The 230,686-nt window shown below is 61.0% G+C and carries 200 protein-coding genes, 2 tRNA genes and 1 riboswitch (2 of these 203 cut by a window edge); of the genes, 118 read left to right on the top strand and 84 right to left on the bottom strand.

Annotation, left to right across the window (positions count from 1 at the left end):
* On the bottom strand, positions 1–948 hold the start of the coding sequence (locus CLV45_RS03770; protein ID WP_100335054.1) for a T9SS type B sorting domain-containing protein. The gene continues 1,932 nt to the left of window position 1, outside the view; 948 of the gene's 2,880 nt are visible here — the first part of the coding sequence; the start codon lies at positions 946–948; its stop codon lies off the left edge, out of view.
* A 228-nt stretch (positions 949–1,176) separates the two neighbouring features.
* Here CLV45_RS03770 and CLV45_RS03765 point away from each other — a divergent pair, with 228 nt between their 5' ends.
* From CLV45_RS03765 to CLV45_RS03730, 8 genes are all read left to right on the top strand, one after another.
* Positions 1,177–1,848 (top strand): succinate dehydrogenase cytochrome b subunit, encoded by a 672-nt coding sequence (locus tag CLV45_RS03765; protein ID WP_100335053.1) that lies wholly within the window; start codon positions 1,177–1,179, stop codon positions 1,846–1,848.
* Positions 1,849–1,868: 20 nt separating this feature from the next.
* Positions 1,869–3,803 (top strand): fumarate reductase/succinate dehydrogenase flavoprotein subunit, encoded by a 1,935-nt coding sequence (locus CLV45_RS03760; protein ID WP_100335052.1) that lies wholly within the window; start codon positions 1,869–1,871, stop codon positions 3,801–3,803.
* A 150-nt stretch (positions 3,804–3,953) separates the two neighbouring features.
* The gene (locus CLV45_RS03755; protein WP_100335051.1) at positions 3,954–4,709 is read left to right on the top strand and encodes a succinate dehydrogenase/fumarate reductase iron-sulfur subunit; all 756 of its coding nucleotides are present in this window, start codon (positions 3,954–3,956) and stop codon (positions 4,707–4,709) included.
* Between the two features lie 186 nt (positions 4,710–4,895).
* The gene (locus CLV45_RS03750) at positions 4,896–5,423 is read left to right on the top strand and encodes an NADPH-dependent FMN reductase (RefSeq protein ID WP_100335050.1); all 528 of its coding nucleotides are present in this window, start codon (positions 4,896–4,898) and stop codon (positions 5,421–5,423) included.
* A gap of 81 nt (positions 5,424–5,504) precedes the next feature.
* Positions 5,505–5,885 carry a hypothetical protein gene (locus tag CLV45_RS03745; protein ID WP_100335049.1) on the top strand — a complete coding sequence of 127 codons (381 nt, stop codon included), beginning with the start codon at positions 5,505–5,507 and terminating at the stop codon, positions 5,883–5,885.
* A gap of 109 nt (positions 5,886–5,994) precedes the next feature.
* Positions 5,995–6,762, top strand: a complete 768-nt coding sequence (locus CLV45_RS03740; RefSeq protein WP_100335048.1) for an MbnP family protein — start codon at positions 5,995–5,997, stop codon at positions 6,760–6,762.
* Positions 6,763–6,771: 9 nt separating this feature from the next.
* Complete coding sequence (locus CLV45_RS03735) at positions 6,772–7,821, top strand: cytochrome-c peroxidase (protein ID WP_100335047.1); 1,050 nt, start codon at positions 6,772–6,774, stop codon at positions 7,819–7,821.
* A gap of 52 nt (positions 7,822–7,873) precedes the next feature.
* Positions 7,874–8,884, top strand: a complete 1,011-nt coding sequence (locus CLV45_RS03730; protein ID WP_100335046.1) for a hypothetical protein — start codon at positions 7,874–7,876, stop codon at positions 8,882–8,884.
* Here CLV45_RS03730 and CLV45_RS03725 read toward each other — a convergent pair.
* Positions 8,881–10,164, bottom strand: a complete 1,284-nt coding sequence (locus CLV45_RS03725) for a chloride channel protein (protein ID WP_100335045.1) — start codon at positions 10,162–10,164, stop codon at positions 8,881–8,883. The two genes, CLV45_RS03730 and CLV45_RS03725, sit on opposite strands and share 4 nt — an antisense overlap.
* A 170-nt stretch (positions 10,165–10,334) precedes the next feature.
* On the opposite strand from CLV45_RS03725, the gene CLV45_RS03720 reads away from it, so the two are divergent.
* Together CLV45_RS03720 and CLV45_RS24780 are read left to right on the top strand one after the other, a co-directional pair.
* Positions 10,335–11,480: a cytochrome-c peroxidase gene (locus tag CLV45_RS03720; RefSeq protein WP_157807267.1), complete on the top strand. Its 1,146-nt coding sequence runs from the start codon at positions 10,335–10,337 to the stop codon at positions 11,478–11,480.
* 169 nt (positions 11,481–11,649) lie between these two features.
* On the top strand, positions 11,650–11,805 hold the full coding sequence (locus CLV45_RS24780) for a hypothetical protein (RefSeq protein ID WP_157807266.1): 156 nt from the start codon (positions 11,650–11,652) through the stop codon (positions 11,803–11,805).
* 92 nt (positions 11,806–11,897) lie between these two features.
* Here the strand turns inward: CLV45_RS24780 and ftsZ are convergent, their stop codons facing one another.
* The 13 genes from ftsZ to mraZ all read right to left on the bottom strand — a co-directional run bounded on the left by ftsZ (position 11,898) and on the right by mraZ (position 28,664).
* A complete protein-coding gene (gene ftsZ, locus CLV45_RS03715) occupies positions 11,898–13,391 on the bottom strand; it encodes a cell division protein FtsZ (protein WP_100335043.1) in 1,494 nt (497 codons plus the stop codon).
* 116 nt (positions 13,392–13,507) lie between these two features.
* Positions 13,508–14,872, bottom strand: coding sequence for a cell division protein FtsA (gene ftsA, locus CLV45_RS03710; RefSeq protein ID WP_100335042.1), 1,365 nt, complete (start codon positions 14,870–14,872; stop codon positions 13,508–13,510).
* 86 nt (positions 14,873–14,958) lie between these two features.
* Positions 14,959–15,696 carry a cell division protein FtsQ/DivIB gene (locus CLV45_RS03705; protein ID WP_245882619.1) on the bottom strand — a complete coding sequence of 246 codons (738 nt, stop codon included), beginning with the start codon at positions 15,694–15,696 and terminating at the stop codon, positions 14,959–14,961.
* A 10-nt stretch (positions 15,697–15,706) separates the two neighbouring features.
* The gene (gene murC / locus CLV45_RS03700; protein WP_100335040.1) at positions 15,707–17,155 is read right to left on the bottom strand and encodes a UDP-N-acetylmuramate--L-alanine ligase; all 1,449 of its coding nucleotides are present in this window, start codon (positions 17,153–17,155) and stop codon (positions 15,707–15,709) included.
* Positions 17,152–18,288, bottom strand: coding sequence for an undecaprenyldiphospho-muramoylpentapeptide beta-N-acetylglucosaminyltransferase (gene murG / locus CLV45_RS03695; RefSeq protein ID WP_100335039.1), 1,137 nt, complete (start codon positions 18,286–18,288; stop codon positions 17,152–17,154). The genes murC and murG overlap by 4 nt, the downstream gene beginning before the upstream one ends.
* A gap of 90 nt (positions 18,289–18,378) precedes the next feature.
* Complete coding sequence (locus tag CLV45_RS03690) at positions 18,379–19,557, bottom strand: FtsW/RodA/SpoVE family cell cycle protein (protein WP_100335038.1); 1,179 nt, start codon at positions 19,555–19,557, stop codon at positions 18,379–18,381.
* Positions 19,558–19,651: 94 nt separating this feature from the next.
* On the bottom strand, positions 19,652–21,019 hold the full coding sequence (murD, locus tag CLV45_RS03685) for a UDP-N-acetylmuramoyl-L-alanine--D-glutamate ligase (RefSeq protein WP_100335037.1): 1,368 nt from the start codon (positions 21,017–21,019) through the stop codon (positions 19,652–19,654).
* Between the two features lie 92 nt (positions 21,020–21,111).
* On the bottom strand, positions 21,112–22,332 hold the full coding sequence (gene mraY, locus CLV45_RS03680; RefSeq protein WP_100335036.1) for a phospho-N-acetylmuramoyl-pentapeptide-transferase: 1,221 nt from the start codon (positions 22,330–22,332) through the stop codon (positions 21,112–21,114).
* A 179-nt stretch (positions 22,333–22,511) separates the two neighbouring features.
* Positions 22,512–23,999: a UDP-N-acetylmuramoyl-L-alanyl-D-glutamate--2,6-diaminopimelate ligase gene (locus tag CLV45_RS03675; RefSeq protein ID WP_394338475.1), complete on the bottom strand. Its 1,488-nt coding sequence runs from the start codon at positions 23,997–23,999 to the stop codon at positions 22,512–22,514.
* 82 nt (positions 24,000–24,081) lie between these two features.
* A complete protein-coding gene (locus CLV45_RS03670) occupies positions 24,082–26,391 on the bottom strand; it encodes a penicillin-binding protein (RefSeq protein WP_100335035.1) in 2,310 nt (769 codons plus the stop codon).
* Entirely contained in the window at positions 26,375–27,163 is a 789-nt protein-coding gene (locus tag CLV45_RS25185) for an FtsL-like putative cell division protein (protein ID WP_211289897.1), read from the bottom strand. Before CLV45_RS25185 ends, CLV45_RS03670 begins: the two co-directional genes overlap by 17 nt.
* A 95-nt stretch (positions 27,164–27,258) precedes the next feature.
* The gene (rsmH, locus tag CLV45_RS03660; protein WP_100335034.1) at positions 27,259–28,191 is read right to left on the bottom strand and encodes a 16S rRNA (cytosine(1402)-N(4))-methyltransferase RsmH; all 933 of its coding nucleotides are present in this window, start codon (positions 28,189–28,191) and stop codon (positions 27,259–27,261) included.
* Positions 28,188–28,664 carry a division/cell wall cluster transcriptional repressor MraZ gene (mraZ, locus tag CLV45_RS03655; protein WP_100335033.1) on the bottom strand — a complete coding sequence of 159 codons (477 nt, stop codon included), beginning with the start codon at positions 28,662–28,664 and terminating at the stop codon, positions 28,188–28,190. The genes rsmH and mraZ overlap by 4 nt, the downstream gene beginning before the upstream one ends.
* Positions 28,665–28,995: 331 nt before the next feature.
* On the opposite strand from mraZ, the gene CLV45_RS03650 reads away from it, so the two are divergent.
* The 3 genes from CLV45_RS03650 to CLV45_RS03640 all read left to right on the top strand — a co-directional run bounded on the left by CLV45_RS03650 (position 28,996) and on the right by CLV45_RS03640 (position 32,299).
* A complete protein-coding gene (locus CLV45_RS03650) occupies positions 28,996–29,448 on the top strand; it encodes an HYC_CC_PP family protein (RefSeq protein ID WP_157807265.1) in 453 nt (150 codons plus the stop codon).
* Positions 29,449–29,525: 77 nt separating this feature from the next.
* The gene (locus tag CLV45_RS03645; RefSeq protein ID WP_100335031.1) at positions 29,526–31,823 is read left to right on the top strand and encodes a TonB-dependent receptor; all 2,298 of its coding nucleotides are present in this window, start codon (positions 29,526–29,528) and stop codon (positions 31,821–31,823) included.
* 86 nt (positions 31,824–31,909) lie between these two features.
* A complete protein-coding gene (locus CLV45_RS03640) occupies positions 31,910–32,299 on the top strand; it encodes a heavy-metal-associated domain-containing protein (protein ID WP_100335030.1) in 390 nt (129 codons plus the stop codon).
* A gap of 97 nt (positions 32,300–32,396) precedes the next feature.
* Here the strand turns inward: CLV45_RS03640 and CLV45_RS03635 are convergent, their stop codons facing one another.
* The gene (locus tag CLV45_RS03635; RefSeq protein WP_157807264.1) at positions 32,397–32,966 is read right to left on the bottom strand and encodes a hypothetical protein; all 570 of its coding nucleotides are present in this window, start codon (positions 32,964–32,966) and stop codon (positions 32,397–32,399) included.
* Between the two features lie 258 nt (positions 32,967–33,224).
* On the opposite strand from CLV45_RS03635, the gene CLV45_RS03630 reads away from it, so the two are divergent.
* Complete coding sequence (locus CLV45_RS03630) at positions 33,225–33,968, top strand: LytR/AlgR family response regulator transcription factor (RefSeq protein WP_100335028.1); 744 nt, start codon at positions 33,225–33,227, stop codon at positions 33,966–33,968.
* Here CLV45_RS03630 and CLV45_RS03625 read toward each other — a convergent pair.
* The 13 genes from CLV45_RS03625 to CLV45_RS03560 form a co-directional block, all read right to left on the bottom strand.
* Positions 33,943–35,982 carry an ATP-binding protein gene (locus CLV45_RS03625; RefSeq protein ID WP_170061803.1) on the bottom strand — a complete coding sequence of 680 codons (2,040 nt, stop codon included), beginning with the start codon at positions 35,980–35,982 and terminating at the stop codon, positions 33,943–33,945. The two genes, CLV45_RS03630 and CLV45_RS03625, sit on opposite strands and share 26 nt — an antisense overlap.
* 175 nt (positions 35,983–36,157) lie before the next feature.
* Positions 36,158–36,898, bottom strand: coding sequence for a fatty acid desaturase (locus tag CLV45_RS03620; RefSeq protein WP_100335026.1), 741 nt, complete (start codon positions 36,896–36,898; stop codon positions 36,158–36,160).
* Between the two features lie 89 nt (positions 36,899–36,987).
* Positions 36,988–37,836, bottom strand: coding sequence for a 4-hydroxy-3-methylbut-2-enyl diphosphate reductase (locus CLV45_RS03615; RefSeq protein ID WP_100335025.1), 849 nt, complete (start codon positions 37,834–37,836; stop codon positions 36,988–36,990).
* A 330-nt stretch (positions 37,837–38,166) separates the two neighbouring features.
* Positions 38,167–38,643 carry a hypothetical protein gene (locus CLV45_RS03610; RefSeq protein WP_100335024.1) on the bottom strand — a complete coding sequence of 159 codons (477 nt, stop codon included), beginning with the start codon at positions 38,641–38,643 and terminating at the stop codon, positions 38,167–38,169.
* A 69-nt stretch (positions 38,644–38,712) separates the two neighbouring features.
* Positions 38,713–39,555 carry a phytoene/squalene synthase family protein gene (locus tag CLV45_RS03605; RefSeq protein WP_100335023.1) on the bottom strand — a complete coding sequence of 281 codons (843 nt, stop codon included), beginning with the start codon at positions 39,553–39,555 and terminating at the stop codon, positions 38,713–38,715.
* 77 nt (positions 39,556–39,632) lie between these two features.
* Positions 39,633–41,129 carry a phytoene desaturase family protein gene (locus tag CLV45_RS03600; protein WP_245882612.1) on the bottom strand — a complete coding sequence of 499 codons (1,497 nt, stop codon included), beginning with the start codon at positions 41,127–41,129 and terminating at the stop codon, positions 39,633–39,635.
* A 248-nt stretch (positions 41,130–41,377) separates the two neighbouring features.
* Positions 41,378–41,893: a sigma-70 family RNA polymerase sigma factor gene (locus tag CLV45_RS03595; protein WP_100335022.1), complete on the bottom strand. Its 516-nt coding sequence runs from the start codon at positions 41,891–41,893 to the stop codon at positions 41,378–41,380.
* 297 nt (positions 41,894–42,190) lie between these two features.
* The gene (locus CLV45_RS03590) at positions 42,191–43,087 is read right to left on the bottom strand and encodes a MerR family transcriptional regulator (RefSeq protein ID WP_100335021.1); all 897 of its coding nucleotides are present in this window, start codon (positions 43,085–43,087) and stop codon (positions 42,191–42,193) included.
* 11 nt (positions 43,088–43,098) lie between these two features.
* The gene (locus tag CLV45_RS03585; RefSeq protein WP_100335020.1) at positions 43,099–43,605 is read right to left on the bottom strand and encodes a sterol desaturase family protein; all 507 of its coding nucleotides are present in this window, start codon (positions 43,603–43,605) and stop codon (positions 43,099–43,101) included.
* Positions 43,606–43,747: 142 nt separating this feature from the next.
* Positions 43,748–44,560 carry an enoyl-CoA hydratase/isomerase family protein gene (locus CLV45_RS03580; RefSeq protein ID WP_100335019.1) on the bottom strand — a complete coding sequence of 271 codons (813 nt, stop codon included), beginning with the start codon at positions 44,558–44,560 and terminating at the stop codon, positions 43,748–43,750.
* A 142-nt stretch (positions 44,561–44,702) separates the two neighbouring features.
* On the bottom strand, positions 44,703–46,973 hold the full coding sequence (locus CLV45_RS03575) for a ComEC/Rec2 family competence protein (RefSeq protein ID WP_100335018.1): 2,271 nt from the start codon (positions 46,971–46,973) through the stop codon (positions 44,703–44,705).
* A 528-nt stretch (positions 46,974–47,501) separates the two neighbouring features.
* Entirely contained in the window at positions 47,502–47,942 is a 441-nt protein-coding gene (locus tag CLV45_RS03565) for a GNAT family N-acetyltransferase (RefSeq protein WP_100335016.1), read from the bottom strand.
* A gap of 116 nt (positions 47,943–48,058) precedes the next feature.
* Positions 48,059–49,171, bottom strand: a complete 1,113-nt coding sequence (locus CLV45_RS03560) for a PhoH family protein (protein ID WP_100335015.1) — start codon at positions 49,169–49,171, stop codon at positions 48,059–48,061.
* Positions 49,172–49,305: 134 nt separating this feature from the next.
* On the opposite strand from CLV45_RS03560, the gene CLV45_RS03555 reads away from it, so the two are divergent.
* The 4 genes from CLV45_RS03555 to CLV45_RS03540 all read left to right on the top strand — a co-directional run bounded on the left by CLV45_RS03555 (position 49,306) and on the right by CLV45_RS03540 (position 51,172).
* Positions 49,306–50,076 carry an SAM hydrolase/SAM-dependent halogenase family protein gene (locus tag CLV45_RS03555; RefSeq protein ID WP_100335014.1) on the top strand — a complete coding sequence of 257 codons (771 nt, stop codon included), beginning with the start codon at positions 49,306–49,308 and terminating at the stop codon, positions 50,074–50,076.
* A 136-nt stretch (positions 50,077–50,212) separates the two neighbouring features.
* Positions 50,213–50,539, top strand: a complete 327-nt coding sequence (locus CLV45_RS03550) for a putative quinol monooxygenase (RefSeq protein WP_100335013.1) — start codon at positions 50,213–50,215, stop codon at positions 50,537–50,539.
* Complete coding sequence (gene hscB / locus CLV45_RS03545; protein ID WP_100335012.1) at positions 50,536–51,072, top strand: Fe-S protein assembly co-chaperone HscB; 537 nt, start codon at positions 50,536–50,538, stop codon at positions 51,070–51,072. Before CLV45_RS03550 ends, hscB begins: the two co-directional genes overlap by 4 nt.
* An 18-nt stretch (positions 51,073–51,090) precedes the next feature.
* Positions 51,091–51,172 (top strand) — tRNA-Leu (locus CLV45_RS03540).
* A 148-nt stretch (positions 51,173–51,320) separates the two neighbouring features.
* Here CLV45_RS03540 and CLV45_RS03535 read toward each other — a convergent pair.
* The 5 genes from CLV45_RS03535 to CLV45_RS03515 form a co-directional block, all read right to left on the bottom strand.
* Positions 51,321–51,926, bottom strand: a complete 606-nt coding sequence (locus CLV45_RS03535; protein ID WP_100335011.1) for a hypothetical protein — start codon at positions 51,924–51,926, stop codon at positions 51,321–51,323.
* Between the two features lie 114 nt (positions 51,927–52,040).
* The gene (locus tag CLV45_RS03530; protein ID WP_157807263.1) at positions 52,041–52,736 is read right to left on the bottom strand and encodes a peptidase associated/transthyretin-like domain-containing protein; all 696 of its coding nucleotides are present in this window, start codon (positions 52,734–52,736) and stop codon (positions 52,041–52,043) included.
* Between the two features lie 713 nt (positions 52,737–53,449).
* Positions 53,450–56,662: a TonB-dependent receptor gene (locus tag CLV45_RS03525; RefSeq protein WP_157807262.1), complete on the bottom strand. Its 3,213-nt coding sequence runs from the start codon at positions 56,660–56,662 to the stop codon at positions 53,450–53,452.
* Positions 56,663–57,183: 521 nt separating this feature from the next.
* Positions 57,184–58,026 carry an oxidoreductase gene (locus tag CLV45_RS03520; RefSeq protein ID WP_100335008.1) on the bottom strand — a complete coding sequence of 281 codons (843 nt, stop codon included), beginning with the start codon at positions 58,024–58,026 and terminating at the stop codon, positions 57,184–57,186.
* 188 nt (positions 58,027–58,214) lie between these two features.
* The gene (locus CLV45_RS03515) at positions 58,215–59,060 is read right to left on the bottom strand and encodes a universal stress protein (protein ID WP_100335007.1); all 846 of its coding nucleotides are present in this window, start codon (positions 59,058–59,060) and stop codon (positions 58,215–58,217) included.
* A 279-nt stretch (positions 59,061–59,339) separates the two neighbouring features.
* Between CLV45_RS03515 and CLV45_RS03510 the strand changes: the two genes are divergently transcribed.
* The 6 genes from CLV45_RS03510 (at position 59,340) to CLV45_RS03485 (ending at position 65,696) form a co-directional block, all read left to right on the top strand.
* Positions 59,340–60,671, top strand: coding sequence for a dicarboxylate/amino acid:cation symporter (locus tag CLV45_RS03510; protein ID WP_100335006.1), 1,332 nt, complete (start codon positions 59,340–59,342; stop codon positions 60,669–60,671).
* A 57-nt stretch (positions 60,672–60,728) separates the two neighbouring features.
* Positions 60,729–61,736 (top strand): DUF4886 domain-containing protein, encoded by a 1,008-nt coding sequence (locus CLV45_RS03505; protein WP_100335005.1) that lies wholly within the window; start codon positions 60,729–60,731, stop codon positions 61,734–61,736.
* A 171-nt stretch (positions 61,737–61,907) separates the two neighbouring features.
* Positions 61,908–62,001, top strand: a riboswitch (SAM riboswitch).
* Positions 62,002–62,426: 425 nt separating this feature from the next.
* On the top strand, positions 62,427–63,431 hold the full coding sequence (locus CLV45_RS03500) for an ATP-grasp domain-containing protein (protein ID WP_100335004.1): 1,005 nt from the start codon (positions 62,427–62,429) through the stop codon (positions 63,429–63,431).
* 41 nt (positions 63,432–63,472) lie between these two features.
* Entirely contained in the window at positions 63,473–64,498 is a 1,026-nt protein-coding gene (locus CLV45_RS03495; protein ID WP_100335003.1) for an LLM class flavin-dependent oxidoreductase, read from the top strand.
* Positions 64,499–64,722: 224 nt separating this feature from the next.
* Positions 64,723–65,442 (top strand): bacillithiol biosynthesis deacetylase BshB1, encoded by a 720-nt coding sequence (gene bshB1 / locus CLV45_RS03490; protein ID WP_100335002.1) that lies wholly within the window; start codon positions 64,723–64,725, stop codon positions 65,440–65,442.
* 11 nt (positions 65,443–65,453) lie between these two features.
* Entirely contained in the window at positions 65,454–65,696 is a 243-nt protein-coding gene (locus tag CLV45_RS03485; protein ID WP_100335001.1) for a hypothetical protein, read from the top strand.
* A 267-nt stretch (positions 65,697–65,963) separates the two neighbouring features.
* On the opposite strand, the gene CLV45_RS03480 is transcribed toward CLV45_RS03485, so the two are convergent.
* The 4 genes from CLV45_RS03480 to CLV45_RS03465 form a co-directional block, all read right to left on the bottom strand.
* Complete coding sequence (locus CLV45_RS03480) at positions 65,964–66,875, bottom strand: DUF6929 family protein (RefSeq protein ID WP_100335000.1); 912 nt, start codon at positions 66,873–66,875, stop codon at positions 65,964–65,966.
* 72 nt (positions 66,876–66,947) lie between these two features.
* Positions 66,948–68,984: an RICIN domain-containing protein gene (locus tag CLV45_RS03475; protein ID WP_100334999.1), complete on the bottom strand. Its 2,037-nt coding sequence runs from the start codon at positions 68,982–68,984 to the stop codon at positions 66,948–66,950.
* A gap of 1,027 nt (positions 68,985–70,011) precedes the next feature.
* Complete coding sequence (locus tag CLV45_RS03470) at positions 70,012–71,325, bottom strand: amidohydrolase family protein (RefSeq protein ID WP_100334998.1); 1,314 nt, start codon at positions 71,323–71,325, stop codon at positions 70,012–70,014.
* A 62-nt stretch (positions 71,326–71,387) separates the two neighbouring features.
* Complete coding sequence (locus CLV45_RS03465) at positions 71,388–74,444, bottom strand: amidohydrolase family protein (protein ID WP_100334997.1); 3,057 nt, start codon at positions 74,442–74,444, stop codon at positions 71,388–71,390.
* Positions 74,445–74,618: 174 nt separating this feature from the next.
* On the opposite strand from CLV45_RS03465, the gene CLV45_RS03460 reads away from it, so the two are divergent.
* A complete protein-coding gene (locus tag CLV45_RS03460; protein WP_100334996.1) occupies positions 74,619–74,843 on the top strand; it encodes a hypervirulence associated TUDOR domain-containing protein in 225 nt (74 codons plus the stop codon).
* Positions 74,844–74,965: 122 nt separating this feature from the next.
* Positions 74,966–75,940, top strand: a complete 975-nt coding sequence (locus CLV45_RS03455) for a dienelactone hydrolase family protein (protein ID WP_100334995.1) — start codon at positions 74,966–74,968, stop codon at positions 75,938–75,940.
* 100 nt (positions 75,941–76,040) lie between these two features.
* On the opposite strand, the gene CLV45_RS03450 is transcribed toward CLV45_RS03455, so the two are convergent.
* A complete protein-coding gene (locus tag CLV45_RS03450; protein WP_100334994.1) occupies positions 76,041–77,597 on the bottom strand; it encodes an amino acid permease in 1,557 nt (518 codons plus the stop codon).
* A 542-nt stretch (positions 77,598–78,139) separates the two neighbouring features.
* On the opposite strand from CLV45_RS03450, the gene CLV45_RS03445 reads away from it, so the two are divergent.
* The gene (locus tag CLV45_RS03445) at positions 78,140–79,339 is read left to right on the top strand and encodes a hypothetical protein (RefSeq protein ID WP_157807260.1); all 1,200 of its coding nucleotides are present in this window, start codon (positions 78,140–78,142) and stop codon (positions 79,337–79,339) included.
* Positions 79,340–79,486: 147 nt separating this feature from the next.
* Here the strand turns inward: CLV45_RS03445 and CLV45_RS03440 are convergent, their stop codons facing one another.
* A complete protein-coding gene (locus CLV45_RS03440) occupies positions 79,487–80,908 on the bottom strand; it encodes a T9SS type A sorting domain-containing protein (RefSeq protein WP_100334992.1) in 1,422 nt (473 codons plus the stop codon).
* A 169-nt stretch (positions 80,909–81,077) separates the two neighbouring features.
* On the opposite strand from CLV45_RS03440, the gene CLV45_RS03435 reads away from it, so the two are divergent.
* The 3 genes from CLV45_RS03435 to CLV45_RS03425 all read left to right on the top strand — a co-directional run bounded on the left by CLV45_RS03435 (position 81,078) and on the right by CLV45_RS03425 (position 87,364).
* Complete coding sequence (locus tag CLV45_RS03435) at positions 81,078–82,454, top strand: MBL fold metallo-hydrolase (RefSeq protein WP_100334991.1); 1,377 nt, start codon at positions 81,078–81,080, stop codon at positions 82,452–82,454.
* Between the two features lie 131 nt (positions 82,455–82,585).
* Positions 82,586–83,827 carry an exonuclease subunit SbcD gene (sbcD, locus tag CLV45_RS03430; RefSeq protein ID WP_100334990.1) on the top strand — a complete coding sequence of 414 codons (1,242 nt, stop codon included), beginning with the start codon at positions 82,586–82,588 and terminating at the stop codon, positions 83,825–83,827.
* A gap of 93 nt (positions 83,828–83,920) precedes the next feature.
* A complete protein-coding gene (locus CLV45_RS03425; protein WP_100334989.1) occupies positions 83,921–87,364 on the top strand; it encodes an AAA family ATPase in 3,444 nt (1,147 codons plus the stop codon).
* A 5-nt stretch (positions 87,365–87,369) separates the two neighbouring features.
* Here the strand turns inward: CLV45_RS03425 and CLV45_RS03420 are convergent, their stop codons facing one another.
* Both CLV45_RS03420 and CLV45_RS03415 read right to left on the bottom strand, forming a co-directional pair.
* Complete coding sequence (locus CLV45_RS03420) at positions 87,370–88,443, bottom strand: DUF6687 family protein (RefSeq protein WP_100334988.1); 1,074 nt, start codon at positions 88,441–88,443, stop codon at positions 87,370–87,372.
* 72 nt (positions 88,444–88,515) lie between these two features.
* Positions 88,516–88,848, bottom strand: coding sequence for an HNH endonuclease (locus CLV45_RS03415; RefSeq protein WP_245882593.1), 333 nt, complete (start codon positions 88,846–88,848; stop codon positions 88,516–88,518).
* Between the two features lie 265 nt (positions 88,849–89,113).
* On the opposite strand from CLV45_RS03415, the gene CLV45_RS03410 reads away from it, so the two are divergent.
* The 4 genes from CLV45_RS03410 to CLV45_RS03395 all read left to right on the top strand — a co-directional run bounded on the left by CLV45_RS03410 (position 89,114) and on the right by CLV45_RS03395 (position 93,465).
* Entirely contained in the window at positions 89,114–89,560 is a 447-nt protein-coding gene (locus CLV45_RS03410) for a hypothetical protein (RefSeq protein ID WP_100334986.1), read from the top strand.
* A 161-nt stretch (positions 89,561–89,721) separates the two neighbouring features.
* Entirely contained in the window at positions 89,722–90,027 is a 306-nt protein-coding gene (gene trxA / locus CLV45_RS03405) for a thioredoxin (RefSeq protein WP_100334985.1), read from the top strand.
* Between the two features lie 254 nt (positions 90,028–90,281).
* On the top strand, positions 90,282–92,570 hold the full coding sequence (locus tag CLV45_RS03400; RefSeq protein WP_245882591.1) for a TonB-dependent receptor: 2,289 nt from the start codon (positions 90,282–90,284) through the stop codon (positions 92,568–92,570).
* A gap of 34 nt (positions 92,571–92,604) precedes the next feature.
* Positions 92,605–93,465 carry a DUF4249 domain-containing protein gene (locus CLV45_RS03395; RefSeq protein WP_100334983.1) on the top strand — a complete coding sequence of 287 codons (861 nt, stop codon included), beginning with the start codon at positions 92,605–92,607 and terminating at the stop codon, positions 93,463–93,465.
* 100 nt (positions 93,466–93,565) lie between these two features.
* Here CLV45_RS03395 and CLV45_RS03390 read toward each other — a convergent pair whose 3' ends face one another.
* The 3 genes from CLV45_RS03390 to CLV45_RS03380 form a co-directional block, all read right to left on the bottom strand.
* Complete coding sequence (locus tag CLV45_RS03390) at positions 93,566–94,387, bottom strand: purine-nucleoside phosphorylase (RefSeq protein ID WP_100334982.1); 822 nt, start codon at positions 94,385–94,387, stop codon at positions 93,566–93,568.
* Between the two features lie 148 nt (positions 94,388–94,535).
* A complete protein-coding gene (gene sppA, locus CLV45_RS03385; protein WP_100334981.1) occupies positions 94,536–96,302 on the bottom strand; it encodes a signal peptide peptidase SppA in 1,767 nt (588 codons plus the stop codon).
* 294 nt (positions 96,303–96,596) lie between these two features.
* Entirely contained in the window at positions 96,597–97,937 is a 1,341-nt protein-coding gene (locus tag CLV45_RS03380) for a replication-associated recombination protein A (protein ID WP_100334980.1), read from the bottom strand.
* Positions 97,938–98,090: 153 nt separating this feature from the next.
* On the opposite strand from CLV45_RS03380, the gene CLV45_RS03375 reads away from it, so the two are divergent.
* The 6 genes from CLV45_RS03375 (at position 98,091) to CLV45_RS03350 (ending at position 102,832) form a co-directional block, all read left to right on the top strand.
* Positions 98,091–99,026: a DMT family transporter gene (locus CLV45_RS03375; protein ID WP_100334979.1), complete on the top strand. Its 936-nt coding sequence runs from the start codon at positions 98,091–98,093 to the stop codon at positions 99,024–99,026.
* 83 nt (positions 99,027–99,109) lie between these two features.
* Positions 99,110–100,060, top strand: coding sequence for an energy transducer TonB (locus CLV45_RS03370; RefSeq protein ID WP_100334978.1), 951 nt, complete (start codon positions 99,110–99,112; stop codon positions 100,058–100,060).
* Between the two features lie 51 nt (positions 100,061–100,111).
* Positions 100,112–101,023 carry a tetratricopeptide repeat protein gene (locus CLV45_RS03365; RefSeq protein ID WP_100334977.1) on the top strand — a complete coding sequence of 304 codons (912 nt, stop codon included), beginning with the start codon at positions 100,112–100,114 and terminating at the stop codon, positions 101,021–101,023.
* An 80-nt stretch (positions 101,024–101,103) separates the two neighbouring features.
* Positions 101,104–101,646, top strand: coding sequence for a hypothetical protein (locus tag CLV45_RS03360; RefSeq protein WP_100334976.1), 543 nt, complete (start codon positions 101,104–101,106; stop codon positions 101,644–101,646).
* A gap of 68 nt (positions 101,647–101,714) precedes the next feature.
* Positions 101,715–102,158, top strand: a complete 444-nt coding sequence (locus CLV45_RS03355) for a hypothetical protein (protein ID WP_100334975.1) — start codon at positions 101,715–101,717, stop codon at positions 102,156–102,158.
* Positions 102,159–102,295: 137 nt separating this feature from the next.
* Positions 102,296–102,832, top strand: a complete 537-nt coding sequence (locus tag CLV45_RS03350; protein WP_100334974.1) for a hypothetical protein — start codon at positions 102,296–102,298, stop codon at positions 102,830–102,832.
* A 105-nt stretch (positions 102,833–102,937) separates the two neighbouring features.
* Here CLV45_RS03350 and lpdA read toward each other — a convergent pair whose 3' ends face one another.
* Positions 102,938–104,332, bottom strand: coding sequence for a dihydrolipoyl dehydrogenase (gene lpdA, locus CLV45_RS03345; RefSeq protein ID WP_100334973.1), 1,395 nt, complete (start codon positions 104,330–104,332; stop codon positions 102,938–102,940).
* A gap of 236 nt (positions 104,333–104,568) precedes the next feature.
* On the opposite strand from lpdA, the gene CLV45_RS03340 reads away from it, so the two are divergent.
* Together CLV45_RS03340 and CLV45_RS03335 are read left to right on the top strand one after the other, a co-directional pair.
* On the top strand, positions 104,569–105,219 hold the full coding sequence (locus CLV45_RS03340; protein ID WP_100334972.1) for a tetratricopeptide repeat protein: 651 nt from the start codon (positions 104,569–104,571) through the stop codon (positions 105,217–105,219).
* Between the two features lie 182 nt (positions 105,220–105,401).
* Positions 105,402–106,166, top strand: coding sequence for a tetratricopeptide repeat protein (locus CLV45_RS03335; protein ID WP_100334971.1), 765 nt, complete (start codon positions 105,402–105,404; stop codon positions 106,164–106,166).
* 249 nt (positions 106,167–106,415) lie between these two features.
* Here CLV45_RS03335 and CLV45_RS03330 read toward each other — a convergent pair whose 3' ends face one another.
* A complete protein-coding gene (locus CLV45_RS03330) occupies positions 106,416–107,660 on the bottom strand; it encodes a geranylgeranyl reductase family protein (RefSeq protein ID WP_100334970.1) in 1,245 nt (414 codons plus the stop codon).
* Between the two features lie 261 nt (positions 107,661–107,921).
* Here CLV45_RS03330 and fabG point away from each other — a divergent pair, with 261 nt between their 5' ends.
* The 3 genes from fabG to CLV45_RS03315 all read left to right on the top strand — a co-directional run bounded on the left by fabG (position 107,922) and on the right by CLV45_RS03315 (position 110,445).
* Entirely contained in the window at positions 107,922–108,671 is a 750-nt protein-coding gene (gene fabG, locus CLV45_RS03325) for a 3-oxoacyl-[acyl-carrier-protein] reductase (RefSeq protein WP_100334969.1), read from the top strand.
* A gap of 331 nt (positions 108,672–109,002) precedes the next feature.
* Complete coding sequence (locus CLV45_RS03320) at positions 109,003–109,650, top strand: HlyD family efflux transporter periplasmic adaptor subunit (RefSeq protein ID WP_100334968.1); 648 nt, start codon at positions 109,003–109,005, stop codon at positions 109,648–109,650.
* A 93-nt stretch (positions 109,651–109,743) separates the two neighbouring features.
* Positions 109,744–110,445, top strand: coding sequence for a YiiX family permuted papain-like enzyme (locus tag CLV45_RS03315; protein WP_100334967.1), 702 nt, complete (start codon positions 109,744–109,746; stop codon positions 110,443–110,445).
* Between the two features lie 21 nt (positions 110,446–110,466).
* Here CLV45_RS03315 and CLV45_RS03310 read toward each other — a convergent pair whose 3' ends face one another.
* Entirely contained in the window at positions 110,467–111,045 is a 579-nt protein-coding gene (locus tag CLV45_RS03310; protein WP_100334966.1) for a hypothetical protein, read from the bottom strand.
* 120 nt (positions 111,046–111,165) lie between these two features.
* Entirely contained in the window at positions 111,166–111,555 is a 390-nt protein-coding gene (locus CLV45_RS03305) for a hypothetical protein (RefSeq protein ID WP_157807258.1), read from the bottom strand.
* A gap of 150 nt (positions 111,556–111,705) precedes the next feature.
* On the opposite strand from CLV45_RS03305, the gene CLV45_RS03300 reads away from it, so the two are divergent.
* Positions 111,706–113,781: a VWA domain-containing protein gene (locus CLV45_RS03300; protein WP_245882584.1), complete on the top strand. Its 2,076-nt coding sequence runs from the start codon at positions 111,706–111,708 to the stop codon at positions 113,779–113,781.
* Positions 113,782–113,894: 113 nt separating this feature from the next.
* Positions 113,895–114,296: a hypothetical protein gene (locus CLV45_RS03295; protein ID WP_100334964.1), complete on the top strand. Its 402-nt coding sequence runs from the start codon at positions 113,895–113,897 to the stop codon at positions 114,294–114,296.
* Between the two features lie 16 nt (positions 114,297–114,312).
* Here CLV45_RS03295 and CLV45_RS03290 read toward each other — a convergent pair whose 3' ends face one another.
* Positions 114,313–115,134: an ABC transporter permease gene (locus CLV45_RS03290; RefSeq protein ID WP_100334963.1), complete on the bottom strand. Its 822-nt coding sequence runs from the start codon at positions 115,132–115,134 to the stop codon at positions 114,313–114,315.
* A gap of 8 nt (positions 115,135–115,142) precedes the next feature.
* The gene (locus CLV45_RS03285; protein ID WP_100334962.1) at positions 115,143–116,069 is read right to left on the bottom strand and encodes an ABC transporter ATP-binding protein; all 927 of its coding nucleotides are present in this window, start codon (positions 116,067–116,069) and stop codon (positions 115,143–115,145) included.
* A gap of 270 nt (positions 116,070–116,339) precedes the next feature.
* Here CLV45_RS03285 and CLV45_RS03280 point away from each other — a divergent pair, with 270 nt between their 5' ends.
* From CLV45_RS03280 to dnaK, 5 genes are all read left to right on the top strand, one after another.
* On the top strand, positions 116,340–117,467 hold the full coding sequence (locus CLV45_RS03280; protein ID WP_100334961.1) for a sensor histidine kinase: 1,128 nt from the start codon (positions 116,340–116,342) through the stop codon (positions 117,465–117,467).
* 1 nt (position 117,468) lies between these two features.
* Positions 117,469–118,206, top strand: a complete 738-nt coding sequence (locus CLV45_RS03275) for a LytR/AlgR family response regulator transcription factor (RefSeq protein WP_245882582.1) — start codon at positions 117,469–117,471, stop codon at positions 118,204–118,206.
* A 214-nt stretch (positions 118,207–118,420) separates the two neighbouring features.
* A complete protein-coding gene (locus CLV45_RS03270; RefSeq protein ID WP_100334960.1) occupies positions 118,421–119,284 on the top strand; it encodes a pseudouridine synthase in 864 nt (287 codons plus the stop codon).
* A complete protein-coding gene (locus CLV45_RS03265; protein ID WP_100334959.1) occupies positions 119,284–120,219 on the top strand; it encodes an alpha/beta hydrolase in 936 nt (311 codons plus the stop codon). Before CLV45_RS03270 ends, CLV45_RS03265 begins: the two co-directional genes overlap by 1 nt.
* A gap of 431 nt (positions 120,220–120,650) precedes the next feature.
* Complete coding sequence (dnaK, locus tag CLV45_RS03260; RefSeq protein ID WP_100334958.1) at positions 120,651–122,594, top strand: molecular chaperone DnaK; 1,944 nt, start codon at positions 120,651–120,653, stop codon at positions 122,592–122,594.
* A 76-nt stretch (positions 122,595–122,670) separates the two neighbouring features.
* Here the strand turns inward: dnaK and CLV45_RS03255 are convergent, their stop codons facing one another.
* Positions 122,671–123,090, bottom strand: a complete 420-nt coding sequence (locus CLV45_RS03255; protein WP_157807257.1) for a hypothetical protein — start codon at positions 123,088–123,090, stop codon at positions 122,671–122,673.
* Between the two features lie 214 nt (positions 123,091–123,304).
* Between CLV45_RS03255 and CLV45_RS03250 the strand changes: the two genes are divergently transcribed.
* Entirely contained in the window at positions 123,305–124,450 is a 1,146-nt protein-coding gene (locus tag CLV45_RS03250; protein WP_100334956.1) for an FAD-dependent monooxygenase, read from the top strand.
* A 10-nt stretch (positions 124,451–124,460) separates the two neighbouring features.
* Here CLV45_RS03250 and CLV45_RS03245 read toward each other — a convergent pair whose 3' ends face one another.
* Both CLV45_RS03245 and purE read right to left on the bottom strand, forming a co-directional pair.
* On the bottom strand, positions 124,461–125,627 hold the full coding sequence (locus CLV45_RS03245) for an endonuclease/exonuclease/phosphatase family protein (RefSeq protein WP_100334955.1): 1,167 nt from the start codon (positions 125,625–125,627) through the stop codon (positions 124,461–124,463).
* A gap of 135 nt (positions 125,628–125,762) precedes the next feature.
* On the bottom strand, positions 125,763–126,314 hold the full coding sequence (gene purE, locus CLV45_RS03240) for a 5-(carboxyamino)imidazole ribonucleotide mutase (protein ID WP_100334954.1): 552 nt from the start codon (positions 126,312–126,314) through the stop codon (positions 125,763–125,765).
* Positions 126,315–126,470: 156 nt separating this feature from the next.
* Here purE and CLV45_RS03235 point away from each other — a divergent pair, with 156 nt between their 5' ends.
* From CLV45_RS03235 to hemE, 3 genes are all read left to right on the top strand, one after another.
* Positions 126,471–127,088, top strand: a complete 618-nt coding sequence (locus CLV45_RS03235; RefSeq protein WP_100334953.1) for a MarC family protein — start codon at positions 126,471–126,473, stop codon at positions 127,086–127,088.
* 125 nt (positions 127,089–127,213) lie between these two features.
* Positions 127,214–128,266 (top strand): UDP-glucose--hexose-1-phosphate uridylyltransferase, encoded by a 1,053-nt coding sequence (locus tag CLV45_RS03230; protein WP_100334952.1) that lies wholly within the window; start codon positions 127,214–127,216, stop codon positions 128,264–128,266.
* Between the two features lie 272 nt (positions 128,267–128,538).
* Entirely contained in the window at positions 128,539–129,588 is a 1,050-nt protein-coding gene (hemE, locus tag CLV45_RS03225; RefSeq protein ID WP_100334951.1) for a uroporphyrinogen decarboxylase, read from the top strand.
* 158 nt (positions 129,589–129,746) lie between these two features.
* On the opposite strand, the gene CLV45_RS03220 is transcribed toward hemE, so the two are convergent.
* From CLV45_RS03220 to CLV45_RS03210, 3 genes are all read right to left on the bottom strand, one after another.
* Positions 129,747–130,763 carry a bifunctional heptose 7-phosphate kinase/heptose 1-phosphate adenyltransferase gene (locus CLV45_RS03220; RefSeq protein ID WP_100334950.1) on the bottom strand — a complete coding sequence of 339 codons (1,017 nt, stop codon included), beginning with the start codon at positions 130,761–130,763 and terminating at the stop codon, positions 129,747–129,749.
* Between the two features lie 280 nt (positions 130,764–131,043).
* Complete coding sequence (locus CLV45_RS03215; protein ID WP_100334949.1) at positions 131,044–132,267, bottom strand: pyridoxal phosphate-dependent aminotransferase; 1,224 nt, start codon at positions 132,265–132,267, stop codon at positions 131,044–131,046.
* Positions 132,268–132,489: 222 nt separating this feature from the next.
* Complete coding sequence (locus CLV45_RS03210; RefSeq protein ID WP_211289896.1) at positions 132,490–134,532, bottom strand: glycosyltransferase family 2 protein; 2,043 nt, start codon at positions 134,530–134,532, stop codon at positions 132,490–132,492.
* A 152-nt stretch (positions 134,533–134,684) separates the two neighbouring features.
* On the opposite strand from CLV45_RS03210, the gene CLV45_RS03205 reads away from it, so the two are divergent.
* From CLV45_RS03205 to CLV45_RS03170, 8 genes are all read left to right on the top strand, one after another.
* Complete coding sequence (locus CLV45_RS03205; protein ID WP_157807256.1) at positions 134,685–135,464, top strand: hypothetical protein; 780 nt, start codon at positions 134,685–134,687, stop codon at positions 135,462–135,464.
* 151 nt (positions 135,465–135,615) lie between these two features.
* Entirely contained in the window at positions 135,616–136,392 is a 777-nt protein-coding gene (locus CLV45_RS03200; protein WP_100334946.1) for a hypothetical protein, read from the top strand.
* Between the two features lie 119 nt (positions 136,393–136,511).
* Positions 136,512–137,312 carry a hypothetical protein gene (locus CLV45_RS03195; RefSeq protein WP_100334945.1) on the top strand — a complete coding sequence of 267 codons (801 nt, stop codon included), beginning with the start codon at positions 136,512–136,514 and terminating at the stop codon, positions 137,310–137,312.
* Between the two features lie 128 nt (positions 137,313–137,440).
* Positions 137,441–138,238 (top strand): hypothetical protein, encoded by a 798-nt coding sequence (locus CLV45_RS03190; protein ID WP_100334944.1) that lies wholly within the window; start codon positions 137,441–137,443, stop codon positions 138,236–138,238.
* Between the two features lie 90 nt (positions 138,239–138,328).
* Positions 138,329–139,120 (top strand): hypothetical protein, encoded by a 792-nt coding sequence (locus CLV45_RS03185; protein WP_100334943.1) that lies wholly within the window; start codon positions 138,329–138,331, stop codon positions 139,118–139,120.
* 84 nt (positions 139,121–139,204) lie between these two features.
* On the top strand, positions 139,205–139,984 hold the full coding sequence (locus tag CLV45_RS03180) for a hypothetical protein (RefSeq protein WP_157807255.1): 780 nt from the start codon (positions 139,205–139,207) through the stop codon (positions 139,982–139,984).
* A gap of 337 nt (positions 139,985–140,321) precedes the next feature.
* Positions 140,322–140,867 carry an SdpA family antimicrobial peptide system protein gene (locus CLV45_RS03175; protein WP_100334941.1) on the top strand — a complete coding sequence of 182 codons (546 nt, stop codon included), beginning with the start codon at positions 140,322–140,324 and terminating at the stop codon, positions 140,865–140,867.
* A gap of 8 nt (positions 140,868–140,875) precedes the next feature.
* Positions 140,876–141,838, top strand: a complete 963-nt coding sequence (locus tag CLV45_RS03170) for a sporulation-delaying protein SdpB family protein (protein ID WP_100334940.1) — start codon at positions 140,876–140,878, stop codon at positions 141,836–141,838.
* A gap of 10 nt (positions 141,839–141,848) precedes the next feature.
* Here CLV45_RS03170 and recR read toward each other — a convergent pair whose 3' ends face one another.
* On the bottom strand, positions 141,849–142,457 hold the full coding sequence (recR, locus tag CLV45_RS03165; RefSeq protein ID WP_100334939.1) for a recombination mediator RecR: 609 nt from the start codon (positions 142,455–142,457) through the stop codon (positions 141,849–141,851).
* An 82-nt stretch (positions 142,458–142,539) separates the two neighbouring features.
* Positions 142,540–142,821 carry an ATP-dependent Clp protease adaptor ClpS gene (locus CLV45_RS03160; RefSeq protein WP_100334938.1) on the bottom strand — a complete coding sequence of 94 codons (282 nt, stop codon included), beginning with the start codon at positions 142,819–142,821 and terminating at the stop codon, positions 142,540–142,542.
* 232 nt (positions 142,822–143,053) lie between these two features.
* Here CLV45_RS03160 and CLV45_RS03155 point away from each other — a divergent pair, with 232 nt between their 5' ends.
* On the top strand, positions 143,054–145,216 hold the full coding sequence (locus tag CLV45_RS03155) for a S9 family peptidase (RefSeq protein WP_100334937.1): 2,163 nt from the start codon (positions 143,054–143,056) through the stop codon (positions 145,214–145,216).
* Positions 145,217–145,261: 45 nt separating this feature from the next.
* A complete protein-coding gene (locus CLV45_RS03150) occupies positions 145,262–146,071 on the top strand; it encodes a hypothetical protein (protein ID WP_100334936.1) in 810 nt (269 codons plus the stop codon).
* 86 nt (positions 146,072–146,157) lie between these two features.
* Here the strand turns inward: CLV45_RS03150 and CLV45_RS03145 are convergent, their stop codons facing one another.
* On the bottom strand, positions 146,158–148,683 hold the full coding sequence (locus CLV45_RS03145) for a DUF4132 domain-containing protein (RefSeq protein ID WP_157807254.1): 2,526 nt from the start codon (positions 148,681–148,683) through the stop codon (positions 146,158–146,160).
* 65 nt (positions 148,684–148,748) lie between these two features.
* Positions 148,749–149,144, bottom strand: coding sequence for a hypothetical protein (locus CLV45_RS03140; protein ID WP_100336939.1), 396 nt, complete (start codon positions 149,142–149,144; stop codon positions 148,749–148,751).
* A 172-nt stretch (positions 149,145–149,316) separates the two neighbouring features.
* Here CLV45_RS03140 and CLV45_RS03135 point away from each other — a divergent pair, with 172 nt between their 5' ends.
* A complete protein-coding gene (locus CLV45_RS03135) occupies positions 149,317–149,874 on the top strand; it encodes a hypothetical protein (protein WP_100334934.1) in 558 nt (185 codons plus the stop codon).
* A 154-nt stretch (positions 149,875–150,028) separates the two neighbouring features.
* Positions 150,029–150,739: a hypothetical protein gene (locus CLV45_RS03130; RefSeq protein ID WP_100334933.1), complete on the top strand. Its 711-nt coding sequence runs from the start codon at positions 150,029–150,031 to the stop codon at positions 150,737–150,739.
* 84 nt (positions 150,740–150,823) lie between these two features.
* On the opposite strand, the gene CLV45_RS03125 is transcribed toward CLV45_RS03130, so the two are convergent.
* Together CLV45_RS03125 and CLV45_RS03120 are read right to left on the bottom strand one after the other, a co-directional pair.
* Positions 150,824–151,468, bottom strand: coding sequence for a YceI family protein (locus CLV45_RS03125; protein WP_100334932.1), 645 nt, complete (start codon positions 151,466–151,468; stop codon positions 150,824–150,826).
* A 42-nt stretch (positions 151,469–151,510) separates the two neighbouring features.
* Positions 151,511–151,966 (bottom strand): MarR family winged helix-turn-helix transcriptional regulator, encoded by a 456-nt coding sequence (locus CLV45_RS03120; protein WP_317045092.1) that lies wholly within the window; start codon positions 151,964–151,966, stop codon positions 151,511–151,513.
* 149 nt (positions 151,967–152,115) lie between these two features.
* Here CLV45_RS03120 and CLV45_RS03115 point away from each other — a divergent pair, with 149 nt between their 5' ends.
* Positions 152,116–152,709 carry a DUF6799 domain-containing protein gene (locus CLV45_RS03115; RefSeq protein ID WP_157807253.1) on the top strand — a complete coding sequence of 198 codons (594 nt, stop codon included), beginning with the start codon at positions 152,116–152,118 and terminating at the stop codon, positions 152,707–152,709.
* Positions 152,710–153,032: 323 nt separating this feature from the next.
* Here CLV45_RS03115 and CLV45_RS03110 read toward each other — a convergent pair whose 3' ends face one another.
* The gene (locus tag CLV45_RS03110) at positions 153,033–154,076 is read right to left on the bottom strand and encodes an enolase C-terminal domain-like protein (RefSeq protein ID WP_157807252.1); all 1,044 of its coding nucleotides are present in this window, start codon (positions 154,074–154,076) and stop codon (positions 153,033–153,035) included.
* Positions 154,077–154,211: 135 nt separating this feature from the next.
* On the opposite strand from CLV45_RS03110, the gene CLV45_RS03105 reads away from it, so the two are divergent.
* The 7 genes from CLV45_RS03105 (at position 154,212) to CLV45_RS03075 (ending at position 163,884) form a co-directional block, all read left to right on the top strand.
* A complete protein-coding gene (locus CLV45_RS03105) occupies positions 154,212–155,648 on the top strand; it encodes a dicarboxylate/amino acid:cation symporter (RefSeq protein WP_100334929.1) in 1,437 nt (478 codons plus the stop codon).
* 81 nt (positions 155,649–155,729) lie between these two features.
* Positions 155,730–156,431: a hypothetical protein gene (locus CLV45_RS03100; protein ID WP_100334928.1), complete on the top strand. Its 702-nt coding sequence runs from the start codon at positions 155,730–155,732 to the stop codon at positions 156,429–156,431.
* Positions 156,432–156,653: 222 nt separating this feature from the next.
* Positions 156,654–158,048 (top strand): M16 family metallopeptidase, encoded by a 1,395-nt coding sequence (locus CLV45_RS03095; RefSeq protein ID WP_100334927.1) that lies wholly within the window; start codon positions 156,654–156,656, stop codon positions 158,046–158,048.
* 132 nt (positions 158,049–158,180) lie between these two features.
* Complete coding sequence (locus tag CLV45_RS03090; RefSeq protein WP_100334926.1) at positions 158,181–159,740, top strand: M16 family metallopeptidase; 1,560 nt, start codon at positions 158,181–158,183, stop codon at positions 159,738–159,740.
* Positions 159,741–159,877: 137 nt separating this feature from the next.
* On the top strand, positions 159,878–160,759 hold the full coding sequence (locus CLV45_RS03085) for a T9SS type A sorting domain-containing protein (RefSeq protein WP_157807251.1): 882 nt from the start codon (positions 159,878–159,880) through the stop codon (positions 160,757–160,759).
* Positions 160,760–160,874: 115 nt separating this feature from the next.
* Positions 160,875–161,408: a hypothetical protein gene (locus CLV45_RS03080; protein ID WP_100334924.1), complete on the top strand. Its 534-nt coding sequence runs from the start codon at positions 160,875–160,877 to the stop codon at positions 161,406–161,408.
* Between the two features lie 139 nt (positions 161,409–161,547).
* Entirely contained in the window at positions 161,548–163,884 is a 2,337-nt protein-coding gene (locus CLV45_RS03075) for a GAF domain-containing protein (protein WP_100334923.1), read from the top strand.
* Between the two features lie 278 nt (positions 163,885–164,162).
* Here the strand turns inward: CLV45_RS03075 and CLV45_RS03070 are convergent, their stop codons facing one another.
* The 3 genes from CLV45_RS03070 to CLV45_RS03060 form a co-directional block, all read right to left on the bottom strand.
* Complete coding sequence (locus CLV45_RS03070; RefSeq protein ID WP_100334922.1) at positions 164,163–164,819, bottom strand: phosphatase PAP2 family protein; 657 nt, start codon at positions 164,817–164,819, stop codon at positions 164,163–164,165.
* 88 nt (positions 164,820–164,907) lie between these two features.
* Positions 164,908–164,992, bottom strand: a tRNA-Leu gene (locus CLV45_RS03065).
* Positions 164,993–165,115: 123 nt separating this feature from the next.
* Entirely contained in the window at positions 165,116–165,835 is a 720-nt protein-coding gene (locus tag CLV45_RS03060; RefSeq protein WP_100334921.1) for a phosphatase PAP2 family protein, read from the bottom strand.
* A 138-nt stretch (positions 165,836–165,973) separates the two neighbouring features.
* On the opposite strand from CLV45_RS03060, the gene CLV45_RS03055 reads away from it, so the two are divergent.
* Both CLV45_RS03055 and CLV45_RS03050 read left to right on the top strand, forming a co-directional pair.
* On the top strand, positions 165,974–166,612 hold the full coding sequence (locus tag CLV45_RS03055; protein ID WP_100334920.1) for a class I SAM-dependent methyltransferase: 639 nt from the start codon (positions 165,974–165,976) through the stop codon (positions 166,610–166,612).
* Between the two features lie 91 nt (positions 166,613–166,703).
* Positions 166,704–168,539, top strand: coding sequence for a M61 family metallopeptidase (locus CLV45_RS03050; RefSeq protein ID WP_100334919.1), 1,836 nt, complete (start codon positions 166,704–166,706; stop codon positions 168,537–168,539).
* A gap of 75 nt (positions 168,540–168,614) precedes the next feature.
* On the opposite strand, the gene CLV45_RS03045 is transcribed toward CLV45_RS03050, so the two are convergent.
* A complete protein-coding gene (locus CLV45_RS03045; RefSeq protein ID WP_100334918.1) occupies positions 168,615–169,343 on the bottom strand; it encodes a Bax inhibitor-1/YccA family protein in 729 nt (242 codons plus the stop codon).
* Positions 169,344–169,465: 122 nt separating this feature from the next.
* On the opposite strand from CLV45_RS03045, the gene CLV45_RS03040 reads away from it, so the two are divergent.
* Positions 169,466–170,683, top strand: coding sequence for an MFS transporter (locus CLV45_RS03040; protein WP_100334917.1), 1,218 nt, complete (start codon positions 169,466–169,468; stop codon positions 170,681–170,683).
* Here CLV45_RS03040 and CLV45_RS03035 read toward each other — a convergent pair.
* Positions 170,680–171,333 carry a hypothetical protein gene (locus CLV45_RS03035; protein WP_100334916.1) on the bottom strand — a complete coding sequence of 218 codons (654 nt, stop codon included), beginning with the start codon at positions 171,331–171,333 and terminating at the stop codon, positions 170,680–170,682. The genes CLV45_RS03040 and CLV45_RS03035 overlap by 4 nt on opposite strands.
* A gap of 132 nt (positions 171,334–171,465) precedes the next feature.
* Here CLV45_RS03035 and CLV45_RS03030 point away from each other — a divergent pair, with 132 nt between their 5' ends.
* Entirely contained in the window at positions 171,466–172,056 is a 591-nt protein-coding gene (locus tag CLV45_RS03030; RefSeq protein ID WP_100334915.1) for a hypothetical protein, read from the top strand.
* 98 nt (positions 172,057–172,154) lie between these two features.
* Positions 172,155–173,168 (top strand): MBL fold metallo-hydrolase, encoded by a 1,014-nt coding sequence (locus CLV45_RS03025; RefSeq protein ID WP_100334914.1) that lies wholly within the window; start codon positions 172,155–172,157, stop codon positions 173,166–173,168.
* A gap of 76 nt (positions 173,169–173,244) precedes the next feature.
* Here the strand turns inward: CLV45_RS03025 and CLV45_RS03020 are convergent, their stop codons facing one another.
* Entirely contained in the window at positions 173,245–174,642 is a 1,398-nt protein-coding gene (locus tag CLV45_RS03020; protein WP_157807250.1) for a T9SS type A sorting domain-containing protein, read from the bottom strand.
* 325 nt (positions 174,643–174,967) lie between these two features.
* Between CLV45_RS03020 and CLV45_RS03015 the strand changes: the two genes are divergently transcribed.
* From CLV45_RS03015 to CLV45_RS02985, 7 genes are all read left to right on the top strand, one after another.
* A complete protein-coding gene (locus CLV45_RS03015; protein ID WP_100334912.1) occupies positions 174,968–176,446 on the top strand; it encodes a sodium:solute symporter in 1,479 nt (492 codons plus the stop codon).
* Between the two features lie 114 nt (positions 176,447–176,560).
* Complete coding sequence (locus CLV45_RS03010; RefSeq protein ID WP_100334911.1) at positions 176,561–177,049, top strand: energy transducer TonB; 489 nt, start codon at positions 176,561–176,563, stop codon at positions 177,047–177,049.
* Between the two features lie 121 nt (positions 177,050–177,170).
* Entirely contained in the window at positions 177,171–179,006 is a 1,836-nt protein-coding gene (locus CLV45_RS03005) for an ABC transporter ATP-binding protein (protein WP_211289895.1), read from the top strand.
* Between the two features lie 102 nt (positions 179,007–179,108).
* Positions 179,109–179,747: a hypothetical protein gene (locus tag CLV45_RS03000; RefSeq protein ID WP_100334909.1), complete on the top strand. Its 639-nt coding sequence runs from the start codon at positions 179,109–179,111 to the stop codon at positions 179,745–179,747.
* Between the two features lie 7 nt (positions 179,748–179,754).
* Positions 179,755–180,312 (top strand): hypothetical protein, encoded by a 558-nt coding sequence (locus tag CLV45_RS02995; RefSeq protein WP_100334908.1) that lies wholly within the window; start codon positions 179,755–179,757, stop codon positions 180,310–180,312.
* A gap of 14 nt (positions 180,313–180,326) precedes the next feature.
* Positions 180,327–180,860 carry a hypothetical protein gene (locus CLV45_RS02990; RefSeq protein ID WP_100334907.1) on the top strand — a complete coding sequence of 178 codons (534 nt, stop codon included), beginning with the start codon at positions 180,327–180,329 and terminating at the stop codon, positions 180,858–180,860.
* A gap of 120 nt (positions 180,861–180,980) precedes the next feature.
* On the top strand, positions 180,981–181,883 hold the full coding sequence (locus CLV45_RS02985; protein WP_100334906.1) for a DUF2911 domain-containing protein: 903 nt from the start codon (positions 180,981–180,983) through the stop codon (positions 181,881–181,883).
* A 198-nt stretch (positions 181,884–182,081) separates the two neighbouring features.
* Here CLV45_RS02985 and CLV45_RS02980 read toward each other — a convergent pair whose 3' ends face one another.
* From CLV45_RS02980 to CLV45_RS02970, 4 genes are all read right to left on the bottom strand, one after another.
* Positions 182,082–183,785 carry a sodium:solute symporter gene (locus CLV45_RS02980; protein WP_100334905.1) on the bottom strand — a complete coding sequence of 568 codons (1,704 nt, stop codon included), beginning with the start codon at positions 183,783–183,785 and terminating at the stop codon, positions 182,082–182,084.
* Positions 183,782–183,916: a hypothetical protein gene (locus CLV45_RS25430; protein WP_262496860.1), complete on the bottom strand. Its 135-nt coding sequence runs from the start codon at positions 183,914–183,916 to the stop codon at positions 183,782–183,784. The genes CLV45_RS02980 and CLV45_RS25430 overlap by 4 nt, the downstream gene beginning before the upstream one ends.
* 546 nt (positions 183,917–184,462) lie before the next feature.
* Positions 184,463–185,164, bottom strand: a complete 702-nt coding sequence (locus CLV45_RS02975; RefSeq protein WP_100334904.1) for a phosphatase PAP2 family protein — start codon at positions 185,162–185,164, stop codon at positions 184,463–184,465.
* Between the two features lie 423 nt (positions 185,165–185,587).
* A complete protein-coding gene (locus CLV45_RS02970) occupies positions 185,588–188,203 on the bottom strand; it encodes a PIG-L family deacetylase (RefSeq protein WP_100334903.1) in 2,616 nt (871 codons plus the stop codon).
* A gap of 283 nt (positions 188,204–188,486) precedes the next feature.
* On the opposite strand from CLV45_RS02970, the gene CLV45_RS02965 reads away from it, so the two are divergent.
* The 4 genes from CLV45_RS02965 to CLV45_RS02950 all read left to right on the top strand — a co-directional run bounded on the left by CLV45_RS02965 (position 188,487) and on the right by CLV45_RS02950 (position 194,946).
* A complete protein-coding gene (locus tag CLV45_RS02965; protein ID WP_100334902.1) occupies positions 188,487–190,778 on the top strand; it encodes a T9SS type A sorting domain-containing protein in 2,292 nt (763 codons plus the stop codon).
* 274 nt (positions 190,779–191,052) lie between these two features.
* Positions 191,053–192,717, top strand: coding sequence for a S8 family peptidase (locus CLV45_RS02960; protein WP_100334901.1), 1,665 nt, complete (start codon positions 191,053–191,055; stop codon positions 192,715–192,717).
* Between the two features lie 315 nt (positions 192,718–193,032).
* Complete coding sequence (locus CLV45_RS02955; protein ID WP_100334900.1) at positions 193,033–193,848, top strand: MOSC domain-containing protein; 816 nt, start codon at positions 193,033–193,035, stop codon at positions 193,846–193,848.
* Positions 193,849–194,136: 288 nt separating this feature from the next.
* The gene (locus tag CLV45_RS02950) at positions 194,137–194,946 is read left to right on the top strand and encodes a DUF547 domain-containing protein (protein ID WP_100334899.1); all 810 of its coding nucleotides are present in this window, start codon (positions 194,137–194,139) and stop codon (positions 194,944–194,946) included.
* Between the two features lie 112 nt (positions 194,947–195,058).
* Here CLV45_RS02950 and CLV45_RS02945 read toward each other — a convergent pair whose 3' ends face one another.
* Positions 195,059–196,099 (bottom strand): RtcB family protein, encoded by a 1,041-nt coding sequence (locus tag CLV45_RS02945; protein ID WP_100334898.1) that lies wholly within the window; start codon positions 196,097–196,099, stop codon positions 195,059–195,061.
* A 204-nt stretch (positions 196,100–196,303) separates the two neighbouring features.
* Between CLV45_RS02945 and CLV45_RS02940 the strand changes: the two genes are divergently transcribed.
* On the top strand, positions 196,304–196,975 hold the full coding sequence (locus tag CLV45_RS02940; protein WP_100334897.1) for a DUF2461 domain-containing protein: 672 nt from the start codon (positions 196,304–196,306) through the stop codon (positions 196,973–196,975).
* Positions 196,976–197,070: 95 nt separating this feature from the next.
* On the opposite strand, the gene CLV45_RS02935 is transcribed toward CLV45_RS02940, so the two are convergent.
* Positions 197,071–197,694 carry a deoxynucleoside kinase gene (locus tag CLV45_RS02935; protein WP_100334896.1) on the bottom strand — a complete coding sequence of 208 codons (624 nt, stop codon included), beginning with the start codon at positions 197,692–197,694 and terminating at the stop codon, positions 197,071–197,073.
* A gap of 266 nt (positions 197,695–197,960) precedes the next feature.
* Between CLV45_RS02935 and CLV45_RS02930 the strand changes: the two genes are divergently transcribed.
* Complete coding sequence (locus CLV45_RS02930) at positions 197,961–198,404, top strand: hypothetical protein (protein ID WP_100334895.1); 444 nt, start codon at positions 197,961–197,963, stop codon at positions 198,402–198,404.
* 55 nt (positions 198,405–198,459) lie between these two features.
* Here the strand turns inward: CLV45_RS02930 and CLV45_RS02925 are convergent, their stop codons facing one another.
* Complete coding sequence (locus CLV45_RS02925) at positions 198,460–199,122, bottom strand: DUF6565 domain-containing protein (RefSeq protein ID WP_100334894.1); 663 nt, start codon at positions 199,120–199,122, stop codon at positions 198,460–198,462.
* Between the two features lie 138 nt (positions 199,123–199,260).
* Here CLV45_RS02925 and CLV45_RS02920 point away from each other — a divergent pair, with 138 nt between their 5' ends.
* From CLV45_RS02920 to CLV45_RS02910, 3 genes are read left to right on the top strand one after another with little or no spacing between them, the layout of a single operon-like run.
* The gene (locus tag CLV45_RS02920; RefSeq protein ID WP_100334893.1) at positions 199,261–199,779 is read left to right on the top strand and encodes a GNAT family N-acetyltransferase; all 519 of its coding nucleotides are present in this window, start codon (positions 199,261–199,263) and stop codon (positions 199,777–199,779) included.
* Between the two features lie 38 nt (positions 199,780–199,817).
* Positions 199,818–200,321 carry a YybH family protein gene (locus tag CLV45_RS02915; RefSeq protein ID WP_100334892.1) on the top strand — a complete coding sequence of 168 codons (504 nt, stop codon included), beginning with the start codon at positions 199,818–199,820 and terminating at the stop codon, positions 200,319–200,321.
* 38 nt (positions 200,322–200,359) lie between these two features.
* A complete protein-coding gene (locus CLV45_RS02910; protein WP_100334891.1) occupies positions 200,360–200,581 on the top strand; it encodes a CDGSH iron-sulfur domain-containing protein in 222 nt (73 codons plus the stop codon).
* Between the two features lie 196 nt (positions 200,582–200,777).
* Here CLV45_RS02910 and CLV45_RS02905 read toward each other — a convergent pair whose 3' ends face one another.
* Positions 200,778–201,038, bottom strand: coding sequence for an acyl-CoA-binding protein (locus CLV45_RS02905; protein WP_100334890.1), 261 nt, complete (start codon positions 201,036–201,038; stop codon positions 200,778–200,780).
* A 148-nt stretch (positions 201,039–201,186) separates the two neighbouring features.
* Here CLV45_RS02905 and CLV45_RS02900 point away from each other — a divergent pair, with 148 nt between their 5' ends.
* Entirely contained in the window at positions 201,187–202,488 is a 1,302-nt protein-coding gene (locus CLV45_RS02900) for a metal-dependent hydrolase family protein (RefSeq protein ID WP_100334889.1), read from the top strand.
* 156 nt (positions 202,489–202,644) lie between these two features.
* A complete protein-coding gene (locus CLV45_RS02895; RefSeq protein ID WP_100334888.1) occupies positions 202,645–203,154 on the top strand; it encodes a CinA family protein in 510 nt (169 codons plus the stop codon).
* Here the strand turns inward: CLV45_RS02895 and CLV45_RS02890 are convergent.
* A complete protein-coding gene (locus tag CLV45_RS02890) occupies positions 203,151–204,188 on the bottom strand; it encodes a hypothetical protein (protein ID WP_100334887.1) in 1,038 nt (345 codons plus the stop codon). The genes CLV45_RS02895 and CLV45_RS02890 overlap by 4 nt on opposite strands.
* Positions 204,189–204,416: 228 nt before the next feature.
* On the opposite strand from CLV45_RS02890, the gene CLV45_RS02885 reads away from it, so the two are divergent.
* Positions 204,417–205,616 (top strand): zinc dependent phospholipase C family protein, encoded by a 1,200-nt coding sequence (locus tag CLV45_RS02885; RefSeq protein WP_100334886.1) that lies wholly within the window; start codon positions 204,417–204,419, stop codon positions 205,614–205,616.
* Between the two features lie 226 nt (positions 205,617–205,842).
* On the top strand, positions 205,843–206,604 hold the full coding sequence (locus CLV45_RS02880; RefSeq protein WP_100334885.1) for a peptidylprolyl isomerase: 762 nt from the start codon (positions 205,843–205,845) through the stop codon (positions 206,602–206,604).
* Between the two features lie 8 nt (positions 206,605–206,612).
* Here the strand turns inward: CLV45_RS02880 and CLV45_RS02875 are convergent, their stop codons facing one another.
* Together CLV45_RS02875 and CLV45_RS02870 are read right to left on the bottom strand one after the other, a co-directional pair.
* Positions 206,613–207,047, bottom strand: a complete 435-nt coding sequence (locus tag CLV45_RS02875) for a hypothetical protein (protein ID WP_100334884.1) — start codon at positions 207,045–207,047, stop codon at positions 206,613–206,615.
* A gap of 607 nt (positions 207,048–207,654) precedes the next feature.
* Positions 207,655–209,760 carry a M13 family metallopeptidase gene (locus tag CLV45_RS02870; protein WP_100334883.1) on the bottom strand — a complete coding sequence of 702 codons (2,106 nt, stop codon included), beginning with the start codon at positions 209,758–209,760 and terminating at the stop codon, positions 207,655–207,657.
* Positions 209,761–209,990: 230 nt separating this feature from the next.
* On the opposite strand from CLV45_RS02870, the gene xseA reads away from it, so the two are divergent.
* The 9 genes from xseA (at position 209,991) to CLV45_RS02825 (ending at position 217,462) form a co-directional block, all read left to right on the top strand.
* A complete protein-coding gene (xseA, locus tag CLV45_RS02865) occupies positions 209,991–211,529 on the top strand; it encodes an exodeoxyribonuclease VII large subunit (RefSeq protein ID WP_100334882.1) in 1,539 nt (512 codons plus the stop codon).
* The gene (gene xseB, locus CLV45_RS02860) at positions 211,526–211,825 is read left to right on the top strand and encodes an exodeoxyribonuclease VII small subunit (RefSeq protein ID WP_100334881.1); all 300 of its coding nucleotides are present in this window, start codon (positions 211,526–211,528) and stop codon (positions 211,823–211,825) included. Before xseA ends, xseB begins: the two co-directional genes overlap by 4 nt.
* A 117-nt stretch (positions 211,826–211,942) precedes the next feature.
* A complete protein-coding gene (locus tag CLV45_RS02855; protein WP_100334880.1) occupies positions 211,943–212,272 on the top strand; it encodes a hypothetical protein in 330 nt (109 codons plus the stop codon).
* Positions 212,273–212,287: 15 nt separating this feature from the next.
* Positions 212,288–212,992 (top strand): hypothetical protein, encoded by a 705-nt coding sequence (locus CLV45_RS02850; protein WP_100334879.1) that lies wholly within the window; start codon positions 212,288–212,290, stop codon positions 212,990–212,992.
* 168 nt (positions 212,993–213,160) lie between these two features.
* On the top strand, positions 213,161–213,877 hold the full coding sequence (locus tag CLV45_RS02845; protein ID WP_157807249.1) for a hypothetical protein: 717 nt from the start codon (positions 213,161–213,163) through the stop codon (positions 213,875–213,877).
* 124 nt (positions 213,878–214,001) lie between these two features.
* Positions 214,002–214,691: a hypothetical protein gene (locus tag CLV45_RS02840; protein ID WP_100334877.1), complete on the top strand. Its 690-nt coding sequence runs from the start codon at positions 214,002–214,004 to the stop codon at positions 214,689–214,691.
* On the top strand, positions 214,688–215,503 hold the full coding sequence (locus tag CLV45_RS02835) for a sensor histidine kinase (protein WP_100334876.1): 816 nt from the start codon (positions 214,688–214,690) through the stop codon (positions 215,501–215,503). Before CLV45_RS02840 ends, CLV45_RS02835 begins: the two co-directional genes overlap by 4 nt.
* The gene (locus tag CLV45_RS02830; RefSeq protein WP_100334875.1) at positions 215,500–215,913 is read left to right on the top strand and encodes a response regulator; all 414 of its coding nucleotides are present in this window, start codon (positions 215,500–215,502) and stop codon (positions 215,911–215,913) included. Before CLV45_RS02835 ends, CLV45_RS02830 begins: the two co-directional genes overlap by 4 nt.
* Before the next feature lie 142 nt (positions 215,914–216,055).
* Positions 216,056–217,462 (top strand): hypothetical protein, encoded by a 1,407-nt coding sequence (locus CLV45_RS02825; protein ID WP_100334874.1) that lies wholly within the window; start codon positions 216,056–216,058, stop codon positions 217,460–217,462.
* Here the strand turns inward: CLV45_RS02825 and CLV45_RS02820 are convergent.
* Positions 217,459–217,821 carry an MGMT family protein gene (locus CLV45_RS02820; RefSeq protein WP_100334873.1) on the bottom strand — a complete coding sequence of 121 codons (363 nt, stop codon included), beginning with the start codon at positions 217,819–217,821 and terminating at the stop codon, positions 217,459–217,461. The genes CLV45_RS02825 and CLV45_RS02820 overlap by 4 nt on opposite strands.
* A 161-nt stretch (positions 217,822–217,982) precedes the next feature.
* On the opposite strand from CLV45_RS02820, the gene CLV45_RS02815 reads away from it, so the two are divergent.
* The 5 genes from CLV45_RS02815 (at position 217,983) to CLV45_RS02795 (ending at position 225,118) form a co-directional block, all read left to right on the top strand.
* Positions 217,983–218,477, top strand: coding sequence for a YciE/YciF ferroxidase family protein (locus CLV45_RS02815; RefSeq protein ID WP_100334872.1), 495 nt, complete (start codon positions 217,983–217,985; stop codon positions 218,475–218,477).
* A 226-nt stretch (positions 218,478–218,703) separates the two neighbouring features.
* Positions 218,704–219,867: an efflux RND transporter periplasmic adaptor subunit gene (locus CLV45_RS02810; RefSeq protein WP_100334871.1), complete on the top strand. Its 1,164-nt coding sequence runs from the start codon at positions 218,704–218,706 to the stop codon at positions 219,865–219,867.
* Between the two features lie 100 nt (positions 219,868–219,967).
* Positions 219,968–223,066 (top strand): efflux RND transporter permease subunit, encoded by a 3,099-nt coding sequence (locus CLV45_RS02805; protein WP_100334870.1) that lies wholly within the window; start codon positions 219,968–219,970, stop codon positions 223,064–223,066.
* A 69-nt stretch (positions 223,067–223,135) separates the two neighbouring features.
* Complete coding sequence (locus tag CLV45_RS02800) at positions 223,136–224,584, top strand: TolC family protein (protein ID WP_170061801.1); 1,449 nt, start codon at positions 223,136–223,138, stop codon at positions 224,582–224,584.
* 81 nt (positions 224,585–224,665) lie between these two features.
* Positions 224,666–225,118: a hypothetical protein gene (locus CLV45_RS02795; RefSeq protein WP_157807248.1), complete on the top strand. Its 453-nt coding sequence runs from the start codon at positions 224,666–224,668 to the stop codon at positions 225,116–225,118.
* A gap of 117 nt (positions 225,119–225,235) precedes the next feature.
* Here the strand turns inward: CLV45_RS02795 and CLV45_RS02790 are convergent, their stop codons facing one another.
* Both CLV45_RS02790 and CLV45_RS02785 read right to left on the bottom strand, forming a co-directional pair.
* Entirely contained in the window at positions 225,236–226,501 is a 1,266-nt protein-coding gene (locus tag CLV45_RS02790; RefSeq protein WP_100334867.1) for a zinc dependent phospholipase C family protein, read from the bottom strand.
* Between the two features lie 142 nt (positions 226,502–226,643).
* Positions 226,644–227,108, bottom strand: a complete 465-nt coding sequence (locus CLV45_RS02785) for a MaoC family dehydratase (RefSeq protein ID WP_100334866.1) — start codon at positions 227,106–227,108, stop codon at positions 226,644–226,646.
* 194 nt (positions 227,109–227,302) lie between these two features.
* On the opposite strand from CLV45_RS02785, the gene CLV45_RS02780 reads away from it, so the two are divergent.
* From CLV45_RS02780 to CLV45_RS02770, 3 genes are all read left to right on the top strand, one after another.
* Complete coding sequence (locus tag CLV45_RS02780) at positions 227,303–228,886, top strand: SulP family inorganic anion transporter (protein ID WP_100334865.1); 1,584 nt, start codon at positions 227,303–227,305, stop codon at positions 228,884–228,886.
* Positions 228,887–229,032: 146 nt separating this feature from the next.
* The gene (locus tag CLV45_RS02775; protein ID WP_100334864.1) at positions 229,033–229,728 is read left to right on the top strand and encodes a response regulator transcription factor; all 696 of its coding nucleotides are present in this window, start codon (positions 229,033–229,035) and stop codon (positions 229,726–229,728) included.
* Positions 229,725–230,686, top strand: partial view of a sensor histidine kinase gene (locus CLV45_RS02770; RefSeq protein WP_100334863.1) — the 5' portion only. The gene runs 376 nt beyond the window's last position; 962 of the gene's 1,338 nt are visible here — the first part of the coding sequence; its start codon is at positions 229,725–229,727; its stop codon lies beyond the right edge, outside the window. The genes CLV45_RS02775 and CLV45_RS02770 overlap by 4 nt, the downstream gene beginning before the upstream one ends.

Below are 230,686 nucleotides of genomic sequence, written 5' to 3'. Positions count from 1 at the left end.
CGCCGGGATATTCACCGTCGGCCGCTTGTTATCAGTGGGCAGCACCTGAATTTGCATATCCCGGATAACGTAGCCAATCTCCCGGACGCCAAATTCCGTCCGCCGCCACTCCCGAACAATAAGTGCCACGTTGAAGTCCCCCAGGCGGCTGGGCGAATTCCAGACGATCAGGCCCGACTTCGGGTCAATGGTGAACGTGGCTCCTTCTCCGCCGGGGTCGCCCAGGTAAGGTACCCGTTTGCCGGGCGGCGACACCAGGTTGGGATATACAAAGTTGGTGGTAGGCCGCGGAGTCGGCGTGTTGTTGTTGCGAATGGCATTTTCAATTAGCCCGGCCTGCTGACTTACCAACAGCTCATATGAGAGCGAGTCTCTATCGGCATCGGTGGCGGCTGGCGCGTGCAGAAATACCTGCTCGAAGCTGGCCTTGTCAATAGCGGGAGCATTGAGCACCGGCGAGCGGTTGATGCCGATGCCGGGGTCGATGGTGATGCGGGTGGCAATGTAAATGGACTGGTTGTCCGATTCACTCATGTTCTGCACCCCCTTGTTCCGGTTTTCCCCGATGTAACTTACCACGTAGCTACGGTCGGCATTGTAGGTATGCTCGAAGTAGTAGACGTTGCGGTAAGTATCGGGCGTAATCCGGGTTTTGCTGAAGCGCGGAATGCCACGCAGGCCGCTGCCAGTCCCGTCCCCATAGAAAATGGTGATTTGCTCCTCGTCGACCGAGGAGGTGGCATCCGTATAGGTCACCATTTTGAAGAAGATGCGGCGCGGGTTGTTGCGCTTGTCCCCAAAAGGATAGGTAGTGTCGCTTTTGGCTTGAATATCACCAGCCCGCAAGTGGGATGCCTCTGCCGTATGATGCAGCCCTAGCAGGCATAGCACATTGACTATCAGCACCATGACCCACTTACCAGCACTCCGTGGTAAAGAAAGGCTCATAGAAAGGAACAATTTGTAAGCTGAGATAAGAAGAAGGTCGAGAAAACCCTGGTAGAATCCTAACAAAAAAGAGGTTAACCGGGTTGCTTCAGTGGTGTGATTCTCTAACGGGATTAGCCCAAGATTGATTCACCACCCCAGTTAACGCTAATTCGGATTGTTTAGTACATGGTCCGCGTGTACCTTTGACCGATACAACCGACCGTTTCAAAACCACCAGTAGCTCCTATGAGTTGGATCAGTAAAACGTTTTCCAGTAGCATTGGCCGCAAGATTATCATGGCCATCACCGGCCTGTTTCTGTGCTCTTTTTTGGTTGTTCACCTCGTGGGCAACTTGCAGTTGTTCAAGGACGATGGTGGGCAAGCTTTCAATGTCTACTCCCACTTTATGGGCACCAATCCGCTGATTCGCACGGTCGAATGGGTCTTGGTCCTGGGCTTCGGCTTCCACATCTACGAGTCGATTGTGCTGACCCAGCGCAACAAGACGGCCCGCGGCAGCAACTACACCAGCAACCACGCCGAGCAGAACAGCCCCTGGCAGTCGCGCAACATGGGCCTACTGGGCACCATCATCCTGATTTTCCTGTTGGTTCACCTGTACAACTTCTTCTACCGCGCCCGTTTCGGGGAGCTGGATCCGGACATCAACAACAACGCTGACCTCTACACGCTGGTTGCCAGCTCGTTTAAGCAGCTCTGGTACGTGATTCTCTACGTTGTGGCCCAGGTTGCCTTGGGTTACCACCTCATTCACGGCTTCCGCAGTGCCTTCCAGACCCTGGGTCTGAACCACCGCAAATATACCCCCGCCATTAAGTTCGTGGGCTACGCCTTTTCGGTGCTGGTTTCGGCCGGTTTCGCAGCCATGCCCTTGTACTTCTACTTTTTTAAATAAATCCTAACCTCGTCCATCCGATGATACTGGATTCCAAAATTCCCGAGGGGCCCTTGGCCGAGAAGTGGGAGAAGCACAAGTTCAATGTGAAGCTCGTAAACCCCGCCAACAAGCGGAAGTACGACATCATTGTGGTAGGCACCGGCTTGGCTGGGGCTTCGGCTGCGGCCTCCCTGGCCGAGCTGGGCTACAATGTGAAGGCCTTCACCTTCCACGATTCGCCCCGTCGCGCCCACTCCATTGCGGCGCAGGGGGGTATCAACGCCGCTAAAAACTACCAGAACGACGGCGACTCAATCTTCCGTCTGTTCTACGACACGGTGAAAGGCGGTGACTACCGGGCCCGCGAAGCCAACGTGTACCGCCTGGCCCAGGTATCGGTCAACATTATCGACCAGTGCGTGGCCCAGGGTGTGCCTTTCGCCCGTGAATACGGTGGCCTGCTGGCGAACCGCTCCTTCGGGGGGGCCCAGGTAAGCCGTACGTTCTACGCCCGCGGCCAAACCGGACAGCAGCTCCTATTGGGTGCCTACTCGGCCCTGAGCCGGCAGATTGCCTACGGTAAGGTAAAGCTCTACACCCGCTCCGAAATGCTGGATCTGGTGGTCGTCGACGGTAAAGCCCGCGGCATCATCACCCGCAATTTGATTTCGGGCGAGATTCAGCAGCACTCGGCCCACGCCGTGGTGCTGGCTACCGGCGGCTACGGCAACGTGTTCTATCTGAGCACCAACGCCAAGTACTCCAACGCCACGGCCGCGTGGCGCGCCCACAAGAAGGGCGCCTATTTCGCCAACCCCTGCTTCACCCAGATTCACCCCACCTGTATCCCCGTATCGGGCGACTACCAGTCGAAGCTGACGCTGATGTCGGAGTCGCTGCGCAACGACGGCCGCGTGTGGGTGCCCAAGGAGCAAGCCACTGCGGAGCGCCTGCGCAAGGGCGAAATTCGGGTGAGCGACATTCGCGAAGAAGACCGGGACTACTTCCTGGAGCGGAAATACCCCGCTTTTGGTAACCTCGTACCCCGCGACGTAGCCTCGCGTAACGCCAAGATGATGTGCGACGAAGGACGCGGCGTAGGTAGCAGCGGCCTGGCCGTCTACCTCGACTTTGCCGACGCCATCAAGCGCAATGGAGCCGACTGGGTAAGCCAGAAGTACGGCAACCTCTTCGATATGTACGCCAAGATTACCGGCGAAAACCCCTACGAGGAGCCCATGCGCATTTACCCCGCCGTGCACTACACGATGGGTGGCCTCTGGGTAGATTATAACCTGCAAACCACGGTGCCCGGCCTCTACGCCACCGGCGAATGCAACTTCTCCGACCACGGCGCTAACCGCCTCGGCGCTTCGGCCCTGATGCAGGGCCTGGCCGACGGCTACTTCGTGATTCCCTACACTATCGGGGATTACCTGGCTCAAACGGCACCCACGCCAGTTACGACCGAGCACCCGGCGTTTGCCGAAGCCGAGGCCGAAGTGCGGAGCCGGATTCAGCAGTTCCTGAGCATCAACGGCACCCGCACCCCGGATGACTTCCACAAGCACTTGGGCCACATCATGTGGGAATACTGCGGCATGGCCCGCAACGCCGAAGGCTTGCGCCACGCCAAGCAGGAAATCCAGAAGCTGCGCAAGGAGTTCTGGAGCGACCTGAAACTGGTGGGGACTAACGAGGAACTCAACCAGTCCCTGGAAAAAGCTGGCCGCGTTGCCGACTTTCTTGAACTAGGCGAACTGATGGTGGACGACGCCCTGGACCGCAACGAAAGCTGCGGTGGCCACTTCCGCGAGGAGTACCAGACGCCGGAAGGGGAAGCCCTGCGTAACGACGACCAGTACGCCTACGTGGCCGCCTGGCAGTACACGGGCGACAATCAGCCGGAAATCCTGAACAAGGAAGAGTTGCAGTTCGAAAACGTGAAGCTGACCCAGCGCAGCTATAAGTAATGTTGAATTTTGAGAGTTGAATTGTGCCGTGCTAGCCATTGTTTTCACACTGGCGGCACGGTACACTTCAAATAGTACCCATTCAACATTTAAAACTCAAAATTCAAAATTCCCGATAAGATGGCTGGAAGTAACCCAAATGCCAAACCAATGAACCTCACGCTGAAGGTGTGGCGGCAGAAAAACCGCAATGCCCAAGGCCAAATTGTAGATTACCAGGTAAAGGACATTTCCCCTGAGATGTCGTTTCTGGAAATGCTGGATGTACTCAACGAAGACCTGCTGCGCCGCGGCGATGACCCAGTAGCCTTCGACCACGACTGCCGCGAGGGTATCTGCGGCTCGTGCAACTTGTTCATCAACGGTCGGGCCCATGGTCCGGAGGCCGGCACTACCACCTGCCAGCTGCACATGCGCAAGTTCTCCGATGGCGACACGATTACCATTGAGCCTTGGCGCGCTAACGCTTTTCCCGTTAACAAGGATCTGAGCGTAGACCGCTCGGCTTTCGACCGGATTATCCAGGCCGGTGGCTACGTGAGCGTCAATACCGGCGGGGTGCCCGACGGCAACGAAATTCCGGTGCCCAAGGACATTGCCGACCGCGCCTTCGAAGCGGCCACCTGCATTGGCTGCGGCGCCTGCGTTGCGGCCTGCAAAAATGCCTCGGCCATGCTGTTCGTTTCGGCCAAGGTGTCGCAGCTGGCCTTGCTGCCCCAAGGCCAGGTAGAGCGCAAAACCCGCGTGGAAAACATGGTGGCCCAGATGGACAAAGAAGGCTTCGGTGCCTGCTCTAACATTGGCTCCTGTGCCGCCGAGTGCCCCGTGGGCATTTCGCTGGAAAACATTGCCATCCTGAACCGCGAGTTTCTGGCGGCCAAGGCTACGTCCAACAACCTCTCGTAAGGATTGGAAAACAAGCTGCCCGAGGGCGGTGAAAGAGCGGAACGAGGCCTCGTTCCGCTCTTTTCTTTTGTAGCCAGCACTACTTTGTTGGGCCCCGCCCCAACATTCTGCGGGAGTTGTAGCTTACTGCACTAGCTTAGCGACCCCGCGGCCCTGTAGCCCGTCCTTCTTTTCTGCTCTTCCCGCATGATTACTATCATTGCTGGCACCAACCGCCCAGCCTCCCGTGCCCGCCGCATTGCCAACATTTACGCTGGCCTGCTTGAAGAATTGGGTGCCGATTACCAGATTCTAGACCTGGCCGACTTGCCCGGCGACTTTACCAGTTCAGCCCTGTACGAGAATACGGGCAAGCACGAAGCCTTCAACAAGCTGGTGCGGCAGGCCGAAACGGCCAATAAGCTCGTGTTTATCGTGCCCGAGTACAACTGCTCGATTCCCGGCGTGCTCAAGTCCTTCATCGACGGGCTGCCCTACCCCGGCGGCATTCGGGGCAAACAAGCGGCCCTGGTCGGCCTGAGCGCCGGCACTCAGGGCGGGCTGCTGGCGCTGAGCCACCTGACCGACATTCTGATGTACCTCGGGACGCTGGTGCTGCCGGCCCGGGTGCGCCTGCCCAGCCTCGACCAATACCTGCTCAGCAACGGAGAACTCGACAACTCGCTCTATCTGCAGCTGTTAAAAGACCAAGCCGAGCAACTAGTAGCTTCCTAAAGCCGATTTCGCGTCGGCGCCAAGCCGCTTCTGGGGCCCAGCCCGTATATTTGGCCCTCTTCCCGGTACTGATTTCTCCTTGTGGCACGTACGCTGGCTTATCTGCTCACCACCCTTATTCTGCTCCAGACGTTTAGTCGGGAGCTGGTGGTAGTGGATTATCAGTTGCACAAGGAGCGGATTACCGAGCTGTTCTGCGTTAACAAGGACAAACCGAAGCTGCACTGCAACGGCAAGTGCCACCTGGCGAAAAAGCTGCGCCAAGCCACCTCGTCCGAGAGTAAAGCTCCCGCGGGCGGCTTTGCTAAGGTGAAATACGACGCCGTGTTACCCCTGCGGGCCCTGGTAGTGGGGCCGGCTATCTGGCCGGCCGCCCCAACCCGCTTCGGCCGGCTGGCGGCTGTGTCGTACTGCTTCTCGCCGGCGCACAGCATTTTTCATCCCCCGTCTTCCCAGGCTTAATTCCAACCGGTTTGGCTACTTCCCCAGTAGCCAGGCAACGCTGGCCCTACTCTTAACCGAGTAGCGCCTCGTGCTGCCGTTCATTTGGTTTTACTCCTGTTTTTCGAAGATGAAATTTTACCAGCTTTTCCTGGCTCTGGCCGCCCTGTCCGTTTCCTTCAGTAGCTGCAAAAAAGATGCGGATGCCAAGCCCCAAGTGGGCAAGCTTGACCTTGAAATGGACCACGTGGTGGGTGCCAGCAGCCTTGTACTAAACGCAGCCACGCCCAACTACTCCACCCCGAGCGGTGACCATTTCTCGGTGAGCACGCTGCGCTACTACATTTCTAATATTCGTCTGCGCAAAGAGGACGGCAGCGAATACGTGCAGCCCGAAAGCTACTACCTGGTCGATGCCGCCCGCCCCGACTCGAAAGTGCTGACCCTGGACCAAGTACCCGTGGGCGACTACACTGGTATTACTTTTACCATCGGGGTTGATGCGGCCCGCAATACGGCCGGGGCCCAGCAGGGCGCTTTGTCGCCGAGCGACATGTTCTGGAGCTGGAACACGGGCTATATTTTCCTGAAGCTAGAGGGCAAGTCGCCCGAGGCCAGTGCGGGGGCTTTTACCTACCACATTGGCGGCTTCGAGGGCCCCAACAACGCCATCCGGACCGTGTCGCCGGCCTTCCCGAGCGGCACCAAGCTGCTGATCCGGACCGACCACGCGCCCGAAATGCACCTTAAAGTCGACGTGCTAAAGATCCTGACCGGGCCTACGGAAGTGCGGTTTGCCACCTTCAGCGCGCCCCACATGCCGGGCGCGGCGGCCGTGCAGCTGGCCGACAATTACGCGGCCGGCATGTTCCGCATCGACCATATCCACGCCAACTAAGGCCGGCCCATGCAACGCACACCCACGGTGCTGCTGGCCCTGGGGCTAGTGGCACTGCTTGTGGCCAGCTGCCAGCCCGAGGCAGAAATAGCGCCCGAAACGGTGCCCGGCAGCATCTTGCCGAGCAATTTTCCGGCGCCCGTCTACGGCTTGGACCAAAACCCACCCACTAAAGCGGGGTTTGAACTAGGCCGCGCGTTATTCTACGACCCGCGCCTTTCCCGGGACGGGACCATTTCGTGCGGCAGCTGCCACCAGCAGTTCGCGGCCTTTTCCCACGCCGGCCACACCCTCAGCCACGGCATCGATGGGCGGCTGGGCACGCGCAACGCTCCGGCCCTGCAGAATCTGCGCTGGCAGCGTAATTTCCTCTGGGACGGGGGCTCGGTGCACATCGAAACCATGCCCGTTGCGCCGCTCACTAACGCGGTAGAAATGGATGAGACGATGGCAAACGTGGTCCGCAAGCTCAATGCGGATGCTTCGTACGCGGAGCGGTTTGCCGGGGTATTTGGCACCACGCCCATTGACTCCTACCAGCTGCTCAAAGCGCTGGCGCAGTTTACGGCGGCTCTGACTTCAGCCAACTCCCGCTACGACCACTACGTGCGCCACGAAAGCGGCGGCACCTTGAATTCGGCCGAACTGCGGGGCTTGGCAGTGCTGACCCAGAAATGTACGCCCTGCCACGGCACGGACTTGTTTACCGACAATTCCTACCGCAACAACGGCCTGGACCGCACGTTTGCCGCCGACTCGGGCCGGGCGCACATTACCCAGCTGGCCACCGACCGGGGCACGTTTAAGGTGCCCTCGCTGCGCAACGTAGCCCGCACGGCGCCCTACATGCACGACGGCCGCTTTCAAACCCTGGAAGAAGTGCTCAACCACTACGCCAGCGGTGTGCAGCCCTCCCCCACCCTCGACCCACTGCTCAACGCGGCCGGCAGCCGGGGTATAGCCCTAGGCTCACAGGATAAAGACGACTTGCTGGCGTTTCTGCAGACGCTGACCGACGAGCAATTTCTGACCGACAAACGCCTGTCGGAAAAACCGTAATGCGTGGCCGGATTCTGGTTAATCCGGCCTACCACCTTCCTTTCAGCTATTCATGAAACAGTTATATCTGACGCTGGCCCTGCTGGGTCTGCTGAGCCCAGTTGCCCGCGCCTGCGACATCTGCGGCTGCTTTATGGGCATCACGCCCTACGATAACCAAAGCGGCATTTCGCTGATGCACCGCTACCGAATCTTCAACGGCTACCAGGAATTCGGGCAGCCGCACCAGTTTTTTCCGGCGGGCGTGCAGCCTTTTGCGCCCAGCCACCCCAACCAGGATACGGGCTACGGGCACAACCACCAGGGCGACGCCACTGACTACGAAGCGTACCGCGTGGTGGAGCTGCGGGGTAAGTATTTTCTAGCCAAACGACTGGAGCTGAACGCCTTTGTACCCTACGTCATGAACACCTCCCAGAGCAACGGCCGCCAGCTCAACACGGCCGGCCTGGGCGACATCACCGTGTTTGCCGGCTACCACCTGATTCGGGCCATCGAAACGATGGGCGTGCAGAGCCGGCTCATCCTGGGGGGCGGCCTCAAGCTACCGACCGGCGACTACCGGCGGACCAGCCCTAGTGGGCAGCGCTACCCCATGCTCAACCAGCCCGGCACCGGCACCACCGACGGCTTCGTGTACCTGAACTACATCGGCAGCTTGCATAACGTGGGCCTGAGCCTGAACTCGAGCTACCGCCGCTCCACCCGCAACCAGTTCGACAACAGCCTGGCGCCCAGCACAGCCAGCTTTGCCAACCTGTTTTACCGCGTGGCCCTGGGCTCGAAGTGGCAAATTTATCCTTCGGTTCAACTCTACTACGAAAAAACCAAGGGCGAAATGCTGGACGGGCAGCTCACCCACGAGCACGAAATGAACGACGCCCTGCTGGGCCCGGGCCTGGATATTTACTACAAGAACTTTTCGCTGAACACCAGCGCGCAGTTTCCCCTCTATACTGCCAACACCGACCACCCCGCCAGCGCCGGCCGGATGGTAATTGCCCTGGGCTACAGCTTCAAGCAAACCAAGTACCTGCTCAAAGGTCGTCCGCCGGGCGCTTAGTGTAGGTCGCGCAGGCGCCGGCCCTGCTGCCGTGCCCACAGGCCGTGCTTGCTCTGCCCCACCATCTGGGCCCCGTAAATGCCGCGGTGCCCGGAAAACAGGTAGCTCACCACGCAAGCCACCCCGATGTACAGCCCGCCCTGCTGCCCAAACAGCTCCAGCCCCATCAGCAGGCAGGCCAGGGGCGTGTTGGCCGCTCCGGCAAATACGGCCACGAAGCCCATGCCCGCCAGCAAGGGCATGGGCAAGGGCAGCACCGGCGCCAGCGCGTTGCCCAGGGCTGCCCCGATGAAGAACAGCGGCGTGACTTCCCCGCCCTTAAAGCCAGCACCCAGCGTCAGGGCGGTCAGCAGCAGCTTCAGGGCAAAGGCGTAGCTCGGCAGCGGTTCGGCAAAAGCTCGCACAATAACCTGTATGCCCAGCCCGATGTAGTCCGTTGTGCCCAGGGCCCATACCAGCAATGTCAGCACGGCTCCGCCCAGCATGGGCCGCAACGGTGCAAAACTCAGCCACCGCTTGAAAAACCCTCTTATCAGGTGCGTGGTAGCGGCAAAGACCCGGGCTGTAAGGCCAAAAACCACTCCGGCCACCACGGCGCTGCCCAAACCCAGCAACGAAAACTGCGCGGGGGCCGCCAGCAACGGATAAGCTGTGTGGCCCACGCCCCAGGCCCGCGTAACCCAGTCGGCGCAGGCGGCGGCCAGAAAGCTGGGCAGGATGGCGTCGTAACGCAGGCGGCCCAGCAGAAACACTTCCAGCCCAAAGACGGCCCCGGCCAGGGGCGTCCCAAACACCGAGGCAAAGCCGGCGCTGATACCGGCAATGAGCAGCAGCGTCCGGTCGTGGGGGCGCAGCCGAAGCCAGCCGGTGAGCTGGTCGGCCAGGGCCCCACCCATCTGCACGGCCGTGCCCTCGCGCCCGGCTGAGCCCCCGAACAAGTGCGTCAGCAGCGTACCCAGCAGCACCAACGGGGCCATGCGCAGCGGCAGCACGGCCCGGGGCGCGTGAATCTCGTCGAGCAGCAGGTTGTTGCCGGCTTCCACCGGCTGGCCCCAGTAGTGGTAGAGCAGGCCCACCAGCAAACCGCCCACCGGCAGGGCGGCCAGAATCCAGGAATGGGCTTCACGCCAGGCTGTTACCCAGTCCAGCGCCACCAGAAACCCGGCCGAGGCGGTGCCGGCCAAAGCTCCGACGGCGGCGCTAATCAGCAGCCAACGCCCCGTAAACGACAACAGAGCCCGGTACTCAGCCCATAGGCGGGACACTATCCGAAAGGGCATGCGGCAAACGGCGAGGTGAGGAGTAAAGGCGAAGGTACGCAAAGCCGCCCCGTCCCGAATCTGGCGGGATATTCAAAAGCTACTGTCCTGCCCGAAACCATTCGCCGAAGCACCGGTGTTACGCTAGAAATCAATATCTTGACCTTTTCCTCACCGTTAGCCTGCTCAGGTTGTTAACTGCTACTCGCCTCCGCTCCTGGCTCCTGGCTACGAGCGTTTTACTGGTTCTGATAACGGCTTGTAAGCCTGAGGAAGAAGCCGGGGGGGAAGGTCCCGTCGTGACGACGCCCTACCAGTTGGTTTTGCCCAAAGGGTTTCCCCAGGACGTTAGGATTCCCGCTACGAACCCGCTCACGGAAGAGGGTGTGGCCCTGGGCCGGATGCTATTTTACGAGCCCCGCCTCTCGCGTAACAATACCATGTCGTGCGGCAGCTGCCACCAGCAGAGCAAGGCCTTTACCGATGGCCGGGCCCTAGCCCTGGGCGTCGACGGCGTGGCCAACCCGCGCGGCACGATGTCGTTGGCCAATATTTTGTGGGAGCCAGCTTTAAACTGGGACGGCGCGGCGGTTAGCCTGGAAACTCAGGCTCTGAAACCCATCGAAAACCCCGTGGAGCTGCACCAAAGCCTGACTGAGGGCGTCAGCAAGCTGCAGCAGACCGAGCTTTATCCGCCGCTGTTTCGCAGTGCTTTCGGCTCGCGCACCATTACCGAGGAAAATGTGCTCAAGGCTCTGGCGCAGTTCGAACGGACCCTGATTTCGGCCAACTCCCGCTACGACAAGTATCTGCGCGACGAAGTCCAGCTCAATAGCCAGGAAATTGCGGGTCGAATCCTGTTTTCCAATCATCCCGACCCTACAATTCCCGTGGCCGGGGCCGACTGCATGCACTGTCATAACGAGGGCAACCGACTTTTCTCGTCCACCGACTACGCCCGCGGGGCTACGGCCAACTTCTTCAACAACGGCCTAGACTCCAACCCCTCCGATCTGGGCCGCTTCAGCGTCACGGGGCTGACTTCCGACCGGGGCAAAATGCGCGCCCCTACCCTGCGCAACATTGCCCTGACGGCACCCTACATGCACGACGGCCGCTTCCAGACCCTGGAAGAAGTGCTGGACCACTACAGTGACCATGTCGCCAAGGACAGCCCCAATCTGGACTTGAACCTGCAAACGGCTACCAACAAGCGCAACGGCGCCCAACTCAGCCTTAGTGATACCCAGAAAAAGCAGGTTATTGCCTTCCTGCGCACCCTCACCGATTCCACCTTCATTCAGGACAAGCGCTTTTCCGACCCATTTAAGCCCTAGCGGCAACTAAATTCAGTTTCCGACCTCCCGGCAAATAAGCTGGTCGAAAAGGCTGCCCGTTCCCCCGGCCGCAATTTCCCGAACATCCGGACTGCCCAGCCGTATTAGCGCCCGAGTACTGCGGTGCTCTACTCTATTGCCAGTCTGGCAATTCACTCTCCTAACCCCTATGAAAAGCAAATTGCTGATTGTGCTGCTGGCCCTGTGCTCAGCCTGCACGGCGTCCTCTACTACGGCCAGCCGCACCCTGTCGCCCGACCGGGAACTGTCGGACCCGATCAACGCCTCCTTTTCCGATTCTGCCTCAACGGCCGCCGTTAAATAGGTCTCGTTCGGGCCGCCCGATTACGAAAGCCCACAAAAAAAGCCACTCCCGAATCCAGGAGTGGCTTTTCTGTTGATTATCCAATGGGTCTTTTAGTCGACGTTGTCGTGCAGGAAGCGGTTGTCGCCCAGCAGCTCGTTGTCGTCCGAGAGGTTGAAGCGCGAAATATTGCGCTCATTCGACGGCACTACGTTTTCGAGCTTCACCTGCCGCCGCAAATAGGCCGGGGTTTCCAGCTGATCCTTGATGGCGTCGTTGGTCAGGCCGTTGCTCAGGCCTTCCAGCCGGCGGCGACGCTCCTCAGCCCGGGCGTCCAACGACGGACGAGCCGGCTGCTGCACCGGGGCGGGCTGGTGAATCACGACGGGCTCGGGCGCTGGCGTCGACGGGGCCGCTACCGGGGGCACGTAGCCGGTGTAGGGCGAAGTCTCGAGGTCAAAAGTCACCTTGGGCGGCTCCGGAGCCGCGGCGGCCACGGGGGCCGGGGCTCCAAACGAAGGCACTACCGGCGCAGCCGGCACGTCCTGCCGCTCCCGGTCGAAGATGTTGATCTGCGGATCGGGTACGGGCGCGGCGGTCGGCTCAGGCTTTTCCACGGCGTAGCCGGTGGTGATGTTGTGCGCCTCGCGAGCAAAGCCGGTGGCAATAACCGTCACGCGGATGCTCTGGCCCAGCGTCGAGTCGATGCCGTGGCCGAAGATAACCTCGGCGTCCTGCCCGGCTTTGTGCTGGATGTACTCCGTAATTTCAGTCAGCTCATCCATTTCCAGCTCGGCCTGGTCACCCGACATAATGCTGAGCAGGATTTTCTGGGCCCCGTGAATATCGGTGTTGTTGAGCAGCGGCGAAGCCAAGGCCTCCTCAGCGGCGCGCTGGGCGCGGTTTTCGCCCTCCGTGATGCTACTGCCCATGACGGCCGCGCCCGAGTCTTTCATCACCGTTTTCACGTCTTCAAAGTCGACGTTGACTTCGCTCGTCACGGTAATGATTTCGGCAATCGACTTGGCGGCGGTGCTCAGCACGTTATCAGCCTTGGCGAAGGCCGAGCGGATGGGCAGGTTGCCGAATATTTCGCGCAGCTTATCGTTGAGAATAACCAGGACGGTGTCGCAGTTGTCGCTGAGCTCCTTGATGCCTTGCTCGGCCTGCTGACGCTTTTTCTTGCCCTCGAAGAGGAAAGGCGCCGTAACGATGCCCACGGTCAGAATGCCCAGCTCCTTGGCCACTTTGGCAATAACGGGCGCAGCCCCGGTGCCCGTGCCACCGCCCATGCCGGCCGTGATGAACACCATCTTGGTGCCGTTACTGAGCAGCTCCCGGATTTGCTCCCGGCTCTCAATGGCCGCCTGCTTGCCCCGCTCGGGGTTGGCACCGGCCCCAAGGCCCTCGGTCAGGTCCACGCCGATTTGCAGCTTGTTGGGCACAGTGCTGCTGTGCAGGGCCTGCTTGTCGGTATTGCAAATCACGAATTCCACGTCCTTAATGCCTTGGCTGAACATGTGGTTCACGGCATTAGAACCGCCCCCACCGACGCCAATCACCTTGATGATGGAGTTGGATTGCGCTGGAATATCAAATTTATACATGAGTGGTCTGCTTCAATTAACAGTTACCATTTATCATTTATCACTCAACTACTCTGCATCCACAAGCTATTCCGCCCGGTGAAGTGTCAACTGATAATTGTTAAATGTTAAATGATTTAGTACTGCTTGTCGTCGAAATCATCAATCAGCAGTCCTTTCGTGCGGCTGATGATGTCCTGGAAGAACTTGCCGGCCCCCGAGGTTTTCTTCGGAGGCGCTGGCTGGGGTTGCGGAGCCGGCTGCGGCGCGGCCGGAACTGCTGCCCGCACTTCGGGCGCGGGGCGATACTGCTGCTCCTCTTCCTCGTACGAGCGGCCCACCCGCTCGTCAATCGAGCGGTAGCCGGCCAGCACCAGGCCCACGGTGGTAGCGTACATCGGCGACTTCACGGCTTCAATGCGCGACTTGCCCAGGTGCTCGTTGGGGTAACCAATGCGGGTGTCGAGGCCCGTGACGTATTCGGTAAGCTGCACCAGGTTCTGCAGCTGGGAGCCGCCGCCGGTCAGCACGATGCCGGCCGCCAGCTTGTCGCCGTGGCCGGTGCGCTGAATCTCGGCGTACACCAGCTCGATGATTTCCTCCATCCGGGCCTCGATGATATGGGCTAGGTTCTTGAGGCTGATTTCCTTGGGCGCCCGGTCGCGCAGGCCGGGGATGCTCACGATTTCGTAGTCGGAGGCTTCCTCGGCAATGGCTTTACCGAATTTCACCTTCAGCTGCTCGGCCTGGTTCTGCATTACGGCGCAGCCCTGCTTGATGTCGCTGGTCACGATGTTGCCGCCAAAGGGCAACACCGCGGCATGCCGAATAATACCGTCCTTGAAAATGGCCAGGTCGGTGGTACCGCCCCCGATGTCAATCAGGGCGACGCCGGCTTCCTTTTCTTCGTCCGACAGCACCGACATGCTCGAAGCCAGGGGCTCGAGAATCAGGTTATCGATTTCCAGGCCCGCCTTGGTAACGCACTTGTTGATGTTGTTGATGGCCGTGCTCTGAGCCGTAATGATGTGGAAGTTGCCTTCCAGGCGCACGCCCGACATGCCCACGGGGTCCATGATGCCCTCCTCGTAATCCACCTTGTAGTCCTGGGGCATTACGTGGATGATTTCGGAGCCGGGCGGGGTTACCAGCCGGTACATATCGTTGGTCAGCCGATTTACATCGTCGACGGTAATCTCAGTTTCGGCCGAATTGCGGGTGATGCTGCCGTTGTGCTGCAGGCTCTTGATGTGCTGGCCGGCAATGCCCACGTTCACGACGCCAATATTGATTCCGGACTGTTCTTCGGCCTGCCGGATGGCTTTCCGAATTGCATCCACCGTCTTGTCGATGTTCGACACGATACCGCGCACCACTCCTTCCGACACAGCCTTGCCCATGCCCAGGATTTCGAGTTTGCCAAACTCGTTCTTGCGCCCTACCAGAGCGCAGATTTTGGTGGTACCAATGTCGAGGCCGACTACAATCTTATCGTTTTGCATGAGGAAGGAAGGACGAGTGGGTGCGGTTGGTGCTATGAATTTCAGGTGCAAAAAACGCCGTTTCCGAGCGTTTACGCAAGATTTTGTTACTCACAAATGATTTGATCTTGGAACTCAACGTTGACGCGGTGGTACGTGTCCCAGCCCAAGACCGGTGGAATTTGACGGTAAAATACCATCAGTTTCGCAAATTTTTCCGAAATATTCTCCGGAAAGCCAAATTCTATTCGTTGGTCACCCACTTGCTGGGTGAAGGAAACCTTGCCATTGGGGCCGATAAAGACCTCCGCAACCTGGGCGCGCCAGAACGGATGCTCATCAATATAGCGCAAAAACGCTAGATATTGACGACCGGTGGAATCTTGGAAAAAGCCAGCTTGGAGCGGTCCGCCTCCCAGTCGGGAAATGGGTACCACGCGGGCCGTGAATAACGAAGACAACGGCAGTTTCTTGCCCTCGGCATCGAGGTAACTATCCTGGCGGGTATCGGCGTGTACGAGGCGGGCAATCGGACGGTTTTGGCGCACGTCGGCGTGCAAATTACCGGCTAGGTCGCGGTACACCTGCGCTTCCTTGACGAAGCTGTGGGCTTTAAGGCGGGCTTCTAGGGCTTTAAGGTCCAGGTCGTCGGGATGGGCGCCCTCGAGCTGCTGGTGGCCGTTGCGGGTTAATAAAGCCGTTACTTCCCGCTCACTAATGAAGTAATTGTTAAACTCGTTGCCGATGGTCACGATGACCTCCCCCACGGGGCGGCTGGCCTGCCGGACTCCGGCAAACACGGCCAGCCCCGAGAGCAGCACGAGGCACCCGGTGGCAAACAGCAAGTTGTTGGCTTTACGCTTCAGCTCCATTCCAGCGAATATCTAAAATATTCCTTAGCCGTGGTACAAGCTGGTCAATATCTCCAGCCCCGACGGTGGCTAATACGTCGAAAGTATCGTCTGATTCGGCCGAGGCCAGGACTTCGGCTTTGGTTTGCAACGACTTTTGCGGAGCCGTTATTTGGGACAAAATCAATTCGGAGGTCACGCCTTCCAGGGGCAGCTCCCGGGCCGGGTAGATGTCGAGCATCACCACTTCATCGGCCAGGCTCAGGCTCTGGGCAAAGCCGGGGGCAAAGTCGCGGGTGCGGGTGAAGAGGTGGGGCTGAAACACGACCCGCAGCCGCTTGCCCGGGTACAGGGCCCGCAACGAGCGGAGGAAGGCTTCTATTTCGCGGGGGTGGTGGGCGTAGTCGTCCACGTAGACCTTGTCGCCCTTGGTGACGATAAACTCAAACCGGCGTTTTACGCCCCGATACGCTGCTACGGCCTGCTTCAACTGCTCCTCCCCCACGTGTTGTAGCTGAGCAACCACGCAGGCGGCCAGCATGTTTTCCACGTTGTGGTAACCGGGCACGGCCAGTTCCAGCTTTTGCACGTTGCCGAGGGGGCCGTGCAGGTCGAAGCGGAACTGGTGACCCTGGGCCGTAATCTGGTCGGCGTAGAGCTCCGGGCCCTGCTCGGGCGAGAGGCCGTAGCGGATTACCCGCACGCCTTCGGCCACGGCTTCGGCAATGCCCTGGTCGGCGGTGTGGTTGAGGATGAGCGTGCCGCCGGGCTTGATCTGGCCCACAAACTGCCGGAACGACTCCACCAGGGCCTCCTTGTTGCCATAGATGTCGAGGTGGTCGGCATCGGTGCTGGTGACGATGGCAATATCGGGGTGCAGGGTCAGGAAGCTCCGGTCGTACTCGTCGGCCTCAACTACCACAGGGGTAGTTGTTGGTTGTTGGTTGTTAGTTGTCAGCTCAGCCAATGGAGGCAGCAGCAGGTTAGAGCCCAGGTTGACGGAAATACCGCCCAGGAAGGCCGCGCAGGGCACACCGGCGTGGTGAAGCAGGTGAGCCACCATGCTGCTGGTCGTGGTTTTGCCGTGGGTGCCGGCTACGGCAATGGTGTAGTGACCCGCGGTAAGCACGCCCAGCACCTGGCTGCGCTTACGGATGTCGTAGCCCTGCTCCCGCAGCCAGGCCCACTCCCGGTGGTCTTTGGGAATGGCGGGCGTAAGGACGACCAGCGTCTGCTCCCGGTTTTCGCGCACCTCGGCCGGAATGCTCTCTACGGCATCGTCGTAGTGGATCCGGATGCCTTCGGCGGCCAGGGCTTCGGTCAGGGGCGTGGCGGTTTTATCGTAGCCGCTCACGCGGTGGCCGTTGGCCTGAAACCAGCGGGCCAGGGCCGACATGCCAATGCCGCCGATACCCAGAAAATAGACGTTCGGAAATGCGGCTACGGGATTCATGCGCGGTCCATGAGGGCTAAAAGTTCATCCACGATGGTCGTGGTGGCGTGCGGGTGAGCCAAGCGGCTCACGTTCTGGCTGAGCTGCTGCTGCCGGCCCGGGTCGTTGAGCAAGGCCAGAGCCTGGTCGTAGAGCGTGGCGGCGGCATCCGCATCCGACACGAGCAGGGCAGCATCCTTCTCGACCAAAGCCAGGGCATTTTTGGTCTGGTGGTCTTCGGCCACGTTGGGCGAGGGCACCAGAATACTGGGCTTGCCGGTCAGGCAGAGTTCCGACACCGACAAGGCCCCGGCCCGGCTGATAACCACGTCGGCGGCGGCGTAGGCCAGATCCATGCGCTGCACGAACTCCAGGGCCTGGAGCTTATCGGGGGCAAAGGGGGCAGCCTGCTCGGCGGCTTTGGGGTAGTAGAGCTTGCCGGTTTGCCACAAGAGCTGAATTCCAGCGGCCTGCAGGCGGGTCAGGGCGGCGGCGGTGGCTTCGTTCAGGGTGCGGGCGCCCAGGCTGCCGCCAATGACCAGCAAGGTCTTTTTCTCGGGCGAAAGGCCAAAGAAACTCAGGGCTTCGGCGCGGCTGCCGCTGGCAATTTCGGTGCGCACGGGGTTGCCGGTCAGCACGAGCTTGTCGGCGGGGAAGAACTTTTCCATCCCGTCGTAGGCCACGCAGATCCGGTTGACGCGGCGACTGAGCAGCTTATTGACCAGGCCCGCGTAGGAGTTCTGCTCCTGAATCAGGGCCGGAATGCCGCGCGAAGTGGCCGCCAGCAGCACCGGGGCCGAGGCGTAACCGCCCACGCCCACCACGGCATCGGGCTTGAACTCCTGGAGCAGCTTGCCCGCCTTGCGCACCGAGCGGAACACCTTCACCGGGAACAGCAGGTTCTGGGGCGTCAGGCGGCGCTGCAGGCCGGCAATGTCGAGGCCCACGATTTTATAGCCGGCCTCAGGCACCCGGGTCATTTCCATGCGCCCATTAGCGCCCACAAACAGGATTTCGGCGTCGGGCTGACGGCGGCGCAGCTCGTTGGCAATGGCCACCGCCGGGAAAATATGCCCGCCCGTGCCTCCGCCGCTGATAATCACGCGGTAAGGCCGGGGCTGAGCAGAAGCGCTATATAAAGTCGTTTTGGGCACTGGTGGTGAAGTTGGGAAAGGTGAAGTTGTGAAGAGCGAACTGGCGGGTTATGAACTCACAACTTCACCTTTCACAATTTCACTCTTGATTTACGCGTAAGCCGTTTTCTTGGGGATGCGGACGGTGTCTTCCGGCTCGCCGGTCATGGGTCGGATTTCCCGTTCCCCGCGGCTCACGCTGAGGATAATACCGATGCTGATACCGGTAAAAATCAGGGAGGTGCCGCCCATGCTCAGCAGCGGCAGCGGCAGGCCGGTAATCGGGCCCAGGCCCACGGCCACGCCCATGTTGACCATGGCCTGCAAAACCAGGCTAAACGCCAAGCCCGCCGAAAGTAGGCCGCCGAAGGCGCCGTAGCTGTTCATCACCGTTTTCAGACCTCGATACAAAAAGGCTAAGTATAGAAACAGCACGAAGGCCCCGCCGGCCAGGCCATATTCCTCGATGATGACGGCGTAGATAAAGTCGGAGTACGGGTGGGGCAGAATGTTGCGCTCCGTACTTTGCCCGGGTCCTTTGCCGGTAATGCCGCCCGTGGCAATGGCAATGTAGCTGTGTTCAAGCTGGAAGGGCACGGGCTTGGTCTTATCGGTGAAGTTCTCGATGCGCGACTTCACCGTTTGCAGGCGCTGACCGGTTGACAAACCGATGCCGCCCACGACGGCCCCAATGGCGACCATGACGGCCATCTGTTTGATAGGCACCCGACCAATGAACATGAGCAGCAGGCAGGTGGCAAACAGCAGCAGTGCCGTGGAGGCGTTGGAGAGAATAATCAGGCCGCAGATAACCCCAATCCAGAGCATTACCGGCAGCAAAGTCGTTTTGAAGTCCTGCACGTGCTGCTGCCGGCGGCTGAGCATGCTGGCCAGGTGCGAAATCAGGGCCAGCTTGGCTAAGTCGGACGGCTGCACGGTTTGGTTGATAACCGGAATGGTGAGCCAGCGCGAGGCCCCGTTTACTTCCCCACCCACGAAAAAGGTGAACAGCAGCAGCGGCACCGAAATCAGCAGGGCGTAGAGCGACAAGCGGGAGTAGTAGCGGTAATCGATGCGGTGGGCCAGCCACATGAAGAACAAACCCACGAAAATCAGGCCGGTGTGCTTGACGAGGAAGTACTCGGTATTGCCACTCATCTTCTTGTAGGCCAGCGTGCCGGTGGCCGAATACACCACGGCAATACTGATGAGCGAAAACAGAATCACAATGGCCCACAGAATTGGGTCACCTTTCAGATTCCGCTGCAGCCAGGTTTTTATGGGGTCCATCGGTGAATGAGTGAAATGGTGAATGAGTGCAGTGTGAGCGGGTTGGCGAAACGGTGAAGCGAACAGTCGAAACGGGCTGAAAGCAATACTTCACTCATTCACTCATTCGCTCATTCACCGCTGCCGCAAACTGCCGGCCGCGGTCCTCGTAGTTTTTGAACAGGTCGAAGGAGGCGCAGCAGGGCGAGAGCAGCACCACGTCGCCGGGGGCGGCCAGGGCGGCACCGCGGCGCACGGCTTCGGTCATGCTTTGGGTTTCTTCCAGGTGGGGTACAATGGAGCCGAAGCTGGCTTTAAGCTTTTCGTTGTCGACGCCCAGGCAGATCAAGGCCTTGACTTTTTCCTTGGCCAGGGACAGCAGGCTGCTGTAGTCGTTGCCTTTGTCGGTGCCGCCGGCAATCCAGACGATGGGCTGCTGAATTCCGTCGAGGGCAAACCAGGCGGCTTCCACGTTGGTGGCCTTGGAATCGTTGATAAACCGGGCACCGCCTATTTCGCCCACGGGCTGCAGGCGGTGGTCGGCGTTGCGGAAGGTGGCCAGGGCGCTTTCAATCTGCTCCTCGTTGAGGCCCGCCACCCGGGCGCAGAGCACGGCGGCCAGGGTATTCTGGCGGTTGTGCTGCCCAATCAGCGGGGAGCCGGCCGTGCTGATCTGCTCCGGCTGCTCGTTCAGGCCCGGCGCCAGGTTGGTGCAGAGCTCAGTTTCGGAAGTGTAATAGCCGGCCAGCTGGTAGTCGGGGCGGTGGTGCAGGCTGAAGGGCAGCAGGTTGGTCTGGCTGAACACCGAGGTGAATTCCTGCTGAATAACCGGGTCGTCGGCGTTGTAGATGAAAAAGCCGCTGCTGTCCATGTTGCGGGTGATGCGCAGCTTGGCGTGGGCGTATTTTTCCAGGGAGTAGTCGTACCGGTCGAGGTGGTCGGGGGTGATGTTGAGCAGCACGGCCACCCAGGCCCGGAAGTCGTAGGTATCGTCGAGCTGGAAGCTGCTGAGCTCCACCACGTAGTAGTCGTGCTCGTCGGCAATAACCTGCTCGGCCAGGCTGTAGCCCACGTTGCCAGCCAGGCCCACCTTCAGGCCAGCTTCCTTCAGCAAATGGTAGGTGAGCAGCGTGGTGGTGGTTTTGCCGTTGGTGCCCGTAATGCAGATGCAGCGGGCCTGGGTATAGCGGCCGGCCAGCTCGATTTCGGAAATGACCGGAATCTTCTTCTCGCGCAGGGCCTGAATGACCGGCGCTTTTTCCGGGATGCCCGGGCTTTTCACCACCTCGTCGGCCGTCAGAATTTCCTCCAGCGTGTGGGTGCCTTCCTCGAAGGGAATACCAGCCGCCGTGAGCTTCTCCTTATATATAGGTTGAATCGGGCTTTTGTCGGACACAAATACGGTGTGGCCTTTGGCCTGGGCCAGCAGCGCCGCCCCTACCCCACTTTCCGCAGCTCCGAGAATGACGATTTTAGTAGACATGTCTTTTGAGAACTTAGAGCTCAGAACCTAGAACCGAGAAGCAAATCAACCCGAAGTCTACGTTCTACGCTCTGACTTCTGAGTTCTAAAGGTTAGCGCAGCTTGAGCGTGACGAGGGTGAAAATGGCCAGCATAATGCCGATGATCCAGAAGCGGGACACGATTTTGGACTCGTGGTAGCCCAGCTTCTGGTAGTGGTGGTGCAGCGGCGACATGCGCAGCAACCGGCGGCCTTCGCCGTACTTGCGCTTGGTGTACTTAAACCAGCCCACCTGCAGCATCACCGACAGGTTTTCAATCAAAAACACGCCGCAGAGGACCGGAATCAAGAGCTCCTTGCGCACAATCAGGGCCAGTACGGCAATGATGCCGCCGATGGCCAACGAGCCGGTGTCGCCCATAAAAACCTGGGCCGGATAGCTGTTGTACCACAAAAACCCGATGCAGGCTCCCACGAAGGCCGTACAGAAGATTACCAGCTCCCCCGAGTTCGGAATGAACATAATATCCAGGTAGTCCGCCAGAATCGAGTTGCCGCTCACGAAGGCGAAAATGGCCAGCGTCACGCCGATAATGGCCGAAGTACCGGCCGCCAGCCCGTCGAGGCCGTCGGTGATGTTAGCCCCGTTGCTCACCGCCGTGATAATCAGAATCACAATCGGGATGTAGAGGAAGCTGTAAAGGCCGTTGAAAAACGGGCCGGCGTAGGCAAACAGGTTGCCGTAGTTGAGCTCGTTGTTTTTGGCAAACGGGATGGTGGTAATCATCAGCTTCACGTCCTGGTACACGGTGCTGGCATCCACGGCCGAGAGCTGGCCGTTGGGCAGCAGGTACTGGCGCACGGTCACATCGTCGCTGAAGAACAGCACCCAGCCCACCGTAATGCCCAGGCCAATCTGGCCCAGCACCTTGAAGCGCCCACTCAGACCCTCCTTATTTTTCTGGAACACCTTAATATAGTCGTCCAGAAAACCGATGAGGCCCAGCCAGACGGTGCTCAGCAGCATGAGCACGATGTAGATGTTGTCGAGCTTGGCAAAGAGCAGCACCGGCACCAGAATGGCCAGCAGGATAATCAGGCCGCCCATCGTCGGAGTGCCTTTCTTCTCCATCTGCCCTTGCAGGCCCAAATCCCGGATACTCTCCCCCACCTGCTTCATCTGCAGCACCCGAATCAGACGGGCACCAAAGACTTGAGCAATAATGAGGGACGTAATGACGGCCATGGCCGCTCGAAACGAAATAAACTGGAAAACGCCCGCGCCTGGCAGGTTGTAGTGCTTGTCGAGAAAATTGAAGAGGTAATAAAGCATTGGCGCGGGGGTCAGCGGGTCTCAGTTGGGGTTATTCCAAGCTGCAAAGATTTGGCTTTTTTGGGGTTAGGCAACTGTTGCGTTTGTGCAGATTTTCTAGTAATCGGGCTTTTCCGAACGTCGTGCCGACCAGCGGGAGACATCTCGCTAAGCTCGTCATGCCGTTCTTTTCCCTTTTTTCATTTTCCCAGCAGCTCGAACATTTCCTGCAGGACTTTCTTGTCGTCGAAGTCATTCTTGACGCCTTTGATTTCCTGGTAATTCTCGTGGCCTTTGCCCGCTACCAGCACGATGTCGCCGGGCTGGGCCAGGGCTACGGCCGTTTTGATGGCCTCGCGCCGGTCGGCAATGGTCAGGACTTTGCCCAGATCAGCTACCTGCACGCCGGCCTGCATCTGCTGCAGAATGTCGTTGGGGTCTTCGAAGCGGGGGTTATCCGAAGTAAGCACCACGCGGCTGGAGCCTTTGCAGGCCAGGTTGGCCATAATGGGGCGCTTGGCCGCGTCGCGGTTGCCGCCGCAGCCCACCACGGTAATCACCTGTTGGCTGGGCTGGCGGATATCGGCAATGGTGTCGAGCACATTTTCCAGGGCGTCGGGGGTGTGGGCGTAGTCTACGATGCCGGTAATACGGGTTTTCTCGGCCAGAATCGGCTCGAAGCGGCCGGGCGCCGAGGTCAGACCCGACAGCACGGTCAGCACGTCCATCGGCTCCTCGCCCAGCAGCACGGCCGCCCCGTAGATGGCCAGGATGTTATAGGCGTTGAACACCCCGATAAGGCGAAACTGCACGTCGCGCCCGTCTACGTCGAGGTGGAGGCCGTGCACCGCGTTTTCCACCAGTCGGGCCCGGTAGGTTGCCGGGCCGCGCAAGGAGTAGGTTTCGCGGCGGGCGGCGGTGTTCTGCAGCATTACCGGGCCCCGCTTGTCGTCGGCGTTGGTCAGGGCAAAGGCTTTTTTACCCAGGCTGTCGAAAAAGCCCTTTTTGGCCTTCAGGTAGTTGTCGAAGGTGCCGTGATAGTCGAGGTGGTCGTGGGTGAGGTTGGTAAACACGCCGCCGGCAAACTGTAGGCCGGTTACGCGGTGCTGCACCACGGCGTGGGAGCTGACCTCCATAAAGCAGTGGGTGCAGCCAGCCTGCACCATCCGGGCCAGCAGCTCGTTGAGGCGGATGGCGTCGGGGGTGGTGTGGGTGGCCGGAATAACCTGCTCGTCAATCTGGTTTTGCACCGTGCTGAGCAAACCCACGTGGTACCCCAACTCCCGAAACAGCTTGTGGAGCACCGTGGCACAGGTGGTTTTGCCATTGGTGCCCGTGATGCCCACCAGCTTAAGCTGGCGCGACGGGTGGCCGTAAAACGCCGCTGCCATGTAGGCCATGGCCTCGGCACTGTCGGCTACCTGCACGTAAGTTGTGGTAGCAACGGTTTCGGCGGGCAGCTCCTGGCACACCACTACGGAGGCGCCCAGCTCCACAGCTTTGGCAATAAACTGGTGGCCGTCGGTTTGGGCGCCGCGCAGGGCGAAGAACACCGCGCCGGGCTGGGCCTGGCGCGAATCCAGGGTAAGGCTGAGTACCGCCGGGTCGGCGGGGCCCACCTGAGCCTGCACCGTGAGGTCAGTTAGCAGGGAAGAAAGCGGAACGGCAAGGTTATCGGCAGTATTCAAACGAGGAGGGCGGCGGGAAAACCGCTTTTTCGGGTGAGTAAAGGGGGAAGAAAGTTGGGCCTGACGGAGTCCAGGGGCAACGTTAGGCCCGGGGTCTGGCCGCCGGTGCCCGTTGCAGGCCTTGCTGGGAGAGGCGTTGTTGGGCCTGGCGCTTGGCCTTGAGTGTGCGGATGCGCTTGGCCTCGTCCAGGTCGACGGCCGTAATTAGCTTGTTTTCGGTGAGTTGGGTGGGTTCGGGAGCCGGCAAGGCCCTGGGGGCATCCGCCGATTTGGTGCCAATCGGCTCCAGCGCCAGGGTCACGACGGTGCCGCGCCGGATGCCGCTGCCCGCCGCTACCGACTGCTGCCGCACCCGTCCGGTGCCCAGGGCCTTGACGCGCAAGCCCCGGTTTTCGAGCAGAAACAGCGCGTCGCGCAAAGTCAGGCCGGTGACGTCGGGCACGCGGCCGGGGCGCACGGCCACCGGCTTCCAGTCCACGGCATTCACATTCGTATCGGCGCGGTTGGCTCGCACCCAGTCGTCGCCGGAGGCCTGGGAATGGTTGCTCACGCCCAGTTTCTGACATACCAGCGTCAGCTCATCCTGCAGGCCGGCCCGCACGTAGGGCACCTTCGACTTGTTGGTAGGCGCCCGGGCCAGCAAGGGCCGCTGGCTGGCCATGTCGCGGGCCATGGCCTTATCGGCCACTTCCCGGAAAATGGGGGCCGCCACCTGGGCGCCCGACCAGTTGGCGCCCTTGGGCGAGTCAACTACCACGATGCAGCTGTACTTGGGCTTATCGGCGGGAAAATAGCCGCAGAAGCTGGTCGAGTACTGCTTGGTGTACTGCCCGTTCTTGAACTTCCAGGCCGTCCCGGTTTTGCCGGCAATGGTGTAGTCGGGCGTTTGAATGGCCCGGGCCGTGCCGTTGAGCACCACGCCTTCCAGCATCTGGCGCAGCTTGGCCAAGGTTTCCTCCGAGCAGATTCTGGGGTTCAGGACCTTGGGCTCGAACCGCTCCAGGACCTTGTCGGCCTGCTTGATTTCGCGCACAATCATGGGCTGCACCTTCACGCCGTTGTTGGCAATGGCGTTGTAGAAAGCCAGGGTCTGCAACGGCGCCAGCTTCAGCTCGTAGCCAATGCACATGGTGCTGAGCGAAGTCCGGCTCCACGACCGGTCCCGCGGGTCCTTAATATAGGGCCGGGCCTCCCCCGCCATCTGGAAGCCCAGCGGCTTGTCGAGCCCAAACTGCTTGAGATAGTCGGTGTACTTGCTGGGGTTGGCCGAAAAATGGTCGTTGATGAGCTTGGCCACCCCGATGTTGGATGAATTCTCAATGACCTGCTTCACCGATAGTCGTCCGTAGGCGTGGGTATCGGTCTTGACGGCCCCGGCAATGCGCATGGAACCCGAGCGGCCGGTATTCACCGTGTCGTCGAGCGAGAGGCTGGGGTTGTCTTCCAGCAGGGCCATCATCGAGGCCAGCTTGAAGGTCGAGCCCGGCTCGGTACGGCCCTGGTCGGCAATGGCGTAGTTGTAATCCTCGCGGTACACGCCCTCGGCCACCTTGCCCAGGTTGGCCACGGCCTTGATTTCGCCGGTCTGCACTTCCATCAGAATCACGCAGCCGTACTGGGCGCTGTTGTCGACCAGCGACTTGTACAACGCATTTTCGGCCACGTCCTGGAGGTTGATGTCCAGGGTGGTTTTCACGTCGTAGCCGGGCTGGGGCTTCACTTCGGTACCGTCGTAGATGGGCTTATTGCCGCCGGGCAGGCGCTCAAACAGGGCTTCCCCGTCTTTGCCGGCCAAGTGGCGGTTGTAGGTAAACTCCAGGCCCGCGCCGTTTTTGTCTTCGTTCAAAAAGCCGATGGTGCGCTGGGCCAGGCCACCGAAGGGTCGGAACCGCTTATCGACCTTCTCGAAAATGACGCCGCCCTTGTTTTTACCGCCCCGGAAAATAGGCCACTGGGCCAGCATCTTCTTTTCCTGGAAGTTGATCTGCCGGGAATTCAGCCGTACGTAGCGCACTTTGCCTTTTTTGGCATCGGTTAGCCGGCGGTAATACTCTCTGGGAGTTCGGTCGCCAAAAAAGCGCGACAGTAGCAAGGACAAAGAGTCAACTCCGCCCTTAAACGTCTTCTCGTCCACCACGCTCGGGTCCCAGGCCACCCGGAAGAAGGGCAGCGAGGTGGCCATGATGCTCTCGTTGTCGGAGTAAATGTTGCCGCGGGTGGCAAACACGGGCTGGTACACGATGCGGCGCTCCTGCTCCAGGGCCCGCCACTTCTCGCCTTCCTTGAACTGAATGCGCGACACTTTCCAGACGATGGCGCACGAAAACAGGCAGACGCCCAAAAACGCCAGCCGAACCCGGGTTACAATGGATTTTTTAACGCTTCCTTTCATGGGTCGGGCGGGAAGAGTTGGTGGTTTTCTTCTTGTTCGTAGCCGGTTTAGCCGCCGGCTTTTTGGCCGTAGCTTTTTTGGGCGTAGTCCGGTTTTTGGGTTTGGCCGCGTGGCGGCCCAAGCTATGGCTGGCTGCCGCGTGCGTAGCGGCGGCCCGAACTGGCTGAGTGGCCGTACCAAGCGAATCAGCCAGGGCTAATGAGTCGGCGGCCGACATAGCCGCCAGCGAATCGGCGGTAATGACGGGCAGGGCCTCCAGCTCGGCTTCGTCGAGGCGGCCGGCGGGCACCGTGATGCGGAACGGCGGCGAGGAGCTTTCCACCAGGCCATAGGCAGCCACCTTGCGGGCTACCTCGCTCTGCTTGCTGGCCTCCATGTAGTCCGACTTGAGGGTGGTATAGTCGGCCCGCAAGTCCTCGGTTTCGAGCTTGAGCTTCTGAATGCTGCGGTTCATGCGGTAGCCCCAGTGGGTATTGCCGATGTAAATCAGAATCAGAAACATCACGAACAGCACGTGCGGCAGGTACTGCACGGGCAGCCCTTCCCGGAAGATACTGTCGACGCTGGTGAGCCGGTCGAGCACCGTAAACACGCTCCAGGTGCTACGGGGGGCAGCTTTTTCGCGCTTGGCTTTGGGTTTAGGCGCGGGTTCGGGCTCCGGCTCGGGCAGAGGTGCGGGTTCAGGCGCCACCGGCGGGGGGGGCGTCAGGTCCCGGGGCACATTGGCGCGGGGCGGGGTGTTGGCAACGGGTTTGAGGGTATTGGTAGCCAAAATCTCGGGAGAGGAAAAGGAGGTTGGCGTATCGGCTTAGTAAGTCAACTGCACGGGGAGGGCGGCGCGGCGCGAAAATCCGGCCAAACTCGGCTTCATTCGTCGCGGCGCACCGCAATGCGCAGCTTGGCCGAGCGGGCCCGGCTGTTGAGGGCAATTTCTTCGGCGCTGGCCTCCACGGGTTTGCGCGTCAGCACCTCGAAAGGCGTATTGGTGTGGCCGAACAGGTCTTTTTCGGCTTCGCCGAAGAACTTGCCCTTGGCCATAAAGTTCTTCACCAGCCGGTCTTCCAGGGAGTGGTACGACATAACGACGAGCCGGCCGCCGGGGCGCAGCACCTGGGCCGTTTGCTGGAGCATTTCCTGCAGGGCCGCCATTTCGTCGTTCACCTCGATGCGCAGGGCCTGAAATACCTGGGCCAGGTACTTATTCTCCTTGCCCCGCGGCGTGCAGGGCGCAATGGCTTTTTTCAGGGCCGCAATGGTCTGCACGGCCTGCCCGCGCCGGGCCGTGGTAAGCGTGTTGGCCAGGGTTCGGGCGTTGGTCACTTCGCCATACATGCCGAAAATGCGGTGCAGCTCGGCCTCGGAGTACTCATTCACGATGTCGGCGGCGGTACGGTCGGCTTCGGGGTCCATACGCATGTCCAGGGGTCCGTCGAAGCGGGTGCTGAAGCCCCGCTCGGGCGTATCAAACTGGTGGGACGACACGCCCAAATCGGCCAGCAGCCCATCGACGGGCAACGCGCCACGCTGCTCCAGTTCGTGGTGCAGGTCGCGGAAATTGGCCCGGATAAAGGTGAACTGGGGCCGGGCGAGCTGCCGGGCTTCGTGCTCGGCGTCGGCGTCCTGGTCGAAGCTGTAGAGGTGGCCGGAAGTCAGGCGCTCCAGGATGCGGGCCGTGTGGCCGCCGCCGCCGAAGGTCACGTCCACGTAGCGGCCGTCGGGGCGCAGGTCCAGCGCTTCGAGGCACTCGGCCAGCATCACGGGGCGGTGGTAGGCGGTATCGTTCTGGTAGTCGGCGCTCATGCGGCAAGGGGGCCGCTGACGGGCGGTGTGTCGGTGGATAAAAACTTCTGGGCCAGCTTCGAGAAGCTCTGCTGGTCTTTGATCAGGAACTCGTCGTACTTCTCGGGCTCCCAGATTTCGCAGCGGTTGCCCAGGCCCACGATAATAGCTTCCTTCTCGATGCCGGAGTAGCGCAGCATGGTGCGGGGCAGCATAAAGCGCCCGATGTTGTCGAGCTCCACCTCGGTCATGCCGCGGAAGAAGTTGCGCTGAAACTGCCGGTACTCCTCGTTGAACTCATCCAGGGCCATAACCTTGTCGTGAATCACGCGCCAGGATTCGCGCGGGTAAAGCACTAGGCAGGGCTCAAACCCGCGCACCAGCACTAGCTGGTTGGCCGAGGCCTCGGGCAGGTTGGCCTTCACCTTGGCGGGCAGCACCAAGCGCCCTTTCGGGTCCAGCTTGCACTCATATTCGCCAGAGAGAAGGTTCATAGATGCCAGGGGTTGCCGACGAGGCGTGGGAACGGGATGATAGCAAAAGTACGCAATGCCCGGGAAAAGGCAACCACGATTTACCATTTTCTACCACTACGCAAAAAGGCGTTTTTTAGCCATCTGGCAATGTTTTCAATCCATCATGCCGCAAGTGAGGGAAGAAAGTGGTAGGACAAAAAACCTGGTTTGCCAAAATGGCAGCTTCGTTGGTAATGATTCGCAGGCTTCCCCTGTTAGGGTTTTCGGGTCCATCGGCACCACCGGATTACGCACTATTGCGGCCGATATTTTGCACGGGCTCAACCACAAGCTTCGTATCTTTGTCAGCGTGAAACGTCCGTTGCTCCACCGGCTCTTCAGCGGCTTTATGGCCCTGCTCGTGCTTCTCACTTCGGTGGGGCTCACGGTGCAGTCGCACACCTGCCGTAGCAGCGGGCGCAGCACGGCCGCCATCGTCTTTAGCGCGCCCGAGCACAAGTGCCCTCCCGCCGCGGCGGTTGCTAGTCGGCTGCTCGACCACCAGCTGGCGGGCAAAGCTCAGCTGAAAAAGTCCTGCTGCGAGTTTGGCGCCCATTTTCACAAGCTCGATGCCGCTGCCACGGGTCACACCAAAGTGCTGCTGCCGACGGCAGTACTGGCTTGGCTACCCATCAGCTACAGCAGCATTTTCTGCGCCGGCCCCAGCCTAACCCAGGCCACGCCCTGGCACGCCAGCGACTCATCCCCGCCCCTGCGGGCGGGCCGCGCGCTGCTGACGTTTGTGTGCAGCTGGCAGGTATAGAATTTCTTCCCGCGCTCCGGGGAGCGAGGCAACCATCCCCGGTTTTCCTCCGAGAAGAATTCTACTTACCTGACCATATGCAGTCTACCGTAGGGCCACGCCTTACCGCCACGCTCGGCCTTTTGGTGCTGAGCAGCGCGGCGGCCTGGGCCCAATCCTCTCCCATTGCGCCCGTCCAGGGCCAGATTACCGACGCCGTGGCGGGCTCTCCCCTGCCCGGGGCCGTGGTGCGCTGGCTGGAAGCTGCCGATGCCGCAGCTACCACCGATGCCACCGGTAAATTCACGCTGGTGCGGCCCGCCCGGGGTGCCGCCAGCCACCTGATTATCAACTCCCTCGGCTACAAGGCCGACACACTCACCATTGAAGCCACCAGCCAGGCCTTCGTGCGGGTGGCGCTGCGTCGCTCCGTGGAGCTGGGTGAGGTAAAGATTGAGGAGCGCGCCCCGGCTTATTCCTCCCTGACGCCCACCAACACCCAGGTCATCACCAGCCGTGACCTGACCAAATCGGCGTGCTGTAACCTGGCCGAAAGCTTCGAAACCAACGCTGCGGTGGAAGTATCGACCACCGACGCCGTGTCGGGGGCCAAGCAGATTCAGCTTCTGGGCCTCGACGGGGCCTATTCCCTGCTCACCGTCGACAACCTGCCGGCCCTGCGCGGCCTAGCTACGCCCTACCGGCTGAGCTACCTGTCGGGCACCTGGATTGAGGGCATCGACATCATCAAGGGCATGGGCTCGGTGGTGAATGGCTACGAGAGTATTTCGGACCAGGTCAACGTGCGCCTCAAGGAGCCCGAAAAAGCCGAGCGGCTGCTGTTCAACGCCTACGGCAACGACCTGGGCAAGTTTGACCTTAACCTGAACCTGGCCACTCCGCTCAGCGCCAAGGTAAGCACCGCCCTGCTGCTGCACTCCGACCACCTGGGCCGCCGCGTCGACCGGAACAAGGACGGCTTTCTGGATTTGCCCCTGGCTACGCAATACAACGTTTTTAACAAGTGGAAGTACAAGTCGGGCACCGGCATCGTGAGTGAGCTGGGCCTGGGCGCCTTGCGCGAAACCCGGGAAGGCGGGCAGGTAGACTTCCGGCAGGACAAGCCCGGCAGCTTCTACGGCACCACGCTGAGCACCAATCGTTACACGGGCTTTTCCAAGACCTCCTACACCTGGCCCGGCCGGCCCTACCAGAGCCTAGGCCTGCTGCTCAGCGGCACCAGTCACGCCTTCGATTCGGGCTACGGCATCCGCACTTACGACGGCACCCAGCGCACGGGCCTGGCCACGCTGCTGTTTCAGAGCGTGCTGGGCACCACGGCTCATACCTACCGCCTGGGCCTGAGCTATCTGCACGACAACTACGCGGAGGTGTTCAAAGACGGTTTTATTTATCCTACCGAAACCACGGCTGAGCGGTATGCCCGGGAGCACCGCACCCGCAACGAGCGGGTGCCCGGCGCCTTTGCCGAGTACACCTACCAGAACGCCAAGAACCTCACCCTCGTCGGGGGCCTGCGCCTGGACCGCCACAACCTCTACGGCTGGGTGCTCACGCCCCGGCTCAACGTGAAGCTGGATGCTACGGCCAACACGGTGCTACGCCTGGCGGCCGGCACGGGCTTCCGCACGGCCAACCCTATTGCCGAAAACTCGGGCATGCTGGTCAGCTCCCGCGAGTTTGTTATCGACTACTATCTGCGCCCCGAGCGGGCCTGGAACGTGGGCGGCAGCTTTACCCAGTACTTCACCGTGGCGGGCCACCCGGCCACGTTCATCACCGACTATTACCACACTGAGTTTCAAAACCAGGTGGTAGCCGATGCCTATTCAGCGCCTACGCTGCTGCAAATTGGCAATCTGGAGCCGGGCGGCCGGTCCTTTTCGCGCAGCCTGCAAACCGAGGTGCAGTTCGAACCCGTGAAAGGCCTGCAAACCAAGCTGGCGTATAAGTACCTGGACGTGCGCACCACCTACGCCGGCGAATTGCTGCCCAAGGCCCTCACGCCCCGGCACCGGGTGTTTGCCAACGTGGGCTACGCCACGGCTTTCGACAAGTGGCGGGCTGATCTGACTCTGCAGTGGTTTGGGCAACGGCCCCTGGCTCACAACCCCGGCAGCATTGGCCATGAGCACGGCACGGGTACCACCACGCTCAACTACGCCCCGCGCTACGCCCTGCTCAACACGCAGGTGACGCGGGCCTTCAAGCGCTGGGAAGTGTACGTGGGCGTTGAAAACCTGACCAACTACCGCCAGCCCGACCCCATCATGGGTGCCTACGCCCCCTTCGGCCCCACCTTCGACGCGGCCATGATCTGGGGGCCTACCTACGGCCGGCTCACGTACGCCGGGCTGCGCTTTAAAATTGAATAACCTTCTGGCAATTCTTCCGGCAAGCTCTTTGTTATGAGAGCGGCCAAGCTGGACTTTGCCCCATCCTTTTCCTTCTTTTGCTTCGTATGAAAACTCTCAGATCATTTTGGCTAGCCGCCGTGCTGCTACTCACTGCCCAGTTCTCGTTTGCCCAAACCACCGCCGCCGCCAAGACTAAAGGCCCCGCTACGGAAGTGTTTCAAATCAAAACCTCGGCCGTGTGTGACATGTGCAAGGCCCGCCTGGAAAAAGCCCTGGCCTACGAAAAAGGCGTGCAGGAAGCTCACCTCGACGTACCCAGCAAAGTGCTGACCGTATCGTACCGGCCCGACAAAACCACCCCGGCCGCCCTGCGTACCGCCGTGCAACGCACCGGCTACGATGCCGACGAGCAGGCCGCCGAAGCCCGGGCCTACGACCGGCTACCCGACTGCTGCAAAAAAACCAACAACGTGCACCAGGATGCGGCTCACTAAGCGCTAGACGCCTTTTGAGTGACACTGCGCCAAAGCCTGCCCTTCGGGGCAGGCTTTTTTTATTGGCTGACTAATGCTGGCTACTAGCCCGGCCGGCTCAGGCCTGGGCACCGGGGGCGAGCTGCACGTCGAACTCCAGCACCGCACTGAAAGCCAGGGGGCGGGTTAGGCGGCGGCGGTTGGTACCCGAAATTTCCAGGGTAAAGGAGTCGGCCCGCAGGTATTCCAGCAGATTAGGCTGCCCTTGCGCCTCCATTACAATGCGGGTAGGATGCACGTGCCGGGTCGTGAATGAAGCAATGGATACTTTGCGGCCGTTGGCGGTCAGAAAGCAGTTGCCGCTTTCCAGGGCCGCCAGCGTGGGCGTACCCCGCCCAATATTCTGCTTGGTTTCCGGATGCCATTCCAGCCGCACCGAGCGTAGCAGCACGGCAATTACGCCGGGTCTGGTGAGACTGGCCAGGCAGGGCAGCGTATTGGGTAAGGTGGTTTCGCACAGGTAAATCAAATCCATGCTGGGGTCGATGCGCAGGTTGATGGCCCGCGTATTCAAGCCAAAAGCCGAGCGAATAGACTTGCGCAGATCCTGATGGTTGGCAATGGTGAGCTCAACTCCCAGAATCACAGGCGGCAGGGCTGCGCTGGAAGCACTGGTGAAACGTTTCATAACGAGTAGGTGTGTTGGCAGGAGCAGGCAGACGGAGAAATAAGAATAACCAGAACCGAATTGGTAAAACGAAGAAGCTATTCCGATAGAAGATATCTAATCCGATTATAGCGAGGGGTTTAAAGTAGAGGAACCAAGCCTAAAAGTAGATGGAAGCTGGGAAATAGCCGGCCAAATATTGATTTGTTCTTATAATAAATTGCATTTATCAATTTATCCTTTTTATATTCACCCACTCCCTATCGAAACCTGCGCTGTATGAAGATTAGCTGTTTGCTGCTCGACGATGATCCGCTGGTGCTGGATCTGTTGCAAGCCTACGTGGCCATGACCGACGTGCTGGATGTGAAAGCCGCCTTCACCGACCCACTGGATGCTCACCGCTATCTGATGCACCACGACGTGCAGGTCTTGTTCTCGGACGTTACCATGCCTCACCTGAGTGGCCTGGATCTGGTTCGTTCCCTGCAACACCCGCCCCTGGTGGTACTGATGACGTCCTACCCGCAGTACGCCATGGAAGGCTTCAACCTGGACGTTATTGACTTTTTGCTCAAGCCGATTTCGCTCGACCGGTTTTTGAAAGCAGTCAACAAGATTGCCGGTATCCTGCGCACCAATCTGGCCGAGGGCGACGGGCACCAGGATATTCTCTCGGGCTGGGGCTCGTTCTTCATCCGCACCGACGCCCAGTTTGTGCGCCTCCACTACCGGGAGGTACTCTACATCGAAGCCCTGAAAGATTTCACCAAAATCAACACGGCCGACGGGCGCACTCATCTCACGCTGGTCAACCTCAAAAACATTGAGGAGCAACTGCCGCCCGGCTTGTTTGTGCGCACCCACCGCTCCTACCTGGTCAATACGGCCCGTATTGAGGCCGTCAGCAACCTGGAAGTACGCGTGGGGGGCCACGCCCTGCCCCTGGGCCAAACGTACCGCGAGCGGGTAACCGAGCGAATCGTCAACCGTTCCCTTATCCGGCGGCAGCAGCCACAGTAGCCGGCGCGGGCTGGGCATCCGGAGCCGCGAGAGCCACCGGGAGCGTAAACGTAAACGCAGTGCCTTGTCCGGGCTGGGTGGTAAAGGTGAGCTGCCCGCCGTTGCGCTCCACAAAATCCTTGCACAGCTGCAGACCTAGACCCGTGCCTTTCTCCCGGGCTGTACCCGGAGTCGTAAATGGTCCATTCTTGCCGAACACCCGTTCGTGGTCGGCTTGCTGAATACCAATCCCGGTATCCTGCACCGTAATGCTCCATACCGTGCCCTGCTGCGCGCCCGTGAGAATTACGGAGCCACCCTCGGGCGTAAACTTAATGGCATTGCCAAGCAAATTGCGCAACACAAGCCGAACCATGTTCATATCGGCCCGCACCAGCGTGGGAACCACCAGCTGGTTTTGCAACAGAATATTTTTGCGCTCAGCATCCCCTAGCAGCAGGGCCAGGGCCTCTTCCGCCAGTACATCGAGGCGTAGCCGCTCCGGCCGGATTTTGTCGCCTTTCATCTGCGCCGCCGACCAGTTGAGCAAGTTGTCCAGCAACTGCAGGGTGCTGTTGAGGCCCCGGGTAAGCCGGGCCGAATGCAGCGCCAGCCGCTCGGGCGGTAAAGAGCCGATATTGAGCAGCGTCAACAACGAATACAGGGAACTGAGCGGGCTGCGCAAGTCGTGGGAAATGACGGAAAACAGCGTGTCCTTTGTTTGATTAAGCCGCGTCAGCTCCTCTTTCTGCCGATTAATTGCCGCATTTTTACGTTCCAGCAGCCGGTTGACCCGCGCCTGCTGCTGCCGGCCGCGGTAAAGCCCGCCCACGATGATAAGTAAGAGCAGAGCCCCTACCGCCAAAGTATTGCGCAGCAGCTTCTGCCGGCGCAGGGTGGCATCCTGAATCTGTCGGTCCTTAATCAACAGCTGGATTTCCCGTTCTTTCTTTTCCGATTCGTAGCGCGTCCGGAGCTCGGCCACCTGCGCCGCCCGCTCCTGAGCAAACACACTGTCCTGCAGGCTAGTAAAGCGCGTGAGCATGACCAACGACTTCTGGAACTGGCCCCGCTGCCGGTACACCTCCGCCAGGGCCCGATAGTGCTGACTTAGCAGCAGGGCGGAACCGCTCCGGCGGGCCAGTACCAAGCCCTGGTGAAGGGCCCGCTCGGCCGCCGACACCTGACCTAGGGAGTCGTAAGTGGCTGCCAGGGCCTGATATAGCTGGGCGTGCGGGACGGTGGGCGCAGTGGTGGGCACCAGCCGAGTGGCCTGCTTGAAGCTCGTCAGCGCGGCGTCGTAATTGCCTACGGCCCGGTATACCCGCCCGATACTGGTTAGACTTTCACTTTGCCGCAGACTATCGGTTGGGGCTGCTGTCCGCATGGCTTTGCGCAGGTAATACAAGGCCCGGCTGTAGGCTCCCTGCTGGCAGTAGACGTTGCCTATGGCGTTTAAGGTAGCCGCGGCCCGAGCCGAATCCTGGTGCTGCAGCCACCCTTGTAGCGCGCGCGAATGACTAGCCAAGGCCTGACCCCACTTGCGCTGCTGCGCGTACAAAGAGCCTAACCTGTTTTCTACCTGAGCCCGGCCGCGCCGGGAATTTTGCTGGGCAAAGCTTTGCAGCGCCAAATGATATACCTGACGCGCCTGCCCCGTGTCGCCCTGGCTGAGTAGCGCATTGCCCAGTCCCAACCCATCAACGGCCACGTTTGGCTGGTTTTGTTGTTGCTGATCCAACTGCAACGCCTTGCGGAAATGATAAGCGGCCTTGGCAAAGGAACCCAGTTCGTGATGGGCCGAGCCCACGAGGCGGTGGCCAGCCGCCTGCTTATCAGCACTTCTGCTTTTCGAAGCTTCCCGAAGCATGCTCAATCCATAGCGCAGCCGTGCTTGGGGGTTGGCGGGCGCAAGCGGAATGGCGCCCACCAACTCGGCCAGCCCAGCGTCGAAAGATTGCGTCAACGCCGGGTCGGGGCCGTTGGAAGCAGCCCGCCCTGCTAGCGGCAACAAGCCCAGCAAGGCTGTTGCCAAATACAGAAAGACCGAAGAAACTTTCGTGCAGTGCAACAAGCGCATCTTGGCTAAGTGGGCGTCCCAACGACAAGTTAGGCTGCCTGAAGATAGCCAGATTCCGTGTTTAAATTTACCCGCCCCACAATTTTAGCCGGGTTTTTCTTCTCGCTGTTCAGGTAGGCTCCGGCGGTGGTTATCCTTCTTTGGTGCGCCACAAGCGCCACCAGGGTAAGTACGGCTGGTCGTGGTGCTCGTAGTGGTAGCCAAAGAAATAACAGCTCACAAAGGCCCACAGGTGATGGCGCAGCTGAGTGCGCGACTTGTGCACATTGTCGGGGGCATGCTCGCCGCGGTGTGGCAGGTAGGTCCCGAAAAAGAAGAGCTGCACCGTGGCTAGCACCGCCGGGACCATCCAAAAGGCAATGACGTTGGCCATGGGAAAGGCCAGCTTCAACAGATTATAGGTAAGTCCCATCAGGGCTATCTGCCACCACGTCACGTAGTTCAGGGCGAAGCGCAACAGCCACGGCAGAAATCCTGGGTGCCGACCATCGTGAAAGTCGGGGTCGGCCTCGGTGCCCACGTGCCGATGGTGCTGGTGGTGCCGGGGCAGCAGGCGCGGATACCAGTTGAAGGCAAACAAAAAGGCGCACACAGTGCCCAACATCGTGTTCAGACGCTGGTTGGTGCTAACCACGCCGTGCATGGCATCGTGGGCGGTGATAAACAAGCCCGTGTAAAGGTGCATCTGCAGCAAAACCAGCAGGTAAGGCCAGGGGGTGTGCCAATCCGGGACGTAAAAACCCAGCAGAAAGGTCAGCAGTGCGGCCCAGCTGCCGATGATACCCAACGCTGCGCCCACGCCCACGTAACCCAACGGAGCCGGTTTTACCCGCGAAACGGGCGGACTTGGCTGGGGCGCGGTGTGGGGCATCGGGTCGGATAAGGGTGAAATAGCGGGCTTTTGGGCGCCGCAACAAAGTGCAAACGGCCGCCAGCAGCAGTTGGTTAAGCTAAGCTAGCCTACATAGCCAGCAGCGCGTCGCGCACGTCTTCCATCAGCCACATGGGCGTGCTCGTGGCCCCGCAGATTCCGACCGATTGGCCCGGCTGAAACTGCGTGGGGCTAAGCTCCTCCACTTTCGAAATAAAGTGCGTGTTCGGGTTAGTATCCTTGCAGACTTGGTAGAGCACCTTCCCATTGCTGCTCTTGGTGCCCGACACGAACACCACCTGGTCGTACTGGGCCGCAAACTTACGCAGGTCCTTGTCCCGGTTGCTGACCTGCCGGCAAATTGTGTCGTTGGGGTTCACGGCGTAGCCGCGGTGCTCCAGCTCGCCCTTGATACGGTAAAAACTGTCGGTGCTTTTCGTGGTCTGGCTGTAGAGCGTAATGTTGGCCGGCAATTCGTGGCTCAGTAGCTCGTCCAGGTTTTCAAATACCACCGCCTGCCCGCTGGTCTGGCCCAGCAGGCCGCGCACCTCGGCGTGTCCGTGCTTGCCGTAGATAAAGATTTTCTCCTGCTTGTCGTAGCTGGTCTTGATGCGGTTCTGCAGCTTGAGCACCACCGGGCAGGAAGCATCAATCAGGGTCAGGTCGTTTTCCAGGGCCGTCTGGTAGGTGCTCGGCGGCTCGCCGTGGGCCCGGATCAGCACTTTCTCGTCGCGCAGGCCGGCAAACACGTCGTAATCGATAATGCGCAGGCCGCGCTGCTCAAGGCGCTGCACTTCTTCGTCGTTGTGCACAATGTCGCCCAGGCAATACAGGTAGCCTTGCTCATCGAGAATATCCTCCGCCATCTGAATGGCATAGATTACGCCGAAGCAGAAACCGGAGTTGGGGTCAATACGGACGCTCAGGTGGTGCGGCATAGCTCGGTAACCAAGGAAGCGGACGGAATGTTACGGACGGGCTTCACGGAGGCAGAAGATACGAAAAACGTTATATAAGCGGTTCTGACAAGTAAGTGACTTTCCATTGCTGGCTTTGCCGACCAGCCGGCCGGCTCTACGCCTGCTTCTGGCCAGCTGCCCGCTTCATCAACCTAACGCAGAACAATTTAGTTTTCTGCTTCCTATACCAACGAAAGATGATTTTGTTTCACTTTGCAGCCACAAAAGTTAAACAAAAATACTCGAAAAAATAAAAAGGACCACCCTGCGCAGATGGTCCTTTTCAGTAGACGGGAAAATCTTACCAGCTTATTGAGCCACCCGGGCCAGCTGCTGGGCTTCCGCGTCGCTCACGTGGCCGCGGTTGACCAGAAAGTTGCGCACGGTTTGAAAAGCCTCCGTATCCAGGCCCGACTTAGGGTGCTTCAGCAGAGTCTGAATCAGCAGCTGCCGGTCTTCGTCCACGTGCTGGCTCAGGTTGAGAAAGCCGGGCAGGTTGCTTTCCACGCTGAAGCGCAGGAAGCGCACCTCCGCATTCTGTGGGTCGAGAGCCACGGCCTGGTCGAAGGTGCGACTAGCGGCCTGCACGTAGGTCAGCTTGTTAAACATCGACGCGTCGCGGGCCCGGATGGCTTCGGCGGCGCCTTTGTAGCCCAGCACTACGGCATCCTTGGCGTTGTAGTCGGCCATGAGCTTGTAGAATTTTTCGCCGGCCGTTTTATCGGCAGCGGCTTGCTCGTAGTGGCGGCGCAGGGTGGGCAGGTGGTAGGGCGAGGTTTCGGACACGGCGGAAAGAAGGGTAAAAAGCGGGAAAAGAGAGAGAAGCAGACGTTTCACGCGGGCGGAAGTTCGTGGTCAGATAGCCCGAAGGCGGTAGCGAAAGTACGAACCCATCAGCAACAAAAGTTTCGTGTTGTCGGGTACGCGCACCCGCTCTCCCAAGATTCGTGCCGCCGGCAGCTGCCGGATTTTGTGAAAAAGCTTCAGGTAATACACGTAGGCCAGATACACCCCCAGGCGGGCCGAGCGGGGCAGCTGCACGATACCGGCGTACCCGGCATCGAAGTCGGCCCGGATATCGGCCTCAATTTCGCGCTTCACCTGGTCGTCGAACCGCTCGTAGACCACGCCGGGAAAGTACACCCGGCCCCGGTCTTCGTAGTCGGAGCGGATGTCGCGCAGGAAGTTGATTTTCTGAAATGCGGCCCCGAGTCGGCGAGCCGGCTCCCGCAGCCGGTCGAACAAGGCCACGTCGCCCTCGCAGAAAATGCGCAGGCACATGAGGCCCACTACTTCGGCCGAGCCGTAGATGTACTCCTCGTACATGGACTGGTGGTAGCTGCGGTCTTCCAGGTCCATTTCCATGCTTTTCAGAAAGGCATCGATAAACTCCCGGTCGATGCCGTACTGCCGTACCACGAGCTGAAAGGCGTGCAGCACCGGGCTCAAGCTGAAGCCCATGGCCAGGGCCTCGTCGGTCTGCCGCTTGAAGTCCGCAAACAGAGCCGCTTTATCGTAGTCGTGAAAAGTATCCACGATTTCGTCGGCCCAGCGCACGAAGCCATACACGGCGTAGACCGGCAGGTGAAACCGCGGGTCGAGCGTACGGATGCCCAGCGTAAACGACGTGCTGTAGCGCTTGGTAATCAGCTTGCTACAGGCCAGGCTGGTTTGGTCGAAAAGGGCAACGTGGTCCATTTTAATTCAGTTATCAATTATCATTTAACATTTAACACTCAATTAGGCAGCTCTCTTAAGCTGTTAAATGATAGATGCTACTTGTTAAACGGATACTCCTTCTCCACTTCGCCGGCCACTACCTGCCCCGAAATTAGGGAGGGTGGCACGCCGGGGCCAGGCACGGTCAATTGCCCCGTAAAATACAGATTACTAACCTTTTTACTTTTCAGTGTGGGCTTCAGAATGGCGGTTTGCCGCAGGGTGTTGGCCAGCCCGTAGGCGTTGCCCTTGTAGCTGTGGTAGTCGCTGATGAAGTCGTGGTGGGCGTAGCTGCGCTTGTACACCACCGCGTCGCGGATACTCTCGCCCACGTGGCGCTCCAGCCGGTCCATAATCAGGTGGTAGTAGTACTCCCGGGTTTCCTCGGGGTCGGGCAGGTCGGGGGCCACCGGAATGAGCAGAAACAGGTTTTCGCCGCCGGCCGGGGCCACCGTGGGGTCGGTTTGGGACGGGGCCGAGACGTAGAAGAGCGGCTTGCTGGGCCACTGGGGCTGCTCGTAAATTTCGTGGGCGTGGAGCTGAAAATCCTCGTCGAAGAACAGGTTGTGGTGGCGCAGCTTGGGCAGGCGCTTGTTGAGCCCGATATAAAACAGCAACGACGACGGAGCCATGGTACGCTTGTCCCAGTAAGCCTCGTCGTAGTGCCGAAACTCGGGCCGGAGCAGGTGCTGCTCGGCGTGGTGGTAGTCGGCGCCGGCCACCACGATGTCGGCGGCGCGGAAGCCGACGGCCGTTTGTACGCCCGTAGCCCGGCCGTTTTCGACCCGGATTTCCTGCACTTCCTGGTTGTATTCGAGCTGCACGCCCTGCTCCTGGGCCAACTGCACCATGCCGCGCACAATCTGGTGCATGCCACCTTTGGGATACCAGGTACCCAGGGCCAGGTCGGCGTAGTTCATGAGCGAGTACAGGGCCGGGGTATTCTCGGAAGTAGCGCCCAGAAACAGAATCGGAAACTCGACCAGCTGCAGCAGCTTGGGGTTCTTGAAAAAGCGGCGTACGTGCTTGTGCATGCTCTGCAGCACGTCCATGCGCACCATATCCACTAGCAGCTTGGGGTCGGCAAACTCCAGCACCGAGCGGCTCGGGGCATACACCAGCCGGTTGATACCAACTTCGTACTTATAGGCGGCCTGCTTCAGGAACTCGTCGAGGCGGGCGGCACTGCCGGGCTCGTACTGTTCGAAGAGCTGACGCAGCTCGGCCATTTTTGCCGGAATATCCACCGCGTCATCGGGCCCAAATACCACCTGATACGAAGGGTCCAGGCGCTCCAGCTCGTAGTAGTCCGACACCTTACGGCCGAAGCGGGCGAAATACTTCTCAAACACGTCGGGCATCCAGTACCAGCTCGGGCCCATGTCGAAAGTGAAGCCCTGAGCCTGAAAAACCCGGGCCCGGCCCCCCGGCCCTTCGTTCTTTTCGAGCACCGTCACGCGGTAGCCGCGCTGGGCCAGGGAAGTAGCCGCCGAGAGGCCGGCGAAGCCGGCACCAATAACCAGAACGTGAGGGGAAGCAGAAGCGGTAGTCAATCTGAACAGGGAAAAGGTGGTGGCAAGCTACAAACCCGCTCCCAACTTTGTTTTGGCGGGCAGGGTCCAAGCCAGCGCGCCGTTGCCGTGCAAGAGAAGAGTTTAGTGTCGTTTCCAGCCAGCGGGGCACGGGAATAATTGGCAGCGTGGCTGGGCCCTCAAAAACTACGGGCCGCCAGCCGCGGGCAAATGCTCCGTAGCTGGCGGCCCGTATTACGCCCGGGCGCGAGTTGTATTCTCCCTATTCCCTACACGCCGGGGGCGTAAACCTTCAGAGCATCTTTGAGCTCCTTGCGGGCAATGTGAATCCGGTTTTTCACGGTTCCAATCGGAATCTGCAGCTTCTCAGCAATTTCCAGGTACTTGTAACCGATGTAGTACATCATGAACGGCGTCCGGTAGTCGGCCGACAGATTGGCAATGGCCTGGTTGATGTCCGTTACCACGAAGTCGGAAGTGGCTCCGTTGTGGGTGATATAATTCTCGTCGGTATTGAAATACTGGAAATACTCCGTGCTGTCAATATTGCTATTGCGCTTGGTAATCTTGTTGTAGTTATTAATGAAGGTGTTGCGCATGATGGTGTACAACCACGCCTTCAGGTTGGTGCCCGCCTTAAACTTGTCCTTGTTCAGCATGGCTTTGAGCAAAGTTTCCTGGACCAGGTCCTTGGCATCGTCAGCGTCGCGAGTCAGGTTCATGGCCACGGGCTTCAGGGAGTAAGAAATCTTTTGTACTTGATCGGTGAATTCCAAAGAGGTCATACTGTTTAGCTTTTCGTGGCAAAAGGTTAAACAAATATACGGGAACATTTGAATGTTGGCTAGCCTAGGTAAGAATTTTTCTCAACTAGCCCTAATTCAATGTCGGTACATCAATTCGCCGGCCAAGGTACGACCCAGCGGGTAAGGGGCCGACGATTGCCTGATAAATTCGGCTTGCCTCCTGTTTCGGGAGACGAACCCGAATATTCCCCCGGTGAAAGCGCCGAGCTGAACCATAAAAAAAGAAAGCGCAACCCCGTTGGAGTTGCGCTACCGTTCAGGTTAAAGGACAAAATTTTATTTTCCGCCCTTCCGCAGTTCGTCCACCAAAGTCAGGAAGTCGGTCATTAGCCGAGGACTGGCGGCGTTGGTGGGCAGAGTCAGGTGTTGGCCAAACATTAATGGGCCGTAGAGCACCAGCTTGGCACCGCCGCAGAGCTCGGCCAGATGATTGATGTAGCCCTGCACCTGCCCTCGCTCGGGCACGGCCGTCAGCACGGTACAGATGCAGTGGGGCTGATAGGTGTGGCACACGGCCGTCAGCTCCGACTCCGGCAGGTTCTGCCCCAGGTACAACACGTGCTGAGCCCGGGCCCGCAGGGCGTAATTCATGAACAGTAACGCCAGTTCGTGCAGCTCGCCCTCGGGCAAAAACAACACCCAACGCTGGGTTCCACTTGGGTGCACCGGCGGCAGCTGGTCGGTGGCGGCCACTATTTTCTGGCGGATAATATTGGTAACCAGGTGCTCCTGGGCCGGATTAATGCTACCCGTTTGCCACAGAATACCAACCCGTTGCAGGAAGGGGTATACCACGTGCATCACCGCCGCCTCGAAGCCCAGCTGCTGCACGGCCCCGCCCAGAATCTTACAGATCTGGGGCTCGTTCATTTCCAGCGTGGCAGCCAGCAGAGCATTGACTTGGCGGGCGTAATCGTGCGGGTCTTCGCAGCAGGCAATAACGGCCGAGGCCAGTTCCTGCTCACTGAGCTGGGCAACTTTCGAAATCCGGTGCCCCTGTCCGCAAAGCGTGGCCACGTTCAGCAGGCGGCGCAGGTCGTTGTCGCAGTAAGTGCGGATGTTGGTGTGGGTGCGCACGGGCTGCAGAATGCCGTAGCGCTGCTCCCACATCCGGATGGTGTGCGCCTTGATACCGGAAATATTCTCCAGGTCGCTGATTGAAAACTGTCCCACGATGGCCGGCCCTACAAAGGTGATGAGGTAGATACTTGCTTGTCGGCTACCCGCACGGGCGCGGGCTTGCGACGGGCCAGCTCCAGATATTTTGGCGACACCCAGAGCATACCAAACTCCTGGGAACCGTCGCGGCCGGTGGTTTTGTGGTGCATCTTGTGGGCCATGTTCAGGGCCCGCAGATACTTGTTGCTCGACTTACGCCAGAACCGCAGACGCCCGTGAATCAGCACGTCGTGCACGAAGAAGTACACCGTGCCGTAGGCCGCAATGCCAATTCCAACCCAAAAGGGCCAGCTTTTCTCGTCTGAGCCGTACATAATACCGGCCATCGACAGGGCGCCGTAGAACAAGAAGAAAAAGTCGTTGCGCTCGAAGTGATGCGGGTGCCGCACGTGGTGGGAGCGGTGCAAAAACCACAGCGCGCCGTGCAGCACGTACTTGTGCATAAACCAGGCAACGAACTCCATTCCCAGAAAAGTAGCCGTCGTGACGGCCACGGCTGCCCACATTGTCATGGAAAGAGAAGTAAGTGGTGAAAGAAATGAGGCGGTTGTACCAGCACAAAGCAGCAGAAAGGCAAAAATGTTCTGACCGTTAGGCCAGAACATCGTTGCAATTTCCCTTTTTTCGCTTGGGCGGCAAGAAACCGGGCAGGGTTTAGTTGTCCCAGGTAATTTTTTCCTTGCTCAGGAAAGCCGCAATACCACGGCGGCAGTCGAGGGAGCCGCGGGCCTCGGCGTTCATCTGGGCGGCATAGCGCAGGCTGTCTTCCAGGGGCATTTCCGGAATCCGGGCCAGCATTTCCTTGGTCAGCTCCATGCTCTGGCCCGAGTTTTCGACGCAGAGGCGGCGGGCAAAGGCGTATACTTTCTCCTCCAGCTCTTCCTTGGGCACCAGGAAGTTAACCAAGCCAAAGTCGGCCGCGGCCTGGGCCGAAATAACGTCGCCGGTGAGCAGCAGCTGCTTGGTGCGGGCCTCCCCTATCTTGCGCACCAGGAATACGCTGACAATGGCGGGCAAAAAGCCAATTTTTACCTCGGTATAGCCAAACTTAGCCTCGGGCACGGCAAAGGCAAAGTCGCAAATAGTGGCCAAGCCGCAGCCGCCGGCCAGGGCGTGGCCCTGCACCTGCCCGATTACCACCTTTTTGAGGGTGTAAATCTGGTGAAACAGCTGCATCAGGTGGGTTGAGTCGGCCAGGTTATCGGTGTAGCCGAAGCCCTGCAGCTCCTGAATGTAACCCAGGTCGGCGCCGGCGCAAAAAGCTGCGCCTTCGGCCCGCAGCACGATTACTTTGCAGGATTCATCTTCTTCGGCAAATTCAAACGCCTCCTTGAGCTCCGACACCACGTCGTAGCTCAGAGCGTTACGTTTTTCGGGACGGTTCAGGGTGATGTAGCCGATGGCGTCGCGCGTTTCGTAGCGGATGTAGCGCAGCGCTTCTAGCTCCTGGGTAGGCATATTATCCATGACGGGGTCGTTGCAAGGCGGTGAAAAGCAAGGGCGTACGCCAAAATACCAGGCGGCGCACAACCAGAACAGCGTGAGGTCGGGACGAAACCAAACGTAACAAAAATGGTGCTCTAAATAAACTATATAGCGAGGTTGGACCCTATTCGGTTTCGGCCAGCACCCTGGTTGAGCCGACCAGTGGCCGTGGCCGGATGATGAACGCGCCTTTACTAGTCACGTCATGCGTCTGAAAGCCAGCCGCTTGCAAGAGCGAATCCTGGTGGGCGACGTACCAGGATTTACAGGAAGAATCGAAAATAACCCGCGCTTTCCGACCAAATACCTGAGCTAACTCCTTGGGTTTCACCCAGGCATTGCGGCGCAGCACCAGCACATCCACGGGCGTGGCTATCCGGGCCTCATCGATTCGGCCGCTTACGAAGGCCAGCCGCAAGCCCCGCCACACGGCCACCGTGACGTGGGGCATGGGCTGGGCCGTGGGCACGGGCGCCGGCTGCCAACCGGTATGGTAGGCCACCTGCCGGGCTTCGCGCTGAATAATGCCCGGCACGATGCGGTAAGTACGCTCGGTTTCCGAGAGCGGCAACGAGTCGACGGTGACGATATGGGCGGCAGCGCCCTGCCAGAACCCGCACACCGAGCGGCGCGGAATACTATAGATAACCAGCTGCTCATCAGCCGTCAGGGTCCGGGCGGCCCACACCCGAGTGCCGGCAAAGATGGCCAGCAGCGCGCAGGCCAGGCCCAGCCACGGCAGCCGCTTGACGGCCAAGAAAACCAGCACGGCCAGAATCATGGCAAAAATCAGCCAGGCCTGCAGCGGGGTTACGTGCACGTTCTGAATCAGGGCCCCGGGCATGGTGCGGCCAATCCAGAAGATATACTCATTGAAGGCCAGAATCATCTTCTCAAACAACCAGGCAATACCTTGAGGTAACCAATCGAGGCCCGCGGTGAGGGCCGCGGGCAGCACCAGCCCGGCCAACGCCACCAGGCCCTTCACGGCCAGCAGGGCCAGGCCCACGTACACAGCCAACGATGAAATGGGCACCGCCACCAGGTTGGAAGCCAGAAAACTGAGTGGAAACTGGTGGAAATAAAACAAGCCCAGCGGAAATGTGGCTACCTGCGCGGCCAAAGACAGGGCCGTGGCCTGCCAAATCCAGTTGGCCAACCAGCCGCCGGCCCGCCAAAGCTGTTGCACCGCCCGGGGCTGCCAGGGCCGGATGCGGGCCGCGGCCTTATCCTTGAAATCAACCCAGGCGGCAATGCGGGGCTGCAGGTAGACGATGCTGAGCACGGCCAGAAAGGAAAGCTGAAAGCCCACGTCGGCCAACAAGTACGGGTCGTAGCAGAGCAGGCAAAAGGCGGCCACGGCCAGCGTATTGTACATATTGCTCTGCCGTCCGGTGGCCCGGGCCAGAATTACGAAGGTGAACATGACAGCCGCCCGCAGCACCGACGCCGACAGGCCCGTCAGGAAGGCGTAGCTCCAGATAACGGCCAAACCCAGCGCCGCCGTGGTAAGCCGGAACAACGGCCCGCGCCGACCCGGCAAGAGGCCCAGCAGCCAGGTCACGGCCCCGAATAGTAAGCCCACCTGCAACCCCGAAACGGCCATAATGTGGGTGGTGCCGGTGTTGGCGTAAGCCTGCTTGGTGTCCTGGTCCACGTCGTCCTTGATACCCAGCACCAAAGCCGAAGCCAAGGCATATTCCCGCTTCTGATGCACGTACTGCCGAAAAACGGCGTCGAGGACCCGGGCGGCCCGCATGCTGACGGCCTTCACATACAGCGGCGGCTGGTAGGCAATGCGCCGGTACTGGTCGGCGTGGATGAACTGTTGGTGGTAGACCTGGTGGTAGCTCAGGTAGCGGCGGTAGTCAAATTCGCCGGGGTTGAGTGGGGCCTTAGCCGAAGCCGGACCGCCACGCACGAGCCAGACGTCGCCGTAGCGGGGCTGGGTTACGCCTGAGTCGCGGGGTACCGACACCCGGATGCCGCCCAGCGCCGCCCGCCATTGCCCGGCCACGCGCACGGCCGACACCCGCACGGTGGTGGCGTACGTCGCGGGCCGCACCACGGTGTAGTCGTCGACCACGGCGCGGTAAAACTCGATGGGCCCGGTGAGCTGACTCAGGTGCTCGGACCGGCGCTTTTCGGTGGCCTGCTGGGTAAGCGTGAGGCCGGCTACGAACAGGCAGATGATGGCCAGCATACCGGCCGCATCCGTTGGCCCCGGGTTTGGCTGCCGGCTGGCCCAGGTTTGTAGGGCAATAAACACTCCGGTAAGGCCAGCCAACGGCCAGCGTAAGTCCGGCAAGGCAGCTCCGAAATACAGGTAAGTCAACACGCCGGCGGCCAAGGCCAGGAACAGGCGCACGAAGGCGTACGGAGCCCACTGAATCATAACGAAATAGCCTGAGTAACTAACAATAATGCTTAACGCATCAAGTATACTCAAACTAATCCGCAGTTGCTTATTCTGACGTAGCGGCGCTGGCTAAGCGACGCAGCCAGATTTGATCAGCTGTATGCTCAATGAAGTAATTGCGCCCGGGAGCAACAGTGCTTCGCCCCAACTTATCAAGCAGCACAACCAGCCGGCCCGACTCTGAAACCAACAATGGCACGGATTGCCGAGCCACAATCAGCTCCACGGCCGCATAGCGTCCACCCAGCTTCTGCTGCCAATGTCTGCTGCTACTGGCCCGGTTCAAAACTTGCTGCAGGGTATCTAACTGAGCAGAAGCCAGGGTGTCGCTAAAACCCGCCTTCTGTAGCTCCCGCCACGCCGACAATGCCGCCATTGTAGTACCGCCAACAGCTCCGTGCAACCGATACCCCGCCTCCATACGCCCGGCCGGCCCCGACTGAAAAGCACTGCTGAAAATCAGGGCTAGCAACAGCGGCCCACTTGCTGTATATCTCACCTTGATTAATCGGGTTTAGTCCAGATCATCTTGAAGTGCTCAATGTCGCACTCGGTGAACTGGTCGCCGACTTTGCGGAAGCCGTGCCGCTCGTAGAACGGAATGGCCCGCAGCTGGGCGTTCAGGTACACGGTAGCCTCGGGGTGAGCGGCCTGCACGTCTTCCAGCACCCGTTTGAGCAGCACGCTGCCCACAGCCTGGTTGCGGAACTGCTCCAGCACGGCAAACCGCTCCAGCTTCACCCCATTCTCGGTGGTGCGCCAGCGGGCAGCCCCGCAGGGCGTGCCGTCGGTGGCCCGGGCCAGGTAGTGGCGGGCGTCGGTCCGGTCGTGCAGGTCGTACTCGGCGTCGGCGGGCACGCCCTGCTCGTGCACAAACACGGTTTCACGGATGGTAAAAGCGGCGTCCAGGTCGCGCAGGTCGGAAACGGGTTCAGCGGTAATCATAGCGGTAAAACAGCCTGCAGCAGGCCAAAGTGGAAGTACAAAGTAAAGCCCGCGGCGCTAAAACAAAAGAACCACCGACGGGGCCGGTGGTTCTTTTCGCCATTCAAGCAACCAGCTTACAGCTGCTGCTCGTGGTTCACGGGTAGGTTGCTCATGCCGTCATTCTCGGGCCGGGCGTCGGGGTGGCGGGCCGGGTCGGGCGCCTGGCCGGGGTTGGAGGAGCGGTAGGGCCGGGCCTCGCGCACGGGGCGGTTGGCCTGGTCGCGCTGCTCCTGCACGTCGTGCCGGTCGTAGGCCACCACGATTTCCTTTACCAAGCGGTGGCGCACCACGTCGTCGGCACTCATTTCCACGAAGCCGATGCCGCGCACGTCTTTCAAAATGTCCAGGGCCTGCATCAAGCCCGATTTCTGCTTGGTGGGCAGGTCAATCTGGCTCCGGTCCCCGTTCACCATGACTTTCGCCGTGGGCCCCATGCGGGTCAGGAACATCTTCAGCTGGGAAGGCGTGGTGTTCTGGGCCTCGTCGAGCAGCACGAAGGCGTTGTTGAGCGTACGGCCGCGCATGTAAGCCAACGGGGCAATTTCGATGATCTTGTTTTCCTGGTAGAATTTCAGCTTTTCGGCCGGAATCATGTCTTCCAGGGCGTCATAAATCGGGCGCAGGTAGGGGTCCACCTTTTCCTTCATGTCGCCGGGCAAAAAGCCCAGGCTTTCGCCGGCTTCCACTACGGGACGGGAAATGATGATTTTCTTGACCTCCTTGTTTTTCAGCGCCCGGACGGCCAAAGCCACCGAAATGTAGGTTTTGCCGGTACCGGCCGGCCCCAGGGCAAAGACCAGGTCATTGCGCATCACCGCGTCCACCAGCTTTTGTTGGTTGGGGGTTTTGGCCTTGATAACGCCGCCCTTGGCCCCGAATACGATGACGTCGGCGGGGGAGGTCATGGCAATCTGCCGCTCCTCCATTTCGTCGTCGGCCGAAGCCAGATACTGGGCCACGGTGCGGTCGGTAATTTGCCCGAATTGGTGATAATGCTCGATTAGGGACGACAGGATTTCATTGATCCTGGCAATTACGGGCGTCTGCCCCTGAATCTTAATTTCGTTGCCTCGCGAAATGATTTTGCTGCCGGGAAAGGCCGCGGCCAGCTGGCGGATGTTCTGATTGTCGGGTCCGAGGAAGTCGACAAGAGAGACGTTTTCGAGCGTGATGATTTTCTCGACCAAACTGTAGTTGCTTTTAAGCTGAGAGAGTTAGAGAATGCTACTGGCGAAAGGGGCACTGGTTCCGTCCAAATCGCCTACTTTTGCCGCCCCTAGAGCAGGGTAAACAATAGTACGAAGAACTGAGAAATTCCGGCATGGGGCTGATTACGTTTCTGTCCGACTTTGGCTACCGCGACCATTACGTGGCCGCGGTGAAAGCCCGGATTATGCAGCTGGCGCCCACCCAACCGGTTCTGGACATCAGCCACGCTGTCGAACCCTTTAACATCGCGCACGCCTTACACGTTCTCGATTCCGTATTTCGGGACTTTCCCAAGGGCTCGGTGCACCTGGTGGGCGTCAACGACCACGGGGGCAGCAAGGGCAGCTGGCAGGCCGCCTTGTTTGAGGATCATTACTTCGTGGCGGCCAACAATGGCCTGCTGGCTCTGCTCACCGACGGCAAGCCCGAGGAGCTGGTCCAGATTCCGGCCCTGGCTACCTCCTCTCCCACCCGCGACATTCTGGCCCCGGCCGCCGTGCACCTGGCCCAGGGCGGCCTGCTGGCCGACCTCGGCCCCGCCGCCACCGATTCCTACCAGCTTCTGAACCGGCAGCTGCGCCTGCAGGACAACCGCATTACCGGCCACGTGATTCACGTGGACCACTACGGCAACCTGATTACCAACATCAGCCGCACGGCCCTCGAAGTCATTGGCCGGGGCCGGCCCTGCACCATTCACTTCGCCCGCGAAACCGTGCGCGACATCGCTGCCCACTTCCAGGCCGCCGACCCCGGCGACGCGGTGTGCATCTTCAACAGCCAAGACCGGCTCTGCATCGGCGTCAACCAGGGCAACGCCGCGGAGCTGCTCGGCCTCTATTTCGACTCGCAAGTAGATATTCGCTTTCCCATGGAAGGCTAGGCCGCACCAGTTACTTACCAAAAAGGCTTGTAACGAGCTTTAAACAGGCTTTTTAATTTGTCTATTTATTATGTTAATCGACAGCAGCCATCCTGGCAGCTTTTTCCTGCTCTTCTCCTAACCTTCTTTCTGCTGTATGCTAACCCGCATCGTGCGCATGACCTTCCAGCCGGAAAAAGTAGTCGATTTCCTGGCCATATTCCGCGACTCGGAAAATAAAATCCGGACTATGCCCGGCTGCCGGCACCTGGAGCTCTGGCAAGATGCCGACGCGTCCCACGTGTATTGCACCCACAGCCACTGGGACTCGGCCGCCGATTTGGACAACTACCGCCGCTCAGTGCTGTTTGGGCAGGTGTGGCCGGCTACCAAACGGCTGTTTGCCGCCCCGCCCCTGGCCTTTTCCGTATACCCAGCGGGCCCGGACTCCCCTACCACATCTTCCCCGCCCACCCCGCAATGAGCCCCGACTACTTCGAATTCTACGGCCTGCCCGAAAGCTTCCAGCCCGACGCGCCCGCGCTGAAAAGCCGCTACTACGCCCTAAGCCGCGAATATCACCCCGACTTCCACGCCACGGCCAGCCCCGAGCGGCAGCAGGAGATTCTGCAGCTGGCCACGCTCAACACCAACGCCTACCGCACTTTGTCGAACCCCGACCAGCGCATGGCTTACATCCTGAGCCGGCACGGGCTGCTGGAAGAAGGGAAGCAGGAAATGCCCGCCGACTTTCTGATGGAAGTAATGGACTTGAACGAGCAGCTGATGGAGCTGGAGTTTGAACCCGATCCGACCATCGTACAGCGCGTAGAGCAGGAAACCCAGGCCCTGACTGAAACTCTGGACGCGGGCATTGCGCCGGTTTTGGCTGGTTATGAGGGTCTACCGGCCGATGTGCGCCCTCAGGCCCTGGAGCAAATCCGCACGTATTATCTCAAAAAGCGGTATTTGTTGCGTATTCACGAAAGTCTCGCTAAGTTTGCAACCCGTTCCTGAGTTGTGGGAGCGAGAAATGCCCAGATGGCGGAATCGGTAGACGCGTCGGTCTCAAACACCGATATCGAAAGATGTGCCGGTTCGACCCCGGCTCTGGGTACTTTGTAGGTAGGAAACCTGCCTGTTAGCCTGAAAACGGCCTTTCTAGTTCGCTAGAAGGGTCCGTTTTCAGGCTTTTTGCATTTGCGTGTCTATCATGCCCTCTTCAGCGAAAGCCGCGCGGCACAAAGCAATAGGAAAAAGGCCTTCTATTGCAGCGACCAAGGCTTGCTGTCTTGCTCTCGTATCAGAGGAATAGGCATAGTGCTGTTCCCAAAGCCAACCAACGTGCCGTGATAAATGAAGCACTGCCGTGGGCTTGCTCTTTGCCTCAAAAAGATTGTATCGTGGCGCACCTGGTAGTCGCCATACAGCAGCGAGGTTGAAACTGAGACAGTAGAATCATTCTTCTCAGCAGTGTTCTGGTCGGTAACATCCAACAAATCGAACGAGTTTCCAGGCTTCTGCAGCGAGATTTCATAGCGCCTTCCTTCCTGAAAAAAGGTATAATACTGGTATGCTGGGTCGCGAGGAGAGCTGTACCAGGGCACGAACACAGTATAGGCAAAAAAGCCGACGCTGACCCCGACATTCAGGGCCCATACCCAACGCGGAGTATAGAGTACCCGCCGCCAGGCGAGCCCACTCAGCAGTGCCACGTGCACGGCCAAGAACCCGGCCTCAATCACCAAAGCCTCGTCGCGGTGCCCTCCTCCGGAGCCAATGGTGAAAAAGGCGGCGAAGGCTGCAATGACTTGCCAGAAAAAATACCCGACAACCGTTAGCATGAAACCCAGGCCGAAGCGTACCAGCATTCTTGCCTTAGTGGAACGTAGCCAAACTAACCAAGGCCGATTGGAGCTGGTCATGAAATCAGCCAAGCAGGACGAAAATTCTGGTCCGAAGCGGCGCTTTTATGGTCTGCCTGACTAGTGCAGCCGCACTACAGTCGTATCGTCGTAGCCGATTTTGCGACGCACGCTGGTCATTACTTCATCCCGTAGCTCAATGTTTCCGTTGGGCAGCTTCACTCGGTTATAGGTCACTTTCGCGAACTGGTATTCCTGATTGGGGACTAGTTTGATTGTGCTCGAAAAAACGACTTGCTGCTTGCTGCGTACGGTGTCGATATAAATATGGGTGCTGTAGAACAAGGGGGATATCATAGTGCCATTAAATTCCAGGCTGGTTTTGCCGTCCTTGCCGGCCGTGGCCGTCACAGTGACCGTTTTATAGGGCGTAGCCTTGAAATCCTGCACGTTGGTTTGCCCCGGCTGAGCCAAATACCGGCCTGCGAAGCCATTCTCCAGATCGTACAACAAGTCTAAACGACTGAGCTTGAACTCGTAATTGCCGGTTGGTTTGGCCTCGAAGGCCAGCCGATAATGCCCGTTGACATCCGTGTAGGCGGCGGTTACCGAATCTTTGGATGAGTTACCGGAACTCAGGAACGTCCCGTACACGGCCCGATGTACCACCACGGCAACCCCAGCTACCGGCTCGTTGGTGTTGGGGTTCATTACGCGCCCCTCGACGATGGTCGTCTGCAAAACGTCTTCCTTCGCGCAGGAAGCGGTGGATAGCAAGCTGGTAGCGAGGGCGAAGCACAATAACGGACGTTTCATGGTTGCTGAAATTGGGTGTAGCGGTTAGTGGAAGTAAACCTAGAGGAAACTTACAGAGTCCCGAAACTAGGTTCCGCATCCTTCAGACTTTACAGCAAGGCTAACAATGATCAAAGGGACCTCTAAAATCTCCTCTGCATTCCACTGAAAGCTATTGCTCAACTAGTCACACTACTTTTTATCAGACTTTTTTCTAAGAATAAAATCAGTCGAATTGGCTACCCCAGACTCAACCAAAACTGCTGATTAAGAAGCCCCCCTATTGCTGAAACCCAGCTTGATAACCCATTCTTGACCTTAGCAGAACCCTGAAATAACATACCGGCGGCAACTTTGCAGCGCCTCACCCCCGCTCAGCCTCTGACTATGAAAACCTTGTTCAACCGCTGCCTGCTCTACGTTGCTACTTCGCTGCGCCCGGTTACGCGCCGCCCTGGCTCAGGCACCCCGACGCTTTTTGTATGACGCGGGCGGCCTGCGCTTCCTTCGGCTACCGGCCCGGCTCATTCGGCTACCGTAAGCCCGTGGCAAAGGCTCCGCGGCTCCTGCTCGATTCGAGCGGCCAGCCAACAGTGCGTCATTTGCCTGCTCCTGGCTCTACCACCTTACAACAAGTGGCTTAATCCTTATTACCAGCCAATTATACTCTCGGTTATCAAACAAAAAAGCCCGAAGCGTACTGCTTCGGGCTTTTTTGTTTGATAAGTACTCCGCTAGTCGAGGATATAGCGCAGGCCCACCTGGGCACGCCAGCGGCTGTTCAGGTCGGTGTTGTTGATGAAGGTCTGGTTGCCGCCGCGGAACTGGAACGTAGGTGTATCGGGCGTGGCGGCGGGGTAAGCCGCTTCGATGAAGCGGTTGTTGGCAAATACCCGACGCACGCCCCAGTCGGAATTAAGCAGGTTGCCCAGGTTCTGCACATCCAGGCTCAGCTGCAGGGTATGCTTCTTTTTGGCTCCTTCTATCGAGAAATCCTGCAGCAGCTTGGCGTCGAGCTGGGTGTACCAGGGGCTGATGGCGCCGTTGCGCTCGGTGTACTGCCCACGGCGGCTGCTCAGGTAGTCGTCCTGCTCGATGTAGGCGTTGAGCTGGGCCCACTGCTGGGCGGCGGTTGCCAGCACGTTGTTCTGGGCGTCGCGAATATCCACCAGGTTGATCTGACTCTGGGAGGCGGGCACAAACAGCAGGTCGTTGCCGGGAATACCGTCGCGGTTCAAATCGCCGGCGTAGGTGTAGGAAAAGCGGTTACCCTGGGCCGCTTCGAAGAAGAAGCTGATGGTGGTGGCCAGCTTGTCGTCGGCGTAGGCGAAGCGCTTCCCGGCGGCCCCAATGATGCGGTGCTGCAGGCCAAAGTCGCTGTAGGCCAGCTGGGGGTCGTTGGCGTTGCCCACTACGGGGTTGCGCTGGTAGGCGTCGGCGGCAATTTCGCCGGGGTTCGACGTCACGTCCTTAGCCTTGGAATAGGTGTAGGCCGCCGTCAGGTACAGGCCGTTGTCGAAGTCCTTTTTCAGCTGACCGGTCAGGCTGTACTGGTAGCCCTTGTTGGTGTTTTCGAGCACAATTACGCCGGCGTCGAGGAAGCTGAACTGCCCGTCGGGACCGGTGAAGCCGGAGGTAATGCGCGGACCGGCCGCCGGGTAAATCAGGCGGTTGTCGGCGCCCTGCAGCTTCTGAGTGGGCGTCACGAAGTTGTAGTTGCGGTGAATGGCCGCGTTGCGGTCCTTGGAATAAATGGCTTCCAGCGTGGCCACAATGCCACCGGGCAGCTGCTGGTCGAGGGCCAGGTTGGAGCGCCACACCTGCGGAAACTTAAAGTCGCGGGCCGTGCCGTTGATCTGAAAGGTGTAGCCGGCATCGAACTGCGAGTTGGAAGCCTGGTTGCTGATCCACACAAACGGGATACGGCCGGTGAAAATGCCCGAGCCGCCGCGCAGCTGGGTGGTGTAGGTGTTCTGGTTGAGGGCGTAGTTGAAACCCAGGCGGGGCGAAAACAGCGGCGTAGCCTTTGGAAACTCCGTCACGTCGACCTTGGCCGGCTGCCCGTTGGAGTCGAGCAGCGGGGCGTTGAGAATCTGGGTATTGGCGGCCACTTGGGTGTCGTAAATCGGCATATCGGCCCGCACACCCAGGGTCAGCTTGAAGTCGGGCGTCACGTTCCACTCATCCTGGGCGTAGAGGCCGAGCTGGGCCACGTTCACGTCGACACCCTTCACCGGCTTGCGCCCCCCGGCGGCGGCAATGGCGTTCAAATCCACGAAGTCGGGGCTGGTCGGGTCCGTGACTTTGTAGAACTGGTTGATGTCGAGGCCGCCGAAGAAGGGGTAGCCGTAGCGCTGCAGGTTGAAGGCGTTGAAGAAGCTGAACCGCTCGTAGGTTAGGCCCGCCGTGAGGACGTGGGCCCCGGCGAAGTAGCTCAGGTTGTCGGTAAACTGGGTAATGTTCTGATTCAACTCGTTGTTGGCCGAAAACTGCTCGGTGCCCACGCTCACGTAAGTCGTGCCGTTTTTGGTAATGTCAATCTGGGGAAACAGCTTGGCGTCGGGCAGGTCGCGCACGTCGCGGAAAGCCGAGAAGCTCAGCTGGGCCTTGTTGCTGAACTTCTCCCCGAAGCGGGAGTTCAGCTCCCCGACCACCGAGTTCAGGCCGTTATTAATAGTATAGCCCGAGTTGGAGTACTGCAGCGTGTTCACGCCCTGTACCCGCGACGACGGGGCAATGGCAATGGGGTGCGGGCCCTGCTCCCGGAAGCTTTGCAGGAAGTTGTAGCGCACCGAGAAGGTATTGGTGGCGTTGATATTCCAGTCGAGCTTCAGCAGCAGCTTGTCACTCGACGTGCGGTATTTGAAGTCCTGGTAGCTGCCCGGGTCGTAGCCGTACACGCTCAGCAGGCGCTGCCGAATGCCAATCAGGTCACTTTCCAGCACCCGGCTTACCCCGTCGAGCTGCCCGTTGAGGGCGGCAGCAGCTTCGGCCGCACTCTGGGCGGGCCGGAAGGTCAGGCCCGGGTCGTCGCGGCGGGTAATTTCGGCGTTGGTGAAGAAGAACAGCTTGTTCTTGATAATCGGGCCGCCGAGCGAGAAGCCGGTTTGGTTGAACTTCAGGTCGGGGTTGCGCACGGTCACGTCGCCGACTTTCTCACCGATTAGCTTTTCGTTGCGCAGAAAGGTGTAGACGGTGCCCTTGAAATCGTTGGTGCCGCTTTTGGTTACGGCATTCACGCCGGCCCCGGTGAAGCCACCCTGGCGCACATCGTAGGGCGCCAGGCTTACTTCGAGCTGCTCAATGGCGTCGAGCGACACGGGCTGGGAGTTGGTTTGGCCGCCGGGCGTGGGCGCATCCAGGCCGAAGGAGTTGTTGAAGATCGAGCCGTCGAGGGAGAAGTTGTTGTAGAGCGAGTTGCGCCCCCCGAAGCTCAGCCCGCTGCTCTGGGGCGTGAGGCGGGTGAAATCTTCCTGGGAGCGGCTGATGGTGGGCAGCGTCCGGATGGCGGCGTTATTGACGTTGGTCGAAGCCCCGGTCCGGTCCTTATTGATGATACCGTCGCGGTTGCCTTTCACCACTACCTCGTCGAGGGTGCGGCCTTCCTCGGCCAGGGTCACGTTGACTTCGAAGGTTTTGCCCAGAGCCAGCTGGATATTAGCCTGGGAGTAAGCGGCATAACCCACGAAGGAAACTTTCACTTCGTAGGGGCCGCCCACGCGCAGGTTGAGCAGGTCAAACTGGCCATTGGAGCGGGTGGCGGTGCCGTAGGGCGTGCCGGTGGGCACATGGACGGCTACCACGGTGGCGCCGGGCAGCGGCTCGCCTTTGGCGTCGAGCACCACGCCTTTCATGGCGGCGGTGGTCACGCCCTGGGCGGCGGCAAACTGCCCGTTAGTGAAAAGCACAAAGCCTAACAGCAGCAGTAAGTAGGGTTTCAAATTCATACAAAGGGCTTTTTTGTTTATCGGAAGCATCCCCTCCGAATTTCGCCGCGAAGGTAGAGTCATGATTTAGTGATGTATGCATAACAATTACCTAACCCGTAAATGGTAACACAAGCATAAAGAAAGCTTAATATTGCAGCCGGCGGCCGTTGCCACTGCGTGCGGATATTCCCGCGCACCAAAGCATTTTTGGGCACGCAACGGCAGCGGTTAGGACATTGCCTGCCAGGCTAAGCCAGGTCAATAGGGAATAAGCAGGTGAGTCGGGCCAGTATGGCGGTGGGAACCAGGTCGAGCAGCGCCGTAGCAGGTCGGGCGGGCAAACGGCGGGAGTTGCCCGGAGCGGAAGGTGCGCGAGAAGCGGGCCTGGTGGAAAGGCCAAGCTCAAGGTAAGCAATATTGCAGAATATTCAAACGACGTAATACTTGACGCAGTCTGGACGTCGGCTGGGCCCTTACTACAGCAAAAAGCCCTTTGGAATAACTCCAAAGGGCTTTTCTGTGGCATGCGGCACCGACGACTATTGCGGGAAGTCGGCCGAGTCGCCGAGGCTGGCCACGCTTTCCAGCTCTTTGACCAGCGCGGCAAACTTGTCCCGGGCACCTTTCACGGCGGCTTTGCCCAGGGGCAGGTGCAGGGGCGGATTTTCCTCCCGCACCAGGTCGTACATAATCTGGGCGGCGCGCTGCGGGTCGCCGGGCTGCCGGCCGCTGTAGCCCTGAATGCCCTTCAGGTTTTCGCCCACCGTGGCCTGGTAGTCCTCAATACCGGTGGTAACGATGTTGGCCGAGCGGCCGGCCCAGTCGGTGCGGAAGCCGCTGGGCTCGATGTTGGTAACCTTGATGCCGAGCGGGGCCACTTGCTGGGCCAGGCTTTCGCCAATGGCTTCGAGGGCAAACTTGCTGGCGTTGTAGACGCCCACGCCGGGGAAGGTTTTCAGGCCGCCAATGCTGGTAATGTTGAGCACGTGGCCGCTGCGCCGCGCGCGCAGGTGGGGCAATACGGCCCGCAGCACGTGCAGGGGCCCGAATACGTTGACGTCGAACTGCCGCTGCACCTCGGCCGCCTCGATTTCCTCGATGCTGCCCAGGGAGCCGTAGCCCGCGTTGTTGACAATGACATCCAGGTGGCCGAAGTGGGCAATGGCATCGGCCACGCCCTGCTTGACCTGGGCCTCATCGGTTACTTCGACCACGAAGCCGCGGCCATTTTCGCCGGCTTTGCGGGTGAATTCCTCGGCCTGCTCGGGCTGGCGGAAGGTGGCGGCTACTTTGTCGCCTTTTGCGAGCAGCAGCTCGGCCAGGGCCGCGCCGAAACCGGTGCTAACGCCGGTAATAAACCAATGTTTGGGGGTGGTAGCCATTCGCTAGGGGTACTTTTAAAGAGTGGAAAAGCGCCGGCCAAAACCGGCTGGCTGTTTCAACCCGCTTCGTCCTCCTTAGGTTTTGGCCGGCGCTTAATTACGCCGCCAAACGGGCGAAGAATGCACCAAAAAGCCGCTGCCTCTTCCGAAGCAGCGGCCTGATGATGAGTTTGTAACGCGCCACTCTGCTACAGCCGGAACATCAGCACCGGCGGGGCCGCGTGCCGGGCCACGTTTTCGGCCACGTTGTGGTGCCACAGGTGGCTCAGGCCGGTGTGGGCGTGGGTGGGCATCACCACCAGGTCGGCGTGGGCCTGCTGGGCGAAGAGCGGAATGCCCACGCCGGCATTGGCGGCATCAATGACCTCGGCCTCGCAGTGGGCCAGGTGGTGGCGCTCGGCAAAAGCCTGGATCCGGTCCAGAGCCTCGCTGTACTGGTCAATATCGGGCACGACTTTGAGCAGGTGGAGCGTAGCATCGGGAAAAACGGCCTGGATGCGCTGCAAATCGGGTACGGCGCGGTCGGCCTCGGCCGAGAAATCGGACGGAAACACGATGTGCTGCACGTTGAACTGCATTTCGGGGTGTTTCACCGTCAGTACCGGGCAAGGCACCCGGCGCACGAGCTGCTCGGTGTTGGAGCCGGCAAAAAAGTGCTGCCAGGAACTCTGCTCCTGGGCGCCCATCACCACCAGGTCGATGCCCCGCTCGGCCACGACTTCCAGCACTGAATCGACCAGGCTGGAGGTGCGCAGCAGCTCGGTAACCGGCACGTCGGGTGCCAGCTGCTGCCCTTCGGCCATGAGCTCGTGCATCTGGTGCTTGATTTTCTGCAGGTACTTGAGCATAAACACGTCTCCGAGGCTACTGCCGCCGATGCGGCCCCCGGACGAGCTGAAGCGGGGCGTGTCGTTGTGCTCCTCCACGTGCAGCAGCGTGACGCCGCCGCTGGTGCGCTGGGCCAGCCGCATAGCCACCTCGAAGGCGTGGTGGGCCGCGGGCGAAAAATCAGTGGGAACCAGGATGTTTTTCATGGCAGTTGGAATGTAGTGAGCAACGCAAGGGCAACGGTACGCGCAAATGGCTCCCAAACCGGCCGGGACGACGACAACCCGGCGCGGTTTATCAACCTGGATAATATATTCAATTTTTATAATTATTACAACAGTTTGATTACTATACCCCGCTTTATTTCCCCGTTGCCCCAGTCAATTCCGGGTATCTTCACGCCCAATCGTTTTATCCTCTACTCCTGCCCCCGGAATTCAGAGCAGGAAAATCCTGGCTTCTCTTGGCCGGCTCGGCCCTTATCTATGAAGAAACTCTCGTCCAATCTCACCGTGCAGGTTCTGACGGCCATTACGCTGGGCGTACTGGTTGGGGCGCTGTTCCCCGGCTTCGGGGCGGCCCTGAAGCCCATCGGCGACACGTTTATCAACCTGATTAAGATGCTCATTGCCCCCATCATCTTCCTGACGGTGGTGCTGGGCATCGGCGGCATGGGCGACCTGAAAAAGGTGGGCCGGGTGGGCGGCAAGGCCCTGCTTTACTTTGAAATCGTGACGACCCTGGCCTTGGTCATCGGCATTACGGCGGCCAACCTGAGCCGGCCCGGCCACGGCATCGACGCCCGGGCCTCGGTGGCCACGCAAACCGCGGCCCAGGCCGCCGAAGCTTCCAAGTACACGGCTCAGGCCGGCGAAATGAACTGGGTGGAGTTTTTCACCCACGTGGTGCCCCACAGCGTGGTGGGCGCCTTTGCCGAGGGCGACGTGCTGCAGGTGCTGCTCTTTGCCGTGCTGTTTGGCCTGGCTTTGGGCCGGATTCCGGCTACGTACAGCCAGCCCCTGATTGGCACCTTCGAGCGGTTGTCGCACGTGATGTTTGCCGTGCTGGGCCTGGTCATGAAACTGGCGCCGCTGGGTGCGTTTGGGGGTATGGCCTTTACCATCGGCAAGTATGGCCTGGCCACGCTGCTGCCGCTGGGCAAGCTGATGCTGGTGGTGTACCTGACTATGTTTTTGTTCATTTTCGGGGTCCTGAACCTGATTATGCGCTACTACGGGCTGAGCCTGTGGCGTTACCTGGGCTTTATTAAGGAGGAAATTCTGCTGGTACTGGGCACGTCCTCGTCGGAGTCGGCTTTGCCGCGCATGATTGATAAGCTGGAGCGCTACGGCTGCTCCCGCTCGGTGGCCGGCCTGGTTATTCCGACGGGCTATTCCTTCAACCTCGACGGCACGAGTATCTACCTCAGCATTGCCGTTATTTTCCTGGCCCAGGCCTTCGACATCGAGCTTTCCCTCACCCAGGAGCTGACGTTGATTGGCATTCTGATGCTGACCAGCAAAGGCGCGGCGGGCGTTACGGGCTCGGGCTTTATCGTGCTGGCCTCCACGCTGGCTGCTACCAAGGTTATTCCCGTCGAAGGCGTGGCCCTGCTGCTGGGCGTCGACCGGTTTATGAGTGAGGCCCGGGCCATTACCAACGTCATCGGCAATGGGGTGGCGACGCTGGTTATTGCCAAAAGTGAGGGCGAGTTTGACGAGCAGCGCCACCAGCTGGCCCTGCAAGGCGTGCTGGCCCCGGCCGAGTCGGACCTGGTGCCGGTAGCGGTACCGCCCCACCCCAATGAAAGGATTTAGCAGCGCGAATCCGTTACTTTTGCCATCCGGCTTGCTCTTTTGCGCGTCGTTTTTGCTATGCTTTTTCCCCGGTTTCGGCTTCGCCTTTCCCCTGTTACTGTTTTCCTGCTCGGCCTCTTAGCCCCGTGCGGCAGCCGAGCCCAGCAGGCCCCGCCTAAGCCCCAAACCATTCTCTTCGTCGGCAACAGCTTTTTCCACGGCCGCTACAACCCCGTATTTAGCTACAACGCCGCAGCCATTACCATCGAGCGGGTCGGGAAGCAGAAAATCGGGGATTGGGGCGGAATTCCGGCCATTTTCAAGAAGTTTGCCGACGAAGCCGGCCTGGCCTACGAAGTGCACCTGCAGTGCATCAACGGCGAGTCCCTCAAGCTGCACTTCGACAGCGCCCAGTACACTCTGCGGCAGCCCCGCTGGAATACCGTGGTGCTGCAGGAGCACAGCATGTACCCGCTACCGGCCCGCCGCTCCGGCCACCCCGACACCTTCCGGGACTACTCGACCCGCATCGAGCAGCTCGTGCACCAGGCCAACCCGACGGCCCGGCTGTATTTCTACCAAACCTGGGCCCGGGCCGACCAGACCTACCCCGCGGGCAAGGCGTATTCCGGCCTGCCCCTCGACTCGATGAGCCAGGATTTGCACCGCGGCTACTATGGCGCGGCCCGGCTTAACGGCCGTTTCACGGGCGTGGCCCCGGCCGGCGACGCCTGGCTGCGGGCCATCCAGGCCGGCGTGGCGTTGCGCAACCCCTACCAGCCCGAAGCCGGCAAGCTCAACCTCTGGGGCGAAGACCACTACCACCCCAGCGCCGCCGGGGCCTACCTGAATGCCTGCGTGCTGTTCGGCGAAATTACGGGCTACGACCCGCGCCGCCTGGGCCCCCAGGAGCAGGCCGCCGCCGCCCTGGGTTTGTTGCCAACCGATGCCGTAGCCCTGCAGCGCGTGGCCGCCGAGCAGGTGCTGGCCGCCCGCCCCGCGGCTTTTTCGACGGCGGGCGGCCAGCAAAAAACCGGGAAAGGCAAGACCAAAGTAAAAACCAAAGCGGCCCGCCAGCTGCCCTAAAGCGGCTTTGCCAGATTGTTGAAAAAGCTCCGGGGAACCTCTCCGGGGCTTTTTTGTTGGTAGGCTACGCTGCGTTTACAAGGTTTCGGAGGCGGAGCCCGGCCGGGGGTTGTAACTGTGCCGCGCGCTGCCTTACCTTTGCCGAGTCAATTCTTTCTGACCAAAGGATTGTTTTTATACAGAGGCGTGGAGAGACAGGCTCGACGATACGCCGGCAACCCCCAGTGATGAGCTGGAACGGTGCCAAGTCCTGACCATATAAAAACAAGTTGCCGTGGACACTGCCAACAACTTTTCTGCCCTTTCCGCTGCTTTCGTAGCCCAACTCCAGTCTGCCCCGGCCGCCGTCTGTTGTTGGCCTCTGGCTGGCGCGGGCTGTTGTTGGCCTCTGGCTGGCGCGGGCTGTTGTTGCTAGTTTCCTTTTTCCCCTCTAGCCCGCTGACCGCCTAGCTTCCGTGCTTGCGGTCCTGCCCCGCTGCTCTGGCTCCTAGCCCGCAGCTACCCCCGTCTGTCTGGTTTTACCCGAACAGTATTCTGCTGCGTTGCGGCGCGTCTGTTGGGTTTGGCTCTATGCGGGGCTCTTAGCGCTAAGCAACTAGCCGCAAGCTTCTGCTCTTTCGGATTTTTCCGGCCCGCCGCTTTTCCGCGGCCGGGCCCTTCCCCTGTCACACATATTTTTCCATACAACCCATGGCCCAGCCCCAAAAGCCGATTGGCATTTATTACGAGCACCCCGAATGGTTCAAGCCCCTGTTTGCCGAGCTGGACCGCCGGGGCCTGCCCTACGAAAAGATTGACGCCGCCCACCACCTCTTCGACCCCTCCGAAACCGAGAGCCGCTACTCGCTGGTCGTGAACCGGATGAGCTCCTCGGCCTACCTGCGCGGCCACGGCCAGGGCATTTTCCACACCGCCGGCTTTGCCACCCACCTGGAGCGTATCGGTACGCGCATCATCAACGGCTCGGCGGCTACGGCCATCGAAACCAACAAGGCCCGGCAACTCTCCCTCTTTGCCTCCCTGGGTTTGAAATACCCCAAATCCTTCGTCGTCAACCACGCCTCCCGCGTGCCCGACGCCGCCCGGCAGCTGCAGTTCCCCATCGTGGTGAAAGTCAACATCGGCGGCAGCGGCGCGGGCATTATCCGCTTCGACACCATCGAGGGCGTGGAAGCGGCCGTAGCAGCCAATCAGATTGATCTGGGCATCGACCAGACGGCCCTGGTGCAGGAGTACGTAACGCCCCGCGGCGGCAACATCCACCGCGTCGAAACCCTCGACGGCAAGTTTCTTTACGCCATGAAGGTGTTTACGACCGGGGAAAGCTTCAACCTCTGCCCCGCCGAAATCTGCCAGATTCCCGAGGAAACGTCGGCCGAGTTCTGCCTCACCGAAGCCCCCAAGAAAGGCATTCAGGTGGAAGCCTTTACCCCCCCGGCCGAGGTAATTGCCGCCGTGGAGCGCATCGTGGCCGCCGCCAAAATCGACGTGGGTGGCATCGAGTACCTCATCGACGACCGCACCGGCGACGTGCTCTTCTACGACGTCAACGCCCTGTCCAACTTCGTGGCCGACGCCGTGAACGTAGTCGGCTTCGACCCTTATTCCCGCTTCGTCGACTACCTCGAAAGCCAGCTGCCCGGCGTAGCCGCCACGGCCTACGCCACTGAAGTGGCCGCAGTAGCAGCCGAGTAAACAGCACATTACTCACATTCAACCACATTCCGCACATTAAAATGAGATACGGATATTGGATGCCCGTTTTTGGCGGGTGGCTGCGCAACGTCGAAGACGAAAACATGCGCGCCGACTGGGACTACGTCAAGACCCTGGCCCAGCGCAGTGAGGACCTGGGCTACGACCTGTCTTTGATTGCCGAACTCAACCTGAACGACATCAAGGGCGAGGAAGCTCCCAGCCTGGATGCCTGGAGCACGGCCGCCGCCCTGGCCGCCGTGACCAAGAAAATCGAGCTGATGGTGGCCGTGCGGCCTACCTTCCACTCCCCCGCTTTGCTGGCCAAGCAGGCCGCCAACATCGACCACATCAGCAACGGCCGCCTGTCATTGAACGTGGTATCGTCGTGGTGGCAGGATGAGGCCAAGAAGTACGGCGTGCACTTCGAGCAGCACGATGACCGCTACGCCCGCACCGCCGAGTGGCTGCACGTGGTGGACAATATGTGGAAGCAGGACCACTTTACCTTCGAAGGCAAGTTCTACAAGGTCACCGACTCCATTCTGCAGCCCAAGCCCGTGTCGCGCCCCCGGCCGTTTATCTACGCCGGCGGTGAGTCGGAAGCCGCCAAAAACATGATTGCCGCCCAGTGCGACGGCTACGTGATGCACGGCGACGAGCCCGCGGCCATCGGCCGCCGCATCCAGGACTTGAGCCAGCGCCGCGACAAGCTGGGTTTGCCGCCCATGAAGTTCGGCGTCGCCGCCTACTCGGTGGTCCGCAACACCGACGCCGAGGTCAAAAAGGAGCTGGAGCGCATTACCAACGTGCAGGGCTCAGCGGCCGGCTACAAAAATTACCAGCAGTGGCTGGCCGGCACCCAGCTCGAAAACCAGGTTTCGTTGCAAGACTATTCGGTGTCCAACCGGGGCCTGCGCTCCGGCCTCACCGGCACCCCCGACCAGGTAGCCGAGCGCATTGCTGCCTTCGAAGCCGTGGGCGTCGACCTCTTCCTGCTCCAGTGCAGCCCCCAGCTCGAGGAAATGGAGCGGTTCTCGGAAGCCGTCATTCAGGTGCTGGCCTAGAACCTTAACGTTTGTAGCTAGACCGTCATTCCGAGCCAAGCGAGGAATCTCGCGAGCTGATGTTGCCAATGTATTCGTCATGCTGAGCGCAGTCGAAGCATCTCTACCGCCACGGTAATCTGCCTATCGTGCTATATAGAGTTGTTCTGACGACGCCCAGCATGACGTTCTTTTGTCTATACTAGCCGATTCATGCCGGCTCTATCATTCGCCTTCCGCCTTCTATGAAACTCGATATCCTGATGATTGCCGCCCACCCCGACGACGCCGAAGTCGGCTGCGCGGGCACCCTGATGAAGCACATTGCCAAGGGCCGCCGCGTGGGGGTCGTCGACCTCACCCGTGGGGAGCTGGGCACCCGGGGCTCGGCCGAGCTGCGGGCCGAAGAAGCCGCCGACGCGGCCCGTGTTATGGGTTTGCACGTGCGCGAAAACCTGGGCATGCGCGACGGATTCTTCCTCAACGACGAGGCCCATCAGCTGCAAATCATCCAGGTCATCCGCCGCTTCCGCCCTTCCATTATCCTCACCAACCCCAACGTGGACCGCCACCCCGACCACGGCCGGGCCGCCAACCTGGTCCACGACGCGTCCTTTCTCTCGGGCCTGCCCAAAATCGAAACCCGCCACCAGGGCCAGCTCCAGCCCAGCTGGCGCCCCGATTTGATGCTGCAAGTCATCCACAACACCTACGTCAAGCCCGACATCGTGGTGGACATTTCCGAGTACTGGGAGCGGAAGCTGGAGGCCGTTACGGCGTTCAAAAGCCAGTTTTACCACCCCGACTACGACGACCCCACCTCCACCTACATTTCCTCCCCCGACTTCCTCAAAATCCTCGAAGGCCAGGCCCGCGACTGTGGCAAGTACATCAACGTACCCTTCGCCGAGGGCTTCACCTGCCGCCGCCTGCTAGGGGTAGACGACCTGTTTCAGCTGCGCTAAGCCCTCCCAATATGCCCTTCCCGCTGCCTAAACCCGTGCTTCCGGCCGCTCCCACTACCTTCCCCACCTACCGCTACCTCGGCGACCGGCTGGCCCGCTTCACCGGCTCGCCCTTGGTCGGCCAGCGCTGCCACGCCCTCCGCGACGCGCGGGGCAAGTGCATCCGGGGCCGCAACGGGTCCATGCTGGTCACCTTCGAAACCGGCCCCGCCGTGGTCCTGGCCCGGCAGCTGCGCAAACTCCCGGCCCCGTAACCCCACTGCCAGCGCCCGTCCGAAGCCTCCAACCCTAGCGGCGAAGGCTCCAATCCCGAAGGTGAAGCCTCCGACCCCGACAGCGAAGCTTCCGACCATGAAAGCGAAGCTTCCAACCCTAACGGCGAAGGCTCCGACTATGATGGCGAAGCTTCCGACCCCGACGGCGGAGGTTCCACCAACGACGGCGAAGCCCCTTTTCTGTTCCAACCACTCCCATACCTGACTCCCGGCCTGCCCACTCCCCGGCAAGCCAACGGCCGTAGCCTAGGCCCCCTGCAGCTCAATGAGCACCGCCGTGGAGCCGCCCGCGTCATCATCCGTCACCAGCAAAGCCTCGTACCGCCCGGCCCCCAGAGTTCGGCGTACTACAATGCTTTCCACTTTGCCCCGGTAAGGCTGGCCATCGGGCAAGACCAGGTGGGCCAATTCCAAGAGTGCTGCCTTTCCGCCGGTTTGCACCGCCGGTAGCAGCCCCACGAAGCTGCCCAGCACTTCGCCGTCGGCAATGGCGTCCTGGGTGTCTTCTACCGAAGCCGTAATGAAGACCTGGTTATCGAAGGTGCAGGCCCCGGAAAAACCCGCCGGCTTGCCCGCAATGGTGGGTAGCCGAAACGCCTGCTGCTGCACCGGCGGCACTTCGCGCTGGTGCCGAATGCACTCCAACGCCGCCTCCAGCGGTAGCCGAAACACGATATTGCCCGCCTCGGCCCCCACCGTGCGCTGAAACAGCAGCAGCTCCGTAGCCGTGGTAGCCGCCGCTTCCAGGTTCAGGGTAATACCGCCGGGCAAGGCCTGGCGCAGGGCCGCGTACAGCCGGCTCAAGGACACGGGCTGCACCGTAGCCGAGCCGGGGCCTTGGGGCAGGTCCACCCAGAAGCCCTGCTCCCGGGCCGCCGTGGCCCCCGAGCCGCAGGCCAGCAGCGCCCTTCCCGGACCCGTAGCAATGGCCGCCAGGCACTCCAGGTCGGGCTTACGGTCCTTTGGAATGCGGCCCGAGCTGAAGTGGGCCGTTTCAAACAAAGCCAGCGGCTCGTTCGGGGCCAACGACTGGGCCGAGCAGCTGTAGAGAAATGGTGAATCGTCGCCGATGATGTAGGCCGTGTCGCCGACCAGCTCAATGCCCGAGGCCGAGGGCAAGTTGGGCAGCTCATATTGGCGGACGATGGTGGCTTTCATGCGGCGACAGGGCTAAATCAACGAAAAAAGCGCGGCTCAATGGGCCGATTGGCAGTTGGTATTCGCGGAAACCTACTGCTTGGTTATCGTAAACTCTACCCGGCGGTTGAGCTTGCGGGTTTCCTCCTTGGCGTTGCTGGCCCGGGGCTTGGTGCCCCCAAACCCGACGGTGCTGATGCGGCCTTCCGCAATGCCGCGCGTAACGAGGTAGCGCTTCACTTCCTTTACCCGGTCTTCGGAAAGCTTCTGGTTGAGGTCGGCGTTGCCCTGATTGTCGGTGTGGCCTTCCAGGCGGATACTCACCGTGGGGTTGTCGGTTAGGGTGCGGGCCAGGCGGTTGAGCTCGGCGTAGGAAGCCGGTAGCAGGGTGTACTTGCCCTGGGCAAAAATCAGGGTGGGCAGCTCCAGCTTGGCTCCCACGGCCGCCGGCACCAGAGCTATTTCCCGGGTCAGCGAGGCCACCATCCGCACCGTATCGGTGCCGGCCAGGTAGCCCGGGCTAGCCGCCGCCAGCCGGTAGCGGCCGGGCGGCAACGAAAACTGGAAGGAGCCCGAGGCATCCGTGCGCACGGTGGCGTTGAAGGCAATGTCGTTGTCGAGCCGGATAGCCTTCACCTCGGCCTTCACCGAGGCCCGGGTCTTAGCGTCCAGCACTTTACCCGTGAGCAACGCCCGCGTAGCCACGGTCGGCGGCAGTGTGGCGGGCTTCACCGTATCGGCCGGGGGCGTCACGCTGGCGGCCGAGCGGTAAAGGTCGGCCGGGCCGTTGGGGGTGCGCGAGGCGGCATAATACGCCTGCTTGCCGTCGGCGCTGAGCATAAAGTACGCGTCAAAACCCGGCCCGTTGAGCGTGGGTCCCAGGTTGCGGGGCTCACTCCACTTCGACCAGGTATCGTCCAGGCGGGTACTCACGAATATGTCGGCGCTGCCGTAGCCGGCGTGGCCGTACGAGGAGAAATACAGGGTTTTGCCGTCCGGGGCCAGCCAGGGCGCAAACTCGAAGCCCGGCGAGTTGAGCACCCCTCCCAGGCTCTGGGGTTCACCCCAGGTGCCATCGGCCTTGGGCCGACTCACGTACAGGTCGTTGCCCCCGAACGAGTCGCCTCGCTCCAGGGAGAGTAGCAGGATTTTCTCGTCGGCCGCCATGAAAAAGGTCGTAGCCGGACCCGCCGAGTAGTAGTTGCTGATAGTTAGTGGCTGGGGCCGGTCGGGCTTGCTTTTGGTACTGGCCGCCCGGGCTATCAGCGAGGCGCCTTCGTCACGGAAGCTCCCGTCGCGTTCGTAGAGCCCGCGCACCAGCAGCTGGCTGCCATCGGGCCCCACTACTGCCATCACGCCGTTGTTTTGGCGGGTGTTCAGCGCATCCAGGCGCGTGGCCGGGCCCCAGGTCTGCCCATCCGTCGACTGACTTACCCAGATATCCCCCGAGTCGGTGTTGCCTTCGGTGTTGCCCGCAAACTTGGTCCGGGCAAAGTACAGGGTCTTGCCGTCGGGCGTCAGGACGGGCTGCAGCTCGTTGCCGGGCGTATTCAGGGCCGTCAGGGGCTGCATGGGGCCAAAGCCGGGCTGACTGGCATCCAGGTTAAGCCGCAGCTTAAACAGGCGCCACTGCTGGGTGGCACGGTTGGCCGGGCGCTGGGCCACTACGGCCGTCCCATTGAATTTGTCGGCGGCGGCAATGGCGGCGCACTTATCGTTGCCGCGGTTTACTAATTCGTAGCTACCAATGGGGCCCGCCGGTACGAGCTTCCACTGCTGGTAGAAGCTGCCCGTCCAGGGCCGCTGGGCCAAGGGAGCATTTTCGTCAGGCTTCTCAACGGTCAGGCACTTGGTGCTGTGCTTGGCTTCGAGGCGGTAATATTCACCGCCGGGCGTGATGCGCACAAACCGCCACTGCTGGCTAGCCGCGTGGGTAAACTCCCACTGCACCGCCGCTACTCCCGCCTCCGCCGACGAACCGGTGATGTCCAAAGAGCGGCCACTACCGCGGGCCACCACGCCGTACCACGCATTTTCTTCCGGGGTAAAACCAGCTTGCTGGGCAGCCAAGGGTTTCCCGGCCAGCAGCAGTAGAAGCAACAACAGGAGGGAATGCGGGGAACGACTCATGCACGCAGAAAGGATGAACAGGCGTGCAAGTTAAATGAAATCCGGGGCTGACCCCGGGGCGTGAAGCGCCGCGAAAAACTACCGGGACCTACTTCGGTGGAAGTAGCGGGGCTTTTTCGCGGCGCTTTACGCCCTTCAGCGGAGAGGCCGCTTAGTCGTTGGTGTTATTAATATACTTGAAGCGAACAAACCGTTCGTTCTCGTAAATGGCGGTAAAATGCCCGCCCGAGCCCTTTGATTCCGATTTTCGCTCGACTCCCCGACTCGATTTGATGGGGGCAGCAGCAGAAGTTGGAAAAGTGCCGGGCATCATTGGGGGCACGTGGCAAATAAAGGATAAAATTTTGGACGCCATGATGTGTTGGGTTAGGTGTTGAAACAGAGAAGAAATTTCAAACGAGCGGAAATCAGAGTGAAATAAAATATCCGAATAGTTCACATAAATAGCTTCTCAACAAATATAAAGATATTATCATTCGATTGCATGTTGTTGATGTATATTTTTTTTTACGGAGGCCATATCATCCTTCTTATTTAATGTACATCGCCCCTGACGACCTTTTCAGGCTATTTCTACTGATTCCTGAGCTTTGGACTAGCTAGTAGAAGGACTGGTGGTAACCAGCGCTAAGTCCTGTTGAATGCGTCAGTAATCGTTTTGGATAGAGCTAGTCAGCCGGCTCTATTTACTCAGCGGTAGCAAGGTTTCGCAACATCTTCCATCAACTTCACTTTTCGCTGTCACGTGGCCAAGCGATACTTCGCTTATGAATACAGTTTAAACTTAAACAAATACCAAACACTTTCCAAATTACCCTGCCATTTATATATTCCAATTTGAGGATGATATAATCATACTATGTCTCACACAGGCTGCTCATAAGCAGTTTTTATGAGCTATTGGAGTCACTATTTGGCAACTGCAGGACAAAAATTTGTACGTTGCCCGTTCAGCTTGCTTCCACCCCAAAAAAACAAGGCGCGACCCTATTAGAGTCGCGCCTTGCTATTAGCACCAGAATTCGCTTTACTGCTTCATGCCATACTTGGCCCGAAACTTCTGGTTCAGGTAGGTTTGCTTATTGGTCATGTTAAATGCCCGGCCATCAATAAAAGCGTGGGTCACGTTGTTGGTGCGCATGTCCAGCAAATCACCGCTGCTGACTACGAGCGTGGCACTTTTACCGGCTTCGAGGCTGCCGTAGTCCTTGTCGAGACCCATGATGCGGGCGGGGCTCAGGGTTACGGCCGTCAGGGCCTGCTCCTTGGTCAAGCCGTGGCCGGCGGCGGTGCCGGCAATAAAGGCCAGGTTGCGGGAGCCGGCCGTTTCCTGGTCGCCCTCGTAGTCGAGGCAGAACCGCACGCCAGCCTGCTGCAAGAGGCTGGGCAGTTTGTAAGGCAAGTCGTAGTCGTCGCCGGCGCGGCGGGGCAGGGCATGAATCCGGGACAGGATAACGGCCACGTCGTTCTGCTTCAGAAAGTCAAGCATCATCCAGGCGTCGCGGGCCCCGATAACGGTGACTTTCTGCACGCCCAGGCGCTTGGCAAACCGCACACCCTCAATAATTTCCTTGCCGTAGTCGGCATGGATAAACAACGTTTTGGAGCCATCAAACAGGCCACTCAGGGATGAGAGGCGCAGGTTTTCCTTGCGGCCGGCAGGCAGGGCGCGGTAGGCCGAGGCCTCCGAAAGCAGCTGCTCCAGCTCGCGCAGCTGCTGCTGCCGGGCTTTTTCGCGCCGCTCCACGGCCATCTGGTCCTCGGTTGGGTTGAGCTTGATGACCATTGGCGGCCAGTTCAGGTGCAGGCCGTCGTCGGCTTTTACGGCCGCGTCCTGCCAGTTCCAGGCGTCGAGCTGCACGATACTGCTTTGGCCCGAGAGCAGGCCGCCGCGGGGTGTAACCTGGGCCAGTAGCACGCCGTTGGTGCGCACCGTCGGGATGATGTCGGAATCGGTGTTGTAGGCAATCAGGGCCCGCACGTTAGGGTTGAGCATGCCCACTTCCCGCTCGTCGACGGTGGCCCGGATAGCTTCGGTTTCGGTCAGGCCCAAGGTGGTGTTGGGCAGGATCAGGCCGGGGTAGATTTCCTGGCCTTTCACGTCCACGACTTCGTAGGCCGATTTGTCCTGGCTGAAGCCTGACTGGGCCCCGGCGTAGGTGATTCGGCCTTTGTCGAAAGCCACGGCGGCGTCGGGCACCACGGTGCCGTTGCCCACGTGCAGGGTGCCGCCCACGAGCAGCACGGGCTTGCTCTGGGCCGGCGTGGGGGCGGGCACCTGGGCCAGCAGCGGCGTGGCCGTGAGCAGGGTTAGAGAAACAAGTAATGCGGAAAAACGCATGAGGATGCAGTTAGTAAGTTGAAGAAGCAGCGGACCTTTATCTGGCGAAAAAGGCGGCCGGCTTAGTTGTCCAGTTCCTTATCTTCGCCCATCGTGTCGCAGTGGAAATGCTTGTTGGCCTTGGCCGTGGCTCCCTGGGTAGGCGCACCGGCCTTCTTGGCGTCCAGCATTTTCTGCACTATGCGCAGCCGCTCCTTCTCTACTTCCTGGCGCATGCGGGCGTCTGATTCCACGTCGAACATCTGGCGGCCATCCACGAAGGTGCGCTCCGGGTGGGCGTAAATGCTCAGCGGGTGGTCGGTCCAGAGGACCACGTCGGCGTCCTTGCCTTCCTTGATGCTGCCCATGTTTTTGTCGAGGTGGAGCATCTTGGCCGGGTTGATGGTCACCAACTTCAGGGCCTCCTCTTCCGAGAGGCCGCCGTACTTCACCGTTTTGGCGGCTTCCTGATTCAGGCGGCGGCTCATTTCGGCATCGTCCGAGTTGATGGCCACGTTCAGCCCCGCGTCGTGCATGATGGCAGCATTATAGGGAATAGCGTCGCGCACTTCGTTCTTGTAGGCCCACCAGTCGGAGAAAGTACTGGCATTCACGCCGTGGGCCTTCATCTTGTCGGCCACCTTGTAGCCTTCCAGGATGTGAGTCAAAGTATTGACCTTAAAGCCCATGCGGTCGGCCACGTTCAGCAGCATGTTGATTTCACTCTGCACGTAGCTATGGCAGGTAATGAAGCGCTGCTGGTTCAGGATTTCAACCAGGGCTTCTAGCTCCAAGTCGCGGCGCGGGGCCTCCCCTTTCTTCTGCTTGCCCTTGCTGAGCTTGTTCCAGGCCTTTTGCTCCTGCTCATACTCCTTGGCCCGGGTGAAGGCATCCACGAACACTTGCTCCACGCCCATGCGGGTTTGAGGGAAGCGGAGCACGTTCATCTCGCCCCAGTTGCTTTGCTTCACGTTTTCGCCCAGGGCAAACTTGATGAAGCCCGGTGCGCCCTCGATTTTCATCTGCTCGGCGGTCATGCCCCAGCGCATTTTTATTAGAGCCGACTGCCCGCCGATGGGGTTAGCCGAGCCGTGCAGCAGCTGAGCCGCCACGACGCCCCCGGCCAAGTCGCGGTACACGTCCACGTCTTCGGCATCCACCACGTCGCTGATGCGCACCTCGCTGGTCACGGCCTGGGTGCCTTCATTCACGCCCTCACTGATGGCAATGTGGGAGTGCTCATCAATAATACCGGGCGTGAGGTGCTTGCCGGTACCGTCGATGCTGCGGCCGCCTTTGGGCACTGAGAGGTTCTTGCCAATCTTCTGGATTTTGCCGTTTTGGAGCAGCACGTCGGTGTTTTCGAGCTTGCCGGCGGCCTCACTGGTCCACACGGTGGCATTCTTGATCAGCACCGTTTCCTGCTGGGGCACCTGGGCCCGGCCAAAGGCCACGAACGGGAACAGTGCCTGCCCGATCTGCACGGGCTCGGGCGCCTTGGCCGAGTCGCGGCGGGCGGCGCGGGTGGCCTCCTCCTGGCGCTGGGCGCTCCACTTCACGCTCGTGGCGTCAGCCAGCTGTCCGTCGCCCTGAAACAGGCGGGTTTCGGGCGTATAAAAGCCGCTCAGGCGCACGGCCGCGCCCTTGGTTTTGGGCGTCGGGTTATATACTATCGTGGCCAGCTCCCCGTTCACCGCCAAGGTGCCGCGCACGGTATCCTTGGGTGCCATGACGATGCGCATTTCGGGGGCTTCGGGCTTGCCGGCCACCAGCATTTTCAGCTCGGGCTGGCTGCCGATTTTAAGCGTGTACACGCCGCGGTAGTCGCTGGGCACGGTGCTGAGCTGATAGCGCTGGCCCTGCACCCAGTTGTCGAGCAGCACGTTGTCGTCGGCAAACAGGCGGTTGGAGCACACCAGGAAGTTGGCCACCATGCCGGCCTTGAGGCTGCCGACCTGGTTCTGCATCTTCAGCAATTCGGCGGGCGTGGCCGTCAGAGCACGCAGGGCCTGTTCCTCGGTCAGGCCATACTGAATGGCCTTTTTCAGGTTGGGCAAAAACTTCTTCTTGTCCTTGAGGTCGGCGGCCGACAGCGCGAAGGGTACCCCAGCCTTGGCTAGGATTGCGGCGTTGGCCGGGGCCATTTCCCAGTGCTTGAGCTCCTCGAGCGAAATGCGGGAGGCGTCGTACACGTCGTCCACGTTATAAGCGTCGGGGAAGTTGAGGCTCACAATGAGTGGGGCCTTGGTAGCCTGAATATCGGCGAGGCGCTGGTACTCGTCGCCGCGGCCTTTCAAAATGTATTGCACCCCGAATTCGTCCCCCACCTTATCGGCCCGCAGCGCCGACTGCTTGTCGCGCACGTCGAAAATCTGGGGCAGTTGGCGCTGCTGGTTGAAGGCCCGCAAGGACAGGTTTTGCTCCTTGGCCGGGTTGCGCTGGTTCCAGTCGGCGTCGAGGTAGGTCTGGCGCAGCAGGGCAATGCTACCCATCAACGAGCTGGGGTAATCCTGGGTGCTGGTACCCTTGTCGAAGGAAAAAGCGGCGGCGGCGCGGTCGGCCAGCACCACTTCCTGCTCCTTGCGGGCCGTGTTGAGCGTGACCAGGGCCGCCGTGCCGCGGGCAATGCCGTCGGCCTGCTGGGTGAGCACCGCCCCGAAGCCGAGGCGGCGGTAGGCGTCGGCCTGATCCTCGTTGACCTTGAAGAGCTCGGCGGCGCTGGTTTCGGGGTGAATAGCCTGGTTCCAGTCGTAGGCGCCGGTTTTCTGGCTTTCAAACTGGGGCCCGCTCCGGCGACCTTGCCGCTCGGGGGCCTTCACCTCGGGCAGCCCGTAGCTGGCGTACAGATCCACGAAGCCGGGGTAGATATAGCGGCCTTTCAGGTCGGTAACCACCGCGCCGGCCGGGATTTTCACTCCTGTACCCACGGCCTCTACCCGCCCGTCCCGGATAAGGAGGGTAGCGTCGGTGAGGCGGGTTTTGTAATCGGTGAAAATGGTGGCGTGGGTGAAGGCGTAGAGCCCGGGCCGCTGGTCGTACACGCCGTTGCGCGGGTACGTGCTAGGCTGGGCCTGGGCGGCCACTGCCGTACTGAGCAGCAAACCACCCGCCAAGCCTAGCTGGCGTAGAAATAGTGACATGGAAAAACGGTGGAAGGTGACGAAGAAAGCATCGGAGTGGAAAGGTAGCGGCGGCTTCGCACTTTTCGGCCGTTTTTCCAGAAAAATCCGCAACGAAAACGAGGTTCCACGTTTAACTTTTCCAAGCCCGGCACAGTAACTAGTACTATTCCCCGCTCTCAAACTTTTCCCACCATGCGCAAAGGCACCCAAGTAAGCTGGAAATATGGCACCGGCACGGCCACCGGCAAGATCGAAGAAACCCACAAGGAATCCGTCACCCGTAAGCTGCAAGGAGCTGAAATTACCCGCAACGGCACCCCCGATAACCCCGCTTTCCTCATCGTGCAGGAAAACGGTGACCGGGTGCTTAAGCTGCAAAGTGAGGTAAAGGCCGCGGTGCCCAAAGCCAAAAAGTAGCGCTAGTTCTGCTACCCACTTTCTCCGCAGAGGTGTAGCCGACGTTGTGGCATCACATAGTTATGTTTTGCAATACTGTTTGCTAATCAGCAACTTCATAGCCCCGCCCTGGATTTGCTGCCATGAAAAACGTCCTTCTGCTGAGGCTACGGCCCGGCGCTAGCCACCACGAAGCCCAACGCCCGCGAGGGGCATTCGTCCTGAAGTCGTGTGCGCGAGCAGCCTGGTGGCTGGGGCTGCTTTTGCCGACTACTACGCCGGGTTGGGCCCAGGTACAAACTACGCCGGTGCTAGTTACTACGGCTTCGCTACCGGCCCCGGTGCCCGACACCCTCACCTACGCCAATGGCTCGCTACGCTTGAAAGGCCTGCTATGGCGGCCACCGGGTCCGGGACCGTTTCCAGCCATTGTGTTGAATCACGGCAGCGAGCTGACGGGCAACGGTCCGGCGGGCACAGTACCGGTGCTGCTGGCTCATGGCTACGCCGTGTTTTTGCCGTGTCGGCGGGGTCAGTATCTGTCGCAGGGTCAGGGTCGGTATATCAGCACGCTGCTTGACAGCGCCGAAAAGGCGGGCCCCGCCGACGAGTATAGCCGCCTGTTGATTCGCCTGCACGAAACTGAGCAGCTGTCCGACCAGCTGGCGGGCCTGGCTGCCCTGAAAAAGCAACCCGGCATCGACCCAAAACGCTTGGCGGTAATGGGGGTCTCCTTCGGCGGTATTCAGGCAGTATTGGCCGCTACGCAAGCCGTAGGCCTGCGGGCCGCCGTCGATTTTGCGGGTGGTGCCATGGTGTGGGACCGGTCACCACTGATTGCGGCCTGGCTCAAGCAGAAAGTGGCCCAGGCCCGGGTGCCCATTTTCCTGGCGCAAGCGGCCAACGACTTCAGCACCGGCCCTACCCGGGAGCTGGCGGCGGAGCTGCAGCGCCTGGGCAAGCCTTATGAGGAAAAAATCTACCCCGCCGTGGGCACTACCCACATGGATGGGCACCGCTTTGTCCGCAGCCCGGACGTGTGGAGTACCGACGTGTTTGCTTTTCTGGACCGATACCTGCAGCCCGCCAAGAAAGCCCGTCGTGCGCGGAAGGCTTGAGTATACTGAAGTAATTGCGGTTCAGGCTTGGGGCCGTTACACAAAAAAAGCCCCACCAGCAGCTAGCTGGCGGGGCTTTTTACTCGTAAGAAGCGGCGACTTAGCGGTTGTGCACGTCGGGCTCGATGAAGGCTTGCTCCTCCAGCTCGGTAGGCACCACCACGATGCCCTGCTGCAGCTTGGAGTTTTTCTTGCCGTAGAGAAAGTACACCACGAAGCCAATCAGCATCCAGACAATGGCCAGCTTCAGTGTGTTGGCGTCCAGGGCGGCAATCATCAGCAGGCAAATGGCCGCGCCCAGAATGGGCACCAACGGGAAGCTCGGCGACGACAAAGGCGAGCGGAACGGCCGGGGCTGGGCCGGGTCCGACTTACGCATCAGCCACACCCCAATTGACACGAGCACAAAGGCCAGCAGGGTACCGAAGGAGGTCAAGTCACCGGCCAGGGAGCCGGGTACGAAGGCGGCAAAGGCCCCCACGAATACCAGCAGGACCAGGTTCGACTTATAAGGCGTGTGAAACTTGGGGTGCAGCTCGGCAAAAGCTTTCGGCATCAGCCCGTCGTTGGCCATAGAGAAAAACACCCGGCTCTGGCCCATGAGCATGACCAGGATTACGGACGAGAAACCGGCCAGAATAGCAATGGTTACGGCCGTGCTCAGCCACTCGAAGCCGGGCATGTGTTCCTTAATAGCATAAGCTACCGAAGCTTCACCGCCCTTAGCCGGGTCGGCAAACTCGCGCCAGTTGGCAACGCCCGTCAGCACGTGGCCAAACAGGATGTAGAGCACCGTGCAGACCGCCAACGAACCCAGAATACCGATGGGCATGTCGCGCTTGGGGTTTTTGGCTTCCTGGGCCGCGGTGCTCACCGCATCGAAGCCAATGAAGGCGAAGAACACAATGGCTGCTCCGCCCAGGATACCGCCCCAGCCGTGCTTGTTCCAGGCCGAGTACTCGCGCACTACTTCCCCGGCCGCGTTTTTCACGGGCTCGGCGTTTTCCGGAATCAGGTAGGGCGTGTGGTTGGCCGGATCAACGAACTGCCAGCCTACAGCAATGAAAATCAACACAATAGCCACTTTCACCACCACAATAACGGCGTTGAAAGTAGCCGATTCCTGGGTACCTTTAATCAGCAACAAGCTCAGGGCCACCACAATCAGCAGGGCCGGCAGGTTGATGACGCCGCCTTCAAAGGGCGAGTGACACAGATTGAACGGTATCTGCACGTTAAAGACCTGCAAGAGCTTATTCAGGTATTCGCTCCAGGCAATGGACACGGTGGCTGCGCCCAGGGCGTATTCCATAATCAGGGCCCAGCCAATAACCCAGGCCACGAATTCGCCCATGGTGGTGTAGGCGTAGGTGTAGGCCGAGCCGGCAATGGGAATCATGGCCGCAAACTCGGCGTAGCACAGCCCGGCAAACGCGCAGCCGATGGCGGCCACGATGAAGGCTAGCGTCACGCCCGGCCCGGCGGCTTGGGCCGCCGCGGCGGCCGTGCGCACAAACAGGCCGGCGCCGATGATGGCCCCCACGCCCAGGGCCACCAGATTGGCCGCCCCCAGGGTGCGTTTTAGCCCCCCTTCACTGGAGGAGTTGGCTTCCCCGAGCAGGATGGCCAATGGTTTTTTGGCGAAAATATTTGCCATACAATAGAAAAGAGAGAAGAAAGAAAGGTGAGAGGTATGGAATTTTCAAATCCGGTATCAGGAGCCCGAATATAGGCGATAATCAGCATTCCCCGCCTAAAGAGCCAAGTACGACCGGGTAGTTGCACGGTAGCGGCCCCCGTCATGGGCAAGAACCCGCTTCCAGGGCCGCGCGGTAGTTGCGAGCCACCTTATTTCTTGTCGGTCAAGCCCCACCGGCTATTTCGAGGTTGCGAATGGGTTGCTTTCCCGGCTCATGCAGAAGGAGGCAGCCCTAGGTATGGCCAAAAAGCACCTCATAATAGCCAATTTTGCCCAAAACCCGCTTTACCAACTATTCCTCAGCAATTTATCATTGCACCCAGCACCACCTACCGTAGCACGGTCCCTGCCTTTATCCCGAATTTTCAGGGCCAAACTCATCTGGTATTTATTGCGTGCGTATAACCGGCTCCTCAGGAAGTAGTGCTTTTTACTTTTGGTATGACAATTGAAAGGCGCCGGATATCTCCTGAATTTTCTTTCCATTCTACAAATAGACCATGAAATCTACCACCATACTTCCCCAGCTCCTCGTAGCGTTTGCGCTCCAGGCTCCCGCATTTGCAGCTCCCGTCTCCCCTTCCGTTGCCTTCACAGTGCAGCAAGGCAGCACTTCCACGCAAGCGGCGGCGATTCTAAACCGTTTTGAGCAAGGCATTCCCGGCGGGCTAACCACCAGCCAGCGCGACCAAATCCGCCAAGCGGCCGAGTCGTATGCCCGTGACCGGGGCACTTCGCAAGCGAATGCCCAAAAGCAATTTGAAGGTGTTTTGCAGACCGTCCTCAATCCGAGCGTCTATAACGACGTGTACTTGGCCAATCGGGATTACTTCCTCTCGGGCCGGGGCCAGCGGCCCCAATCGGGGGGCAGCCGCACCGGCAATCAGGAAGCGTCGGCCATTCTGACCCGCTTTGAGCGGGGCATACCCGGCGACCTGACCACTACCCAGCGGGACCAAATCCGCCAAGCGGCTGAAACCTACGCCCGCGACCGGGTTACCTCGCAAGCCAATGCCCAGCAGCAGTTCGAAGGCACCTTGCAGACCATTCTCAATCCGAGCGTCTACAACGATGTGTATCTGGCTAACCGCGACTATTTCCTCTCGGGCCGGGGCCAACTCAGCCGCACCCCACGTGGCGGTAACAATGCCGGAACCGGCCGGGGCGCCAACCAGTCGACCTCCACGCAGGCAGCAGCGATTCTAAACCGTTTTGAGCAAGGCATTCCCGGTGGACTGACCACCAGCCAGCGCGACCAAATTCGTCAGGCAGCGGAGACGTATGCCCGCGACCGGGGCACTTCGCAGGCCAATGCTCAGCAGCAATTTGAGGGCACCCTGCAGGCTGTTCTGAACCCCAGCGTCTACAATGATGTGTACGTAGCCAACCGCAACTACTTCCTTTCCGGGCAGGGCCAGCGGCCCCAGGCAGGTACCCGCACCAGTTCCCAGGACGCTTCAGCTATCCTGACCCGCTTCGAGCGGGGAATTCCCGGCGGGCTAACTACCAGCCAGCGGGACCAAATTCGCCAAGCGGCCGAAACGTATGCTCGTGACCGGGGCACTTCGCAAGCGAATGCTCAAAAACAGTTCGAAGGCACCTTGCAGACCATTCTGAACCCGAGCGTCTATAACGACGTGTATCTGGCCCGCCGGGCCTACTTCCTGTCCGGGCAGGGTGGCGCACCAAACCGCCGCTAAAGTAGCTTCAAGCCGCTAAAGCGGTTATCTGTTATGCAAAAGCCCTTTACCAGTAGCGTGGTAAAGGGCTTTTTGTATGATGGCTGAATATGCCGGGCGGGTGGTGAGGCGTCAGAACTGGCCGGGCCATATCGGGGGTATGCACTTTTACTGAGCCGTCACCAACAGTTTTTCGGTGTAGCGCTGGCCTTGCCGCGTCGTCAGCAGAATCTGGTAGACACCAGCCGCCCGGTCCGATAAGTCAAGCTGCTGCTGCCCTTTTTGCAACTGCTGCGTCTGCTGCACCCGCCCGGCCAGGTCGTACACGGTGAGCTGCTCACCACCCACGGCCGGGGCAGCCAGCTGCACCACGCCCGTGGTCGGATTAGGGTACAGGCTCAGGGCTAGCACTTTCTGTGCGGAAACGGACTTCAACACCGCGGGGCCCTTGTAGCGCATAATCATGTACTGGTTATAGGTACTGCGGCCGGGTGAATAATCAAACTCAGTAGCCAACCACAGTTTCCCATCCTCGCTGGCCGCTAGCTGCGAATAGCGAAGATTCTCGTCGGCAATAATTGATTGCCAGGTTGAACCTTCGTCCCGGGAAATAGACAGATTAGCTCCTACCAGACGATAATTACTATCAATGGAATAAGAGCCCCAGCTGACATACACGCCCGCGGAGCCCGGAATGGCGGTTAGGACCCTGCTGCGTACCGGGCCCTGGGTTACCACCGGCGTCCAGGAAGTGCCCCCGTCGCTGGTCCGCAACAGTCGCTCGGTCCCAGGGACGGGGTCGTAGCCGCTGCCGGCAACATTACCGAATGCCAGGCCGTGGAGTCCATCCCGAAAGCTCAGTCCAGTCAGGCTAATGCCGCTGGGCGTGCTCGACCAGGTCAGGCCCGCATCAGTGGTCCGCAGGATTGAATTCCCCGAAGTACTTAGCCACAAGGAATTGCCCAACAGGGTATAGGTGCTTAGAAGGGCCTCATTGCTGCCGGCAGAGCCACCCAATACGGCCTGGGGCGTATTCGCCACCATCGTCCAGGTACTACCGCCGTCGGTGGTGCGGTAGATTTGCCAGCTGCTACCGGGTGCGGTGGCCACGAAGGCCACGCCGGTCGTGGGCGTGAAGAAGTAGACCCGGTCGAAAGCCGCGGGCAAGGCGGCCGCCACCACGCTGAAATTAGCGGGTCCGGCCGTCGTGCGGAGCAGCGTACGAGTGCCCGAAACGGCGTCTCGGGTAATCAACCACGCCCGCTGGTCATTCAAGGCAAACAGGTTACCGGCGAAAGTACCGCTGGCTGGAGTTGTGAATGTCCCCCCCGCTACTTGCTGCTGCTCCCAGGTCTGTCCATTATCCGTAGTACGCATAACTGTGGAGCTATAGAAACCGCGTACGGGCGCCTTGGTAAACATGCCCCAGACCACGTTGGGCTGCGGCGACTTGAAGTCAGTCACATTACCGGCGGGAATGTCGGTAAAGTAATTGGGGGCGCTGGGCACTGCCTCCCACGGGGATTGGGCCCGGGCGCTAAGCCAGCAGGTGCCGCTAAGCAGCAGAATAAGTAGTCGTTTGAATCTCATGGGCGTAGCAAATAATTCGGTGGTTCCAAAGTACTGCTTTTCAGAATCGGACTAATATTAATTCTACGCTATTCAGAGCTACTTCAACCGCACTTTCCCGCCGCCGTTTGTTATATTTGACCTATTCGCCTGCTTTTCGAGGCCGGGCGACTCACCAACCGTACACCCCATGAGTCCGCTTCCCAGTAGTACCGCGTCGGTACAGATTCAGCAATTCTACGATAAGGGTCTGGCCCACGCCAGCTACGCCATCCGCTGCGGCCGCCAGGTCGCCATCATCGATCCAGCCCGGGACCCGCAGCAGTATTACGATTTCGCCGATGAGCACGAGGCCGCCATTGTGGCCGTTATTGAGACTCACCCGCACGCTGATTTTGTGTCGTCGCACCTGGAAATAGCACAGGAAACCGACGCTGTTATTTACTGCAGCAAGCTGGTAAAGGCCAGCTACCCCCACCGCCCCTTCGACGACGGCGACCGGATAACGTTGGGCAGCGTGGAGCTGCACGCCATCAACACCCCGGGCCACTCCCCCGACAGCATCTCGATTTTGCTTATTGACGATATGGCCCAGACCCGGGCCGTATTTACCGGCGACACGCTCTTCGTGGGCGACGTGGGCCGGCCTGATCTGCGGGAAAACGAGCTGGTGGGTGGCCACAAGCGCGAGGAGCTGGCCGCCCAGATGTACCACAGTACCCGCAACAAGCTCATGACCCTGCCCGCCTCCACGCGGGTGTACCCAGCCCACGGTCCGGGCAGCCTCTGCGGCAAAACCACCAGCACCGATCTGGACAGCACCATCGGTAAGGAGCTTAAAACCAACTACGCCCTGCAGCCCATGAGCGAGCAGGAGTTTGTAAAAGTGCTGCTCGAAGATCAACCCTTCGTGCCCAAGTACTTTGGCCACGACGTGCAGCTCAACAAGCAGGGCGCCCTGCCCTTCGAAGACAGCATTCGGGCCGTGCCCCGCCTGCAGCCCAATGCGGCCCTGGAAAACGGGGTGGTTATTATCGACACCCGCCCCCAGGCCGAGTTTAAGCAGGGCCACGTACCAGGGGCCATCAACCTGCAGGACGGCGGCAAGTTTGAAACCTGGCTGGGCTCGGTAGTGGGTCCCAACGAGCCGTTCTACCTCATTGCCGACTCGCAGATTGCCCTGGACACCGCGATTCGCAAGGCCGCCAAAATCGGCTACGAGGCCAACATCAAAGGCGCGCTGCTCACGCCCTCGGTGCTGCCTGCTACCAGCCCGGTGGCCGATGTGACGCACGTGCGGGAGCATCCCGAAGACTTTACCATCGTTGATATCCGCAACTACACCGAGGCCAAACAACCCGTTTTTGCCGACGCCCTGGTGATTCCGCTGCCCGAGCTGCGGGAGCGGGCCCACGAAGTGCCCACCACCAAGCCCATCTTGGTGCACTGCGCCGGCGGCTACCGCTCGGCCGCGGGCAGCAGCATCCTCGAAGCCGCCTTGCCCGGCGCCGAAATTTATGACCTGAGCGACGCTATTACGGACTTCCAGAAGCAGGCGGTCCACTAGTTAGTATCCTGGCAGCGAAGCCAGAGAAAAAACGCGGAGGTTCGCGGAGGTCGTGCTCTGCGGGCCTCCGCGTTTTTTTCCTCTGTGCCCCGCTGCGGGAACCGATACGGGAGCTAGTATCTTTGAACTCTATGCGCGTACTACACACCGCCGACTGGCACCTGGGCCAACGCTTCATCAGCGGCCACGAACGCACCGACGAGCACCGCTACTTTCTGGAGTGGCTGGTGGAGGTGGTGCGCGAGCAGCAGGTGGAAGTACTGGTCATTGCCGGCGACGTTTTTGATACCGGCTCACCCTCCAACCAGGCCCTGGAGCTTTACTACTCGTTTTTGCTGAACATGCGCGGCACCGGCTGCCGCGACATTGTGGTGGTGGGCGGCAACCATGACTCCCCGGCCACGCTCAACGCCCCGGCCCGCCTGCTGCGCCACCTGCGCGTGCACGTAGTAGGCTGCGTGCCCGACTGCTTCGACGACCAGGTGCTGGTGCTCGATGATGCCCAGGGCAAGCCCGGCCTGGTGGTGTGCGCCGTGCCCTTCCTGCGCGACCGGGACGTGCGCCTGTCGGTGCCGGGCGAGTCGGCGGAGGAGCGCGAGGCCCGTATTAAGCAGGGCATTGCCGACCACTACGCCCGCGTGGCCGAAGTGGAGCGGGTGTGGCAGCTCAAGGATCTGGGGCTGCCAGTGCTGGCCACCGGCCACCTCTACGCCGCCGGGGCCGCCCCTTCCGACTCCGAGCGGACCATTCACGTGGGCAATCTGGGCCAGGTCACAGCCGACCATTTCCCGACCATCTTCGACTACGTAGCCCTGGGCCACTTGCACCGGCCCCAGCGCGTGGGCGGCCGGGAGCATATCCGCTACAGCGGCTCCCCGATTCCGCTGTCCTTCTCGGAAATTGACCATCCCAAGGAAATTCTGCTGCTCGATTTTGCCGAGGGCAAGCTGCAAAACCTGGAGGCCATGCTGGTGCCGGGCACGCGGCGGCTGGCCCGCTTCCACGGCGACCTGGCCGAAGTAATTACCGCCCTGACCACCTACGACAACGCCGGCTTCCGGCTGCCAGCCTGGGTGGATGTGGAAGTACGCTCGGAGCTAACTCAGCTGGAAGTGGCCGAGCAGCTGCTCAAAACCATCGAGCAGCTCGACCGCAAGCACATTGAGGTCTTGTCGCGCCGCCACTTCCGGCTGGTCACGCTGCGGGCCCTGGGCGAGGAGGCCGACGAAGCCCCGCTCACCCCCAGCCTGCACGACTTTACCGAGCGGGAAGTGTTTGAGCGCCGCCTCGCCGACGAGCCCGAAGCCGGCCAAGCCGAACTATTGGCCACCTTCGACGAGTTGCTGGAGTGGATGCACCAGGAGCAGCGCTAAAAAGCTTCTGTCTCCACCTTATCTTTACTTACCCGAATTAGCCGTTGCGCATCACTGGCAACGCTGTTTCCTCATGGCCTGAGGCTTACCCGAATGAAGATTCTCCGCGTCCGTTTTTACAACCTGAACTCCCTGCGCGGGCAGCACGAAGTCGACTTTGCGGCCTCGCCCCTGTCGGATGCGGGCTTGTTTGCCATTACCGGCCCCACCGGCGCGGGCAAAACTACCATTCTGGACGCCATTACCCTGGCCCTCTACGGCCAGGTGCCCCGCCACGACGGCAGCGGCCCCGAGCAAGTCATGAGCCACGGCACGGGGGAAAGCTGGGCCGAAGTGGAGTTTCAGGTGAACGAGAAGCGCTACCGGGCCAAGTGGGGCCAGTACCGCTCCCGCAAGAAGGCCGACGGCAAGCTCCAGCCGCCGACGATGGAGCTGAGCGAGTACCAAGAACCCAAAAATACCGACGAGGAAGCCCAGTGGCCGTTTCTGGAGACGTATAAGTCGAAAGTGCCGGGGCGGGTGGCCGAGCTCAGCGGCCTGGAGTACCGGCAGTTTCTGCGCTCAGTGCTGCTGGCTCAGGGCGAGTTTACCAAGTTCCTGAAGTCGAGCCCCGGGGAGCGGGCCCAGCTGCTGGAAAAGATTACCGACACCCGCAAGTACTCCGATATTTCACGGGCCGCCTTCGACAAGGCCAAGCAGGAAGCCCAGCAGGTCGACGTATTACGCGCTGGCCTGGCCGGCGTGACTTTGCTCAGCGCCGAGGAAGTAGCCGAGCTGGAAACGGAAGTCGCCGGCTTTAAAGCCCAGCTGACCACCGCCACGGCCGAGCAGCAGCGCCTCACGGAAGCTCAACTATGGCTGCGGCGCCTGGCCGAACTTACCGCCCGCCAGCAGCACGGCCAGCAACGGCTCCTGTCCTTGGCTCAGGAAGCCGAGGCATTGTCGCCGATTCGGCAGCGGGTGAGCCGGCACGAGCAGGCCCTGCCCTTCCGCACGCCCTGGGCCCTGCTCCAGCAGGCCGATACCCTGATTCAGCGCCTGCAGCGCGAGGCCGAGCAGCTCAAAATCGAGCTTCCCCGCCTGCAGGAGCAGTTCGACCAAGCCCACCACGCCCGGCAGCAAGCCCAGCGCCGCCGCGACGAGGCCACCGAAACCCAGCAGCAGCAGGAACCCAAGCTGCGCGAAGCCGAGCGGCTCGACACCGTAGTGCAGCTCGAAGAAGCGGCTTTGCTTAAGGCCAAGCTGGAGTACGACCAGAACAACGAGCAGTGCAAGCAGCTCAAGGCCAGCGCCGAGCAGGCCGCGGGCCGCCTGCGTGAGCTGCAGGCCCAACTCAAGGAAATTGGGAAGTGGCTGGCAGTGAATGCCAACGTGAGTGAGCTGGCCGAGCTGCTGCCCGAGCTGTCGGCCAACATCCAGGACTGGGAGCACCTCAACGCCGAGCTGGGCCAATTGCGCCAACGCCTGCACGAGCTACGCCAGCGCCAGCAGCAGGCCACGGCCGCCGCAGCCCAGCACGAGCAGGCCGCCGCCCAGGCCCAGCAGCAGCTCACCGGCCTCACCCAGCAGCAGCAGCAGGCCACCGCCGACCGGAACCAATGGCTGCGCCGCCTGCGCCACCAGGTAGCGGCCCTGCAGAAAGATCAGGAAGCCCAGCAGCAGCACCACGACGATTTACGCCGCAGCCTGCAGATGCAGCAGCTGGTGTTGTCGCACGAGGGCACCCGGGAACTGCTGGTGGCCGGGGAGCCGTGCCCGGTGTGCGGGGCCACGGAGCACCCGTATCTGGCCGGCGTGCTGGGTATCAGCTCCGACTCGGTGCAGCGCGACGCCCAGCGCGAGGAAGAGCTGGGCCAGCGCGTACGGGCCCTGGGCACCCGCTTCAACCGCCTGAATACTTACGTGACGATGCTGGAACAGACCCAAGGCGACGCCGCGCTAGGGTTGGATGGGCCTATTCAGCTGTTGCCCGAAAGTGAGGAAAGCACCGTCGGGGAACAGGTGCGCGGCTTGGTCAAGCAGCTGCAGGAGCTGGAGCGGCAGCGGAGCAGCATCGAGCTGCAGCTGGCCCAGGCCGGCAGTCAGCACGCCCACGCCGCCCAGCAGCAGCAGGCCTACGCCCAGGACGCCGACAAGCTCAGCCAGCAGCTGCGCGACGCCGAGGAGCGGGTGCCCACCGTGCGCGGCGTCATTGCCAGCCTGCTGCTCAACTTCGGTCTCGAATTCACCGACCTCAACGGTCGGGCCCTGATGAAGCTAGCCAGTGACCGGGCCGCCGAATTCAGCCAGAAACAGCAGGAACAGCACCGCGCCCAACAGGAATTGGCTGGCATCAGCGCCACGTTTGAGAAAACCGAGGAGGAAAAAGAGCGGCTGCAAGGCTGGCTGCGCACCCGCAAGCAGGAATTGCTGGACCAGCACGCCGCCATTCAGCAGCGGAAGCAGCAGCGCCACGAGCTGTTTGCCGGCACCAACGTGGCGGCCGCCCTGCGCAGCCTGGCCGCCGCCGTGGAGGATGCTACCAAACAAGTAGAACAGACGGCGGAAACGCAGAAAAACCGCGAAACAGCCTTGCAGGTAGCCACCGAAAGTCTGCGCAAGAGCGAGCAGGAAGCCCAGCGCCAGCGCCAGGAGCACGAGCAGCAGCACGCCGCCCTGGTAGCCGATTTGCAAACCGCCGGCCTGGCCCCCGACCCCGCCGCCCTGACCACCCTGCTGCTGCCCGATACGGAAGTACGCCGCCTGGCCGACCAGCTCCAGACCCACGAGCAGGCCGTGGCCACCACCCAGCAAAACCTAACCGAAGCGGCCCAGCAGTTTCAGCAGGAGCAGCAGCGCAACCTAACCGCCGAGCCCGCCGAAACCGTTGGGGAACAGCTGCAAAGCCTGAATGAGCAGCTGGCCCAGCTCAACCAGCAGCTCGGGCAGCGGCAGCAGCGCCTGCTCGACCACCACCGCGGCCTGGAGCGCCACGCGGCCCTGGCTCAGCAGCTCGAAAAGCAGCAGCAGGAAGCCCGGCGCTGGCGGCAGCTGGCCGAGCTTATTGGCTCGGCCGATGGCAAGAAGTTCAGCGAGTTTGCCCAGGGCCTGACCCTGGCCCGCCTCGTGGACCTAGCCAACCGCCACCTGCACCGCCTCACCGACCGGTACCGCATCACCCGCAACCCCGCCGAGCACCTTGATTTGCTGATTGTGGACGAATACCAGGCCGGCAACAGCCGCTCGATGAACTCCTTGTCGGGTGGGGAAAGCTTCCTGGTGAGTTTGGCCCTGGCCCTGGGCTTGTCGGAACTGGCGGGCCGCAAAACCCAGATTGACACGCTCTTTATCGACGAAGGCTTCGGCACGCTCGACCCCGACACGCTGGAAGTGGCCCTGTCGGCCCTGGAAACTCTGCAGGGCACGGGCAAAACCATCGGCATTATTTCCCACGTCGAGGCCCTGAAGGAGCGCGTCAGCACCCAAATCAACGTCCGCAAGGGGGCCGGCGGCGTCAGTTCGTTGCGGGTGGTGGGCTTCGGCGTCGAAACCGAATAACCAACCTACCCGACGCTACCGGGTTGGCTGGCGGCCCTTATTTCGGCCCAGGTCCAGTAGCGCCGGGGCTGAAGAGCGGCGTAGCCCCGGCGAAAAAATTGCACCACGGCCTGCTCCAGCTCGTTTTCAGGAATAGAGGAGGCGAAAATAGGCCGCTGGTCGGGGTCGGCGTAGCGCTCCTCTTTCCGGAGGGTGTGGCCGGCCAGGCGCAGCAACGGTCCGGTGTCGGTAATCCCGTCGAAGGTCCAGCGCTGCGGGGCAGCTTCCCGGGCGTTGAGCTCGGCGGCCAGCCCGTTCAGCGGCAGACGCGGCAGCGTCGGCCGCGACTCCAGGTCAACCCAGGTCGTGTACTTGTACTCCAGCTCGTAGCGCTGCCCGTCGTAGATGCTCAGCACGATGTCGGCGCCCGTCGTGGGGCCAAACAAGGCGTAATACGGCAGCGGCTCTGGGGTGCGCACCACCACCAGCCCGATTTCGGGGTAGCGGGTAAGCCGCGTGGCCGAACTGCGCATAACTGTCATAGCCCGCTGTACCCGCTCATACTCCGGTTCCCAGGCCGCCCGCCCGCGCTCCGGGTTTTGCAGCAAGTCGGCGAAGCGGGGCAGAAACCACTCGAACTTTTCCACGCAGGCCTCATCCTCGCGGCGGCGCAGCCGGGGCGCCCCGAAAGGCGGATAAAACCGTCCTTTTTCCTCGGCATTTAGCCAGCACACCAGCTGCAGGGCGTGGTCGGCCAGGGCGGCGGGGCCGTCCGCTTCCCGGAAGTCGCCGAGACGGGCCGTGAGCCGCAGCAAGGCTTCGTGCCGCAGGGCCAGCGCGGGGTGCAGCAAGCTCCAGACCCCGACAAAGCCATCCACGTCGAAATGATTGGCCGTGACGGCCGGGGCCTGCAAGCCGGGAGTACCGGGCTGGTGCAGGGCCCGTAGCACCGAGCCGGCGCTGGTATCGTCGCGCAGGGCCGCCGGCGTGGGCGCCCCGCGCCAGTGAGCCAGCACCAAGGCCGCCCCATTGGCCGTGCTATCGACTACAATTGTGGGTTGCTGCCGCAGCCGGGCAAAGGGTACAAACTGGTAAGACATCCGATAAATTTTCAAAAAAGCGCCCCAATACGCTAACTGGGCCGCCAAAGCTAGGCGCTTCCCGCCGAACAACTACGCCCGGCGCCGGCGGTTGGCAATGTGCTCAACCCGGCTGCGACGAATCCAGTGCAGGTACTTCTGCAGTTCGGGCGCCTGCTGCAGGGCTTCCACGGTTGAGTAGCGGCGGGCCAGCTCCCGGTTGCTGAGCAGCAAGTGCACGGTACTGTGGCAGGGCTGGCACAAGGCCACGGTGGGACCGTGGCGGCCGCCTTCCTCCCGGGGTACCAAATGGTGGCGCGACACGACCCGCACTTCCCGCTCGCAGAGCTCACAGCGTCGCTCCGAATGCGCTACCGAATTGGCGGCCGGCGGCCAATGACTGAGTTTATTTCGCCGGCGCGGCATAAGCAAAAGAGAAGCAATAGGTTGCACCGAAAATATCTGGCATGCTTTTTATAAACCGTCTGCGACGAGAAATAAAAAAATATGTTGCATCAGCATTCATTTTAATTATATATTTGGTTGCGGGGATGGAGTTCATACCGTCCAAACGCGCATTCAAGCTGCTTTATGAAGTTCTAAATCGGTCGGTTTACTACCCGCTTTATTCGCAATAACCCTTCTTGGCTGCTTTTAATCCTGTACCTCCTAACCTTTTTTTACTCACACCATGCGTGACTTTACTCTCAACTCTTCCCTTCGCCTTTCACATCTGCTGCGGGCAGCCGGCCTGGTGGTAGCCTTGTTGGTACTGACTCCAACAACCTCCCGGGCCCAGACCTGGCTGGTATCAACGGACGCCTACATTAAGATGGGCGTTATGGACAAATTCGGCCAGCTTGGCACCTACACCGCGCGTTTCGTGGTGACCAACCAAGCCAACGGCAAGGAGTTTATCTTGGTTAAGCAGGTAGAAAAGGGGCAGAACGGCATCGACGTGATGTTCCCCTCCGAGCCTTCCGACCCGGATTACTTCAAGACCGAAGCCGGGGAAGCTGCCAAAGGCACGCCCGGCCGCTATACCTGGGAATGCCAGGTAGGTGGTAAAAAAGTAGTGGGTGGCCGCTTCACCTTCCCCGAAGTTGGCAACGACATTACGGTAGTCGACCGGCGCTAAATCGTTTTTAGTACCCTTGCTAGCAAAAAAGCCCGCCGTTGCCGTTGGTAACGACGGGCTTTTTTGTGGCGTTTCCGGCTCCCCGGCCGCGGCGCTACGTATAGCCAACCCGGCCGGGCCTACCGCCGGACGGTTTTTGTCGTGCTCTAACCTTTTCAGCCATGCCTAAGAAATCCTTCAGCGAGCTTATCAATAGTCCCGGCATGCCGGTGCTCGTCGACTTTTACGCCGACTGGTGCGGGCCCTGCAAAACCATGGCCCCGATTTTGGAGCAGGTAGCCGCTCAGCACCAGGGCAAGCTTAAAGTCATCAAAATTGACGTGGACAAAAACCCGGCCGTGGCCCAGCAGTTCCGGGTACAGGGCATTCCCACCCTGATTCTGTTCCACAAGGGCCAGCCCGTGTGGCGGCAGTCGGGGGTGGTGCCGGCCCCGCAGCTGAGCCAAACGGTGCAGTCGTACCTGTAGCCGCCACGCAACCTTTCGGTTGGGTCGGGCCTCTATTACAGAGTGTTCAGCTGTCCGGAAACTAGCGTAGCCTCCGGAAAGCGCCCTGCGGCGCTTTCTTTTTGTCGGGTTTGGGCAACGGCCGCAAACTATCCGCCGCTCCCGGGCGTTTGGCGGGTCAGGCTGACTATCTTTGCGTTAGCTACTTTTAGTTGCCCCCAATGCGTTTAGTGAGTTCGATTCTACGATTTAGCCTGTTTTTATTTGTCCTTGTAGTGCCCGGCCGCTTGCGGGCCCAGCAGCGCTTTACCCTGAGTGGCTATATCCGCTCCGGGGCCGACCGCAGCGTACTGCCCGGCGCCTCGGTAGCGGTGCCCGCGCTGGGTACCGGGGCCACCGCCGACGCCGAGGGCTTTTATTCCCTGACCTTGCCCGAGGGCCGCTACCAGCTCAGCATTTCCTTTATCGGCTACCAAACCCAAACCCGGGAGCTGAACCTGACCAAGTCTCAGCGCATTTCCTTCAGCTTGCCCGAGGCCAGCAACGAGCTGGGTGAAGTCGTGATTGAGGGTACTGGCACGCTGGAGCAGAAGCTGCAAACCACCCAGATGAGCGTGGAGCACCTCAATGCCCGCGACGCCAAGCTGCTGCCGGCGTTGTTCGGGGAAGTCGATTTGCTTAAAACCCTACAGCTCAAGCCCGGCGTGCAAAACGGCGGCGAGGGCACCAGCGGCCTGTTTGTGCGCGGCGGCTCAGCCGACCAGAACCTGTTTCTGCTCGACGACGCGGTGGTCTACAACCCCAGCCATTTGTTTGGCCTGTTTTCGGTATTCAACGCTGACGCCATTCAGAGCGTGGACCTTTACAAAGGCGGTTTTCCGGCCCAGTACGGCGGCCGGCTCTCCTCGGTGGTCGATGTCAAGACCCGGGACGGCAACCCCCGGAAGCTGGGCGTGAGCGGGGGACTGGGCCTGATTTCGTCGCGCCTGACCCTGGACGGGCCCATCGTGAAGGAAAAAGGCTCCTTCTCGCTGTCGGGCCGCCGCACGTATTTCGACGTCTTTACCCGCCAGATCAACAAGCTCAACAAGGATACGGAGGACTACAACCCCATTCCCGACTACTACTTCTACGACTTCAACGCCAAGGCCAACTACAAGCTGGGTCAGAAAGACCAGGTGTTTTTGACCGGCTACTACGGCCGGGACGTGTTCGGCTTCAACAGTACCGGGGGGTTCAACTTCGACTTTACCTGGGGCAACGCCGTGGGCGCCCTGCGCTGGAACCACGTGTTTTCGCCCAAGCTGTTTCTGAACACCACCGCGTCGGTTACGCGCTACCAGTACCAGATTGCCAACCGCCTCGACCAGTTCGGCTTCAGCCTGTCGTCGGAAATTCTGGACTACGCCCTGCGCTCCGACCTCGACTACCTGGCCTCCGACAAGCATACGCTCAAGCTGGGCGTGAGTGCCACCACGCACCGCTTCAACGTGGGCCGGCTCTCGGCCAGCAGCACCGACGGCAGCCTCAACATCGGCTCCGAAATCGTCTACCGCGGCCAGGAAGCCTCTCTTTACGCTTCCGACAATTTCAAGGCCAGTGATAAGCTTCAGCTCGACTACGGCTTGCGCCTGACCGGCTTCCGCAGCGGCTCCAACCAGTACGCGGCCCTGGAGCCCCGCGGGGCCGTGCGCTACTCGCTCACGCCCAAAACCTCCCTCAAGGCCAGCTACGCCATGATGTACCAGTACGTGCACCTGGTCACCAACTCGGGCGCCTCGCTGCCGACTGACATCTGGTATCCGTCGCGCTTGAACGTGAAGCCTCAACGCTCCCAGCAGGTGGCCACCGGCATCAGCTTTTTGCTGGGCGAGGGCAAATACCTGCTCACCGACGAGGTATACTACAAGTGGGCCCAAAACCAGGTGGATTTCCGCGACGGAGCCCAGCTGTTTGCCAACGAGGATTTGGATGCCGAATTCCTGTTCGGCAAGGGCTGGAGCTACGGCAATGAGCTGTACCTGGAGAAGAAATCGGGGCGCACCACGGGCTGGATTGGCTACTCCCTGGCCTGGACGCAGCGGCAGTTTCCGCCCCAGCGCGGCGGCAGTGGCGTCAACAACGGCAAGGTGTTTTACCCCACCTACGACCGGCGCCACAACCTGACGGTGGTGGGTTTGCACCAGCTCAACGAGCGAATCAACCTGACGGCTTCCTTCGTGTTTACTTCCGGGGCGCCCACTACCCTGCCCCAGGGCCGCTTTCTGCTCCAGGACATCTTCGGCGACAACCCCATGGCCGTGCCGATTTACCCGGACCGCAACACCTACCGCATGGCCCCCTACAACCGCCTCGACCTGGGCATGGTGTACAAGCTGCGGCCCAAGCACGGGGAGTCGGATCTGACGTTTTCGGTGTATAACGCCTACAACCGCCGCAACCCCTACTTTGTGTACTTCGAGCAGGTGCGCAACAAGGAAACCGGGGACGTGACCAACTACCGGGCCCGGCAGGTGTCGTTGTTTCCGGTTATTCCCTCGGTCACCTACAATTTCAAGTTTTAGGCTCTTTTCGCTGGCCCACCGCTGTTAGTCCCGTATGAATACCTTCTTTTTCCACCTTCACCGGTTTCTGCGCCCGTTTCGGCTTCAGCCCCTGGCTTTCAGTGCCCTGCTGGCGGTGGCGGCCGGCTGCAATCTGCAGAAGGACATCGACGTGGAGCTGCCCGCGTTTCCGCCCCAATTGGTGGTGGAGTGCTACCTGGAGCCCGGGCAGGTGCCGCGTATGACGGTCAGTGAAACGGTACCCTACCTGAGCAGCCCCACGCCGACCCTGCTCACCGACGTATCGGTGGTGCTTACGCTGCCCTCGGGCCAGAAAGAAGCCTTCCGCTTCGCCCCGGGTCTGGATACGCTCACCAAAAAGCTCTACACCCACCAGGGCAGCAAACCGCTGGTGGCCAAGCCCGGCGACACGTTCACCCTCGACGTGCAGGACACCCACGGCCGCCACGTCACGGGCCGAGCCACCATGCCGGCCCGGGTGACCATTGACTCGCTGATCTGGAAATTCAACGACAAGCCTACCGAGGAGCGGCGGGCCTATTTGCTGGTCAAGTTTCAGGACCCGGCCGCCACGGCCGACTTCTACCGCCTGCAGATTCACCAGGACAGCATTTCGGACAGCCCCAACCGTGACCTGGAAGTGGATGACCGCCTCACCAACGGGCAGCTCATGACGCTGGGTACCAGCTACCGGTACTCGACCAACGATACGCTGCTGGTCACGCTCTACCACCTCGACCAGCCCTACTTCCGGTTTTTGCAGTCGGTCGACGATGCCCAGAATGCCAACGGCAACCCCTTCGCCCAGCCCGCCGCCGTCAAGTCGACGGTAGAAGGTGGCGTGGGCGTGTTCACCATCCTGAGCTACCACCGCCGCCGGATTATTATCCGGTAGGTAGTTGTTGGTTGTTGGTTGTTGGTTGTTGGTTGTTAGTTGTTAGGAATCAGGACAACTAACAACTAACAACTAACAACTAACAACCAACAACCAACAACTAACCCTGCTGCTCGAGTACGGTGCGGAGCAGGGCGGTGAGGCGGGGCTCGGCCTCGGCGGCCACGCGCAGGATGTCGGCTATTTCGACGCGCTTGAGCTTACCCGGGGAGCAGAGGTCGGTGATGACGGAAATGGCCAGCACGGGCAGGCCCAGGTGCACGGCGGCAATAACCTCGGGCACGGTGCTCATGCCCACCGCGTCGGCCCCGATGGTGCGCAGGTAGCGGTATTCGGCGGGCGTTTCGAGCATGGGGCCGGGCAGGCTGGCGTAGACCCCGCGCCGCACCTTATCGGCGAAGCCCAACTGCTGGGCCGCTTCCTGGGCCTGGCTCAGCAGGGCGTGGCTGTAGGGCTCCAGCATGTCGGGGAAGCGCGGGCCCAGCTCGTCGAGGTTTTTGCCCACCAGCGGGTTGGTCGGCTGCAGGTTGATGTGGTCCTCAATGAGCATCAGGTCCCCGTAGTTATAGTCGGGATGCAGGCCGCCCGAGGCGTTGCTCACAAACAGCTTCTGGATACCCAGCAGCTTCATGACCCGCACCGGAAACACCACCTGGGGCATCGTGTAGCCTTCGTAGTAGTGAAAGCGGCCTTGCATGACCAGCACCCGGCGCCCGGCCAGCGTGCCGGCCAGCAAATTGCCCGAATGGCTTTCCACCGTCGACACCGGAAAGTGCGGAATCTGGGCATAGGGCAGCGTAAAGGCAATATCAATATCGTGGACCAGGGCGCCGAGGCCGGTGCCGAGAATGATGCCGAATTCGGGCTGAAAGTCGCCAATGAGTTGGCGGATGTGGGCGGCAGCTTCGCGGAGGTCTTGCATAGAGGAGTTGGTTGGGACGGCAAGGTAGTGCTTGCCGGGCAACTACCCCGAGCGGGACAGAGTACCCAGGGGGTTCAAACAATTTTGGCCAAACAATTTAAATTGTTTGGCCAAAATTGTTTGAACCCAAGAGTCCCGAGCGGCTCGGCTATTGAATGTTCAGCTCAAACGGCATGCGGGCCTGCACGCCGCTCATGGTCGAGAGCTTCTGGTACTGCTCGTAGACGGGGTACAGCGGGCCCATTTCCTCCTTAATCAGGTGCTGGCGCACTTCGGTGCTGGTCGTATTGAACACGCTTTCGAGCATGTTTCTCTGGCGGGGCAGGCGCTGCAGCTCGTAGTCGTCCTCCTTCAGATTGGCACGGCGGGCGGCAATGCGCACGGCGTCCTCAAACGAACCGAGCACGTCGACCAGGCCGCGGGCTTTGGCTTCGGTACCCGACCATACCCGACCCGAGGCCAAGCGGCGCAGGCGCTCCACGGGCATGTGGCGGCCGGCAGCAGCCTTGGTGGTGAAGTCGGCGTAGATGCGGTCCACTTCCTGCTGGAGCTGCTGCTTCTCGAAGGCGGTGAGCGGGCGGGTGATGGTGGGCAAATCGGAGAACTTGCCGGTCGTGACCCGGTCGGTGGTGATGCCGAGCTTGTCGCGCAGCAGGGGCTGAATGTTGGGCAATACCCCGAACACGCCGATGCTGCCGGTAATCGTGTTGGGGTGGGCCACGATGGTGTCGCAGGCCATGGCAATGAAGTAGCCGCCCGAAGCCGCCACATCGGACATGGAGCACACGATGGGCTTCACTTTCTTGGTCAGCACCACTTCGCGGTAGATGATGTCGGAGGCCAGCGACGAGCCCCCGGGCGAGTTTACGCGCAGCACCACGGCCTTCACGTTATCGTCGAGGCGGGCCTTGCGGATAGCTTCGGCGAAACGGGTGCTGCCGATGTTGTCGTTGCCGCCCTTGCCGGTCACGATGTCGCCGTCGGCGTAGATAACGGCAATGCGGTTGCCGCTGCTTTTGTCGTCGTCATCGTCCTTGTCGTCGGCGTCGGCATAGTCGCTGAGGTTGATCAGGCTCAGCTTTTTCTTTTCGTCGATTCCCACCTTGCCCTTCATAAAATCGAGGGCCTGGTCGTAGTAGCCCAGGTTGGTGACCAGGCCGAGGCGCTTGGCGTCGTCGGCATTGTGGACCAGCATCGAGTCGGAAATCAGCTTGAGGCGGGCCGGCGCGATGCCGCGGGCCTTGGCCACGTTTTGCAGCATGTAGTCGTTGATGGAGTTCAAAAACGACGAGGTCTGCAGGCGGGCCGAGTCCGACATGGAGTCGCGGAAGTAGGGCTCCACGGCGCTCTTGAACGAGCCGACGCGGAAGATGTAGGGCTCGATGCCCGCCTTGTCGAACAGGTTTTTGTAGTAGTAGGTCTCCGAGCTCAGGCCGTTGAATTCGAGCGTGCCCTGGGGGTTGAGGTAGAGCTTATCAGCCACCGAGGTCAGGTAGTAGCTTTTCTCGGAGGCAATGTCGTTGTAGGCCACGATGAACTTGCCCGACTTCTTGAAGTCCAGCAGCTCGTTGCGGATTTCCTCCAGCGAAGCCATGCCGGCCTGCACGAGCTCCACGTTCAGGAAAATACCCTTGATGTCGTCGTCCTTTTTGGCCCGGCGAATGGCCAGCTTGAGCTGTTCCAGCCCGATGTTGTCGGCCTGGGAGCTAAAGAGGGACCCAAACGACTCCCGGCTTTCGCGCTCGGCCACGGGGCGGTCCAGCTTGAGTTCCAGCACCGAGTCTTTGGCCACCGTCACGGAGCTGTCGCCGCTCACGGCCGACACCAGCAGGCCCAGCCCGATAATGAGGGCCACCAGCCCAAACAGCACCAGCCCGGTGAGCGTGGCCAGCACGTATTTCAGAAATTGTCTCATGGAAAAAGGAAAGGAATAGCGGGTTGGATAGGTAAGCAAATGTAGAAGCCTTTCGGCACTCCTGCATAGAGGCGAAAAAGCGGGCAAGCGTTGCTTCTATTGGTACTGACGATCAGGAAGACGAAATGCTTTGAATGTGCTGGTTACAACGGTCATGTCGACCATTCTGCTTGAAGCGCAGAGAGGAGACATCTCGCGGGCAATGGTAACCGTCATGCCTGATATACATTAACAACGTCAGCACGCGAGATGTCTCGCGCTGCTCAGCATGACGTTCTTTTCTATTGCCTCGTCTTAATACCCGTACTTCTGACCCCACCACTGGCGCAGGCGCTCCTGCATCTTGTGCTCGGCGGGGTTGTCGCCGGGGTGGTAGAACACGGTGCCGCTCAGGGCGGCGGGCAGGAATTCCTGGTAGGCGAAGTTGCCGGCGTGGTCGTGGGAGTACTGGTACTGGTCGCCGTAGCCCAGCTCTTTCATCAGCTTGGTGGGGGCGTTGCGCAGCGGAATGGGTACGGGCTGCACACCCTGCTGCCGCACCAGGGCCCGGGCTTCCCGGATGCCCTTGTAGCTGGCGTTGCTCTTGGGCGACGTGGCCAAATACACCACCGTCTGGCCCAGGATAATGTCGGACTCGGGCATGCCGATGACCGTCACGGCCTGGAAGCAGCTCTGGGCCAGCATCAGGGCGTTGGGGTTGGCGTTGCCCACGTCTTCGGAAGCCAGGATGAGCAGGCGGCGGGCAATGAATTTGACATCCTCCCCGCCTTCGAGCATGACGGCCAGCCAGTAAAGGGCCGCGTTGGGGTCGGAGCCGCGGATGCTCTTGATAAAGGCCGAAATGACGTCGTAGTGCATTTCGCCGCCTTTGTCGTAGCGGGCCAGGTTTTGCTGGGCCAGCTGCTGCACCAGCGCGTCGGTAATGACGATTTCGCCGGTGGCCGGGTCGGGCCGGCTCGATTCCACCACGATTTCCAGCAGGTTGAGCAGCTTGCGCGCGTCGCCGCCCGAAATCATGAGCAAAGCCCCGTATTCAGCCACGCGCACCTTCTTCTGCTTAAGAATGTCGTCCTCGGCCAGGGCCTTGTCGACCAGCTCGGTCAGCACGTCCTTGCTCAAAGGCTCCAGCACGTAGACCTGGGCCCGGCTGAGCACGGCCGGAATTACCTCGAACGACGGATTCTCGGTGGTGGCCCCGATGAGCGTGACGATGCCCTGCTCGACGGCGCCCAGCAAGGCATCCTGCTGGGACTTGCTGAAGCGGTGAATTTCGTCGATAAACAGCACCGTACCCCGCTGCCGCCGGGCCTTCTCGATGACGTCGCGCACGTCCTTCACCCCGGCATTGACGGCGCTCAGGGCGGCGAAAGGTTGGCCCAGAGCCTCAGCCAGCAGGTGGGCCAGGGTGGTTTTGCCCACGCCGGGCGGGCCCCACAAAATCAGGGAGGGCAGGCGCTTGGCGTTGAGGTAGCGGCGCAGCACGCCCTCGGGCCCGATGAGGTGCTGCTGCCCGGCGTACTCGTCAAGGGTGCGGGGGCGGCGCCGCTCGGCCAGGGGCGCGTTGGCCGCTACGGGCGGGCGGGTGGAGGCGGCGGAGGAAGAAGGTTCGGAGTCGAAAAGGGAGCCGGTAGCCATAGGAAAGGCTGATTGTTACGGGTTGGTTGTTGATTGGCAGTAAAGACGGCGGCCTAAAAGCCGGCAATCAACTACGGCCAAACGTTGTTGGTACGCGAATACCTGACAAGAGGGCGCAAAGCTAAAGTTTGCGCTACGTTACCTTTGCCCCCGATGAAAAATACGCTCCGCGTCCACGCGGCTTTATTCGTGGTGGCCGTCATTTACGCGGCCAACTATAGCCTGTCCAAAGATGTCATGCCGCACTACATGGGCCCCTTCGGCATCGTGACGCTGCGGATTCTGGGCGCGGCCCTGTTTTTTGCCGTCGTCAGCCGGCTGGTAGCGCCCCAGGACCGGATTCTGGGCCGGGCCGACAACATCCGCTCCATTCTCTGCGGCCTTATCGGCATCGGCGGCAACCAGCTGCTGTTCTTTTCGGGCCTGAACTTCACCTCGCCCATCAATGCCTCGCTGCTGCAAACCATTGCCCCGATTGTGGTGGTCATTGCCTCGGCCATTTTGCTGCGGGAGAAAATAACCTTGCTGCGGGTGCTGGGCATCGTGCTGGGCGGTATCGGGGCGGCCACCGTGATTCTGAGCCGGCACGCGGGCGGGGTGGTGTACCCCAATGCCACGCTGGGCAACATTTTCATTCTGCTCAACGCCACGGCTTTCGGGGTGTATCTGGTCATCGTCACGCCGCTGATGCGCAAGTACCACCCGTTTACGGTGCTGGCCCGCATTTTCCTGGTTGGGGCCTTCGTGGCCGTGCCCTTCGGCTGGCGGGGCGTGCTGGCCGCCGACTATGCCAGCTTCCCGCTCTACATCTGGGCCGAAATCGTGTACATGATTGTCTGCCTCACGATTATGGCCTATCTGCTCAACAACTGGGCCCTGAAGTACGCCTCCCCTGCCCTGCTGGGCGTCTACATTTATTTGCAGCCAATTCTGGCCGTGCTCATTGCCGTGGCGTTGGGCAAAGACCATTTCACGGGCGCCCGGGCCCTGCAGGCGGCCCTTATTTTTGGGGGCGTGTTCCTGGTAAGCCGCAAGCCCAAACCCGCCCCGGAGCCGGCTGCCGTGCCTTTGGAAGCGGTGCAGGACTAGGGTGGAAAGGCTTTCGGCGGCTTGGAGCAAATGCGTAAATTTGGGGCTGCACGCTTCCCGCCGCCGCTTCACTTTTCGGTTTTATGCCCTCTTTCCGTGGCGGCCTGGTGCTGCTGATTTTCTGCTGGTCTGCTGCCGCTTTCGGCCAAACCAGGCCCGCCAAGCCCGACACGGCCGCGGCCAAGCACTACACCTACACCGAGACGATGCCGGAGTTTCCCGGCGGCCAGCCCCGGCTGCTGGCTCTTATCCGCGACAGTCTGCGCTACCCGCCCCAAGCCCTGCGCGACGGGCTCCAGGGCAAAGTCATCATGGCCTTTACCGTGGATGCTACCGGCGCCTTTACCAACCTGACCGTGAAACAAGGCCTGCGGGCCGACCTGGATGCCGAAGCCCTGCGCCTGCTGCGGCAGCTGGCCCCCATCCGCTGGCAGCCCGGCACCCAGAACGGTCGGCCCGTGGCGGTGCAGTACACGGTGCCCGTCACCTTCAGCATCAACCATGAGTCCCAGCCCTTGCAGCCCGATTCGCTCGACGCGGCACCCGGACCGACCATCGTGCTGCCCAGCCGAAGCTGGCCGGGCGGCCGGACTTCGCTGCCCGCCGACAAGGGCGTCATTTATGGCAGCTGCGTGCAGCGCTTAGGTTTCAGCAGCGGCGGCCTGGGCCAATACGTGCGCCTGCAGAACCTGACGACGCACAAAGTAGTCCGGATTCTGGTAAAGCCAGTGATGCGCAGCCGCCCGGAAAACGAGTTTTGCGTGGCTCTGCCGCCGGGCCGGGCCGCCCTCTACAGCTACGAGTATAGCTACGGCGTGGAGCAGGTGCGCAAGCTCCACAACGGCCCCGCCCTGGCCGACACCCGCTACACGTTCGAGGTACGGCCCGGGCAACTGCACTACGTGGGCACCTGGGACTTCCGCCAGCCGTTCCAGCCCCGGTTCCAGCGCGACAAAGCCACCCTGGACCAGCTGCTGCAAGCCGCTAATCCGGGTTTGCCGCTGGCTGAAGCCCTGGAAACGCTGCCGAAGTAGCCTTACTGAAACCGTCAACCTTTTTTCCAACAACTCCAGCCGGTATAGCCTATGCGCCAACTGTTACCCTTGCTCCTGCTTACCCTGCTCGGCTGCAGCACCACTCGGTATTTCGACAGTGGTCAGCAGAAATTCAACGCGGCCAATTACCGCGGCGCCGTGGCGGATTTTGACAAGGCCTTGGCCGCCGATACTACCAACTGGCGCTATTTCCTGGCCCGGGGCATGAGCTACTACCAGCTGGATCAGTACGACAAAGCTCAGCCCGACCTGGAAAAAGCCTTGGCGTTTGGCGTGCCCGATATGCAGCTCTACACCTACCTCGGTGGCCTGCAGAACACGCTGGGCCACCACCAGGAAGCCAAAGGCTACTACGAGCGCGCCGTGGCCCTCGACTCGCTCGATTCCTACGCCCTCAACGGGCTGGCCTGGACCTATAACAACCTGAACGAAAACGCGCTGGCCCTCAAATACTTCAGCAAAACCCTGGCCGTGCGGCCCAACGACGTGGGTGCCCTCAACTGCCGGGCCGTGCTCTACCGCAAAACCGGGGACTACAAAAGCGCCCTGCAGGACTACGCCCAGGCCCTGAAGCTGGCCCCTGGCTCCAGTGACACGTATTCCAACATCGGTTTTCTGTACCTGGAGCAGGACAAGCTCGCCTCGGCCCTGGAGTACTTCAACGAGGCCCTGCGCCTGTCCCCGGGCCATGCCTACGCCCTGACCAACCGCGCCACCTGCCGGCTGCGCATGGGCACGCCCGCCGCAGCCCTGACCGACGTGCAGGCCGCGCTGCAGTTCAACTCCCAGAATGGCTACGCCTACATGACCCGGGGCAAAATCTACGCGGCCCTGGCTCAGCCCCGGGCCAGCTGCCGCGACTTCCACTCGGCCGACTCCCTGGGCCTGTTTGGCATCTACCGCACCGAGCTGGATTCGTTGCTGCACACCTGCCGGCGCTAACGAGACGGCCAGAGGGCACTTACCAGACCGGCCGATTTTCCGTATAGGGTAAGTACCACCACATTATTTCGGCTGAAGGCATGAATCTGGACGCGGAACTACGGGGACTACCAACGCGGGAAGCCGCCTTTTACGTGCGCCTCGGGCTGCTGCTCGAGCTGCTCACGCTGGCCGACGTGAGCGACTGGACCGACGAAGTGCTGTGGCGCGAAGAGGAGCCCGCAGAGTTCTTCCTGACGCTCTACGGGCTGCTACGCACGGGCAGGCCCCGGGTGCCAACCTACCTGAAAGCGGCTTTTCCGGCCGAAACCTACTCGGCCCGGCCCCTGCTGGGCTGGCTGCAGCAGCAGTGGGCCACGGGCCGCTGGCCGCTCAGCCAGCTGATTCGCTCCTTATACCGCCTACGCACCCTGGTGCATTCCGACCAGGAAGTGGGCTGGATTTACGCCCTGGCCGCCGACTACGAGCAGGCCGCCGGCGGCCCGCCCGAGGAGCTGCTGCCGGTGCAGCAAGAAACTGAGGCCTTCCTGGCTTGCTACCGCGAATACACCTTTGCCAACCGCGAAAAGTGGCCGCAGCTCGACGCCAAAGTGGAAGGGTACCTGGCTAACTTGCGCCAATAGCAGCCGGCGGCTCAGTCCTTCGCAATAGGGCCGGCATGGGGCTGCCACTACCCTAACCAGCCCAGCTGATGACGCCCGAAGAAATTACCGACTTTACCGTCCGGTTGACCGCCGAAACATCCCCACAGGAGGCTTATTTCGGCATTTTTCAGTACGGCGGCGGACCCGACGAAAGCTGCATCCGAGCCAACAAGCAGGGCTTACAGCTTTTTGCCGCCAAGCTTCTAAGTGCTGCCGCCCAGGTGGATGAAACCCTGGCCCACGAAACCCAGACGATAATTCCCTTCGAGGACGAAGTGGAAGACAGCTGGCTCGACGGGGACGTATTTGTGCAGTACATCGAGCCGCTGGCCGACCGGCCGGCGCCCCTGCCCACGCCCACGGTATCCTCCACGCTGCTCGATACACTGATGACCTACGCCTTGCAAGGCGGCGTTTTTATTCTGCTTATTGGCCTGGTGGTGGGTATTGTCAATGGCCTACGAACTATTGCTGGCTGGATTTTCGGCTAGCTACCGGGGCCGCTGGCAGCGACACTGACTGCACGGTGAGCACTGGGCTAAGACTAAACCAACCCCAGTACCCGGCCCGAGTTGCTTACCTTCGCGGCTCAACCCATAAGCCAGAATTTCTACTCCGCGCCGCATTTATGAAGGATATCCTTACCAAGCTCAAGCTCGTCGACTATTTCACGACCGAAGTTCCTATCCAACAGGCGGAATTCGTAGCCAGATTTCAAAATTCGGTTGATGAGGGCGACACGGGCATCTTCTCCGGCGCTTTCGACATGTTTTCGTCCAGCAAAAACGAGTACCGCGGCCACGTTTACTCCGACGGCTTCAAGATCAAGCGGAAAAGGAAGTTTTTTGATGCCAACATGAGCCTGGCCGTTGCCGAAGGGCGCTTCACCCAGCAGGAGCAAAACGTCGTTATTGCCACCGAAATAAATGGCTTCTCGGGCTTGATGATTCCGTTTTTCGGCTTCATCCTGGTATTCTATGCCATCTTCCTGATCGGCTTTCTCTTCTCGGCAAGCAGAAATGGTAGCCAGACGTTCGTAGCCCTGCCGTTCATCTTTCTCCACGCTTCATTTATGCTTGGTATTCCGTATTTCATCATGCGCCGCGGGGTAAGCAAGATGAAGCACGAATTGGAGCGGGAGTTTTATTACATGACCAAAAAGTAGCCGTCCGAGCTTGCTACCCGCTGCTTGCCAACTTGCTGTAAACCCAAAAAGGCCCGCTGCACTACTGCAGCGGGCCTTTTTTGTTATTCTGAAAAGCCGATAACCTTACAGGTGAATTACCTCCCCGTAAGCAGCGGCGGCGGCTTCCATCACGGCTTCCGACATGGTGGGGTGCGGGTGCACCGACTTGATGATTTCGTGGCCGGTGGTTTCGAGCTTGCGGGCTACGACTACCTCGGCAATCATTTCCGTCACGTTGGAGCCAATCATGTGGGCGCCGAGCCACTCGCCGTACTTCTTGTCGAAGATAACCTTCACGAAGCCGTCTTTGGCGCCGGCGGCCGAAGCCTTGCCTGAGGCCGAGAACGGGAACTTGCCCACCAGCACGTCGAAGCCTTTGTCGCGGGCTTCTTTCTCGGTGAGGCCCACCGAGGCAATTTCGGGCTGGGCATAGGTGCAGCCGGGAATGTTCTGGTAGTTGAGCGGCTCGGGGTGGTGGCCGGTAATCTGCTCGACGCAGATGATACCCTCGGCCGAAGCCACGTGGGCCAGCGCCGGGCCGGGCACGATGTCGCCGATGGCGTAGATGCCGGGCACATTGGTCTGGTAGTAGTCGTCGACGATGACGCGGCCCTTTTCCACCTTGATGCCCAGCTCTTCGAGGCCCAGGTTTTCGAGGTTGGTAACCACGCCGGCGGCGCTCAGCACCACGTCGCAGGCAATCTGCTGGTCGCCCTTGGCCGTTTTGATGGTCACGTTGCAGCCCGCGCCGCTGGTGTCCACCTTCGTTACCTCGGCCGAGGTCATGACCTCAATGCCGATTTTCTTGAACGACTTCTCCATCTGCCGCGACACTTCTTCGTCTTCCACGGGCACGATGCGGGGCAGGTATTCCACCAGCGTTACCTCGGTGCCCATGGTGCGGTAGAAGTAGGCAAACTCGACGCCGATGGCACCCGAGCCCACCACGACCATTTTCTTGGGCAGGGCGGGCAGTACCATGGCCTGGCGGTAGCCGATTATTTTCTGGCCGTCAATCGGCAACGCGGGCAGCTCGCGCGAGCGGGCTCCGGTGGCCAGAATGATGTGCTTGGCTTCGACGGTTTCCTTCGAGCCGTCTTCTTTGGTTACTTCCACCTTGCCCGGGGCCAGCAGCTTGCCCACGCCCGACACGGTTTCAATCTTGTTCTTCTTGAAGAGGAAGTTGATGCCTTTGCTCATGCCATCGGCCACGCCGCGGCTGCGCTTGATGACGGCCTCGAAGTCGAAGCCCTTCTCGCCCACCGTCAGACCGTAGTCCTGGGCGTGCTGGAGGTACTCATACACCTGGGCCGTTTTCAGCAGGGCCTTGGTGGGGATGCAGCCCCAGTTGAGGCAGATTCCGCCGAGCGACTCGCGCTCTACCACGCCTACTTTCAAGCCGAGCTGGGAAGCCCGAATAGCAGCCACGTAGCCTCCGGGGCCGCTGCCGATAACGACCAGGTCGTATTGCAATGCCATATTAGTTTGTGTTTTATAAAGAATTGTTTTATCCTTACCAGGAAAACAACTCTTTTGTGGTAACGAATGAATCTGCCATCGGGCCTGCAACAGCCGGGGATGGTGCGGTAAAGATAAGGAGCGAATCCGTCTTGCCGCACTCTGACACGGCGGGGCACAGGCCAGGCTTCGGCACGACTACGCAGCGTCTTTTTCGCCCACTAGCTCCATCCTCTACTCCACAACCAAGCTACCTGATGAAACGTTATTACGCCCTGCTGATTTTCAGCTCCTTATCCTTGGCCCCGGCCTACGCCCAGCTAGCGGCCCCGAATGCAGCCAACCTGATAGCCGTCAACAGCAACCCAGCAGTGGTGGCGGCTCCGGTTAAGCATCTGCCCAACAGCGAATACAAGGCCCGCATCAAAGCGGCCGACGCCACCCTCAAAACCAGTCCCAAGGACGTGGAGGCCCTGCTGAGCCGGGCCCAGGCCCGCGTGGAGCTGAAAGACTTCGAAGAGGCCGTGGCCGACTACAACGTGTTGCTGCGCCTGCAGCCGGCCAACGCCGAATGGTACTACCTACGGGGTACGGCCAACCTGCGCGCCGAGAAGCTGCAACCGGCCATTGCCGACTTCAGCAAGGCTCTGAAGTACGACCCCAAGAACAAGAACTGCCTGCTGTACCGCGGAGTAGCCAAAATGAAGGCCCTGAACTTTAAAGCGGCCATTCCGGACTTTGCCGCCATCATTGAGCAGGAGCCGGATAACGCCGACGCCTACGAGTACCGCGGCGTGTGCTACTCCCACGCGGGCCAGGACGCCCGCGCCGTGCAGGACCTGGAAAAAGCCGCCGAGCTCAATCCGGCAGCCGCCAAAACCCTGAAGCGTTACCGCCCCTCCAAGTAGCGCCGCCGCGCCGCCCGCAGCAGCACCCCAACCCCAGCGGTTGGGGTGCTTTTTTTTGTCTAAAAGCACAACCTCTCCCGCCCCGGCACGTCTACACGCTGAGCGCCCGGCAAGCCCCATGAGGCAATGGCTCAAAGTTCTATGGCCCGGCAAGTTTCTTCTGACTATCTGCTTTTTACAAAATGACAAACCGCATACTCCACGTTGCGTTAGGCGCCGCTACGGTTCTGCTTAGCACCCAGTGCGCTTCCACCGCCGAAAAGGACAAGCCAGGCTCCGGCCGGGCCACGGCCACTGAGGTTTCGGCCCCGCGGGTGCCCACGGCGCCAGCCGAGCCGGCGGCTTCGGCCAGCACTTCGGCGGCGGTGCCCACGACCCTGGCGGCCACCAGCCCCGCTCCTACGACTGCGCCCGTGGTGGAACCGGCCGCCCGCAAGAGCAACGCCGACTACAAGGCCGATATTCGCACGGCCGACCTGGCCTTGAAGACCAAACCCAAAGATGCCGAGGCTCTGCTGCTGCGTGCCAAGGCCAAAAGCCACCTGAAAGATTACCGCGAGGCCCTGGTGGATTATAACGCGGCCCTGCGCCTGAAGCCAACCAGTGCCGAGGCTTACTACAGTCGCGGCCTGACCCGCCTCAAGCTCAAGGAGTACACGCCCGCCATCAGCGACTTTACCAAGGCCATTAAGTACCGCCCCGACGATAAGGAAGCCTACTTCGGGCGGGGCGCGGCCAAAATGCAGCTCTTCAACTTCAAGGGTGCCATTCCCGACTTCACCAAGGCCATTACCATCGACAGCACCTACGCCGACGCCTGGGAGTACCGCGGCATCAGCTACTCGTCCATCAATAAGCCGGCCGAGGCCAAAGCCGACCTGGAAGCTGCCGCCAAGCTCAACCCCGAAGCTAATCGCAGCCTGCGCCGCTACGCCGGGAAAGAGTAGGTGTTAGTTGTTGGTTGTTGGTTGTTGGTTGTTAGTTGTCAGGTGTTCTGTCCTCCTGAGGCACAGCCGAAGGACCTTCCTCGCCTACCCCACTATAGGTAGTGCCAACGTGCAAAAGCCCTTTACCACGCCGGTGGAAAAGGGCTTTTTGCGTTTAATGCGCCTTGTCACTGAGGTGAGGAAGGTCCTTCACTGCGTTCAGGATGACAGACTGCCTAACAACTGACTACTAATAACCAGCAACTAAGACTACTTCCCCCCAAAGAGCAGCTTCAGATAGAAGCTGGGCTGGCGCAGCCGCTCCCGCAGGTCCAGGTCGAGGAACATGCCGGAAATGGTTTCGGCCAGCGTAGGGTTGTTGGCGGCGCGGTTGGCCACGAAGTTGAACAGGCTGGGAAACTGCAGCAGCCGCTGCAGCCAGTGGCTCAGGCGCAGTTCCTGGCCCAGGCGGCGGTACACGGCCGCGTCGTACTGGCGCAGGAAGCCGGCCGAGGTGTCGTTGGCAGCCAGGGCGCGGGCGGCCCAGTCGGCGGCGTGCCGCCCGCTGACCATGGCGTGGCTGATGCCTTCCCCGCTGAAGGGGTCAATCAGGGAGGCCGCGTCGCCGAGCAGCAGGTAGCCGGCCCCGGAAATAACCCGCCGCTTCGAGCCCAGCGGCAAGCCGAAGCCCTTGATGGGCCCCAGGCGCGTGGCGCCCCGAAACCGGTCTTTCAGGGCGGGGTGGGTTTCGAGCATTTCGGTCATCCGCTCCCGCAGGTTTACTTTTTTGGCCGATACGGCCTTGGTCAGCATGCCCGCGCCCACGTTGGCCTGCCCGTTGGGCAAGGGAAAAACCCAGAGGTAGCCGGGCAGAAAATCCTGGATGAAGTGCAGCTCGATGAAGTTGTCGGGGCTCAGGCCCGTCACGCCTTCGTAGTAGGCCCGCACCCCGGCGCAGTGGTGCTCGGGCTCCAGGGCGTGGCCGGCAATCTGGCGGGCAAAAGCCGACTGGGCGCCGTTGGCCACGAGCAGCAGCCGCGCGGCGGCTATTTCCGCGCCGGCCGCCGTACGCAAGAGCCAGCGGCCGTCGGGGGTGCGCTCGGGCGGGGCCACGTCCAGGCCTTCTACCAGCTCGATTTCGGGCCGCCGGCGCACTTCCTCCACCAGGAAGTTGTCGAAGTCGAGGCGCTTCATGACGTGGCCGGCGGCGGCATCCACGGCCGTATCGTAGCGGGGCTGGAAAGGCACGCCCAGGCGCTGCCCGTTGGGAGCAAAAAAGTCGATACCCCAGGACGGCACCTGCGCCGCCGAGGCCGAAAGGCGGGCCGGCAGCTCGGAACCCAGGCGGCGCAGCTCGCTGAGCACCTTGCCACTGAGCGCGTCGCCGCAGATTTTGTCGCGCGGGAACACGGCTTTGTCCAGCAGCAGCACCCGCTGGCCCGCATTGGCCAGGTGGAGCGCGGCGGTTGCGCCGCCCGGCCCGGCCCCCAGAATACAGATATCGACCTGGCGCATCTTAGTAGTCGTTCGTTGGTAGTTGTCAGTTACTAGGCTGTTCAGCGGCCTAAACTGGGTACGAAGATGGGACTTAATGCTGGCTTTACGCGGTGCTGCGCTATTCTCCAGCTGGTCTGCTTGGTGGGGCGCACGGGCCCTTCCCACGGCTTCACCGGGTCCTCTGACGGAGTGAAATTTGGCGGCCCGCCTAGGCTAGTGGCCAGCAAAAACTACCAACTGACAACTACCAACTACCAACTAGAACCCTATCTTCGCCGCATGACGAAACTGCTCGACGGAAAAGTGGCCCTTATTACGGGTGCTTCCAAAGGAATTGGCCGCGCCATTGCGGCGCATTTCGCCCAGCTTGGGGCTAATGTGGCATTCACCTACCTCTCCAGCGTGGAGAAAGGCCAGCAGCTGGAACAGGAGCTGGCCGCCCACGGCACCAAAATCAAAGGCTTCCGCTCCGACGCCTCCGACTACGCCCAGGCCGAGAAGCTGGTGGAAGACGTGGTGGCCGAGTTCGGCAAGCTGGACATCCTCGTAAACAACGCCGGCATCACTATGGACGGCCTGCTGATGCGCATGAGCGAGCAGCAGTGGGACCAGGTGCTGGCCGTCAATCTGAAGTCGGTGTTCAACCTGACCAAGGCCGCCACCAAGCCGATGATGCGCGCCAAAGCCGGCAGCATTATCAACATGACCTCGGTGGTGGGCATCAAGGGCAACGCCGGACAGGCCAACTACGCCGCCTCCAAAGCGGGTATCATTGGCTTTACCAAGTCGGTGGCCCTGGAGCTGGGCTCGCGCAACATCCGCTGCAACGCCATTGCCCCGGGCTTCATCGAAACCGAAATGACCGGCGAGCTGGACCAGAAAGTGGTGGACGAGTGGCGCAAGGCCATTCCGCTCAAGCGCGGCGGCACCCCCGAAGACGTGGCCAAAGCCACCGCTTTTTTGGCCTCCGACGACAGCAGCTACATCAGCGGCCAAGTGCTGCAGGTGGATGGCGGCATGCTGACCTAGGCCGGGCGGCAACCCTTACTTCAGAACGCAGTATACACAGCGCGGAGCTTCGGCTTCGCGCTGTTTTGCGTTTCAGGGTGGTTCTGCCCGGCTTTTCGGCTGACATATTAGAGGCGGCCGAACATCCGGAGTGCCGGGCGGTTATTATCCTTGCCGCGCGGCTGTTTCACAAAAAAGCGCCCGGCCGTAAAATAAACCGGGGCCTCACCCGTCTGCTTATCTGATTGGCGTAACGCGCCTCTTCGCCTTCCCCCTTCCTTACTGTCTTAGCGCCCTTTGCGGGCCCGGCCGTGCGCCGGGGCCAAGAACCACGTGCGCCGACGCCCCCGCCATGAAATTTCTGGTACCCGCTGCCCTGCTTACCCTTTTCACCCTGAATTCGGCCCTGGCCCAGGTCCGCTCCCAGGCTTCGTATTTTGCCGGTACCACGGCAGCCCGGCCCGCGGGCCGGGTCGTGCTAAAGGCGGCTCCCCAAACGGTTAGCCGCCTGGTGAGCTTCGTGGCCAGCCCCATTGTGGCCACCGCGCCCAGCGTGCTGGTGGAAAGCTATTTCTACGAGGGGCAGTACGTGCGCCGGGGCCAGGTGCTGGCCAAGCTGCGGGTGCGTTCCTCCAACGCCATTACCTACCTCAACGCCCCGCACGACGGGGTGCTGGCCCGGGCCCAGGCCCAGGTGGGCGAGGTCCTCACGCCCCAAACGCCCCTGACCACCCTCACTGACCAGACCCGCCCGCTGGTGCGCCTGCACCCAGCCGCCGCCCAGCAGCTCCACCCCGGCGACAGTGTGCAGGTAACCCTGGCCAACACGCTGGGCGCACCGGTGCGTGGCAAAGTCACGGGCTGGGGTGGCACTACTGCCAAGCCCGAGCTCCAGCTGCAGCTGCGCAAATCCGTGGCTGGCGCGGCCGTGGGCACCGCCCTGAGCGTAGCCGCCAACCCGGCCGGGGCCGCCGCGACGGTGGCCGAGGTGCAGAAGTAGGCATTGGCCCTGGCGCGGCGCATGGTCCCGGCCCGGAATTCCTTGCCGGAATCAGAGTTTACTGGTAGGTTTAGCAATACTTCCCTGCCCGTTATGCCCACTGCCGCCCAGTCTGGAGTTACCTCCAAGAAAGCCTTGCTGATTACCCTGGCCCTGATTCTATTGGGCGCCGGCCTGGCTTACCCGCGCGTGGCCCGCCGCCTGGGCCGCTACCAGGCCGCCCGCCACGCCTCGGCCGCCGTAGCCCAGGTCGCGCCCCGGCTCCATGACGGGGACCTGATTTTCCAGACGTCGCAGTCGGCCCAGAGCCGGGCTATTCAGCTGGCCACGAAGTCAGAGTACAGCCACTGCGGCATCCTGTTTCGGCGGGGCGCGGAGTGGCGGGTGTTTGAGGCCGTGCAGCCAGTAAGTGAAACCTCGCTCACGAAGTGGGTGGCCCGCGGTAAGGAGGGCCAGTTCGTGGTGAAACGCCTGCGCGACGCCGCCACCGTATTGACGCCCGCCGCCCTACAGCGTCTGAAAAAGGCTGGTGAGCAATACCAGGGCAAAAACTACGACCTCTACTTCGGCTGGTCCGACGAGCGGATTTACTGCTCGGAGCTGCTCTGGAAGATGTACAAAACCGCCACCGGCCGCGAAATCGGTCAGCTCCAGACCCTGCGCGAGTTTGACCTTAGCCACCCGGCCGTGCAAGCCAAGCTGCGGGAACGGTACGGCAAGCAGATTCCGCTGGACGAGAAGGTTATTTCCCCAGTCCGGATGCTGGAAAGCGCGGAACTGGTGACGGTGCGGTAATATTTCTCAGATCAGGTGATACTACATTTCCTTGGTGCGCCACGGGAGTAGCACTGAACAAGCGCCTTCGCAATGGCTCAAACTCGTGCCATTTATTCCCTGTGTCAAATACGATAATGTTAAGCTTGCTTCTCGATCCAGCCGAAAATCGAACGATGTAAGTGTCCCCATAAAGGAAAGGTTGGCCGCTTGCCATGCTATAGGGCACAAGCTTTTGCATATAAGGAGTACAACTGCCTCCTCATCAGTACTGAGAATGGTTGTGGCCGCCAGAAAAAGCCGTGCACCGGGCCGATGCTTCGGGCAGAGAGTGTCGCGCCACCACGCGGCCACGCGGGGCACCTGGTTGGTTTTGTCATAGCCCAATCCTTCTTGCTGGGCTTTACGAGTGTCTAAATAGATCCTTATTACCTCGCGGTTCCCACCAAACTCCCCGCACTCGTTGCCTTGGGCTGAGATGATAAGGGTATCTTGCCAATCTATGTTAAGCGCATGTCCCGACTGCGCACGCTTCGGGTCTTTGGGAAGCGTACCCAATTTAGCCCACAGCAAGAACAGCGCACAGGCAACGGTAAGAAGCACCGGGAATAACTTTTGCATACCTCTTTCTCCTTAGGGCTGGCTGGCAAAGCGGGCGACCAGACTGTCATATTTTTCGTGAAACCGCTCCGGGATGCGGTGCAGATAGTAGGTATTCTCCTCAGTCACCAGAGTTAGCTCTCAATTGACTCCACGCACCAATACTTCATACCGCTCTTTCCGGGCACCAATGAGCAGCAGTTTATTGAATTCGCTCTTTAGATTGTACTCTGTTAGTACTTTCCGTAGCGTAGCACTATCGTTGCCTTGTTCTTCAGTGCGGGCCTGACGCAACTTTCGCTGGAATTCTTGGGCTGCCCGCAGGCTGGTATTAGGAAAACACCAAGTAGCATTGGGCGGCGGCTCCCGAACAATTTCTTTCGGTACCATTTCGTACGGGCCGGCCAGCAAGCTATACTGCATAACCAGCGCCCCGGCCGCTATGCCAACCACCAGCACCAGTAAGTGCGTGGTCCAGCGGTTCCAGATGGTAAGTTTCTTTCTTGGGGCTTCCATAGCTTGCTCACGCACTTTTCCCCAAGATAGAAACCCGGCGGCGCGGAACCCATTCTGTGCCTAACTTCGCCCGGTTCTGTTCTTCAGCACTACGCTCGGCTGCCTTGCAAGCAACTTCCCGGCTCGTTTTCGGGTTCTTAGTGCTCCATTCTTCGCCCTTTGCCTTTGCTCTCCACCGCTGCTTCTCCCTGGTTAATCTTGCTGTGCCTGGCCGTGGGCGCGGGTTATGCGGCCCTGCTCTACTCGGCTAAGGCTCCCTGGAGCAAGCCGGTAAACTACCTGCTGGCCGCCCTGCGCTTCGTGGTCGTGAGCTTTCTGTGCTTTCTGCTGCTCTCGCCCTTCATCAAAACCACCACTACCACCAAGGAGCAGCCCACCATAGTGCTGGCCGTGGATAATTCGCAGTCGGTGGGCCTCTTTACGCCAAAGCCAGTGCTGAATCAGGCCACGACCGGCCTCACCCAGCTAGCAGCTTCTTTGCGCCAGAAAGGCTTTCAGGTCGAAACACGCACGCTGAGCACCTCCACCCGGCCGGCCCGGCCCGACTCTATTCAATTCCAGAACGCCTCCTCCGACCTCGACGGGCTGCTTACCAGCATTGGCGAGGGCTACGACGGGCGCAACCTGGCCGGCGTGGTGCTCGTCTCCGACGGCATTGTGAACCAGGGCCGCAGCCCGGTGTATTCGGAATTCAACTACCCGATTTACAGCGTAGCCGTGGGCGACACGCTGCCCAAGAAGGACGTGCGCCTGGCCCAGCTGACCTACAACCGGGTGGCCTTCAGCGGCAACCGGTTCCCGATTGAGGCCGAAATCGACTACAGCGGCTTTAGCAGCGGGGAAGCCGCCGTGCAGCTGCGCGAGAATGGCCGGGTGCTCGAAACCCGCCGCGTGCCGCTCACGGGTAGTCGGCGCAGCCAGAAAACGACCTTCCTGCTCACGGCCAATGCCCCGGGCAAGCACCGTTACGAAGTGGTGGTGCAGCCCCTGGCCGGCGAGTTTACGACGCTTAACAACAGCAAAAGCGCCTACCTGGAAGTGGTAAAGGGCCGGCTGAAAGTGCTGCTGGCCGGTGCCGCTCCCCACCCCGATCTGAAAGCCTTGCGCGCTGCCATTCAGCAAAACGACAACTTCGCTCTGACCACCTATCTGCCCGGCATCACGCCCCTACAGGCCCAGGACTACGACGTGGCCATCCTGCACCAGCTGCCGGCCCGGGGCGGGGTGGGTGCCGAAGTGCTGGCCGCCGTGAAGAGCCGCCGGATTCCGACCCTCTACATCGTGGGGGCCCAGTCCGACTTCAACGCCTACAATACCTTCGGTACCGGCCTGAGCATCACGCCCCGCGGCAGCCAGACCGACGACGTGACGCCAATTCTGAACCCCAGCTTTTCGCGCTTTACCTTCGAGGAAGACGCCCTGCGCCGCTTTGCAGCCTACCCGCCGGCGGCCGTGCCCTTCGGGGATTTGCGGGTGAACAGCGGGGCTGAAGTGGCCTTGTACCAGCAGGTGGGCCGGCTCAAAACCCAGAAGCCCCTGCTCGTGCTCGGCGGCAGTCCGGCCCAGCGCCAGGCCACTCTGCTCACCGACGGCAGCTGGCAGTGGCGCCTGCAGGAAGCCGCCGACCACGCCGACCGGCCCGAGGCCTACGACCGGCTCATCATCCGGACCCTACAGCTGCTCACGGCCAATGCCAACAAGAAGCGCCTCGACGTGTACCCCACCCAGGATGCCTTCAGCACCGCCGACGACGTGACCTTTGCCGCCGAAACCTATAACGCCATTTTCGAGCGGATTTACGGCCAGCAAATCAAGCTGACCCTGACCGACGAGCAGAGCCGCACCCGCACCTTTAGCTTCACCAACAGCGAGGATGGCGCCCCGCTGCACCTGGGCAGCCTGCCCGGCGGCCTCTACCGCTACGCCGCCACGGCCACGCTCGGCGGCCAGCTCCAGCAGGACCGCGGCGAATTGCTGGTACAGGAGCAGCAGCTCGAAACCCTGGAAGCCCGCGCCGACCACAACCTGCTCTACCAGCTGGCCCGCCGCAGCGGCTCCCGCCTGTATTATCCGAGCCAGTTTGCCCAGCTCACCCAGGACATTCAGAAAGCCAACGCCAAGCCCGTGCTCTACAGCCAGGAAGACCTCAAGGACTTGATAAACCTGAAATGGCTGTTTTTCCTGCTGCTAGCCCTGATTACCGCCGAGTGGGCCACCCGGAAATACTCCGGCGGCATATAAGCCGGTAACGCGAAGTTGCCTTTCGCAGGTCGTTGCTGCCAACCGAACGAATGCCGTGCAACGACCCGCGAAGGAGAACTTCGCGTTACTTTGGGAGTCGTTTTACCAGCGCTATGAAAATCTGTTTCTTTCTGCTTCCTGCCGTGACCTTGCTGGCCGGCTGCAATAACTCCCCGGAAAAGCGCGCCGAATCGGCCGTGTCCGAATACGTGGGCAACCGCATGGGCGACCCGGCCAGCTACCGGGCCGGCACGTTTGACACCAAGCCCTACACCCGGCAAGACTCGGCAACGTATGCGGCCCAGGTGGCGCAGCTCAACGCCGACAGCGCGGCCACCCCGGCTACTGCCCCGAAACTAGCGAATGGCACGGCCCAGATCGGCACTTTCGTGCGCCACGACTACCGGGAGCAAACCAAGGTCGGCGACGTAAGCCGCGACAGTGGAGAATTCGTGGTATACCCCAACGGCGACGTAGTGCAGCTGATTCCCAGCCACCGCCTCAAGCGGCGCTAAGCATTGCCGGGGCCGGCTAATCCGCCCGTTTGCGGAAGAGCAACAACCCATAGCCTAGTACCACGGCCGCCGCAAACCAGCCCAGGCTGGTCCACTCCGCCAGGCTCACTCCCGCCTGAATCGAGAGCGTACCATTGGGCTGCTCAATAATTCCGTGCAGAATTTGGGTCGGCGCCGCGTACGGAACCCAGTCGATGTACTCCCAACGGAGCAGCGTGAGGGCGGCTACCAACCCGCCGATGCCCGCGGCCAGCGGCATGGCAAAGCTGCGCCACCACAGCGCCGCCACGTACTGAATACCCAGCACACCCAGAGTGGCGACAAACGTGTGGGCCAGCATCAGGGCTACTCCGCCCACGGGTGCGGCGTGCTGCTGAAACAGCAGTTCGGGCCGCACGAAGCCCAGAATTTTGCCCGAAGCTAATAGCAGCAGTACGTACACCACCTGGGCCAGCATGTTGAGCTGCAGCAGCACCAGTAGCTTGCTGCCCAGCACGGCGCCCCGCCCCACCGGCAGCGCGTACAGGTGCTTCCAGGCCGTGGCCTTGTTTTCGATGGCCACGAGCAGGCTGGTCAGCAGAATCAGGAACAGCGGCAGCAGCAGCACCGCCGCCGACTGCCAGCTCATGTACACGTAGTGCGCCCAGGGGTTTTGCCCGGGCCGCAGCAGCTTGTCGCCCTTAAAGTAGAAAATCAGAAAGTTGAGCACCACGGGCAAGGCCCCACCGCCCAGGGCCAGCCCCAGCGTGAGCGTGCGGCGCAGCTTCAGCCAGTCGGCGGTGTGGGTGCGCCGCAGCTGCTGCCAGGGCGAGGGCGAAGTCAGAGTCGTCGGGTTCATACCGTAGTTTATAGAGCGTGGGTGGTTTCGGTGAGCTGCAGAAAGGTTTCTTCCAGGTTGGGCTGCTGGCAGCTGATGTGGTACACGGGCTGCCCGGCCGCTACCAGCTGCTCGACCAGGGCCGCTACCTGCTCCCGCGACTCGTAGGGCAGCATCAGGGTGCCGGGGCCAGTTACCTGGGCAGTGCCCAGAATGGCAGGCAACAGATTGCGGCAGGTAGCGGCGCTTTCGGTTTCGACGACGAGCTGCCGGTTGGTCAGCTGCAGATTCTGCAGCTCCGCCATTTGCCCCTGAAACACGAGCCGGCCCTGTTGAATAATGCCGACGTGAGTAGCTAGGCGCTCAATTTCACTGATCAGGTGGCTCGAGAGCAGAATGGTTTTGCCCTGCTCCCGCTGCAGGCGCCGCAGCAGCTCGCGCATGTCGATGATGCCGTTGGGGTCGAGGCCGTTGGTGGGTTCGTCCAGAATCAGCAGGTCGGGGTCGGGCAGCAAGGCCAGGCCCAGCCCCAGGCGCTGCCGCATTCCGAGGGAATACTCCCGGACCGGGCGGTGGGCATGCTCGGTGAGGCCAACCAAGGCCAGCACTTCTTCCGAGCGGCCCCGGGCCAGGCCGCGCAGCGTGCGGGTTACTTCCAGATTGGCCCGGCCGCTGAGGTGGTCGTAGAGCGAGGGATTTTCAATCAGCGCCCCGACGCGGGTAAGCAGGGCCACGCGGTGCCGGGCCAGGTCGTGCCCGAAGAGCTGCACCGTGCCGGCCGGAGCGGGCAGCAAACCCAGCAGGATGCGGAGCGTGGTGCTTTTGCCCGCCCCATTGGGTCCCAGAAAGCCGTAAATACTCCCCGCGGGCACGGCCAGGGACACGTCGTGCAGGATGGACCGGGCGCCGTAGGAAAAGGAAAGCCGGTCGGTTTCAACAAGAGAAGAGGTGCTCATAGCAGGCCGTTTGGTGGTAACAGATCAAAACTACCGGTTAGTCATCAAGCTCCTCAGGTTATTCAACCAACCCGGCCCAACGAAGGACGAAACCCGTTTCCGGGTCCACAACTCCGGCCCGGCAGCCTCCGGCGGGGTCCGCCGGCCCGTTGGTAGAGCCCGGACCCGTATTCAGGCGTAATAACGGGCCGGTGGTTGAAAATAGCCCATCTTATTTGCTAACCGGGGCCTATTTTGGCGCTTCATTACGTAGCGTCTTGCCCGCTTATCATGCCGCCCACCCCTGCTTTAGCATTCCCAATTACGCCCCCGCGGTGGCTGCCTGCGGCCAGCCGGGTTCCGTTGTGGGCCCATCTTTCCTTATGGGTGGGGCTAGTGGCCATCGACGCCCTACAGATCTACTTTGGCCTTCACGCCCTGAGCCGTCCCAACGCCAGCCCCACCTTCGACTGGCGGTATGCCCTCGTGCACGGGGTCCTTACTGATATTCTGTACGCGGGATTTTTTTACTTCAATTGGCTGATTCTGATTCCCAATATCCTGGCCCACAACCAGGTCTGGCGCTACGTGCTGGCCGTCGTCGTGACCATAGCCGTGTCGGTGGGCCTGCGGCTACTTATTTCCCGGTACACGATTCCCAGTGGCGGCGCCGAACCCATCAATCCGTCGCGGCAAACGGAGCCCTACATCCTCTGGGGTCTGATAACGCTCTTTTTCAGCTCCGGCCTCAAGGTCACCAGCGACTACCTGCAGGGCCAGCGCAACCGCCGGGAGCTGGAGCACCAAAATCTGCTCACCGAGCTGGCCTTGCTCAAAGCCCAGGTCAACCCCCATTTCTTGTTCAACACGCTCAACAACATCTACTCCCTGACCAAGCAGCAGTCGGCGCGGGCGCCCGAGGCGGTGCTGCGGCTTTCCGAAATCATGCGCTACATGCTCTACGAGTCGAATGCCGAGCAGGTGCTGCTGCAAAAAGAGCTGGCTAATATTCGCAGCTTTCTGGACCTGCAACGCCTGCGCCTGCCCGGCGAAGCGGCCACGGCGGTGGCTTTTCAGGAGCAAGGAACGGCGGCCGACCCCACTTACCTCATTGCGCCCATGCTGCTGCTGCCCCTGGTCGAAAACGCCTTTAAGCACGGAGATTTGTCGGTGCGGCCCCAGGCGGTGCGCCTGGCAGTGGAGCTGAGCGAAGCCGGGGAACTGCGCTTTTCGGTGCACAATTTCGTGGATGACCAGGCCCAGCCGCCGGCAGGTCAGCCCGGGGGCCTGGGCCTGGTTAACTTGCGCCGCCGCCTCAACCTGCTCTACCCCAACCGTCATACGCTAACCGTCGACCGTCAGCCGCAGGAGCACACCGTGGTGCTGACCCTGGCCCCGCCGGCCCCAACTGCCCGCTAACATGGAACTCGAAGCCGCCCCGCGCAAAATCAGCTGCGTCATCATCGACGACGAGCCCCTGGCCCTGGACGTGCTGGCCGACTACTGCGCCCAGGTGCCGTTTCTGGACGTGCGCGGCCAGTTTCACGACGCCCTGGCAGCTTTGGCTTTTCTGCAGGATACTCCCGTGGACCTGGTGTTGCTCGACATTCACATGCCCCGGCTCACGGGTCTGCAGCTGGCCCAGCTGCTGCCCACCCCGGGCCCACGCATCATATTCACTACGGCCTACGACACCTACGCCGTGCGCAGCTACGAGCTCAGCGTAACCGACTATTTGCTCAAGCCCATTGCCTTTGAGCGGTTTCTGCAGGCCATTCATAAGGTGCGGCAGTCATTTTTGCCAGTGCCCGCGCCAGTGGCAGAAGCTTCCCCGCCCCCCGAGGCCATGTTTGTGAAGCACGAAAACCGCCTGCAACGGGTAGCTTTCGACGATATTCTCTACATCGAAGGCATGAAGGAATATCTGCTCATTTATACCAGTCAGGGCAAAATCCTTACGCTGCAGTCGTTTCGCCGGGTGGAGGAAGTGTTGACGGCCGACCGGTTTGCCCGGATTCACAAGTCCTTTCTGGTGGCCCTCCACCGGATTGAGCACGTGGAGCGGGGCAAAGTGCAGGTTGGGGGCCGCCTGCTGCCCATCGGCGACACTTACCGCGACTCATTCGCCGCCCTGATTCGGGCCCATAATCAGCTTTGAGGCAGGGGCCCAGCACGAATTTTGGCTAATAGCGCGGCCGGTGCTGCTGCTTATTGGTACCTTTGTCGGCTAGCCCCGCGGCGAGTTCACTCCAGGTTTCCTTACGGGCCTAGCGAACTGCAACGCGCGGAACGCGGCTCCTACTCCTTGAGATGGAGCTACGGCCCGGGGCCAACTTGTCTTCTGCTTTTCCTGTACCCCGTTTTCTACGCTGATGCGCTACGTTCTCGTCAACAAACCCTTTGAAGTTCTCACCCAATTTACCGACGAGAACGGCCGCGCCACGCTCAAAGATTTTGTGCCCGTGCCCGGCGTGTACCCCGTCGGCCGCCTCGACTACGACAGTGAGGGCCTGGTGCTGCTCACCGACGACAAAGGCCTGCAGCACCGCCTCTCCGAGCCCCGCTACAAGGTACCCAAAACCTACCTGGCCCAGGTAGAAGGTGTGCCCACCGAGGAAGCCCTGGCCCAGCTGCGCCGCGGTGTCGACATCAAAACCAGCTACACGGCCCCGGCCGAAGCCGAATTGCTGGCCGGGCCGCCCGCCTACTTGTGGGAACGGAGCAAGCCCATCCGCTTCCGGGCCGCCATTCCGACTTCCTGGCTGAAAATCACGATTTCGCAGGGCATGAACCGGCAGGTGCGCAAGATGACGGCCGCCGTGGGCTTCCCCACCCTGCGCCTGATTCGCACCAACATTGCCCACCTGCCCGTGGATGGCCTCGCGCCCGGGCAGTGGCGGGAGCTGACCGAAGCCGAAGCCGCCAAGCTGCGCTCGGCCTACTCGGCCACCAAAATGCCCGGCGAACGGGCTATAGCGCCTAAATCAACCACTGGAGCTACCAAAGCCGAAGCCTCCGTCAAGCCAGCCAAACCGGCCGGTGCGGGCCGTTCCGCTGGTCCGAAGTCAGCTGGTGCGGGCTCGACGGGCTCCCGGCCTGCGGCCGGCAAAGGCGGCCGGTTCTCGGATTCCGACAAGCCCAAAGGTCGCTCGGGGCCGAAGCCTACCGGGGGCGGCGCAGGCCGCAGCTCCGGCGCGGGTGGCCGCTCGGGTGGCGGGCGTAGCGCGGGCCGCTAGTGAAGCGCCGCCTGCTTTGGCTGGTGCTGCTGGGCTTTGTGGCCGTCAATGGCGTAGCTTTTCTGCACGCCTGGCGCTTTACCCACTTCACCGACGAGCCCGGTATCCACACCGACAACCCCGAGCAGCTTTCGGCCCTGGACAAAGCCTGGGTGCTGCTCACGGGCATCAAAAACCCCAAGCCCCGCAACCTGGGCGCCCCAGCCTTTGCTTTCCGCACGGTTTCGATTCCAAGCCCGAATGGCAAGCTGGAGGCCTGGTTTAGTCCGGTGGAAAAGGCCCGGGGCCGGGTGGCGCTGTTTCACGGCTACACCAGCAATAAGGCCAAGCTGCTGACCGAAGCCAGTACGTTTCGGCAGCTGGGCTACTCAGTCTTGCTGGTCGATTTTGCCGGCAACGGCGGCTCCGAAGGCTTCCAAACCACGGTCGGCTTCCGCGAATCGGCCGACGTGAAGACCGTATACACGTTTCTGCAGCGGCAGGATTCTGCTGCGCCCATCATTCTGTATGGCGCCTCGATGGGGGCCGTGGCTATTTTGCGGGCCGAAAGTGAGTTGGGCGTCCGGCCCGCGGCCAACATCATCGAGTGCCCTTACGGCAGCATGCTCCAAACGGCCCAGAACCGCTTCAGCTCCATGCACGTGCCGGCTTTTCCTATGGCCAACCTGCTCGTATTCTGGGGCGGAGTGCAAAACGGCTTCTGGGCCTTCGACCTCGACGCCACCGAGTTTGCCAAGCAGGTCACCGCTCCTACCCTGCTCATGTGGGGCCAAGCCGACCCGCGCGTGACCCGGGCCGAAACCGATGCCATCTACGCCGCTTTGGCCGGCCCCAAGCAGCGCCACGACTTTCCCGGCGCCGGCCACGAGCCGTACTGGCGCAAGTATCCGCAGCAGTGGGAAGCAACGATTAGCGGGTTTTTAAGCCAGTTTTAGGAAGTCGGCTGTCATCCTGAGCGGCGCGAAGCAGAGCGAAGGACCTTCCTCGCCTACCCCACGGTAGTTTGTGTCAACGCTCAAAAGCCCTTTCCCAACAGTCGGTGAAGAGCTTTTCACGTTGAATAGTACTTGTCATTTAAGCGAGGAGGGTCATTCACTCTGCTTCGCTGCATGGCCGGCAAATCAAAGATGGCAGCTGTAAGGGCAAGCTGCTCTTTGCTTCCCTGCCCGGCTGTCAGCATATCCCGCCGGCCACTTCCCCGTAAAAGTCAGTCCGTCGTAAAACCTGCCTCGGGAGTCGGTTAAAATGACAATGTGTCACAGAAAAACCCCGTTTTCAGGGCTGGTACGCTGCTTGTCATTAGTCCGGCGCGAGTGATTCGCACCCTGAAAGCAGACACATCCAACACTTACATACAACCAATAAAATGGGAAAAATAATCGGTATTGACCTCGGCACCACCAACTCGTGCGTGTCCGTTATGGAAGGCAACGAGCCGGTGGTGATTCCAAATAGCGAAGGCCGCCGCACGACTCCGTCGATTGTGGCGTTCCTCGACAACGGTAAGGGCGAGCGGAAAGTCGGTGACCCGGCCAAGCGTCAGTCCATTACCAATCCCCAGAACACGATTCAGTCAATTAAGCGCTTTATGGGCCGCGGCTTCTCGGAAGTAACCGAAGAGTCGAAGTACGTATCGTATCAGCTGGAAAAGGGCTCTAACAACACGGTAGCTGTCAAAATCGGCGACCGGCAGTACACGCCCCAGGAAATTTCGGCCATGGTGCTTCAGAAAATGAAGCAGACGGCCGAAGAGTATCTGGGCACCACGGTAACCGAAGCCGTTATTACGGTACCGGCTTACTTCAACGACGCCCAGCGCCAGGCCACCAAAGAAGCCGGTGCCATTGCCGGCCTCGACGTGAAGCGCATCATCAACGAGCCCACGGCCGCCGCTTTGGCCTACGGCCTCGATAAAAAGCACAAAGACCAGAAGATTGCCGTCTACGACCTCGGCGGTGGTACCTTCGACATCTCGATTCTGGAACTCGGCGACGGTGTGTTCGAAGTACTGAGCACCAACGGTGACACCCACCTCGGCGGCGACGACTTCGACCAGGTTATCATTAACTTCCTGGCCGAAACCTTCGCCAGCGAAAACGAAGGCCTCGACCTGCGCAAAGACCCCATGGCCCTACAGCGCTTGAAAGAAGCCGCTGAGAAAGCCAAAGTGGAGCTCTCGAGCTCTTCGGAGACCGAAATTAACCTGCCCTACGTCACGGCTACCGCTTCGGGCCCCAAGCACCTGGTGGTGAAGCTGAGCCGCGCCAAGTTTGAGCAGCTCGCCGATTCGCTGGTGCGCCGCTCGATGGAGCCCGTGAAAAAGGCCCTGCAAGACGCTGGCCTGAGCACGTCGGACATCGACGAGGTAATCCTGGTGGGTGGCTCGACCCGCATTCCCCGCATTCAGGAGGAAGTGGAGAAGTTCTTCGGCAAGAAGCCTTCCAAGGGCGTTAACCCCGACGAAGTAGTAGCCATCGGCGCCGCCATCCAGGGTGGCGTACTGACCGGCGAAGTAAAAGACGTACTGCTGCTGGACGTAACCCCGCTGAGCCTCGGCATCGAGACGATGGGCGGTGTGATGACCAAGCTGATCGAAAGCAACACGACGATTCCGACCAAGAAATCGGAAACCTTCTCGACGGCTTCCGACAACCAGCCTTCGGTGGAAATCCACGTGCTGCAGGGCGAGCGTCCGCTGGCTTCGCAGAACCGCACCATCGGCCGCTTCCACCTCTCCGATATTCCGCCAGCACCCCGCGGCGTACCGCAGATTGAAGTAACCTTCGACATCGACGCCAACGGTATCCTGCACGTATCGGCCAAGGATAAAGGCACCGGCAAAGAGCAGAAGATCCGCATTGAGGCTTCCTCCGGCTTGTCGGATGCCGACATCGAGCGGATGCGCAACGAGGCCAAAGCCAACGAAGAGGCTGACAAGCAGGAAAAGGAGCGCATTGAGAAAGTCAACCAGGCCGACTCGATGATCTTCCAGACCGAGAAGCAGCTGAAAGAGTACGGCGACAAGCTGAGCGCCGGCAACAAGACGGCCGTAGAAAACGCTCTGGCCGACCTCAAGAAGGCCCACGAGAGCAAAGACCTCGGCCAGATCGACACCGCCATGGAGGCCATCAACGCCGCTTGGCAGGCTGCCTCGCAGGAAATGTACGCTGCCACCCAGGGCGACGGTCAAGGCCAGCCCCAGGGCTACCCCGGCGGCGACGGCGGGGCCCAGGGGGGCAACGGCCAGCAAGGCCAGCCCCACGACAACGTAACCGACGTGGACTACGAAGAAGTCGACGGTAACAAGTAATTTGTTGATTGATGATAAAAAAGGCCGGGAGCATTGCTTCCGGCCTTTTTTTTGGTACTCACTAAAAGAACAGCCTTTATAAGGGCAGTTGCATTAGCCAGGCTTTAGCCTCCGTCTCATTGTCGAAGAGCCGGTAGGTGAGGGCCGATTCCTGGGCCTCATTCATAACCAGATTGACGGAAAGCCGGGCAAATACGTCCTGGGGCAGGATTACGGCGCCGTAGATTTCGTCGCCCTGGGCCGTGCGCGACACCCAGTAATTCTGAATCCAGGTGCGCTCCTCATTCGTGAAGGGCGACATCAGGTGCTGGTCGCCGAGCATTTTGCGCCAGCCCCGGCTGCGGAGCAGCTGGCTGGCGTGGGTTAGGAAAGCCTGCATGTCGCTCAGCTTCCGCTTACCGGGGTTATAGGCGACAATAGCGTAGCCGTCGGGATGTTCGAGCAGGCGCCCGACGGGATTTTCAAAGTACAACCGGGGGGTTGTTTGTTCAGACATGTTGCAAGGGGAGCGTACAGTGGACACCAGCTATAAACTGGCACAAAACCAATACGCGAAGCTAGTGCAGAAAGATGCCGCAAAAAAAGCCGAGCGTTATCTTTTACCAGTTGAAGACTCTATATTTCCCGACGAAACTAGTTTACCTCCTACCCCACCCTACTGAACTATTCGCGGTTGGCAGTATAGTTTATTTAGGACACCTCCGCGTATTATGGCATCATTTATTGTTATCGGGGCCGGCATCGGCGGCCTGACTACCGCGCACGCTCTGCTGCGCCAGGGCCACGTGGTGCAGGTGTACGAGGCGGCGGCTGAGCTCCGGGAGGTTGGGGCCGGCGTGGTGCTGGGAGCAAATGCTATGCGCGGCTTGGCGCAGCTTGGGCTTTACGCGGCAGTTCGGGCCCAGGGCACGGCCATCAGCCGGCTGTCGTTGTGCGACGAGCAAGGCCAGGTGCTGCAAACGGCCGACCCCGCTTTTTTTGCCCGGCAGATTGGATACGACAATCTGGGCATTCACCGCGCGGCACTGCAGCGGGTTTTGCTGGCCAGCTTACCGGCCGAGGTAGTCCGGCTGAATTCCCGCTTCGAGCGGTTCAGCGAAACCAGCCGCAACATTACCGCCTACTTTACGGACTCGACCAGCGTGACGGCCGATGCGCTGATTGGAGCCGATGGCCTGCACTCTCTGGTGCGGCGGCAGCTGCTGCCCCAGAGCCAGCCCCGCTACGCGGGCTACACCTGTTGGCGGGCGGTGGTCGATACCAGCCAGCTGCGGCTCCCGGTGGGCGACTCCTACGAAATCTGGGGCAGCAAGGGGCGCCGCCTCGGGTACGTGCCCGTGGGCCAGGACCGTGCCTATTGGTTTGCCTGCCTCAATAGCTCTATGCCCCGCAATCCGCATTTCCAGGCCTTTACCGTGGCCGACTTGCAGCGCACCTTTGCCGATTTTCCGGCTCCTATCCCGGCCCTGCTGGCTCTCACCCAGCCGGCCCAGCTGCTCTGGAATGACATTCTGGATTTGCCGCCGCTGCCCCACCTGACCTACGGCAGGGTGCTGCTGCTCGGCGACGCGGGCCACGCTACCACGCCCAACATGGGCCAGGGGGCGGGTCAAGCAGTGGAAGATGCCGCCGTATTGGCCGAGTGCCTGGCGAAGAACTACGAGCTGCCCGCCGCGTTTCGCTGCTTCGAGCAGCGTCGCCTGCCGCGCACGACCCGCATTGTCAACACCTCCTGGCAACTAGGCCGGCTGGCCCAGCTCGAAAACCCGCTGCTGATTGGCCTGCGCAACCTGAGCATGCGCCTGCTGCCCCAGGCCATCAGTCAGCGGCAAATGGCTTGGCTTTACGAGCAGTAAACCCGCCGCATCAGGTGGTCAGCTCCCGTTGGGGTTTCCGGCCAGTGTCCTCCTGCTCCTCTTCCTCATCTTCTTCCTCAAAGCCTTCCTGAATTTTCTGCTCGGCTTCCTCAAAGTCTTCGATATCGGCCTGCTCACAGTTTTCCTCCTGCTCGACTTTCGCCTGGGGCTCGTAGCTGAGCTTCAGGTAAATGGGAAAATGGTCGGAACCGACGTAGGGCAGGCGCTGAATATCGTCCACCTTAAAGTCGGGCGAGACGAAGACGTGGTCTAGGGGCCAGCGCAGCAGCATGTAGTCGGCGTGGAAGGTGGGCAGCAAGCCGCGGCCCACGCGCGGGTCGAGCAGGCCGCTGATGCGGCGAAACAGCTCGGAAGTATGGGACCAGGCCACGTCGTTCATGTCGCCAAAAACGATGGTTGGCTCATCCTTACGGTCAATTTCCTTGCCGACCAGCAGCAGCTCAGCGTCGCGCTTAGTGCTGGTTTTGGATTCGGCCGGGGCCGGGGGCTTGGGATGCAGCCCGTAGAGGCGCACCCAGGTTTTGCCGTCGGGCAGCTGCACCCGGCCGTGCAGGGAGGGCACGTCATCGTCGAGCAGGTACTTGATTTCGCAGTCTTCCAGGGGCAGGCGCGAAAAAAACAGCAGGCCGTAGGTGTTGTCCAGGGGTTCGTGGCAAGTGTAGGGGTGGGTGGCTTCTAGGGGCTTGAGCTGCTCATACCACCACGCGTCGGTTTCGACGGCCATAATCAGGTCGGGGTCGGTTTGCTGCAGCACGGCCAGGGCCCGGGCACCTTGCTTGTTGTACTGCAGCACGTTCATCACGGCTAGGCTCAGGTGGCGCTTGCCATCGGTCTGGGTGCTGTCACCAATCTGCTTGCTGGCCACTGGCGTATAGGGCACAATCCGAAACGACTGGTACACCACGGCCGCGCCCAGGGCGCCAACCAGGCCCAGGCCCCAGTAGCCCTCCAGCTGGTGCCAGCCCAGCAGCAGCGCCCCGCCCAAAGTCAGGAGCGTAATGGTGACAATCTGGAGACGGGGAAAGTCGAAGACGCGAATCCACCAGGCAGTTTCGCGCAGCAAAGGCAAGAGCGTGGCCACCAGCGAGGCTACTGCCAGCAGCAGCGTCAGCCCGTGAGCCAGCAAAATCCAAATGGGAGCATCGAGGTCAGGCACTTACTTGTGTAGAGTTGGGTGGAAGATGGTGGGGTTGTAAAATGGTGAAGTGGTGAACCGGTGACCGGTGAGTTGTCGTTTTGGAGGCGCGGGTTGCGCAGTCAGGACGGATTGAACGTCAACTCACCAGGTCTCCTATTCATCATTGAAGCCGCCTTTACGGAGCTCCTCGATGGTGCGCATCACTTTGTCCTTGAGGGCGGTACGGTACTTTTCCAATACATCTGCCAGGCGGGCGTTGCTCAGAGCCAGCATCTGGGTAGCCAGTACGGCCGCGTTGGCGGCCCCGTCGATGGCCACGGTAGCCACCGGCACCCCGGCTGGCATCTGCAACATTGAGAGTACCGAGTCGATGCCGTGGACGGAAGTGGTGGAGTTGATGGGCACCCCAATTACGGGCAGCGTAGTAAACGAAGCCAGCATGCCGGGCAAGTGGGCAGCCCCGCCCCCACCGGCAATAATGACCCGCATACCGCGCTTACGGGCCGTTTCACCGTACTCGATAAGCCGGTAGGGTGTGCGGTGGGGCGACACGAGCGTGATTTCGTGGGGTACGCCAAACTGCCGCAGCACCTCGGCCGCGGCAGACATGATTTTCAGGTCCGACTGGCTGCCCATGACGATGCCCACCAGCGGGGTGTCACGAAAGTCATCGGCGGGGGTAGCTGCGGGAGAGGCAGTTGTCATGCAAATAGGAAGAAAAAAAGGCGGGCATCAGGCCCTATAAGCGCTTGTACGCGACAGTAACGCCATGGTTGACTTTGCGAACATACCATTTTAAGCGCTTTGCTGATACCCAATCCCTCGTACCTTTACCTGCCTTCCACTTCCCCGCTCTGGTACATGGAAATCCTACTTGCCACCTTTACCACGCTGTTTTCGGTTGTCAATCCTTTCGGGGCCATGCCGGTGTTTCTGACCCTGACCGAAGACGACTCACCCAGCCACCGCGCCCAGATTGGGCTACGGGCCTGTATTTACATGGTGGGGGTGCTGTCGGTGTCGTTTTTTGCGGGCCAGTACGTGCTCAACTTCTTCGGTATCAACATTCACCACCTGCGCATTGCCGGCGGCATCCTGCTCATGCGCTCGGCTTTTGACTTGCTCACGCCGGGCGGCAACCGGGCCAAAGTATCAGAAGCCACGCTGGAGGAGAGCATGCACAAGGAGGATATTTCCTTTACTCCCCTGGCCATGCCCATGCTGTCGGGCCCCGGCTCCATGGCCGTCTGCATCGGCTTGTTTACCAAAAAGCTCACGTTTCTGGACATGGGCCTCATTTTCTTCGGCTTCGTGCTGGTGGCCCTGGCAGCGTATATCATTCTGATGTCGTCCCTGCGCCTAACCCGGTTTCTGGGCCGGCCCGGCATGGCGGCTCTGGCCCGCATCATGGGCTTTCTGACCCTGGCTATCGGCGTCAACTTCATGGCCACGGCCATCAAAGCCCTGTTTCAGGAATAGCTCCGGCGCGCCGGCCCAATGCCGAAACCAATAGGCCTGGTGGCTTTTCAAGTCGAGCCTGAGTTCTGGGTCAGCGTACCGGGACGGGCTTTTTTGCGTAAGCCGACTTTCTACCTTCTCTCGCTATGGCTGCTTTTGATACGACCGAACACTCGCACCGCCGCTACAACCCGCTGACCGGGGAATGGATTCTGGTGTCGCCCCACCGCTCCAAACGGCCCTGGCAGGGTCAGCAGGAAGAGCCCGAAGCTGAAACCCGCCCCGCCTACGACCCGACCTGCTACCTCTGCCCCGGCAACACCCGCGCCGGCGGCATCGTGAACCCCAGCTACGACAGCACTTTCGTTTTCGACAATGACTTTGCCGCCTTGCAGGCCGATGTGCCCACGGGCACGGTCAGCGTGGGCGGGCTGCTGCGGGCCGAGGCCGAGTCGGGCGTGGCCCGGGTTATCTGCTTTTCGCCCCGCCACGATTTGACGCTGCCCGAAATGGAGCCAGCCGCCATTCGCCGGGTCGTGGACGTGTGGGTGGAGCAGTACCAGGAGCTCGGGGCCCGCGCCGACATCAACTACGTGCAGATTTTCGAGAACAAAGGCTTTATGATGGGCTGCTCGAATCCCCACCCGCACGGGCAGATCTGGGCCCAGCGCACCGTGCCCGCCGACCCGGCCAAGGAAACGGTGCAGCAGGCCGCCTACTTCCAGGAACACGGCCGCAGCTTACTGCTCGACTACCTGGAGCTGGAGCTGCGGGAACAAACCCGGGTGGTGTACCAAAACGAGCATTTCGTGACCCTGGTGCCGTTCTGGGCCGTGTGGCCCTTCGAAACGCTGCTGCTGCCCCGCCGCCACGTCACGTCCATCGAGCAGCTCACCGATGCCGAGAAGGACAGCTTTGCCGAGGCCCTGCGCGACCTGACCATCCGCTACGACAACCTGTTCCAGATTTCCTTCCCCTACTCGGCTGGCATCCACCAGCGCCCCACCGACGGGCAGGCCCACGAAAGCTGGCACCTGCACATGCACTTCTTCCCGCCCCTGCTGCGCTCAGCCTCAGTGCGCAAATTCATGGTCGGCTACGAAATGCTGGCCAACCCCCAGCGCGACATTACCCCCGAATGGGCCGCCGAACGGCTGCGCGGTTTACCCACGGTGCATTACAAGCAGGCTGCTCGGTAGCAGTAGTATGTGACTTCGGCTGTCATCCTGAGCAAAGCGAAGGACCTTCCTCACCTAGCCCACTACAGCTTCTGCCAACGCCCAAAAGCCCTTTGCTACCGGTGTAGTAAAGGGTTTTGGGGCATTGAATAAGCCTTATCAATCAGGCGCGGAAGGTGCTTCACTCCACTTCGTTGCGCTCAGGATGACAGGTGAAATAAACCAGTAGTCGGCGCATTGCTGCCCGGCAGCGCGTAACTTGCGCCCGATTTCCGGCCCTGCGCCTTCTACCTATGCTCAAGAACGACCTCCTGCTTCGCGCCGCCCGTGGCGAAGAAACCGAACGTACTCCCGTGTGGCTCATGCGCCAGGCGGGCCGAATTCTGCCCGAATACCGTGCCCTGCGCGGCCGCCTGAGCGGCTTTAAGGAGCTGGTCGAGACGCCGGAGCTGGCGGCCGAAGTTACCATTCAGCCCGTGGACGCCCTCGACGTGGACGCGGCCATCATCTTCTCCGACATCCTGGTGGTGCCCGAAGCCATGGGCCTGACCTACGAAATGGTGGAAGCCCGCGGCCCGCTGTTTCCCGAAACCATCAAAACGGCCCAGGACGTGGCCCGCATGCGCGTCGCCGACCCCGAAGAGCACCTGGGCTACGTGCTGGAGGCCATCCGCGTGACCAAGCGCGCCCTCAACGGCCGGGTGCCCCTTATCGGCTTTGCCGGTGCGCCCTGGACGATTCTGGCCTATATGGTGGAAGGTCACGGCTCCAAGACCTTCAGCAAGGCCCGGCGTATGCTCTACACCAACCCCGAGCTGGCCCACGAACTGCTCGACAAAATCACCCGCACGACCATTGCCTACCTGCAAGCCCAGGTGGAAGCCGGGGCCAACCTCATCCAGGTCTTCGACTCCTGGGCCGGCATCCTGCCCCCCGACCACTACCAGCAGTTTTCGGCCCGCTACATTGCCGCCATCTGCGATGCTATGCCCGCCGATGTGCCCGTCACGGTGTTTGCCAAAGGCGCCTGGTTTGCCGTGCAGGACTTCGCTCACTTCAACTGCCGCACCATCGGCCTCGACTGGAACGAGGACCCGCGCCTGGTGCGCGCCGCCATCGGCGACGCCAAAACCCTGCAAGGTAACCTCGACCCCTGCGCCCTTTACGGCTCCCGTGAGCAGGTCCAGCAGGCTACCATCGAGATGCTGCGCCGCTTCGGCCCCCAGCGCCACATTGCCAACCTGGGCCACGGCGTCTACCCCGATACCGACCCCGACAACGTGCGCGTGTTCATCAACACGGTCAAGGAATTCAGCACCCTGGCGCGCGAAGGCGCTATTTAAAGCCTCTGCACAGTACGACCTGCCCTTTTACTAGAAAGCCCTCAATCGTTGCTACGGTTGAGGGCTTTTCACCTTAGAAAACTCGGTGCATTTCAGAGGACGGATTGCTTCGCTTTGCTCGCAAGGACACCAGGCGCATTAGCTCATTGACATATTCCTCACCCTAGCACGTTAGCCGATAGTGCCTCTTCTAGCAGCCGCTGCTTCTCAATCGGCACTACGCCGACTTGCTCGCACACCAGGCCGCCGCCTAGGTTGGCCAGGGCTGCCATGACGGGCGGCTCCAGGCCCAGGGCCACGCACAAGGCGGCAATGCTGATAACCGTGTCGCCGGCGCCGGACACGTCGGAAATCATGCGCAGGTGGGCCGGAATGTAGCTGCGGCCACTGTCTTGCGACTCGCTGAACACGCCCCGCTCCGAAAGGGTGACGAGCACGATTTCGGGCCGAAGCAATTCGCGCAGACGCTCCACGGCGGCTTCAAACTGGGGCCGGTCGGCGTCGGTATCGCCGAATTCCAGCTTCAGGCCCTCGCGCAGCTCCTTGAGGTTAGGCTTGAAGAGAGTACAGTGCTGGTAGGCCAGAAAGTTCTTTTTCTTGGGGTCGACGACGGTCGGAATGCCTTTCTGCCGGGCCAGGTCAATGAAGTAGGCAATGCTGCCGGAGTTGAGCACGCCCTTGTCGTAATCCTCGAAAATCACCACGTCGGCGCGGTCCAGCAGGACTTCGTAGCGGGCTTGTAGGGCGGCCGCCTCCTGGTTGTTGAGGTCGGTTTCCACTTCCGAGTCGATGCGGAGCAGATGCTGCCCGGCGGCCAGGATGCGCTGCTTCACGGTGGTAGGCCGGTCGGGGCTGCGCACGATGCCCTCGGCCGAGAGGTCTTTGTCGCGCAGCAGTTCCAGGAGCTGGTTGCCGCCGGTGTCTTCGCCGATGACGGCGCAGAGCAGCGGGGTAGCGCCCAGAGCCTGCACGTTGAGGGCCACGTTGGCGGCCCCGCCCAGGCGCTGCTCGGTCCGGCTCACGTTCACGACCGGCACCGGCGCCTCGGGCGAGAGGCGGCTGGCCTTGCCCCAGACGTAGGCGTCCATCATCACGTCGCCCACGATGAGGACGGTCAGGCGGTTGAAGGCAGCAAATACGGCGGGTAACGTGGTAAGCGAAGCGGCAGTCGACATCAGGACAAGTCAAAGGGAAGCCGCAAAGGTAAACAGGCGCGGCGGAATGGAAGGCGGGCAGTGGAGCAGAGGGCTGACGTTATGTATTCTGTCATCGTGAATTTGTTCTGTCCTCCTGAACGCAGTGAAGCAGCTTCCTCACCTCACCTACCACGGGTTGTACCAACGTGACAAAGCCCTTCACCGCCGCGGCAGTAAAGGGCTTCGTACGTTGAATCAGGCTTGTAACTGAGGCGAGGAAGGTCCTTCGCTGCGCTCAGGAGGACAAAGCGTAGGTCGTTTACACCAGCTTATCCAAACTCACTTTGATGCGGCGGAAGGCTTCACGGAGCTTTTCATCGGCGGCGGCGGTGCTGAAGCGGATGCAGTTGGGCGCCCCAAAGGCCTCGCCCGTGACGGCGGCCACGTGGGCGTCGCTGAGCATGTAGAGAGCTAGGTCGGTGGCCGTGTGGATGACCGTGCCGGCGGGCGTGGTGCGGCCGAAGTAGGCGCTGACATCGGGGAAGATGTAGAAGGCCCCGCTGGGGGTAGGCGTTTTAAAGCCCGATATTTCCTTGACCTGCTCCACCACCAGGTCGCGGCGGCGGCGGTAGGCGGCCACCATTTCGTCGGCCGAGGTGCGGCCGCCTTCCAGGGCCGCCAAAGCCGCGCGCTGGGCCACCGAGCAGGTGCCGGAAGTAATCTGGCTCTGGAATTTCTCGCAGGCCGCGGCAATCTGCTTGGTAGCGGCCAGGTAGCCCACGCGCCAGCCCGTCATGGCGTAGCCCTTCGAGAAGCCGTTGACGGTAATAACCCGCTCCTTTACTTCGGCAAACTGGGCCAGGCTCACATGCTCACCCACGAAGTTGATGTATTCGTAGATTTCGTCGGCAATGACGTGAATCTGCGGGTGCTGGGTCAACACTTCCACGATGGAGCCCAGCTCCTGGCGCGTAAACACCGCGCCCGTGGGGTTGCAGGGCGAGGAATACATAATGAGCTTGGTGCGGGGCGTAATGGCGGCTTCCAGCTGGGCGGCCGTCACTTTGTAGTCATTTTCCAGGGTACCCAGCAGCGTCACGGTCACGCCCTCGGCCAGGCGCACCATCTCCTCGTAGCTCACCCAGTAGGGCGCAAACACGATGACCTCGTCGCCGGGATTCACTAAGCTGAGCACGGCGTTGGCCAGGGCCTGCTTGGCCCCGGTGCTCACCACGATGTTCTCGCACTGGTAGTCGAGCTGGTTTTCGCGCTTGAGCTTGTCGGCAATGGCCTGGCGCAGATCCACGTAGCCGGGCACGGGCATGTACTTGGTGTAGCCCTCGTCCATGGCCTTTTTGGCCGCGTCGCGAATGTATTGCGGGGTTTCAAAGTCGGGCTCGCCAAAGCTCAGGTTAATCACATCCACGCCTTGGGCCATCAGCTCGCGGGCCTTTTTAGCCATGGCAATGGTTTGGGGCTCCTGCAAAGCGTTGATGCGGTCGGATACGACGGAAGTAGTCAGCACGGCGTCAGAATTAAGCATAAGAAACGGGTTGGGGTGGGGCCGGCAAAAGTACGGATTTACGGCGGCTCCCGCCGGCCTACTCCTTTGACCCTGGGCCATAACCAGCCAGCTACACCTTGGTTTTGCCGGCAAAATGAGAGGAGCCGTATTTCAAACAATTCTGCCCAAACAATTTAAATTGTTTGGGCAGAATTGTTTGAAGCTAAAAGGAAGCCTAAGCAGTGGTCAAGGGCGGGCAGCTTACCTTTGCCGGCCCAGTTCGCGCAGGCAGCGCAGCAGAATGCTCACGTCCATCGAGGACTCGTAGTCTTTGGCGTAGAGCAGCTCCAGGCGGCGGCGCGTAGCTTCGGGCAGCGCCGCGGAAGCGTGGGCAGCATCGGCGGGCGAGAGGATGGCGCGGGCCGTGCGGCGCGGCCCCACGGCGTGGCGCAGACCCACCCAGGTGGCGGCCCCGCCCAGCACGCGCAGGCAGTTGCGCAAGAACCCGACTTTCTCCTTCTGCGCCCAAATCAGCAGCGGAGCCCCGGCCAGCAGCAGCACACTCAGCAGCACGTCGAAAACGCGCTTGGTGCGGGCCAGCTGGGGCTGGTAGAGGTTCAGGGCAATGTCGAGGGCGTAGTAGTCGCCGGGCGAGTCTTTCGAGGAGCTGCCGATGATATACTGGCTGTCCTCGGGCAGAATCTTGTAGGCCACCGGCGGGTCCTGGGGCAGGCTCACCATGAGGGCAATAATCTGGCTGGCGGAGAGGTCCTTACCGCAGAAAATCAGCTCATCCAGGTCGTAGATGCGGATAATATCGTCGAGCTGCCGGACTTCCCCCAGCGGGTCGTCCGGTGAATGAGTGAAGTGGTGAGTTGGTGAAGTAGGGCTTACGACCTCGGCGGCGGGCGTGACGTAGCCGATGATGCGGGCCTGGACGGCGGCCGTTTCGAGCAGGCGGCGCACCCGGCCGCTTTCCTGGGCCGAGCCCACGATGGCCACGTTTTTCTGGCGCCGCTCGTTCAGGCGAAGGTCGCGGTAGCGGTAGAAGTGAAACGCCAAGCGGCGGCCCACCATGGCGGCAATGCTCCAGGCCCCGCCCAGGATAATGAGGGCCTTGGAAAAGCGGTAGGCGTCGAGGAAGTTGGAAAAGGCCGAAATCAGGACCGTACCCACGAAGATACCGCGCACGATGCGGCCGGTTTTGGTGGGCTGGTCGTAAGCCCCGCTGAAGAAGGCCGAGGTGAGCCACACCACGATGTAGGCCGGCACGGCCACCAGCATAAACTCGGGCGGGTAGTCGGTGCGCACGTACTTGTGGTTCTGCTCCCAGTAGGATTTCAGAAAGTACATACCCCCGTAGATCAGGCCCGCGTCGAGCAGCACCGGGGCGGCCTGCAGCAGCAGGCGCTGGGCCACGGCCATGCCCGCCCGCAGCCAGATGGCCAGGTTGATGAGCAACGAAAACGTACCGGCGCGCTCGGGAGCAAAGTGTTTGCGGGCAAAAATCACCATGGCCCGGTAAAACACAAACACGTAGTTGACGCTGGTACGCTTGGTGCTCTCGCCCTTGTAGTGAATGATGCGGGTGCCGGGGAAATAGTAGTTTTTCCAGCCGCCCTGGGTTAGGCGGTACGAGAGGTCAATGTCCTCGCCGTACATGAAGTAGTCCTCGTCGAGGAGGCCCACCTGGTCGAGGGCGGTGCGGCGCATGAGCATAAAGGCTCCGCTGAGCACTTCAATTTCGTGGGCCTGGTCCTTGTCGAGGTAGCCCAGGTGGTATTGCCCAAACGTGCGCGACTTGGGAAACAGGCTGGCCAGCCCGAAAATCTTATAGAAAGCCACCGCCGGCGTGGGCAGCCCCCGCTTGCTTTCGGGCAGAAACTTGCCTTGCCCGTCGAGCATTTTCACGCCCAGGCCCCCACCGTCGGGGTGCTGGTCCATAAAGTCGCAGCAGGCCCGGAAGGTGTCTTCCTCCACCACCGTATCGGGGTTGAGCAGCAGAATATACTCGCCCCGGGCCACGCGCATGGCCTGGTTGTTGGCCTTCGAAAAGCCGGGATTGTCCTTATTCTCAATCAGAATAACTTCCGGAAACCGCTCCCGCACCATGGCCACCGAGCCGTCCACGGAGTTGTTGTCGACGACGAAGACTTCGGCCGGGGCCCCGAGTTTCTCCACTGCCCGCCGCACCGACAACAGGGCCTGCTCCAGAAAATAGCAGACGTTGTAATTAACAATGACGATGGACAGCTTCACGGAGTGCAAAAAGGGCAGCGGATTGGGGCGGCGAAAGTTACGCACTTACGCTGTATCCCGGCGCAACGGCCCGTTGGTCCTTACAATCCTGGAGTATATCCCATAAGCATGGTGGTTAAGAATCAGTGCCGTAAGCTTGCTATCGAAGTCAGAGTTACCAGCCTTATCCTCTTGTTTTATCTTATCTCTTATTCAGCATGGCACCACCCGTGTATTCACTGTCCTCGCTCAAAACCCTGGGCTTGATAACCGCCGTCAGCTTGCTGGCTCCGAGCTGCGGCCCCAACGAAGTAATTGCGCCCGACGCTCCCACTGCCAAGTCGCAGCAGGAAAAAGTTGATTACTCGGGGGAGGAGCTGTTCCGGGGCATTTTCTTCTTCGAAGGCCGCGTAGCCGAGCAAATTCCGTCCTTCGACGCCTACCGGGCCACGATTCGCCGGGCCGGCACCCAGCACCACGAGGTACTCGTGAAGCGGGCCCACACCGTGGATGCGCTGGTGAAAGGTGTACGCAGCATTTACCCCACGTACTTCATCGAGCTCAAGCAGGCCATCCAGTCCGAGAACTTTGAACGCATCAAAGGGGTCATTCGCAAGGGTACGGCTCTGAACGAAGCCGCCGCGCTGGCCACCCTGACCTCCCCCGAAGAAAAGCAGGCGTTTTTGCAGCGCCGGCAGGTGATTCAGTCGCTGAACATGGCCGCGTACGATTTCAAAAAAGAGCAGGACCTCAAGCGCTTCGTGCAGGACTCCAAGCAGGCCCTGACCGAGGCGGGCTACGAGTCGAGTCAGCCCATCCAAGACGAGGTGGAATACGCCTTCGTTTATCAGCAAACCGACGTCTTTGCCTACCAGTACTCCTCGGTGGTCATTGCCGAGAGCGTCCACGCCTGGTTTGAGCAGCTGGCCGATCAATCGGGCACCAGCCAGCTGGAAATGGAACTGCTTATCAAGGAGCTGGCCGACAACCTTAACTAAGCCCGGCCGCGGGTAGTAGCCTGCCCCTTCCGCTTAGCCGCGTAGCCCTACGCCGCTAGTGCTACCGAGCGGTTCTTGCTCGCCAGCGGTGCGGCCACGCTATACTTCACCTTATCTATTTTCATCTTATACTTTTTATCCCCTACGTAAAATGCTTAGCTCTATTCGTAACTCTGTTTCGCTCGGTACGCTGAGCTTATTCCTGGCGGGCACGGCCGTGCTGGCCAGCTGCAGCAAAGAAGATCAGGCCACCCCGGCTCCGGCCGTAGCCCAGCACAAAACCCAGGACTACACCGGCGAGGAACTGTTCCGCGGCATCTTCTTCTTCGAAGGCGAGGTAGCGGCCAAGGTACCGGCCTTCGACTCGTACCGCACCACCATTCGCAAGCAGATTCAGCTGCACCCGGGCCTGGCTGCCGTCCGCCACCGCAATATCGACCATATCGTGGAAGCCGTCCGCCGCCTGGACCCCACGTATTTCGACAAGCTCCAGCAGGCTATTAAGTCCCAGAACTTCGAGCGAATCACGGCCGCTATCCGGTTGGGCACGACTCTGAACGAAGCCGTAACACTTAACGCTTTCACCTCTGACACGCAAAAGCAGACTTACCTGCAACGCAAGCGCGTGCTGCAGTCCCTGGATATGAAGCGCTACGACTTTAGCAAGGAGCAGGACATTGCCCGCTACACCCAGGACGCCAAGCAAGCCTTGACCGCCGCCGGCCAGGACGTAGCGCCCGTGATGGAGCAGATTGAAGCTTCGTTCGTGATGGTGTACCAGTCCGGCGACTATATCGCCTACCAGAGCGTGTCGGTCTTCATTGCCGAGGTGGCTCACGCCTTCTTCGAGTACGTCGCCGATCAGTCGGGCGAAAGTAAGCTGGAGGCAGAAATGCTCATCAAGCAGCTCGCCCTCAACTTAAACTAAACGCCCGCCGCGCCGCCTGGCCTCTGCGGGCAGCAAACAGCCGGCATAATCTAACCCTAGCTTATTCACTTTTTCACTCTTCACTTTTCACATTTTTCTACCTTCTACCCTCTATTTTTATGTTTACCTACATTCGCAATTCCGGTATTTCGAAGGCTGCCATGATGCTCGGCCTCACCTCTTTCCTGGCCGTAAGCTGCTCGAAAGATGAGCTGCAGGCTCCGGCCCCGGCGGCCAGCAGCTCCGTCCAAGCCAGCGTTTCGGGCGAGACCTTGTTCCGCGGCATCTTCCTGATGGAAGGCAAAATTGCCACCAAGCTGCACACCCTTGACGCGTTCCGCCTGGCCATGGAAAAAGCCGCCAAGAGCGACCCCAACTACGTGCAGAACCGCCTGAAAGGCAACAACTACCTCGTGGCACTGGTCCGCAAGCTGGACCCCAACTACTTCGACGAGCTGAAAGCGGCCGTAGCCTCGCAGGACTTCGCCAAGATTGACGTCACGATGCGCAAAGGCGGCATGCTGATTCAGGCCGCGGCCCTGGGCGGCCGCTCGACCGGAGCGGTGCAGGAGCGCAAGGCCCTGGTGGAGTCGATGGACCTGACCAAGTACGACTTCAAGCAGGAAGCCAGCGTCACGCAGTTTATGCAGGATGCCAAGCAGAAGCTGGCCGAATCGGGCACCGGCGACGAAGCTTCGCTGATGCAGCAGGATGAGCTGGAAATGTGCCTGACCGTGGCCGCCGTCGTGGCCGCCGTGGTATGGGAAGCCGTAGCCGTCGTGAACGTGGCCGTGGTAGCCACGGTGGCCGTCTACGCCGCCGCCCTGCTGTGGCGCCCCGCCGGCACCGATGCCACCGACGGCCCCGGCAACCTGGAAAAAGAGCAGTTCATCAAAGAAATTGCCCTGAGCCTGAACTAGGCCGTCCAATTACCTAGGAACCCGTGGGAGGCGGCCGGCTTCCACTAAGCAGGAGCTTTCCACGGGTCTTGGGACCAGCTACCTTATACCTATCCTTGTTTTAGCTATCCATTTATTCTATTTCGATTATGCTCGCCACTTTCCGTAAATCGACTTCGCTGAAGGCCCTGAGCCTGTTGGCCGTGGGTACGTCCCTGATGATGAGCTGCAGCAAAGAACAGGTACGGCCGGCTTCGGCCCCTACCGCTACCAGCCAAGTGGCTTCGGCCAGCTACAGCGGCGAGGAGCTGTTCCAGGGCATCTTTCTGATGCAGGGCCGGGTCGCAGCCCAGATTCCCTCTTTTGAGGCAACCCGCAAAGCCTTGGGCTCCCGCAAGCAGCACCCCGAGCAGCAGCTAAAACGCCAAGTTATAGCGGCCCGCCTAGTGGCCGCCGTTCGTACCCTGGACCCAGGCTACTTTGCGGAACTGCGCCAGGCCATTGCTTCTCAGAACTTCAACCAGATTGAGCAAGCACTCCGTAAGGGTGCCGCCCTGCATCATACGGCCCTGCAACAGGTTGTATCCGCAACCCAGTTGAGCAAACACCAGCAGCAGCGCAACGATGCGCTTAAGCAGATTGACTTCGCAAAATACGACTTCACCAAGCAAGCTGATTTTGAGCGGTTCCTGCAGGAGTCGCAGGCCGTGGCCGGCACCGGAACGGAGAGCGGGGTTGCGGCTCAGGACGAGCTACTTATCATCGATGATGGATTGGCCATTGTCTACGTACTACTATGGTACTGTGATACTTATCCGGGCATCGTACTGGGCAATGAGCAAGAGGGAATTAATGCCCAAATCAGCGAGGTAGTGCGGAAGCGGGCGGATCTGGAGAAGGAAAAACTGGTCCGGGACCTGGCCTTCCTTTCCGGCAGCCTGCGCTAGCCAACCCACGCTGGGGCCGTGGCTAACCGATTATGCTCCCAACTATATGTAACTAACGATTTATTTATCCCTCTTTAATTCTATCTAGCTATGCTTTCTTATTTCCGTAAATCGACTTCATTTAAAGCGCTGGGCCTGCTGGCCGTAGGTACCTCCCTGATGATGAGCTGCAGCAAAGAACAGGTGCAGCCCGCCGCCACGCCCGTCGCCGCCAGCACCGAAGCGTCAGCTCAGTACACCGGCGAAGAGCTGTTCCAGGGCATCTTCCTGATGCAGGGCCGGGTCGCAGCCCAGCTTCCTTACTTTGCTCCGTTTCGCTCGGCTCTGGACAAGACCCTGCGCCAGCACCCTGAGCAACAGCAAAAACGGCAGCAAACGACGCAGCGCATCACCCAGCTGGTGAAGCAGCAGAATCCCGGCTATTTTGCCGAGCTCCAGGCCGCCGTTGCGTCCCAGAACTTCAGCCGCATTGAGGAGACGCTGCGCAAAGGGGCCGCCCTGCACAAGACGGCGACGTTGTCTTTGTCGTCGAGTGCCCAGCACCGGCACCAGGCAGAATTGCTCAAGCAGCTGGACCTGAGCAAGTACGACCTCCGTAAGCAGGCCGACGTAGAGCGGTACCTGTCCGATGCCAAAGATCTCGGCGACCATGCCGCTACCGAAGCCGGGGTTGCCGCTCAGCTGGAAGAAGGTGTGGTGATAGATGGGGGGATTGTTCTCGATGTAGCCTTCTGGTATTATTACGCTTGGCCACTTGTACTCTACGTTGGGGCTGATCAAAACTCGGACAGCCAGGTAGGCGAGGTAATCCAGCGGCAGGCTAATCTGGAGAAAGAAAAGCTCGTTCGCGACCTGGCCTTGCTCGCCGGCTCCCAGCACTAACCTTCCAGCCGGGAGCAGCGGCGCCAGCTGTTCCCGGCCGGATTCAACTACACTTATCCTGTATTCTAATTCAGCTCCACTATTATGCTTTCTTATTTCCGTAAATCGACTTCGTTTAAAGCGCTGGGCTTGTTAGCCGTGGGTACGTCCCTGATGATGAGCTGCAGCAAGGACCAGGTAGCGCCGGCTTCATCTCCGGCCGAGACTACCCACGTTGCCAACGCCAGCTACAGCGGCGAGGAGCTGTTCCAGGGCATTTTCCTGATGCAGGGCAACGTAGCGGCCCACATTCCGTACTTCGCGCCGCTGCGCGCAATTATGGCCAAAAATATGCGTCAGCACCCCGAGCAGCAGCAAAAGCAGCAGGAAACGGCGCAGCGCATCACCCAGCTGGTGAAGCAGCAGAACCCGGGCTACTTTGCCGAGCTCAAGGCCGCTATTTCCTCCCAGAACTTCAACCGCATCGAGGCTAGCCTGAACAAAGGCGCCGCGCTGCATAAGACGGCAATCCTGTCGTTTTCTCCCGCGCTACAGCATAGCCGCCGCGCCGACCAGCTGCGGAAGCTGGATCTGAGCAAATACAACTTTAGCAAGCAGGAGGATTTGGAGCGCTACCTGAGTGATGCCAAAGCGGCGGTAGGTACCAGCGGCTCGGAAACCGGTCTGGCCGCCGAGGATGAAGTCGACACGGGCTACGTTATTGCCGTGTATTATTGGCAGGCCTTTGCCTTCTACTATTTCGTGACCTTAGGCGCCGACCAGAGCTCCGACAGCCAGGTTAGCTCCGTAATGCAGCAGCGGGCCAATCTGGAAAAGGAAAAGCTGGTTCGCGACCTGGCTTTCCTGCAGGCGGCTGCACGCTAACTGCGGTGAGGTCCCAGGCGGCTGGTAGCACCCCGCGCCAGCAGTAAGCCTGCCGGGGCCTCTCAGCCCAGGCACAAAAAACCACAGGTAACCTTCCGTTGAATGGTTGCCTGTGGTTTTTTGCCGTACCACCGCACGGTGCCTCTGGAGTCGGGCCGTTGCGCGGGCTCCAAATGTGCTTACGGTTTGGCAAACGCCCTGTTTATCCCGATAAACAGGGCGTTTGTGTAATAGAATTTAGCTGAAGCAGGCCTGCTCCTATCTTTCTATCAGTAAATCAGCCCCCACTTCAGCGGCACTCTCCACTTATTCTATTCCACCTTACCATCTGCTCGTTATGGAAATCAAACGCTTCTCTTTTTACCTCGCCATTCTAGCCCTGGGCTTTGTCCTGGTTTCGAAAGCGGTGCAGGCATCCGTGGGCGTAAACGCTACGGAAACAACGTTTCAGGAGCGCTACACCTTTAGTGTACTGCTGCCCGAAGGCTGGGGATTCTTCACCAAAAGCCCCCGGGACGAGAAGAATGTGCTCTACCGAATTCGCCCCGATAAAAGCCTGGAAGTCGCAACCCATAAGAATGCAGACCCGGAAAATTTGTTCGGTTTTTCCCGCCGAAGCCGCCGGGCCAATATGGAGTTCAGCCGGGTTATGGCCCAGGTCAAGGAAAAAGACTGGGACCAGTACCAGCGCTACTCTTTGCAGGACTTGATTGGGTCCGATACCATTGCTACGGTACACATTCCCTATTCCAGCACGCAATTCAACCAGTTGCAGAAGGGTACCTACATCGTGAAACGCTACACGATTACGCCCTGGGCCTGGGCCCAGTACCCGGAGCATTATACCAATCCTGAACGCTACCTGAAACTCACTATTAACTAAGCTTCGCCATGTATAAGAACACGTTACGCGCCCTGGACTCTTACGCTTCGGTTAACCCTTTCACGTGGGTATATGGCCTGGGGCGCAGCCTGATTGCGCTCGGCACCCTGATTACCTTGCTGCTCAGCAGCCCAGCCGTGCTCTTCGACCAGCAGCTGTTTGGCAAGATGAGCCTGGATGCTTCCCTGGAGAGCTTCAATATTTTCTTCCTCTTTGGTTTTGAGCACCTTAATTATGCGTACGCCCTAAGCATTGTGGTGCTGCTGGTCGTAATCTCCGGCGTGTTTCCGCGCTACACCGGCATTCTGCACTGGATAGTCACCTACAGCTTTTTCCAGTCGGGAAGCATTGTCGAGGGCGGTGACCAGATTGGCTCTATTATCACGATGCTGCTGGTGCCGGTGACCCTGCTCGATGGCCGGAAAAACCACTGGATAAACGTGCCCCAGGCCAACCCAAACTACTACGCCAACTTTATTGCCCGCGGCGCCCTGGCCCTGATTGCCCTGCAGATGGCGGTACTGTATTTCCATGCCGGCATCGAAAAAATGTACAAGCTCGACGAGTGGAAAAACGGGACGGCCGTGTACTACTTCTTTAATGACCCGCTCTTCGGCTACCCCGACTGGATGCACAGCATTATGGCTTCTGCCCTGACCAATGCCTACATCGTAACGTCGCTGACGTGGGGAACCATGATTTTCGAGGTCAGCTTGTTCGGCGCCCTGTTTATGGCCCCGCAGCAGCGCAAAAAGCTGATCTGGCTAGCGGTGGGCTTCCACTTGGGCATTGCCCTCATTTTTGGTCTGGTTAGCTTCTTTTGCGCCATGGCCGGCGGCTTAGTACTGTATATGATACCAGTTGAAACAAAAATTCCGGTTCTGCGAGGACGCAGAACCGGAACCATGCAACTTGTCTCGCGCCACGAGCAGCCGCAGCCTTACTCCAGCCTGGAGCCCGCTACGGCATAGCGTAGCCCCTTTATTTCACCTGCCGGGTACGCTCCACAATGGAGCGGCCCAAGGTGATTTCATCGGCGTACTCCAGCTCGCCGCCCATGGGAATGCCGCGGGCAATGGTGCTGATGTGCACATCGGGAAACTCGCGCAGCTTGCGCGAGAGGAAAAACGCGGTGGTGTCGCCCTCCATCGTGGGACTGATGGCCAGGATGATTTCCTTGATTTCCGACTCCGGAATCCGGGTCAGCAGCGTGTCGATATGCAAGTCGCTGGGGCCGATGCCCTCGATGGGCGAAATCACGCCGCCCAGCACGTGGTACACGCCCTGGTACTGGCCGGTGTTTTCGATGGCAATAACGTCGCGGATGTCGGACACGACGCAGACCAGGCTATGGTCGCGCAGCTTGTTGGCGCAGATGCTGCACTCCTCCGTGTCGGAGATGTTGTGGCAGGTCTGGCAGTAGGTTATTTCGAAGCGCATCTTGGCCAGGGCCTCGGCCAGGGCGCTGGTAGCTTCGGTTTCGGACTTGAGCAGGTGCAGCGTGAGGCGCAGGGCCGTTTTGCGCCCGATACCGGGCAGCTTGGCCAGCTCACCAACTGCGTTTTCTATCAGCTTGGAAGGAAACTCCATTCAGTAATTGTTGATTGTAGATTGCTGATTGTTGGTTGAACGTCAGCCAAACGACCAACAATCAACCCGTAACAATCAGCAATCAGAGTACGTCGGCAGAAATACCCCGGTCGTGAATGGCGGTGCACATGTCGGCCAGTTCCTCGTAGGCCCCGTGCTTGACGGTGCACTGGCCTTTGTGGTGAATCAGCAGGGTGCACTGCTCGGCCTGTTCCGGCTCGTGGCCGCACACGTCGATAAGGGTCCGGATGACGTGCTCGAAGGTATTTACATCATCGTTGTACACGATTAGGTCGCGCACGTCGATGGTTTCTTCCAGCAGGAGTACATCCTCGTCGTAGTCGATTTGTGGTTTGGTGGTCATGGCACAAAAGTACGGAAAATCAGGTAAAAAACCGTGTTTGCCGGCATTGTCCGGCCTAGTATAACCCGCTTAGCGCCAGAATCGTTTCCGGGCTTCCGGCGAATATTTGGGCGTTTCTATATGCTGCCGGAGCGGGCCACGGCAAGACAAGGCTGGCTGGACAATTACCGCGGGGTTCTTCGCAAATCCGCCGTAATTTCCAGCCCTGAACCTTCCTTCCTTTCCGTCGTTTATGCTCCATTTCACTTCGCGCCTGGGCCTGCTGCTCGTGTTGGCGCTGGTAAGTCAGCTGCCGGCCCGCGCCCAGCAGCGGCTTACCATGGAAGACGCCTTCCTCAACCGCAGCCTGCAACCCCAGAACCTGCGCCAGCTCACCTGGATTCCGGGCACGGCTGAAGTTGCCTTCGTGCGCACTACCAGCGGGCAGGACGAGCTGGTCCGCGCCGCCGCCGCCGGCCAGCCGGCCACCGTCGTAGCGGCCGGGCAGCTCACTGCCGCCCTGAAAATGGCTGGGGCCGAAGAAGCCAAGGCCTTGCCAGCCGTACAGTGGCTGGATGCCAGCAACCTGCTCATTACCAGCAAAGGCCAGGTGTACCGCTACGATACCAAGGCCGGCCAAGCCAGTCGGGTGCTGGGCTACGAGGCCACGGCCGAAAACGTGGAAATGGACCCAACCAAAACCCGCGTAGCCTATACCAAGGCCCAGAACCTGTACGTGTCGCTCATCGGGCGCGAAAATGAAGCCGTAACCCAGGAGCCCAACCCGGCCATCGTGAACGGGCAGGCGGCCCACCGCTCGGAGTTTGGCATCACCAAAGGCACGTTCTGGAGCCCCCAGGGCCAGAAGCTGGCCTTTTACCGCATGGACCAGACGATGGTGACGGACTACCCCATCGTGACGGTGCTGCCCGTGCCGGCCCAGGCCGTGCCCATCAAGTACCCCATGGCCGGCGACAAAAGCCACGAGGTGACCGTGGGCGTCTACGATTTGAACACCCGCAAAACCGTGTTTCTGCAAACCGGGGAGCCCCGGGAGCAATATTTGACCAATATCAGCTGGAGCCCCGACGAGAAGTTCATTTACGTGGCCGTGCTCAACCGGGCCCAGAACCACATGTGGCTGCGCCAGTACGACGCAACTTCGGGGGCTTTGGTCAAGACCCTGTTCGAGGAGCAGGACGACAAGACCTTCGTCGAGCCCCTGCACCCGGCCCAGTTCGTGCCCGGCCACGCCGACCAGTTTATCTGGCAAGCCCAGCGCGACGGCTACAACCACCTCTACCTCTACTCCACCAGCGGCAAGCTGCTGCGCCAGCTCACCAAAGGCCCCTGGCAGGTAACGGACGTGCTGGGCTTTGCCGACAACAACCGCGAAGTCGTGTTCCAGAGCACGGCGGCCAGCCCGTTGCAGCGCCGCATCTACAGCGTGAAGCTCGGCGGCGGCAAGGTGCGGGAGCTGACGCCCGAGGCCGGCACCCACACGGCCACGCTCAGCCCCGACGGTAACTTCCTGCTCGACAATTTCAGCAACGCCACCACGCCCCGCATCATCCGGACGGTGAGCGTGAAAACGGGCAAAACCGCGCAGACGCTGCTGACGGCCCCCAACCCCGTGGCGGGCTACCAGCTGGGCCAAACCAAGCTATTTCCCATCAAGGCCGCCGACGGGCAAACCGACCTGTACTGCCGCCTGATTACCCCGCCGGGCTTCGACCCCAGCAAGAAATATCCGACGGTGGTCTACCTCTACGGCGGCCCCCACGTGCAGCTCGTGACGGACTCCTGGCTGGGCGGCTCCAACCTGTGGATGCAGCTGATGGCCCAGAAAGGCTACGTCGTGTTTACGCTTGATTCGCGCGGTTCCGGCAACCGGGGCTCGGCCTTCGAGCGGGCCACGTTCCGCCAGCTGGGCACCCAGGAAATGCAGGACCAGCTAAAGGGCGTAGATTACCTCAAAAGCCTGCCCTACGTGGATGCCGCCCGCATTGGCATTCACGGCTGGAGCTTCGGCGGCTTCATGACGACAACCATGATGACGCGCAGCCCCGGCACGTTCAAGGTGGGCGTGGGCGGCGGCCCGGTTATCGACTGGCGCCTCTACGAGGTGATGTACACGGAGCGCTACATGGATACGCCCCAGGAAAATCCCGAAGGCTACGCTCAGGCCAACCTGCTCAACTACGTCGATAAGCTCCAGGGCCGCCTGCTGCTCATTCACGGCACCGTCGACGACGTGGTGGTGTGGCAGCACAGCCTCGACTACCTCAAGGCCGCCGTCGACAAGGGCATTCAGCTCGACTACTTCGTGTACCCCGGCCACCCGCACAACGTGGGCGGCAAGGACCGGGTCCACCTCTACACCAAAATCACTCAGTACTTCGACGAGCACCTGTAAGCCCGCCGACCTTTGCCATCCCGCTCCCACCCTGTTGTTATCCGCATGAAGCTTTTCGTAGTAATTCTGGGTGGCCTGTTGCTAGGCGGTCCGCTGGTGGCCCGGGCCCAGACAACGCCCCAGCCCGGGGCCGTTCGGGTGCCCTACCGCAGCCCGGTGTCGGGCGACGTGGTGGAAGTCAGCGTCGATTCGGTGGACTTTATGAAAGCCACGGCCCTGAACGAGGCGGTTTTCAAGAACTTCAGCGGACAGGTGTTTGCCAGCCTGGGCTACGCCGGGGCCCGCTACGGCGGCCTCAACGACCTGCTCCGGCAGGCCGGTTTCCCGCAGGTTGATAATGGGCAGTTCAGCTACGGCGGCGGGGGCAGCATCCGCTTCAAGCGCGTGGTGCTGGGCATTGAAGGCGTGGTGTATGATGTCAAACGAAAAGAGCAGGACCGGCGCACCGAGCTCAACTCGTCCAATGCCCTGAACTACCTCGGCTTTGCCTTCTTCAACCGCCGCCACACCCAGAGCTTCACGCCCACGCTGGGTGTCACCTACGCCTCGGCCGACATTACCCTGACCGAGCTCGGTCAGAACCCGGCCCAAACGGCCGGCGGCTTGCTCAGCGGGCCGGCCTACTCCCGCACCCTGCACTACCGCAGCACCGGTCTGGCCCTGGGTGCCCATTATGAAGCATACCCCTTCGATGCCGTCGTGCTCAAACGCTGCGTGGTGGGCCTGCACCTCAACTACTGCCCCCGCGTGGGCAAAGGCCGCTACCACGCCACCGACTACAAGCAGGAAACTGACGGGCCAGCCCTGAACCCGCTGCTGTTCTCGGCCCGGGCCGTGTTCGGCTTCGTGTTCTAAGCCTGTCCTTCCAAACCGCTCTTACAAAGCCAAGGCCACTCCCAGCGCAGGAAGTGGCCTTGGCTTTTTGGCAGGTACGCCCGGCTTCAGCGCCCAATCTGCCGGTTGATGGTGTCGTCGGTAATCTTGTCGTCGTCCATCAGCAGCAGGGCTTTGCTCAGGATAATGGACAGCACCGCGTCGCCCTCGAAGGGCAAAAACACGTCGGCGGCGCTGGGCGCTTTGGCCGAACGGTCGGGCACGATGCAGAGGTACTGGTCGTTGGGCTCCATCAGGATGTTGCCCGAGCCCAGGTGAATCTTGTAGGTGCGCCGCTTGCCGCGCACGACCAGAAACCGGTCCTGAATTTCGCTCACCTTCCCGATCTTCATGCGGGGTACCAGTCGTTCCAGGGCCAGCTTGCGGTTTTTGGCCACTTCGCCCAGCTCCCCAAAGCTGTAGCTTTCCCAGTAGTTGCGGTAGGCCGGCAGCCCGCCATTGTCGCGCCACTGCGGGTCGTTGCCCACGCTGGCCACGCCCACGAACAGGTCCACGTCGCGCATCACCTCCGAGAAAACCAGCGCCGGCACGTCCGTGAGCGGCACCACGCCGTGGCCCGTCGTGAAGCGCACCTGGTCGGTGCTGACGTAGTTCCAGATTCCGGCGTCGTTCCAGGCGTTGTCGGCATTTACTTCGCTCACCCAGAACTGGGCCTGCAAACCGTAGGCTGGCAGGTCCAGGGTAGCCGAGTCGGTTTCGTAGCCCTTGTCGTAAGCGCCCATCAGGCGGTAGCGCCAGCCGCGGAGCTTGGTCAGGGAGTTGAACTGGTGCTGGCGCAGAATGTGGGCCGCCATGCGGTTGGAATACGTACCGGTGCGCTCTTCAGGCGGCGTGAGCAGGTATAGTTCCCGGTAAGCCTGCTTGAGCGGCTGACGCAGCTGCCGCTCATCCAGCAGCCGGCGCCAGGCCAGCACTTCCGCCATCGGTGCCAGCACCGGATGCCAGAGCTGCACCTGCGCCTCGGGTGCGGGAGCCGCCACGGGCTGGCCCTGGGCATCGCACCAGGCCTCGTCCAGCCACAGCGCATCGGTGTGGGAGCCGTCGGGGTGGTGAAAGCGCCAGATCAGCGGCCGGACCAGGTAGCTGAGCAGCTCGTGCCCAAAGTAGTACTGCTCAAACCAGGCCAGCGGCAGCCGCCGGCCGGTTACGAAGCTCCGGTCGAGCCGCTCGCGCTGGGCCGTCAGATTTTGCTGCACCTGGGCCTGGGTTTCCTTCAGCTCTTTGAGCTCGGCGGCGTGGGTTTTCTTCAAAGCCGCCGGCGCCGATTTCAGCTCCTTGCCATCCTTGCGCCACTGCACTTCGGCCTTGCCCTCCACCAGGTGCAGCCGGGCCTGGTAGTCGCCGTAGTGGTACTCGGCCTGGCCCTGGGTCAGGCCCAGGGTGGGCACGGCCATGTCCTCAATTTCGGCGGGCGTGACGCCCAGCTCCTGGGCGGCTTTTTCCAGGTGGCCTTCAATCAGCGCCTGGGTGTTGGCCTGCTTGACTTTGAGCTTCAGCCGCGACAGGTGGGCCACGCCCGGCATGCCGCCCTGGGCCAGGGCCAGCACGCAGGCGTTGCCCAGGCTGGGTGCCACCTGCCCTTTCGCCGGAATTTTGCGGTAGCACTTCACCGCCAGCTCGGCCAGGGCGCCCAGCATCGGCCCGTCGAGCAAGGGCATACTGCTCCAGATCAAGCCCTTCGCCGCAGCCTGGCTGGTGTCGCTCAGGAAATGCCACTCGGAGTAGGTATAGCCGCCGTGCCCGTAGCTGGTAGTGCGGGTAAATTCCTGGACCGGCAGCCGGGCCAGCTCGCTCAGCCAGGCACCGTACTGCCGGCGCACCTCAGCGGGCTCCACTCCGGCCACGGCGGCCTCGGTTTCCTTGCGAAACTTGGCCGTGGGCTGGGCGCCCGTGGTTTTTTGCCACACTTGCAGCAGCCGCAGCCAGGGCTTGGCAGCCGAAGGCGGCAGCTGCCCCACAAACTCGTTCAGGGCCTGCCCGAAAGCGTCACTCTCCGAAAAGATGACCGTGGGCAAATTACTCTCTCCATCCTGACCCAGAATCTCCTGCACCTTCACCCGCAGCTTCATCAAGCCATTATCGGAGGAGTTGACGGCCATAACGGCCAGCAGCTGCCGCAAGTAGTCGAGCACGGGCTCCTCCAGGGGCTGTTTTTTGGCCTGCTTTTCCAGCTGGGTCAGCGTGGGCAGCACCGGATACAGGGCCAGGGCGTTGGCAATGCTATTGATGTTGGCGCCGGCCAATTCCAGGCCATAAAGACCCAGCAGCCGCACGTAGTCGGCGCCGGCCAGCTCCAGAGTGCTGCGCAACAGTACTTTGAGCAGCGTGTCGAGCTGGTAGCGGATTTCGTAGCTATTGTCCCGGTTGCGGATGGTGGCGGCCAAAGCCAGCACCAGCCGCCCTTTGTAGGCGGCGTCCCGGTCTTTGAGCTCCTGATACGTCGTCAGCTCGGTTAGCTTCAAATCGTAGTAGCTGAGTTTGCGCTGCTTTATTTCGCGCAGATAAGCTTGAATAAAATCCTGCATTTCGGCTACTTCGGGCGGAGCAGGAGCCGTTTCGGGAGTACTAGCCATAGCGTAGCAATGGGCGGATAGTGAAGGGACAAATAACGCGGAAACGGGTCGGAACCCGACCGGCCTCAGCCCCCTACCAGCGGCGTGAGCTTGATAAAGCTGGCCGTAGCACCCGAGCCCAGCCATACTTCCTCGTCGAGGCTGTCCACCTGTCGGTCATTTACGAGCACGAAGTAGCTGTTCTGCAAAAAGCCCTCTAGGGCCTTGTATAGCTGGGTTTCGGTGTCGATGGGCTTGGCCGTGCGCAGCAGCCGGAAGCCGTTGAGTACCTGCTCCGACTCCAGCGGCTGCACCAGCCCCTGAAATATCTCCTGCTGCCGGCTGTTGTAGGCGGCCACTTCCTGCTGCACGCGCTGGGCAATTACGTCGCGCACGGTGAGCATTTCCTGAGCAATTTCCAGCTCCAGCCGATTGAGAATCCCGCCGGCCACAGTTTCATCCTGAATGGTAAGTAAAGCCATAAAACGAATGCTAATATTGTTGAAAGCTTCAGGCCCGGCGTCCGCAACTAACGCCGTTAGCCAAGGCAATGTACTAACAAATTTAGTAAAAGCAACTCTAAGGCACCCGTTTTTGCTGTGGGGCGTATTGTCCTGTTAGTTTCCGGTTTCCCTTCCGCCCTGCTCCTGCCCCATGCCCGTTCCGTCCTCCGAATTCAAAAAAGCCCTTAAACGCCTGCCCGACGCCGACAAGGAAAAGCTGCTGCTGCGGGCCGTGCGCCGCGACGCGGAGCTCTACGAAACCCTGGTCTTCGAACTACTGCCCGACGTGACGGTGGAGCAGGTGTATGAGCAAACCTCCGACCGGATTCACGAGCTCTTCAACGTGGCCGTGACGGGTCGCCTACTCAACCGCAGCCTTAACAAGGCCTTGGGTAAGGCCGTCAAGGAAAGTGCCCGCTCCCGCCGGATTACCAAGGACAAGCGCCTGGAAATTGACCTGAACCTCTACGCCCTGCGCCTGATTTTCGACAACTATACCGGGCAGTTCGACTCGCCCTACAACGGCTTTTACGTGAGCACCGCCCGCCTCACGGCCCGCACCGCCCAGCTCATCCTGGCCAACCTGCACGAGGACCTGTGGCTGGAATACAAGCCCGAGCTCGACGACTTTCTGCAGCAGCTCCACGGCCGCAGCAAAAGCCGCAACCTGCGCTTCGAGCTGCCCCGGGAGCTAGTCGTGCCCGCGTAGAAGCCCCAAATGGCACTTTACCGTTGAGCTTAAAAAAGTAAAGTCCTATTCCGTGGGTTGCGGTATACAAGGGAAGAGCTAAATAGATAGTTTTGTAAAATGGCTCAGTCTGTTTGAGTTGACATTTCTATCTTTTCCTCTTTTTTCCTTTCCTATGCGCAATACGTTTACGCAATTTTTGGCCGCTACAATTCTGCTGTTCGGCACTAGCTGCGCCGGCAGCTATACCGCCGTGCGGCCCAGCACGATTACCAACTACACGGCGGTAACCTCGCCCAACAGCCCGGTGGAATTCGGCTACAGCTACGGGGCCCTGAGCGTGCATGGTCGCAACAAAAAATACCTGAAGAAGGAGCGCAAGCGCGGCTACCAGACCGTAGCCGTGCGCGTCAAGAACAACACGGCCACCGAACTCAACTTCTCCCGCGACCTGGAGCTGTACTTCGGCGACCGGCCCGTTATGCCTATTTCGGGCCTGCAAGCGGCCAATGATATGAAGCAGGGCGTCTGGATTTACCTGCTCTACGCCCCCCTGGCGGCCACCGTCGGCGGCACTTACGATCCGCAAACCGGCGTCACGACGGGTGGCACTATCATTCCGTGGGGCCTGGGCGTGTCCGCGGGCAACATCTTGGGCTCTAGCTCGGCCAACACCAATATGCGCAACGAATTTGCTGCCAATGACCTGACCAACAAGGTTATCCGGCCCGGCGAAACCGTAACCGGCATCCTGTGCCTGCGCGAAACCAACGTGGCGCCCCTGCACCTGGTGCTGCGCAACGTAGCCATCCAGACCCGGCCCAGCACTCCTACCCCGAGCCAGATTCCCTCCCCGGCTCAAGCCCTGCCCGCCGGCGGCCAGTAGAGCCTTGCCGCTGACGCTTCACTAAGCATAAAAAAGCCCCGTCGTGCAATACGACGGGGCTTTTTTTATGCTTAACGCTTTCGATTATTGCTTGGCAATAACGTTGAAGCTCAGGGTGAAGTCGTTGTCAATGGCTTTGTCGCCAATGCTTTCGAAGAACGATTTCGAGCCGTATTTGATGTCGAACTGGGTCCGGTCGATGGTGGCCGTGCCCGAGGCGGCGGCTACACCGTTCTTCACGCCGATTTTGGCGGGGAAGCTGATCGGCTTAGTGATGCCCTTGATGGTCAGGTTACCGGTTACGGTAGCGTTGTTGGCATCGGCGGCAGCGCCTTTGATGGGGGTAATCTTGGTGATTTTGAAGGTCGACGTGGCGTTCTTGTCGATGCTGAAGAAGTCGTCGGAGCGCAGGTGACCCATGAGTTTACCGTTGGTGTCGGCATCGGTGATGTCGGTAACCTTCAGCGAGTTCATGTCGATTACGAAAGTACCGCCGGTGATTTGGGCACCTTTTACTTCCACGTCACCGCTCTTGAACTGGATGGTGCCGCTGTGCTGGCCCGTTACTTTTTTGCCGACCCAACCCAGGGTGCTGAGCTGCGGCTGCACTTTGTACACTGTGCCGGCTTTGGTGCTGGTAGCAGCCTTGGGAGCCGAAGGATCTTTGGCTACGGCAGGAGCAGCCATGATCGAAGCAATGAACAGGGCGGAAAGAGCGAATTTTTTCATGACAAAAATGAGGTGAAGGGAATATGGGGTGACTGAGAAACGTCAGTCGCGGATTTTATCGAGAATGGTATTGAGTTGCTGGGCTTCTTCCAGCGTAAGCGTTTTCAGGCCGTGGTGCAAATCTACGCTGGCATCCATGCGCTGCAGCAGCTCCAGGCCGCTGTCGGTGATGCGAATGTCCACGGCCCGGCGGTTGCTGGGGCACACGGTGCGCGTTACCAGGCCCTTGGCCTCGAGCTTGTCGACGATGCGCGAGGCATTGCTGGTTTTGTCGAGCATGCGCTCAATGAGCAGGTTGACCGTAGCCGGCTTGGGGTGCTGACCGCGCAAGATGCGCAGAATGTTGAACTGGGGCAGCGTGATGTCGAATTCGCGGAAAGAGGCGGCCTGCTGCTGTTGCAGCCAGCCCACCGTGTAGACCAGATTGATCAGGCCTTTCTGGTACTCGTCCTTGAACACGGGCTGCTTAATTTCGTCTTCGATTCTCATGGTCTGCATTCAGCCGGGCTGGATTACGTTGCAAATATATGTACATACATTTAATGTCGCAACATAGTTCAGCGAAATATTTTTTGGGGCGCTTTAACGCGGCAAAAACACAATTGCGGCAAACGCGTAAGCTCAGCGTATTAACCAAACACCGCGCCATGAATCGTCCTTTCCTCTCCGCTCTTCTATTGCTGGCGCTGGCCAGTCCGCTCCGGGCCTGGGCCCAAACCCCGGCCCAGCCCAAGCCCGCCCGCCCCGTCGGTGCCATTGCGGCCAACAACACCGACCAGTTTCTGATGCGCGACGGCGAAGTGGTGCTGCGTTCGGGCTCGGGCACCAAGCCCCTGACCCAGAACGTAGTGCTCAGCAACGGCACGAAAGTTAACTACAAGAGCGGCATTGTGGAGCTGCCCGGCGGCAAGAAAACTACCCTCAAGGAAGGCGACTACGTGACCATGCAGGGCGACATCGTGTTTGCCACGCCCGGCAGCGCGGCGGCATCCCGCGGCACCGTGGCCCCGGCCAGCGGCCAGTTTGAGCAGTACGTGGACCGTAACTCCCCGCCCACTACCGCCGACATGGAAACCCGGCTGAGTAGCCTCAACAGTCGCATCACGCTCATGGCCCAGAAAATTCAGCTGCTCAACGACAAAATCAGCCTGCTGAGCGCCGGCACCCAGCGCCCCGCCGACACCAGCCAGCTCGACCAGCAGATCAAGGCTCTGGACGAGCAGCTGAAGCAGGTGAAGTAGGTGGCTCCATGCCTTTTGAGTAGCAAACGCCTTGTTTTCCGACTGCGGAAAGCGGGGCGTTTTGTTTCAGCTGTCATCCTGAGGCCGAGCCGAAGGACCTTCCTGGCCTACCCCACTACGGCTTGTGCCAACATAGAAAAGCTCTTTACCAACTGCTGGTAAAGAGCTTTTCGTGTTGAAAGGAGCTTGTCACTGAGGCGAGGAAGGTCCTTCGTTACGCTTCGCTACTCTCAGGATGACACCTACTGTGGCAACCTCAGCCCGGGAGGTATCACACTGGGCTCGACATGACGGGCAAACGAGAAAATGTCGGGCTGCGAACTTTAGCTCACCACCGGCCGGAGGGTTTTCCAGCACACGGGCAGCGGCGTCAGCAGGCCTTCGGCTTCGCGCACCAGCCCAAAGGGCTCGTCGCGCAGGATGAGGAAACCGTCCAGGTCGCAGACGTCGGCCAAGTGACTGATCTGCAGGGCCGACCAGATACCGAGCGAGGTTTCGACCATGCAGCCCAGCATGGTTTGCAGGCCGTGGGCGCGGGTTTGCTGCAGCAGCCGAATGCCGTTGAGGTAGCCACCGGCCTTCATGAGCTTCATATTCACGCCGTGAAACTGCTGGGCAATGCTGCGGAAGTCGGCCCCGTCGGTAACGGATTCGTCGGCAAAGACGGGCCAGGGCGCGCGGCCGCGCAGGTAGCGGTAATCGTCGGGGCAGTGGGCCGGCAGGGGTTGCTCGAGCAGGCGCACCCGCAGGCCGGGCAAGGTCTGGGCCTGCTCCAGAAACCGCAGCAGCGAGTCGGCGTCGGTCCAGGCCTCGTTGCCGTCGATGAGCACCTCCCGGCCGGGCAAGGCCTGGGTCAGGGCCCGGAGCAGTTCGAAGCCGCTGTCCTGGTTGACCTTTATTTTGAGCTGGCCAAAGCGGCTCATCCCCTGGGCCCGCACGAATTCGGCCACGGCGCCGGGCTCCATGATGGGCAGGGTAAAGGCAGTGGCCGCCGGCCGGCTCGGGGCCGGTACGCCCAGCCAGGCCGCCACCGACTGCCCCCGCAGCGCGGCTTCGCGGTGCACGAAAGCCGACTCCACGGCAAAGCGCAGGGCGTGGGACGGGGCGTGGGCGGCCAGAAACTCTTCCAGCTCGGGCAGATGGATATACTGGCCCAGCCCGGCTGCTACCAGCGCTTCGAATTCGGCGGTCAGCTTTTCGGGCGTTTCGTTGTAGCGCACGTTGGGTGCGGCCTCACCCCAGCCCGCAGTCGTGCCCTCGCCCACGCGCACGAGCAGGTTGGTTTTAGTGACGGAGGCATTGCGGGAAATCTTCCAGGTAAAGCGCAGCGGCAGCTCGTGAGCGGCCATCGTCCAGAGTAGCGACACAGCTAGATACAATAGAGAAGAGTAGAGTACAGAGGTACGGAAAAACAAGATTGAAAAGGTGCAATTCACCACGAAAGTCAAAAACCTATCTTTGCTGAGTTTCCCGCCTTGATTCTCCTTCGTTTTTCCTTCCGCATGAAGTTTTCCCGCCTTGCTCTCCTGGTTCTGCTGCTGTTCGTAGTGGCTGGGGGCCTCACCCTGTTGCACGCCTCTAACCCCGCCAGCCTGCCCGAGGCCGTGCCAATGGCCGCCCGCTGGCTGGCCCTGGCCGCCATGGTAGCCTACGCCTTTCAGCGCCGCTCCCTCACCTTCTGGATTGTGACCAGCATGTTCGTCGGGGCCGAGGCCGGAGCCGACTTCCCGGTGCAGGCCCAGAACCTGAAGGTGCTCAGTGACGTGTTCCTGCGCTTGGTTAAGACCATCATTGCCCCGCTCGTATTTGCCACGCTGGTGGTGGGCATAGCCGGGCACGCCGACCTGAAAAAGGTGGGCCGCATGGGCGTCAAGGCCCTGGTGTACTTCGAAATCGTCACCACGTTTGCCCTCTTTATTGGCCTGGCGGCCATCAACCTGACCAAAGCCGGCCGCCTCGACCCGGCCGTGCTGGCCGCCGCCCAGGCCAACAACAACGTGAATGAAACCATTGCCGCCGCGCCCAAGCAAACTGCGGCCGACATTATCACCCACATTTTCCCCGAAAACATTGCCAAATCGGTAGCCGAGGGGCAGGTGCTGCAGGTAGTGGTGTTTGCCATCATTTTCGCCATTGGTTTGGCCATGGTCCACGGCAAGCACCGCCGGGCCATGCTGGAATGGTCGGAAAGCCTGTCGGAGGTGATGTTCAAGTTTACCAACGTGGTTATGTTCTTCGCCCCGCTGGGCGTGGGCGGGGCCATTGCCTACACCGTGGGCAAGATGGGCTTCGGGCCCCTGGTCAACGCCGTGCAGCTGCTGCTCACGCTCTACGCGGCCTTGATTGCCTTCCTGATTCTGATTCTGCTACCCGTGGCCCTCATTGCCCGGATTCCGATTAAGCGCTTCGTGCAGGCCATTGCCGAGCCGGTCAGCATTGCCTTTGCCACTACGTCGTCGGAGGCGGCCCTGCCCCGGGCCATGGAGGCCATGGAAAGCATCGGAGTACCGCGCCGGGTGGTGGCCTTCGTGATGCCCACGGGCTACTCGTTCAACCTGGATGGCACCACGCTCTACCTCTCGCTGGCTGCCATCTTCGTGGCCCAGGCCGCCGGCGTAGAGCTCTCCTTCGGCCAGCAGCTGGTAATGGTATTCACCCTGATGCTGACCAGCAAGGGCGTGGCCGGGGTGCCGCGGGCGTCCCTGGTGATTCTGCTGGCGACGGTAGACTCGTTCGACCTGCCCGCCTGGCCCATCTTCATCATCCTGGGTATTGATGCCCTGATGGACATGGCCCGCACCGCCGTCAACGTCATCGGCAACTGCCTGGCCTCGGCCGTGGTGGCCCGCTGGGAAGGTGAGTTTATCGACAACTACGTGGCCCCGCCTCTCGACGAGCTGGCCGAAGCCGACAGCAGCCTGGCCCAGCACGCGCACTAAACGAGCTGGTCCGTACAACTACCGCCGGCCCGGCACGTTCTCAGGCCGCCAACTGCTTACTTTACTTCTACTTGCAACGCTATGAAATACCTACTTCGGGTTTGCCTGCTGGGCTTGCTGGCCTCCTCCATGGGCTGCCGCTCCCTGGACCAGGCCCTGTTTACGATGCCCACAGCGCCCCTCTCGACGCGCCTGCCGGTGCTGAAGCCGTCGGTGGAGGCCGGGCCCCTGGCCAAGAAAGGCAACGGCGCCACCAGTGAGGACCTGCAGAAGCTGTTTCAGCTGGAGCTGGAGCAGAACCTGATGGACGTGAAGGACACGACTACCTACGGCTCCATCAAGCTGCGCGTGACCAAGGCCAGCGCCAAGCGCACGGGCCAGGGCTTACGCATCTTCCAGTACGTCACCCTGCTGACCCCGCTGCTGCTGGGCGTGCCGCTGGAATACCACCAGGCCAGCCTGCAGGCCGAGGTGCAGGTCGTGGATGTGCACGGCTCCGTGCTGGCCCGCTACTCGGGCAAGGGCAGCGCCAAAGTAAAGGTGGCCATGTACCACGGCTACTCCCGCACCGGGGCGCCGCGCCTGGCTGATGTGGAATCGGTGCGGCAGGCCCTGAACCAGATTCGCCCCCAGGTGGAGGCCGACGCCAGCTCTTTGCGCGGGCAGCTGATTATGACGGCCTACCCCAACGAGGTCATTATTCAGGAGCTACCGGGCATGAGCGGCAACTCTCCCAAAGCCCCCGAGCCGGCCGACTCGACCCGCACCAAGCCCGGCAACTAAGTCTGCGCCCCACCAATCTGACTGCGCACGGCGGCTTCCTTCGAAGCCGCCGTTTTTATTGCGGGCCGACTGGAGTCGGTCCGGCCGGCGGCTTCGGGTAAACTGCGCGTAGATTACCCGGGAATTTAGGCCCGAAAGTGCAACCTTTACCGCCGCACCGCCTCCTTTGGCGCGAGTGCGCCGCCTTGGTTTTGCCCTCCCCATTCTAACCCTTTCACTTGCATGAAACACTCCGTCCAGACCTGGCTGCTCGCCGCCGGTCTTCTGGCTGCGCCCCTGGCTCAGGCGCAAAAAAAGGCTGCTCCGGCGGCTACTACCCCGGCCGCCACTTCGACGGCGGCTCCGGCTTTCCCCTACCCTATTCAGCAGAAACAGCTGGCCAACGGCATGAACGTGGTGACCGTGCCCTTCGACTCGCCCGGCCTGGCCTCGGTGTTTCTGGTGGTGCGGGCCGGTTCCCGCGACGAAGTGGAGCCCGGCCATACCGGCTTTGCCCACTTCTTCGAGCACGTCATGTTCCGGGGCACCGACAAGTACAGCAAGGAGCAGTACGACCAGGTGCTCAAGTCGGTGGGGGCTTCGGCCAACGCCAACACCTCGTTGGACCGCACCGTGTACCACATGACCGGCAACGCTACCATGCTGGAGAAAATGCTGGAAGTGGAAGCCGACCGGTTTCAGCACCTCAAGTACGCCGAGCACGACTTCAAGGCCGAAGCCGGGGCCGTGAAGGGCGAATACACCAAGAACTCGGCCTCGCTCTACACCCAGCTCAACGAGAAAGTAGCCGACGCCGCCTTCGACAAGCACACGTATGAGCACACCACCATGGGCTTCTTCAAGGACGTGGTGGACATGCCCAACCAGTATCAGTACTCGCTGCAGTTCTTCGACCGGTTTTACCGCCCCGAGTACACGACCCTGCTGGTAGTCGGCGACGTGAAAACGGAGCAGGTCAACCAATTGGCCGACAAGTATTTCAGCATGTGGAAGCGCGGCAGCTACCAGCCCGCCATTACCCAGGAGCCCGAGCAGACGGCCCCGCGCTACGTGCACATTCAGAACGCCAACTTCCCGCCCCTGGTGAGCTTGAGCTACCGCGGCCCGGCCTTCAACGACCAGAGCAAGGATTTGCCCGCCCTGGACATTCTGACCACGATGCTGTTTTCCGACAACTCCCCTTTGTACCAGAAATTGGTGGTGAAAGAGCAGAAAGTGCGCTTCGTGGGCGGCTCGCCCAACTACACCCGGGACCCGTACCTGACTTCCATCCGGGCGTCGGTGGTGAAGGCGGCCGACATGGCCTACGTGAAGGATGAGATTACCAAAGCCCTGGAGGATTTGAAAACCACGCCCGTGGACGCCAAGCGCCTGGCCGATACCAAGTCGGCGCTGAAGTACAGCTTCCTGATGGGCCTCGACTCGCCCGACCAGATTGCCAACGGCTTGGCCCAGTATATCTGGCTGACCGGCAACCCCCAGAGCCTGAATAACTTCTACGCCCTCTACGACCAGGTAACACCGGCCGACATCCAGGCCGCGGCCAAGAAGTACTTCGTACCCGAGCACCTCACCGTGGGCACCATCGGGCCCAACCCGACCGGCGGCGTGCAGTAGCGTTTTCTTGTTGATTGCTAATTGTTGAATGTTAGTTGTTGATTGTCAGATTTTTGAACATCAGCTAAACAACAATCACCATTTAACAATCAACAACCAACTAATCCTTCCCTCTCGATTCTCTTTCGTCCAATGAAACATACTTTTTCCCGCCTGCTGCTGGCCGCGGCCCTGCTCGGCCCCGTGGGGGCGCATTTCGCGCAAGCCGCCGACGTGGTGGAGCTGCGCCAACCCAACGCCTCGAAAGTGGTGGTGAAGCTGCAGTTCCGCAACGGCTCCTCCGCCGACCCCGTGGGCAAGGAAGGCCTCACGTTCCTGACCAGTCAGCTGGTCACCGAAGGCGGCACCAAGGCCATGACGGCCGCCCAGCTCAAGGACTTCCTCTACCCGATGGCCACCACCTACTACGCCACCACCGACAAGGAAGTCACCACCTTCACCTTCGAGTTTCACAAGGACTTTACCGACAAGTTCTACCCCGTACTCCAGGGCCTGATTCTGACGCCCAGCTTCACCCAGCAGGATTTCGACCGGCTCAAGTCCAACCAGCTCAACTACGTGGAGCAGGTGATTCGGGCCTCTTCGGATGAGGACTACAGCAAGTTTGCCCTCGAAGACCAGCTCTTCCGCGGCACCCGCTTCCAGCACATGACCCGCGGCACCGCCGCCGGGGTGCGCAGCCTCACGCTCGACGACGTGAAGAAGCACTACGCCGCCGCTTTTGGCAAGGACAACCTGACCATCGGCATTGCTGGCAACTTCCCGGCTTCCTTCGCCAAAAAGCTCAAGGATGACCTGGAAAAGCTGCCCAAGAGCACGGCTAAGCCCGTGGTGCCCACCGTGGCCGCGCCCAAGGGCATCCACGTCGAAATCATCAGCAAGACCGACGCCCTGGGCTCGGCCGTGTACGCCGGCTTCCCCATCCAGACCACCCGCGCCAGTGACGACTTCGCCGCTTTGATGGTAGCCAACTCCTTTCTCGGGGAGCACCGCAAAAGCTACGGCCGCCTGTACGACAAGATCCGCACGACCCGCTCGATGAACTATGGCGACTACAGCTACATTGAGTGGTACGAAAACGGCGGGCAGAACATGCTGCCCGTGCCCGGTGTGCCCCGCCACGCCAACTACGCCAGCCTCTGGCTGCGCCCGGTCCAGATTGCCGAAGGCCTGCGCAAGCAGTACCCCACCGAGCTGGGCGGCCTCACCGTGGGCCACGCCCCGTTTGCGCTGCGTCTGGCCGTGCGTGAAATGGATAACCTGGTGAAAAACGGCATGAGCAAGGAAGACTTCGAAATTACCCGCACCTTTTTGCGCTCCTACGTGAAGCTCTACGGCACCACGCCCTCCAAGCAGCTCGGCTTTCTGCTCGACTCCAAATTCTACGGCCGCAAGGACTACCTCAAGGAGCTCGACGGGCAGTTTGCCAAGCTCACCCTCGACGACGTGAACAAGGCCATTAAAAAGCACTGGCAGACGCAGAACATGTACGTGACCATCGTCACGGACGACAGCGAGGCCCAGCCCCTGGCCGACGTGCTCAAGCAGAACACGCCCTCGCCCATGAGCTACGCCAAAGTAGTGAGTGAGGGCCTGCCCAAGGAAGTAGTGGCCGAAGACGCCCAGGTGGCCAACTACAAGCTGAACGTAACCGAAGTCAAGGTTATCGACACCAAGGACACGTTTAAGTAAGCCGCAAAAGCCGCCTTTGACTAGAAAAAACCGCTCCGGCACACGCCGGAGCGGTTTTTTTCGTTTCCGGATTAAACGTTACCGCCGCTGGTCCATCTATGGTTCTGAAAATTGCAACCCCGGCTTATTATCCCCTTATGAAAGCAACCCTGCTAAAATCCCTGCCCCTGCTGCTGGCGGCCCTGCTCAGCGGCTCCGCCACCTTCGCCCAGGGCCACCGCGCCGCTGCTACACCCGGCCGCCAGGAAGTGCGGGCTTACTACCAGGCCAACGTGCTGCCCGTGGTGCGACAGCAGCGCCAGAAGCTCGAAGCCCAGCTCGTCCCCGCCGACAAAGCCCAGCTGGCCACCTACCGGAAGGAATTGCAGGACCTGCGCCTGCGCGGCAAGGCTCTGCGGGAAAGCCTGAAGCCCGCCGGCTCCACCGAACCCCGCCCCACTCCGACCGACGCCCAAAAGCAGCAGTTGCAGGCCCTGCGCTCCGAGAGCCGCGAAATCATGGTAAAAGTGGGCTTGCTGGCCAAAAAGTACGAGGCGCCCCTGGCTCAGCTCAGCCAGGAAATTCAGCCCCAGAAGCAGCAGTGGGCCGCTGACATCAAAGCCATTACCACCAAAAATGCCACGCCCGAGCAGCTGGAGAAACACAAGCAGTTTGGGGAGCACCACCGCGGCGGCCACGACGGCATGAGCCAGTTTCTGCGCCCGACCCGCTTCCTGCTCCTGGACCCTAACGCCCCCGCCCCGCCGGCCGGCGCCGGCCCTGAGGCCGGTCTGAACGTGTACCCCAACCCGGCCGCGGCCACTAACCAGCTGGAATATTCGGTGAAAAAGGCCGGGCCCGTGACCATCGAAATTCTGGACGGCCGCGGCAACACCCTGCGGCCCGTGGTGCAGAACGAGCAGCAGGAGAAAGGCAGCCACACGCTCAGCACCGACCTGCACGACCTGCCCACCGGCACCTACTACTACAAAATCACGACCCGCTCGGGCACCGAAACCAAGCGCTTCGTCAAGCAATAAGACGCCCCGTTTCGTCGTATAAGAAGCCAGCTCCTTTCCGGGGCTGGCTTTTTGTTTGTTTTGCTTTGGTCCCGCGCCCGGATGCTGCCCGCCGGGCGTTACCTTTACGGCTGCTATGCTACGCTCCTTCCTCACCTGGCTTCTGCTGCTTGGCTCCACCCTGCTCGTGGGGGCCTGCTGCGCTAATAACTCCTGCTACTGCCAGGACACCTTCGACAATGTGGTGTTTTTCCGCTTTAACGCCGTGGCCGGCACCCCGGGCGCCTTTACGCCCCAGGAGCTGGATACCATCATCATCACCCGCACCCCGGTGGCGCCCAAAAGCACCCTCAAGCCCGATACCATCCGCATCGTCCGCGCCACACTGGCCCAAATCGACGACTCCATTGCCCTGGGTCAGGGCCTGACCTTCAGCAGCGCCCCGCTGCGCTTCACCAAGTATCAGTACCGAATCTGGCCCGCCGGCCTGCCCCAGCAGGTTTTCAAAATCGACTCCCTGAACGTGCAAAGCCGGCCCGACGCCGTGGATGGCTGCTGCACCTGCTATAAGGTTATTGCCAAAGACCTGCGCCTGAACAACGTTCCCGTTAATTTGCTCGATCCTAAGGACAGCGAAAAGCCGGTCTACACGTTGCTGAGAAAGTACTAATAAGCTCCTCCGTAGCGTATTTGGGCCGCGCGGGTTCCAACCAACGTCCGGGCGGAGCCGCGCTGCGTATAGGGCCGTAACAGCCTTGGGGCGTGGCGAGTGAATCAATCTGCCGGGCCCGGCTGTTATACCGTCACTTATGTTACGAGAACCTACTGCCCGCCCAATTATAGCTCCTTCCCTGGCTTTTCCCTTCAAGACGACGCTTAGTCTGGAGCCGATTATTAGCTATTGGCAGGCCCGCGAAAATGACCCCAACCCCGGCGTGGCCCTGCTGGCCCGCTCCATCGGGGAGCAAGTGGCCGCCGCGCCCTGGTGCCGCGGCCCGATTACCGACCTGAGCGTGCTCGACTGCAGCTGCGACCTGGTCGAGACCCTGCTGATGGCCGTGTTTCCGCCGGCTTCCTTCCTCTCCGACATCAGCGGGGCCGTAGCGCCGTTTCAGCGCCTGAGCTTCTACCACACGCCCAAGTTTGCCGAGGTTCTGCTCAACGCCAACAAGACCGTTAAGCAGCCGCTGAACTTCGACCCGCGGACCATGGATATCTACATGGCCCGCATGGTGTACCAATTGATTCTGGACAAAGTATACGGCGTGGATTTGCCTCTGCAGGGCACCATCATCTTCACCGTGCCCGACTACAACATCGGCTCCTACCGCCACTACGGCGTGGGCTATACCTCCACGTTTGTGGATGTGCGCGTGGTGGGCGAAAAGCCGGAGCTGACGCCCGAGCAGATTGAGTTTCTGAGCCACAACCTGCACCGCGCCGACCTTTGGCACGAGCTGCTGCCGCCCGAGCGGTTTGAACTCGAAGGCTTTAACATCCTGCACCTGGTGGACGTGACCGAGCAGGAAATTCTCTCCGAGCTCAAGTACGACCTGCTGGAGCGCGACGTGCTGCAAGCCTCCGACCGGCTCGAGCAGATTCAGGAAAAGCTGCGGGTGCTCTTCGGCCGGCCGTTTCTGCAGCTGGGCATTGCCGCCTACGACGAGAAAAAGCAGGCTTTCGTGGACTTTGGCCGCAAAATCAACCACAGCTTCCTGACCAAGCAGCTCAACAACCAGGATTCGGGCTCGGGCTTCCGCCGCATCTACAACCAGCTCTTGCAGGACCGCCAGCCCCTGGTACTGCAAAACGTGGAGCAGGCCGATATTCCCGACGACTTGCGGGAGCAAATTCTGGGCATCGGCATCAAAAGCACGATTCTGGCCCTGCTGCCCTACGGCGACGATACGGTGGGCCTTCTGGAGCTGGGCTCGCCCAACGTGGGTGACCTGGACGAGTTCTGCATCGAGAAAGTGCAGCAGTTTGTGCCCTTGTTTGCGGTGGCCGTTAAGCGCAACTCCGAGGAAATCCAGACCCGGGTGCAGGCTATTATCAAGGAGAAATTCACGGCCATTCATCCCACCATGGAATGGCGCTTTACCGATGCGGCCCTGAACCTGCTCAACAAGCTGGAGGATGGCAACAAAAACGCCGAAATGGAGGCCATTGTCTTCCACGACGTGTACCCGCTGCACGGCGCCAGCGACATTCGGGGCAGCAGCACGGCCCGCAACGAAGCCATCCAGGGCGACCTTATCGAGCACCTGACCCTGGCCAACAAGGTGCTCAAGAAAGCCTCCGAGTTTCAGCAGCTCCCCATTCTGGACGAACTCAAGTTCTACGTCAACAAGAACCTGCGCCGCCTGCGCCAGGGCATCCTGACCGGCGACGAGGTGAGCATCTTCGAGTCGCTGAAGACGGAAGTAGAGCCCCTGTTTGAGTACCTGAGCAACAACACGCCCGAGCTGCGGCCCGTCATTGCCCAGTACTGGAGCAATATCGACCCCGAGCTGGGCATCCTCTACAAGCGCCGCAAGGACTTCGAGCAGAGCGTGACCCTGCTCAACGACACCGTCAGCGACTACCTCGACGAGGAAGAAGCCAAGGCCCAGCAGATGTTTCCGCACTACTTCCAGCGTTTCAAAACCGACGGCGTGGAGCACAACATCTACGTGGGCGGCTCCCTGGTCGAGAACAAGCCGTTTGACTTGGTTTTCCTGAAAAACCTGCGGCTGTGGCAGCTGCTGGTGACGGTGGAAATAACCCGCCGCACGGCGGCCCTCAAGCCCAAGCTGGCCGTCCCGCTCGACACCACCCAGCTGATCCTGATTCACGGCCAGCCCCTGAGCATCCGCTTCCGCCAGGATGAGCGCCAGTTCGACGTGGACGGGGCCTACAACATCCGCTACGAAATCATCAAGAAGCGCGTGGATAAGGCCACCGTGCTCGGTACCGGCGAACGGCTCACCCAGCCCGGCAAAATTGCCCTCGTCTACGCTCAGCTCCGCGAAGCGGCCGAATACATGGAGTACATCGACTACCTCCAGGACCGCGGCCTGCTCGAACCCGAAGTAGAAGAGCTGGAGCTCGAAGAGCTGCAAGGCGTAAAAGGCCTGCTGGCGCTGCGAGTCACGGTGAAACTGTGAATGAGTGAATGAGTGATTGAGCGAGTTTGATGTTCGGCTGGCGCGAATGGCGCCCTCATATCATTGCGAGGCCAAAGGCCGAAGCCATCCGTCCTCTGCTCGTGACTAGCATCCTTTTACGCGAAAGCCCTCAACCGTAGCAACGATTGAGGGCTTTTCACTCTAGAAGGCTGAGCACATTTCAACGGACGAATTGGTTTGCAAGCTCGCAATGACACGAGTATTAATTCCCACATCATCCACATTCACCCACATTTCGCACATTAAAAATTAGCGCATCAACTTTTCCACCACAGGTGCAGGCCCGAGCGCAGGAGCATGAGCCAGGCCAGGCCGGCCACGAAGCCGGCCAGTACGTCGGTGGTGTAGTGTACGTGCAGGTAGATGCGGGTGCCGCCGATGAGTACGGCCCAAAGCAGCAGGGCTACGGCCCAGAGTGGGTGGCGGCGGTGGCGCCAAAGCAGCCAGGCCAGGCAGCCGTAGAGGGCCGTGCCAATCATGGCGTGGCCGCTGGGAAAGCTCAGGCCCAGCTGCGGAAACAGGGCCGTATCGGGGCGCAGGCGGTGAAAGTGGGTTTTGAAGAGCTGGTTGAGAATGGCCGCCCCCGCCACGGCCCAAAACACCTCCAGGGCTTCCCGCTTCTTTTTTTGCCAGGCCAGCGCGGCCGGAATCAGCAGGCCGGCGGCTACCAGAAAGGGCGCGGAGCCGAAAAAGGTGACGCCGATAACCCAGGGCGTGAGGCCGGGCGCGGCGGCCCGCAATTGGTCCATGTGGGCAAACCCCCACTGGTCGAGCTCAGTAGAGTGCTGCACGAATACTACCCGGGTCAGGTAAAAAAAGGCGGCCAATGAGCTCAGAAATACCAGCAGCAGCACGCCCACTTCCAGCACCAGAAACGTGAAGAGCGTGAGCAGGCGCGTAAGAAGTTTATTCATGGCAAACGAGGCAAAACCTAGTCAGCAGCCCGGTACAGTCCGGACCGCTGAAAAACAAAAAAGCCGGCCCTTTCGGGGCCGGCTTTCGTGGTGCGCTCGGAGAGACTCGAACTCTCACACCTTGCGGAACTGCCGCCTGAAGACAGCGCGTCTACCAATTTCGCCACAAGCGCATCTGGTTGTTGAAGGGTGAAACTCCCTGTTGGAGTGTCTTTCAACGATGCAAAGATACAGGGCTGCGAAGTAGTTTATCAAGCTTTCGGCAAAAAAATTTGCGAAAAAACTTCGCCAGCACGCTATTCAGGCTGTTTTTCAGCCAATTGCGGCGCGTATTTAAATCGTTTTTTTACCGATTTCTCGATGTACTGCAGCAGCGGAATAGCAATTAGCAGCCAGACCAGGCCGGCCGTGAAGCCCGCCAGCACGTCGGAAGCGTAGTGCACCCGCAGGTAGACGCGGGTGAGGCCGATGAGCAGAATCAGACCGGCCAGGCCGGCAATCAGGACCAGGCGCAGAACTTTTTGGCGGCGCACGTGTGTCAGTACTAAGTAAATCAACAACCCGTAAAACGAGGCGCTGATCATGGCGTGTCCGCTCGGGAAGCTCAGCCCGGAAGCCGATACCAACGGCAGCAGGGGCCGGGGCCGGTGGTAGGTGGTTTTGAGCACCAAGTTCAGCGTGATGCTGCCCAGGGCCACCACCGGCACCAGCAGTGTGTACCAGCGGTGCCGCCGCACAAACAGGAAATAGCCAATGAGCAGCAATGCCACGGCCGTAATGAAGTTGCGCGATGCCAGAAACGTTATTTTTTCGACCCAGCCGCTCTCATTGGCTCCGAGTAGGTGCCGGGCCCAGTGGAAGGCCCGCGCGTCGAACCCAGCTGCATCCTGATCCAGCACCTGCCGCCCCAGGGCCAGAAAACCCACGATGCCTAAGGCTCCCAGCCCCAGGGTTACGGCAAATTCCGCCGCAAATAACATAAAGCCCGCCCCGATTCGGCGAAAGTAGTTGGTCATTGCTGGGCAGCCCATTGGTACGCCCTGCTGCATACGCAGCCCGCAGCCAAACAGGCATATTTCGCGGGCAAGCTCAACTATACCGCGGAATTGTCGGTACCTTACCTATCCCGCTCTCCTCCCTCCTGCCCTTCGCTCATGTCTTCCGTTGATGCCGGTTTCGACCGGGTTGCCCCATTTTACGACCCTTTAGCCCGCCTCGTGTTTGGCGACGCCCTGCGGCGCGCCCAGCAGGCGGCCCTGGCCGGCCTGCCCCCGGGCCGGCCCCGGGTGCTGATTATTGGCGGAGGCTCGGGCTGGGTGCTGGGCGAAGTGCTGCAGCGCCGCCCCGACGCCCGGGTGCTCTACCTGGAAGCCTCGGCCCTGATGCTGGCCAAGTCACGGGCGACGCTGCTGCAAGCCGCGCCCGAGCACGCCGGGCAGGTGGAATTCCGGCTGGGCACCGAGCACGACCTACGCCCCGACGAGTCGTTTGACGCCATCATCACCTTCTTCTTTCTCGACCTGTTTGAGCCGCGCCGCCTGCAGGCCATCCTGGACGCCCTGAACCAGGCTCGGCGGCCGGGCGCCCCTTGGCTGCTGGCCGACTTTCGGCCCGCCCAGACGCTCTGGCAGCGCCTGCTGCTACAGACCATGTACCGTTTTTTCCGGCTCACGACCGGTATCAGCGGCCGCGCAATGCCCGATTTGCATCCCGCGTTGCGTTGTCTGGGCCTGGTGGTGCAGCAGCAGCACGTGTTTTTTCGGGGGCTGGTCGAGGCCACCGTGTTTGGGTGAGGAGGGCCGCGGACAGGAAAAACGAGCCGGAACGGCCGAAGTAGCGCGGCGGCGCCCTATTTTTAGGCATCCATCCTCGTTTTTCTTTTCTATGCGGAAATCCGCCGCCACTTTTCTTCTCGCCCTGGCCCTCCCCTTCGGAGCCCTGGCCCAGGCCCCCGTGCAGTACACCGTGGCCTTTCCCAACGCCGTGCACCACGAAGCCCAGGTTACCGTCGTCTTTGCGGAGCTGCCCAGCGGGCCGCTGCAGGTGCGCATGGCCCGCAGCTCGCCCGGCCGCTACGCCCTGCACGAATTCGCCAAAAACGTGTACGACGTGAAGGCTACCGACTCGAAAGGCAAAGCCCTGACCGTGAGCCGGCCCGACCCCTACGGCTGGGACGTGAGCGGGCACGACGGCACCGTGCGCTTTACCTACACCCTGTTTGGCGACCGGACCGACGGCACCTACGCCGGCATCGACGCCATCCACGCCCACCTGAACATGCCCGCTACCCTGGCTTTTGCCCGCGGCCTGGAGCAGCGCCCGGCCGAGGTGAAGTTTGAGACGCCCGGCGGCTGGCAGGTGGCCACCCAGCTGCGCCCCGACCCGGCCAAGGGTACGTACTACGCCCCCCACCTGCAATACCTGATGGATAGCCCGACTTCCCTGGGCTCCCAAAAAGTGCGCTCCTGGCAAGAGCAGGGCCGTACCATTGAGCTGAACGTGCTCTATGAAGGCACCGAGGCCGAGCTGGACGACTACACGGCCAAAACCAAGAAGATTGTGAAGGAGGCCGCCGCCGTTTTCGGAGGCCTGCCCGAGTATGATTTCGGCCGCTACACCTTCGTGGTCAACTACCTGCCCCAGACCAACTCCGACGGCATGGAGCACCGCAACTCGACGTCGGTGACCAGCAACCGGCAGCTGCGCGGCGACGACGTGATGAACAACCTGGGCACCGTGTCGCACGAGTATTTCCATAGCTGGAATGTGGAGCGCATCCGCCCCCGCGACCTGGAGCCCTTCGACTTTGAGCGCGCCAACATGAGCAACTCGCTTTGGTTTGCCGAGGGCTTCACCCAGTACTACGGCGACCTGATCATGCGCCGGGCCGGGGTGTTTACCGACGACCAGTACTGCCAGTACACCCTCAGCGGCGTGGTAGGCGCCATGCTCAACTCCCCGGGCGCGGCCCGCTACTCGCCGGTGCAGATGAGCCAGCAGGCCCCTTTCGTGGATGCCGCCGCCGCCATTGACCCCAACAACCGCGGCAACACCTACCTGTCGTACTACTACATCGGCGCGGCCAACGCCCTGGCCCTGGACCTGCTGCTGCGTCAGAATCACAAGACCACGCTCGACGCCTACATGCGGGCCGTGTGGCAGCAGCACGGCAAGGAGCAGCAGAACTACGCCCCGGCCAAGCCCTACACCCTGCCCGATTTGCAGCGAATTTTGGGCGAAGTAAGCCGGGACACGGCTTTTGCCGGGCAGTTTTTCCGCCAGCATATTCTGGGTCATGAGCTGCCCAAGTTCGACGAGCTACTGGCCCCGGCCGGCCTCACCGTGCGCCGCGCCCGGGCCGGGCAGGCCAGCTTGGTGAGTCGCCTGAGCTTTAACCCCGCCGACAGCACCGCCAGCCTCGGCAGCACCTTGGTGGGCAGCCCGCTCTACCAGGCCGGCCTCGACCGGGAAGACGTACTGCGCAAGATTGACGGGCAGCGCCTGAGCAGCGCCAAAGCCGTGCAGGAACTGCTGGCCGCCCACAAGCCCGGCGACGTGGTGCCGGTGGAGTACCGCACCCGCGGCGGCATTCGCACCACCCAGGTCACGCTGGCCGAAGACCCCACGCTGGAAGTTGTGACCAACGAAACGGCCAAAAAGCCGGTGACCAAGGCCATGAAGAAATTCCGGGACGACTGGCTCAGCAGCAAGGCGAAGTAAAGCACTGAGTCAACTGAAAGCAAAACGGGCCGCCCATAGTGGGCGGCCCGTTGGGTTTGTACCTGGTTCGAAGTCTTACCGGCGGCGGCCGAAAAAGCGCAGCAGATACAGGAACAGATTCACAAAATCGAGGTAGAGCGTGAGGGCGCCCCAGACGGCGGCTTTGCGGTCGGCCCCTTCGTCGCCGTAGCCGATAAAGGCCAGGCCCTTTACTTTCTGGGTGTCGTAGGCGGTGAGGGCCACAAACAGCGCGACGCCGATGAAGCTGGTAATCCAGTACAGCATCGAGCTGGCCAGGAAGATATTCACCACTGAGGCAATGACGAGGCCAATGAGGGCCATGAACAGCAGGTTGCCCCAGCGGCTCAAATCGGTGCCCGTCACGAAGCCGTAGAGGCTCATCACCCCGAACGTGCCCGCCGTGATAAAGAAGGTGGAGGCAATGGACTCGGCCGTGTACACCATGAAGATGATACCCAGCGTGACGCCGTTGAGCAGGGCATAGCCGGCAAAGGCCCCGACGGCCTGGTTGGGCGTCATCTCAAACAGGTTGCGGCTCAGATAGCCCACCACGAATAGCTCCAGAATAATCAGGCCGAAAAAGACCAGCCGGTTGCCGAATACCAGCTCCTGAATTTCGGGCGAAGCGCCTACCAGCATGGCTACGCCGCCGGTTAGGGCCAGGGCGCCGGCCATCCAGCCGTAAACCTGGGTCATAAAGCGCACCTGAATCTGGGTGGCCTCCTCGGCCGGAATAATCACCTGGGGCTGCTCGGGCTGATTTTCGGGGTTAAACTCTTCCATAAGGGTAAACTGGGTTCAGAAGTAAACAATAGGGTCCCGCTAAAGTACAGCTCCGGAGCAATAAAGCCTATTGCCAGACGCCTACATTTGTCTTTCACTCATTTGGCCGCCCGGCCGCTGTAATGCCCAAAGACTTCCGGCTCGCGCTGCTCTACGCCATTATCCTGCTCGACGTGGTGGTGGGCGCGGCCATTGGGCCCATTATGCCCGAGTTTGTGCGCGGCCTGCCCAAGCCCCAACTATGGCTGTCGTTGGGGACGGCGCTGTTTTTGGGCGTGCAGCTCTTTGCCGCCCCGGTGCTGGGCAAGCTCTCCGACGGCTTCGGGCGCCGGCCGATTCTGCTCTTGTCGGCGGTGGGCACTTTGCTGGCCAACGGCCTGCTGCTGCCGGTACGGGCCGGCCTGTACTTTGTCAACCGGCTCAGCGACGGGTTTACCAACGGCATGTACGCCACGGTCCGCTCGGCCATTACCGATATTTCGCCGCCCGAAAATCTGTTCAAGAATCTGGGGCTGGAAGGCGCCATCATTTCCCTGGGCTTCGTGCTGGGGCCCATGGTGGCCGGCGCCTTGCTCACGGTGGCCGCCGTGGAGCCCGCCCAGCAGGCCCGCTACGTGGTGGGGCTGGCCGTGGGCCTGGCCGCGGTAAATATTGCCCTGAGCCTGCTGCTGCGCGAAACCCACACCCGGCCCAACGGGGTGCGGGGCGCCGAGCTGCGGGCTGAACTGAGCCGGGCCCTCAACGTGCTGACCATCTGGAGCCGGCTGCAAGCCAAGGACCCCGACGGCCGGCTCCGCACCATCGTGCTCATGCAGGTGGCCCTGACGATGAGCACCGGCTACTATTTCTACTTCGTGCCCTTCGCCAGCCTGGGCCCGCAGCAGATGGACGCCCGGGCCTTGTCCTACTTTTTCATGTATTTCGGGGCCCTAAGCATTGCCATCAACTACGGCTTCTACACCTTCCTGGCCGATAGGCTCAACAAGCCCCGGGCCATTTTCTGGCTGGCCCTGGCCAGCGTCCCGATTCTGGGCGCCTACGGCCTGATTGGTGCTTCCCGCCCGGCCCTCTACGTGGTAGTCACGCTCGACTGCCTCACCATTTCCCTGATTCAGGGGCTGCTGGAAGGCTTGCTGGCCCAGCGCACCACCGAGGCCGACCGGGGCGAAATCTTCGGCCTGAACCAGGCGGTGCAGGGCCTGGCCAGCTTTACCACGATTCTGGTGGGCGGGGCCTTGTCGGTGGCACGGCTGGAGCTGCCCTTCGCCTGGTTTGCCCTGTGCGTGGGAGCCGTGGCCTGGCAAGCCGGGCGCCTGCTGCGGGCCAGTTCGGCGGCTTAGCTTTCCCGGTAAATCCGGAAGCAAACCAGCAGCACCAGCATGACGCCGCCCAGCACCATGATGCGCAGGCCGTGGAGCCGGTCGGGGGCGCTGAAGGCGTGCACCCGGCGGCCGTCGGGCAGGGTTTTACGGTGGGTATACAGGTGCCAGCCAATGAAAAAGGCAAACAGGCCGCCCAGCAGCGCCGTGGCGTAGCCCCACAGAATCCAGGCTTTCTGGGAGGGTTCGGGCCGGGCCAGGTCGGCGGTGCGCTGCTGCCGCAGCAGGCGGGCCGCCTCGGGGCTGATAACCGTGCCGCGGTCCTGCAGAATCTGCCGGGCCAGGGTCACGTCGAAGCTGTTCCACTCGTCGGGCTTGAGCAGCACGTCGGCCAGCTCGGCATCGGTGAAGGTGAACAGGTAGTGCCCCGGGTCGACCTGGCCGATGAGCTGCTGGTTCTGGTCTTCTTCCAGGCCACGGGCCGTTTCGAAGTCGGCCGCCTGCAACTTTACCACGAAATGGGTGCTCGTCTGGTTATGCGCAAAGCTGGGGTCGAAGCTGGGCTTATCGAAGCTGGTTTCGAAGGGCACCGCGTGCTGCCGCAGCAGCTCCAGCAGCGGGGCGGCAACTTCCGGGTTGGGAAACTGTTGGTAGAAAACGAAGTCGGTCATAACAAATACTAGTAAGGACCCGCTAAATAGAGAAATTTTACCGCGGGGCCCGCCGCGGGCATTCTTTTTCCGGCCGCATCGTTTCGTATCTTGTTGACCTTACCGAGTCGTTACTTCTCTTTTCCCTTGGCTATGCATCGTTCTATCCTCACCGTTGCAGTACTGCTGGGCGTATCAGCCGGGGCCGCCCGGGCCCAAACCACCACCCTGCCTACCGCGCCCGTACCCGCCGACGCGGCCCCCAAGCTGGGCCTGGTCGGGCCGCGGGCCTCGTACAGCATGAGTGCCGGCTTTGTCACGGCGGGGCGGTTCGGCTCGGCTTCCTACCTCACGCCCCTGGCTTCCTACCAGCTTACCAAGCGGTTTTCGGTGTTTGCGGGGCTCACCTACATGCACATCGTGCCCGGCATTGGGGCCACTACGCCCGAGGGCGCCCGCACCATTGGCCTCAGCGGCCTGAACCGCTACCTCATCCAGGGCGGCGGAGCTTACGCCTTGTCGCCGCGGGTGACGCTGGTGGGCTCGGCCTGGAAAGACCTGACCCCGAACACCTTCGGCAACGGCGTAAACCCCTACGCGGGCTTCAGCAACCAGGGCTCGGGCGTGAATATGCGGGCCGACTTCAAAATCACTGAGCACATGACCATTTCGGGCGGCGTGCGGGTGTCCAACGGCGTGGCCCCGGGCTACTCGCCGTATTCCCTCGGTCCGTTCGGCTACTAAGCCCGCCGTTTTTTACAGTAGAATACGCAGGCCCCGGGAAGTTTCCGGGGCTTTGCTGTTTCTTTGGCGCCCGTCGTTCTACTCCCTTAGCTGCCCGCATGGCCCGTACTACTTACCTGCGCAACGAACAACTCCGCACCGTGAAAGCCGGTTACCCCGGCAACAAGCTCTTCGGTAGCCAATTTGCCAACGGCGAGGAGCTCTACACGCCCGAGTTCAGCAACGTGCTGCGCTGGAAACTCCTGACCGAAAACCCGCAGAAGGAAGAAAAGAAAGCCGACACCTGGGCCCCGGCCGTGGTGAACTGCGCCGAATTTCTGGCGGGCCAGGACGACGGGCTGGTGTGGCTGGGCCACGCCTCCTTCGTGCTGCGTACCCAGGGCATTACCCTGCTCTTCGACCCGCTGCTGTTCGATTCCACGTTTCTGAAGCGCCGCCACCCCCTACCCTGCCGCCCCGAGGAACTCACCACTATCGACCTGCTGCTGCTCAGCCACGGCCACCGCGACCATCTGGACGAGGCGTCCATTAAGCTCGTGGCCCGGCAGAACCCCGGCCTGCGGGTGCTGACTTCCCTGCGCATGGCCCCGCTGCTCACGGGCATGGCCTCCACGCTGCAGGTGCAGGAAGCCGGCTGGTGGCAGCAGTACGACCTGGGGCCCGACGCGCCGCTGGACATCTACTACCTACCCGCCGCCCACTGGCACCGCCGCGGCCTCACCGATTTAAACAAGGTGCTCTGGGGCAGCTTTCTGATCCGGACCCAGGACAAGCTTATCTACTTCGGCGGCGACTCGGCCTACGCCGACCATTTCGAAGACATTGAGCGCCAATTTGGCCCCCTCGACATCTGCCTGCTGGGCATTGGGGCCTACAAACCGGCCTTTATGATGCAGCTCAGCCACACCAACCCCCATGAGGCGGCCAAGGCGGCCAACGTGCTGCGCGCCGGCCACCTGGTGCCCATGCACCACGGCACCTTCGACTTGAGCGACGAGCCGGCCTCCGAACCTATCCGGACCCTGCAGGAAGTGGCGGCCGGCGGCATGCTGCGGGCCGAACTGCACGCGCCGAAAGTAGGCGAAGTAATGCCCTGGCAGCAGTGGGAATAATGTAGCCGTACCCCCAAAAAAGGCCGGCCCACGTTGCGTGAGCCGGCCTTTTAGTTTCAGATGAGCTGTCGGTTCGTTATTGCCGTACCACTTTCTTCACCACCAAACCCGCGCTGGTGCGCAGCTGCACGGTGTAAAGCCCGGCGGGCTGGCCGCTCAAATCGAGGTGCATCCGGCCCGGCTGGAGCACTACGCGCTGCACTACTTGGCCCAGCCCATTGACCACTTCGGCCGGCGTAGCTTCCCGCAGGCCCGGCAGCTCCAGCGTGACCAAGCCCGTCGTCGGGTTAGGATACAGCTGGGTCTGGGCGGCCAGGGCAGCGTTGGGCTGCACGCTCAACGTGACGCTCTGAAAGTCGCTGAAAAAGTATTTGTACTGATAGACGTAGGTTTTACTCATCGAGTCGAAGTGCTGGCGCACCTCGCGCACCACGTCGTTCATAGGGTTGTAACGCAACTCGTGCTGCTCGCCCTGCTCCAGCCTCCAGCCTTGGCCGCTCCATTCTTCATACGTAAAGGCCAGCTGGTTGCCGAAGTCATCGTAGAGCATGGTAGAGCGCCAGCCCAGATTCCACCCCGACTGCGGGTAACCGTACCGCTCCAGCACCATCTGGTAGCTGCCGTTGGGCTGATACACTATTCGAGTCCGGTTGTCGGGGCCCCAGCCACTGCCCAACCAGGATTCCAGTTCGGAGTAGATAATGCGGTTCCGAACGTCGCGCACGATGTTGATGGTGCGTTGCGTATTCACGAAAGCGCCGTTTGTCCACTGCTGCGACACCTGCGCGCTGTAGTACAGGTCCGTGGGCGCGGCGTAGTTATACTGCCGCCGGTAGCTTACCTGGTAGGTCTTGGTCGTTGCGCTCCAGACTTCCTCCGTTTCCTGCTGCACAGCCCCGACCGGCGTGTAGGTCACCGCCGTCCGGGAGCCGTAGGTCTGCTGCCAGGCGCTGTTTTCCCACACAAACACCTCATACAACACTTGGTGGTCGTGGGCGTCGTACTGGTTTATGGTCCGGTAGGTATTCACCCAGGCCCCATTTACCCAGTCCTGGGCCACGTATTCGGTTTGCTGGCTGTGGCTGTTGTAAGAGGTCAGGGTGCGGTTCATGATGCTCCAGGCACTGCCCGACCAGGTTTCGTACTGGGAAGCCGTCTGGTTACCGGCTCCGTCGTAGGCGTAGGTGAAGCGCGCCTGGGGCCGCTGCGTAGCCGAGTCGGCAAACTGCACCAGCGTCGGCTTGCCCAGGCTACTGTAGGCGTAAGTGCCCACCGTCGCGGCCAACGACCAGCGGCGGGTAGCCGCGTCCCAGCTGTAGCTACTCATGCGGCGGGGCTGCTGCCCGGCGGCGCGGACCCTTACCGCCTCCACTTGCGCTTGGTCGAGAGACTTGGCCAGCACTGGGGCCGTCTGGGCCCGCGCGAGCCCGCCGCCAAGAAAGCCGAAGCTCAAAAGTAGTAGCTGTTTCTTCATAGTAGTCAGACGCTTAGCCATTCAACAGGTAACAAAGCTACCCAAACTCCACCGGCTTCGCATCATCCGCCGCCTATAAATAGGGCCCCTGCCCGCCTTTTGGCCGCACTTAGCATAGTCCCGTCAGAATCCAAAAACAACCTAACTGCCTTCCCGCCGCCTACCTTGGAAAAAGCTTAGACCTTCTAGCCATCTCCCCGCCATCTTCCCCGGGTCTTACTACCGGCTTCAATCTGGTTTTTATCCAAAATACTCGCCGACTCCGCATCTTTTCCCGCCAGTCCCGGCCGGCGGCGTATCTTTACCCCTCCATTTGCTGCCCGTTATGTCCCCTACCCTGGTTCTGAGCCTGATTGCCGGCTACTTCACCATCCTTATCGTCATTGCCCTGCTCACCTCGCGCAAAGCCACCAGCGCCAGCTTTTTCGTGGCCAACCGCAACGTGCCCTGGTACATGGTGGCCTTCGCCATGATTGGCACTTCGCTCTCGGGCGTGTCCTTTATTTCGGTGCCGGGCATGGTCAAAGCCCAGGCCTGGAGCTACATGGCCGTCGTTATGGGCTATCTGGTGGGCTACCTCGTTATCGGCACCGTGCTGTTGCCGCTGTATTATCGGCTCAACCTGGTCAGCATCTACACCTACCTCGAGCAGCGCTTCGGCTTCTGGAGCTACAAGACCGGGGCGGCCCTGTTCCTGATTTCGCGCGCCATCGGGGCGGCCCTGCGCCTCTACGTGGTGGCCGGCGTGCTGCAAGTGGCCGTCTTCGACGACCTGGGCGTGCCCTTCGCCGTCACGGTGGCCGTCAGCATCCTGCTCATTTACCTCTACACCTTCCGCGGGGGCCTCAAAACCATCCTCTGGACCGACACCTTCCAGACCCTGGCCATGCTCACCTCGGTGGGCATCTCGGTCTACCTCATTTCCGACGAACTCAACCTGGGTTTCAAGCAGGTTATCCAAACCGTGCGCGACTCGGAGATGTCGCAGGTGTTCTTCTGGGAGTGGACCGACTCGCGCAAGTTCTGGACCCAGTTCATTTCCGGCATGTTCATCACCATCGTCATGACCGGCCTCGACCAGGACCTGATGCAGAAGAACCTGAGCTGCCGCTCCCTGGGCGACGCCCAGAAGAACATGTTCTGGTTTGCCCTCATCCTGGTGCCGGTCAACGTGCTCTTCCTCTCCCTGGGCGTGCTGCTCTACCAGTACGCCGCCGCCAAGGGCATTACCCTGCCCGTGAATGCCGCCGGTAAGGTCATCGGCGACGACGTCTTCCCGCTGCTGGCCACCGAGCACTTCTCCCTCTTTGCCGGCATCGTCTTCATCCTGGGCATCATTGCCGTAACGTACTCCTCCGCCGACTCCGCCCTGACGGCCCTGACCACCTCCTTCTGCGTCGACTTCCTGACCATCAGCAAATACCCCGAACAGCGGCAGCGCGTGCTGCGCCAGCGCACCCACCTCATGTTCACGGTGGTGCTGGTCATTATCATCCTCATCTTCCGCCTGCTCAACGACCAGAGCCTGATTTCGGCCGTCTTCAAAGCCGCCGGCTACACCTACGGGCCGCTGCTGGGCCTCTTCAGCTTCGGCATCTTTACCCGTCGCCAGCTCCACGACCGGTTCGTACCCTGGATGTGCGCCTGGCCGCCGGTGTTCTGCTACGTGCTCAACGCCAACTCCAAGGCCTGGCTGGGGGGCTACGAGTTCGGCTTCGAGATTCTGCTCGTCAACGGCCTGCTGACCTTCCTGGGCCTGCTGGCAATTTCGCGCCAGCCCGCCGCCGAATTGAACCCTGCCTAGCCCAGGTTGTTTAAGCAGAAGCCGCGGGCATGGGCTTTCCGTGCGTACCTTTGCGGGCCTCCCGCCGCCGGCTTGTGCTTTCCTAACCAGGCAGTTTTTCGGCGCCTTGCTTCCATGAAACATCTTTTCTTCATCTTCCTGGCCCTAGGTTTGACCCTGGGCTCGGCCGGGCGGGTTCAGGCCCAGCAGCCAGCCCCGGCCCAGCAGCCCATTGTGCTTAAGCCCGGCCGGATGCAGGCCCAGGCCCGCCCGGCCGCCAACCGCCCCGACGTGCCCCCGCAGTACGTGGGCGGGGCCCCGGCCCTGAGCCGCTTTTTTCAAGAGAATGTAAAGTATCCGGAAGCCGCCCGCGTCAGTAAGGTTACCGGCACGGTGCTCACCAGCTTCACCATCAGCGCCGAGGGCCGGGTAACCAGCCCGAGCGTAGTGAAAAGCCTCAGCCCCGAGTGCGACGCCGAAGCCCTGCGTGTGCTCGCGCTGATGCCGGCCTGGAAGCCCGCCACCCGCAAGGGCCAGCCCGTGCCCATCCAGGTGCAGCTGCCCGTCCCGTTTGGCGACGCCAGCACGCTAAAGGTGGAACAGGGCAAAACGAAGTTTGAGTAAGAAATATGTTTAGCTAGTAGTGCCTAGTGTTTGGTTTGTAGCGGGTTGTATGGGTGCTGGCACCCGCTCCATGCCCTACGCTACGCACCAGGCCCTACGCACCAGGCACTAAATACCCAGAATGGCCAGAAGTGGAATGAATACCAGCGGCACGACCCTTGATCCGGACGTGCCCAAGAAGAAAATAACCAAGGAAAGCTTCCGGCACGGCCTGCGGATTTTCCGCTACGTGCTGCCCTACCGCGCCAAGTTTATCGTCGGGCTGCTGCTGCTGGCCTTGTCCAGCGCCACCACCATGTGCTTTCCCTGGGTGATTGGCAAGCTCACCGACACGGCCAACGGCAAGCCCTTCGTATTGCCCAACGGCCTGACGGTCAGCATCAACCAGATTGCCCTGGGCCTGTTTGCCGTGATTCTGCTGCAGGGCCTGTTCTCGTTTGGCCGTATCTGGCTCTTTACCCAGGTCAGTGAGTACACCGTGCGCGACATTCGGCAGGCCCTCTACGCCAAGTTCGTGAGCCTACCGATTCCCTACTTCGAGAAAAACCGGGTGGGCGCCATTACTTCGCGCATCACTTCCGACGTGGGCCAGATTCAGGACTCCTTCTCGCTGACCCTAGCCGAGCTGTTCCGCCAGGTCACCACGCTCATCGTGGGCGTCACGTTCATCATGCTCGTGTCGGTGAAGCTGTCCTTGTTTATGCTGCTCACCTTTCCACCCATCGTGCTGGTGGCCATGGTATTCGGGCGCAAAATCCGGGTGCTGGCCAAGGCCACCCAGGATGAGCTGGCCAAAACCAACGTCATCGTGGAAGAAACTCTGCAGGGCATCAACACGGTGAAGGCCTTTACCAACGAGCAGTTCGAAACCCGGCGCTACACGTCGTCTTTGACCAAAACCGTGCAGGCGGCCCTGCGCAGCAACCTCTACCGGGGCGGCTTCGTCTCGTTTGTCATCATCGGTTTGTTTGGCGGCATCATCCTGGTGCTGTGGCGGGCGGCTTCCCTGGTAGCGGCCGGCCAAATGACCATCGGCGACCTGACTTCCTTTGCCCTCTACACCATCTTCATCGGAGCTTCCGTGGGTGGCCTGGGCGAGTTGTACGGCAAGGTGCAAAGCACGCTGGGCGCCTCCGAGCGGATTCTGGAAATCCTCGATGAGCCCAGTGAGCCCACCCACCGGCCCCGGGTGGCGGGCACGGCCCCCTTGCAGGTGCGCGGCGACATTGAGTACCGCAACGTGGCCTTCAGCTACCCTACCCGCCCCGATTTGCCGGTGCTCAAGAACATCGACTTCGACATTCAGGCCGGGGAGAAAATTGCCCTGGTCGGCCCCAGCGGGGCGGGCAAAAGCACCATCGTGCAGCTGCTCATGCAGTTCTACGAGCTCAGCGGGGGCAAAATCCTCGTCGATGGCCGCGACCTGCAGCTCTACGACCTGACCGAGCTGCGCCGCCACATTGGCATCGTGCCCCAGGAAACCCTGCTCTTCGGCGGCTCTATCCGGGAGAACATTGCCTATGGCAAAACCGACGCTACCGACGAGGAAATCGAGGCCGCCGCGCGCAAGGCCAATGCCTGGCAGTTCGTGTCGACCTTCCCCGAAGGCCTCGACACGGTGGTCGGGGAGCGGGGCGTGAAGCTCTCGGGCGGGCAGCGGCAGCGCATTGCCATTGCGAGGGCCATTCTGAAAAACCCCGCCATCCTGATTCTGGACGAAGCCACCTCCGCCCTCGACTCCGAGAGCGAGAAGCTGGTGCAAAGCGCCATGGATGAACTCATGCAGAACCGCACCAGCATCATCATTGCCCACCGTCTGAGCACTATTCGCAAAGTCGACAAGATCCTGGTTATCGACGGGGGCCGCATCGTGGAGCAAGGTAGCCACGACGAGCTCAGCCACAGTGAAAACGGGCTCTACGCGAATTTGCTGAAGCTGCAGCTGGAGGTAAGCTAGCCTGCGGCAGGGTATTATCGAATAATCAAAAGGCGAGGCTTGGGCTTCGCCTTTTCGATTTGCGGTGCTTATTGTTACCTTAATTGGCTTCTCTTCTAAACTATGGCCAACAGCGCTGCTTACCATACTCGTCGCACGAGCTTCCGGGTTTCGCTTGAGATGGCGGCCCTGACTGGCATTGCCCTGAGTTTATGCCTTCTATTGGCTTCTTCCGGGCCCTTACGCAGTGCGACTCCACCGGTACAGCTTCCTCTTACGTACGGTCAACCACCGACCTGCATCCTCCTTGATAATCCTCCCATCATTATTTCCCTGGACGCGCAGAATCGGGCGTATCTAGAAACCGATTCATTGACGCAAACCTCTCTGGTTCAGTATGTCGCGCGCCAGCACGGTATATCATTCACCGCTGCGGAACTGCAGCAACTGGGGCAGCTTCCCTTTTTAAGCCAGAGCATCGAGCAGCTACCCGCGTGGCTTTCGGCATCGCCAACCCAACGACGAGACTACGCCGTGGGTATTCCCGTGGCACCCGGCAACGACCAGCTTTCCGAATACATTGTGGCTAGTTCTAACCTGTATGTGACTTTGTATTCGCCTTCCTACTTTAGCGCTGGAATCTGTCCACACTTTCGCATCCGGGCCGATGCGCGCTTATCCTTTGCGCGGGTAAGGCAGATCATGCGTGTATTGCAAAATCAGGGCATCAACCGCTTCGACTTCGTTGTCAACTATCAGTAATTCCGTAATGGCCGGGCCTGCCCTATTCGCGACGTCTATTGAGGTAGCGCCCTGCGCCGTTTCCTTCGCCGAGTTCCAGGCCATCCACCAGGAGCAGCAGCGGCGGCGCTACCCCGACGAGAAGCGGGAGCCCCGGCCGGCTACCTCCGACCCGTGGAAAGTGAAAGTGCAGCGCTGGGCCGCCATAGTAGCAACCGGCGCGGCCCTCGGCTTTTGGTTCCGGCCGCGCGCCTGGGTGAGCTGGGTGGTCCTGGTTACGGTTTCCAGCGTGCTGGGCCTGGCCTACCAGTGGTGGGAATACCACCGGGCGTACCGGCAGTTGCCCAGTCAGCAGCAGGCCACCGGCTTTACCGTTGAGCCGCCCGGCGTTAGGATTACGCAGGGCGGCAGTTCGCGCTTTTTCCGGTGGGTTGAGTTCTACAGCATTCAGCAGGTGCCGGGCTGGGTCTTACTCTATACTTCCGTCGAGCAGTGCTACTACCTGAACCTGGCCCTGGTGCAGGCGCCGGCCACGGCCGAGCAGGTGCTGGCCCTGCTGCCCAAGCCGGGTGCGGCAGCCGAATAAGCATCTTTGCCGCTATGCCCAGCATCACTTTACGGCCGGTTACCTTATCCCCGGCCGACTACGTTTCGATTAATTACCGGCTGTGGAACCAGCGCATGAGCACCCGCCGCAGCAATTGGCTGCTCGGCGGTGCCCTCACGCTGCTGGCCATTAGTGTTGTTTATACCCTGGGCCAGAATTCCTGGCAGCTCACCTCCTGGACCAACCCGGTACTACTGGCGGCGGGCCTGGCCTTCCTGGTGGGCCGCGGGCAATTTGTGCGCTGGCTGCTGCGGCGGGGCTACGAAAAAAGCCGCGCCGGACTCAGCCGTAGCATGGTGTACACGCTGCTGCCCAACGAGCTGCAGGGCCAGAGTGAGCTAGTCCAGTTTTCCCTGCACTGGTCGGCCATCCGCAAAGCGGTGTGGGTGGAGCCCCACTGGCTGCTGCTCTACCCCACCGAGGCCGCCTGCTACTACCTCGACCTGCGCTGCCTGCCCGCCCCCACCTCCCTAGCCGACGTGCGGGAGCTGCTGATGGCCCAGGCCATTGCGCAGCACGAGGCCTAAGCCCGGCCAACCCAATGAGCACCCTGCGCCAATATTTTTAGCAAATCCTGACTTCAAAAGGCCCTTGGTGTAGCAGATTTCCCTATTTTTACCCGGTCTAACCTCCACAATCCCCTCTTTATGCTCTCTACTTCTCTGCTGAAGTCCTCTTCCCGCACCCTGGGTGCGACCCTGCTCGTGAGTGGCCTGCTGCTGAGCGGCGCCGCCTCGGCCCAGATTAGCACGCCGGCGGCCAGCCCCAAAAGCACTGTCACCCAGCGCGTGGGCCTCACCGACATTACCATCACCTACTCCCGTCCCAGCGCCAAGGGCCGGGCTATTTTCGGCGACTCCACCACCAAGGCCGTGGTGCCTTACGCCAAGCGCTGGCGCACCGGGGCCAACCAAACCACGACCATCAAGTTTTCGGATGACGTGATTCTGGAAGGCAAGAAGATTCCGGCCGGCGAATACGGCCTCTACACCATTCCGGGCAAAACCATCTGGACGGTGGTGCTCAGCAAGAACACCAAGCAGGGGGCCGACGTGGCGGGCTTTAAAGCCGCCGACGACGTAGCCCGGATTTCGGCCAAGCCCCTCAAGCTGGCCAATAAAGTCGAGACGTTCACCATCAACTTCTCGGACCTGACGCCCTCCACGGCCAACGTGGACATGCAGTGGGAACTGACCAGCGCCAAGTTCAAAATCACGACGGACGTGGACAGCAAGGTAATGGCCCAGATTGACGAGAAGGTCATTAAAGGCAGCAACGTGAGTGCCAACGACTACGCCGCCGCCGCCGTCTACTACCTCGACAACGACAAGGACATGAAGCAGGCCCTGGCCTGGATTCAGAAAGCCAACGAGAAGGACCCTAAGTTCTGGAACGTGCACACCGAGGCCAAAATCCGGCTGAAGATGAAGGACTACAAGGGCGCTACCACGGCCGCCGAGCAGTCGAAGAAGCTGGCGGTAGAAGCCAAGAACACCGACTACGCCAAGATGAACGACGAGCTGATTGCCCAGGCCAAGAAAGCCAAGTAGCCGTTAATGTGAGAAATGTGGTTGAATGTGGGGAATGTGTCCTTGCGAGGCGTGAGCCGAAGCAATCCGTCCTCTGCTGGTGACCAACGCTCTTTTACCAGAAAGCCCCTTACTACCGCGCGTAGTAAGGGGCTTTTTACTTTTGAGGGCGTAGTAATTTCAGCGGACTGATGGCTTCGCGCTGCTCGCAAGGACAGGCTAAGCGGACTGTGGCACTGGCTGGGGGCGGAGTTGCTGCAGGGCTAAGGCAATGCCCATAACCAGGGCGCAGCCGATGATATTGTACCAGAGGTAGGCCACGTCGGTGGTGAAGAAGAGCAGGAAGATGAGCAGCTGGGTGATGATGGCCGCCCGTAGGACGGCCCAGCTACCGATGCTCTTCATGAAAAAAGCCACTACGAAAATACCCAGGATGGTGCCGTAGAAGATGGAACCCAGGATGTTGACGGCCTGAATCAGGTTTTCGAGGCGGGCGGCAAACAGGGCGAAGCCGATGCCGAGCACGCCCCAGCCGATGGTGGCCCAGCGCGAGGCCCGCACGCAGTGCAGCTCGCTCAGGTGGGGCCGGCTGGGGCGGTAGAGGTCGATGATGGTGGTGCTGGCCAGGGCGTTGAGGCCGGCGGCGGCGGAACTCATGGCCGCGCTGAGCACCACGGCAATGAGCAGGCCCACCAGGCCCCGGGGCAGGTACTGGAGCACGAAGGTCAGGAAGACGTAGTCGGTGTCTTTGGCTTCGGCGGTGGGGGCAGCTTTTTTGAGGAAGTCCTTGGTGGCAGCGCGCAAGCCCTGGGCGGCGGCCTCGGTGGTTTGCAGGTAGGCTTGGGCGGCCCCAATCAACTCGGCATTCTCGGTTTGCAGGGCCCGCACCAGCTCGGTGGTGGCGTCACGCTTGGCGGCAAACGTAATGGCCTGGCGCTGCTCCAGCTCGTGGAGGCCCCGGGCGTACTGCGGATTTTTGGCAATCTGCTCCCGCACCGGAATGTTGAAGGTGAGCGGGGGCTGATTGAACTGGTAAAACACGAAGAGCAGCACGCCAATGAGCAGAATGCCGAACTGCATGGGCACTTTCACCAGGCCGTTGAAGAGCAGGCCCAGGCGGCTTTCGGTGATGCTCTCCCCCGAGAGGTAGCGCTGCACCTGGCTTTGGTCGGTGCCGAAGTAGGACAGGGCCAGGAACAGGCCGCCGGTCATGCCGGTCCAGAAGTTGTAGCGGTCCTTGGGGTCGAAGTGGAAGTCGATGAGGTTCATCTTGCCGTGGAAGCCGGCCACCTGTACGGCCTCGGTGAAGCCCACCCCGGCGGGCAGGTAGTGCACCAGCAGGTAGCCGGCCACAACCATACCGGTGAAGATGACGGCTACCTGCCACTGCTGGGTAACGGCCACGGCGCGGGTGCCCCCGGCCACGGTGTAGCTGATCATCAGCCCGCCGATGAGCCAGACGGTCAGGCTCACGTTCCAGCCCAGGATGGCGGATAAGACCAGGGCCGGGGCGTAGAGCGAGAGGCCGTTAGAGAGGCCGCGCTGCACCAGAAACAACAGGGCGGCCAGGGTGCGGGTGCGGCGGTCGAAGCGGGTTTCGAGGTATTCGTAGGCCGTGAAGACGCGCAGGCGCTGGTAGATGGGCACGGCCACGGCGGCAATGAGCACCATGGCCAGGGGCAGGCCGAAGTAGAACTGGATAAAGCGCATCCCGTCGTCGTAGGCCTGGCCGGGGGTGCTCAGAAAGGTGATGGCCGAGGCCTGGGTGGCCACGATGCTCAGGCCGATGCCCCACCAGTTGGCCTGCCGGCTGCCCAGCAAATAGGCGTCGAGGGTGCGACCGGCGCGGCGGGTGCGCCAGGTACCGTAGCCAACAATAAACAACAGGGTGCCGCCGAGCACCAGCCAGTCGAGGAGGCTCATGCGAAGAGGCGGGTCAGGTAGAGGAACAGGGCCAGCTCGGCCCCGAGGGCGGCCAGCACCAGGGTGTACCAAGACCGCCAGGACGACAGCAGCGGGGGTTTCTCAGAATCGGGCGGAGTAGTAGCGGGCAAGGGCGGCGGGGTTAAGGTCGGCAATTTAGTTGTTCGTTGCTAGTTGATAGTTGGTAGTCAATAGTTGGTAGGATGTCATTGTTACTTGGTAGGGAACAAGTGGCGCACGGTAGATGATGCCTGACTGATGGTAGTTACTATCTGACTAGTGGTTGTTGCTGTCTGATGATCGGTAGTTGCTAAGTGTCGGGTGGTAGTTACTATCTGGCACATGGTAGTTGGTGGCTGACTGATGGTAGTTGATAAATGACGGGTGATAGAGGCTGTCTGATGCATGGTAGTTGTTATTTGTTACCCGGTAGATGACAATTGGCGGCTGGTTGGGAATGTGGGCCAAACGGGTGGTACGCTCTGCTGCGGGCGGCTCCGCCCCTGTTTGGCCGGGAGTTGATTTACACAAAAAAGGCCCTGTACTACCGGCGTAGTACAGGGCCTCAGGGCGTTGGCATAACGGTGGCGGGGCAGCGGCGGTAGGACCTACCGCTTGCTACGCGGAAAATGCTGCCGGGGCCGTTACGGATGATGGGTGAAAAGCGGAGCATGGGATTACTCTTCGCCGACGGGGACGGGGACGGGGACCAGGGCCGCCTGGGGGCCGGCAATGGCGGGGAGCTGGGTGAGCTGGCCGGCCAGGAAGGTGAAGAGCACGACCAGCCAGCCCGAGAAAAGCACGTCGGAGAGGTAGTGCATGTCGAGCACGAGGCGGCCCAGGCCGATGAGCACCGGGAAAAGCAGCAGCGGCAGGCGCCGCTGGGGAAAGGCCACGGCCAGGGGCACAAACAAACTGGCGTAGATGGCCGTGTGGGTGGAGGGAAACGAGCCGGTGTTGGGGGTGTCGTAGCCGAAGCCCAAATCGTGGTAGGCGCCGGCAAACAACGCCACCGGACGCAGGCGCAGCAGCACGCCCTTGAGTACCCGGGCCGCCACCATGCTCAGCTCGTGGGTGAGCAGCAGCACCAGAAACAGGCCGGCGGCCGGGCTGCGCAGCACCCAGCGGCCCACGCCAAAGGCCAGGGCCAGCCCCAGAAAAACGACCGGAATACCCAGCAGGTGGGCCATGCTCAGCTCGTGGAGCTGGTCGGCGCGGCTGGTGAGGGCCTCGAAGAAGGGTCGGGCCGGGGCGCAGTGCTGGTGCAGAAACAGGGCCAGGGGCTGGTCGAAAAAGGGAATGAGCAGCAGGCAGGCGGCGAGCAGGCCGATGGTCAGGCGCAGAAACTGGCGGGGGGTAAGCAGCGCGGGCGCGGGCATAGGCAGCGGGACGGGTGGGGCGTGAAGCTACGCAGTTGAGCCCAGCAACCGCAAACGGCGGCTGATTCGTTCCGTTTGGCAGTATGTGTTCCGGCCACCAGCGCCTGGACTCGTTGCACGCGCCCGTTCGTTGCTAGGCGCAGCCGCCCCCCTTAGAGCACTAAGTAGACGCATGTTCGCATCTCCTCAGTGAGCGAGACAGGGCTAGCAACGTCCGCTACGATTGAGACGCAAGTAGGCGTCTCCACGCCCTTTTACCAGAAAGCCCCTTACTACTGCAGTAGCAAAGGGCTTTCTGGTAAAAGGGCGAGTTGTGCTGCGCAGAGGACGGATTGACGCCGCTTTATACGCGGTATGGCTTCGCCCGCAATGACCCGAGAATTAGCACCTCAGCCCATTCAACCACATTCGCACATTACCCCCCTACTTGCCCAAGGACACCATGTTGGTGAGCAGGCGGTAGGCGCCGGGGACGCCGGCGGGCAGCTCGCGGAAGAGCGAGAGGCCGGTGTAGATGTAGTGGCCCTTGCCGTAGTCGGCGACGAGGATGGCGCTTTCCTTGGCCGTTTCGCCGGGGTCGTGGCTGCTGATGACTGTTTGGTATTTGGGGTCCCAGGTGCTGGGGTAATAGAGGCCCTGCTCCTGCACCCAGCCTTCGAAATCCTTGCTGGTGATTTTGTTAGGCGTGTTCAGCAGGGGCTGCTTGGGGTTGAGGAAGGTCACGGCGGCGTTTTCGACGGTGACCCGGTCGGCGGAGAGCTTGAGCGGGTACGGGCCGATTTCGGGCAGTACGGTGCCCCGGTTTACCACGTACTGCACCACCACGTTGCCGCCGTTTTCGACGTATTTGAGCAGGTTGGGCTGGAGGGTTTTGAGCCGGTCGAGGGTATTGTAGGCCCGGATGCCGAGCACCACGGCGTCGAAGCGGCGCAGGTAGTCGGGGCTGATGTCGTCGGGCTTGAGCAGGGTCACGTTGTAGCCGATCTGGCGCAGGGCGTCGGGCACTTCGTCGCCGGCCCCCATCAGGTAGCCGATTTCCTGGCCCTTGCGCTTGAGGTCGAGCTTGACGAGCGGGGCCACGGCTTCGGGAAACAGCGTCTGGGTCGGAATGTGGTTGTACTGAATTACCTGGTAGCCGCGCGAATAAGCCTGACCATCAACGGTGGCTACGGCTTTGACTTCGGATTTGCCTTCGGCGGCGCCGGGGCCGGGCTGCACCTGGAACAGCACGGTTTGCTCGGCGTCCTTGGTGGCGAGGTCGAAGGCGGCGGTGGCGGGCTGAGCTTTCCAGCCGGCGGGCAACGTCAGGGCCAGGGAGCCTTTGACGCCAGCCTTACCGGCGCGCAGGGTCACGGGAATGGTTTTGGGGGTGTTGTCGGCGAAGACGTAGGCCCGGCCGCCGATGTTGACGGCCACGGGCGGCACGACGGTGAGGGGGCGGTACTTCTCCCCTTCGACCGGGTCGGTGCTTTTGTACTGGACGGGAACCCGGAGATGGAAATAATTATCGAGCCCTTGATTGGGCCCGAAGGCCACCATTTGGTAGAGCTGCGGATAAATTGGATTCTGCGGCTCCCCCACCAGATCCTGCTCCAATACCTTAATGGGTGTCCGCATCCGCTGCTGGCCTTCCTGCAGCTGCTTGGGCAACCGGTACATCCCAACGCTACCCGGCTCCAGCAGCCAGTAGGGCTGCGACACGACGAAGTTTTCGGGCAGTTCGGCATTGACGCGCCGCACCAGGGTTTGATTCGGGCGCAGCGTCCAGAGAGAATCCGCTTCCGAGTCGATACCTAGAAATAGTTGACCACGCAAGTATACGTTGGCGCTAGAGCGGTTCAGGGCCTGAATAGTCACTTGCAGCGGCTGCCCGGGCGCCACGGTGGCCGTGTTGGCAGTTGCTTCGATGTACAAGCCCATACAGGCCTGGAGCAGTTGCTCTACTTCGGCCATTTTTTCCTCTTTCCAAAACCCCTCATCCGGGTTACCCTTCGCTCCCGGCTGCTCAGAAATGCCCTTTTCTGGCCAACTGTCTATAGCTTTTTTCACCAAAGCCAAGCCCGCTACACTAGCCGCCGGGTTACTCGGGTCATACTTGCGAATTACCTCGTCAATCAGCTTGCCCACGGCCGCGCCGCCTTTCACTCGGTTCCAGCTTTGGTCGATGCCTTCGAAGGGGTCTTTCGTGGCTTTGTCGCCTTTTACCTGCTGCAAGTATTCCAGCGCCTCACCGCGGGTAGCACTGGAGCCGAAGCCCTGGCTTTTGTGCTGGGAGCGGCTGCGGGCCGCAATTTCGCCGTAGCTCTGGCCCAGCAGGGGGTTATAGCCACCGGCGTCGAGCTTGAGGTAGCCATCCATGTTTTCGCCGGGCTTCACGAAGAAGGAGCCGGTGTTCCAGAACAGGCGCTTGGGCTGCCACACCTGTACGTACTTCAGCTGCTCGGGGAAGCGCTTGGGGTCGCCGGCGGCGTCGAAGGCTTCGGCGGCCAGGATGGCGGAGGCGGTGTGGTGGCCGTGGCCGGCGCGGGCGTCGGGCGGGAAGCGGGTGATGAGCACGTCGGGCCGGCGCTGGCGAATCACCCAGACCATGTCGGCCAGCACCTGCTCCTTGTCCCAGATGGTGAAGGTTTCCTCAGCGGTTTTGGAGAAGCCGAAGTCGTTGGCGCGGGTGAAGAACTGCCGGCCGCCATCGATGCGGCGGGCCGCCAGCAGCTCCTGGGTGCGGATGACGCCGAGCTGCTCGCGCAGCTCGGGGCCGATGAGGTTCTGGCCGCCGTCGCCGCGGGTGCAGCTCAGGTAGCCGGTTTCGAGCAGGCGGCCGTTGGCCATATAGGCAATCAGGCGGGTATTTTCGTCGTCGGGGTGGGCGGCCATGTATAGCACCGAGCCCAGAACGTTGAGCTTTTTCAGGCCCAGCAGGATTTCCGAGGAGGTGTAGGTCTTGGGCGCCTGGGCCGTGGCGGTGAATGAGTGAATGAGCGACTGAGTGACTAGTAAGGCCAGCAGGGCGGCGCGCAGACGAAAGGCAGAAAAACGCATAAACGGGGAAAAGTGAAGCGTAGGGCGTAAAGATAGGAGCCGCTGCTAGTGGTAACCGCAAACCGGCCCAAGGTTCTAGCGGGCCGCGGCCTTACCGGCGCCTTTGGGCGCGACAGTGCTGAGGTGGCTTTGCTGGGCAGGGAGCAGCTACGGGCACGGGCAGCCAGCTTCGGTTGCGTTATTCCTATTCCATAGGACTTCAAATTATTTAAACATTTAAATATTATTTATAACGATTTACATAATTTATCTTGGTGTACTACCACACCTTAGCAGTACACCCATGAAAAAAATTTCCCCTTTGCTACTGTTACTCTGCACCCTAAGTATCGTTTTGCCCCGTCAGAGCTGGGCGCAGTACCAAACGCCAACGCTCGACGGGGTCATCACCGCCGGCGAGTACGGCGACGCCCAAAACCAGGTAGCCAACGGCATTACCTGGTACATGACCTGGGATGCCAGCTATATCTACGTGGCCGTGGAAGCCAATAAGTCCACCCTACCCGCGGTGCTCTTCTTCGACACCGACCCGGCCCTGCCCGCTACCGGCAGTGAAGGCACGCTCAGCGGCATTCAGTACACGACCGGCAATATGCAGGCTACCGTGACCCCGCCGTTTCAGGCCGACCGCGCCTTTTTCCTGGACAACAGCAAAGTGGAGTACTACGCGGCGGGCAGTGGGCTGTGGTCGGGCGCTACTTCCGTCGGGGCCACCAGCACGGCCCCGGTGGCGGCCCCAGCCATTGCCGATTTGGTCACCAAGGTGGTGGGCAACGCCAGCGTGCGGGAACTGCGCATTGCCCGCAGCGCCCTGAGCCTGTCGGCCGCCGGGGCGTTCAACTGGCTGGGCTACAACATTTATACGCCCACCGGCAACCTCAAAATCACCGACGGCTGCGTGCCCATTACCAATGAGGGCGGCTATCTGGCCACCGCCACGGCCGCACGCTACGCCCCGTATTACTACACCGTATCCAACTCCGGCAACGGCAGCGCGGCCACCAAGCCCTTCAGCCAAACCAGCTTTATGGCCCCTACCGCCGCCCAGGCCGGCACCAGCAGCATCGACTTGGGCAGCTTCAGCGTGTATGATTTCATGCTCAACTCGCCGGGCCTGACGGTGCGCAACGCCGGCTCCTGGACCATAAACGGCAACATGATGGTGCAGCAGGGCACGCTCGACATGAATACCAGCAACGCCAACGTGGTGGTCAAAAAGAACTTCACCATCGGCAGCGGGGCCACGTTCAAGCACTCCACCGGCAATGCCAACCTAACCGTCAGTGGCAACATGAATGTGGCGGGTACCTTCCTGCCGGGTACTTCCCGGGTTACGCTCGACGGCCCCGGCTCCCAGCAGATTGCCAGCGGCACGTACTACGGCCTGTATATTCCGGGCTCCGGCACCAAAATCCTGGCCGGCGACATCACCATTCTGGCCCGCCTGAGTTTGACGGCCGGCGTCCTTGAAACCGGGGCCAGCAAGGTAATCTTGGCCGTGTCGCCGACGGATCCGGGCAATATTGCGCTAACTGAAACTGGCCCGGGCTACATCCGGGGTACGGTGCAGGCCACTGGCGACGTGCCGGGCCCCAACAACTACCAGTTCAGCGGCATCGGTCTGACGTTGGCCCCCAGCTCGGGCACTTTACCCCTGGGCGTCACCACCGTTACGCGCTACACGGGCGGCTACAAAACCGGCGGGGCCTTTGGCACCGGCAACAACGCCCTGAGCCAAAGCGCCCTGCGGCAGTACAAGGTGGAAGCCACCGAGCAGGAAGGAATCGACTTTAAGCTCATCTTCAGCTACCGCGACGATAACCCCAGCGAGCTGACCTACGGCTACGTCGACAACGGGACGCAGAAAACGTATTCGATGGATGAGAACTACCTGGAGCTGTTTCGCACCACCGACCCCAACGGCGGCACCTGGCAGAACATGCACGCCACCACCCGCGACGCGGACCTGAACAAAATAACCGTGGTGCGCATCCGCGACTTTTTGAAAGGCAATTTCTTTACCCTGGCCGATATGGCGCGGCCCCTGCCCGTGTCTCTGGTTTCCTTTACGGCCCAGGCCCTCAAGGGCGGGGTGCAGCTGCAGTGGGCCACCGCCACCGAGGACCTTAGCAGGGGCTTTACCGTGGAGCGGCGCGCGGCCGCGCAGCCCACCTGGCAGTCCCTAAAGTACTTGGAAGCCCAGGGCTCAGCCAGCCGGGGCGCCGACTACCGCTACGTGGATGCTACTGCCCAGCCCGGCACCTGGTACTACCGGCTGCGCCAAACCGACCGCAACGACCTGGAAACAGTCCTGCCCGTGGCCGTGGTGACGGTGCGGGAGCCCGGTCCGGGGCTGCAGGCCAGTCCCGTGCCCGCCACCCGGGAGCTGACCATCGACGGGCTGAACCCGGCTTACCCGGTCTACGTGCTCGATGCCCTGGGCCGCACTGTACTGGAGCACCACCCGCTGGGCACCTCGGCCACGCTCAACGTATCCCCGCTACCGGCCGGAATCTACACCGTGCGCACCCAGCAGGAACAGGGTGCGGCGGCCCTGCGCTTTGTGAAACAGTAATCGTTTCGTTTTTTTTACTGCGGGCGTCTTCGTTCCAGGCGGCGGCGGCAGGGTTTCGGCCCGGTTGCCGCCGCCTGGAACGAAGACGCGGCTGTATCTACCTCAGGCGGTTAGACGGGGCACCGGGGCGCTAATGTGCGCGGTCCGGGAACGGACCGGCGCGTAATCGGGGTTATGCGGCCGAGGATTTTTTGCGCGGGCCGCAACTCTTACCGGGCAAACCTTGTCCGTTTCCTATCTTCCGTCTCTATTGTCTTCTCCACACTCTCCCTGCATGCGTCCATTTCCCCGCCCCTGGCTTGCCTACCTCGGCGTGGCGCTCCTGCCATCTTTTGCCGTAGCCCAAAGCGCCGCCCCCGCCACCCCGGCCCCGGCGGTGCCCCAGTGGACCCACCTCGACCCGCAAAAGGACAAGGTCATGGGCATCAGCACCCAGCGCACCTACGACGAGCTGCTCAAAAACCGGACGGCCTCGCCCGTCCTCGTGGCCGTTATTGATGCCGGCATCGACACCACCCACGAGGACCTGAAGCGGGTGCTGTGGAAAAATCCCCGGGAAATTGTCGGCAACGGCATCGACGACGACAAGAACGGCTACGTGGACGACATCCACGGCTGGAACTTCCTGGGCGGCAAAGACGGCCGTAATGTGGACATTGACCTCTACGAGGAAACCCGCCTGGTAGCCAAGCTCAAGCCTCTTTACGAAGGCAAGGCCCGCACCGCCGTGCCCGCCGCCAAGCGCGCCGAGTACGACCTGTACCAGAAGGTAAAAAAGGACTACGCCGACAAGGTGAAAGAGGAAACCGAGCAGTACCAGGAGTACCAGCCCCTGGTCGATAACCTCGCTAGCATCAACGAGCAGCTCAAGGCCGTGCTGGGCGTGGAGCGCGTGGATACGGCCGTGCTGCGCCGCCCGCCGGTGCAGAGCCTCGACGCCAAGCTCCGGCCCAAAATCGAGCAGCTTTCCGCCCAGCTCTACGAAAGCCTCAAATCGTCGGGCCTGCCCGACCTCGATGCGGTAGTAAAGCAGGTGCAGGAAGGCACCACCGAAACCAAGAAGCACCTCGACTACTCGCTCAACCTCGATTATAAGCCCCGCGCCATCGTCGGCGACGACGAGGACAACGTGAAGGACCGCAGCTACGGCAACCCCGACATTACCGGCCCCGACGCGCTGCACGGCACCCACGTGGCCGGTATCATTGCCGCCGACCGCGACAATAACCTCGGCGTGCAGGGCGTGGCCGGCGCTTCGGTACGCATCATGGGCGTGCGGGCCGTGCCCAACGGCGACGAGCACGACAAGGACGTGGCCAACGCCATCCGCTACGCCGTCGACAACGGGGCCCAGATTATCAACATGAGCTTCGGCAAGTACTACTCGCCCCACCGCGACGCCGTGGACGAAGCCATCCGCTACGCCGGCTCCAAGGGTGTACTGCTGGTGCACGCGGCCGGCAACGAGTCGAAGAACGTGGACGTAGTGACCCATTACCCCGCGCCCACGCCCCTAAGCGGCACGGCCTACCCCAACTTTATTACGGTGGGCGCTTCGGGCAGTACTAATGACGCCCAACTGACGGCCAACTTCTCCAACTACGGTAAGAAAGTCGACGTCTTTGCCCCCGGCGTAGGCATTTATTCCACCATGCCCGGCAGCAAGTATGGCAACGAAAGCGGCACCAGTATGGCCGCCCCCACGGTAGCTGGGGTAGCCGCCGTGCTCAAGTCCTACTTCCCCCAACTCACCGCCTCCGACCTGAAGCGCATCATCATGCAGTCGGCCCAGCCGGTGCATACCAAAGTACCGGTACCCGGCGAGAAGAAAACCGTTGACTTCACCCAGCTTTCCAGCACCGGTGGCGTCGTGAACCTCTACAAAGCCGTACAGCTAGCCACCCAGCAAACCCAAAAAGCCCCCAGCTCCGGACAATAGGATTTTAATGTGGGGGAATGTCGATAATGTGAAGGAATGCGTCCTTGGGAGGCGTAACCCGTGACAATCCATCCTCTGAAATGTGCCCAGCCTTCTCAACGGAAAAGCCCCTTCCTACCGCGTGCAGGAAGGGGCTTTTCCGTTGAGAAGGCCATGACTACCTGCGCAGAGGCTGGATGGCTTCGTCCTGCGTCCTGGCAAGGACACGAATATCCATTTTCCACATTCCCCACATTCAACCCCATTTTCCCCATTAAAAATTACCGCATTCTCCCACATTAGCACCTGAGCACATTAACCCCCTACCTTTGGGGCATGAGCGTTTCTCTTGTCCTTGCTGACCTGTATATCTATCCTGTCAAATCCCTGGGCGGCATCCGCGTAACGGAAGCCGTGGTAGAGCCCCGGGGCCTGCGCCACGACCGGCGCTGGCTGATTGTGGACGAGCGCAACCAGTTTATGACCCAGCGGCAAACCGCTGAAATGGCCCTGCTCAAGGTGTTGCCCGCTTATAATGGCTTTCTGATTACCCATTCGGCCCGACCCGAACTGCTGCCCCTCTACGTGCCTTTCGAGGCCACGCCCGAACGCACTTTGTTCGTGACTATCTGGGACGATATGGTCTTTGCCTGGCGCGGCACGCCCGAAGCCGATGCCTGGCTGAGCGAGGCTCTGGGCCGCGCCTGCAAGCTGGTTTATATGTCGGATATGGTCATGCGCGCCACCGACGACGGGGCAGTGCCCGGCCACGTGAGCTTCGCCGATGCGTATCCGTTCCTGCTTGTCGGCCAGGCCTCCCTCGATGAGCTGAATAGCCGCCTGCCCCAAGCGGTGCCCATGAACCGGTTTCGGCCCAACCTCGTGTTTAGCGGCGGCCAGCCCTACGAGGAAGAAGCCTGGGGCCAGTTCCGCATCGGCGAGCTGATCTTTGAGGGCGTGCGGCCCTGCGGCCGGTGCCTGGTCACGACCATCGACCAGGGTACGGCCCACAAAGGCGCCGAGCCCCTGCGCACCATGGCCCCCTACCGCACCCAGAACGGCAAGGTAATGTTCGGGCAGAACGTGACTGGCCCCGGCAGCGGCACCCTGCGCCTCGGCGACGCGCTGCTGGTGCAAACTACGCTGACGTAGAAACGGGACTTTACGGGGTTTTTACGGGTTGATTACCGCTTTTTACGGACTCAGCGCCCCAAACTCGGGAGCAACGGCCCTAAAATTGAGGTGGTCAAAAAGTTACCCGGCCGCTTTGCTCATTATTAAAAAACCTTGTAGCTTTGAAGATCAATTAAAACCGTAAATAATTCAATAGACCATGATTGGTCATTAATTTCCCAATCAGTGGCCGGCTACGGTTGAGTTGCATTTTTGCTAGTTCTTTGAGCTGCTTCCCCGACCTGTCTTCCCGACACCTATCTGCGCATGAATAAGTCCTCCTTTTACACCTGGTTTGTGGTGTTTCTGACGTGGTTTGCCTGTACGCTGCCCGTAGCTAGCCTGCACGCCGAGGACCCCAAGTCGCCGCAGGTGCTGCACGCACCCTGGACCGACCTGCTGCGCCGCCACGTGACGCCCGAAGGCTTCGTCGATTACGAAGGCTTTTTGGAGGAAGAAGACCAACTCGACGCCTACCTGCAAACCATTCGCAAAACGCCGCCCGCCGCCACCTGGTCGGCCGCCGACAAAGAAGCGTACTGGATTAACGTCTACAACGCGGCCACGATTTATACCGTGCTCCAGTACTTCCCCGTAGCCAGCATGAACGAAATTCGGGTTAAGGAGCTCAAGGGCTACAAATCGGCCTGGGAGGCGGGCACGGTTAACGTGGGCGGTAAGGTGTATTCGCTCAACGCCATTGAAAAAGAGATTCTGCGGCCCGAGTTTAAAGACCCCCGCGTGCATTTTGCCCTGGTGTCGGCCGCCACTTCCTGCCCGCCGCTGCTCAACGAAGCTTATGACGGCGCCCGGCTCAACCAGCAGCTCGACGCTCAGGGCCGCTTGTTCCTGAGCCGCACCACTCTCAACCAGATTGCCCCAACCACGGCCCGCCTCTCCAGCCTGTTCGACTGGTACGCCGCCGAGTTTGGCGAAGGCGAAAAGCTCGTTGCCTTCCTGAACCGCTACTCGGCCGTCAAAATCGAGCCCACCGCCACGGTAGAGTTTCTGCCCTTCGACTGGTCGCTCAACAACCGCGCCCACGGCACCGACACCCAGGCCCTACGCCAGCGGTAAACGACCGGCAGCCTTATCGAAAATACGAAATATGGAAAAGCCCCTGAGAACAGTGTTTTCAGGGGCTTTTCTACTTTTTGCAGGCTACGAAAATTGTTTCAGCCGCCGGCTTCTACACCCCGGTAAACTTAACCGTGACGATGGGTCGGGTTTCGTCGCAGCGGATCAGATGGGGCTGGGTGGCCAGCAATGCCGCGGAGTCTTTGTAGGCAAAGTCGAACTCCTGCAGGATGCTGCTGTCGAAGTCGCCCTGCCGGTTGAGCAGCTCCGCAAAGCGCTGGCGGTAGGCATCCTTCTCGGCTCTTTTGAGTGAGTGCCAGTACTTCAGCGTATCGGTGCGGCTGTACTGGCGGCCGGCCCCGTGCGCGCAGCTCCACAGCGCCTGCTCTAGCGCCCGGTTCCAGCGGTTTGGCTTCACAATCAAGGAACCCCGACTCATGGACAGCGGAATGACGACCTCACTTTCTCCGAGCAGCTGCGTGCTGCCCTTGCGGTGAATAACGCCCCCGGCGGCAAACTCCAGCAGGTTGTGGCAGCTGTCGGCAAACACGGGGGCACCGGCCGCCACGTACTGGTTGCGCCGCAGAAAGTCGTAGGTTTTCTCCACAAATTCCCGCCGCCGGCTCGCCGCGTAGCCCAGCACCCGCTCGTATTCGTGCCGGTAGTTGGGCGTGGCCCGCTCGATGGGCAGCCAGTCCTGGCCGGGGTTGTGCTGCTGCAACAGGCGGCAGTTTTGCTGGTACATGTAAATGCCCAGGTTGCGGCTGCCGGTGTGCACGATGATATAGAGGTAGTCGGCCGAAGCTTCCAGCGCCAGAAAGTGGTTGCCGCCGCCCAGGCCTTCCTCCGTCATGCGGTGCACCTCCCGCTCCAGGGCGCGGTAGTGCCGGGCTTTGTCGAAGGGCCGCAAGACTTCCGAACGGGGAATTCGCAGGTAGGCCACTCCGCAGCCCATGTCCTTGCCCGTTACCAGCGGATAAAAAACTTCGGTTGTTTGAAAGGCTACCCCTACCGGGATAGAACGCTCGGAGCAAAAGTGGATATCGGGGAATACGGCAATGGACCCGATGTTCGGTTTTTCCTCGAAGGCGAGAAGGGACTGTAGCGCGTTCTGCTCCACGGCGCTACGATCCGTAAAGTAGACTGTTTTCACGAGGTCTTCTTTAGGAGATACTAAGAAATGGACGCGCGCCGGGAAGCAGCCGCATAATGCGCGCGAGTTGTAGGGCCTCAGCAAGGGCCGGGGCAAAGGTAGAAAAATCTGGGGTTCAGGCAACTTGGCAGCCCGGTAGCGTTTTCAGTGGTTTTTCTCCCGTCGAAGGCAGCTTTTTTGCGCTGATGCGTGTTAGCGTATTCTATGAATCGAGAATTCCTGCTGTCTTTTCTGCGCGACTTAGCCGCCAACAACCACAAAGTCTGGATGGATGCCCACCGCGGCGACTACCATAAAGCCCGGGCCATTTTCACGGAGCTCACCGCCGACCTGCTCCAGCGCAGCCAGCGTTTCGAGCCGGGCCTGACCGGCCTCACGCCCGGCGACGTGATGTTTCGCATCAACAAAAACGACCGGTTTCAGCAGAGCGACGAGCCCTACAAGCGCCACATGGGCTCGGGCCTCAAGCCCGGCGGGCGGCACAGTCCCTGGGCGGGCTACTTCGTGGCCGTGGAGCCCGGCGGCGAAACCTACGTGGGCGCCGGCCGCTGGATGCCCGAACCCGCCCAGCTGGCCCGGATTCGCCAGGAAATTCACTACTCCCCCGCCGCGTTTCATGCCCTGCGCCAGAGCCCGGCCCTGCTGCGCGAATTCCCCGCCGGCCTCGACATGAGCCAGAGCCTGCGCACGGCCCCCAAAGGCTACGACCGCACCGACCCCGACATCGAGTGGCTGCGGCTCAAGAGCTTCTTCGTGTGGCGCTCCTTCGCCGACGAGGAAGTGCTCCGCCCCGACTTCCCGGACCGCGTGGTACAGGCCTGGCAGGCTGCTCAGCCCTGGGTGCAGTTCCTGAACGAAGCCATGACCGAAGGCTGAACAATTAACAATTAACCGCTACTGACGTCGTACCTGGGTTATAAAAAAAGCCCCGCTGAATACATCAGCGGGGCTTTTTTGTGTGCTGATGTGCGCTAGAACAGGCCAAACAGCGTGCTGTTGATTTTCTCGATGATGATGCCCAGGTCCTCGGGATTATTGACGTAGTCGAGGTTGTTGACGTCCACAATTAGCAGCTTGCCGGCCTTGTAGTTGCCGATCCACTTTTCGTAGTGCTCGTTGAGGTTTTTGAGGTACTCAATCTTGATGTTGTTCTCGTAGTCGCGGTTGCGCTTGTCGATCTGCTGAATAAGCTTGGGCAAATCGGCTTTCAGGTAGAGTAGCAGATCGGGCGCATCCACCATGCTGATCATCGACTCAAATAAGGCCAGGTAGTTCTGGTGGTCCCGCTCGCTCATCAAACCCGACTCGTGCAGGTTGGCCGCGAAGATGTGGGCATCCTCGTAGATGGTGCGGTCCTGAATAACGCCTTTGCTGGCGCTCTGCAGCTTTTTGATGTGCTGGGTCTGGCGGAAGCGACTGTTCAGAAAGTACACCTGCAAGTGAAACGCCCAGCGCGGCATGTCATCGTAGAAGTCCTTCAAATAAGGATTGTGGTCGACATCCTCCAGGAAAACCTCCCAGTTGAAGTGATGCGCCAGTTTATTTGCCAGCGTGGTCTTGCCGGCGCCAATGTTGCCGACGATTGCAATATGCATGAGCGGGGTGCGGGTAGCGAAACGAAAAAAGAGCCTACAAAAGTAGCGGAAACCCGCCAACTGACCGCACCCAAACTATGCTCGGCAATATGCTAGTTTTCCTGGGCAAAATAATGTATCTTCCTAGGCTCGTGCTTTTTTGGCTTTCCTTCCGGGTGCGCCCCGGCGAACCTGCCGAAAGCCAGCGGCGGGCTTTACCCGTACGTTGTTCCGGCCGGCCGTTGAGCTTGCCGCTTCTGCTTCTTGCTCTTCCGATTTGCCCGCCCATGCCTGCGCCTTCCACTCTCTACACCGACCTGGGAACCGTCACCGACGCGTATGACCAGCCCATTGCCTCGTTTCGCTTGTACCCCGAGCAACAGGTACTTTACATCCACTGGACGGGCAACATTACCGGCCCGGAGGTGATTAAAGTAGCCACCGCGGCGGGTCCGATTCAGGCGCAGTACCGCTGTCCACTGCTGCTCAACGACAAAACCGACTCTACCGGCGAATGGTCGGAAGCCCTGGCTTGGCTGGAGTACGACTGGCTGCCGGCCGCGTTACAAGCCGGGCTGCGGGCCTTTGCCTACGTGTTTTCGCCCGACATGCAGAACCAGATTATTAGTATCGACTTTGCCGAGCGGGTGGGCAAGCAGCTCCCCATTCAGCTTTTCTACGACGTGGACGCGGCCTGGCAGTGGCTGCGCCGCCAGCACGTGGCCGCCTAAAAAAAGCAGCGGCGCCCCGGAAAAGGGCGCCGCTGCTTTTTTTAGGCGGGCAAGCTTACTCTTTCATAATGTCTTTCACGTCCCGGGCTTTTTCCAGGGTGCGAAACTCGGCCTGCAATGACCGAATCCGCACCCGCTCCTCCAGGGGCAGCTGCTCGCGCACCTGCTCGTAGCGGGCATTCAGTCGTTCGAGCACAGCACTAGCGGCGCTCCAGTCAGCCGGGGACCAGGTTTTGCGCTGCTCCCGGGTATTTTCCACCAGGTGCAGGTAGAGTTCGGGCAGCTCATTGGCCCGGGCCCGGCTGATGGTCACCGTTTCATTGAGCAGGCGGCGCTGGGCGGCACTGGCCGTTTCGGGCTGGCGAGCGGCGGCATCCAGACTATCCTGCTTGGACTCCCAATTTTGGTAGCGCTTTTTCTGGGTATTGTATTCGCGTTTGCCCTGGCTCGAGAGGCTATCCACGGCCCGGTCGAGGCGCTTGCTCTGCCGGTCGAAATCTTCCTTGATGCGGGGCAATTCGCGGCGTACGCCCACTTCGGCGCGGTCCAGCTTGTCGTTGACCCAGTCGCTGAACACGTCCAGGTCTCGCTCGATGGCCGTGGGCGTGGAAGCGGTGGGCTGCTTGGCCGGGGTGGATTTTTGCTGGGCCGTGGCCTCTAGCGCGGTAGCGCTCAGGCCCACGGCCACAAAGCTAAGCGGAAGCAGGAATCGTTTCATAAGGCAGGGTGCAGGGCGAAAAAATACGAACGACGGGCCCAGTGGCCGTCGTATGTTCACTGGCAATTTCTGGCCCAAAACGTGGTTTGGGGTAGCCGGGGTTCGTTTTTTCGCTAAAAAATGCCGTTTTTGCACCTTATGTCCGCTTCCATTCCTTCAGCCATTACCATTCAGCCCGCCACGCTGGCCGATATTCCGACGATTATTCAGCTGGCCGAAGCCACCTGGGAGCCGACCTACCGCTTCATTATCTCGAAGGACCAGATTGAGTACATGTACCGCGTGATTTACACGCCGACCTCTCTGCAGCGGCAGATGAGCGAAGACGGGCATACTTTTCTGCTGCTCTACGCCGATGGCCACCCAGCCGGTTACGCGTCCTTTTCCCGCCTGCCCGCCGGCGACGAGGTATTTAAGCTGCACAAGATTTATATTCTGCCCTCCCACCAGGGCCAGGGCCTGGGCCAAAACCTGATTGAGGCTGTGGAAGACGCCACCCGGCAAATCGGGGGCAAAACCCTGGAGCTGAACGTAAACCGCCACAACCCGGCCATTTCGTTCTACGAGCGGCTGGGCTTCCAGCGCCACCGCGAGGAAGACATTGCCATCGGGCCTTATTGGATGAATGACTACGTAATGCGCAAAGAACTGGCGTAATTGCGCTGTCTTTTGCCTTCATTCTATTCCGTACCCGCATGGGCTTTTCTACTTCTTTGCCGCTGCGCCGCCTGCTGGGCGTAGCCTCGCTGCTGCTGGTGAGCCAACTCAGCTTCGGCCAGATTCTCAAGCAGAAACACCTGGAGCTGATCAAAGCCCGGAGCGAAACCTGGAACCGCGCCTTCAACAGCCGCGACACCACGGCCTTCTACAACCTGTTTAACCCGGGCATCATGGTGAGCACCGCCAGCGGCAGCCGCAGCAGCGAGGCCGCCACCCGGCAGTGGTTCCGCTCGCGCTTCCGCCAGCGCCCCGACGTAACCTGGATGAACCGCACGATGAACGTGGAGCTCAGCGACCAGGGCCAGCTGGCCTACGAAACCGGGGAGTGGGCCGAGGCCTGGACCGACACCCAGGACAAAACCAAAAACCGCATTATCGGCAAGTACTGGCTGATGTGGAAGTTCGAAAACAACGCCTGGACGATTCTGTCGGCTACTTACACGCCGCTCTCGTGCGCCGGCCGCTCCTGCCTCGACTAACCTCCTTCTCTCTTCCCTCACCTTCTGACTTTCATTTCATGGCTACCAAACTTACTGTACTCAGCAACGGCTCCCTGCGCGTGGAGGGTGATTTCGAACTCGTGGATGCCCAGGGCCAGCCCTACGGCCTGGCCGGCCGGGAGCGAATCAGCATCTGCCGCTGCGGTTTGTCCAAGAACAAGCCCTTCTGCGATGGTTCGCACAAAGGCCACTTCGAGCACAACGCCGAAGCTTTTGACCTGCCGGCTCCTAAAGTGTAAGTAGGTACAAGACGTGTCCTTGTGAGGCGGAGTCGAAACAATCCGTCCTTGAAATGTGCTGAGTGTTCTTAAGTGCAAAGCCCTTTCCCGTAGCAAGCGAGAAAGGGCTTTCTGGTAAAAGAGCAGTTGTCACTGGCAGACGACGGATTGCCACGGCCTCCGGCCTCGCAATGACATGTTTGCCTACCGGCAAGAATTACGCGCCCTGGAACAGGGAACTGACTAGCTCCACGTATTCCTGGCGGGCGTCGTCCTGGCTTTTGCCGCTGAGGCTGGCCCAGGCGTCGTATTTGGCAATGCCTTTGAAGTCGAAGCCGCCGGGCCGGTCGCCGGACACGTCGCCTTCGGAGGCTTGCTTGTAGAGGGCGTAGAGCTGGAGCAGCACCATGTTGTTGGGCTTGGAGGGCAGTTGCTGGGCGCGGGCGGCGGCGGCTTCGAATTCTTCGGGAGTGGCCATGAGGTAGTGAAAGAGTAGATTAAGGAGAATAAGCGGCCGGCAGTACCAAGCCGCCATCAAGGTACGGATTCCGGTGGATTTAGGCGGCATGCAGCGTTTTTCTATGTTGTACCTTACTGCCCCGATTCACGCCCTTTTTTCCTGTTCTATGCTGCTTTCTACCCGCGTCACGCTCACTGCCTTTCTGTTTTGTGCCCTGCCTTTGGCCCCGGCCTGGGCCCAGAAAACCTACCTGCACTGTGGCCGCCTGCTGGACATGCGCACGGCCAAGGCCCAGCCTCAGACCGAAATGACCCTGGTGGTGGAAAAAGGCCGGGTGGTAGCCGTGGAACGGGGCTACACCACCGGCAGCGGCACCGACAAGGTTATTGACCTGAAGAACAAGACCGTGCTGCCCGGCCTCATCGACTGCCACGTGCACCTCGAAGGCGAAACCAGCAAGGACGGCTTGCTGAAGGAGCTGACCGAAAACCCGGCCGACGTGGCCTTCGCCTCCCTCGACCACGCCCGCAAAACCCTGCTAGCCGGCTTTACCACCGTGCGCGACCTGGGCGGCTCGGGCGTGAACGTGGCCCTGCGCAACGCCGTGAACCGCGGGCAGGTAGTGGGGCCGCGCATCTTTACCGTGAACAAAGCCATATCGGGCACCGGCGGCCACATGGACCCCACCAACGGCTACCGCCAGGATTTGATGGGCGTGCCTGGTCCGGCCGACGGCGTAGCCAACGGTCCCGAACAGTGCCGGCAGGCCGTGCGCGAGCAGTACAAGCGCGGTGCCGACCTGATTAAAATTGCCTCCACCGGCGGCGTGCTCAGCGTGGCCAAGGACGGCAGCAGCGCCCAGATGACCGAGGAAGAAATAAAGGCCGTGGTGGAAACGGCGCGGGACCTGGGCCTGCGCGTGGCCTGCCACGCCCACGGGGCCGAGGGCATGAAGCGCGCCATCCGGGCCGGCGTTACCAGCATCGAGCACGGCACCCTGATGGACGACGAGACGATGAAGCTGATGAAGAAATTCGGGACTTGGTACGTGCCCACTATTACGGCTGGCAAGTCGGTGGCCGACTCGGCTAAGATTCCGAACTATTACCCGCCCCTGGTAACGCCCAAGGCCTTGGCTATCGGGCCCAAGCTGCAAACGACCTTCGGCAAAGCCTACAAAGCCGGGGTAAAAATTGCCTTTGGCACCGACGCTTCCGTGTACCGGCACGGCGTGAATGCCCTGGAGTTTCAGTACATGGTAGAAGCCGGCATGCCTGCCTACGAGGCCCTGCGTGCGGCCACGGTGTCGGCGGCCGAGCTGCTGGACCAGACCGAGAACCTGGGCACTTTGGAAGCCGGCAAGCTGGCCGACGTAGTAGCCGTGGATGGCGACCCGACCCAGGACATCAAAGTGATGCAGCGGGTGCGCTTCGTGATGAAGCAGGGCGTGGTGTACCGTCAGGAGTAAGCCCGAAAAACAGCGGCAAGCCAGCTCAACGGCAGTGCCGAAGTAAGCTGTTGCCGTTGAGCATATTGCACTATACCTACCGTGGAGCTTACCTGGGCGGCCCCTAACTTAAAGCGCAAAAGGCAGTATAGGATTCAGCACGCCCCTTTCTGCCCTATGAAACCAGCCGACATATCTGCCCTCGTAAAGCGCTTTATTCAATACAAGCTCACCCTGGCTTTTGCCGAAAGCTGCACGGCCGGGTTGCTGCCCGCGGGCCTAGTGGAGGCTCAGGGCGTGAGCAGCGTACTGCTGGGCTCCATCGTGACCTACCACCCCGAGGCCAAGCACAAGCTGCTGGGCGTGAGCAAGCAAACCCTGGAAATCTACACCGCCGAGTCGCAGCAGGTGACCAATGAAATGGTAATGGGCCTGCACAAGAAAATCGGGGCCGACGTGTGCGTGGCCGTGACGGGCCTGTGCGCCGCCGGGGGTTCCGAAACCGACGAAAAGCCCGCCGGCACGCTGTTTTTCACGTTCCTGTACCAGAACCGGGCCGAGGAGCACCGCGAAGTATTCCAGGGCGACTGTCTGAGCGTGCGGCAGCAGGCCGTGGATTTTGTGTACCGCAAGCTCAGTGAGCTACTCGACCGTTTCCCACCCGACCAGGATAAGCTCACGGCTTAATCGGGCCGGGGGCGGGCCAGCAGCATCATTTTCAGGTTCTGGTGCACCACGTCGCCCATGCTGCGGCACCGGTCGAAGGCCGTGGAGCCGTAGTGGGCATTGAGCTGCTGCTTGAGCTGGGCAGTTTTCTCGTCGGTAGAAGTTTCGTCGCGCCGCATGATGTCCATTAGGTTTTTGAGGCGGTAGCGCTCCAGACGCACGCGCCGGGCAATCAGCGTCCGTTCCTCGGCCTGGTACTGCCGGATGGTTTCGGTCTTGAGCAGCCGGCTGCACATCTGCACCACCTTGCGGTTGTCCTTGAAGAACTGGGGCAGGTACATATTTTTTTTGCCCTCGTAGCTCTGCTGGTCGAAGTCGATGGCCCGCACGCGGTATTGCTCGTCCTCGAAGTCGGGGGTGGCAATGATGACGTAGTTGTAGGCCCGCATATCGCCGAGCAGGCGAGCAAAGCAGCGCTCATTAAACTTGACGAACTCCTTGGCAATACGCACCTGGTTGAGGTGGGGCCGCTGCAGATGGTCACGGATAAAGTCGTCGCCGGGGATGCCGGCAATGTGTTCCTCGATGAGCGAATCGCCGCAGACGAGGTAGTTGATGCGGTTCGGCGACAACAGGTGCTCCAGCTCCAGACCGTATACCCGGGAGGCGTCGGCCCGCTTCACGTAGAAATAGTCGTAGTTGTCGTTGAGCTGGTTCACGATGCGCACCCGAAACGGGTTGCTGTTGCCGAACTGGCAGTAGTCGATGCGGTCGGCCAGCAGGTGGTCGGTAAAGGACAGGTCGCCGTCGGTGCGCAGCAGGGCGTATACCTCGGCCAGGCCCGCCGAGAGCTCAACCAACGTGCTGGGCTCATAAAAAACGGTTTGCCAGAGCGTGTCGCGGCCGTTGCGGTCCATGAGCGGAAACGAGCCGCTGTAGCGCAGCAGGTCGCGGTACGTCACCGGCAGCTTGCTTTCCCGGTCGTACTCGTGCAGGTACTCGCGCAGCCCGGGACTGATGCTGTAGGAGAGCTTCTTCTTGGATATCAGCGTCATAGCTAGTCGTTAGTTGCTGGTTGCTGGTTGTTAGTACCCCCACAGCGTGGTAAAGCCGGCAACCCGTAGCCAGCTAAAGGTATACGCCGGAACGAGGAATTGCCCGACCCGCCGCCTCGCCTGACCTCCGACTGACAACTAACAACAATCAACTATCAACTCCTCCATACTTTATTAATCCAAAATTCCGAACTTGCGGAGCCTGCTTTCCGGCCTTTACTTCTTTCTATGAAAAAGCATGTACTAACGCTGGCCCTTGTGCTATTATGCCCGTTTTTGTCGTCGGGCTGGGGCTTTTTAGCGCACCGCACCATCAACCAGATTGCGGTTTACACCTTGCCAAAATCCATGCAGGGGTTTTATTACCGCCACCTGGCCGAAATTGTGCGCTTCTCGACGGCCCCCGACGAGCGGCGCGAGGACGACCCCAAGGAAGCGCCCAAGCACTACATCGACATGGACCACTACGGCGACGACCCGTTTGGTTCCATGCCCAAGCTCTGGGAAAAAGCCTCGGCCAAGTATTCGGCCGACACGCTGCGCAAGTACGGCACCGTGCCGTGGGTAGTGCTCGAAACCAAGCTAGCCCTGACCGAAGCCTTTAAGCAGCGTGATTCGGTGGCCATTATCCGCCTCTCGGCCGAGCTGGGCCATTACGTGGCCGATGCCTACGTGCCGCTGCACACCACCGTCAATTATGACGGGCAGCTGACCAACCAGCAGGGCATGCACAGCCTCTGGGAATCGAAGCTGCCGGAGCGCCACCTGGCCGAGTGGAAGCTGGACAGCGAGAAGGCCGAGTACGTGAAAGACCCACTGCGCGCCGTCTGGACGGCCGTGCAGGAATCGTACGGCTTTTTGGGCGACACCTTCGACAAGGAGGAGAAAGTAACCCGCGCCTTTACCAACGAAACCAAGTACACTTTCTCCCACAAGTTTGGCAAAACCCGCCGCTCCTACTCCGACGCCTTTGCCGACGCCTACTACAAGGAAGTGGGCGGGCAGGTAGCCTACCGCCTCAAGCAGGCCCCCACGCTGGTAGCCTCGCTCTGGCTGACGGCCTGGCAGGACGCGGGCCGGCCCGATTTGGACCAGCTGATGGGTAAAAAGCCCGGCAAGGAGGAAAAGGAAAAGCTGGCCCTGGAGCTCAAGGCCTGGGACAAAAACGAGCTGATGACCCAGGACCTGCTGCTGGCCACGCACAAAGAGGCAGTAGTGGAGCGGCCCGACCAGATCAACTCGGCCAAGGACATGGCCCCGCCACCTGTGGAAACCCCGACGCCTGCTCCGGCCGCCCCAGTTCCGGCTACTGCTCCCGCCGCCGAGCCCGAAAAAGTAAAAGTCAAAACCAAATCGGACGAGGGCAGCAGCAAGCGGAAGGAGAAGAAAAAGAAGGACGACAAAAAGGAAAACGACGGCTGGAACTAGCTTCTGCTAAGCAGCCGGCCGAGAGTCGGGCCGCCGTGAATAGTAGCGGGACGGGCAGGACGGGGCAGGCAACCCGCCGGCCGGTCCCGCTTTTTTTACCCCTGCCAACCCACGGAAAACGCTTTACATTTGGGTTATGGCCGCGCGGAGGCGTGGGCCGTAACCCATTTGTCGTTTGGGGCCCACCCGGGCCTTGGCGCGTTTTTCCGCACTGACCTTTCTGCCCATGTTTTCTTTTTCCTGGCCCGCCCTGCGCTACGGGGTCCTGCTCACGGCCGCCCTGGGGCTCGGCGGCTGCAACCAAACCCCGCCCCCGGCCGAAACCGCCGCTCCGGCCGCCCCCACTCCCCCACCCGTGCCGGGCCCCGAGCTGACGAGCCTGCGCGACAGCAACGCGGTGGCCCTGCTCACGGAGTACGGCAAGGCGTATCCGGCCTCGGAGGTAATCGTGCACACCCGGCACGGCGACTTGCGCGTGAAGCTCTACGACGACACGCCCATTCACAAGGCCAACTTCCTGCTGCTGGCCCGCAAGGGCGTCTTCGACCAGACCGTATTTAACCGCGTCGTCAACGGATTTGCCATTCAGGGGGGCCGCTCCGACCACCGCACTATCCGGCTGGCCCGCTACCATATTCCGCCCGAAATCCGGGCTGCCCACTTCCACAAGCGCGGCGCCCTGGGCATGGCCCGCTACGACGACGACCAGAACCCGGGCAAGCTGTCCTCAAACACCGATTTTTACTTTGTGCAGGGCGAAAAGCTCACCCCCTACCAAGCCCAGGCCATGGCCGGCCGCAAGCTCACGCCCGAGCAGCTCAAGACCTACGCCACGGTGGGCGGCGTGCCCTCCCTGGATGGCAAGTACACCGTGTTTGGCGAAGTAGTGGAGGGCCTAGAGGTCATCGACAAAATTGCGGCCGAGCCCGTGGACCCCTACAAATGGCCCAAGAAGGACGTCGACATCAAGATTGAAGTCGTGAAGTAAGCGGCTGCTTATTGGGCGCGGCGCACCTGCACGAGGCGGGCTTTGTTGACGTCGCCGGCCTGCACCTGGAGTAGTTCCAGCAGCTCGGCCTGGGTGTAGATCATCGTCTGGTCGGAAGCCCGGAACTCGGGCTGGCGCAGGTCGGCATCGGCCGTGGCGGCATCCTTGTAGGCCGGGTGCAGGTAGGCGGTGTCGGGAGTGGCCCGGAATACGTGGTAGAAAAAGTAACGGCTGGTTTGATTGTCCGGGCGCTGAAACTGCACCACGTACACGTCGCCCACCTGGGGGTGGGCCACCCGCTCGCGCAGCCGTACCGCCGCTGTATCAGCCGCGGCCGTTTCGGGGGCCGCCGTGGTGGGCACCGTCGTTTTCGAATCGGAAGACTGGCAGGCGCCGCAGAGCACGAGCGGCAGCAGGAAGGCGTAAAGCAGCGTTTTTTGCATGCCGCAAGATACGGGCGGGCCGGCAAAACGGCCTGAACCCGCTTGAGGCACCCGCCAAGCCCTGCCAAGCGCCCCTCCCCCGCCCGCAGCCCACCCGGCTAAGCCGCAGCCGACCCCGAAGCGCTAGCCTGGCCCCGCGCAGGTCACCTGAAGCGGTGGAAATAGCTCTTTTTATCTCTTCGGTCGTCCTTTCTACTGCTTCGGTCATCCTTGCCACGACTTCGGTTGCACTGGCTGGAACTTCGGTCGGTCTTCCCACCGCTTCGGCCGTTCTTTCCACTGCTTCGAGCAGACTTGCCGAGGCTTTGGTCGGCCTTGGCAAAGCTCCAGGCAGAATAGCTGGGCGGTAGTATAGCGTAGCGCGAACGTTGTATTTCGCGTGCCCCGCGCGCCATCACAACTATTGGTCGTTCAGCCACGCGAACTACAACGTTCGCGCTACTGGCAGTCGGTGGGTCATACAAAAAAAGGCGCCCTGCGTAATGCAGGGCGCCTTTTTTCAGTGTGAACTAGTGAACTGGTGAACTGGTGAGTTTGATGTTCCGCCGGCGCAGAGCGGCGCAACTAGAACGACAACTCACCAGTTCACTATTTCACCACTTCACAGTTACCAGATCTGGGCGCGCTGGGCTTGGGCGCGAACCATCTTGGCGTCTTCCTTGCAGCCGAAGGCCTCGTAGAACTGGGGCATGTTCTGCAGGGGGCCGTTGGTGCGGTACTGGGCCGGGGAGTGTGGGTCGGTCAGGATCTGCTGGCGCACGGCCTCGGGGCGGGCGTTGGTGCGCCACACCTGGGCATACGAGAGGAAGAAGCGCTGCTCGGGGGTGAAGCCGTCAATCTTGGTTTTGGGCTTGCCCGCCATGGCCTTTTGCAAGGCCGTGTAGGCAATGTTGAGCCCACCCAGGTCGGCCAGGTTTTCGCCCATTGTGAGCTTGCCGTTCACGTGCACTGAGTCGAAGGGCGTGAAGGCGTCGAACTGCTGGCCCACGATGTCGGCGCGCTTGGTGAAGTTGTCGGCATCTTCCTTGGTCCACCAGTCGCGCAGGTTGCCTTCGGCGTCGTACTGCCGGCCCTGGTCGTCGAAGCCGTGGGTGATTTCGTGGCCGATTACGGCCCCAATAGCGCCGTAGTTGACGGCGTCGTCGGCTTTGGGGTCGTAGAAGGGCGGCTGCAGAATGCCGGCCGGAAACACGATTTCGTTCATCGGCGGGTTGTAGTAGGCATTCACCGTGGGCGGGGTCATGCCCCACTCGCCGCGGTCAATGGCCTTGCCCAGCTTTTTCTCCTCGTCTTTGGCCGCCCACTGGCGGGCATCCAGCACGTTCTGCAGGTAGGAGTCGCGCGAGATGGTCAGGGCCGAATAGTCCTTCCACTTGTCGGGGTAGCCGATTTTGACGGTAAAGGCGTTGAGCTTCTTTAGGGCCTCGGTCTTGGTGGCGGCGCTCATCCAGGTGTTCTGCTGAATGTGCTCAGCCATGCTGGCCTTAATGTTGTTGACCAGTTCCAGGGCCTTGGCCTTGGCTTCGGGGGTGAAGGCCTTATCGACGTACACCTGGCCGAAGGCTTCGCCCAGGGCGGCGTCGGTCGAGCGGAGCATGCGCTTCCAGCGGGGCTGCATCTGCTTGGCGCCGGTCAGCACCTGGCTGTACTTGAAGCTTTCGTCCACGTAGGCCTTGGGCAGGGCACTGGCCACCGACGACACCAGGTGCCAGCGCAGGTAGGTTTTCCAGTCGGCCAGGGGCTCGGCCTTCAGGGCCACGTTGGCTTCTTTGAGGAAGGCGGGCTGGCCCACGATTACCTCTTTGGCCGCGCCCAGGTTGGTTTTGGCCAGTACCGTGGGCAAACCCAGGTTCGGATACTGCTTCTGCAGTTCCGTCACGGTCATCTTGTTGTAGTTGGCGTTGGGGTCGCGCAGGTCTACCGGGCTTTTGGAAGCCTTGGCCAGGCGGGTTTCGAGGCGCATGATGGTAGCGGCATTTTTGGCCGCGGCGGCTGGCGTTTCGCCCATCAGCTTAAACACGTTCGTGATGTACGTGAGGTAAGCGGCCTGCACGGCCTTGGTGCGAGGGTCGGTTTTGAGGTAGTAGTCGCGGTTGGGCAGGCGCAGGCCGCCCTGGTAGATCTGCACGGCGTACTGGGTGCTGTTTTTCTCGTCCTGCCCCACGCCCATGCTGAACACCGAGCCGGTGCCGATTTGCTGCTGGTGCGCCAGCTCGGCCTGCAGCCCTTTCAGGTCCTTGATGGCGTCGATGCGGGCCAGCTCCGACTTCAGGGGCGTGATGCCCGCTTTTTCAATGGCCATCGAGTCCATGGCCGAGGCGTAGAAGTCGCCTACTTTCTGGGCATTGGTGCCTTTGGCGGCCGAGCGGTTGGCAGCGGCCTCCTCCAGAATCTGGCGCTGCACGGCCAGGTTCTTATTATAGAGCTCGTTGAAGCTACCCCAGCTCACTTCGGAAGCCGGAATCGGGTTGTTCTTGAGCCAGTTGCCGGAAGCGTACTGGAAGAAGTCCTCGCAGGGCTGCACCGACTTGTCGATGGTCGTCACGTCGAGGCCCACACCTTTTACGACGGGCTCTTCGGTGGGCGTGGCGGCCGGGGCGGGGGTGGCAGCGGCCGTAGTGGTAGTGGCGGGCGTGTTGCTGGCAGCACACCCGGCCAGGATCAGGCCGGCGGTGGCCACGGAGGCCAGCGTCAGGCTGTTTTTGTTTTTCATAAGGGAAGGATTAGAAGGAAGGCGGATTTTCGGTTAGAAAGGTAGAAAAAAAGCCGTAGCCTCACCCCGCCCGCCCGCCGCCGGCCCTGGCACCCCAACCACTTTTTCCCGCCCCGCGCCCAACATTGCCCGCGCCGGTGGGTTGCAACACCAACTGCCCTCGCTCCGGTGGCCGGAATTGCCTTCCTGGGGCGAGTTACCGCTCCGCGAATTCGTACCTTGCCGCTCGTATGCCACCCCTGTTTAATCGTCGTCCGGAACCGGGCCTGTCTGGTCCGCTGCCCCCCGCGCCGCTGCCGCTGGCCGAGCTGCTGGTGCGCGTGCGCCAGGCCGTAGAAACCCGCTTTGCCGAGTCGTACTGGGTGGTAGCCGAAATTGCCGACCTGACCCTGCCCCGGCACGACGGCGGCCACTGCTACCTGGTGCTCACCGACCAGCACGTCACCGGCCGCGGGGCCCAGCTCAAGGCCCAGGCCCGGGCTACGATCTGGAGCCAGCGCTACCAGCAGTTGGCCCCCGCCTTCCTGGACCAGACCGGGCAGGAATTACAGATTGGTCTGAAGGTGATGCTGCGGGTGCAGGTCAAGTTTCACGAGCAGTACGGCCTGAGCCTCGACGTACTGAACCTGGACCCAAGCTACACCGTGGGGGACCTGGCCCGGCAGCGCCTCGAAACGGTGCGCAAGCTCGAAGCCAAGGGCCTGCTGGAGCGGCAGAAGCACCTACCCCTGGCCCTGGGGCCGCAGCGGCTGGCCGTTATTTCGTCGCCCACGGCGGCGGGCTTCCAGGACTTCGTGCAGCAGCTCAGCGAGTCGCCCTACGACTTTGCCGTAAGCCTGTTTCCGGCCAGTATGCAGGGCGCGGAAGCTCCGGCCAGCATTCTGGGCGCCCTCGACGCCATCCGGCCCCGGCGCGCCACCTTCGACGCGGTAATTATTATTCGCGGCGGGGGCTCCAAAACCGACTTACTGGCCTTCGACGATTACGGCCTGGCGGCGGGCGTGGGTTCCTTTCCCCTGCCCGTACTCACCGGTATTGGGCACGAGCGCGACGAGGCTGTGCTGGACCTAGCCGCCCACCTGGCCCTGAAAACGCCCACGGCCGTAGCCGCTTTCCTGGCCGAGCGCCTGGCCCGCCTCGACGCCGTATTTGGCGGCTACGCCGAGCGAATCCGCGAGTTGGCCCGCCTGCAGCTTTCTGATGCTGCCGACTTACTCCAGCAGGCGGGCCGCTTCGTGCACCGGGCCGCCCAGGAGCAGCTGGATGAGCACCGCGCCGAACTCTACCACCGCATCCGGCAGGCGGCCACCGTCCCGCGCGAGCAGCTCCGCCACCACCACCGCCACCTGACCCGGCACCGCCAGGGGCTGCGCCGGGCCGCCCGCCGGGCCCTGGCCCAGCAGCAGCAGGGCCTGCGCACGTTTGGGCGCCGGCTGGCCCAGCGGTTTCGGCGGCTGCACCGGCGGCGGCGCGAGCAGCTGCTGCGCCACCGCTACGGGCTGCAGCTGGCCGCCGAACGGCTGCTGCACCGGGCCACGCTGCGCCTCACCCAGCTTAGCGCGCCCCCGTTGCCGGAAGCTACGGTCCTGGCGCGGCACGGCTACGTGCAGCTCATCACCGACCACCAGCAGCCCGAACACGCTTTGCAGCCCGGCGACGAGGTGCGCCTGCTGCTGCCCCACCTTACGCTGGCCGCCCAGATTACGGACCGCACGCCCCACCTGGCGCCTTCCGCCCTTCCTACCGCAAGCCCCGCTTCCTCCGAATGACCAACGATACTACTTACCGCCAAGCTATTGAAGAGCTCGAAACCATTCTGCGGGCCTTGGAAACCGACACCGTCGACGTAGATGACCTCACGGCCCGGGTGCAGCGCTCAGCCGAGCTGATCCGCCTCTGCAAGCAAAAACTGCGCAACGCCGAATCGGCTATTGAGCGCGTATTTGAGAACCTGGAAGAAGACGACGACGATACCCCCGCCGCTGACTCCGAGGAAGAGGAAACTCCTCCTGGCCCGCCCCGGCGGCCAGACCGGCCGTTTCCGAGCGGCCAGCTCCCTTTTTAGGTTTTAGGAAAAGAAAATTCACCGCTTGCATCCGCAAGGTTTGCCCTATATTTGGATGTTCAGAGGCAGAGCTTTTTTGTTCTATTATTTCCTAATTACTTCCTAACACACCCCTGCATGAGTACTTTCGACGGCAATGAAGGCTCCATCGTTAATGAGACGGTAGCCGCTGGCATGACCCACAACTACAATGAGTGCCCGGACGACTCCAAGCCCGTGTTTAAAGGCCAGTTTTTCGGCAAAAACAAGCTCAAGGCGCTTATGGACGACTGTGGTTCCGAATTTGTGGGCATCCGCATCTACAACGCCATTGACGACAATGGGCAGGGAGGATTTGTGCTGGTAGGCGTTAAATCGGACATGGGGGATTTGTACGAGCGGGTAATGCTGGCCACCGGCCCGACCTGCCCCAACTGCTGCGCGGCAGACAGTCCACTTACCAACTAAACTTTACCAAGACTAATGTCAACGCCAGACCACAACCTGCTGGTGACCATAGCCAAGCAGCTAAACCTCCTCTCGGTTTTTTGCTACTTGCTACCACTGGCCGTTTGTATCTGGCGTTGGCCGGTGTTGGCTCGGCGGCGGCGCATCGGGGCGGCGCTGGTTCTGATTCTGGTGTTAAACATCTGGTCCGAGGTGGGCCGGCGGTACTGGCACAACAACATCCTCTCCACCTACCTGATTATTTGGCTGGAAACGCTGTTTTTGAGTTATACGTACTACCAAACCTTCAACACCCGGCTCAACCGGCAGCTGCTGGTAGGGGCCTCCATGGTTTTTCTGGCCACTGCCGTGAGTGAGTACGTGTTCTGGGCGGGCCTCTACGGCACCAAAACCTACACGCGCATGGCGCAAAGCCTACTGCTGATTGGCGCCGCCCTGATGTACTTCGAGAAGATTCTGCGCGAACTGCGCAACATCCGGCTGGAGCGCGACCCTATGTTTCTGGTAAGCGTCGGCGTTACGCTGTACTATTCGGGCACCCTGATGGTATTTGTGCTGGAAGACTCAATGCAGAAGAACTACCAAATCAACCAGATCTGGCTGATGTACAGCATTCAGTCCGTCCTGCTAATTGCCTTTAATGGCTTGCTGGCCGTGGCTCTGTACAATAGCAGTAAAAGTACGGACTCGGCCCTAGCCACGCAGCCCACCCCTTTTTAGTGGCCTGCAGCACTCCAGTCATAAAAGTCTATCTTACCTAGGTAACTCCGCTACTTCCTGCTAGTTCCGTAGTAGGGTCCAGGGCGCGACCTGCTCATTTTCCGTTCTGCTTACTTTCCGCCCCAGTGCCACACCTTTTGCCCGTGCCCACTTTCTATACGTCCAGCTGTGGATAGCGGGTGGTTGGTTCAGTTTGCCAAGCAGTTCAACAACGTAGCACTGCTCACGTACCTGATTCCGCTGGGAATTGGTATCTACCGTTGGAAATTCCTGCTGCCCACCTACCGCCCCCTGGTTTGGTTTGCCCTTATTCCGGGGGCCCTGCTCAATGGCGCCCTGGCGGAATACGGCCGCCACGTGCTGCACAACAATATTATTTTCCTGCGGCTGGCCACGGTGGGCGAAACCCTGCTGCTGGGCTGGGCTTACTACTACGCCTTTCACTCGGGGCGCAGCCGGTTTGTGCTACTAGCCGGGCTGGGTATTTTTCTGGGCCTGGCCAGCCTGGAGTCGTCCAATTTTGCCGAGCACTTTTTCATTAGCTACAGCAGCTTCATTCACTTGGTGCAAAGCGTGCTGCTGGTTGGCGCCGCCGTGGCGTACTTCGAGCAAACCCTGCGGGAGCTGCGCAATATTGACCTGGGCCAAGACCCCATCTTCATGGTCAGCGTGGGCTCTATTCTGTATTATGCGGGCACTTTGCTGGTTTTCATTTCCGAAATGCGCCTGCAGGACCAAGCCGATATCATCTGGATTATGTACATCATCCAGTTTGTGTTGCTTATTGTCTTTAACACGTTCCTGGCCATTGCACTCTGGCATGGCGACCAGCCCTCGGATGAGTACACATCCTCGCCGCTGGACTGGCCTAGCCCGCCTTCGTAACTACCTGCTGGCGGCGTTATCTGAGCTGGCTTAAGTTCTTTTCAATCCCGGAATTATACATCCTGGCTAGGAATTCGTATTTTTCTCCCTCATCCCCATCCCATTTTTCTTTGCCACGTCCCACATGCAAATTCCTTCGTGGCTCCTTACGTGCTGTGAATACCTGGAGCAGATGGCCAGTTTGGTCGTGCTGCTGCCGCTGGGGCTGGCCTTTTGGCGCTGGCCACGGCTTCCCACCGCTTTGCGCATGATGGCCAGCTTTCTGGTGTTCACTGAAATCATCATGCTCGTATCGAGCCTGCAGGAATTGTACTGGCCCGCCTGGGGTAACAGCATCTGGCATTTCTTTACGCTGGTCCAAACGCTGGTCTTTCTCCGCATTTACTACCTCACCCTGACCTCCCCCACGATACGGCGCCTGCTGCCGGCGCTAGCGGTAGTCTTTACCGGATTTGCCCTGCTCGACTCATTATACCTGGAAGGCCTGCACCAAATGAATGCCTATACGCACGTGCTCCAAAGTGCTTTGCTTATTGGCCTGGCCCTGTTGTACTTCGAACAGCTGCTCAACGAGCTCCACGTTATCCGCTTGGAGCAAGACCCACTTTTTTTGGTAAGTACCGCGGTAGTTTTGTATTTTTCGGGTACGGTATTGCTGTACGTGTTTGTCAACAAGTTATCTGCTCCCACTGATTCGGCGAGTCACCAAGTGATTTATACCCTTACTGCCATGGTTAATCTGATTCAGTATCTACTGTTTGCCCTGGCGTTTTGGTACGCGGGCCGGTTGATGCCTTACCGCTCCCGCCCATGAATAGCTGGCTGCTTCCCGTAATGCTGGCTACGCCCGTGCTGCTGCTGCTGGCCTTGGGCATTGTGGGGTTTGTGCTACGGTATCAGCGGCGGCTGCTGCGCCAGCAGGAACAACTGCGGCAGGTGCGCGACGCTTCCCAGCAGCAGGCTCTGGAAGCCGCCCTGCTGGCCCAGGAGGAGGAACGCCGCCGCATTGCCGCCGATTTGCACGACGGCGTGGGCACCACCCTGGCCATTGCCAAGCTCCACCTCAGCACGCTCGGCCAGCCTAGCTTAACGGAGGAAGCCACGGCCCTGCTCGACCAGGCCATCGGCGAAGTGCGCCGCATCTCCCGCAATCTGCTGCCGGCCGCCCTGCAAAAGTTCGGCCTGCCTTTCGCCCTTGACGCCCTAGCCCGCACGGTGCCGGCCGATGGCCCCACCCACGTTATTATTGAGCAGCGCGGTCAGCCCCGCCGCCTCGACCCCAAGCGGGAACTGATTGTCTTTCGCGTGGTCCAAGAGCTCTTGGGCAACGGCCTGCGCCACGCCCACGCCGAAACCATTGAGGTCAGCATCGACTTCGGGCCCGATTACCTCTCGCTGCAGTACCGCGACAATGGCGTCGGCTTCGATCCGGCCGCCGGCGACCTTCCGCCGGCGCCGGGCGCCCGCCCGGGCCTCGGACTCACCAACTTACGCAGCCGCGTGGCCGTGCTCCACGGCACTCTACGGCACGAATCAGCACCGGGGGCCGGCAGTAAAGTTTGGATTTCCTTCCCTATTCCGTATCTTCCGGTCGATCAAAAGCCTGCCCTAACTACCTCTGTATGAGCACACCGACCATCCGTTTAGCCGTCGTCGACGACCATATCCTGTTTCGTAAAGGACTACGGGCCCTGATCAGCGGCTTTCCCGATATGGAAGTGCTCTTCGAAGCCGGTGACGGACAGGAGCTTCTCGAACACCTCGACCAAGGCATTGTGCCCGACGTAGTGCTCATGGATTTGCAGATGCCCACGCTCGACGGCCTGCAAACTGTGCGCCTGATGCGCGCCCAGTATCCGCGGGTGCGCGTGGTCATTATCTCCATGCACGACGAACCCGAACTCATTGATAGTCTGCACAGCGAAGGCGCCCACGGCTACTTGCTCAAGAATGCCAACCCTGAGGAAGTACGGGGCGCCATCTTAGCCGCGGCCGGCTACACTGCCGCCCCCCGCCCGACGGTAGCCATGCTGTAAACTCTAGGATTGTCCTGCTTTTTTACTGACGCCATCGGCCCCCGATGGCGTTTTTATTGGGGCCTTTATTACTCCGAATTCTCTAACGTCCTTGTCCGTGCCTGGTTTGCCAGATAGCACGGGCTTTGTGTAGTCTTTTGTTATGCCTAAGTTTTTTGCTGGCAGCTTATTACTGCTCCTTTTCAGCGCTGGCTCGTATTCTGCCGCGGCCCAAACCTACGTCGTTGACCTTGGCAAGCAGCCAATTGCCCTTGAGGCCTCGGGGCAGTATCGGGTGACGCGCATTGTTGATGCCCGCCCCGACCGCACCCGCCTGGGCACGGTGTACCAGGGCTTGGATAATGTGCTGACCTCCGCCGATTTTGCCGGGCCCTTCGAAACCTCCCTGCTGCCCCACGTGCAACGCACCCAACCCGGCAGTGAGGCCCGCCCGGTGAGCATGCGGTTTCACGTGTTGAACATTGGGGAAGATATTCGTTCCACTGCTGAAACCGGTACGGTTGAGCTGATGGTCGACTTTCTGGAAAAGCGCGGCGATACTTACGCCGTGCTGGCCACGCATGCCGAAACGCTCGAAAGCAGCGGCCTGGACGTGACGAGCAAGCACGCGGGGCTGCTTGCTCAGGGCCTGCAACACAGCCTGCTCAAGCTGGCCACCCTACCCGGCGACGCCCCAGCCGTAGGAGCTCCGCTAACGGAAGCCGAGATGCTGAACGGGCAGGGCGGTTTGAGAGCCTTGCGCTATCCTATTCAAACGCAGCCCTTGCGCCGGGGCATCTACCGCACGTTTGCTGAATTTCAGGCCAACCAGCCGGGCATCAGCCAGGAACCCTTCGTGCTGACGCACCGAACCCGCACCGGCAAGCAGTGGGCCGGCGCCGACGACGTGGACGCCAACTACCTGTACATGAGCCCGGCAAAACCTGAGCGGCCGGTCCGCAACGTCTGGGGTATGTGCGACGGCGAGAAGCTGTACATCTGGCACCGCGGCAACTTCTTCGAGCTACGACCCGAGGGTCAGTCCTACACCTTCATCGGCGTTACCCCCGCTAATTCATCGGATGTTGCCACGGCGGCCGTGGTGGGCGGCTTGGCTGGGGCGGCCCTGGCTGGAGCCATATCCGGTGGGCAGCCCCGCCCCTACGAGCTCCACCTCGCCTCGGGCCGGGTAATGGCAACGGCTGCTTCCATCACCGCCGACGAAGACGGCTTTGCCCGGGCCGATACCGCGGCCATTTACCTGTACCGCCGCCCCGACGCGGCGCCCACCCAGGCCCTGACGGTGCTCGTCAATGGCCAGGAAGCCGGCACCTTGCTGCCCGGTAGCTACCTGGCCCTGAGCTGGAACGACCGGCGCCGCCCGATTGAGCTCTGCGCCACCGGCACCCAGCAGGCCTGCCACAGCTTCGTACCCGACTTTTCCACGCCCACGTATCTGGAGTGCGCCATTCCGACGGCCGTCGATGCGGCCCCGGCCTTTAAGAAGGTGATACCCAAGGAGGGAATTTTCTACGTTAAAAAGTTCCGTTCCCGGCCGGGCCGGCGCTAGGTCAGCTCGGTGCTGGGGTCCCAGAAGCGGGTTTTGAAGTCCTGCACCTGGTCGTCGATAATCTGGATGCCTTCGGCTTCGAGAAAGTTCTGCATGGCCGTGGGCGTGGCAAAGTGCTGCCGGCCGGTGAGCAGGCCCAGCCGGTTGACGACCCGGTAGGCCGGAATGGCGTCGGGGCCCACGCTGGGGTGGGCCGCCATCATGGCCCAGCCTACCATGCGGGCCCCGTGCCGGGCGCCAAGGTAGTGGGCAATGGCGCCGTAGGTAGTTACGCGGCCCCGGGGAATGAGGCGCACCACGTCGTGCACGTCGCGGAAGAAGTTGCGGTGGGCTTCGGTGGGCTCTTTGGGCGTTTTCATAGCGGTAAAAGTACGGGGAAATACGGCGGCGGATACGACTCTGGCGAAGCTCAGCGCTAGTTTTGGGCCGGCCAACCTCCGGCGTTAGGGCCCGTAGAGGAATACTCCTGCCCGGCAGGAACTGGTCTTTTTTCCTCCACAACCCTACTACCCTACTTGCTATGGCTGACAAACTCAAAAGCCTCGACGACCTGTTTCAGGAACAACTGCGCGACTTGTACAGCGCCGAAACCCAGCTGACCAAGGCCCTGCCCGACATGGCTAAGGAAGCCCGCGACCCGCGCCTGCAACAGGCCTTCGACCAGCACCTGACGGAAACCAAAAACCAGCTGGCTCGCCTCGAACAAATTGGCCGCGGCTTGGGACTGAAGCTGGAAGGCCACACCTGCAAAGCCATGCAGGGCCTGGTGGCCGAAGGCAAGGAAACCATTGCCGAAGATGCCACCGACGAGGTAAAAGACGCCGCCCTGATTGCGGCGGCCCAGCGCGTGGAGCACTACGAAATTGCGGGCTACGGCACGGCGGCTCACTACGCGCTGCGCCTGGGCCACTCCGAATCGGCGGAGCTGCTGCGCCAGACGCTGCAGGAAGAGCAAGCCACCGACACGCTACTCAACAACCTGGCTAAGAACTACATCAATGCCAAAGCCATGTAATTAGCCCCGCGCTAAATAGAAAAAGCCTGCAACCAGCAGGCTTTTTTTGTGTCTTACCCCCTGTTACAACAGTACTCCGGCCGGCTTTACCAGAGGCTTATTGCCCGAGGGCCAAACCCGCCGCCGGATTTGACCGAACCCTTCCGGGCAGCCTGTCGTTGTTGAACGTCAATGGTCTACGCCAATTGGCACGGAGTGAATTGAGTTGGGAAATATCCCCTTTTACATGCAATACGAACAAGAAACGGTAGAAACTGAGTCGCGCCCCGGGCGCAAGGTGTTGTGGATTGTACTCACGGTGGCCTTTATTGCCGCCCTGGCCTTTATTAAAATAAAGTATTTTCCTTCCCCGAATGCCGACGCCAAAGGTGGCGGCGCGGGGGGCCGCGGGGCGGCCGGCGGGGGCGGCGGTAAGGGCGGCCCCGGCGGGGCGGGGGGCGGCAAAGGCGGCGCCCAAAAGCTGCCGGTGCAGGTCTACGTGGTGAAGCCCACCAACCTCTCGGACGAAGTGGCCGCTACGGGCTCCGTGCTGGCCGACGAGTCGGTGGTGATTAAGAGCGAGCTGTCGGGCAAGATTACCAGCCTCAACATTCGCGAAGGACAGCCCGTGCGCAAAGGTCAGCTGCTGTTCAGCATCAATGCCGACGAGGCCCAGGCCGCCATCCGCAAGCAGCAGTACAATATTCAGCTGTTTCGGGACCAGGAAAAGCGCCAGCGTACCCTGCTCGACAAAGAATACATCAGCGCCCAGGAATACGAGCAGGCCAATAACCAGCTCCAGACCGCCCAGGCCGATTTGAAAGCCCTGCAGGCGTCGTTGGCCAAGGCCTACGTGCGGGCCCCGTTCGATGGCGTGCTGGGTTTGACTACTGCCACCGTGGGCACTTACGTGAGTCCCGGCACCGAAATTACGACCCTCTCCCGCGTGCGGCCCGTTAAGATTGACTTCGCCGTGCCGGGCCGGTTTGCCAACAACGTGCGGGTGGGCGACGTGGTGAGCGTAACCGACGAGGGCACCAATAAAAAGTACGACGCCAAGGTCTACGCCATTGACCCGCAGATTGACCCGGTGAGCCGCACCCAACCCGTGCGGGCCCGCTACGCCAACGCCCGCAACGAGCTGCGCCCCGGCGCCTTCGTGAAAGTAAACCTGCAGCTGGGTGAGTCGACCGATGCGCTGCAGGTGCCCACGGAGTCGGTGATTCCCGAGGCCAGCGGCTACAGCGTCTACACCGTACAAAAGGGCAAAATGGTGCCGAAGAAAGTCAAGATTGGTATCCGCTCGGATAAAGTAATTCAGATTACCGACGGCCTGGCCGTGGGCGACTCCGTGATTCGCACGGGCATTTTGCAAGTGAAGCCCGGCGACGCGGTACGTGTGACCAAATAGCATTTCACGCAGTGTCTCGCAGTGGTTTCCGCAGGGTTTCGCGGTGGCCGCCCTCTGCGAGACACTGCGCCATCCACCGCGAAACACTGCGTGAAATAACATGAGCTTATCCTCCACAAGTATAAACCGGCCGGTTCTCGCCATCGTGATGAGCCTGGTCATCGTCATCTTCGGCGTTATCGGGTTTCGCTACCTCAGCATCCGGGAATACCCGAGCGTGGACCCGCCCATTATTACGGTGTCGGCCAGCTACACCGGGGCCTCGGCCGACGTAATGCAGGGCCAGGTGACCGAGCCGCTCGAAGAAGCCTTGAACGGCATTGCCGGCATCAAGAACCTGACTTCTAACTCCCGCGACGGGCGTACCCAGATTACAGTCGAGTTTGACCTCGACGCCGACCTGGAAACGGCCGCCAACGACGTGCGCGACAAAGTATCGGGGGCCCAGGGCCGCCTCCCGCGCGACATTGACCCGCCCATTGTGAGCAAGGCCAATGCTGACTCCCAGCCCATTGTCATGACCTACCTCAGCTCCAACCAGCGCACCTTGCTGGAGCTGACCGACTACGCCAACAATACCCTCAAAGAGCGTCTGCAGACCATTCCGGGCGTGTCGGAAGTGCGGGTGTACGGCGAGCGGAAGTACTCCATGCGCCTGTGGATGGACCCCGTGAAGCTCGCCGCCCTGGGCGTGAGCCCCGTGGACGTGCAGGCCGCCCTGACCCGCGAAAACGTGGAGCTGCCCAGCGGCGCCGTGCAGGGCGAAAACACCCAGCTCACGCTGCGCACCATGGGCCGGCTGACCTCGGTCGAGGACTTCAACAACCTGATTATCCGCAAGGATGAGTCGTCGTTGGTGCGCTTCTCCGACGTGGGCTACGCCGAGCTCTACCCCGAAAACGACCAGACCATCTTCAAGGTGAACGGCGTGCCGATGGTGGGCCTGGCCGTGATTCCGCAGCCGGGGTCCAACCAGATTGATATTGCCGACGAGTTCAACAAGCGTATTGCCCTCTATGGCAAGGATTTGCCCAAAGACCTGGTCCTCAAGCCGGGCTTCGACAACTCGGTGTTTATCCGCAAATCCATCAACGAGGTAGAGCACACCATCATCGAGGCCTTCGTGCTGGTGGTCATTATCATCTTCCTGTTCTTGCGCGACTGGCGCTCCACGCTGATTCCGGTGGTGGCCATTCCGGTGTCGTTGGTGGGTATTTTCTTCGTGATGTACCTGCTCGACTTCTCCATCAACGTGCTGACGCTGCTGGCCATCGTGCTGGCCATCGGTCTGGTGGTCGACGACGCCATTGTGGTGCTGGAGAATATTTACTCCCGGATTGAGGAAGGCGAGGACCCGAAAGAAGCCGCCATCAAGGGCTCGGAGGAAATTCTGATGGCCGTTATCAGTACCACGATTGTACTGGCGGCGGTGTTCCTGCCGGTGGTGTTCCTGACCGGTATTACCGGCCGCCTGTTCCGCGAATTTGGCATTGTGGTGGCCGGCTCGGTGCTCATTTCGGCCTTCGTGTCCTTGACCCTGACGCCGATGATGTGCTCGGTACTGCTCAAGCGCGAGGAAACCCACAACTGGTTTTACCGCAAAACGGAGCCCTTCTTTGAGAAGATGATTGGCGGCTACCAGGACAGCCTACAGACGTTTTTGCGCAACCGCTGGCTGGCCTGGCTGGTGGTGGCGGGCACGGGCGTGGGCATCTGGTTTTTCATGAAAGCCATTCCCTCGGAGCTGGCCCCGGTGGAAGACCGCAGCCGCGTCAACATCAACGCCACGGGTCCGGAGGGCGCCTCGTTCGAGTACATGGACGCCTACATGAACCAGATCAGCAAGCTGGCCGTCGATTCGGTGGGGGAAAATAACCTGAGCAGCGTGTTTGCCGTGACTTCGCCCGGCTTCGGGGGCGGCTCCAACTCGGGTACGGCCCGGGTGCTGCTGCTCGACGCCGACAAGCGCCCCGTTACCCAGGACCAGATTGCCACCAAGCTCAGCGCCGGCGTGCGCAAGCTGACGGCGGCCCGCACCTCAGTGTCGCAGGACCAGAGTATTGGCAGCGGCGGCGGGGGTGGCGGCTTGCCGGTGCAGTTCGTTATCCAGACCCAGGACTTCGACAAGCTGCGCACGGCCGTGCCCAAATTCTTGGATGCCGCCCGCCAGGACCCCACCTTCCAGTTCGTGGACGTGAACCTGAAGTTTAATAAGCCCGAGCTGCGCGTGAACATCGACCGGGAAAAGGCCCAGAGCCTGGGCGTATCGGTGCAGAGCATTTCCCAGACGTTGCAGTCGGGCCTGAGCGGGCAGCGCTTCGGCTACTTTATCAAGGAAGGCAAGCAGTACCAGATTATCGGGCAGGTGGCGCGCGAAGACCGTAACCAGCCGCTCGACGTGCGCCTGCTGTCGGTGAAAAGTGCCGACGGCTCGTTGGTGCAGCTCGACAACGTCATCAACCTTTCCGAGAGCAGCACCCCGCCCCAGCTCTACCGCTTCAACCGCTACAACTCGGCCACTTTCTCGGCCTCCCTGGCCCCGGGCAAAACCCTAGGCGACGGTATTGCAGCCATGCGCAGCATCGCCGAGAAAAACCTGGACGACACGTTTTCCACCGAGCTGTCGGGGGCCTCGCGCGACTTTGAGGAAAGCTCCTCGTCACTGCTCTTCGCCTTCGGCCTGGCCCTGGTGCTGATTTATCTGGTGCTGGCGGCCCAGTTCGAAAGCTTCCGCGACCCGGTCATCATCATGGTGACGGTGCCGCTGGCCTTGTCGGGCGCCCTGCTCAGCCTGTGGTACTTCAACCAGACGCTCAACCTGTTTTCGCAGATTGGCATTATCATGCTGGTGGGGCTAGTTACCAAAAACGGTATTCTCATCGTGGAATTTGCCAACCAGCGCGTCGAGTCGGAAGGCGTGGACTACATGACCGGCCTGGTGGAAGGCGCCACGGCCCGCTTCCGCCCCATCCTGATGACTTCACTCTGCGCCATTCTGGGGATTCTGCCCATTGCCATTGCTACCGGCGCAGGCGCCCTGAGCCGGCGCGCCATGGGTATCGGCGTGGTGGGCGGCCTGTTCTTCGCCACGGGCCTGACGCTGTACGTGGTGCCGGTGATGTACTCGTACTTCGCCACGGCCAAAAAGCACGGCAAGAAGAAGGCCGAGGCCGAACCGCAACAAGCCGTAACCGCCTAACCAAAAACAACGCGCGGGCTTCCTTCTTTTTGGTTGGAAGCCCGTATGTCGCTCCACACTTCATTTCGAATGCAGTTTTCCGCCCGTCGTTTTTTCCTTTCACCCGCTGCCCTGCTGCTGTTGGCGTTGCCGCTCACGGCCCGGGCCCAGCAGCCCGTGCCCATGCCCCGGCAGCCCGCCACCCAGCCCCAGGCCAAGGCCCAGACCGAGAAGCCGGTAACCGTGGCCCCGGCCGCCCCGCTGACGCTGGCCGAAGCCATCCGCATCGGTCTGGAAAACAACTACAACATCCGGCTGGCCCGCACCGACGAGCAGATTGCCGCCAACAACGTAACCCGCGGCAACGCCGGGCAGCTGCCCACGGTGAACGGTAACGTGAGCCGCACCTTCAATATCAACAACACCCGGCAGGAACGGGGCGAAACGGCGCCGGTGGTTATCAACGGCGGCAAGGCCAATGCCCTGAACGCCAACCTGACCGGCACCTGGACCATTTTCGACGGGTTCGGAATGTTCATTGCCTACGACCGGCTCAAGGCCCTGAACCAAAGCCAGCAGCAGCTCACCCGGGCCACGCTGGAGGAAACCGTGGCCGACATTACCAGCGCCTACTTTGCCGTGGTGCGGGAGTCGGGCAAAATCAAGTCGATTGAGGAAGCCCTCAAAATCGGGCAGGCCCGTATTGATCTGACCCAGGCCCGGGTAGATGTGGGCGTGAGTGCCAAGGTGGAAGTGCTGACGGCCCGCGTGGATTACAACGCCGACCAGTCGGCCCTGATCCAGCAGCAGGAAGCTTTGGCCACGGCCAAAATCAACCTCAACAACCTGCTGGGCCGCTCAGCCCGCCTCGACTTCCAGCCCGCCGACTCCATCGTGGTGGCCCGCACTCTGGACCGCGACGCGGTGGCCCAGGCCATTCAGCAAAACAACCCCCGCCTGCAGCAGGCCCGCACCAATATTGAAGTGGCCACCTACGACCGGAAGCTGGTGCGGGCCAGCCGCTTTCCCGAAATTGGGTTGCAGAGCGGCTACGGCCTGACCCGCAACATCAATAACGCCTTTCTGATCAACACGGCCCAGGGCAGCGTGCTGAGCTCCAACATCAACCGCGTGTATGGGCCCAGCTACGGCGTGGTGGCCTCGGTGCCCATCTTCGACGGCTTCAACCGCCGCCGCCTCGAGCAGAATGCCCGCATCGGCGAGGAGCAGAGCCAGCTCCAGCTCAGCCAGACTCAGCTGCAGATTGAGGCCGAAGCCGAGCAGGCCTACGCCCAGTACCAAAACCGCCTGCAGCTGCTGGAACTGGAAGAAGCCAACATCCTGCTGGCCCGCGAAAACGTGGCCATTGCCCTGGAGCGCTACCGCCTGGGCCTGCTCACGCCCCTGGCCCTGCGCGAGGCCCAGCGCACCCAGCTCGATGCCGAAGTACGCCTGCTCGACATCCGCTACCAGGCCAAGCAAGCCGAAATCGTGCTGCGCCGCCTGAGCAGCGGCCTGGTGCAGCAGCAGGGCCAGTAAGCCGCCACCGAACCCCACAACCGAAAGCGCCGGAACTCAGCATACCTGAGCTCCGGCGCTTTTTCTATCTTGGGCCTTGTCGTGCTTCGCGCCGAAGCGCCGGTCAGTCCGTTGATGATGTCCGATTTTCAGCCCGCCGCTTTCAGCCTTACCCACCGCCCCGACCTGGGCCTGCTCATCGGGCGCTGGCCCGGCGACGCCCCGGTGCCCGAGCTGCAGGCCGACTTCAAAGCTCTGCTCCAGCAGGCCGAACAGCAGCACGTGGCCCACTGGCTGCTGGATGTGCGCCGCCGCGACCAGCTCAGCCCCGAGCTGGGCCACTGGGCCAACTACACGTTCTACCCCCTGGCCAGTACCCGGCTGGCCCCGCTACTGCTGCGCATTGCCGTGCTCTGCTCCCCCACCCGCCTGGCCGTGTACGACGCCGACGCCGAGCAGCAGGAGTACCTGCGCTACGGGCTGGCGGCCGAGCGGCCCTACCAGCTCCGCCTCTTCTCCGACGAAGGCCAGGCCATGCGCTGGCTGCTCGACTAGCCCGGCACCCACACGCCACGACGGCGAAGAGCAGTGTCCATTTTGGCAATCAGGTGTTGCCCAAGAAGTACGGCAAAAATTCCGCAGCATACCTGGGTGGCTTAACAGTAAGCCGGGCTATTTTACGTCCGTAGCGCGCAGCTGAGTCAGGGCCTCCTGGGTTTCCTTGCGCTTGGCGGCCTCCTTCTCGTCTTCGTCCTTGGGCTCCTTGGGCGTGGTGCCGTAGAAGGCCAGGATATTCTGCTTCTGGGGGCTGCTCAGGCCGTCGAACTTCTCCTTGGCTAGGGTCCGCAGCCACTCGCCGTAGGTTTCGTCGGCCAGGGCGTACTCGCCGGCCTTGGTTTGGTGGCCGGTGTCGAAGTCGGCATTGGCCAGGCGCGGGGCGGCGGCTACGGTGTCTTGGGGCTCCAGCTCCACCAGGGCGCAGTATTTGGTAATTACCTGCCGGAAGCTGGCCTTGAACAGCTCCTGGGCCTGGGGTGTGGGCGGGCGGAAGGCAAAAGGCTTGAGCGGTCCGATTTTGGGCAGCACCCGCACGAAGTACGACAGCACCCGGGCCCCGGTGCCGGGGTGCTCGTAGGCCGTACCGAACTGCTTGCGGAACTTCCGCTCACTCTGCTTGTAGACGTACTCGCGGCGGCGGGCCAGGGGGCTGAGCTTGCGGATGTCCTTTTTCTGGGACTGCCAGGCGGCCCGGCTGGCCACCGGAATCAGCTGGCGCACGGCAAAGCGGAAGGAGCCGATGCTCAGGTCCACGTTGAAAATGACTTTGCCCAGCTCCAGCCCGTAGGTTTTCTTAAACGCCACTTCCAGCACCCGCTTGCTCACCTGAAAGCCCACGGAGCGCTGGTAGTCGCTGGTGCGGTAGCGCCCGTTGGCCACCTGCACCACGTCGAAGGCAAACTCGAGCTGGGTGTGCTGCTTGGGGGCCTCCACGTAGGTAATGACGCTGCCAAACTTCTGGGCCAGTTCGGGGTACACCAGCGGCATGGCCTTGTTGGTGCCTTCGGGGTGGCCGTTGAGGTCGGCGGCGTAGTGGCCCAGCGCGCCCAGGGCAAAGGCGTACTCGTTGCGGTCCTTGGCCTCGTCGAGCAGGTTGCGCACGAAGTCGCCCGAGCGCACGTAGTGGGTCAGGTTGGTAAACAAGACCGAGCCGAAGGGGTAAAAGCCCATGTCCTGAATGATGGAGCCCCCGTAGGCGTAGGCCTTGGCTTCGAGCAGCTGCTCGTCGGTGGCGCCGGGGTAGCGCCGCTGCAGCAGCGGGGCCAGGCACCGTTTCCAGGTCGAGTCAATGTTGGCCTGGTGGGTGAGCACCGAATAGCCGGAGGCGGAAAGCGGCGCGAGCATCAGGGCCCAGGCGCAGCAGAATAACCATTTGAGCATGCAATAGGAAGCTGCCGCGCGGGACGACGATGCCCAGTGGGAAGCCCTGAATGTACGCGAAAGCTGAACCGGAGTTGTAAGGCCGGCCCCAGTGGTAAAATCCGCGCCGCGGGCCGATGAACCCGCGGCGCGGCGCCCCGGCCTAGAGGAAGTGGTAGAGAAAGGTGATAACGCCGGTAAAGGCGGGCTTCTTGGCGTCCTGCACTTCCAGGGTCACTTCGATGCGGGCCTTGGCAATACCGCGCAGGTTCTTTACCGTCAGCACTTTGGCGTGCAGCCGCACGGCGCTGTTTACGGTCACGGCCTGGTTGAAGCGCAGGCTCTCGATTTCGTAGTTGACCTGCATTTTCAGGTTCTCAATCCGGGCAACCTGGGTCCAGAGGTAGGGCAGCAGCGCCACGGTGAGGTAGCCGTGGGCAATGGTGGCCCCGAACGGGGATTCGGCCCGGGCCCGGTCGGGGTCGGTGTGAATCCACTGGAAATCCAGGGTGGCGGCGGCAAACTGGTTGATTTGCTCCTGCGTGATGGTGTGATAAGCCGAGACGCCCAGGTCCTGGCCTTCGTACTGTTCCAGCTCCTGCAGGCTGTTGATAATTACCGTGCTCATGCGGTCCGATTAGGTGGTTTGGGCTGCCAAGGTAAGGCTCTTAGCAGAGTTGCGGGTATCGGCAGCTTGTAGACAGTTTCCGGAGCCCGGGCAACTATGGTGGCAGGCTTCATTCTCTCTTCACTGCCTGCTGGGCAAGTTTGGGACGTTCTTCCGGCTGATCCGGCCGGCCCACCCCACCCTTTCCCGCCTGCATGGCCTTTACCAAACTGGAAGCTCCCGCTAGTAGCCCGACCGGTAGGCGCCGGTATTTCCGGGCCGACGTGCGGGCGGGCTTTCTGGTTTTTCTGCTGGCTTTGCCCCTGAGTATGGCCCTGGCCCACGCCAGTGGCTTCCCGCCCGTGGCCGGCCTGCTGTCGGCTATTGTGGGAGGCGTGGTCGGGGCGCTAGTGGGCGGCCCCGGACTTACCATCAAGGGTCCGGCCGCGGGCCTGGTGGCCCTGGCGGCCAGCGCCGTGCAGGAGCTGGGCCACGGCAACGCCCAGCTGGGCTATAAGCTAACCCTGGCCGTCATTGTGGTGGCCGGGTTGGTGCAGGTTATCTTCGGCTTGCTGCACCTGGGTAGCCTGGGTGAGGTGGTGCCCGCCGCGGCCGTGCGCGGCCTGCTGGCCGCCATTGGCCTGACGTTGATTGCCAAGCAGCTATTCGTATTGACCGGCACCGGGGCCCCAAGCCAGCTGCCGCTTCTGACCGGAATTCCGCGGGCATTTGCCACCCTCAACCCGGCCGTTTGCCTGATTGGCCTCGTGAGCTTGGCACTGCTGCTGGGCCTGCCGCGGCTGCGGGTCCCCGGGCTGCGCCACCTGCCGGCCCCGCTCGTACTGGTGCTGGTGGCGGTGGGGCTGGGCCGCGGCCTGGGCCTCGGCCCCGACTTGCTGGTAAAGCTGCCCGGCAAGCTGACCGACGCGGTAACCTTCCCCGACTTTTCCCAGGTTCTCAGTGGCCCCAGCCTGCGCTACATCGTCTTGTTTGCCCTGGTCGGCTCCCTCGAATCGGTGCTCAGCGCCCGGGCCGTGGACCTGCTGGCGCCCCTGCCAAGCCGGGCCAGCCTGAACCGCGACCTGCTCACCATCGGTATCGGCAACACCCTGGCGGGCTTGGTGGGCGGCCTGCCCCTGATTTCGGAAATCGTACGCTCGTCGGCCAACGTGCGCAGCGGCGCCCAAACGCGCTGGGCCAACTTCTACCACGGCCTGCTGCTGTTGGTACTGGGGGCTTTGGGGGCGCCCCTGCTCACCCAGATTCCGCAGGCGGCCCTGGCGGCGCTGTTGCTTTACACGGGCTTGCAGCTGGTCTGGCCCGGGGAGCTGACGCAGCTGTGGCCCATTAGTGGCGAGCAGCGGGCAGTGTTTTTGGTCACCGTTGGCGTTGCGCTAACGGCCGGCTTGCTCAGCGGAGTTGGGGCCGGCATCGGGGTCAAGCTCCTGATTCATTTGTGGCGCGGCCTACCCCTGCGCCGGATGTTCTGGGCGGCCGTCGATATTGAGCAGGCCACGCCCGGCCTCTACGAAGTGAGAGTACTCGAGGCGGCCGTGTTCAGCAATTACTTCAGCCTGCAAAACCGCCTGGAAACCCTGCCCACCGGCCAGCACATCATCATCGACCTGAGCCAGACCCGGCTCGTGGACCACACCGCCCTGGAAAATCTGGCCCGCTACGCCCAGGACTACGCCCGCAGTGGTGGTCAGCTCACCATTACCGGCCTGCCCCAGCCCGTGTCGGCGCCCCCGGCCACCCGGGTCCGGACGGCGGCCCCGCCCGACCCGGCCCCCGCATGAGGCGGGGCCGGCGTAAAATTTAGCGGGACAGTCGGCGGCGGCTGCCCGTTCTCCCGTATTTTAGCGGGCTTTCCTACCGTCGGGCTCCGCTGGGGCCCGACGGTGGGGTAGCCCATTTTCACCGCTCTGTTTTTCCGCTGCCCCTTATGAACGTTCTGATTGTTGAAGACGACAACGCCCTGGCCCAGGAGCTGGCCCTGTTTCTGCAGCACGAGCACTACCACTGCGACTTTGCCCGCACCGGCGCCGAGGCCTCGGAAAAGCTCTACGTGAACGAATACGACTTCGTGCTGCTCGACCTAGGCCTACCCGACCAGGACGGGCTGCAGCTACTGGCCGAAGCCCGCAAGCAACACAACCTGCAGGCGTCCATCATCATTCTCAGCGCCCGGGGCTCGGTCGATGACCGCATCAGCGGCCTGCAGCTCGGCGCCGACGATTACCTGCCCAAGCCCTATTCGCTCATGGAGCTGGGCTCGCGCATGCAGGCCATTACCCGGCGCAAGCACGGCGTAACCCAGGATACGTTGTCGTTTGGCGGCTTTGTGATTAACCTCAGCGAACGGTCGTTGCGCCACAGCGGGGCGGAAGTGGTGCTCACCCGGCGCGAGTTCGATTTGCTGCACTACCTGCTGCTGCACCGCGGCCGGGTGCTCACGCGCATGCAGCTCAGCGAGCATATCTGGGGCAATATGATCAGCGACCGGGATGACCACGACTCGAACTTTATCGACGTGCACGTCAAGAACATTCGCAAAAAGCTGGGCGCCTTCGACACCCGCGACTGGGTCGAGACGGTGCGCGGCATCGGCTACCGGTTTAAGCCCACCCAGGAAGTGTGAAGCTCCAGCAAAAGCTCGTTCTGCTCACCACCCTTTCCAAGGCCCTGATGGCGGCGGTGCTGCTGCTGGCCCTGCCCTGGATTGTGGAAACCCTGGCCCTGCGCCACACCGACGAGAGCCTGCGCAGCGAGCGGCAGCGGGTAATGCGCCGCATCGAGCAAACCGGCATCGAGAGCTTCCTGACCGAGCCCTACCCCGATCAGAAAGTGCACTACGACTTGCTGCAGGACGAATTTATCGACCTGCGTCACGCCGTGCGCAGCCAGCCCGACACGGTGGCGACCCTGCCCCGGCAGCAGCACGGCGAGCTGGTCGACTTTCGGGTGCTGCGCCACACGTTTCAGCTCAAGGGCCAGGCCTACACCGTCGAAATCGGCAAGAGCATAGCTTCGGTGGAAGACGTGTACGCCCTGCTGCGCTCCTTGGCAGCCTACGCCCTGGCCTTTGCCGTGCTCACCACGCTGCTCATCGAGCTGGGCGTCATCAACTTTTTGCTGCGGCCCGTGGACCAGATTGTGGAGCGGCTGCGGGCCGTGCAGGGCCCCATGCCCCCGCCCCTGCCCCCGCTGCACACCAGCACTTCCGACTTCAAGTACCTGGACGCCACCATTCGGCGGATGCTGCAGAAAATCCGGCTCGTGTTTGAGCAGGAGCGCGAGTTTATTGCCAACGCCTCCCACGAGCTGCTCACGCCGGTTAGTATTCTGCAAAACCGCTTCGAGAACATGCTGCAGGCCGAAAACCTGCCCGAAGAGGCCGAGCAGCAGATTGTCACCTCCCAGCGCACCCTACACCGGCTCACGGCCACGCTGCGCACCCTGCTGATGATTTCGCGCATCGAAAACGAGCAGTACGCCCGCAATGACACGGTGGCCGTGCGCCAGGTGCTGCGCGAAGTAGTGGATGAGCTCGAAGACCGGATTGCCGACGAAAACCTGACCGTGGAGTGGGCCCTGAC

Origin of the sequence: Hymenobacter chitinivorans DSM 11115, assembly GCF_002797555.1 — a bacterium.
Taxonomy (GTDB): Bacteria; Bacteroidota; Bacteroidia; order Cytophagales; family Hymenobacteraceae; genus Hymenobacter; species Hymenobacter chitinivorans.
Note: the sequence above shows the minus strand (reverse complement) of the source record. Positions and strands in the feature narration are given on the sequence as shown.

Coding starts and splice junctions, on each gene's coding strand:
- CLV45_RS03350 (WP_100334974.1), top strand. CDS start 102,296: ATGAAGGATATCCTTACCAAGCTCAAGCTCGTCGACTATTTCACGACC.
- xseB (WP_100334881.1), top strand. CDS start 211,526: ATGACCAACGATACTACTTACCGCCAAGCTATTGAAGAGCTCGAAACC.
- CLV45_RS03160 (WP_100334938.1), bottom strand. CDS start 142,821: ATGACCACCAAACCACAAATCGACTACGACGAGGATGTACTCCTGCTG.
- CLV45_RS03270 (WP_100334960.1), top strand. CDS start 118,421: ATGCGCTACGTTCTCGTCAACAAACCCTTTGAAGTTCTCACCCAATTT.
- CLV45_RS03090 (WP_100334926.1), top strand. CDS start 158,181: ATGAAACATACTTTTTCCCGCCTGCTGCTGGCCGCGGCCCTGCTCGGC.
- CLV45_RS03085 (WP_157807251.1), top strand. CDS start 159,878: ATGAAAGCAACCCTGCTAAAATCCCTGCCCCTGCTGCTGGCGGCCCTG.
- mraY (WP_100335036.1), bottom strand. CDS start 22,332: ATGCTTTATTACCTCTTCAATTTTCTCGACAAGCACTACAACCTGCCA.
- CLV45_RS02950 (WP_100334899.1), top strand. CDS start 194,137: ATGAATAAGTCCTCCTTTTACACCTGGTTTGTGGTGTTTCTGACGTGG.
- CLV45_RS03105 (WP_100334929.1), top strand. CDS start 154,212: ATGAAGTTTTCCCGCCTTGCTCTCCTGGTTCTGCTGCTGTTCGTAGTG.
- CLV45_RS03595 (WP_100335022.1), bottom strand. CDS start 41,893: ATGACCTCTTTGGAATTCACCGATCAAGTACAAAAGATTTCTTACTCC.
- CLV45_RS03045 (WP_100334918.1), bottom strand. CDS start 169,343: ATGGAAGAGTTTAACCCCGAAAATCAGCCCGAGCAGCCCCAGGTGATT.
- CLV45_RS03220 (WP_100334950.1), bottom strand. CDS start 130,763: ATGTCGACTGCCGCTTCGCTTACCACGTTACCCGCCGTATTTGCTGCC.
- CLV45_RS02855 (WP_100334880.1), top strand. CDS start 211,943: ATGAGTACTTTCGACGGCAATGAAGGCTCCATCGTTAATGAGACGGTA.
- CLV45_RS03735 (WP_100335047.1), top strand. CDS start 6,772: ATGCAACGCACACCCACGGTGCTGCTGGCCCTGGGGCTAGTGGCACTG.
- murD (WP_100335037.1), bottom strand. CDS start 21,019: ATGTCTACTAAAATCGTCATTCTCGGAGCTGCGGAAAGTGGGGTAGGG.
- CLV45_RS03060 (WP_100334921.1), bottom strand. CDS start 165,835: ATGACCAACTACTTTCGCCGAATCGGGGCGGGCTTTATGTTATTTGCG.
- CLV45_RS02910 (WP_100334891.1), top strand. CDS start 200,360: ATGGCTACCAAACTTACTGTACTCAGCAACGGCTCCCTGCGCGTGGAG.
- CLV45_RS03555 (WP_100335014.1), top strand. CDS start 49,306: ATGGGGCTGATTACGTTTCTGTCCGACTTTGGCTACCGCGACCATTAC.
- CLV45_RS03340 (WP_100334972.1), top strand. CDS start 104,569: ATGAAACGTTATTACGCCCTGCTGATTTTCAGCTCCTTATCCTTGGCC.
- CLV45_RS03635 (WP_157807264.1), bottom strand. CDS start 32,966: ATGAAACGTTTCACCAGTGCTTCCAGCGCAGCCCTGCCGCCTGTGATT.
- CLV45_RS03645 (WP_100335031.1), top strand. CDS start 29,526: ATGCAGTCTACCGTAGGGCCACGCCTTACCGCCACGCTCGGCCTTTTG.
- CLV45_RS02825 (WP_100334874.1), top strand. CDS start 216,056: ATGCCTAAGTTTTTTGCTGGCAGCTTATTACTGCTCCTTTTCAGCGCT.
- CLV45_RS02920 (WP_100334893.1), top strand. CDS start 199,261: ATGTCCGCTTCCATTCCTTCAGCCATTACCATTCAGCCCGCCACGCTG.
- murC (WP_100335040.1), bottom strand. CDS start 17,155: ATGAATCCCGTAGCCGCATTTCCGAACGTCTATTTTCTGGGTATCGGC.
- CLV45_RS03535 (WP_100335011.1), bottom strand. CDS start 51,926: ATGCTGGTACGCTTCGGCCTGGGTTTCATGCTAACGGTTGTCGGGTAT.
- CLV45_RS03190 (WP_100334944.1), top strand. CDS start 137,441: ATGCTCGCCACTTTCCGTAAATCGACTTCGCTGAAGGCCCTGAGCCTG.
- sbcD (WP_100334990.1), top strand. CDS start 82,586: ATGCGCGTACTACACACCGCCGACTGGCACCTGGGCCAACGCTTCATC.
- CLV45_RS02990 (WP_100334907.1), top strand. CDS start 180,327: ATGCCCAGCATCACTTTACGGCCGGTTACCTTATCCCCGGCCGACTAC.
- CLV45_RS03475 (WP_100334999.1), bottom strand. CDS start 68,984: ATGAGTCGTTCCCCGCATTCCCTCCTGTTGTTGCTTCTACTGCTGCTG.
- CLV45_RS03415 (WP_245882593.1), bottom strand. CDS start 88,848: ATGCCGCGCCGGCGAAATAAACTCAGTCATTGGCCGCCGGCCGCCAAT.
- CLV45_RS03255 (WP_157807257.1), bottom strand. CDS start 123,090: ATGTCTGAACAAACAACCCCCCGGTTGTACTTTGAAAATCCCGTCGGG.
- CLV45_RS03000 (WP_100334909.1), top strand. CDS start 179,109: ATGGCCAACAGCGCTGCTTACCATACTCGTCGCACGAGCTTCCGGGTT.
- CLV45_RS02940 (WP_100334897.1), top strand. CDS start 196,304: ATGAATCGAGAATTCCTGCTGTCTTTTCTGCGCGACTTAGCCGCCAAC.
- CLV45_RS03620 (WP_100335026.1), bottom strand. CDS start 36,898: ATGCCCCACACCGCGCCCCAGCCAAGTCCGCCCGTTTCGCGGGTAAAA.
- CLV45_RS03015 (WP_100334912.1), top strand. CDS start 174,968: ATGTCCCCTACCCTGGTTCTGAGCCTGATTGCCGGCTACTTCACCATC.
- CLV45_RS03370 (WP_100334978.1), top strand. CDS start 99,110: ATGCCCTCTTTCCGTGGCGGCCTGGTGCTGCTGATTTTCTGCTGGTCT.
- CLV45_RS03120 (WP_317045092.1), bottom strand. CDS start 151,966: ATGCAGACCATGAGAATCGAAGACGAAATTAAGCAGCCCGTGTTCAAG.
- CLV45_RS03200 (WP_100334946.1), top strand. CDS start 135,616: ATGCTTAGCTCTATTCGTAACTCTGTTTCGCTCGGTACGCTGAGCTTA.
- CLV45_RS03605 (WP_100335023.1), bottom strand. CDS start 39,555: ATGGACCACGTTGCCCTTTTCGACCAAACCAGCCTGGCCTGTAGCAAG.
- CLV45_RS03295 (WP_100334964.1), top strand. CDS start 113,895: ATGAAAATCTGTTTCTTTCTGCTTCCTGCCGTGACCTTGCTGGCCGGC.
- purE (WP_100334954.1), bottom strand. CDS start 126,314: ATGACAACTGCCTCTCCCGCAGCTACCCCCGCCGATGACTTTCGTGAC.
- ftsZ (WP_100335043.1), bottom strand. CDS start 13,391: ATGTATAAATTTGATATTCCAGCGCAATCCAACTCCATCATCAAGGTG.
- CLV45_RS02870 (WP_100334883.1), bottom strand. CDS start 209,760: ATGAAAAACAAAAACAGCCTGACGCTGGCCTCCGTGGCCACCGCCGGC.
- trxA (WP_100334985.1), top strand. CDS start 89,722: ATGCCTAAGAAATCCTTCAGCGAGCTTATCAATAGTCCCGGCATGCCG.
- CLV45_RS03035 (WP_100334916.1), bottom strand. CDS start 171,333: ATGACCGACTTCGTTTTCTACCAACAGTTTCCCAACCCGGAAGTTGCC.
- CLV45_RS03440 (WP_100334992.1), bottom strand. CDS start 80,908: ATGAGATTCAAACGACTACTTATTCTGCTGCTTAGCGGCACCTGCTGG.
- CLV45_RS03750 (WP_100335050.1), top strand. CDS start 4,896: ATGATTACTATCATTGCTGGCACCAACCGCCCAGCCTCCCGTGCCCGC.
- rsmH (WP_100335034.1), bottom strand. CDS start 28,191: ATGAGCGCCGACTACCAGAACGATACCGCCTACCACCGCCCCGTGATG.
- CLV45_RS02875 (WP_100334884.1), bottom strand. CDS start 207,047: ATGCAAAAAACGCTGCTTTACGCCTTCCTGCTGCCGCTCGTGCTCTGC.
- CLV45_RS03175 (WP_100334941.1), top strand. CDS start 140,322: ATGGAAATCAAACGCTTCTCTTTTTACCTCGCCATTCTAGCCCTGGGC.
- CLV45_RS03375 (WP_100334979.1), top strand. CDS start 98,091: ATGAAAAATACGCTCCGCGTCCACGCGGCTTTATTCGTGGTGGCCGTC.
- CLV45_RS03005 (WP_211289895.1), top strand. CDS start 177,171: ATGGCCAGAAGTGGAATGAATACCAGCGGCACGACCCTTGATCCGGAC.
- CLV45_RS02790 (WP_100334867.1), bottom strand. CDS start 226,501: ATGCTCAAATGGTTATTCTGCTGCGCCTGGGCCCTGATGCTCGCGCCG.
- CLV45_RS03095 (WP_100334927.1), top strand. CDS start 156,654: ATGAAACACTCCGTCCAGACCTGGCTGCTCGCCGCCGGTCTTCTGGCT.
- CLV45_RS02975 (WP_100334904.1), bottom strand. CDS start 185,164: ATGCCCGCGCCCGCGCTGCTTACCCCCCGCCAGTTTCTGCGCCTGACC.
- CLV45_RS02780 (WP_100334865.1), top strand. CDS start 227,303: ATGGCCTTTACCAAACTGGAAGCTCCCGCTAGTAGCCCGACCGGTAGG.
- CLV45_RS03115 (WP_157807253.1), top strand. CDS start 152,116: ATGAATCGTCCTTTCCTCTCCGCTCTTCTATTGCTGGCGCTGGCCAGT.
- CLV45_RS02890 (WP_100334887.1), bottom strand. CDS start 204,188: ATGACGCTGATATCCAAGAAGAAGCTCTCCTACAGCATCAGTCCCGGG.
- CLV45_RS03470 (WP_100334998.1), bottom strand. CDS start 71,325: ATGCGTTTTTCCGCATTACTTGTTTCTCTAACCCTGCTCACGGCCACG.
- CLV45_RS03140 (WP_100336939.1), bottom strand. CDS start 149,144: ATGGCTTTACTTACCATTCAGGATGAAACTGTGGCCGGCGGGATTCTC.
- CLV45_RS03580 (WP_100335019.1), bottom strand. CDS start 44,560: ATGGATAATATGCCTACCCAGGAGCTAGAAGCGCTGCGCTACATCCGC.
- dnaK (WP_100334958.1), top strand. CDS start 120,651: ATGGGAAAAATAATCGGTATTGACCTCGGCACCACCAACTCGTGCGTG.
- CLV45_RS02995 (WP_100334908.1), top strand. CDS start 179,755: ATGGCCGGGCCTGCCCTATTCGCGACGTCTATTGAGGTAGCGCCCTGC.
- CLV45_RS03195 (WP_100334945.1), top strand. CDS start 136,512: ATGTTTACCTACATTCGCAATTCCGGTATTTCGAAGGCTGCCATGATG.
- hemE (WP_100334951.1), top strand. CDS start 128,539: ATGCTCAAGAACGACCTCCTGCTTCGCGCCGCCCGTGGCGAAGAAACC.
- CLV45_RS03145 (WP_157807254.1), bottom strand. CDS start 148,683: ATGGCTAGTACTCCCGAAACGGCTCCTGCTCCGCCCGAAGTAGCCGAA.
- CLV45_RS03125 (WP_100334932.1), bottom strand. CDS start 151,468: ATGAAAAAATTCGCTCTTTCCGCCCTGTTCATTGCTTCGATCATGGCT.
- CLV45_RS03100 (WP_100334928.1), top strand. CDS start 155,730: ATGAAATACCTACTTCGGGTTTGCCTGCTGGGCTTGCTGGCCTCCTCC.
- CLV45_RS03550 (WP_100335013.1), top strand. CDS start 50,213: ATGCTAACCCGCATCGTGCGCATGACCTTCCAGCCGGAAAAAGTAGTC.
- CLV45_RS03485 (WP_100335001.1), top strand. CDS start 65,454: ATGCCCTTCCCGCTGCCTAAACCCGTGCTTCCGGCCGCTCCCACTACC.
- fabG (WP_100334969.1), top strand. CDS start 107,922: ATGACGAAACTGCTCGACGGAAAAGTGGCCCTTATTACGGGTGCTTCC.
- CLV45_RS02885 (WP_100334886.1), top strand. CDS start 204,417: ATGAAAAAGCATGTACTAACGCTGGCCCTTGTGCTATTATGCCCGTTT.
- CLV45_RS03640 (WP_100335030.1), top strand. CDS start 31,910: ATGAAAACTCTCAGATCATTTTGGCTAGCCGCCGTGCTGCTACTCACT.
- CLV45_RS03765 (WP_100335053.1), top strand. CDS start 1,177: ATGAGTTGGATCAGTAAAACGTTTTCCAGTAGCATTGGCCGCAAGATT.
- hscB (WP_100335012.1), top strand. CDS start 50,536: ATGAGCCCCGACTACTTCGAATTCTACGGCCTGCCCGAAAGCTTCCAG.
- CLV45_RS02880 (WP_100334885.1), top strand. CDS start 205,843: ATGTTTTCTTTTTCCTGGCCCGCCCTGCGCTACGGGGTCCTGCTCACG.
- CLV45_RS02805 (WP_100334870.1), top strand. CDS start 219,968: ATGAGCTTATCCTCCACAAGTATAAACCGGCCGGTTCTCGCCATCGTG.
- bshB1 (WP_100335002.1), top strand. CDS start 64,723: ATGAAACTCGATATCCTGATGATTGCCGCCCACCCCGACGACGCCGAA.
- CLV45_RS02930 (WP_100334895.1), top strand. CDS start 197,961: ATGCCTGCGCCTTCCACTCTCTACACCGACCTGGGAACCGTCACCGAC.
- CLV45_RS03155 (WP_100334937.1), top strand. CDS start 143,054: ATGCTCCATTTCACTTCGCGCCTGGGCCTGCTGCTCGTGTTGGCGCTG.
- CLV45_RS03615 (WP_100335025.1), bottom strand. CDS start 37,836: ATGCCGCACCACCTGAGCGTCCGTATTGACCCCAACTCCGGTTTCTGC.
- CLV45_RS03365 (WP_100334977.1), top strand. CDS start 100,112: ATGCGCCAACTGTTACCCTTGCTCCTGCTTACCCTGCTCGGCTGCAGC.
- CLV45_RS02835 (WP_100334876.1), top strand. CDS start 214,688: ATGAATAGCTGGCTGCTTCCCGTAATGCTGGCTACGCCCGTGCTGCTG.
- CLV45_RS03315 (WP_100334967.1), top strand. CDS start 109,744: ATGCCCACTGCCGCCCAGTCTGGAGTTACCTCCAAGAAAGCCTTGCTG.
- CLV45_RS03425 (WP_100334989.1), top strand. CDS start 83,921: ATGAAGATTCTCCGCGTCCGTTTTTACAACCTGAACTCCCTGCGCGGG.
- CLV45_RS03180 (WP_157807255.1), top strand. CDS start 139,205: ATGCTTTCTTATTTCCGTAAATCGACTTCGTTTAAAGCGCTGGGCTTG.
- CLV45_RS03080 (WP_100334924.1), top strand. CDS start 160,875: ATGCTACGCTCCTTCCTCACCTGGCTTCTGCTGCTTGGCTCCACCCTG.
- CLV45_RS02925 (WP_100334894.1), bottom strand. CDS start 199,122: ATGAAACGATTCCTGCTTCCGCTTAGCTTTGTGGCCGTGGGCCTGAGC.
- CLV45_RS03170 (WP_100334940.1), top strand. CDS start 140,876: ATGTATAAGAACACGTTACGCGCCCTGGACTCTTACGCTTCGGTTAAC.
- xseA (WP_100334882.1), top strand. CDS start 209,991: ATGCCACCCCTGTTTAATCGTCGTCCGGAACCGGGCCTGTCTGGTCCG.
- CLV45_RS03205 (WP_157807256.1), top strand. CDS start 134,685: ATGGCACCACCCGTGTATTCACTGTCCTCGCTCAAAACCCTGGGCTTG.
- recR (WP_100334939.1), bottom strand. CDS start 142,457: ATGGAGTTTCCTTCCAAGCTGATAGAAAACGCAGTTGGTGAGCTGGCC.
- CLV45_RS02985 (WP_100334906.1), top strand. CDS start 180,981: ATGCTCTCTACTTCTCTGCTGAAGTCCTCTTCCCGCACCCTGGGTGCG.
- CLV45_RS03460 (WP_100334996.1), top strand. CDS start 74,619: ATGCGCAAAGGCACCCAAGTAAGCTGGAAATATGGCACCGGCACGGCC.
- CLV45_RS03070 (WP_100334922.1), bottom strand. CDS start 164,819: ATGAATAAACTTCTTACGCGCCTGCTCACGCTCTTCACGTTTCTGGTG.
- CLV45_RS03755 (WP_100335051.1), top strand. CDS start 3,954: ATGAACCTCACGCTGAAGGTGTGGCGGCAGAAAAACCGCAATGCCCAA.
- CLV45_RS03075 (WP_100334923.1), top strand. CDS start 161,548: ATGTTACGAGAACCTACTGCCCGCCCAATTATAGCTCCTTCCCTGGCT.
- CLV45_RS03355 (WP_100334975.1), top strand. CDS start 101,715: ATGACGCCCGAAGAAATTACCGACTTTACCGTCCGGTTGACCGCCGAA.
- CLV45_RS03420 (WP_100334988.1), bottom strand. CDS start 88,443: ATGTCTTACCAGTTTGTACCCTTTGCCCGGCTGCGGCAGCAACCCACA.
- CLV45_RS03450 (WP_100334994.1), bottom strand. CDS start 77,597: ATGGCAAATATTTTCGCCAAAAAACCATTGGCCATCCTGCTCGGGGAA.
- ftsA (WP_100335042.1), bottom strand. CDS start 14,872: ATGCAAAACGATAAGATTGTAGTCGGCCTCGACATTGGTACCACCAAA.
- CLV45_RS02955 (WP_100334900.1), top strand. CDS start 193,033: ATGAGCGTTTCTCTTGTCCTTGCTGACCTGTATATCTATCCTGTCAAA.
- CLV45_RS02840 (WP_100334877.1), top strand. CDS start 214,002: ATGCAAATTCCTTCGTGGCTCCTTACGTGCTGTGAATACCTGGAGCAG.
- CLV45_RS03445 (WP_157807260.1), top strand. CDS start 78,140: ATGAAATCTACCACCATACTTCCCCAGCTCCTCGTAGCGTTTGCGCTC.
- CLV45_RS03025 (WP_100334914.1), top strand. CDS start 172,155: ATGGCCCGTACTACTTACCTGCGCAACGAACAACTCCGCACCGTGAAA.
- mraZ (WP_100335033.1), bottom strand. CDS start 28,664: ATGAACCTTCTCTCTGGCGAATATGAGTGCAAGCTGGACCCGAAAGGG.
- CLV45_RS03280 (WP_100334961.1), top strand. CDS start 116,340: ATGCCGCCCACCCCTGCTTTAGCATTCCCAATTACGCCCCCGCGGTGG.
- CLV45_RS03335 (WP_100334971.1), top strand. CDS start 105,402: ATGACAAACCGCATACTCCACGTTGCGTTAGGCGCCGCTACGGTTCTG.
- CLV45_RS03235 (WP_100334953.1), top strand. CDS start 126,471: ATGGAAATCCTACTTGCCACCTTTACCACGCTGTTTTCGGTTGTCAAT.
- CLV45_RS03380 (WP_100334980.1), bottom strand. CDS start 97,937: ATGGCTACCGGCTCCCTTTTCGACTCCGAACCTTCTTCCTCCGCCGCC.
- CLV45_RS03275 (WP_245882582.1), top strand. CDS start 117,469: ATGGAACTCGAAGCCGCCCCGCGCAAAATCAGCTGCGTCATCATCGAC.
- CLV45_RS03500 (WP_100335004.1), top strand. CDS start 62,427: ATGGCCCAGCCCCAAAAGCCGATTGGCATTTATTACGAGCACCCCGAA.
- sppA (WP_100334981.1), bottom strand. CDS start 96,302: ATGAGACAATTTCTGAAATACGTGCTGGCCACGCTCACCGGGCTGGTG.
- CLV45_RS03410 (WP_100334986.1), top strand. CDS start 89,114: ATGCGTGACTTTACTCTCAACTCTTCCCTTCGCCTTTCACATCTGCTG.
- CLV45_RS02815 (WP_100334872.1), top strand. CDS start 217,983: ATGGCTGACAAACTCAAAAGCCTCGACGACCTGTTTCAGGAACAACTG.
- CLV45_RS03215 (WP_100334949.1), bottom strand. CDS start 132,267: ATGCTTAATTCTGACGCCGTGCTGACTACTTCCGTCGTATCCGACCGC.
- lpdA (WP_100334973.1), bottom strand. CDS start 104,332: ATGGCATTGCAATACGACCTGGTCGTTATCGGCAGCGGCCCCGGAGGC.
- CLV45_RS03585 (WP_100335020.1), bottom strand. CDS start 43,605: ATGACAATGTGGGCAGCCGTGGCCGTCACGACGGCTACTTTTCTGGGA.
- CLV45_RS02965 (WP_100334902.1), top strand. CDS start 188,487: ATGAAAAAAATTTCCCCTTTGCTACTGTTACTCTGCACCCTAAGTATC.
- CLV45_RS03050 (WP_100334919.1), top strand. CDS start 166,704: ATGCGGAAATCCGCCGCCACTTTTCTTCTCGCCCTGGCCCTCCCCTTC.
- CLV45_RS03250 (WP_100334956.1), top strand. CDS start 123,305: ATGGCATCATTTATTGTTATCGGGGCCGGCATCGGCGGCCTGACTACC.
- CLV45_RS02775 (WP_100334864.1), top strand. CDS start 229,033: ATGAACGTTCTGATTGTTGAAGACGACAACGCCCTGGCCCAGGAGCTG.
- CLV45_RS03135 (WP_100334934.1), top strand. CDS start 149,317: ATGCCCGTTCCGTCCTCCGAATTCAAAAAAGCCCTTAAACGCCTGCCC.
- CLV45_RS03760 (WP_100335052.1), top strand. CDS start 1,869: ATGATACTGGATTCCAAAATTCCCGAGGGGCCCTTGGCCGAGAAGTGG.
- CLV45_RS03360 (WP_100334976.1), top strand. CDS start 101,104: ATGAATCTGGACGCGGAACTACGGGGACTACCAACGCGGGAAGCCGCC.
- CLV45_RS03455 (WP_100334995.1), top strand. CDS start 74,966: ATGAAAAACGTCCTTCTGCTGAGGCTACGGCCCGGCGCTAGCCACCAC.
- CLV45_RS03510 (WP_100335006.1), top strand. CDS start 59,340: ATGAAGAAACTCTCGTCCAATCTCACCGTGCAGGTTCTGACGGCCATT.
- CLV45_RS03020 (WP_157807250.1), bottom strand. CDS start 174,642: ATGAAGAAACAGCTACTACTTTTGAGCTTCGGCTTTCTTGGCGGCGGG.
- CLV45_RS02850 (WP_100334879.1), top strand. CDS start 212,288: ATGTCAACGCCAGACCACAACCTGCTGGTGACCATAGCCAAGCAGCTA.
- CLV45_RS03480 (WP_100335000.1), bottom strand. CDS start 66,875: ATGAAAGCCACCATCGTCCGCCAATATGAGCTGCCCAACTTGCCCTCG.
- CLV45_RS02810 (WP_100334871.1), top strand. CDS start 218,704: ATGCAATACGAACAAGAAACGGTAGAAACTGAGTCGCGCCCCGGGCGC.
- CLV45_RS02785 (WP_100334866.1), bottom strand. CDS start 227,108: ATGAGCACGGTAATTATCAACAGCCTGCAGGAGCTGGAACAGTACGAA.
- CLV45_RS03530 (WP_157807263.1), bottom strand. CDS start 52,736: ATGAAACGTCCGTTATTGTGCTTCGCCCTCGCTACCAGCTTGCTATCC.
- CLV45_RS03520 (WP_100335008.1), bottom strand. CDS start 58,026: ATGGCTACCACCCCCAAACATTGGTTTATTACCGGCGTTAGCACCGGT.
- CLV45_RS03630 (WP_100335028.1), top strand. CDS start 33,225: ATGAAGATTAGCTGTTTGCTGCTCGACGATGATCCGCTGGTGCTGGAT.
- CLV45_RS03290 (WP_100334963.1), bottom strand. CDS start 115,134: ATGAACCCGACGACTCTGACTTCGCCCTCGCCCTGGCAGCAGCTGCGG.
- CLV45_RS03320 (WP_100334968.1), top strand. CDS start 109,003: ATGAAATTTCTGGTACCCGCTGCCCTGCTTACCCTTTTCACCCTGAAT.
- CLV45_RS02900 (WP_100334889.1), top strand. CDS start 201,187: ATGCTGCTTTCTACCCGCGTCACGCTCACTGCCTTTCTGTTTTGTGCC.
- CLV45_RS03505 (WP_100335005.1), top strand. CDS start 60,729: ATGCTTTTTCCCCGGTTTCGGCTTCGCCTTTCCCCTGTTACTGTTTTC.
- CLV45_RS02970 (WP_100334903.1), bottom strand. CDS start 188,203: ATGCGTTTTTCTGCCTTTCGTCTGCGCGCCGCCCTGCTGGCCTTACTA.
- CLV45_RS03310 (WP_100334966.1), bottom strand. CDS start 111,045: ATGCAAAAGTTATTCCCGGTGCTTCTTACCGTTGCCTGTGCGCTGTTC.
- CLV45_RS02935 (WP_100334896.1), bottom strand. CDS start 197,694: ATGCATATTGCAATCGTCGGCAACATTGGCGCCGGCAAGACCACGCTG.
- CLV45_RS02960 (WP_100334901.1), top strand. CDS start 191,053: ATGCGTCCATTTCCCCGCCCCTGGCTTGCCTACCTCGGCGTGGCGCTC.
- CLV45_RS02820 (WP_100334873.1), bottom strand. CDS start 217,821: ATGAAAACGCCCAAAGAGCCCACCGAAGCCCACCGCAACTTCTTCCGC.
- CLV45_RS02800 (WP_170061801.1), top strand. CDS start 223,136: ATGCAGTTTTCCGCCCGTCGTTTTTTCCTTTCACCCGCTGCCCTGCTG.
- CLV45_RS03565 (WP_100335016.1), bottom strand. CDS start 47,942: ATGATTACCGCTGAACCCGTTTCCGACCTGCGCGACCTGGACGCCGCT.
- CLV45_RS03730 (WP_100335046.1), top strand. CDS start 7,874: ATGAAACAGTTATATCTGACGCTGGCCCTGCTGGGTCTGCTGAGCCCA.
- CLV45_RS03395 (WP_100334983.1), top strand. CDS start 92,605: ATGAATACCTTCTTTTTCCACCTTCACCGGTTTCTGCGCCCGTTTCGG.
- CLV45_RS24780 (WP_157807266.1), top strand. CDS start 11,650: ATGAAAAGCAAATTGCTGATTGTGCTGCTGGCCCTGTGCTCAGCCTGC.
- CLV45_RS03495 (WP_100335003.1), top strand. CDS start 63,473: ATGAGATACGGATATTGGATGCCCGTTTTTGGCGGGTGGCTGCGCAAC.
- CLV45_RS03150 (WP_100334936.1), top strand. CDS start 145,262: ATGAAGCTTTTCGTAGTAATTCTGGGTGGCCTGTTGCTAGGCGGTCCG.
- CLV45_RS02980 (WP_100334905.1), bottom strand. CDS start 183,785: ATGAGCCTCCTCGACTGGCTGGTGCTCGGCGGCACCCTGTTGTTTATT.
- CLV45_RS03130 (WP_100334933.1), top strand. CDS start 150,029: ATGCGCAATACGTTTACGCAATTTTTGGCCGCTACAATTCTGCTGTTC.
- CLV45_RS03040 (WP_100334917.1), top strand. CDS start 169,466: ATGCCCAAAGACTTCCGGCTCGCGCTGCTCTACGCCATTATCCTGCTC.
- CLV45_RS03230 (WP_100334952.1), top strand. CDS start 127,214: ATGGCTGCTTTTGATACGACCGAACACTCGCACCGCCGCTACAACCCG.
- CLV45_RS02915 (WP_100334892.1), top strand. CDS start 199,818: ATGGGCTTTTCTACTTCTTTGCCGCTGCGCCGCCTGCTGGGCGTAGCC.
- CLV45_RS02830 (WP_100334875.1), top strand. CDS start 215,500: ATGAGCACACCGACCATCCGTTTAGCCGTCGTCGACGACCATATCCTG.
- CLV45_RS03525 (WP_157807262.1), bottom strand. CDS start 56,662: ATGAATTTGAAACCCTACTTACTGCTGCTGTTAGGCTTTGTGCTTTTC.
- CLV45_RS03390 (WP_100334982.1), bottom strand. CDS start 94,387: ATGCAAGACCTCCGCGAAGCTGCCGCCCACATCCGCCAACTCATTGGC.
- CLV45_RS02905 (WP_100334890.1), bottom strand. CDS start 201,038: ATGGCCACTCCCGAAGAATTCGAAGCCGCCGCCGCCCGCGCCCAGCAA.
- CLV45_RS03690 (WP_100335038.1), bottom strand. CDS start 19,557: ATGGACCCCATAAAAACCTGGCTGCAGCGGAATCTGAAAGGTGACCCA.
- CLV45_RS03670 (WP_100335035.1), bottom strand. CDS start 26,391: ATGAAAGGAAGCGTTAAAAAATCCATTGTAACCCGGGTTCGGCTGGCG.
- CLV45_RS03465 (WP_100334997.1), bottom strand. CDS start 74,444: ATGTCACTATTTCTACGCCAGCTAGGCTTGGCGGGTGGTTTGCTGCTC.
- CLV45_RS03185 (WP_100334943.1), top strand. CDS start 138,329: ATGCTTTCTTATTTCCGTAAATCGACTTCATTTAAAGCGCTGGGCCTG.
- CLV45_RS03740 (WP_100335048.1), top strand. CDS start 5,995: ATGAAATTTTACCAGCTTTTCCTGGCTCTGGCCGCCCTGTCCGTTTCC.
- CLV45_RS03285 (WP_100334962.1), bottom strand. CDS start 116,069: ATGAGCACCTCTTCTCTTGTTGAAACCGACCGGCTTTCCTTTTCCTAC.
- CLV45_RS03010 (WP_100334911.1), top strand. CDS start 176,561: ATGAAACATCTTTTCTTCATCTTCCTGGCCCTAGGTTTGACCCTGGGC.
- CLV45_RS03030 (WP_100334915.1), top strand. CDS start 171,466: ATGCATCGTTCTATCCTCACCGTTGCAGTACTGCTGGGCGTATCAGCC.
- CLV45_RS03055 (WP_100334920.1), top strand. CDS start 165,974: ATGTCTTCCGTTGATGCCGGTTTCGACCGGGTTGCCCCATTTTACGAC.
- CLV45_RS03330 (WP_100334970.1), bottom strand. CDS start 107,660: ATGCGCCAGGTCGATATCTGTATTCTGGGGGCCGGGCCGGGCGGCGCA.
- CLV45_RS03435 (WP_100334991.1), top strand. CDS start 81,078: ATGAGTCCGCTTCCCAGTAGTACCGCGTCGGTACAGATTCAGCAATTC.
- CLV45_RS03725 (WP_100335045.1), bottom strand. CDS start 10,164: ATGCCCTTTCGGATAGTGTCCCGCCTATGGGCTGAGTACCGGGCTCTG.
- CLV45_RS02895 (WP_100334888.1), top strand. CDS start 202,645: ATGAAACCAGCCGACATATCTGCCCTCGTAAAGCGCTTTATTCAATAC.
- CLV45_RS03575 (WP_100335018.1), bottom strand. CDS start 46,973: ATGATTCAGTGGGCTCCGTACGCCTTCGTGCGCCTGTTCCTGGCCTTG.
- CLV45_RS03515 (WP_100335007.1), bottom strand. CDS start 59,060: ATGAAAAACATCCTGGTTCCCACTGATTTTTCGCCCGCGGCCCACCAC.